The organism is Streptomyces sp. BR1 (genome assembly GCF_052373795.1).
Taxonomy (GTDB): Bacteria; Actinomycetota; Actinomycetes; order Streptomycetales; family Streptomycetaceae; genus Streptomyces.
This window is the reverse complement of sequence record NZ_CM126252.1, coordinates 5,195,615-5,422,902: the sequence shown is the minus strand read 5'-3', so window position 1 is coordinate 5,422,902 and position 227,288 is coordinate 5,195,615. Positions and strand designations below refer to the sequence as shown.

Annotated in this window: 208 protein-coding genes and 2 riboswitches (2 of these 210 running past the window's edge); of the genes, 85 read left to right on the top strand and 123 right to left on the bottom strand. The window is 71.1% G+C overall.

Features of this window, described 5'->3' with window-relative positions; genetic code table 11:
• Positions 1–491: the 3' portion of an NAD(P)H-dependent flavin oxidoreductase gene (locus ACT1U9_RS23635; protein WP_444534668.1), read on the top strand. 568 nt of this gene lie to the left of the window's left edge; the window shows 491 of its 1,059 coding nt (coding positions 569–1,059); its start codon lies beyond the left edge, outside the window; the stop codon is at positions 489–491.
• 264 nt (positions 492–755) lie between these two features.
• Here the strand turns inward: ACT1U9_RS23635 and ACT1U9_RS23630 are convergent, their stop codons facing one another.
• From ACT1U9_RS23630 to ACT1U9_RS23610, 5 genes are all read right to left on the bottom strand, one after another.
• Positions 756–2,330: a DEAD/DEAH box helicase gene (locus ACT1U9_RS23630; RefSeq protein WP_444534667.1), complete on the bottom strand. Its 1,575-nt coding sequence runs from the start codon at positions 2,328–2,330 to the stop codon at positions 756–758.
• A 96-nt stretch (positions 2,331–2,426) separates the two neighbouring features.
• Positions 2,427–2,630, bottom strand: a complete 204-nt coding sequence (locus ACT1U9_RS23625) for a cold-shock protein (protein ID WP_030794464.1) — start codon at positions 2,628–2,630, stop codon at positions 2,427–2,429.
• 193 nt (positions 2,631–2,823) lie between these two features.
• On the bottom strand, positions 2,824–3,981 hold the full coding sequence (locus ACT1U9_RS23620; RefSeq protein ID WP_444534666.1) for an acetyl-CoA C-acetyltransferase: 1,158 nt from the start codon (positions 3,979–3,981) through the stop codon (positions 2,824–2,826).
• 26 nt (positions 3,982–4,007) lie between these two features.
• The gene (locus ACT1U9_RS23615) at positions 4,008–4,619 is read right to left on the bottom strand and encodes a TetR/AcrR family transcriptional regulator (RefSeq protein ID WP_444534665.1); all 612 of its coding nucleotides are present in this window, start codon (positions 4,617–4,619) and stop codon (positions 4,008–4,010) included.
• Between the two features lie 25 nt (positions 4,620–4,644).
• Entirely contained in the window at positions 4,645–5,445 is an 801-nt protein-coding gene (locus tag ACT1U9_RS23610; protein ID WP_444534664.1) for an SDR family oxidoreductase, read from the bottom strand.
• A 68-nt stretch (positions 5,446–5,513) separates the two neighbouring features.
• Between ACT1U9_RS23610 and ACT1U9_RS23605 the strand changes: the two genes are divergently transcribed.
• On the top strand, positions 5,514–6,659 hold the full coding sequence (locus ACT1U9_RS23605) for an acyl-CoA dehydrogenase family protein (protein WP_444534663.1): 1,146 nt from the start codon (positions 5,514–5,516) through the stop codon (positions 6,657–6,659).
• Positions 6,659–7,654, top strand: a complete 996-nt coding sequence (locus ACT1U9_RS23600; protein WP_444534662.1) for an acyl-CoA dehydrogenase family protein — start codon at positions 6,659–6,661, stop codon at positions 7,652–7,654. The genes ACT1U9_RS23605 and ACT1U9_RS23600 overlap by 1 nt, the downstream gene beginning before the upstream one ends.
• 291 nt (positions 7,655–7,945) lie before the next feature.
• Here ACT1U9_RS23600 and ACT1U9_RS23595 read toward each other — a convergent pair whose 3' ends face one another.
• The 6 genes from ACT1U9_RS23595 to ACT1U9_RS23570 all read right to left on the bottom strand — a co-directional run bounded on the left by ACT1U9_RS23595 (position 7,946) and on the right by ACT1U9_RS23570 (position 13,620).
• Positions 7,946–8,455 carry a pyridoxamine 5'-phosphate oxidase family protein gene (locus ACT1U9_RS23595; RefSeq protein ID WP_444534661.1) on the bottom strand — a complete coding sequence of 170 codons (510 nt, stop codon included), beginning with the start codon at positions 8,453–8,455 and terminating at the stop codon, positions 7,946–7,948.
• A gap of 35 nt (positions 8,456–8,490) precedes the next feature.
• Complete coding sequence (locus tag ACT1U9_RS23590; RefSeq protein WP_444534660.1) at positions 8,491–9,210, bottom strand: vWA domain-containing protein; 720 nt, start codon at positions 9,208–9,210, stop codon at positions 8,491–8,493.
• A 107-nt stretch (positions 9,211–9,317) separates the two neighbouring features.
• The gene (locus ACT1U9_RS23585) at positions 9,318–10,415 is read right to left on the bottom strand and encodes a hypothetical protein (protein ID WP_444534659.1); all 1,098 of its coding nucleotides are present in this window, start codon (positions 10,413–10,415) and stop codon (positions 9,318–9,320) included.
• Between the two features lie 14 nt (positions 10,416–10,429).
• Positions 10,430–10,648, bottom strand: coding sequence for a hypothetical protein (locus ACT1U9_RS23580; RefSeq protein WP_444534658.1), 219 nt, complete (start codon positions 10,646–10,648; stop codon positions 10,430–10,432).
• 75 nt (positions 10,649–10,723) lie between these two features.
• Entirely contained in the window at positions 10,724–11,800 is a 1,077-nt protein-coding gene (locus tag ACT1U9_RS23575; RefSeq protein WP_444534657.1) for a glycoside hydrolase family 113, read from the bottom strand.
• A complete protein-coding gene (locus ACT1U9_RS23570) occupies positions 11,797–13,620 on the bottom strand; it encodes a DUF2334 domain-containing protein (protein ID WP_444534656.1) in 1,824 nt (607 codons plus the stop codon). Before ACT1U9_RS23570 ends, ACT1U9_RS23575 begins: the two co-directional genes overlap by 4 nt.
• A gap of 504 nt (positions 13,621–14,124) precedes the next feature.
• Between ACT1U9_RS23570 and ACT1U9_RS23565 the strand changes: the two genes are divergently transcribed.
• The 3 genes from ACT1U9_RS23565 to ACT1U9_RS23555 all read left to right on the top strand — a co-directional run bounded on the left by ACT1U9_RS23565 (position 14,125) and on the right by ACT1U9_RS23555 (position 17,337).
• Complete coding sequence (locus ACT1U9_RS23565) at positions 14,125–15,369, top strand: glycosyltransferase family 2 protein (protein ID WP_444534655.1); 1,245 nt, start codon at positions 14,125–14,127, stop codon at positions 15,367–15,369.
• Positions 15,370–15,472: 103 nt separating this feature from the next.
• Positions 15,473–16,633: a non-hydrolyzing UDP-N-acetylglucosamine 2-epimerase gene (gene wecB / locus ACT1U9_RS23560; RefSeq protein WP_444534654.1), complete on the top strand. Its 1,161-nt coding sequence runs from the start codon at positions 15,473–15,475 to the stop codon at positions 16,631–16,633.
• Positions 16,630–17,337 carry a calcium-binding protein gene (locus ACT1U9_RS23555; RefSeq protein WP_444534653.1) on the top strand — a complete coding sequence of 236 codons (708 nt, stop codon included), beginning with the start codon at positions 16,630–16,632 and terminating at the stop codon, positions 17,335–17,337. The genes wecB and ACT1U9_RS23555 overlap by 4 nt, the downstream gene beginning before the upstream one ends.
• Before the next feature lie 273 nt (positions 17,338–17,610).
• On the opposite strand, the gene ACT1U9_RS23550 is transcribed toward ACT1U9_RS23555, so the two are convergent.
• The 3 genes from ACT1U9_RS23550 to ACT1U9_RS23540 all read right to left on the bottom strand — a co-directional run bounded on the left by ACT1U9_RS23550 (position 17,611) and on the right by ACT1U9_RS23540 (position 24,786).
• The gene (locus ACT1U9_RS23550) at positions 17,611–19,071 is read right to left on the bottom strand and encodes a glutamate synthase subunit beta (protein WP_444534652.1); all 1,461 of its coding nucleotides are present in this window, start codon (positions 19,069–19,071) and stop codon (positions 17,611–17,613) included.
• Positions 19,064–23,620, bottom strand: coding sequence for a glutamate synthase large subunit (gene gltB, locus ACT1U9_RS23545; RefSeq protein ID WP_444534651.1), 4,557 nt, complete (start codon positions 23,618–23,620; stop codon positions 19,064–19,066). The genes ACT1U9_RS23550 and gltB overlap by 8 nt, the downstream gene beginning before the upstream one ends.
• Positions 23,621–24,054: 434 nt before the next feature.
• Positions 24,055–24,786: a VIT1/CCC1 transporter family protein gene (locus ACT1U9_RS23540; protein WP_444534650.1), complete on the bottom strand. Its 732-nt coding sequence runs from the start codon at positions 24,784–24,786 to the stop codon at positions 24,055–24,057.
• Between the two features lie 243 nt (positions 24,787–25,029).
• Between ACT1U9_RS23540 and ACT1U9_RS23535 the strand changes: the two genes are divergently transcribed.
• From ACT1U9_RS23535 to ACT1U9_RS23505, 7 genes are all read left to right on the top strand, one after another.
• A complete protein-coding gene (locus ACT1U9_RS23535) occupies positions 25,030–26,025 on the top strand; it encodes an ADP-ribosylglycohydrolase family protein (RefSeq protein WP_444534649.1) in 996 nt (331 codons plus the stop codon).
• On the top strand, positions 26,025–27,287 hold the full coding sequence (locus tag ACT1U9_RS23530) for an ADP-ribosylglycohydrolase family protein (RefSeq protein ID WP_444534648.1): 1,263 nt from the start codon (positions 26,025–26,027) through the stop codon (positions 27,285–27,287). Before ACT1U9_RS23535 ends, ACT1U9_RS23530 begins: the two co-directional genes overlap by 1 nt.
• A gap of 61 nt (positions 27,288–27,348) precedes the next feature.
• Positions 27,349–28,512 (top strand): ADP-ribosylglycohydrolase family protein, encoded by a 1,164-nt coding sequence (locus ACT1U9_RS23525; protein WP_444534647.1) that lies wholly within the window; start codon positions 27,349–27,351, stop codon positions 28,510–28,512.
• Entirely contained in the window at positions 28,509–29,873 is a 1,365-nt protein-coding gene (locus ACT1U9_RS23520; protein WP_444534646.1) for an ADP-ribosylglycohydrolase family protein, read from the top strand. The genes ACT1U9_RS23525 and ACT1U9_RS23520 overlap by 4 nt, the downstream gene beginning before the upstream one ends.
• Positions 29,870–30,775 (top strand): ribokinase, encoded by a 906-nt coding sequence (locus ACT1U9_RS23515; protein ID WP_444534645.1) that lies wholly within the window; start codon positions 29,870–29,872, stop codon positions 30,773–30,775. The genes ACT1U9_RS23520 and ACT1U9_RS23515 overlap by 4 nt, the downstream gene beginning before the upstream one ends.
• On the top strand, positions 30,772–31,959 hold the full coding sequence (locus ACT1U9_RS23510) for a CaiB/BaiF CoA transferase family protein (RefSeq protein WP_444534644.1): 1,188 nt from the start codon (positions 30,772–30,774) through the stop codon (positions 31,957–31,959). Before ACT1U9_RS23515 ends, ACT1U9_RS23510 begins: the two co-directional genes overlap by 4 nt.
• A gap of 2 nt (positions 31,960–31,961) precedes the next feature.
• Positions 31,962–32,753, top strand: a complete 792-nt coding sequence (locus tag ACT1U9_RS23505; RefSeq protein ID WP_444539225.1) for an HpcH/HpaI aldolase/citrate lyase family protein — start codon at positions 31,962–31,964, stop codon at positions 32,751–32,753.
• Positions 32,754–33,085: 332 nt separating this feature from the next.
• Here ACT1U9_RS23505 and lgt read toward each other — a convergent pair whose 3' ends face one another.
• From lgt to ACT1U9_RS23460, 9 genes are all read right to left on the bottom strand, one after another.
• Positions 33,086–34,027: a prolipoprotein diacylglyceryl transferase gene (gene lgt, locus ACT1U9_RS23500; protein WP_444534643.1), complete on the bottom strand. Its 942-nt coding sequence runs from the start codon at positions 34,025–34,027 to the stop codon at positions 33,086–33,088.
• An 82-nt stretch (positions 34,028–34,109) separates the two neighbouring features.
• Complete coding sequence (locus ACT1U9_RS23495) at positions 34,110–35,105, bottom strand: DsbA family protein (RefSeq protein WP_444534642.1); 996 nt, start codon at positions 35,103–35,105, stop codon at positions 34,110–34,112.
• Positions 35,106–35,235: 130 nt separating this feature from the next.
• Complete coding sequence (gene trpA / locus ACT1U9_RS23490; RefSeq protein ID WP_444534641.1) at positions 35,236–36,051, bottom strand: tryptophan synthase subunit alpha; 816 nt, start codon at positions 36,049–36,051, stop codon at positions 35,236–35,238.
• On the bottom strand, positions 36,048–37,301 hold the full coding sequence (trpB, locus tag ACT1U9_RS23485) for a tryptophan synthase subunit beta (protein WP_444534640.1): 1,254 nt from the start codon (positions 37,299–37,301) through the stop codon (positions 36,048–36,050). Before trpB ends, trpA begins: the two co-directional genes overlap by 4 nt.
• 157 nt (positions 37,302–37,458) lie before the next feature.
• Positions 37,459–37,644, bottom strand: coding sequence for a tryptophan biosynthesis modulator TrpM (gene trpM / locus ACT1U9_RS23480; RefSeq protein ID WP_444534639.1), 186 nt, complete (start codon positions 37,642–37,644; stop codon positions 37,459–37,461).
• On the bottom strand, positions 37,610–38,419 hold the full coding sequence (gene trpC / locus ACT1U9_RS23475; RefSeq protein WP_444534638.1) for an indole-3-glycerol phosphate synthase TrpC: 810 nt from the start codon (positions 38,417–38,419) through the stop codon (positions 37,610–37,612). Before trpC ends, trpM begins: the two co-directional genes overlap by 35 nt.
• A gap of 151 nt (positions 38,420–38,570) precedes the next feature.
• Positions 38,571–39,008: a DUF2752 domain-containing protein gene (locus ACT1U9_RS23470; RefSeq protein WP_444534637.1), complete on the bottom strand. Its 438-nt coding sequence runs from the start codon at positions 39,006–39,008 to the stop codon at positions 38,571–38,573.
• A 131-nt stretch (positions 39,009–39,139) separates the two neighbouring features.
• Entirely contained in the window at positions 39,140–39,412 is a 273-nt protein-coding gene (locus ACT1U9_RS23465; RefSeq protein WP_188274160.1) for an HGxxPAAW family protein, read from the bottom strand.
• 132 nt (positions 39,413–39,544) lie between these two features.
• Positions 39,545–40,195, bottom strand: a complete 651-nt coding sequence (locus tag ACT1U9_RS23460) for a TIGR02234 family membrane protein (RefSeq protein ID WP_444534636.1) — start codon at positions 40,193–40,195, stop codon at positions 39,545–39,547.
• Positions 40,196–40,491: 296 nt separating this feature from the next.
• Here ACT1U9_RS23460 and ACT1U9_RS23455 point away from each other — a divergent pair, with 296 nt between their 5' ends.
• Positions 40,492–41,706, top strand: a complete 1,215-nt coding sequence (locus tag ACT1U9_RS23455) for a S53 family peptidase (RefSeq protein ID WP_444534635.1) — start codon at positions 40,492–40,494, stop codon at positions 41,704–41,706.
• A 135-nt stretch (positions 41,707–41,841) separates the two neighbouring features.
• Here ACT1U9_RS23455 and ACT1U9_RS23450 read toward each other — a convergent pair whose 3' ends face one another.
• Together ACT1U9_RS23450 and hisI are read right to left on the bottom strand one after the other, a co-directional pair.
• Positions 41,842–43,326: an anthranilate synthase component I gene (locus ACT1U9_RS23450; RefSeq protein WP_444534634.1), complete on the bottom strand. Its 1,485-nt coding sequence runs from the start codon at positions 43,324–43,326 to the stop codon at positions 41,842–41,844.
• Positions 43,327–43,337: 11 nt separating this feature from the next.
• A complete protein-coding gene (hisI, locus tag ACT1U9_RS23445) occupies positions 43,338–43,694 on the bottom strand; it encodes a phosphoribosyl-AMP cyclohydrolase (RefSeq protein ID WP_444534633.1) in 357 nt (118 codons plus the stop codon).
• 83 nt (positions 43,695–43,777) lie between these two features.
• Between hisI and ACT1U9_RS23440 the strand changes: the two genes are divergently transcribed.
• Positions 43,778–44,410 (top strand): TIGR03085 family metal-binding protein, encoded by a 633-nt coding sequence (locus ACT1U9_RS23440; RefSeq protein WP_444534632.1) that lies wholly within the window; start codon positions 43,778–43,780, stop codon positions 44,408–44,410.
• 203 nt (positions 44,411–44,613) lie between these two features.
• Here the strand turns inward: ACT1U9_RS23440 and hisF are convergent, their stop codons facing one another.
• The 8 genes from hisF to hisD are packed head-to-tail and all read right to left on the bottom strand — an operon-like array spanning position 44,614 to position 50,315.
• Positions 44,614–45,369, bottom strand: coding sequence for an imidazole glycerol phosphate synthase subunit HisF (hisF, locus tag ACT1U9_RS23435; protein ID WP_444534631.1), 756 nt, complete (start codon positions 45,367–45,369; stop codon positions 44,614–44,616).
• The gene (locus tag ACT1U9_RS23430; RefSeq protein ID WP_444534630.1) at positions 45,366–45,758 is read right to left on the bottom strand and encodes a RidA family protein; all 393 of its coding nucleotides are present in this window, start codon (positions 45,756–45,758) and stop codon (positions 45,366–45,368) included. Before ACT1U9_RS23430 ends, hisF begins: the two co-directional genes overlap by 4 nt.
• Entirely contained in the window at positions 45,755–46,483 is a 729-nt protein-coding gene (gene priA / locus ACT1U9_RS23425; protein WP_444534629.1) for a bifunctional 1-(5-phosphoribosyl)-5-((5-phosphoribosylamino)methylideneamino)imidazole-4-carboxamide isomerase/phosphoribosylanthranilate isomerase PriA, read from the bottom strand. Before priA ends, ACT1U9_RS23430 begins: the two co-directional genes overlap by 4 nt.
• Positions 46,483–47,130 carry an imidazole glycerol phosphate synthase subunit HisH gene (hisH, locus tag ACT1U9_RS23420; protein WP_444534628.1) on the bottom strand — a complete coding sequence of 216 codons (648 nt, stop codon included), beginning with the start codon at positions 47,128–47,130 and terminating at the stop codon, positions 46,483–46,485. The genes priA and hisH overlap by 1 nt, the downstream gene beginning before the upstream one ends.
• A complete protein-coding gene (locus tag ACT1U9_RS23415) occupies positions 47,127–47,291 on the bottom strand; it encodes a hypothetical protein (RefSeq protein ID WP_188274150.1) in 165 nt (54 codons plus the stop codon). The genes hisH and ACT1U9_RS23415 overlap by 4 nt, the downstream gene beginning before the upstream one ends.
• Entirely contained in the window at positions 47,288–47,881 is a 594-nt protein-coding gene (gene hisB / locus ACT1U9_RS23410) for an imidazoleglycerol-phosphate dehydratase HisB (RefSeq protein WP_067158063.1), read from the bottom strand. Before hisB ends, ACT1U9_RS23415 begins: the two co-directional genes overlap by 4 nt.
• Entirely contained in the window at positions 47,878–48,996 is a 1,119-nt protein-coding gene (locus tag ACT1U9_RS23405; protein WP_444534627.1) for a histidinol-phosphate transaminase, read from the bottom strand. The genes hisB and ACT1U9_RS23405 overlap by 4 nt, the downstream gene beginning before the upstream one ends.
• Positions 48,993–50,315, bottom strand: a complete 1,323-nt coding sequence (hisD, locus tag ACT1U9_RS23400) for a histidinol dehydrogenase (protein WP_444534626.1) — start codon at positions 50,313–50,315, stop codon at positions 48,993–48,995. The genes ACT1U9_RS23405 and hisD overlap by 4 nt, the downstream gene beginning before the upstream one ends.
• Positions 50,316–50,533: 218 nt before the next feature.
• Between hisD and ACT1U9_RS23395 the strand changes: the two genes are divergently transcribed.
• From ACT1U9_RS23395 to ybaK, 4 genes are all read left to right on the top strand, one after another.
• The gene (locus tag ACT1U9_RS23395; protein ID WP_444539224.1) at positions 50,534–52,075 is read left to right on the top strand and encodes an oxidoreductase; all 1,542 of its coding nucleotides are present in this window, start codon (positions 50,534–50,536) and stop codon (positions 52,073–52,075) included.
• 197 nt (positions 52,076–52,272) lie between these two features.
• A complete protein-coding gene (locus tag ACT1U9_RS23390; RefSeq protein WP_444534625.1) occupies positions 52,273–53,433 on the top strand; it encodes a hypothetical protein in 1,161 nt (386 codons plus the stop codon).
• 5 nt (positions 53,434–53,438) lie between these two features.
• On the top strand, positions 53,439–54,206 hold the full coding sequence (locus ACT1U9_RS23385; RefSeq protein WP_188274147.1) for an LON peptidase substrate-binding domain-containing protein: 768 nt from the start codon (positions 53,439–53,441) through the stop codon (positions 54,204–54,206).
• A 17-nt stretch (positions 54,207–54,223) separates the two neighbouring features.
• Positions 54,224–54,715 carry a Cys-tRNA(Pro) deacylase gene (gene ybaK, locus ACT1U9_RS23380; RefSeq protein ID WP_444534624.1) on the top strand — a complete coding sequence of 164 codons (492 nt, stop codon included), beginning with the start codon at positions 54,224–54,226 and terminating at the stop codon, positions 54,713–54,715.
• Between the two features lie 411 nt (positions 54,716–55,126).
• Here ybaK and ACT1U9_RS23375 read toward each other — a convergent pair whose 3' ends face one another.
• The 4 genes from ACT1U9_RS23375 to ACT1U9_RS23360 all read right to left on the bottom strand — a co-directional run bounded on the left by ACT1U9_RS23375 (position 55,127) and on the right by ACT1U9_RS23360 (position 59,004).
• Positions 55,127–55,789, bottom strand: a complete 663-nt coding sequence (locus ACT1U9_RS23375; protein WP_444534623.1) for a DUF2567 domain-containing protein — start codon at positions 55,787–55,789, stop codon at positions 55,127–55,129.
• A 34-nt stretch (positions 55,790–55,823) separates the two neighbouring features.
• Entirely contained in the window at positions 55,824–56,636 is an 813-nt protein-coding gene (locus ACT1U9_RS23370) for an ABC transporter permease (RefSeq protein ID WP_398998946.1), read from the bottom strand.
• A 5-nt stretch (positions 56,637–56,641) separates the two neighbouring features.
• Complete coding sequence (locus tag ACT1U9_RS23365; protein WP_444534622.1) at positions 56,642–57,649, bottom strand: ABC transporter ATP-binding protein; 1,008 nt, start codon at positions 57,647–57,649, stop codon at positions 56,642–56,644.
• A gap of 95 nt (positions 57,650–57,744) precedes the next feature.
• Positions 57,745–59,004: an NYN domain-containing protein gene (locus ACT1U9_RS23360; protein WP_444534621.1), complete on the bottom strand. Its 1,260-nt coding sequence runs from the start codon at positions 59,002–59,004 to the stop codon at positions 57,745–57,747.
• A gap of 281 nt (positions 59,005–59,285) precedes the next feature.
• Between ACT1U9_RS23360 and ACT1U9_RS23355 the strand changes: the two genes are divergently transcribed.
• A complete protein-coding gene (locus tag ACT1U9_RS23355) occupies positions 59,286–59,456 on the top strand; it encodes a hypothetical protein (RefSeq protein ID WP_444534620.1) in 171 nt (56 codons plus the stop codon).
• 128 nt (positions 59,457–59,584) lie between these two features.
• Here ACT1U9_RS23355 and dnaE read toward each other — a convergent pair whose 3' ends face one another.
• Complete coding sequence (gene dnaE, locus ACT1U9_RS23350; protein WP_444534619.1) at positions 59,585–63,124, bottom strand: DNA polymerase III subunit alpha; 3,540 nt, start codon at positions 63,122–63,124, stop codon at positions 59,585–59,587.
• 224 nt (positions 63,125–63,348) lie between these two features.
• Between dnaE and ACT1U9_RS23345 the strand changes: the two genes are divergently transcribed.
• The 4 genes from ACT1U9_RS23345 to ACT1U9_RS23330 all read left to right on the top strand — a co-directional run bounded on the left by ACT1U9_RS23345 (position 63,349) and on the right by ACT1U9_RS23330 (position 68,111).
• Entirely contained in the window at positions 63,349–64,677 is a 1,329-nt protein-coding gene (locus ACT1U9_RS23345; RefSeq protein WP_444534618.1) for a DUF2252 domain-containing protein, read from the top strand.
• Between the two features lie 110 nt (positions 64,678–64,787).
• The gene (locus ACT1U9_RS23340) at positions 64,788–65,477 is read left to right on the top strand and encodes a hypothetical protein (RefSeq protein WP_444534617.1); all 690 of its coding nucleotides are present in this window, start codon (positions 64,788–64,790) and stop codon (positions 65,475–65,477) included.
• Between the two features lie 79 nt (positions 65,478–65,556).
• The gene (locus ACT1U9_RS23335; RefSeq protein ID WP_444534616.1) at positions 65,557–66,369 is read left to right on the top strand and encodes a thioredoxin domain-containing protein; all 813 of its coding nucleotides are present in this window, start codon (positions 65,557–65,559) and stop codon (positions 66,367–66,369) included.
• Between the two features lie 89 nt (positions 66,370–66,458).
• Entirely contained in the window at positions 66,459–68,111 is a 1,653-nt protein-coding gene (locus ACT1U9_RS23330; RefSeq protein WP_444534615.1) for an alkaline phosphatase D family protein, read from the top strand.
• 8 nt (positions 68,112–68,119) lie between these two features.
• Here the strand turns inward: ACT1U9_RS23330 and ACT1U9_RS23325 are convergent, their stop codons facing one another.
• Positions 68,120–68,689 carry a dienelactone hydrolase family protein gene (locus ACT1U9_RS23325; RefSeq protein WP_444534614.1) on the bottom strand — a complete coding sequence of 190 codons (570 nt, stop codon included), beginning with the start codon at positions 68,687–68,689 and terminating at the stop codon, positions 68,120–68,122.
• A 30-nt stretch (positions 68,690–68,719) separates the two neighbouring features.
• On the opposite strand from ACT1U9_RS23325, the gene ACT1U9_RS23320 reads away from it, so the two are divergent.
• Positions 68,720–69,763 (top strand): mechanosensitive ion channel family protein, encoded by a 1,044-nt coding sequence (locus ACT1U9_RS23320; RefSeq protein ID WP_444534613.1) that lies wholly within the window; start codon positions 68,720–68,722, stop codon positions 69,761–69,763.
• A gap of 89 nt (positions 69,764–69,852) precedes the next feature.
• Here ACT1U9_RS23320 and ACT1U9_RS23315 read toward each other — a convergent pair whose 3' ends face one another.
• The 4 genes from ACT1U9_RS23315 to ACT1U9_RS23300 form a co-directional block, all read right to left on the bottom strand.
• The gene (locus ACT1U9_RS23315; RefSeq protein WP_444534612.1) at positions 69,853–71,439 is read right to left on the bottom strand and encodes a Na+/H+ antiporter; all 1,587 of its coding nucleotides are present in this window, start codon (positions 71,437–71,439) and stop codon (positions 69,853–69,855) included.
• 350 nt (positions 71,440–71,789) lie between these two features.
• On the bottom strand, positions 71,790–72,731 hold the full coding sequence (locus tag ACT1U9_RS23310) for an RluA family pseudouridine synthase (RefSeq protein WP_188274133.1): 942 nt from the start codon (positions 72,729–72,731) through the stop codon (positions 71,790–71,792).
• 71 nt (positions 72,732–72,802) lie between these two features.
• Positions 72,803–73,369, bottom strand: a complete 567-nt coding sequence (gene lspA / locus ACT1U9_RS23305; RefSeq protein WP_188274132.1) for a signal peptidase II — start codon at positions 73,367–73,369, stop codon at positions 72,803–72,805.
• Between the two features lie 64 nt (positions 73,370–73,433).
• A complete protein-coding gene (locus ACT1U9_RS23300) occupies positions 73,434–74,414 on the bottom strand; it encodes a TraR/DksA family transcriptional regulator (protein WP_444534611.1) in 981 nt (326 codons plus the stop codon).
• 574 nt (positions 74,415–74,988) lie between these two features.
• On the opposite strand from ACT1U9_RS23300, the gene ileS reads away from it, so the two are divergent.
• On the top strand, positions 74,989–78,129 hold the full coding sequence (ileS, locus tag ACT1U9_RS23295; protein WP_444534610.1) for an isoleucine--tRNA ligase: 3,141 nt from the start codon (positions 74,989–74,991) through the stop codon (positions 78,127–78,129).
• 289 nt (positions 78,130–78,418) lie between these two features.
• On the opposite strand, the gene ACT1U9_RS23290 is transcribed toward ileS, so the two are convergent.
• From ACT1U9_RS23290 to rsmH, 16 genes are all read right to left on the bottom strand, one after another.
• Positions 78,419–79,615, bottom strand: coding sequence for a DivIVA domain-containing protein (locus ACT1U9_RS23290; RefSeq protein WP_444534609.1), 1,197 nt, complete (start codon positions 79,613–79,615; stop codon positions 78,419–78,421).
• 57 nt (positions 79,616–79,672) lie between these two features.
• Positions 79,673–79,963 (bottom strand): YggT family protein, encoded by a 291-nt coding sequence (locus ACT1U9_RS23285; RefSeq protein WP_188274128.1) that lies wholly within the window; start codon positions 79,961–79,963, stop codon positions 79,673–79,675.
• A 70-nt stretch (positions 79,964–80,033) separates the two neighbouring features.
• Entirely contained in the window at positions 80,034–80,645 is a 612-nt protein-coding gene (locus ACT1U9_RS23280) for a cell division protein SepF (protein WP_444534608.1), read from the bottom strand.
• 142 nt (positions 80,646–80,787) lie between these two features.
• The gene (locus ACT1U9_RS23275; protein ID WP_444534607.1) at positions 80,788–81,510 is read right to left on the bottom strand and encodes a YggS family pyridoxal phosphate-dependent enzyme; all 723 of its coding nucleotides are present in this window, start codon (positions 81,508–81,510) and stop codon (positions 80,788–80,790) included.
• Positions 81,497–82,240, bottom strand: coding sequence for a peptidoglycan editing factor PgeF (gene pgeF / locus ACT1U9_RS23270; protein ID WP_444534606.1), 744 nt, complete (start codon positions 82,238–82,240; stop codon positions 81,497–81,499). The genes ACT1U9_RS23275 and pgeF overlap by 14 nt, the downstream gene beginning before the upstream one ends.
• A 17-nt stretch (positions 82,241–82,257) precedes the next feature.
• Positions 82,258–83,451: a cell division protein FtsZ gene (ftsZ, locus tag ACT1U9_RS23265; protein ID WP_361428129.1), complete on the bottom strand. Its 1,194-nt coding sequence runs from the start codon at positions 83,449–83,451 to the stop codon at positions 82,258–82,260.
• A gap of 276 nt (positions 83,452–83,727) precedes the next feature.
• Entirely contained in the window at positions 83,728–84,525 is a 798-nt protein-coding gene (locus tag ACT1U9_RS23260) for a cell division protein FtsQ/DivIB (protein WP_444534605.1), read from the bottom strand.
• Between the two features lie 24 nt (positions 84,526–84,549).
• On the bottom strand, positions 84,550–85,635 hold the full coding sequence (gene murG / locus ACT1U9_RS23255; protein WP_188274122.1) for an undecaprenyldiphospho-muramoylpentapeptide beta-N-acetylglucosaminyltransferase: 1,086 nt from the start codon (positions 85,633–85,635) through the stop codon (positions 84,550–84,552).
• A 6-nt stretch (positions 85,636–85,641) separates the two neighbouring features.
• The gene (ftsW, locus tag ACT1U9_RS23250; RefSeq protein WP_444534604.1) at positions 85,642–86,988 is read right to left on the bottom strand and encodes a putative lipid II flippase FtsW; all 1,347 of its coding nucleotides are present in this window, start codon (positions 86,986–86,988) and stop codon (positions 85,642–85,644) included.
• A 60-nt stretch (positions 86,989–87,048) separates the two neighbouring features.
• Positions 87,049–88,533 carry a UDP-N-acetylmuramoyl-L-alanine--D-glutamate ligase gene (gene murD, locus ACT1U9_RS23245; protein ID WP_444534603.1) on the bottom strand — a complete coding sequence of 495 codons (1,485 nt, stop codon included), beginning with the start codon at positions 88,531–88,533 and terminating at the stop codon, positions 87,049–87,051.
• Complete coding sequence (gene mraY / locus ACT1U9_RS23240; RefSeq protein ID WP_361428121.1) at positions 88,515–89,585, bottom strand: phospho-N-acetylmuramoyl-pentapeptide-transferase; 1,071 nt, start codon at positions 89,583–89,585, stop codon at positions 88,515–88,517. Before mraY ends, murD begins: the two co-directional genes overlap by 19 nt.
• Positions 89,582–90,988 (bottom strand): UDP-N-acetylmuramoyl-tripeptide--D-alanyl-D-alanine ligase, encoded by a 1,407-nt coding sequence (locus tag ACT1U9_RS23235; protein WP_444534602.1) that lies wholly within the window; start codon positions 90,986–90,988, stop codon positions 89,582–89,584. Before ACT1U9_RS23235 ends, mraY begins: the two co-directional genes overlap by 4 nt.
• Positions 90,989–90,992: 4 nt before the next feature.
• Positions 90,993–92,684, bottom strand: coding sequence for a UDP-N-acetylmuramoyl-L-alanyl-D-glutamate--2,6-diaminopimelate ligase (locus ACT1U9_RS23230; protein ID WP_444534601.1), 1,692 nt, complete (start codon positions 92,682–92,684; stop codon positions 90,993–90,995).
• Positions 92,685–92,698: 14 nt separating this feature from the next.
• Complete coding sequence (locus ACT1U9_RS23225) at positions 92,699–94,630, bottom strand: peptidoglycan D,D-transpeptidase FtsI family protein (protein WP_444534600.1); 1,932 nt, start codon at positions 94,628–94,630, stop codon at positions 92,699–92,701.
• Between the two features lie 4 nt (positions 94,631–94,634).
• Positions 94,635–95,240 carry a septum formation initiator gene (locus ACT1U9_RS23220; protein WP_444534599.1) on the bottom strand — a complete coding sequence of 202 codons (606 nt, stop codon included), beginning with the start codon at positions 95,238–95,240 and terminating at the stop codon, positions 94,635–94,637.
• Complete coding sequence (rsmH, locus tag ACT1U9_RS23215) at positions 95,237–96,166, bottom strand: 16S rRNA (cytosine(1402)-N(4))-methyltransferase RsmH (RefSeq protein ID WP_444534598.1); 930 nt, start codon at positions 96,164–96,166, stop codon at positions 95,237–95,239. The genes ACT1U9_RS23220 and rsmH overlap by 4 nt, the downstream gene beginning before the upstream one ends.
• 516 nt (positions 96,167–96,682) lie before the next feature.
• Here rsmH and ACT1U9_RS23210 point away from each other — a divergent pair.
• The 4 genes from ACT1U9_RS23210 to ACT1U9_RS23195 all read left to right on the top strand — a co-directional run bounded on the left by ACT1U9_RS23210 (position 96,683) and on the right by ACT1U9_RS23195 (position 102,350).
• Entirely contained in the window at positions 96,683–97,246 is a 564-nt protein-coding gene (locus ACT1U9_RS23210; protein ID WP_444534597.1) for a beta-class carbonic anhydrase, read from the top strand.
• A gap of 300 nt (positions 97,247–97,546) precedes the next feature.
• A complete protein-coding gene (locus ACT1U9_RS23205; RefSeq protein WP_188274113.1) occupies positions 97,547–98,557 on the top strand; it encodes an AAA family ATPase in 1,011 nt (336 codons plus the stop codon).
• Complete coding sequence (locus ACT1U9_RS23200) at positions 98,557–99,954, top strand: DUF58 domain-containing protein (protein ID WP_444534596.1); 1,398 nt, start codon at positions 98,557–98,559, stop codon at positions 99,952–99,954. Before ACT1U9_RS23205 ends, ACT1U9_RS23200 begins: the two co-directional genes overlap by 1 nt.
• On the top strand, positions 99,951–102,350 hold the full coding sequence (locus ACT1U9_RS23195) for a transglutaminase TgpA family protein (protein ID WP_444534595.1): 2,400 nt from the start codon (positions 99,951–99,953) through the stop codon (positions 102,348–102,350). Before ACT1U9_RS23200 ends, ACT1U9_RS23195 begins: the two co-directional genes overlap by 4 nt.
• A 106-nt stretch (positions 102,351–102,456) precedes the next feature.
• Here the strand turns inward: ACT1U9_RS23195 and ACT1U9_RS23190 are convergent, their stop codons facing one another.
• The 3 genes from ACT1U9_RS23190 to ACT1U9_RS23180 form a co-directional block, all read right to left on the bottom strand.
• Positions 102,457–102,852 (bottom strand): DUF3040 domain-containing protein, encoded by a 396-nt coding sequence (locus ACT1U9_RS23190; RefSeq protein ID WP_444534594.1) that lies wholly within the window; start codon positions 102,850–102,852, stop codon positions 102,457–102,459.
• 351 nt (positions 102,853–103,203) lie between these two features.
• A complete protein-coding gene (locus ACT1U9_RS23185; RefSeq protein WP_361428099.1) occupies positions 103,204–103,962 on the bottom strand; it encodes a class I SAM-dependent methyltransferase in 759 nt (252 codons plus the stop codon).
• Between the two features lie 154 nt (positions 103,963–104,116).
• On the bottom strand, positions 104,117–104,644 hold the full coding sequence (locus ACT1U9_RS23180; RefSeq protein WP_444534593.1) for an SAV_6107 family HEPN domain-containing protein: 528 nt from the start codon (positions 104,642–104,644) through the stop codon (positions 104,117–104,119).
• Positions 104,645–104,864: 220 nt separating this feature from the next.
• On the opposite strand from ACT1U9_RS23180, the gene ACT1U9_RS23175 reads away from it, so the two are divergent.
• The 5 genes from ACT1U9_RS23175 (at position 104,865) to ACT1U9_RS23155 (ending at position 111,060) form a co-directional block, all read left to right on the top strand.
• Complete coding sequence (locus ACT1U9_RS23175) at positions 104,865–105,677, top strand: ATP-binding cassette domain-containing protein (RefSeq protein ID WP_444534592.1); 813 nt, start codon at positions 104,865–104,867, stop codon at positions 105,675–105,677.
• Positions 105,649–107,733 carry a YhgE/Pip family protein gene (locus ACT1U9_RS23170; RefSeq protein ID WP_444534591.1) on the top strand — a complete coding sequence of 695 codons (2,085 nt, stop codon included), beginning with the start codon at positions 105,649–105,651 and terminating at the stop codon, positions 107,731–107,733. The genes ACT1U9_RS23175 and ACT1U9_RS23170 overlap by 29 nt, the downstream gene beginning before the upstream one ends.
• 28 nt (positions 107,734–107,761) lie before the next feature.
• A complete protein-coding gene (locus ACT1U9_RS23165; protein WP_444534590.1) occupies positions 107,762–108,367 on the top strand; it encodes a TetR/AcrR family transcriptional regulator in 606 nt (201 codons plus the stop codon).
• Positions 108,368–108,654: 287 nt separating this feature from the next.
• On the top strand, positions 108,655–109,272 hold the full coding sequence (locus ACT1U9_RS23160; RefSeq protein ID WP_444534589.1) for a DUF4126 domain-containing protein: 618 nt from the start codon (positions 108,655–108,657) through the stop codon (positions 109,270–109,272).
• Between the two features lie 273 nt (positions 109,273–109,545).
• Positions 109,546–111,060 carry a phytoene desaturase family protein gene (locus ACT1U9_RS23155; RefSeq protein WP_444534588.1) on the top strand — a complete coding sequence of 505 codons (1,515 nt, stop codon included), beginning with the start codon at positions 109,546–109,548 and terminating at the stop codon, positions 111,058–111,060.
• Between the two features lie 81 nt (positions 111,061–111,141).
• Here ACT1U9_RS23155 and ACT1U9_RS23150 read toward each other — a convergent pair whose 3' ends face one another.
• The 5 genes from ACT1U9_RS23150 to ACT1U9_RS23130 all read right to left on the bottom strand — a co-directional run bounded on the left by ACT1U9_RS23150 (position 111,142) and on the right by ACT1U9_RS23130 (position 115,451).
• Entirely contained in the window at positions 111,142–112,008 is an 867-nt protein-coding gene (locus ACT1U9_RS23150) for a hypothetical protein (RefSeq protein WP_444534587.1), read from the bottom strand.
• A 69-nt stretch (positions 112,009–112,077) separates the two neighbouring features.
• Positions 112,078–112,995 carry a methylenetetrahydrofolate reductase [NAD(P)H] gene (gene metF / locus ACT1U9_RS23145; protein ID WP_188274101.1) on the bottom strand — a complete coding sequence of 306 codons (918 nt, stop codon included), beginning with the start codon at positions 112,993–112,995 and terminating at the stop codon, positions 112,078–112,080.
• A 96-nt stretch (positions 112,996–113,091) separates the two neighbouring features.
• Positions 113,092–113,748, bottom strand: a complete 657-nt coding sequence (gene thiE, locus ACT1U9_RS23140; RefSeq protein WP_444534586.1) for a thiamine phosphate synthase — start codon at positions 113,746–113,748, stop codon at positions 113,092–113,094.
• Between the two features lie 73 nt (positions 113,749–113,821).
• The gene (locus ACT1U9_RS23135; protein ID WP_101387944.1) at positions 113,822–114,187 is read right to left on the bottom strand and encodes an Rv2175c family DNA-binding protein; all 366 of its coding nucleotides are present in this window, start codon (positions 114,185–114,187) and stop codon (positions 113,822–113,824) included.
• Positions 114,188–114,230: 43 nt separating this feature from the next.
• Entirely contained in the window at positions 114,231–115,451 is a 1,221-nt protein-coding gene (locus ACT1U9_RS23130) for an NAD(P)/FAD-dependent oxidoreductase (protein ID WP_444534585.1), read from the bottom strand.
• A 138-nt stretch (positions 115,452–115,589) separates the two neighbouring features.
• Positions 115,590–115,703, top strand: a riboswitch (TPP riboswitch).
• Here ACT1U9_RS23130 and thiO point away from each other — a divergent pair.
• The 6 genes from thiO to ACT1U9_RS23100 all read left to right on the top strand — a co-directional run bounded on the left by thiO (position 115,701) and on the right by ACT1U9_RS23100 (position 121,435).
• Complete coding sequence (thiO, locus tag ACT1U9_RS23125; RefSeq protein WP_444534584.1) at positions 115,701–116,882, top strand: glycine oxidase ThiO; 1,182 nt, start codon at positions 115,701–115,703, stop codon at positions 116,880–116,882. It overlaps the preceding riboswitch by 3 nt.
• Positions 116,879–117,094 carry a sulfur carrier protein ThiS gene (thiS, locus tag ACT1U9_RS23120; RefSeq protein WP_444534583.1) on the top strand — a complete coding sequence of 72 codons (216 nt, stop codon included), beginning with the start codon at positions 116,879–116,881 and terminating at the stop codon, positions 117,092–117,094. The genes thiO and thiS overlap by 4 nt, the downstream gene beginning before the upstream one ends.
• Positions 117,095–117,097: 3 nt before the next feature.
• Positions 117,098–117,892: a thiazole synthase gene (locus ACT1U9_RS23115; RefSeq protein ID WP_444534582.1), complete on the top strand. Its 795-nt coding sequence runs from the start codon at positions 117,098–117,100 to the stop codon at positions 117,890–117,892.
• Positions 117,893–118,003: 111 nt separating this feature from the next.
• A complete protein-coding gene (gene pknB / locus ACT1U9_RS23110; protein WP_444534581.1) occupies positions 118,004–119,983 on the top strand; it encodes a Stk1 family PASTA domain-containing Ser/Thr kinase in 1,980 nt (659 codons plus the stop codon).
• A gap of 8 nt (positions 119,984–119,991) precedes the next feature.
• Entirely contained in the window at positions 119,992–120,843 is an 852-nt protein-coding gene (locus ACT1U9_RS23105; RefSeq protein WP_444534580.1) for a deoxyribonuclease IV, read from the top strand.
• Positions 120,844–120,919: 76 nt separating this feature from the next.
• Positions 120,920–121,435: a DUF4396 domain-containing protein gene (locus ACT1U9_RS23100; RefSeq protein ID WP_444534579.1), complete on the top strand. Its 516-nt coding sequence runs from the start codon at positions 120,920–120,922 to the stop codon at positions 121,433–121,435.
• Positions 121,436–121,467: 32 nt separating this feature from the next.
• Here ACT1U9_RS23100 and ACT1U9_RS23095 read toward each other — a convergent pair whose 3' ends face one another.
• The gene (locus tag ACT1U9_RS23095) at positions 121,468–122,100 is read right to left on the bottom strand and encodes a sulfite oxidase-like oxidoreductase (protein WP_188274093.1); all 633 of its coding nucleotides are present in this window, start codon (positions 122,098–122,100) and stop codon (positions 121,468–121,470) included.
• Between the two features lie 154 nt (positions 122,101–122,254).
• Here ACT1U9_RS23095 and bfr point away from each other — a divergent pair, with 154 nt between their 5' ends.
• Complete coding sequence (gene bfr / locus ACT1U9_RS23090; RefSeq protein ID WP_444534578.1) at positions 122,255–122,734, top strand: bacterioferritin; 480 nt, start codon at positions 122,255–122,257, stop codon at positions 122,732–122,734.
• On the opposite strand, the gene ACT1U9_RS23085 is transcribed toward bfr, so the two are convergent.
• Positions 122,731–123,000 (bottom strand): (2Fe-2S)-binding protein, encoded by a 270-nt coding sequence (locus tag ACT1U9_RS23085; protein WP_444534577.1) that lies wholly within the window; start codon positions 122,998–123,000, stop codon positions 122,731–122,733. The genes bfr and ACT1U9_RS23085 overlap by 4 nt on opposite strands.
• A gap of 162 nt (positions 123,001–123,162) precedes the next feature.
• Complete coding sequence (locus tag ACT1U9_RS23080) at positions 123,163–124,500, bottom strand: class II 3-deoxy-7-phosphoheptulonate synthase (RefSeq protein WP_444534576.1); 1,338 nt, start codon at positions 124,498–124,500, stop codon at positions 123,163–123,165.
• 203 nt (positions 124,501–124,703) lie between these two features.
• On the opposite strand from ACT1U9_RS23080, the gene ACT1U9_RS23075 reads away from it, so the two are divergent.
• The 3 genes from ACT1U9_RS23075 (at position 124,704) to ACT1U9_RS23065 (ending at position 129,696) form a co-directional block, all read left to right on the top strand.
• Positions 124,704–127,493 carry an N-acetylmuramoyl-L-alanine amidase gene (locus ACT1U9_RS23075; RefSeq protein WP_444534575.1) on the top strand — a complete coding sequence of 930 codons (2,790 nt, stop codon included), beginning with the start codon at positions 124,704–124,706 and terminating at the stop codon, positions 127,491–127,493.
• A gap of 151 nt (positions 127,494–127,644) precedes the next feature.
• A complete protein-coding gene (locus tag ACT1U9_RS23070) occupies positions 127,645–127,701 on the top strand; it encodes a trp operon leader peptide (RefSeq protein ID WP_101392327.1) in 57 nt (18 codons plus the stop codon).
• A gap of 93 nt (positions 127,702–127,794) precedes the next feature.
• Positions 127,795–129,696 carry an anthranilate synthase family protein gene (locus tag ACT1U9_RS23065; protein ID WP_444534574.1) on the top strand — a complete coding sequence of 634 codons (1,902 nt, stop codon included), beginning with the start codon at positions 127,795–127,797 and terminating at the stop codon, positions 129,694–129,696.
• Positions 129,697–129,842: 146 nt separating this feature from the next.
• Here ACT1U9_RS23065 and ACT1U9_RS23060 read toward each other — a convergent pair whose 3' ends face one another.
• The 5 genes from ACT1U9_RS23060 to ACT1U9_RS23040 form a co-directional block, all read right to left on the bottom strand.
• Positions 129,843–130,838, bottom strand: a complete 996-nt coding sequence (locus ACT1U9_RS23060) for a 2-hydroxyacid dehydrogenase (RefSeq protein WP_444534573.1) — start codon at positions 130,836–130,838, stop codon at positions 129,843–129,845.
• Between the two features lie 142 nt (positions 130,839–130,980).
• Positions 130,981–132,009, bottom strand: a complete 1,029-nt coding sequence (locus ACT1U9_RS23055; RefSeq protein ID WP_444534572.1) for a 6-phosphofructokinase — start codon at positions 132,007–132,009, stop codon at positions 130,981–130,983.
• Between the two features lie 198 nt (positions 132,010–132,207).
• Positions 132,208–132,888, bottom strand: a complete 681-nt coding sequence (locus tag ACT1U9_RS23050) for a response regulator (protein ID WP_444534571.1) — start codon at positions 132,886–132,888, stop codon at positions 132,208–132,210.
• On the bottom strand, positions 132,885–134,102 hold the full coding sequence (gene macS, locus ACT1U9_RS23045) for a MacS family sensor histidine kinase (protein ID WP_444534570.1): 1,218 nt from the start codon (positions 134,100–134,102) through the stop codon (positions 132,885–132,887). Before macS ends, ACT1U9_RS23050 begins: the two co-directional genes overlap by 4 nt.
• A 33-nt stretch (positions 134,103–134,135) precedes the next feature.
• Positions 134,136–134,915 carry a 1-acyl-sn-glycerol-3-phosphate acyltransferase gene (locus ACT1U9_RS23040; RefSeq protein WP_444534569.1) on the bottom strand — a complete coding sequence of 260 codons (780 nt, stop codon included), beginning with the start codon at positions 134,913–134,915 and terminating at the stop codon, positions 134,136–134,138.
• Positions 134,916–135,068: 153 nt separating this feature from the next.
• Here ACT1U9_RS23040 and ACT1U9_RS23035 point away from each other — a divergent pair, with 153 nt between their 5' ends.
• Together ACT1U9_RS23035 and ACT1U9_RS23030 are read left to right on the top strand one after the other, a co-directional pair.
• Positions 135,069–135,848, top strand: a complete 780-nt coding sequence (locus tag ACT1U9_RS23035; RefSeq protein ID WP_444534568.1) for an alpha/beta hydrolase — start codon at positions 135,069–135,071, stop codon at positions 135,846–135,848.
• Positions 135,841–136,404, top strand: a complete 564-nt coding sequence (locus ACT1U9_RS23030; RefSeq protein ID WP_444534567.1) for a hypothetical protein — start codon at positions 135,841–135,843, stop codon at positions 136,402–136,404. The genes ACT1U9_RS23035 and ACT1U9_RS23030 overlap by 8 nt, the downstream gene beginning before the upstream one ends.
• A 6-nt stretch (positions 136,405–136,410) precedes the next feature.
• Here ACT1U9_RS23030 and ACT1U9_RS23025 read toward each other — a convergent pair whose 3' ends face one another.
• The 6 genes from ACT1U9_RS23025 to ACT1U9_RS23000 all read right to left on the bottom strand — a co-directional run bounded on the left by ACT1U9_RS23025 (position 136,411) and on the right by ACT1U9_RS23000 (position 141,223).
• Positions 136,411–137,151 carry an endonuclease/exonuclease/phosphatase family protein gene (locus tag ACT1U9_RS23025; protein WP_444534566.1) on the bottom strand — a complete coding sequence of 247 codons (741 nt, stop codon included), beginning with the start codon at positions 137,149–137,151 and terminating at the stop codon, positions 136,411–136,413.
• A 76-nt stretch (positions 137,152–137,227) separates the two neighbouring features.
• Positions 137,228–138,169 carry an ROK family glucokinase gene (locus ACT1U9_RS23020; protein WP_444534565.1) on the bottom strand — a complete coding sequence of 314 codons (942 nt, stop codon included), beginning with the start codon at positions 138,167–138,169 and terminating at the stop codon, positions 137,228–137,230.
• 66 nt (positions 138,170–138,235) lie between these two features.
• A complete protein-coding gene (locus ACT1U9_RS23015; RefSeq protein ID WP_444534564.1) occupies positions 138,236–138,664 on the bottom strand; it encodes a DUF5304 domain-containing protein in 429 nt (142 codons plus the stop codon).
• 67 nt (positions 138,665–138,731) lie between these two features.
• A complete protein-coding gene (locus tag ACT1U9_RS23010) occupies positions 138,732–139,910 on the bottom strand; it encodes an ArsA family ATPase (RefSeq protein ID WP_444534563.1) in 1,179 nt (392 codons plus the stop codon).
• Positions 139,911–139,912: 2 nt separating this feature from the next.
• Positions 139,913–140,371 carry an SRPBCC family protein gene (locus ACT1U9_RS23005; protein ID WP_444534562.1) on the bottom strand — a complete coding sequence of 153 codons (459 nt, stop codon included), beginning with the start codon at positions 140,369–140,371 and terminating at the stop codon, positions 139,913–139,915.
• A 90-nt stretch (positions 140,372–140,461) separates the two neighbouring features.
• Positions 140,462–141,223 carry a metallophosphoesterase family protein gene (locus ACT1U9_RS23000; protein WP_444534561.1) on the bottom strand — a complete coding sequence of 254 codons (762 nt, stop codon included), beginning with the start codon at positions 141,221–141,223 and terminating at the stop codon, positions 140,462–140,464.
• 269 nt (positions 141,224–141,492) lie between these two features.
• Between ACT1U9_RS23000 and ACT1U9_RS22995 the strand changes: the two genes are divergently transcribed.
• Positions 141,493–143,289, top strand: a complete 1,797-nt coding sequence (locus tag ACT1U9_RS22995; protein WP_444534560.1) for an AMP-dependent synthetase/ligase — start codon at positions 141,493–141,495, stop codon at positions 143,287–143,289.
• Here ACT1U9_RS22995 and ACT1U9_RS22990 read toward each other — a convergent pair whose 3' ends face one another.
• Both ACT1U9_RS22990 and ACT1U9_RS22985 read right to left on the bottom strand, forming a co-directional pair.
• Positions 143,290–144,909 carry a GMC oxidoreductase gene (locus ACT1U9_RS22990; RefSeq protein WP_444534559.1) on the bottom strand — a complete coding sequence of 540 codons (1,620 nt, stop codon included), beginning with the start codon at positions 144,907–144,909 and terminating at the stop codon, positions 143,290–143,292. It lies immediately after the preceding gene.
• 316 nt (positions 144,910–145,225) lie between these two features.
• Positions 145,226–146,401, bottom strand: coding sequence for a glycosyltransferase family 4 protein (locus ACT1U9_RS22985; RefSeq protein WP_444534558.1), 1,176 nt, complete (start codon positions 146,399–146,401; stop codon positions 145,226–145,228).
• Between the two features lie 64 nt (positions 146,402–146,465).
• On the opposite strand from ACT1U9_RS22985, the gene ACT1U9_RS22980 reads away from it, so the two are divergent.
• Complete coding sequence (locus ACT1U9_RS22980; protein WP_444534557.1) at positions 146,466–147,701, top strand: glycosyltransferase 87 family protein; 1,236 nt, start codon at positions 146,466–146,468, stop codon at positions 147,699–147,701.
• On the opposite strand, the gene ACT1U9_RS22975 is transcribed toward ACT1U9_RS22980, so the two are convergent.
• The 5 genes from ACT1U9_RS22975 to ACT1U9_RS22955 all read right to left on the bottom strand — a co-directional run bounded on the left by ACT1U9_RS22975 (position 147,677) and on the right by ACT1U9_RS22955 (position 153,132).
• Positions 147,677–148,906, bottom strand: coding sequence for a hypothetical protein (locus tag ACT1U9_RS22975; RefSeq protein WP_444534556.1), 1,230 nt, complete (start codon positions 148,904–148,906; stop codon positions 147,677–147,679). The genes ACT1U9_RS22980 and ACT1U9_RS22975 overlap by 25 nt on opposite strands.
• Positions 148,907–148,922: 16 nt before the next feature.
• Entirely contained in the window at positions 148,923–149,936 is a 1,014-nt protein-coding gene (locus tag ACT1U9_RS22970; protein WP_444534555.1) for an NlpC/P60 family protein, read from the bottom strand.
• A gap of 262 nt (positions 149,937–150,198) precedes the next feature.
• Positions 150,199–151,224 carry an NlpC/P60 family protein gene (locus tag ACT1U9_RS22965; protein ID WP_444534554.1) on the bottom strand — a complete coding sequence of 342 codons (1,026 nt, stop codon included), beginning with the start codon at positions 151,222–151,224 and terminating at the stop codon, positions 150,199–150,201.
• A 257-nt stretch (positions 151,225–151,481) separates the two neighbouring features.
• Complete coding sequence (locus ACT1U9_RS22960; RefSeq protein ID WP_444534553.1) at positions 151,482–152,843, bottom strand: NYN domain-containing protein; 1,362 nt, start codon at positions 152,841–152,843, stop codon at positions 151,482–151,484.
• 43 nt (positions 152,844–152,886) lie between these two features.
• Positions 152,887–153,132, bottom strand: coding sequence for a hypothetical protein (locus ACT1U9_RS22955; protein ID WP_444534552.1), 246 nt, complete (start codon positions 153,130–153,132; stop codon positions 152,887–152,889).
• A gap of 167 nt (positions 153,133–153,299) precedes the next feature.
• Here ACT1U9_RS22955 and ACT1U9_RS22950 point away from each other — a divergent pair, with 167 nt between their 5' ends.
• A complete protein-coding gene (locus ACT1U9_RS22950; RefSeq protein WP_444534551.1) occupies positions 153,300–154,046 on the top strand; it encodes a rhomboid family intramembrane serine protease in 747 nt (248 codons plus the stop codon).
• Positions 154,043–154,327, top strand: coding sequence for an Lrp/AsnC family transcriptional regulator (locus ACT1U9_RS22945; RefSeq protein ID WP_188274064.1), 285 nt, complete (start codon positions 154,043–154,045; stop codon positions 154,325–154,327). Before ACT1U9_RS22950 ends, ACT1U9_RS22945 begins: the two co-directional genes overlap by 4 nt.
• Before the next feature lie 120 nt (positions 154,328–154,447).
• Here the strand turns inward: ACT1U9_RS22945 and ACT1U9_RS22940 are convergent, their stop codons facing one another.
• From ACT1U9_RS22940 to ctaE, 6 genes are all read right to left on the bottom strand, one after another.
• Positions 154,448–155,848 (bottom strand): aminotransferase class V-fold PLP-dependent enzyme, encoded by a 1,401-nt coding sequence (locus tag ACT1U9_RS22940; protein ID WP_444534550.1) that lies wholly within the window; start codon positions 155,846–155,848, stop codon positions 154,448–154,450.
• 228 nt (positions 155,849–156,076) lie between these two features.
• Positions 156,077–156,194: riboswitch (SAM riboswitch) on the bottom strand.
• Between the two features lie 96 nt (positions 156,195–156,290).
• Positions 156,291–157,355: an anthranilate phosphoribosyltransferase gene (gene trpD, locus ACT1U9_RS22935; RefSeq protein WP_444534549.1), complete on the bottom strand. Its 1,065-nt coding sequence runs from the start codon at positions 157,353–157,355 to the stop codon at positions 156,291–156,293.
• A gap of 134 nt (positions 157,356–157,489) precedes the next feature.
• Positions 157,490–159,118, bottom strand: a complete 1,629-nt coding sequence (gene qcrB, locus ACT1U9_RS22930; protein WP_444534548.1) for a cytochrome bc1 complex cytochrome b subunit — start codon at positions 159,116–159,118, stop codon at positions 157,490–157,492.
• Positions 159,115–160,164 carry a cytochrome bc1 complex Rieske iron-sulfur subunit gene (gene qcrA / locus ACT1U9_RS22925; protein ID WP_444534547.1) on the bottom strand — a complete coding sequence of 350 codons (1,050 nt, stop codon included), beginning with the start codon at positions 160,162–160,164 and terminating at the stop codon, positions 159,115–159,117. The genes qcrB and qcrA overlap by 4 nt, the downstream gene beginning before the upstream one ends.
• Entirely contained in the window at positions 160,161–160,970 is an 810-nt protein-coding gene (gene qcrC / locus ACT1U9_RS22920; protein WP_444534546.1) for a cytochrome bc1 complex diheme cytochrome c subunit, read from the bottom strand. Before qcrC ends, qcrA begins: the two co-directional genes overlap by 4 nt.
• A gap of 63 nt (positions 160,971–161,033) precedes the next feature.
• On the bottom strand, positions 161,034–161,654 hold the full coding sequence (ctaE, locus tag ACT1U9_RS22915) for an aa3-type cytochrome oxidase subunit III (RefSeq protein ID WP_188274058.1): 621 nt from the start codon (positions 161,652–161,654) through the stop codon (positions 161,034–161,036).
• A 178-nt stretch (positions 161,655–161,832) separates the two neighbouring features.
• Here ctaE and ACT1U9_RS22910 point away from each other — a divergent pair, with 178 nt between their 5' ends.
• A complete protein-coding gene (locus ACT1U9_RS22910) occupies positions 161,833–162,249 on the top strand; it encodes a hypothetical protein (protein WP_444534545.1) in 417 nt (138 codons plus the stop codon).
• Between the two features lie 22 nt (positions 162,250–162,271).
• Here ACT1U9_RS22910 and ACT1U9_RS22905 read toward each other — a convergent pair whose 3' ends face one another.
• From ACT1U9_RS22905 to ctaC, 4 genes are all read right to left on the bottom strand, one after another.
• Complete coding sequence (locus ACT1U9_RS22905; protein WP_444534544.1) at positions 162,272–163,522, bottom strand: Ig-like domain-containing protein; 1,251 nt, start codon at positions 163,520–163,522, stop codon at positions 162,272–162,274.
• Between the two features lie 142 nt (positions 163,523–163,664).
• Positions 163,665–164,063: a cytochrome c oxidase subunit 4 gene (locus ACT1U9_RS22900; protein ID WP_188274055.1), complete on the bottom strand. Its 399-nt coding sequence runs from the start codon at positions 164,061–164,063 to the stop codon at positions 163,665–163,667.
• Positions 164,060–165,796 (bottom strand): aa3-type cytochrome oxidase subunit I, encoded by a 1,737-nt coding sequence (gene ctaD / locus ACT1U9_RS22895; protein WP_444534543.1) that lies wholly within the window; start codon positions 165,794–165,796, stop codon positions 164,060–164,062. Before ctaD ends, ACT1U9_RS22900 begins: the two co-directional genes overlap by 4 nt.
• Complete coding sequence (gene ctaC / locus ACT1U9_RS22890; RefSeq protein WP_444534542.1) at positions 165,793–166,764, bottom strand: aa3-type cytochrome oxidase subunit II; 972 nt, start codon at positions 166,762–166,764, stop codon at positions 165,793–165,795. Before ctaC ends, ctaD begins: the two co-directional genes overlap by 4 nt.
• 348 nt (positions 166,765–167,112) lie before the next feature.
• Here ctaC and ACT1U9_RS22885 point away from each other — a divergent pair, with 348 nt between their 5' ends.
• Positions 167,113–168,495: a cysteine desulfurase/sulfurtransferase TusA family protein gene (locus ACT1U9_RS22885; RefSeq protein ID WP_444534541.1), complete on the top strand. Its 1,383-nt coding sequence runs from the start codon at positions 167,113–167,115 to the stop codon at positions 168,493–168,495.
• A 113-nt stretch (positions 168,496–168,608) separates the two neighbouring features.
• Here ACT1U9_RS22885 and ACT1U9_RS22880 read toward each other — a convergent pair whose 3' ends face one another.
• Positions 168,609–169,583 (bottom strand): carbohydrate kinase family protein, encoded by a 975-nt coding sequence (locus tag ACT1U9_RS22880; RefSeq protein ID WP_444534540.1) that lies wholly within the window; start codon positions 169,581–169,583, stop codon positions 168,609–168,611.
• A gap of 131 nt (positions 169,584–169,714) precedes the next feature.
• Here ACT1U9_RS22880 and ACT1U9_RS22875 point away from each other — a divergent pair, with 131 nt between their 5' ends.
• Both ACT1U9_RS22875 and ACT1U9_RS22870 read left to right on the top strand, forming a co-directional pair.
• Positions 169,715–169,921 carry a hypothetical protein gene (locus tag ACT1U9_RS22875; protein ID WP_444534539.1) on the top strand — a complete coding sequence of 69 codons (207 nt, stop codon included), beginning with the start codon at positions 169,715–169,717 and terminating at the stop codon, positions 169,919–169,921.
• Positions 169,922–170,049: 128 nt separating this feature from the next.
• Positions 170,050–171,573: a hypothetical protein gene (locus ACT1U9_RS22870; protein ID WP_444534538.1), complete on the top strand. Its 1,524-nt coding sequence runs from the start codon at positions 170,050–170,052 to the stop codon at positions 171,571–171,573.
• Positions 171,574–171,658: 85 nt separating this feature from the next.
• On the opposite strand, the gene ACT1U9_RS22865 is transcribed toward ACT1U9_RS22870, so the two are convergent.
• On the bottom strand, positions 171,659–172,015 hold the full coding sequence (locus ACT1U9_RS22865) for an iron-sulfur cluster assembly accessory protein (RefSeq protein WP_101387995.1): 357 nt from the start codon (positions 172,013–172,015) through the stop codon (positions 171,659–171,661).
• Between the two features lie 264 nt (positions 172,016–172,279).
• Between ACT1U9_RS22865 and nadA the strand changes: the two genes are divergently transcribed.
• A complete protein-coding gene (nadA, locus tag ACT1U9_RS22860; RefSeq protein WP_444534537.1) occupies positions 172,280–173,467 on the top strand; it encodes a quinolinate synthase NadA in 1,188 nt (395 codons plus the stop codon).
• A gap of 61 nt (positions 173,468–173,528) precedes the next feature.
• On the opposite strand, the gene ACT1U9_RS22855 is transcribed toward nadA, so the two are convergent.
• The 4 genes from ACT1U9_RS22855 to ACT1U9_RS22840 all read right to left on the bottom strand — a co-directional run bounded on the left by ACT1U9_RS22855 (position 173,529) and on the right by ACT1U9_RS22840 (position 176,644).
• Positions 173,529–174,218, bottom strand: a complete 690-nt coding sequence (locus tag ACT1U9_RS22855) for a response regulator (RefSeq protein ID WP_444534536.1) — start codon at positions 174,216–174,218, stop codon at positions 173,529–173,531.
• On the bottom strand, positions 174,215–175,474 hold the full coding sequence (locus ACT1U9_RS22850) for a sensor histidine kinase (protein ID WP_444539223.1): 1,260 nt from the start codon (positions 175,472–175,474) through the stop codon (positions 174,215–174,217). Before ACT1U9_RS22850 ends, ACT1U9_RS22855 begins: the two co-directional genes overlap by 4 nt.
• 73 nt (positions 175,475–175,547) lie before the next feature.
• Positions 175,548–175,826, bottom strand: coding sequence for a PspA-associated protein PspAA (gene pspAA / locus ACT1U9_RS22845; RefSeq protein ID WP_444534535.1), 279 nt, complete (start codon positions 175,824–175,826; stop codon positions 175,548–175,550).
• 23 nt (positions 175,827–175,849) lie between these two features.
• Entirely contained in the window at positions 175,850–176,644 is a 795-nt protein-coding gene (locus ACT1U9_RS22840; RefSeq protein WP_444534534.1) for a PspA/IM30 family protein, read from the bottom strand.
• 284 nt (positions 176,645–176,928) lie between these two features.
• Between ACT1U9_RS22840 and ACT1U9_RS22835 the strand changes: the two genes are divergently transcribed.
• From ACT1U9_RS22835 to ACT1U9_RS22820, 4 genes are all read left to right on the top strand, one after another.
• Entirely contained in the window at positions 176,929–177,525 is a 597-nt protein-coding gene (locus tag ACT1U9_RS22835; RefSeq protein WP_444534533.1) for a DUF3043 domain-containing protein, read from the top strand.
• Positions 177,526–177,611: 86 nt separating this feature from the next.
• Positions 177,612–178,319 carry a class I SAM-dependent methyltransferase gene (locus ACT1U9_RS22830; RefSeq protein ID WP_444534532.1) on the top strand — a complete coding sequence of 236 codons (708 nt, stop codon included), beginning with the start codon at positions 177,612–177,614 and terminating at the stop codon, positions 178,317–178,319.
• Between the two features lie 107 nt (positions 178,320–178,426).
• Positions 178,427–180,220, top strand: coding sequence for an ABC transporter ATP-binding protein (locus ACT1U9_RS22825; protein WP_444539222.1), 1,794 nt, complete (start codon positions 178,427–178,429; stop codon positions 180,218–180,220).
• A 73-nt stretch (positions 180,221–180,293) separates the two neighbouring features.
• The gene (locus tag ACT1U9_RS22820) at positions 180,294–181,394 is read left to right on the top strand and encodes a S1C family serine protease (RefSeq protein WP_444534531.1); all 1,101 of its coding nucleotides are present in this window, start codon (positions 180,294–180,296) and stop codon (positions 181,392–181,394) included.
• A gap of 72 nt (positions 181,395–181,466) precedes the next feature.
• Here ACT1U9_RS22820 and ACT1U9_RS22815 read toward each other — a convergent pair whose 3' ends face one another.
• On the bottom strand, positions 181,467–181,679 hold the full coding sequence (locus ACT1U9_RS22815; RefSeq protein WP_188274043.1) for a hypothetical protein: 213 nt from the start codon (positions 181,677–181,679) through the stop codon (positions 181,467–181,469).
• A gap of 79 nt (positions 181,680–181,758) precedes the next feature.
• Between ACT1U9_RS22815 and ACT1U9_RS22810 the strand changes: the two genes are divergently transcribed.
• The 4 genes from ACT1U9_RS22810 to ACT1U9_RS22795 all read left to right on the top strand — a co-directional run bounded on the left by ACT1U9_RS22810 (position 181,759) and on the right by ACT1U9_RS22795 (position 186,677).
• Positions 181,759–182,943 (top strand): bifunctional adenosylcobinamide kinase/adenosylcobinamide-phosphate guanylyltransferase, encoded by a 1,185-nt coding sequence (locus ACT1U9_RS22810; protein WP_444534530.1) that lies wholly within the window; start codon positions 181,759–181,761, stop codon positions 182,941–182,943.
• A 73-nt stretch (positions 182,944–183,016) separates the two neighbouring features.
• On the top strand, positions 183,017–184,090 hold the full coding sequence (cobT, locus tag ACT1U9_RS22805) for a nicotinate-nucleotide--dimethylbenzimidazole phosphoribosyltransferase (protein ID WP_444534529.1): 1,074 nt from the start codon (positions 183,017–183,019) through the stop codon (positions 184,088–184,090).
• Positions 184,091–184,173: 83 nt separating this feature from the next.
• A complete protein-coding gene (locus ACT1U9_RS22800; protein WP_444534528.1) occupies positions 184,174–185,940 on the top strand; it encodes a phosphatidylglycerol lysyltransferase domain-containing protein in 1,767 nt (588 codons plus the stop codon).
• Complete coding sequence (locus ACT1U9_RS22795) at positions 185,940–186,677, top strand: hypothetical protein (protein ID WP_444534527.1); 738 nt, start codon at positions 185,940–185,942, stop codon at positions 186,675–186,677. Before ACT1U9_RS22800 ends, ACT1U9_RS22795 begins: the two co-directional genes overlap by 1 nt.
• Here ACT1U9_RS22795 and ACT1U9_RS22790 read toward each other — a convergent pair.
• Positions 186,626–187,408 carry a hypothetical protein gene (locus ACT1U9_RS22790; RefSeq protein WP_444534526.1) on the bottom strand — a complete coding sequence of 261 codons (783 nt, stop codon included), beginning with the start codon at positions 187,406–187,408 and terminating at the stop codon, positions 186,626–186,628. The genes ACT1U9_RS22795 and ACT1U9_RS22790 overlap by 52 nt on opposite strands.
• A gap of 90 nt (positions 187,409–187,498) precedes the next feature.
• Here ACT1U9_RS22790 and ACT1U9_RS22785 point away from each other — a divergent pair, with 90 nt between their 5' ends.
• A complete protein-coding gene (locus tag ACT1U9_RS22785) occupies positions 187,499–188,281 on the top strand; it encodes an adenosylcobinamide-GDP ribazoletransferase (RefSeq protein ID WP_444534525.1) in 783 nt (260 codons plus the stop codon).
• Between the two features lie 50 nt (positions 188,282–188,331).
• Here ACT1U9_RS22785 and ACT1U9_RS22780 read toward each other — a convergent pair whose 3' ends face one another.
• From ACT1U9_RS22780 to ACT1U9_RS22760, 5 genes are read right to left on the bottom strand one after another with little or no spacing between them, the layout of a single operon-like run.
• The gene (locus ACT1U9_RS22780) at positions 188,332–189,225 is read right to left on the bottom strand and encodes an endo alpha-1,4 polygalactosaminidase (protein ID WP_444534524.1); all 894 of its coding nucleotides are present in this window, start codon (positions 189,223–189,225) and stop codon (positions 188,332–188,334) included.
• Positions 189,222–189,866, bottom strand: coding sequence for a spherulation-specific family 4 protein (locus ACT1U9_RS22775; RefSeq protein ID WP_444534523.1), 645 nt, complete (start codon positions 189,864–189,866; stop codon positions 189,222–189,224). The genes ACT1U9_RS22780 and ACT1U9_RS22775 overlap by 4 nt, the downstream gene beginning before the upstream one ends.
• Positions 189,867–189,919: 53 nt before the next feature.
• The gene (locus ACT1U9_RS22770; protein ID WP_444534522.1) at positions 189,920–191,368 is read right to left on the bottom strand and encodes a hypothetical protein; all 1,449 of its coding nucleotides are present in this window, start codon (positions 191,366–191,368) and stop codon (positions 189,920–189,922) included.
• Positions 191,365–192,903 carry a GT4 family glycosyltransferase PelF gene (gene pelF, locus ACT1U9_RS22765; RefSeq protein WP_444534521.1) on the bottom strand — a complete coding sequence of 513 codons (1,539 nt, stop codon included), beginning with the start codon at positions 192,901–192,903 and terminating at the stop codon, positions 191,365–191,367. Before pelF ends, ACT1U9_RS22770 begins: the two co-directional genes overlap by 4 nt.
• Positions 192,904–192,939: 36 nt before the next feature.
• On the bottom strand, positions 192,940–194,970 hold the full coding sequence (locus ACT1U9_RS22760) for a hypothetical protein (protein WP_444534520.1): 2,031 nt from the start codon (positions 194,968–194,970) through the stop codon (positions 192,940–192,942).
• Positions 194,971–195,268: 298 nt separating this feature from the next.
• Between ACT1U9_RS22760 and ACT1U9_RS22755 the strand changes: the two genes are divergently transcribed.
• The 6 genes from ACT1U9_RS22755 to ACT1U9_RS22730 all read left to right on the top strand — a co-directional run bounded on the left by ACT1U9_RS22755 (position 195,269) and on the right by ACT1U9_RS22730 (position 205,362).
• A complete protein-coding gene (locus ACT1U9_RS22755) occupies positions 195,269–196,780 on the top strand; it encodes a leucyl aminopeptidase (protein ID WP_444534519.1) in 1,512 nt (503 codons plus the stop codon).
• A 345-nt stretch (positions 196,781–197,125) separates the two neighbouring features.
• Positions 197,126–198,514, top strand: coding sequence for a dihydrolipoyl dehydrogenase (lpdA, locus tag ACT1U9_RS22750; protein WP_188274032.1), 1,389 nt, complete (start codon positions 197,126–197,128; stop codon positions 198,512–198,514).
• Between the two features lie 54 nt (positions 198,515–198,568).
• Positions 198,569–200,323 (top strand): 2-oxoglutarate dehydrogenase, E2 component, dihydrolipoamide succinyltransferase, encoded by a 1,755-nt coding sequence (gene sucB / locus ACT1U9_RS22745; RefSeq protein WP_444534518.1) that lies wholly within the window; start codon positions 198,569–198,571, stop codon positions 200,321–200,323.
• 108 nt (positions 200,324–200,431) lie between these two features.
• Entirely contained in the window at positions 200,432–201,055 is a 624-nt protein-coding gene (locus ACT1U9_RS22740; RefSeq protein WP_188277782.1) for a GntR family transcriptional regulator, read from the top strand.
• 561 nt (positions 201,056–201,616) lie between these two features.
• A complete protein-coding gene (gene aceE / locus ACT1U9_RS22735; protein ID WP_444534517.1) occupies positions 201,617–204,316 on the top strand; it encodes a pyruvate dehydrogenase (acetyl-transferring), homodimeric type in 2,700 nt (899 codons plus the stop codon).
• Positions 204,317–204,462: 146 nt separating this feature from the next.
• A complete protein-coding gene (locus ACT1U9_RS22730; protein ID WP_444534516.1) occupies positions 204,463–205,362 on the top strand; it encodes a winged helix-turn-helix domain-containing protein in 900 nt (299 codons plus the stop codon).
• Positions 205,363–205,457: 95 nt separating this feature from the next.
• Here ACT1U9_RS22730 and ACT1U9_RS22725 read toward each other — a convergent pair whose 3' ends face one another.
• Positions 205,458–205,676, bottom strand: a complete 219-nt coding sequence (locus ACT1U9_RS22725) for a hypothetical protein (RefSeq protein ID WP_444534515.1) — start codon at positions 205,674–205,676, stop codon at positions 205,458–205,460.
• Between the two features lie 257 nt (positions 205,677–205,933).
• Here ACT1U9_RS22725 and ACT1U9_RS22720 point away from each other — a divergent pair, with 257 nt between their 5' ends.
• Together ACT1U9_RS22720 and ACT1U9_RS22715 are read left to right on the top strand one after the other, a co-directional pair.
• Positions 205,934–206,779 (top strand): winged helix-turn-helix domain-containing protein, encoded by an 846-nt coding sequence (locus ACT1U9_RS22720; RefSeq protein WP_444534514.1) that lies wholly within the window; start codon positions 205,934–205,936, stop codon positions 206,777–206,779.
• Positions 206,780–206,900: 121 nt separating this feature from the next.
• Positions 206,901–207,422, top strand: coding sequence for a DUF4240 domain-containing protein (locus ACT1U9_RS22715; protein ID WP_444534513.1), 522 nt, complete (start codon positions 206,901–206,903; stop codon positions 207,420–207,422).
• Positions 207,423–207,432: 10 nt separating this feature from the next.
• On the opposite strand, the gene ACT1U9_RS22710 is transcribed toward ACT1U9_RS22715, so the two are convergent.
• Positions 207,433–208,503, bottom strand: coding sequence for a PP2C family protein-serine/threonine phosphatase (locus tag ACT1U9_RS22710; RefSeq protein WP_444534512.1), 1,071 nt, complete (start codon positions 208,501–208,503; stop codon positions 207,433–207,435).
• 49 nt (positions 208,504–208,552) lie between these two features.
• Positions 208,553–209,047: a GNAT family N-acetyltransferase gene (locus tag ACT1U9_RS22705; RefSeq protein ID WP_444534511.1), complete on the bottom strand. Its 495-nt coding sequence runs from the start codon at positions 209,045–209,047 to the stop codon at positions 208,553–208,555.
• A gap of 57 nt (positions 209,048–209,104) precedes the next feature.
• Here ACT1U9_RS22705 and ACT1U9_RS22700 point away from each other — a divergent pair, with 57 nt between their 5' ends.
• Together ACT1U9_RS22700 and ACT1U9_RS22695 are read left to right on the top strand one after the other, a co-directional pair.
• Positions 209,105–209,998: a TIGR01777 family oxidoreductase gene (locus ACT1U9_RS22700; RefSeq protein WP_444534510.1), complete on the top strand. Its 894-nt coding sequence runs from the start codon at positions 209,105–209,107 to the stop codon at positions 209,996–209,998.
• Between the two features lie 193 nt (positions 209,999–210,191).
• Positions 210,192–211,556 carry an NAD(P)/FAD-dependent oxidoreductase gene (locus tag ACT1U9_RS22695; protein WP_444534509.1) on the top strand — a complete coding sequence of 455 codons (1,365 nt, stop codon included), beginning with the start codon at positions 210,192–210,194 and terminating at the stop codon, positions 211,554–211,556.
• A 130-nt stretch (positions 211,557–211,686) separates the two neighbouring features.
• On the opposite strand, the gene ACT1U9_RS22690 is transcribed toward ACT1U9_RS22695, so the two are convergent.
• Positions 211,687–213,156, bottom strand: coding sequence for a regulator (locus ACT1U9_RS22690; RefSeq protein WP_444534508.1), 1,470 nt, complete (start codon positions 213,154–213,156; stop codon positions 211,687–211,689).
• A 207-nt stretch (positions 213,157–213,363) separates the two neighbouring features.
• On the opposite strand from ACT1U9_RS22690, the gene lipB reads away from it, so the two are divergent.
• The 4 genes from lipB (at position 213,364) to ACT1U9_RS22670 (ending at position 216,490) form a co-directional block, all read left to right on the top strand.
• Positions 213,364–214,161, top strand: coding sequence for a lipoyl(octanoyl) transferase LipB (gene lipB, locus ACT1U9_RS22685; RefSeq protein ID WP_444534507.1), 798 nt, complete (start codon positions 213,364–213,366; stop codon positions 214,159–214,161).
• 126 nt (positions 214,162–214,287) lie between these two features.
• A complete protein-coding gene (gene lipA, locus ACT1U9_RS22680; RefSeq protein ID WP_444534506.1) occupies positions 214,288–215,253 on the top strand; it encodes a lipoyl synthase in 966 nt (321 codons plus the stop codon).
• A gap of 315 nt (positions 215,254–215,568) precedes the next feature.
• On the top strand, positions 215,569–215,772 hold the full coding sequence (locus tag ACT1U9_RS22675) for an SCO2195 family GlnR-regulated protein (RefSeq protein ID WP_188277794.1): 204 nt from the start codon (positions 215,569–215,571) through the stop codon (positions 215,770–215,772).
• Positions 215,773–215,791: 19 nt separating this feature from the next.
• Entirely contained in the window at positions 215,792–216,490 is a 699-nt protein-coding gene (locus tag ACT1U9_RS22670) for a DUF4191 domain-containing protein (protein ID WP_188277795.1), read from the top strand.
• Between the two features lie 199 nt (positions 216,491–216,689).
• Here ACT1U9_RS22670 and ACT1U9_RS22665 read toward each other — a convergent pair whose 3' ends face one another.
• Positions 216,690–217,157: an RDD family protein gene (locus ACT1U9_RS22665; RefSeq protein WP_444534505.1), complete on the bottom strand. Its 468-nt coding sequence runs from the start codon at positions 217,155–217,157 to the stop codon at positions 216,690–216,692.
• Positions 217,158–217,401: 244 nt separating this feature from the next.
• On the opposite strand from ACT1U9_RS22665, the gene glnA reads away from it, so the two are divergent.
• Together glnA and ACT1U9_RS22655 are read left to right on the top strand one after the other, a co-directional pair.
• Entirely contained in the window at positions 217,402–218,811 is a 1,410-nt protein-coding gene (gene glnA, locus ACT1U9_RS22660) for a type I glutamate--ammonia ligase (protein WP_188277797.1), read from the top strand.
• 317 nt (positions 218,812–219,128) lie between these two features.
• The gene (locus tag ACT1U9_RS22655; RefSeq protein ID WP_444534504.1) at positions 219,129–219,995 is read left to right on the top strand and encodes a hypothetical protein; all 867 of its coding nucleotides are present in this window, start codon (positions 219,129–219,131) and stop codon (positions 219,993–219,995) included.
• A 359-nt stretch (positions 219,996–220,354) separates the two neighbouring features.
• Here ACT1U9_RS22655 and ACT1U9_RS22650 read toward each other — a convergent pair whose 3' ends face one another.
• The 4 genes from ACT1U9_RS22650 to ACT1U9_RS22635 all read right to left on the bottom strand — a co-directional run bounded on the left by ACT1U9_RS22650 (position 220,355) and on the right by ACT1U9_RS22635 (position 222,941).
• Entirely contained in the window at positions 220,355–221,164 is an 810-nt protein-coding gene (locus ACT1U9_RS22650) for an aminoglycoside phosphotransferase (RefSeq protein ID WP_444534503.1), read from the bottom strand.
• 79 nt (positions 221,165–221,243) lie between these two features.
• Positions 221,244–221,387, bottom strand: coding sequence for a hypothetical protein (locus ACT1U9_RS22645; protein WP_444534502.1), 144 nt, complete (start codon positions 221,385–221,387; stop codon positions 221,244–221,246).
• A gap of 2 nt (positions 221,388–221,389) precedes the next feature.
• On the bottom strand, positions 221,390–222,505 hold the full coding sequence (locus ACT1U9_RS22640) for a radical SAM protein (protein ID WP_444534501.1): 1,116 nt from the start codon (positions 222,503–222,505) through the stop codon (positions 221,390–221,392).
• Entirely contained in the window at positions 222,498–222,941 is a 444-nt protein-coding gene (locus ACT1U9_RS22635) for an ATP-binding protein (protein ID WP_444534500.1), read from the bottom strand. Before ACT1U9_RS22635 ends, ACT1U9_RS22640 begins: the two co-directional genes overlap by 8 nt.
• A 149-nt stretch (positions 222,942–223,090) precedes the next feature.
• Between ACT1U9_RS22635 and ACT1U9_RS22630 the strand changes: the two genes are divergently transcribed.
• Positions 223,091–224,404, top strand: coding sequence for a helix-turn-helix domain-containing protein (locus ACT1U9_RS22630; RefSeq protein WP_444534499.1), 1,314 nt, complete (start codon positions 223,091–223,093; stop codon positions 224,402–224,404).
• Here the strand turns inward: ACT1U9_RS22630 and ACT1U9_RS22625 are convergent.
• Complete coding sequence (locus ACT1U9_RS22625) at positions 224,401–224,943, bottom strand: NUDIX hydrolase (RefSeq protein WP_444534498.1); 543 nt, start codon at positions 224,941–224,943, stop codon at positions 224,401–224,403. The two genes, ACT1U9_RS22630 and ACT1U9_RS22625, sit on opposite strands and share 4 nt — an antisense overlap.
• 170 nt (positions 224,944–225,113) lie before the next feature.
• On the opposite strand from ACT1U9_RS22625, the gene ACT1U9_RS22620 reads away from it, so the two are divergent.
• Positions 225,114–225,425, top strand: a complete 312-nt coding sequence (locus ACT1U9_RS22620; RefSeq protein WP_444534497.1) for a DUF6087 family protein — start codon at positions 225,114–225,116, stop codon at positions 225,423–225,425.
• 89 nt (positions 225,426–225,514) lie between these two features.
• Here ACT1U9_RS22620 and ACT1U9_RS22615 read toward each other — a convergent pair whose 3' ends face one another.
• Positions 225,515–225,796: a hypothetical protein gene (locus ACT1U9_RS22615; RefSeq protein WP_188277798.1), complete on the bottom strand. Its 282-nt coding sequence runs from the start codon at positions 225,794–225,796 to the stop codon at positions 225,515–225,517.
• 164 nt (positions 225,797–225,960) lie between these two features.
• On the opposite strand from ACT1U9_RS22615, the gene ACT1U9_RS22610 reads away from it, so the two are divergent.
• Positions 225,961–226,320: an arsenate reductase family protein gene (locus tag ACT1U9_RS22610; protein WP_444534496.1), complete on the top strand. Its 360-nt coding sequence runs from the start codon at positions 225,961–225,963 to the stop codon at positions 226,318–226,320.
• Positions 226,321–226,412: 92 nt separating this feature from the next.
• Here the strand turns inward: ACT1U9_RS22610 and ACT1U9_RS22605 are convergent, their stop codons facing one another.
• Positions 226,413–226,952, bottom strand: coding sequence for a carboxymuconolactone decarboxylase family protein (locus ACT1U9_RS22605; protein WP_444534495.1), 540 nt, complete (start codon positions 226,950–226,952; stop codon positions 226,413–226,415).
• A gap of 242 nt (positions 226,953–227,194) precedes the next feature.
• Between ACT1U9_RS22605 and glnII the strand changes: the two genes are divergently transcribed.
• Positions 227,195–227,288, top strand: the beginning of a protein-coding gene (gene glnII / locus ACT1U9_RS22600; protein WP_444534494.1) for a glutamine synthetase. 935 nt of this gene lie beyond the right edge of the window; 94 of the gene's 1,029 nt are visible here — the first part of the coding sequence; the start codon lies at positions 227,195–227,197; its stop codon lies beyond the right edge, outside the window.

Genomic DNA, 227,288 nt, shown 5'->3' with positions numbered 1-227,288 from the left:
TGGGCACGCGTTTCCTGCTGACCTCCGACTCTCCGGTGCCGGACGCGGTGAAGGCGCGGTATCTGGCGGCGGGGGTGGGGGATGTGACGGTGACGCGTGCGGTGGACGGCCTGCCGCACCGCATGCTCCGCACGGAGTTCGTGGCCTCGCTGGAACGGGCGGGGCGCGTACGGGCGTTGACCCGCTCCGTTCGCCACGCGTCGGCGTTCCGCCGCATCTCCGGGCTGACCTGGCCCCAAATGCTCCGCGACGGCCTCGCCCTGCGCCACGGCAAGGACTTGACGTGGAGTCAGGTGCTGCTGGCTGCGAATGTCCCGATGCTGCTGAAGGCGTCGATGGTGGACGGCCGTCCGGAGTCCGGCGTGATGGCGTCGGGCCAGGTGGCGGGGGTGATCTCGGATCTGCCTAGCGTGGAGGAGCTGGTGGGGCGGGTGATGGGGGAAGCGACGTCGATCCTGACGGATTTGCTCCCCACCCCGCCCCTTCCCTGAACCCTCCGGGGGTGGGTGGGGGTGAAGGTGGCCTCCCGGGGGCTGCGCCCCCGGACCCCCTTTGTCTGCGGATCGTGCTGGGTTGCTCGCGCCCACGCGGCGGAGCCGCACATGTCACAGCCCCGCGCCCCTTGATGGGCCCTTCGGGCCCTCCTTAGGGGCGCGGGGAACTGCGCGACAAGCCCCCACCGGCCCGCAGCCGACGAACTCGGCTGCCCGCCAAGGGCTTTCGAGAAGGGGCGGGGTGGGGAAAAGGCCCCGGCGTTACGCCGTCGCGCTGCGACGACCCCCGCCGCCCTGCGGACGGCCGCCACGCCTGGGCGCACCGCCCTGGCCCGCGCGGCCGCCGGCCTGGGTGCGGGCACCACCGGTGCCATTGGACGTGCGGGCACCACCGGTACCGCCCGACGTGCGCGCACCACCCGTGCCGCCCGACGTCCGGGCGCCGGAGGTGCGGGAGCCGCCCGAGCGGGAGCCGCGGCTGCGGGTGCGGCCCGTCGACGGGGTCGGCTGGGGCGGGACCTCGATGACGACCGGGACGCCGGACGGCTCGCGCGCGCCCGTCACACGTACCAGTTCCTCGTCGCTCGACTTGACCGCCGCCGTCTGCGGACGGATCCCCGCGAAGGACATGAGGCGGGACATCTCGCGCTTCTGCTCCGGCAGGACCAGGGTGACGACGCTGCCCGACTCGCCCGCGCGGGCCGTGCGGCCGCCTCGGTGCAGGTAGTCCTTGTGGTCCGTCGGCGGGTCGACGTTGACCACGAGGTCGAGGTCGTCGACGTGGATGCCGCGCGCCGCGACGTTCGTCGCGATCAGCGCGGTGACCTGGCCGTTCTTGAACTGCTCAAGCGTGCGGTTGCGCTGCGGCTGGGAGCGGCCGCCGTGCAGGCCCGCCGCGCGTACACCGCTCGCGAGCAGCCGCTTGACCAGCCGGTCCACCGAACGCTTGGTGTCCAGGAACATGATCACCCGGCCGTCGCGCGCCGCGATGCGCGCGGTGACGGCCTTCTTGTCGGTCTCGTCCTGGATGTAGAGGACGTGGTGTTCCATCGTCGTGACCGCGCCCGCCGACGGGTCCACGGAGTGGACGACCGGGTCGGTGAGGAACATCCGCACCAGGCGGTCGATGTTCTTGTCCAGGGTCGCCGAGAACAGCATCCGCTGGCCGCCCGGCTCGACCTGCTTCAGCAGCGCCGTGACCTGCGGCATGAAGCCCATGTCGGCCATCTGGTCGGCCTCGTCGAGCACCGTCGTACGCACCTGGCCGAGCACGCAGTCGCCGCGCTCTATGAGGTCCTTGAGGCGGCCGGGCGTGGCCACGAGCACCTCGGCGCCGCGTCGCAGCGCGTTGGCCTGCTTGGTGAGGGAGAGACCGCCGACGACGGTGGTCAGACGCAGGTTGACGGCGGTGGCGTACGGCGTGAGCGCGTCGGTGACCTGCTGCGCGAGCTCGCGCGTCGGCACGAGCACCAGCGCCAGCGGCGCCTTCGGCTCGGCGCGGTGTCCGGCCGTACGGGCCAGGAGGGCGAGTCCGAAGGCGAGCGTCTTGCCCGAGCCGGTGCGGCCCCGGCCCAGGATGTCGCGGCCCGCCAGCGAGTTCGGCAGGGTGGCGGCCTGGATCGGGAAGGGCTCGGTGACCCCCTGTGCCGCGAGCGTCTTGAGCAGCGCCGCGGGCATGTCGAGGTCCGCGAAGGCGGCCACGGCGGGCAGCGCGGGCGTGACGGTCTCCGGCAGCGTGAATTCACCCTGCGGCTGTACGGTCCGGCCGCGCGCGGGCTTCGCGGCGGGCTTGCTGGAGCTGGAGCTGGGGCGCTTGCGGGAGGTCATGCGCGTCATACGGAGGGTGCCTTCCGGGGCCGGGGGACGGACAGCACGCAAGCCGGGACCCGCACCTGCGCGGTGCGGGTCCCGGCTAGCGGAATTCGCCGAAGATCAGGCGGGGATGATGTTCTCCGCCTGCAGGCCCTTCTGGCCCTGCGTGACCTCGAAGGAGACCTTCTGGCCCTCAAGGAGCTCACGGAAGCCGGAGGAGGCGATGTTCGAGTAGTGGGCGAAGACGTCCGGGCCGCCGCCGTCCTGCTCGATGAAGCCGAAGCCCTTTTCCGAGTTGAACCACTTCACGGTGCCAGTAGCCATGTCATTCTCCTGAATAGGTAGGGGCCCCATCCGGAGAAAGCCGGAAAAGAATTAATGCGCCTGAAGGAACATTCCCGTCAGGCGCACATAAAGTCTATGGGTACCAAAACTGCAACGGGGAAAACTTTACCACACCGCTCCGCCCTGGCCAGGGCAGGCGGTGTGGGCCGCGCCACTCCCCGGCCGGGGCGGCCTACAGCCGCTCGATGATCGTCACGTTCGCCTGTCCGCCGCCCTCGCACATCGTCTGGAGGCCGTACCGGCCGCCGGTGCGCTCCAGCTCGTGCAGCAGGGTCGTCATCAGCTTGACCCCGGTGGCGCCCAGCGGGTGGCCGAGCGCGATGGCCCCGCCGTTGACGTTGACCTTCGCCGGGTCGGCGCCGGTCTCCTTCAGCCAGGCGAGCACCACCGGCGCGAACGCCTCGTTGATCTCGACCAGGTCGATCGCGTCGATCGTCAGACCCGTCTTCTTCAGGGCGTACGCGGTCGCCGGTATCGGGGCCGAGAGCATCCGGATGGGGTCCTCGCCACGTACGGAGAGGTGGTGGATGCGGGCGCGCGGGGTCAGCCCGTGCTCCCGTACCGCCCGCTCGCTCGCGAGCAGCAGCGCGGCCGCGCCGTCCGAGACCTGGGAGGAGCAGGCGGCCGTGATCGTCCCGCCGTCGACGACCGGCTTGAGCGCCGCCATCTTCTCCAGGTCCGTATCGCGGCGCGGGCCCTCGTCCACGGATACGCCTCCGTATGGCACGGTCTCGCGCGCGAAGCGGCCCTCGTCGATCGCGCGGAGCGCCCGCCGGTGCGAGCCGAGCGCGAATTCCTCCTGGTCGCGGCGGCTGATCCGCCACTTGTGCGCGATCAGCTCGGCGCCGTGGAACTGGTCGACCGGCTGCCTCCCGTACCGCGCCCGCCAGCCCTCGGAGCCCGCGAACGGGCCCTCGGTCAGGCCCAGCGGCACCGCCGCCTGCCGGGACGCGTAGGCGATCGGGATCATCGACATGTTCTGGACGCCGCCCGCGACCACCAGGTCCTGGGTGCCGGAGAGGACCGCCTGGGCGGCGAAGTGCACGGCCTGCTGGGAGGAGCCGCACTGGCGGTCGACGGTGACGCCCGGCACCTCCTGCGGCAGCCCGGCCGCCAGCCACGCCGTCCGCGCAATGTCCCCGGCCTGCGGCCCGACCGCGTCGAGGCAGCCGAAGACGACATCCTCGACGGCGGCCGGATCGATTCCGGAACGCCGCACGAGCGCGGTGAGCACATGCGCCCCCAGATCCGCCGGATGGACGGCCGAGAGCCCGCCCTCGCGCCGCCCGACGGGCGTACGCACCGCTTCGACGATATAGGCCTCGGACATCCCAACTCCCTTGAGCAATAGGTGAGTTATTCGCGTACGGCGATTCCGTCCAGCACCATCGACAGATACTGGCGGGCGATTTCCTCCGGGCTGTGCTGACCGCCCGGCCGGTACCAGGACGCGGCCACCCACACCGTGTCCCGTACGAACCGATAAGTGAGCCGGACGTCCAGGTCCGCCCGGAACGCCTTCGTCTCGACCCCGCGCTCCAGCGTCCCCAGCCACGCCTGCTCGAATTTGCGCTGCGAGTCGGCGAGGTAGCCGAAGCGGGGCTGGACAGCGAGGTGGCGGGACTCCTTCTGGTAGATCGCGACGGCCGCCCGATGCCGGTCGATCTCCCGGAACGACTCGGTGACCAGGGCTTCGATGGTCTCCCGGGGCCCGAGCCCGGCGGCGAGCACCGCGTCGTACCCCTCCCAGAGCTCGGTCAGGAAGGTGGAGAGGATCTCGTCGAGCATCGATTCCTTGGAATCGAAGTGGTAGTAGAGGCTGCCCGCGAGCATGCCGGCCTCGTCCGCGATCCGGCGGACGGTGGTGGCGTTGTAGCCCTGGGCCGCGAACACCTCGGCCGCGGTCGCGAGGAGTTCCCCGCGCCGCTCGGGCGAGGCGGTCACCTGCTGCTTCTTGTTCTTCGGCACGGGTCCATTGTGGTCCTGGGCGGCGCTACGAATGCTGGCTGCTGACCGAGACGACTTCCCCCGTCATGTACGAGGAGTAATCGCCGGCCAGGAAGACGATGACGTTCGCCACCTCCCACGGCTCGGCGTACCGCCCGAACGCCTCCCTGGCGGTCAGCTCCGCCAGGAGTTCGGCGGTGGTGACCTTCGCGAGGTGGGGGTGCATGGCGAGCGACGGCGAGACCGCGTTGACCCGTACTCCGTACGCGGCCGCTTCGATCGCCGCACAGCGGGTGAGCGCCATGACGCCCGCCTTGGCGGCGGCGTAGTGGGCCTGCCCGGCCTGGGCGCGCCAGCCGACGACGGACGCGTTGTTGACGATCACGCCGCCGTGGCCGGAGTCGCGGAACGCGCGCAGGGCCGCCCTGGTGCACCGGAAGGTGCCGTTGAGGGTGACGTCGAGGACGCGGTCCCACTGCTCGTCGCTCATGTCCACGAGCTCCGCAGTGCCGCCCAGGCCCGCGTTGTTGACGACGATGTCGAGGCGGCCGTGCAGCCGTACGGCCTCGTCGAACAGGGCGCGTACCTGCGTCTCGTCGGTGACATCGCAGGTCAGCGAGGCGACGACATCCGCGCCGAACTCTCCCGCGAGGGCCTCCTCGGTCTCCTTGAGGCGGCGGGCGTGCGCGTCGCCGAGCAGTACCCGCGCGCCCTCCTCCAGGAATCTGCGGGCGGTCGCGCCGCCGATCCCGGCCCCGGCGGCGGCGGTGACCACGGCGCTGCGGCCGTCGAGGAGGCCGTGCCCGGGTACGTACGGAACCTGGTTCCGAACCTTGTTGTCGGTCACGACGGCAGGCTAACCTACCAAACACTTGTTAGGGAACCCGGTCGTTCGGCGGAGGGGCGAGGCACTTCATGGACCTGGACCACACCGCCGAGGAGGACGCCTTCCGCGCCGAGGCGCGGGAGTGGCTCGCCGCGCACGTTCCGGCCGAGCCGCTGCCGTCACTGGAGACCGAGGAGGGCTTCGCGGCGCACCGGGTGTGGGAGGCCGAGCTGTACGCCGACCGCTGGTCGGTCGTCTCGTGGCCCGAGCAATACGGGGGCCGGGGCGTCGACATCTTCGGGTGGCTGGCGTTCGAGGAGGAGTACTACGCGGCGGGCGCGCCCGGCCGGGTCGGCCAGAACGGCATCAATCTGCTCGCGCCGACGCTGTTCGACCACGGGACGCCCGAGCAGCGCGCGCGGGTGCTGCCGGACATGGCGAGCGGCGCGGTGGTCTGGGCGCAGGCCTGGTCGGAGCCGGAGGCCGGGTCCGACCTGGCGTCACTGCGGTCGCGGGCGGTGCGGACGGACGGGGGCTGGCTGCTGTCGGGGCAGAAGACCTGGTCGTCGCGGGCCGCGTTCGCCGACCGCGCGTTCGGGATCTTCCGTACCGACCCGGCGGCGCCCCGGCCCCACCATGGCCTGACGTATCTGATGGTGGACCTCTCCGCCCCCGGCGTGACGGTCCGCCCGATCTCCCGTCTCGACGGCAAGCCCGCCTTCGCGGAGCTGTTCCTGGACGAGGTGTTCGTGCCGGACGAGGACGTGATCGGGGAGCCCGGCGACGGCTGGCGCATCGCCATGTCGACCACGGGCAACGAACGCGGTCTCATGCTCCGCTCCCCCGGCCGCTTTCTGGCCGCCGCCGACCGGCTCGTACGGCTGTGGCGGGCGCACGGCTCGGATCCGGGCGTACGGGACCGGGTGGCGGACGCGCTCATCGGCGCCCGCGCCTACCAGCTCTTCACCCACGCCAACGCGTCCCGTTTCGCGGCGGGCGAGCGGATCGGCGCGGAGGCCAGCCTCAACAAGCTGTTCTGGTCGGAGTACGACATCGCGCTGCATGAGACGGCGCTTGAACTGCTGGGTGAGGATGGGGAGTTGGCGGAGGACGGGGGCGGGTGGGCCGAGGGGTATGTGTTCGCGCTGGCGGGGCCGATTTACGCCGGGACGAACGAGATCCAGCGGGACATCGTCGCCGAGCGGCTGCTGGGCCTTCCGAAGGGGCGCCGGTGATGAGGTTCCTGCTGACCTCCGAGCAGCGCGAGTTCGCCCGGTCGCTGGATGCGATGCTGGCGGCTTCGGATACTCCGGCGATCGTACGTGCGTGGTCCGCCGGGGACCACGGGCCGGGGCGTGCACTGTGGGCACGACTGGCCGACGCGGGGGTGTTCGGGCTGGCAGCGCCGTCGCTGTACGACGGGGTCGGCCCGCTTCCGGTGGAACTGGTCGTCGCGTACGTGGAGTTGGGGCGGCATGCCGTGCCCGGGCCTTTGGTGGAGACGGTGGGGGCGGCCGCGCTGCTGGCTCGCCTTGCCGAGCTGGGTGACGCGGGGCCTGCCGAGCGGCTGTTGCCGGGGCTTGTCTCGGGGAAGGTGATGGGCACGGTTTCCCTGCCGGGGGGTGGGGCGTATGTGGTGGATGCGGATGCGGCGGGGGTGGTGTTGGTGGCCGACGCGGGCGTTCCTGAGCTGCGGGTCGCGCCGGGGCACGGGCCCGTTCGGGCGTCCGCCGATCCGGCTCGGCGGCTCGCACGGCCTTTGCCCGGTGGTGAACTCCTCGCCTCCGGGCCTCGGTTGGCGGATGCCGTTCGGCACGCCGTGTTGTGGGGTCGGCTCGCGGCTGCCGCGCAGGCGGTGGGGGTGGCGGAGGAGTTGTTGCGGCGTACGGTCGCGTACGTGAAGGCGCGGACGCAGTTCGGGGTGCCGATCGGATCCTTCCAGGCGGTGAAGCATCGGCTTGCGGACACGCTCGTGGCCGTCGAGTTCGCGCGGCCGCTGCTCTATGGGGCGGCGGTTACTCTCTCCCCCGCTGATGTCGCGGCCGCGAAGGTGGCGGCGGGGTCTGCGGTGTACTTGGCCGCCCGTTCCGCGCTTCAGCTCCACGGTGCCGTGGGGTACACCGAGGAGCTCGACCTGTCGCTGTGGTTGCGTAAGGCTCGGCCGTTGCGGGATGCGTGGGGGTCTGGTGGGGCATGCCGAGCCGACGTGCTGGCGCACCACGTGCGATGAGTGCGCTTTCGCCTGCGGGCCGTGCGTGGCTGGTCGCGCAGTTCCCCGCGCCCCTTAATGGGCCGCCTCTCAGGTGCGGACCATGCGTGGTTCTCGCGCAGTTCCCCGCGCCCCTAAAGGGGCGCGGCACCTGGCGTTCAAGCAGCGTGGCGCCTCGCTTCCAGGGGCGCGGGGAACTGCGCGACAAGCCCAGCACGGTCCGCAGACGACCGATGGCCCGATAAGGGGCGCGGGGAACTGCGCGACCAGCCATCGACGGCCCGCAGACAAAGACCCGCACCCCGCGGAGCGCTACGCGTCCTCCCGAGGCGGCTCCGTGCCGCCTCCTCGGCGGATCGTGCGCAGTGCCGCGCCCGGGCGCCAAGCGCGCAGTACCACCTCCTCGTTCTCGATGCTCGTGTGGACCACCTCCGTCAGTTCCGCGCGGAACAGGAGGAACGGCTCCGGGGGTTTGACCGCTTCCACGAAGCGGGCCAGCGCGGCCGGGTCGGTGATCTCGATGGCCCGGCCGCTGACGCGGACGTCCCCGTCGGCCATCTCCGCGTCCGGGCCCGGGTTCGCCTGGACCGCGAAGCGGGGGTCGCGGCGCAGGTCGAGGGCCTTGCGGGAGTTCGGCATCATGCCGAGCCACAGTTCGCCGGAGCGGATCTCGACCTCCAGGCCGGTGACCCGGGGACTGCCGTCGGCCCGCAGCGTGGCGAGGACATGATGCTTGTACAGGCGGAAGCGCGTACGTACGGTCTCGGCGAAAAGCGGCTCGGCCGCCTCGAACTCGGCCCAGCTCGATGTCTGTGATCCCATGCCTCCAGCTAAGCGCACACCACTGACAACGACGGCTAGTCGACGATTCCGCGCGCCCGTGCCGCCCGTAGCCACTGCGGGAACTCGCCCACGAGCCGGTCGTAGAGCTCCGCGTCGCCCACCCGGCGCGGATCGGCGCCCGCGTGGAAGAACCCCGCGTTGTCGACGGGTCGCCGCTCCGGCACCGCCAGCTCGTCCAGCCTGCGCAGGAACGCGAACTGGCTGCTGTCCGGGTCGCCGAAGCCGATGAACTGCCAGAACATCGGCAGCTGCGCCGCCTTGCAGACGTACCGCTCGGCCGCGAGCTTGCTGGTCGGGCCGCCGTCGGTCTGGAAGATCACGAGCGCGGGCGCGGTGGCACCGCTGTCCACGTAGTGGTCTATGACCGCGTCCATCGCCACGTGGTAGTTGGTGCGCCCCATGTGGCCGAGGTCCGCCACGATGCACTCGATCCGCCCGTGGTGGTTCTCCAGCGCGATCTCGCCCTGGGCGTCGATGTCCGTGGAGAAGAGGAAGACGGGCACGCGGCCGTCGTCGTCCAGGTGCGCGGAGAGGCCGAGCACCCGGTCGGCGAGGGCCTGCACGGTGCCGTTCTTGTAGTACGGGCGCATCGAGCCCGAGTGGTCGAGCACCAGGTAGACCGCCGCCTCCTCCCCGGCGAGGCCGTGCTTCTCCAGCGAGACGGCGGCCGTCTTGTACAGCGAGACGAGCGCGGGCGCACGCTCGGTCACCTTGTGAAGGGAAAGGGCGGCCATGACGCACGCCTCCGTTTCGCGAACCCGGGACCGGACCGCCGGACCAGTCGGATCATCGCCCGGCGAAACAGTGAGCCTAGCCCCGGGCTGCGGCCCTGTCGGACCGCCTACCCCGCCCTGTCCTGGAACGCCGGCAACATAAAGATCCGCTCCTTCGCCCCGTCGTCCATCAACTCCACCAGCGGCAGCACCAGTTCCCACAGGTCCCGTTTGTCCACCTCTCGGGCCAGCGCGTCCAGGTCCGCGTCGGGCAGCCCGCCCGCCGCGTCCGCCACCGTCTTGCGGGACTCCTCGGGGAGGAGGTCGAACAGGGGGAGGAACTCCGGCCAGAGTGCGGTCGCCACCACCGCCGGGACCACTCCTGCCAGTACCTCGGGGTCGCGCAGTGCGGGCAGGACCGCGACCGTCCTGCGGTCCTCGTCCGACAGTACCGCCACCACCGGCAGCAGCGACTCCCACAGATCCTGCTCGGCCACCGTCCGTACGAGACCGTCCAGTTGGGCCGGTGGCCTGCGCGCGGCGAGGGTCGCTATTCGGGTGCGCTGCTCGCCCGTGACCGCCGACGCGATCGCCAGCGCCTGCGGCCACAGTCCGTCCGCCGCCGACGCCACGACCTTCTCCAGGCGGTCGTCTCCCATCAACTCGATGATGTGCGGGAGGCGTTCGGGTGCGTCCATCGCGTAACCCGTCCTCAGCACCACTTCGTCGCTCACCTGCGGCAGGACCCGTATCAGTACGGAATCGCGCAGATGGCCCACGAAACGGCCCATCGTGAGGTGGTCGCCGCGTTCCGCCAGGGCCACCGAGACGCGGACCAGCAGGCCCTCGTCCAGGTTCGCGACGATCCCGGCGATGCGGCGCGGGTCCAGGTGCGCGCAGGACTCGGCCGTGAAGGCGACGGGCAGCTTGTCGATGATGTCGGCGGCGCGGGACGGTTCCAGCCTGCCCGCGACGGCCGCGGCCAGACGCGGTCCGAGCGCCTTCTGCGAGATGGCCGCGGCGACCCCGGCCGGCACGAGTTTGGTGGCCCGGGCGATCCGGTCGAGCATCTCGGGCGCGTTGTCGTAGAGCGCGGCGACGGTCTGCTCGCGCAGCCGCCGTACGTCCTCGGCGGGGAGCTGCGCCAGGAACGCGAACTCGCCCGGGTCCCGGCCGAGCAGGCGCGCGATCTTCTCGGTCTCGGCGCGGGTCGACAGCTTGTCCATGGGCTCTCCCCCGCTCACTTGAAGAGGATGCGGCGGACGGGGCCCCGGGCGAGGGCGGGGACGAGTTTCAGTGCTTCCTCGGCCGCCTCGCCGAGACCGGCCGCCCGGGCCTCCCGCTCGGCCCTCAAGGCGTCGGCCAGAACCGTGACTTGATCGTCCGCCAGCCCCCGCACACCCTCCGGCGGCGGCGCCCCCAGCTCCGTACCCAGTCGTGACAGCGCTTCCGTGCTCACGGAACCTCCCGGTGACTTCGCGCGGTGACTTCGAGCGGCAGCGGCCCGGTCCCGAGAGTGGAGGGTGTTTGACTTTTAGTCAATAGTCTTGGTCCACCGCTCCCTCAGCACCTGCTCGGCCGGCTTGCCGTGCGGGGTGTAGGCGAGCTTGGCCGGGGTCTCGCCGCTGTCCGGCCAGTCGTCCCACATCCACCAGCACACCCCGGCCCACCAGTCGCGGCCCGCGAACGTGTCGAGCAACGCCCGGTAGGCGGCGGCCTGTTCGTCCGTGCCCTCCTTCTTGCTGACCGTCCAGGAGTACGGGGCCGTGGCGGTGCCGCGCTGGCTGGTGTAGCCCGCCTCGGTGAAGAGGATCTTGCGGTGCTGACGGCCCGAGAACGCGGCCAGCTCCCCCACGATCGGCTGCCAGGCGCGGCTCAGCGCCGCCGCGTCCGTGGTCGCCTTGGAGGCGAGCGGCCAGTACGCGTCGATGCCGATCACGTCGAGCTCCTGCCAGAACGGGATCTTGGCGTACTCGTCGTAGTTGGCCGCGTAGGTGAGGGGTTGTTCGTAGTGGGAGCGCACTGCGGTGATCACCTTGCGCCAAGGGTCCAAGTCACCTGATACGCCCGCCAGTTCCGTGCCCACCGAGAAGCGCTCGATGCCCGCGTCCTGCGCGAGGGTCGCGTAGTGGGTGATGAACTTCTCGTACGAGGCGAACCAGGCCGTCCGGTCGGTGGGGCGGATCTCCGCCCTGTCCGTGCCGTCCACCAGGTCGACATGCGGCTTGAGCATGACCTTGAGCCCGGCCTTGTGCGCCAGGTCCGTGATGTGGCGCAGGCTCGCGTCGCTCGCGGTCTCCTCGGTGGGACGCTGCTCGGAGTCCTTGGTGGTCCGCTGGTACCAAGTTGGCGTGAAAACGACCCAGCGCGCGCCGGTGCTCGCGATGTCCCGCAGATACGCCGGGGCGCGCGGACTGCCGTAGTCCTCCGTCGACCAGGACGGCAGGGTCATCCCGCGTACCCGCCCGTCGTCGCCGCCGGACCCGCTCGGGTTCGGACCGGACCGGCTGGGGCCCGTGTCCGAACCGCCGCCGTCGCCCGAGCAGCCCGAGAGCACCAGAGCGGCGGCCGCGGCGAGAGCCGCGACCGCCTTCTTCCCGGTCCTGATCACAGCGCCGCGGGGCTGACGAAGGTGTAACCGAGGGCCTTGATGCCGTCGATCGTGTCCTTCAGCGGCTGGAGCGGATAGTAGGGGTGGTAGAAGAAGCTCGCGAAGCCGTCCCGGACCGCGAGGTTCGCCTTGGCCGACGCGATGAGGTCCGCGGGGAGCCGCGGCGGATGGTTGTTGAGTGCCACGGGTTCATAGTTCCCCAGGTTCTCGGGAAGCACCTTCGTCCCGTACACATCGTTGACGACGTACGGGAAGAACTGGCCGATGAACCGGTTCGGGTCCGCCGTACCACCGCTCAGTGTCCCGGCGAAGTACAGCGAACGTTCCAGCCGCGCCGAGTAGTTCTGGCCGAAAACGCGGTAGTCGGCGGCCGATGCGGCGTAGTGCGGCGTGGTCCACAGCTGGGGGCGCGGAAGTCCGGCCGCCGCGAACGCGGCGAGCCCCGCGGTGACCCGGGACTGCGCCCAGGCGGTGGAGTCCTCGGCCACCGGGCCGTCGTACACGACGTTGTTCGCCGAGTCGATGTGCGCCCGGTAGAACTCGAAGTCGTCGCCCGTCACCCCGGTGTACGGGTTGTCGACGTTGCTGTACTGGTGCGTGTAGCCGTGCTCCTGGAGCACCGCGCCGTGCGACAGCATGTACTTCAGCGCCGAGACCACCTGCGGCTTCTGCGCCAGCGTCTCGGTCTGCGGGGTGCCGCCGTTGTAGACGCCGTTGGGGTCGGTGTAGACCGGGATGACGTTGATGCCGTACGGGATGTGCTGCGAGTAGAGGTAGTCCGCCATCGACCGCAGCTGGGTGGGGTCGGAGTCGGGGCTGATGTCCTCCAGGCGCATCATCGCCCGGTGCTGGGTGGCGGTGCCCGGGGCGAGGGCGTCGAAGAGCATGTCCTCGAAGGCGATCACGCGGTCGCTCTCGGAGACGTAGCTGAACGGGATTTCCCCCACATAGGTGAGGTTCGCCGAGCGCACGGCCCATGGGAAGGTCGCCCCGCTCGCCGAGTCCAGCGCGGTGGCGACCGTGGTGACCGGCGGATATCCGGCTCCGGTGAGGACGTTCGGGCGCAGGATGCCGCCGTCCTGGCCGGCCGGGATCTTCCGGGTCAGGGCCTGGCCGCCGTAGGTGACCTGGGTGACGTTGCCGATGGAGCCGGTGGAGTCCGCGAAGTAGGACGTGGTCGGGTCCCAGCCGTACTTCTGGGTGAACTGCGGTACGCCGACGGCGTTCCCCATGTTCCAGATGTTGTCCCCGACCCAGGTCACCGGCTTGGTGCTGGCCTGAACGTCCTGGTAGAAGGCGGCCGGCACGGCGTCCGGCAGATCGCCGCCGTAGTACGTGGAGCCGAGGTAGACCGCCGCCGTGTACTGGCCGAGCATGCCCGAGGTGTACTGCTGGACGGGCTTGGCGGTGACGGTGCCGAAGTGGCCGCTGAGGTTCGCGGCCGCCATCGCGTACAGCTCACCGAGGTAACCGTAGGGGCCCGTGGTGTCGTAGAGCACCAGGGTGGACGTGGAACTGGGCGCCTGGGCGAGGAGATTGCTGACGGTCGAGGTCACCGTGCCCAGGAGCCCGGTCACCGGGGAGAGCGGGCCGCGCGGCGCCGCGCGGCGTGCCCGGTCCTTGGCGAGCTGGGTCTGTGCCCAGCCGGTGAGACTTGCCTTGTTGAGGCTCGCGAGCGGTGCGAGGCTCGGCGCGCCGGGCGGCGGCGGAGCGGACGCGGCGGAGGCCGCGATCGCGGTGCCGAGCAGGGCGGCGATCAGCAGGAACACCACGGAGAGCGGGCGTCGGCCCCGACGGCGCCCTTGGGACGTTCTTCTCAAGGATTTCATGTTTTCTTTCCCCCCTCTTGCCACTTGCCATTCAATGGCAGACCGCGAGCCCAGGCCGGAATCCTTGGCCAGGGATCTTGGTCGAATGAGACCCACGATTCTTCAGCCCGGCTGTAAAGGCTGTCAATAGAGTCCGGGTCATTCACAGCTTTATGTGACACGCTCCAACGCGCTCCTATGAAGTTCCCGCTTCGCCCCTCGCGCCCACAGTTGGATCTGCTACGTTCGCCACCGCATGCGGAGACGTGTGCGGGAAAATGGGGGGGAACCCATGTATGGAAAGCCTGCCCTGGGCACAGTGCTGCCTTTAGCGGGCATGGCAGCGGCACCAGAGGCGATACCCGGCCTACCTTTGGCCAAAGCTCTGCAGGCCATCGCGGGCGCGGGCTTCGTTCTCTACTGCCTCACCGCCTGCATCCTCATATCGATCAGAATTCGAATGCGTCGGCGCATCACGAGGAAAGCGCTACCGCACCCCGGCGACCAGGGGCAGATATGATCGTTGACCTGCTCCTGTGGTCGAGCATTTCCATCATCCTGATGGCGGGCTGCTACAACACCGGTCTCTTTCTTCTCTCCAGGCGCAGGGCGCCCCGCCGGAAAGGGCCGCGCAAAGAACGGCTCTACATATTCCTCCTCGCCTGTCTCAACGAAGAGCGGGTGCTGGCGGAGAGCCTGGCACGGATCACCGAACTCCCGGCCGGGAATTTCCTGGCCCTGGTCATCGACGACGCCTCGGACGACCGTACGTCCGAGATCGCGCTCGCCGCGGGCGACCGGGTCCGGCTGCACCGGCGCGAACTGCCCGACGCACGCCGCGGCAAAGGCGCCGCGCTCAACGACGGCGTGCGCTACCTGACCGAGTCCGGCCTCCTGGCGGGGCACGACCCGGACGACGTCATCCTCTGTGTCGTCGACGCGGACGGCCGGCTGGACGCCCATGTGGTCCAGTCCGTCGACCCGTTCTTCGACGACCCCCGCACGGGCGCCACCCAGATCTGCGTACGGATGTACAACCGAGGCAAGGGGCTCCTGGCCCGGCTCCAGGACATGGAGTTCGTCGTCTACGGCGATGTCTTCCAGAGCGCGCGGCGCTTCATCGGAAGCGTCGGCATGGGCGGCAACGGCCAGTTCATGCGGCTCTCCGCGCTCAACACCCTTGGCCCCGGCGGCCCCTGGAGCGACAGCCTCACCGAGGACCTGGACCTCGGGGTGCGGCTGATCGCGAAGGGGTGGAACACCCAGCACTGCACCTCGGCCTCGGTCTCCCAGCAGGCCGTGCTCGACGTCAGGCGCCTGGTCCGGCAGCGATCCCGCTGGTTCCAGGGCCACTTGCAGTCCGCCGGACTCGTCCCGCTCATCCTGCGGGAGGTCCCGACCAACCGGGCCGCGCTCGATCTGCTCTACCACCTCTCCAGCCCGGTGCTCATCCTGCTCACCTCGCTGCTGCCGCTCTCCTTCCTGGTGGCCGTCGGCGGCACCGTCCTCGCCTCCGTCGAGACGGGCCGGGCGCTGGTCTCACCGATGTGGCTGCTCGGCCCGTATCTGCTCTCCTTCACGGCCGCGTACGCGTACGGACTCGTGTACGCGAAACGCGAGCGCGAGCTCGGCATCGTGCGATCGGTGCTGATCGCCCATGTCTTCGTCGTCTACGGCTACATCTGGTTCGCCGCGGGCTGGATGGGGCTGTGGCGGATGGTGACCGGCAAGCGCACCTGGCTCAAGACCGCCCGTACGTGAAGTAGCGGTCTGCCCCGACCGGCGGCGGGGGCCGCCGCTCCGCGCCCCCGCACGCCCTCTTCTTCCTCTCAGCTCCTGTCCGACCATGTCCTAGGGGGGACTTGTGTCCACATTTGAGTCCAACGCGCCCGTTCGCGCCATGCTCGTCCTCGGCACCCGGCCCGAGGCGATCAAACTGGCGCCGCTCGCACGGGCGTTGGAGAGCGACCCGCAGTTCGAGCCGGTCGTGGTGACCACCGGCCAGCACCGCGAGATGCTCCACCAGATGCTCGATCTGCTCCGCGTCGAGGTCGGCTTCACGCTCGACGTGATGCGCACCCGTCAGCAGCTCTCGGATCTGACGGCCCGTCTGGTGAAAGGTCTCGGCACTCTGCTGCGGGCGCAACGGCCCGATGTCGTCGTGGTGCAGGGGGACACGACGACCGCGCTCGCGGGTGCGCTCTGCGCGTTCTACGAACGGATCCCCGTCGCCCATGTCGAGGCCGGGCTGCGCACGGGCGTCGCGGACAACCCCTTCCCCGAGGAGTTGAACCGCTGCCTGATCGGGCGCATGGCCCGCTGGCACTTCGCCCCCACCGAACGCGCCGCGAACCACCTCGCCGCCGAGGGCATCGCGGCCGAGCAGATCCTCACCACCGGCAACACCGTCGTCGACAACCTCCAGTGGGTGCTGGCCGAAGGGCTCGGCAGCTGCGCCTTCCGCACCTCCCGCCGACGCGTCCTCGTCACCCTGCACCGCCGGGAGAACCAGGGCGAACGGATGCGCGGCATGGGCCGGGCGCTGTGCCGGCTCGCGGAGCGCGGCGACGTGGAGATCGTGCTGCCGCTGCACAAGAGCCCGGCGGTCCGGGACGCGCTGCTGCCACTGGCCCGCCAGGAGGGCATCAACCTGGTGGAGCCGCTGGACTACCCGGACTTCACGGCCACGCTCGCGGGCTGCGACCTGGTCCTGACCGACTCCGGCGGCATCCAGGAGGAGGCCCCCAGCCTCGGCAAGCCCGCCCTCGTCCTGCGCACCACGACCGAGCGCCCGGAGGCCGTGGAGGCCGGGGCCGCCCGGCTCGTGGGCACCGACCCGGACGCCATCGTGGCCGCCACGGCCGCGCTCCTTGACGACCCGGACACGTACGAGCGGATGGCGAGCGCGGGCAACCCGTTCGGCGACGGCCGGGCGACCGAGCGGATCCTCACCCAGCTCGCCGAGGACTTCGCCGCCGATGTCCCGGCCATCTCCGCGGAACCGGGTCCATACTCGACGGCATGACGACAGCTCCGCGTCTTCGGCGCCCGGTGATGCCGGGCGAACCCGGGAGCCGGCGGCGCAGAGCCCTCGCCCTGGCACTGGCCGCCGCGCTGCTCGCGGCCGGTGCCTTCGGGCTCAGCCAGTGCGCCGGCGGCAACGGCTCCGGGCAGCAGGAACCGTGGGCCGACGGCACCGCGCACGGCCAGTGGCAGTCCGTCTTCAACGGCCACGGCGTCAACTCCGGTCACGACAAGGGTCTCCAGCTCGCCCCGGAGCAGGCCACCGACCCCGGTACGACGCACGCGGGCCTGGTGGTGAGCCTGGCCTCGTACGGCGATGTCCGTTACGAGGCCAGGATGCGCACGGTGAAACAGCTGCGCACCCCGGCGCCCAACAGCTGGGAAGTGGCCTGGCTGGTCTGGGGGTACACCGACCCGGAGCACTTCTACTACATCACTCTGAAGCCCAACGGCTGGGAACTGGGCAAGCGCGACCCCGCCTACCCCGGCGGCCAGCGCTTCCTGGCAACGGGCCAACAGCCGTTCCCGGTCGGCAAGTGGTACTCGGTGGCGGTGGCCCAGCACGGCGCCCGCCTCCAGGTAGCGGTGAACACGGCGGGCCTGGCGGACTTCACCGACATAGAACGCCCGTATCTGCGGGGGGCGGTGGGGGCGTACACGGAGGACGCCCGAGTGGAATTCAGCGAGTTGAAGGCAACGGGCTGAGGTGAAGCGCCCTTCAGGGGCGCGGGGAACGGCGCGACCAGCCCAGCACGGTCCGCAGACAAAAGACGGCCCATCAAGGGGCGCGGGGAACGGCGCGACCAGCCACCCACGGTCCGCAGCCGAATACCGCAAACCCCGCGGAGCGTGCCGCGGCGCCCACCCAGGCGTCCGGTCGGGGACAGTGGGGCAGGCGCCGCGCTACGGGGGTCGAGGGGTGAGCCCCGAACCTACGCAGCCCGTACACCGTTGTACGGAACGATCTTGGTGAGCGGATCAGACGGTCAGGGCCCGGTCCGTCGGGCGGATCGGGGCCGGCAGTTCGCTCGCACCCGTAAGGTACCTGTCCACACCCCGTGCCGCCGAACGGCCCTCCGCGATCGCCCAGACGATCAAGGACTGGCCGCGGCCCGCGTCACCGGCGACGAAGACGCCGTCGACGTTGGTCGCGAAGTCGGCGTCGCGGGCGATGTTGCCCCGCTCGTCGAGCTCCAGGCCGAACTGCGCCACCAGGCCGTTGGACTGGTCGGTGCCGGTGAAGCCCATCGCCAGGGTGACCAGCTGCGCGGGGATCTTCCGCTCGGTGCCCGGCTTCTGGGTCAGCCTGCCGTCGACGAACTCGACCTCGACGAGGTGCAGGAACTGGACGTTGCCGTCCTCGTCGCCCTCGAAGTGGGTGGTAGAGACCGAGTAGACGCGCTCGCCGCCCTCCTCGTGGGCCGAGGTGACCTTGTAGAGCATCGGGAAGGTGGGCCACGGCTGGCCCGGGTTCCGGTCCTCGCCCGGCTTCGGCATGATCTCCAGCTGGGTGACGGAGGCCGCGCCCTGGCGGTGGGCGGTGCCCACGCAGTCCGCGCCCGTGTCACCGCCGCCGATCACGACGACGTGCTTGCCCTCGGCGGTGAGCGGCGGGGCCACGAAGTCTCCCTCCTGCACCTTGTTCGCCAGCGGCAGGTACTCCATCGCGAAGTGGATGCCGTTCAGCTCGCGGCCGGGGACCGGCAGGTCGCGGGAGACCGTGGCGCCGGCCGCGATGACGACCGCGTCGTAGCGCCGGCGCAGCTTCGCCGCGTCGATGTCGCGGCCGATCTCGACCTCGGTGCGGAACTTGGTGCCCTCCGCGCGCATCTGCTCGATGCGGCGGTTGATGTGCACCTTCTCCATCTTGAACTCGGGGATGCCGTAGCGCAGCAGTCCGCCGATGCGGTCGGCGCGCTCGTACACCGCGACCGTGTGGCCCGCCCGGGTCAGCTGCTGGGCGGCGGCCAGGCCCGCCGGGCCCGAGCCGATCACCGCGACGGTCTTGCCGGACAGGCGCTCGGGCGCCTGCGGCTTGACGTCGCCCGTGTCCCACGCCTTGTCGATGATGGAGACTTCGACGTTCTTGATGGTGACGGCGGGCTGGTTGATGCCCAGCACACACGCCGACTCGCAGGGCGCCGGGCACAGCCGCCCGGTGAACTCCGGGAAGTTGTTGGTGGCGTGCAGGCGCTCCTGCGCCGCCGACCAGTCCTCGCGGTAGGCGTAGTCGTTCCACTCGGGGATGAGGTTCCCGAGCGGACAGCCGTTGTGGCAGAACGGGATGCCGCAGTCCATGCAGCGCCCGGCCTGCTTGCTGATGATCGGCAGCAGCGAACCGGGAACGTAGACCTCGTTCCAGTCCTTGACGCGCTCGCCCACGGGGCGGGTCTTCGCGACCTCGCGGCCCGTGGTCAAAAAGCCCTTGGGGTCAGCCATTGGTCGCCGCCTCCATCATCTTCTCGGTGGTCTCCTGCTCGGAGAGACCGGCGAGCTCAGCGGCTTCCTTGGCGGCGAGCACTGCCTTGTACGTGGACGGGATGATCTTGCTGAACCGGGCGAGCGCGGCGTCCCAGTCGGCGAGCAGCTTCTCGGCGACCGTGGAGCCGGTCTCCTCCTGGTGGCGGCGCACGACGTCGTGCAGCCACTGCCCGTCGGCCGGCGTCAAAGGCTCGACGGCCGCCAGGTTGCCGGAGTTGACGTGGTTGGGGTCGAGGTCGATCACGTAGGCGATACCGCCGGACATACCGGCCGCGAAGTTGCGCCCGGTCTCGCCCAGGACCACCGCCTGGCCGCCGGTCATGTACTCGCAGCCGTGGTCGCCCACGCCCTCCGAGACCACCAGGGCGCCGGAGTTGCGGACGCAGAACCGCTCGCCGGTGCGGCCGCGCAGGAACAGCTCGCCGCCGGTCGCGCCGTACGCGATGGTGTTGCCCGCGATGGTCGAGTACTCGGCGAGGTGGTCGGCGCCCCGGTCCGGGCGGACGATCACGCGGCCGCCGGAGAGGCCCTTGCCGACGTAGTCGTTGGCGTCGCCCTCCAGGCGCAGCGTGACACCGCGCGGCAGGAAGGCGCCGAAGGACTGGCCCGCCGAGCCGGTGAAGGTGATGTCGACGGTGTCGTCGGGCAGACCCGCGCCGCCGAACTTCTTCGTCACCTCGTGGCCGAGCATGGTGCCGACGGTCCGGTTGATGTTGCGGATCGCGACCTGCGCGCGGACCGGCTGGGCGTCCTCGGCGGTGGCCGCGCCCAGGGCGTCGGCGGCGAGCTCGATGAGCTCGTTGTCGAGCGCCTTCTCCAGACCGTGGTCCTGGGCGATCACCGCGTGGCGCACCGCGCCCTCGGGCAGCTCGGGCACGTGGAAGAGCGCGTCCAGTTCGAGACCCTGCGCCTTCCAGTGGCGCACGGCCCGGCCGGTGTCGAGGAGCTCGGCGTGGCCGACGGCCTCCTCGATCGTACGGAAACCGAGCTCGGCGAGGAGTTCGCGGACCTCTTCGGCGATGAACTCGAAGAAGTTGACGACGAATTCGGGCTTGCCGGAGAAGCGGTCGCGCAGCACCGGGTTCTGGGTGGCGATGCCGACCGGGCAGGTGTCCAGGTGGCAGACGCGCATCATCACGCAGCCGGAGACGACGAGGGGGGCGGTGGCGAAGCCGAACTCCTCGGCGCCGAGGAGCGCCGCGATGACCACGTCGCGGCCGGTCTTGAGCTGGCCGTCGGTCTGCACCACGATCCGGTCGCGCAGGCCGTTGAGCAGCAGCGTCTGCTGGGTCTCGGCGAGGCCGAGCTCCCAGGGGCCGCCCGCGTGCTTCAGCGACGTGAGAGGGGAAGCGCCGGTGCCGCCGTCGTGGCCGGAGATGAGGACGACGTCCGCGTGCGCCTTGGAGACACCGGCGGCGACCGTGCCGACGCCGACCTCGGACACGAGCTTCACATGGATGCGCGCGGCCGGGTTGGCGTTCTTGAGGTCGTGGATCAGCTGGGCCAGATCCTCGATGGAGTAGATGTCGTGGTGCGGCGGCGGGGAGATCAGACCGACACCCGGGGTGGAGTGCCGGGTCTTGGCGACCCACGGGTAGACCTTGTGGCCGGGCAGCTGGCCGCCCTCGCCGGGCTTGGCGCCCTGGGCCATCTTGATCTGGATGTCGTCCGCGTTGACCAGGTACTCCGAGGTCACACCGAAGCGGCCGGAGGCGACCTGCTTGATGGACGAGCGGCGCGCCGGGTCGTAGAGGCGGTCCGGGTCCTCGCCGCCCTCACCGGTGTTGGACTTGCCGCCGAGCTGGTTCATGGCGATGGCCAGCGTCTCGTGCGCCTCGCGCGAGATCGAGCCGTACGACATGGCGCCGGTGGAGAAGCGCTTGACGATCTCGGAGACCGGCTCGACCTCGTCGATGGAGATCGAGGGGCGGTCGGAGGAGAAGCCGAACAGGCCGCGCAGCGTCATCAGCCGCTCGGACTGCTCGTTCACGCGCTCGGTGTACTTCTTGAAGATGTCGTACCGGCGGCTGCGGGTGGCGTGCTGGAGGCGGAAGACCGTCTCCGGGTCGAACAGGTGCGGCTCGCCCTCGCGGCGCCACTGGTACTCGCCGCCGATCTCCAGGGCGCGGTGCGCCGAGGGGACGCCGGAGGCGGGGTAGGCCTTGGCGTGCCGGGCGGCGACCTCGGTGGCGACGACGTCGAGACCGGCGCCGCCGATCTTCGTCGCCGTACCGTTGAAGTACTTGTCGACGAAGGCCTCGTCGAGACCGACGGCCTCGAAGACCTGGGCGCCCCGGTAGGAGGCGACCGTGGAGATGCCCATCTTGGACATGACCTTCAGGACGCCCTTGCCGAGCGCGTAGATCAGGTTGCGGATGGCCTGCTCGGGCTCGAAGCCCTCGATGAAGGTGCCCGCGCGGACCAGGTCCTCGACGGACTCCATCGCCAGGTACGGGTTGACGGCCGCGGCTCCGTAGCCGATCAGCAGCGCCACATGGTGCACCTCGCGCACATCGCCCGCCTCGACGAGCAGACCCACCTGGGTGCGCTGCTTCGTACGGATGAGGTGGTGGTGGACGGCGGCGGTGAGCAGCAGCGACGGGATCGGCGCGTGCTCGGCGTCGGAGTGCCGGTCGGAGAGGACGATCAGTCGGGCGCCGTCCTCGATGGCCGCGTCGGCCTCGGCGCAGATCGCCTCGATGCGGGCGGCGAGCGCGGTGCCGCCGCCGGAGACGCGGTACAGGCCCGAGAGCGTGGCGGCCTTCATGCCCGGCATGTCGCCGTCGGCGTTGATGTGTATCAGCTTCGCCAGCTCGTCGTTGTCGATGACCGGGAAGGGCAGCGTGACGGAGCGGCAGGACGCGGCGGTCGGGTCCAGCAGGTTGCCCTGCGGGCCGAGCGAGGAGCGCAGCGAGGTGACGAGCTCCTCGCGGATGGCGTCCAGCGGCGGGTTGGTGACCTGCGCGAACAGCTGGGTGAAGTAGTCGAAGAGCAGCCGGGGGCGCTCGGACAGGGCCGCGATCGGCGAGTCCGTGCCCATCGAGCCGAGCGGCTCGCCGGCGGTGCGGGCCATCGGCGCGAGGATGACGCGGAGCTCTTCCTCGGTGTAGCCGAAGGTCTGCTGGCGGCGGGTGACCGAGGCGTGCGTGTGCACGATGTGCTCACGCTCGGGCAGGTCCTCCAGCTCGATCTCGCCGGCTTCCAGCCACTCCTTGTACGGGTTCTCGGCGGCCAGGCCCGCCTTGATCTCGTCGTCCTCGATGATGCGGTGCTCGGCGGTGTCGACGAGGAACATCTTGCCGGGCTGCAGACGGCCCTTGCGGACGACCTTGGCCGGGTAGATGTCGAGCACGCCGACCTCGGAGGAGAGCACGACGAGGCCGTCGTCGGTGACCCAGTAGCGACCGGGGCGCAGGCCGTTGCGGTCGAGAACGGCGCCGACCTGCACGCCGTCGGTGAAGGTGACACAGGCCGGGCCGTCCCAGGGCTCCATCATCGTGGAGTGGTACTGGTAGAAGGCGCGCCGGGCCGGGTCCATCGAGTCGTGGTTCTCCCACGCCTCGGGAACCATCATCAGGACGCTGTGCGGAAGCGAACGTCCGCCGAGGTGCAGCAGCTCCAGGACCTCGTCGAACGAGGCGGAGTCGGAGGCGTCCGGCGTACAGACCGGGAAGATCCGCTCCAGGTCGCCGCCGAGCAGTCCGCTGGCGAGCTGGGACTCACGGGCGACCATCCAGTTGCGGTTGCCCTTGACCGTGTTGATCTCGCCGTTGTGCGCGACGAAGCGGTACGGGTGCGCCAGCGGCCAGCTCGGGAACGTGTTCGTCGAGAAGCGCGAGTGGATCAGCGCGACGGCGGTGGCGAACCGGCGGTCGGAGAGGTCCGGGAAGAACGGCTCCAGCTGCCCGGTGGTGAGCATGCCCTTGTAGACGATGGTCCGGGCGGAGAGCGACGGGAAGTACACGCCGGCCTCGCGCTCGGCGCGCTTGCGCACCACGAACGCCTTGCGGTCGAGCGCGATGCCCTCGCTGCTGCCGTCGGCGACGAAGAGCTGGCGGAAGGCGGGCATGGTGGCGCGGGCGCCGTTGCCGAGCAGCTCGGGGGTGACGGGGACCTCGCGCCAGCCGAGGACGTCCAGGCCCTCTTCGGCCGCGATCGTCTCGATCTTCGAGACGGCAGCTGCGTTGTCCTCGACGGGGAGGAAGGCGATGCCGACGGCGTACGCACCGGCCTCGGGCAGCTCGAACGGGATGACCTCGCGCAGGAACGCGTCCGGCACCTGGAGCAGGATGCCCGCGCCGTCACCGGAGTCGGGCTCGGAGCCGGTGGCACCGCGGTGTTCGAGATTGCGCAGTACGGTCAGCGCCTGCTCGACCAGCTCATGGCTGGCCTCACCGGTCAGGGTGGCCACGAACCCGACACCGCAGGCGTCGTGTTCGTTACGGGGGTCGTACATCCCCTGCGGAGCAGGTCGACCGTCCATGGGCGACCAGGCGTCGGAACGCATGGGCTCTCCCGTCGTCGTCGTGGCATAGAGATTGCCGAGGGACGACGTTGGCCCTCTGCGAAATTTCGTGCAGGTTACATGATGGAGCGGATCTCGGAAACCGGATAGTTCCGTTCCACCATGCGGACATGCGGACACTCTCGCGGCGCTCACCGCGCATCCCAGAGCAGGCTTCATTGCCTACGGCGGCGGAGTGTGTACGGCCTATGCCCGGCCTTCGAGGATGCGAAACCGCCGAGTAACGATTAGTTATGTGGGGTCCTGCATACTCCCCCATTCTACGGGGGATACCGGGATTCCGCGCAGGGACGTAGGTCACACGCCGTTCACCCGGATGCCGCAGGCCTGCCACGCACGCCGTTTCGTACACGAAAGGCCCGCCGGGCGGGATGCCGCCGGGCAGGCCTTTTCGAGGGGTTCGAGGGCGTTACCGGCTAGCCCACCGCCGTGCCGAAGAGCGAGCCGAGGCCGAAGGTGACGGCCGCGGCCGCGCCGCCGAGGGCCAGCTGGCGCAGCCCGCTGAACCACCACGAGCGCGCGGTGACCTTGGCGACCACGGCGCCGCAGCCGAAGAGCCCGAACAGCGCGAGCAGTACGGCGGGCCACAACGCGGTCGCGCCGAGCAGATACGGCAGTACGGGCAGGATCGCGCCCAGCGCGAACGAACCGAAGGACGAGACGGCGGCGACGAGCGGCGACGGCAGGTCGTCCGGGTCTATACCGAGCTCCTCGCGGGCGTGGATCTCCAGCGCCTGGTCGGGGTCGCGGGAGAGCTGCATGGCGACCTCGCGGGCGAGCGCGGGCTCGACGCCGCGCGACACGTACAGCTCGGCCAGCTCCTCCATCTCGTCGACGGGGTGCTTGCGCAACTGCTGGCGCTCGACGTCGAGTTCGGCCTCGACGAGCTCGCGCTGCGAGGCGACCGAGGTGTACTCGCCGGCCGCCATCGAGAAGGCGCCGGCGGCAAGGCCGGTGAGCCCGGTGATGACGAGGGTGTTGTGCGAGACGGCGCCGCCCGCGACACCGGTCATCAGCGCCAGGTTGGAGACGAGCCCGTCCATCGCGCCGAAGACGGCGGGGCGCAGCCAGCCGCCGTTGACGTCCCGGTGCGTGTGGTTGTCACGGTGCGCCTCGTGCAGCGTCGCCGTCGTATCGATGATGGACACAGCTCTCCCCTTGCGTTTCAGCAGCGGGTCCTCGTGTGTCCCGCACCCCTCGACAGAGTCGAAATTACGCTCGATGTAAGCCCCGCGCTAGCAAGGCAGGCCGTACTTACCCAGGTCAGAGCCGCTTTCTGCTCATCCGTGTCCGCTCCTGCACACATGTGGCGGGCGGGTGACACATGGACTCCCGGATCGTTCGTCGTGGCAGAGATCAAGCGAAGGATCAGGCGAGCGAAAGGCCCTCCCATGGAGTTGATCGCCGGCGGACCGGGAACAGCCGAGGCCATCCGCGAGCGAGCCAGGGGCGCGCTGCTGGGCCTTGCGGTCGGGGACGCGCTCGGCGCCCCCGCCGAGAACATGAAACCCTCCGAGATCCGCAGCCGCTGGGGCCGTATCGAGGGCTTCGTACGCGACGACCCGGCCGGTACGGACGACACGGAGTACGCCATCTTCTCCGGCCTCCTGCTCGCCCGGCACGGCTCGGCGCTCACCGTCCAGCACGTCGAACACGCCTGGCACGACTGGATCGCGGACCGGGACGAGGGGCCGTTCCGGGGTGCGGGCTTCAGCGAGCGGGGCACTCTGGAGAACCTGCGCCGGGGACTTGCCGCCCCGATCTCCGCCCAGCACCGCCACGCCTGGAGCGACGGGCTCGCGATGCGGGCGGCCCCCTTCGGGGTGTTCGCGGCGGGCCGCCCGCGGGAGGCGGCGCGGCTGGTGGCGATCGACGGCTGCGTCAGCCACGAGGGCGAGGGGATCTACGGCGGCCAGGCGGTGGCGGCGGGCGTGGCGGCGGCGATGGCGGGCGCCGACCTGGACGCGGTGATCGCGGCGGCCCTCGACGTCATCCCGCAGGACTCCTGGACCGCGCGCTCGCTGCGGCGCGCGGTGGCGGTGGCCGACCAGGGCGAACGGGCGGTCCGCTCGGCCGTGGTGATCGGCGGCTACCCCTGGACGGACCTGGCCCCGGAGGCGGTGGCCCTGGCGTTCGGCGCCTTCGCCACGGCCCGGGGCGACTTCACGGACTCGGTCCTGACGGCCGTGAACATGGGCCGCGACGCGGACACGACGGCGGCGGTGGCGGGCGCCCTGTCCGGCGCGTACGGCGGCACCGCGTCGATCCCCCCGACCTGGTCCACCAGGATCGGCCCGGTCCGCGGCACCTGCCTCCCCGAGATGCGCGGCTACCACGTCCTGGACATCGCGGACCTGCTGACGCCGGATGCGGAGGAGGGGGCGTGATGGGTGAAGCAGTCCCCTGGGGGTCCGGGGGCGAAGCCCCTGAGGCGGCTCCCGGGCGAAGCCCCGAGGAGCTTCAGGGGCGCGGGGAACTGCGCGACCAGCCCCCACCGGCCCGCAGCCGAACACGGGCCCCCGACACCCGCACCCGCGTCGAAGGCCTCCTCCTGGGCCTCGCCGCAGGCGACGCCGCCGGATGGCCGGCCGCCCGGCACCGGGCCGCCCGTATGCCCGACTGGACCCGCAGACTCACCCGCGAGCTCGACACCTTCGCGGAGCAGAACGCCACCACCACGCTCCCCGTCCCCATCGCCCTCAACCAGCCCCCCGAACCCCTGCGCCTGGGACCGTCCGACGACGCCGAGTGGGCCGCGTTCGCCGCCGAGTCCGTCCTCACCGCCGCCGAACCCCTGCTCGCCCACCTCGCCCCGGCCAGACGCGTCCGCGCCGCCGTCGACCGCGCCTGGAACCTGCTCGCCGCCGAGGTCGCGGCGGCCGCCGCCCGCGCCCCCGAGGTCGAGTCGGCCGTACTGCCGCTGCGCGCCCGTATCTCCGTACGCGCCGGACTCGGCAATCTCGTCACCGGCCTGCGCCCACCCGCCACCGGCCACGACAACCCGCACTACTTCGACGACGCCGCCTGCGTACGGGCCGCCGTGCTCGCCGTGGTCCACCCGGGCGCGCCCCAAGCCGCCGCCGAGCTCGCCGAGTTCGACGCCCGCTACACCCAGGACGGCGACGGTGTGCACGGCGCCCGGGCCGTGGCGGCGGCCGTCGCGGCGGCGCTCGGCGGGGCCACCGCCGAGGACGCCGTCGACGCCGCCCTCGCCGAACTCCCGCCCGACACCGAGATCGGCCGCAACGCCCAGCTCGCCGTCAAGCTCGCGCACGACTTCGCCGACGACACGGCGGGCGCGTTCGCCCTCGTACCGCTGCTTGAGCATCAGATCGTCGACCATGTCTACAGCTACGGGATCGCCGCCGCCGAGACCGTCCCCGTCGCCCTCGCCCTGACCCTCGCCTCGCGCGGCACGGTGGCGACGGCCGTCCCGGCCGCCGCCTGTCTGTCCCGGGTCGCGGACTCGGCGCCCGCGCTCGCCGGGGCGCTCACCGGCGCGCTCGGCGGCGGCGCCGCGATCCCCGCGCCGTGGCGGGACGCCTGCCGCACGCTCTCCGGCTGCGCCCTGCCCCGCCTCGCCGGTACCGACCTCGTGGAGCTCGCCGGACTCCTCGCCGACACGCTGCGCCACCACCCGGGCGGCTGACCTTTGCGCCACAATGCCGCGAACCACCCCGAACTGATCGCCCGGGGTGGACAATTCCGGCATGACGCTCACGACGTCGTACACGACGCCCACTCTTGAGGACCGCATCACCGGCGCGCTGGTCGGCGCGGCCGTCGGCGACGCCCTCGGCGGCCCGGTCGAGGGCTACTCCCCCGAGCAGATCGTGGAGCGGCACGGCGGCCGCGTCCACGGGATCGTCGGCCCCTGGCACGGCGACGACTGGCGCACGGCGCGCCCCATCGCCCCGTACCACAAGGGCGACGGGCACGTCACCGACGACACCTTGATGACGCATGCGCTGATCCGGGTGTACGAGAGGGTCCGCGACCACCTCGACGCCTACGCGATCGCCGACCACCTCGTCCCCGACCTCCTCTCCCGCCCGGTCTGGATCCCGGAGCTGGAGGCCGAGACGATCCCGCTGCACCGGATCTTCCTCGCCGAGAAGTGGCTGGTGGCGCGGCTGCATTACGGGCACGTCGACCCGCGCGAGGCGGGCGGCGGCAACATCGTCAACTGCGGCGCGGCGATGTACATGGCGCCGGTGGGTCTGGTCAACGCGGCGAACCCGGCGGCGGCGTACGCGGAGGCACTTGAGGTCGCGGCCCCGCACCAGTCCTCGTACGGGCGGGAGGCGGCGGGCGTGTTCGCCGCGGCGGTGGCGGCCGCGTGTGCGCCGGGGGCGACGGCGGACTCGGTAGTCGAGACATGTCTGTCCCTCGCGAAGGACGGTACGCGCGCGGCGATCGAGGCTGTGGCCGAAGTGGCCGCGCGCCACACGGACTTCGAGTCGGCGCTCGCGCCGCTGCGGTCGGCGATCGCCCCCTTCGACACGGTCGGCCCCGACTACCGCGCCCCCTCCCTGGGAGCCCGCCGCCCGTCCCGCCTGCACGCGATCGAGGAACTCCCGATCGCGCTCGGCATGCTGCTGGTCGGCGACGGCGACTTCCGTACGGCGGTCCTGGGTGCGGTGAACTACGGCCGCGACTGCGACTCGACCGCCACGATGGCGGGCGCGGTGGCGGGAGCGCTGCACGGCGAGGCGGTGGTCCCCGCCGCCTGGTCCAAACAGATCGCCGAGGCCAGCCGCCTGGACCTGCACGCCCCGGCACGGGCACTGACGGTGGTGACCCGCGAGATCCACACAAAGGACCGCACCCGCCACGAGACCCATCGCACGGCCTTCGAGGCCCTGACCCGATGACCCCCGTACGCCTGACCTGGGTCCAACCGGAGGACCTGATCGCACACGAGCTCCGCCAGGCAGCGGAGGACGGCCGGGACGCGACCGGGATCGTGAGCCGCTGGGAGGCGGCGGGCGGCACCGCGACCCCGCCCCACGGGGGCGCGTCCACACCCCCGGCACCCCCGCGCCTGCGCGCGTTGGCGATCCACCTGCTGGACGAACTGGCGGAGATTCCCTGCCCGTTGGCGACGAGTGAGCCGACGGATCTGGCGACGATCAGGGGGTGCCTCGGGGAGCCGGGGGCGGAGCCCCCGGGAACACCCCATCCCTCCACCCACGCCCTCCACGCCGCCTGGCTAGGCCGAGCCGTCGGATGCCTCCTCGGCAAGCCCGTCGAGAAGCTGCCCCTCGACGGGATCCGCGCGATCGCCAGAGCCACCGGCAACTGGCCCCTGACCACCTGGTTCACCGCACGCGGACTCCCCGAGGAGCTCGCCGCCGCGTACCCCTGGAACCGCCGCTCCGCACCCACCTCCCTCGCCGAGAACATCGACGGCATGCCCGAGGACGACGACCTCAACCACCCGCTCATCGGCCTGCTCCTCCTCCAGCGCCACGGCCGGAATTTCACCACCGACGATCTCGCGCGGCTCTGGCTGGACGAGCTCCCGGCGGGGCGAACGTTCACCGCCGAGCGGATCGCGTACAGCAATCTGCTCGAAGGGATCGAGCCGCCGCACACCGCCACCCACCGCAACCCGTTCCGCGAATGGATCGGCGCCACCATCCGCGCCGACATCCACGGCTGGACCAATCCGGGCGACCCCCCGGCCGCCGCCGAGCAGGCCCACCGCGACGCCGTCCTCACCCACACCGCCAACGGCGTGTACGGCGCGATGTTCACGGCCGCCGCCATCGCCGAGGCGGCCCGCGTCAAGGACATCCACGCCTGCCTGCGGGCCGGGCTGTCCGTGATCCCGCCCCGCTCACGGCTCGCCGAAGCCGTCCGCCTCGGCATCCAACTCGCCCAAGAAGAAAGCGACTTCGACCGAGTCGTCGACCGGCTGCACACCGCCCTCGGCGCGTACCACTGGGTGCACGCCGTCCCCAACGCCGCCCTCCTCGCCGCCGCCCTCACCCACGCCGACGGCGACTTCAGCGGCTCCATCTGCCGCGCGGTCTCCGGCGGCTGGGACACCGACTCCAACGGGGCCACCGCGGGATCGATCGCCGGACACCTCGCCGGACACCCCGACGCGCTCCCCGCACGCTGGACCGCGCCGCTCAAGAACCGCCTCGCCACCACCGTCGCCGGTTTCGACGGCGTCGGCTTCGACACCCTCGCAGAACTCACCCAACGGGAGGTACGCAGAGCATGACCCGAATCGCGGTGCTCGGCAGCACCAACATGGACCTGGTCGCCTATGTGGCGGCCGCCCCGCGCCGCGGCGAGACCGTCACCGGTCACGACTTCCGTACGATCCCGGGCGGCAAGGGCGCCAACCAGGCCGTCGCCGCGGCTCGCGCGGGCGGCGATGTCGCGATGATCGGCGCGGTCGGCACGGACGACTTCGGCCCCCGGCTGCGGGCCGCGCTCGACGGCGCCGGTGTCGACACCGACCTGCTGCGCACCACCGAGGGCCCGTCCGGCACGGCCCACATCGTGGTGGACGCGAACGGCGCCAACGCGATCGTCGTCATCCCCGGCGCCAACGGTTCCGTCAGCCGTCTCGGCCCCGGCGACGAGGCCGAGATCGCCTCGGCCGAACTGCTGCTGCTCCAGCTGGAGCTGCCGATGGCCACCGTCGTGGAGGGCGCGAAGGCGGCCCGCCGCCATGGAGTACGTACGGTCCTCACCCCCTCCCCCGTCCAGCCGCTGCCGACCGAACTCCTCGCCGCCACCGACCTGTTGGTGGCCAACGAGCACGAGGCCACCTCCCTCACCCACGCCGACGACCCCAAGGCCGCCGCCCGCGCGCTGCTCGACCTGGTGCCCGAGGCCGTGGTCACGCTGGGCGCGCGGGGCAGTCTGTACGCGGCCCGGGGCCAGGACCCCGTCGCCGTGGCGGCCCCCGAGGTCACCCCGGTGGACTCGACGGGCGCGGGCGACACCTTCGTGGGCGCGCTCGCGGTCGCGCTCGGCGAGGGCCGCGCGATGCCGGACGCGCTGGCCTGGGCGTCGGCCGCCGCCGCGCTCTCGGTCCAGCGCGTCGGCGCCGTCACCTCCATGCCGTACCGCGCGGAGATCGACAAGGCGGCGGGCGGGGAGCGCCAGGAATGACAACCCCCTTGCGGGACCTGCGGGTTCTCGACCTGGCCACGCTCTTCGCGGGACCGCTCGCGGCGACGATGCTCGGCGACTTCGGCGCCGAGGTCATCAAGGTCGAGCACCCCCGCCGCCCCGACCCCTCGCGCGGCCACGGCCCGGCCAAGGACGGCGTCGGCCTGTGGTGGAAGCTGCTCGGCCGCAACAAACGGGCCATCACCCTGGACCTCTCGGCACCCGGCGGCCGCGACGCCCTGCTCCGGCTCGCCGCCTCCAGCGACGTCGTCATCGAGAACTTCCGCCCGGGAACGCTGGAGCGCTGGGGGCTCGGCTGGCCCGAACTCGCCGCCGTGAACAGCGAGTTGATCCTCACCCGGGTCACCGGCTTCGGCCAGTCGGGCCCGTACGCGCACCGGCCCGGATTCGGCACCCTCGCCGAGGCGATGAGCGGTTTCGCGGCCGTCACCGGCGAGCCGGACGGGCCGCCGACGCTGCCCCCGTTCGGCCTCGCCGACTCGATCGCCGCGCTGGCCACCGCGTACGCCGTACTGACCGCGCTCACCGCGCGCGCCGCCACCGGGCGCGGGCAGGTCATCGACATGGCGATCATCGAGCCGATCCTGACGGTGCTCGGCCCGCAGCCGCTCTGGTACGACCAGCTCGGTTACGTCCAGCCGCGCACCGGCAACCGCTCCCGCAACAACGCGCCGCGCAACACCTACCGTACGGCGGACGGCAGTTGGGTCGCCGTGTCGACCTCCGCGCAGTCGGTCGCCGAGCGGGTGATACGTCTGGTGGGGCGCGCGGAGCTGATCGACGAGCCGTGGTTCACGACGGGCGCGGGGCGGGCCGAGCACGCGGACGTCCTGGACGACGCGGTCGGCGGGTGGATCGCGCTGCGCACCCGTGAGGAGGCGATGGCGGCGTTCGAGAAGGCGGAGGCGGCGATCGCGCCGGTCTACGACATCCGCGATGTGATGGCGGACCCCCAGTACCGGGCGCTGGACACGCTCACCACGGTCGACGACCCGGAGCTCGGCCCTCTTCGGATGCAGAACGTACTGTTCCGCCTCTCCGAGACGCCCGGGGCGATCCGCTGGGCGGGCCGCCCGCACGGCGCGGACACGGACGCGGTCCTGACCGAACTGGGCCTGTCGGGGCCGGAGATCGCGGCGCTGCGCAGGGCGGGCGCGGCGTGACGATCCCCCTCACGTGGCTTTACGTCCCTGGCGACCGGCCGCAGGTGGTCGAGAAGGCGCTGTCGGCCGGGGCGGATGTGGTGATCGTCGATCTGGAGGACGCGGTGGGGGCGGAGCGGAAGGAGTACGCGCGGTCGGCGACGGCGGAGCTGCTGGCCGAGCGTCCTTCCGTCCCGGTCCATGTACGGGTGGCGGCGGAGGAGGACGTCCTGACGCTGGCAGACCTCCCCGGCGTCTCCGGCTTCCGCCTCCCCAAGATCACGCACCCGCATCAGGTGCGGCGCATGGCCGACTTGGCGCCGGGGGTGCCGCTGTATCCGTTGCTGGAGAACGCGCTGGGGGTCGAGCACGCGTACCCGATCGCTCTGGCTCACCCCTCGGTGCGGGGCATCGCACTCGGCGAGGCGGATCTGTGCGCGGATCTGGGTGTACGGGGTGAGGCCGGGCTCGACTGGTCGCGGAGCCGGGTGGTCGTGGCGGCGCGGGCGGCGGGGCTTGCGCCGCCGGCGCAGTCGGTCTTCCGCCACATCAGCGACCTGGCGGGTCTTGCGGCGTCGTGCGCCCACGGCCGTTCCCTGGGCTTCCTGGGCCGCGCGGCGATCCACCCGGCACAGCTGCCGGTGATCGAACGCGCCTATCTCCCACCGCCGTCGGAGGTGGCGGCGGCGCGGGAGGTATTGGCGGCGTCGCGGACGGAGACGGGTGCGCTGGCGCTGCCGGATGGGCGCTTCGTGGACGCGGCGGTGGTCGAAGCAGCCCGCCGCACGGTGTCGCTGTCCCACCGCCGGGGTTGATTCCCCCTCCCCGCCCCTTCCCTGAACCCTCCGGGGGTGGGAGGGGGGAGGTGGTTTTTCCCCGGGGCGGGACCCCGGACCCCTTGCGGGGCCTGCGGCCCCTGCACCCCGCTTGGTGGATTCGTCTGCGGATCGTGTTGGGTTGCTCGCGCAGTTCCCCGCGCCCCTGAATGGGCCCTACGGGCCCTCCTAGGGGCGCGGGGAACTGCGCGACAAGCCCCCACCGGAGGTCAGCCGACGAACCCGGCCGCCCGCCCAGGCCACGCGGCGGAGCCGCAAAATGTCACAGCCGGGAAGGGGCGGGGTGGGGGATCAAACCCCCGGACTCCGGCTCAGCTCTTGCTCGGGGTCCCGTTTTCGGACGGGGCGTCGGCGGGCGCATCCCCGGACTCCGGCTGCGGCTCCGGCTTCGCCTCCGCGTCAGCGGACTCCACGGACTCGACGGGCTCCGCGGAATCCGTCGCGTCCGGCTCCACGATCTCCTCCCGGCCCGGACGGACCCGCGACGAGATCACGATGTACGTCACCGCGAGGACGAAGACCGTGATCGCCGTCCAGTCGTTGAGGCGCAGCCCCAGCACATGGTGCGCCTCGTCGACGCGCATGTACTCGATCCAGCCCCGCCCCACGCAGTACGCCGCGACGTACAGCGCGAACGCCCGACCGTGCCCCAGCTTGAAGCGGCGGTCCGCCCAGATGACGAGGAAGCCGACGCCGACGCACCACAGCGACTCGTACAGGAAGGTCGGGTGGTACGTGCCCGCCACCCGGTTCGTACCCTCGGTGATCTTCAGCGCCCAGGGCACATCCGTGGGCTTGCCGTACAGCTCCTGGTTGAACCAGTTGCCCCAGCGGCCGATCGCCTGGGCGAAGGCGATACCGGGGGCCAGCGCGTCGGCCCAGGCCGGCAGCGGGATGCCCCGGCGGCGGCAGCCGATCCACGCGCCCACCGCACCGAAGGCGATCGCACCCCAGATGCCGAGGCCGCCCTGCCAGATCTTGAAGGCGCCGACCCAGTCCTCACCGTCGCTGAAGTACAGCTGGTAGTCGGTGATGACGTGGTAGAGGCGGCCGCCGACGAGGCCGAAGGGCACCGCCCAGACGGCGATGTCGGCCACGGTGCCGGCTTTGCCGCCCCGGGCGATCCAGCGCTTGTTGCCGTACCAGACGGCGACGAAGACACCGATGATGATGCAGAACGCGTAGCCGCGCAGCGGGATCGGTCCGAGGTGGATCACGCCGGTCGACGGGCTGGGAATGAAAGCGAGGTTCATGGCAGGGTCGACGCTACCTTGCCGGGCGGGCACGCGGACCACCCACCCGGCAACTTATGAGTAACGAGCCATGAGAGAGCGGTTACGAGGCCGCCGGTACGGGCACCGCACCCGCCGTCGACGGGTGCTTCTTCGCCTTCATGCCGGTCTGTCCGCCCGTCGGCGCCGACGGCTTCCCGGCCGCGCCGGGGTGGGTGGGCGCCGGTCCGCCCCGCCCGTCGGCGGAACCCGGCGCCGGCGACGCCGAACCCGTCGACGCAGAAGCCGCGCCTGGCGTCGGCTTGCCCGGCTGCTTGCCCTTGTTGGCCTCCGTGACCCACTTCTTCAGGTTGGCCGGGGTGATCTGCTCGCTGCCCTTCTGCGGGAAGACCGACTCCCCGTTCAGCTGGACCGTCGGCGTGCCGTTGAAGCCGCCGTTCTGGAACGCGTCGTTGGACTTGGCCACCCAGCTGTTGTGCCTGCCGTCCTCCACGCACGCGCGGAAGCCCGCCGTGTCCAGACCGGGGACCTTCCCGGCCAGCTCGATCAGCTTGGCGTTCTTCGCGTACGCGTCGTCGGTCTCCTGCGGCTGGTTCATGTAGAGCACGTCGTGGTACTCCGGGAACTTCCCGGCGTCCTGTGCGCAGCCCGCCGCGTTCGCCGCGTGCAGCGAGCCGCTGCCGCCGAGGTTGCGGTCGATGAGGGTGGCGAGGTGGTACTGGACGCGGATCTGGCCGCTGTTCTCCAGCTCGTGGATCGTGGGCCGGAAACTCGTCTCGAACGCGGCACAGGCCGGGCAGCGGAAGTCCTCCCAGACCGTCAGGGTGGACGGCGCGTCGGACGCGCCCACCGGGATCGCCAGGCTGTCCTTGCCGTCGGCTCCGGAGGGCGCCATCACGGGGCCCGCCGCCTTCTTGCCGCTGCTGCCGCCCTTGGTGTTCGCGGCGATCACGCCGATCACCGCGGCCAGCCCCAGCACGCACACCACCGCCGCGCCGACGATCATCGTGCGCCGACGCCGGTCGTGCGCCCGCTGCCGCTCGCGTTCCTGGGCCAGCCGTTCGCGGGCCGTTCGTTTGCCTTCGTTCTTCTCGCTCACACCCGGGGCAACGAACCGGGGAGGCACCCACGTGCCTCCCCGGTCCCAGATCCACCCGTACGAGCTAACGCGCTCCGCACCGCAACGACCCCGTGGAGGTTACGGAACGTTACGACGCACGGCCTACCCCCTACGGCGTACGGCGTACTCCACGGGCGAGTTCACCCGCGAGTTCCCGCACCGCGGCAAGACCGCTCTCGTGATCGGGAGCATCGAGGAGCCGCTGCACGAAGGCCGAACCGACGATCACGCCGTCGGAGAAGGCGGCGACCTCGGCGGCCTGGGCCGCGTTGGAGACGCCGAGTCCGACGCACACCGGCAGTTCGGTGGTCGCCCGGGTCCGCCGCACCAGGTCCTCGGCCTGCGCGCCGACCGACGCGCGCGTGCCCGTGACACCCATCAGGGACGCCGCGTACACGAAGCCGGAGCCGACGGCCGTGATCTGCGCGAGCCGTTCGTCCTTGCTGCTCGGCGCGACCACGAACACCGTGCCGAGGCCGTGCTTGTCGGCGTGCTCGCGCCACAGCGCGGACTCCTGGACCGGCAGGTCGGGCAGGATGCACCCGGCGCCGCCCGCCTCGGCGAGCTCGGCGGTGAAGCGCTCCACGCCGTACCGGTCGATGGGGTTCCAGTACGTCATGACCAGCACCGGCTTGCCGGTCGCCGCGTACGCCTCGCGGACCGTGCGCAGCACGTCGGCGATCTTCACGCCGCCCTTGAGCGCGATGTCGTCGGCGGTCTGGATGACCGGCCCGTCCAGGACCGGGTCGCTGTGCGGCAGGCCGACCTCGACCACGTCCGCGCCGCCGTCGAAGACGGCCTTGATCGCCTCGATGCCGCCGTCGACGGTCGGGAAACCGGCCGGAAGGTAGGCGATGAGCGCGGCCCGGTCCTCGGCCTTCGCCTTGGCGAGGGTGTCGCTCAGCAGTTGCACGTTCCCGCTCACTTCGCGTCCCCCTCGGCCCCGTTGTCGTACAGCCCGAAGTAGCGGGCCGCCGTGTCCATGTCCTTGTCGCCCCGGCCGGACAGGTTGACCAGGAGCAGCCCGTCCTTGCCCAGCTCGCGGCCGACTTCGAGGGCGCCCGCGAGCGCGTGCGCGGACTCGATCGCCGGGATGATGCCCTCGGTGCGCGAGAGCAGCCGCAGCGCCTGCATCGCCGCGTCGTCGGTCACCGCGCGGTACTCGCCGCGGCCGATGTCCTTGAGGTAGGAGTGCTCGGGCCCGATGCCCGGGTAGTCCAGACCGGCCGAGATCGAGTAGGGCTCGGTGATCTGGCCCTCCTCGTCCTGGAGTACGTACGAACGCGAGCCGTGCAGGATGCCCGGCTCGCCCGCCGTCAGGGTCGCCGCGTGCTCGCCGGACTCGATGCCGTGCCCGGCGGGTTCGCAGCCGATGAGGCGCACGCCCGCGTCGGGGATGAAGGCGTGGAAGAGGCCGATGGCGTTGGAGCCGCCGCCGACGCAGGCCACGGCCGCGTCCGGGAGGCGCCCCGCGCGCTCCAGGATCTGGCGGCGGGCCTCGACGCCGATGACCCGGTGGAAGTCGCGGACCATGGCCGGGAACGGGTGCGGGCCCGCGACCGTGCCGAAGAGGTAGTGCGTACGGTCGACATTGGCGACCCAGTCGCGGAACGCCTCGTTGATGGCGTCCTTCAGGGTGCGGCTGCCGGACTTCACGGGGACGACCTCGGCGCCGAGCATCCGCATCCGGGCGACGTTCAGCGCCTGGCGCTCGGTGTCGACCTCGCCCATGTAGATGGTGCATTCGAGGCCGAACAGGGCGCACGCGGTCGCGGTCGCGACGCCGTGCTGGCCCGCGCCCGTCTCGGCGATGACGCGTGTCTTGCCCATGCGCTTGGTGAGCAGCGCCTGGCCGAGGACGTTGTTGATCTTGTGCGAGCCGGTGTGGTTCAGGTCCTCGCGCTTGAGGAAGACCCGGGCGCCGCCCGCGTGCTCGGCGAACCGGGGCACCTCGGTGAGCGCGCTCGGGCGGCCGGTGTAGTTGACCATGAGGTCGTTGAGCTCGGCGGCGAAGGCGGGGTCGGCCTTGGCCTTCTCGTACTCGACGGCGACCTCGTCCACGGCGGCGACCAGCGCCTCGGGGATGAACTTGCCGCCGAAGATCCCGAAGTAGCCCTCTTGTGTGGGGACTTGACCCTCCGGGTCGGGGATGAAGAACTCGTGCTCTTGGGACATGGGGATACCTCCCAGGGGGCCGCCTCGACCCCGGGTCCTTGTGTGTTGGCGTCTTGTCGCGTGCGCCTGGCACCGTTCGGGTGCGCGTTGATCTGCGTCCGACCGCCCGTCGTGGGCTGGTCGCACAGTTCCCCGCGCCCCTTACAGGGCGCCTAGCTCAGCGGCGACGCCATCGCATCCCGTTGACCTGGCCCGGCTCCGAGCCGATGACGTACCGCACGCGTCGCCCGTGCACCCGGCGTGCGGGGGCGCGGCAGCCGCGGGGGCGGCAGCCGGGGGCGAGGCGGGCGGAAATCGGCATCGTGGGGTCAGCTCCGCCCGTGCCGCAGGGCCGGGTGCGCACCGGCGGCCACCAGGTCGGCGACGGCCGCCCGGGGGTCCTTGCCGGTGACCAGGGACTCGCCGACCAGGACGGCGTCGGCGCCCGCGTTGGCGTACGCGATGAGGTCGTGCGGGCCGCGCACGCCCGACTCAGCGATCTTCACGATGTGCGAGGGGATCTCGGGGGCGACGCGCTCGAACGTGGTGCGGTCGACCTTGAGGGTCTTGAGGTTGCGCGCGTTGACGCCGATGATCTTGGCGCCCGCGTCGACGGCCCGCTCGACCTCCTCCTCGTCGTGCACCTCGACCAGCGGGGTGAGCCCGATGGACTCGGCCCGCTCGATGAGGGAGACCAGGGCGGGCTGCTCCAGGGCGGCCACGATCAGGAGCGCCAGGTCGGCCCCGTACGCACGGGCCTCCCACAGCTGGTACGCGGTGACGATGAAGTCCTTGCGCAGCACCGGGATGTCGACCTTGGCGCGCACGGCCTCCAGGTCGGCCAGCGAGCCGCCGAAGCGGCGCCGCTCGGTGAGCACGGAGATGACGGCGGCGCCGCCCGCCTCGTAGTCGGCGGCGAGGCCCGCCGGGTCGGCGATGGCCGCCAGCGCGCCCTTGGAGGGGCTGGAGCGCTTGACCTCGCAGATGACCTTCACGCCCTCGCCGCGCAGAGCCGCGACGCCGTCCCGAGCCTGGGGCGCCTTGGCGGCGCGCTCCTTGAGCTCGTCGAGGCCTACCCGCGCCTGCCGTTCCGCCAGATCGGCGCGGACGCCCTCGATGATCTCGTCGAGCACACTCACGCGAGCGGCCCCCTTCCGAAACGGTGGTGACGTTGACGATCGGCCAGGATCAGCCATGACGATGGTATCCGCACCGAGCCCCCGAGCTCGCATCCGGTTGACGTCCGTCCCACTCTGCGGACAGCCGGGACATGCGCAGATATACGGAATGTCACGGTGCGAGCACAGACCCGAACGGTAGATTCCGGACCACCGAGAAGATCACCAGAACCACTCCGATGCCCCACCAGTGGGCGTCCTTGAGCTCGATACGGAAGGGCAGCCCGCGCGCCGAACGGGTGGCCCAGAGGGTCCACAGGACGGCGAAGAGCAGGTAGCCGACGACGGCGAGCGCGTTGGCTCCCAGGGCCGCGCCGAAGTGCCCGGTGATGAAGTCGTGGGCGCTGCGCAGCCCGCCGCAGCCGGGGCAGTAGATCCCGGTCAGCGCGTACAGCGGGCAGACGGGGTAGTGGCCCGGCTCGTTCGGGTCGACCGTGCCCACATACGCGAAGGCCGCGCCGACCGCGGCGAGGGTGCCGAGCGGCATCAGCAGCCGGCGCGCCGCCGGGGCGGGGGCCGCTGCGGGTCTCGGGGTCTCGGTGGCGTCCACCCGGCGATTGTCCCCGCTCGCACGCGAGGGCGCAGCCCCGCCGTCCCCGCTCATGCGGAAAGGCGCAGCCCCGTCGGGGCTGCGCCTCACCTGCGTACTACGAATTCTGCGTACTGCCGTTTCTCGGAGCCTCAGCGGGCCTCGGCGAGGCGGGCGGCGGCCTTGAGGCCGGCCTCCTCGCGGGCGCGCGTCATCTCGGGGGTCTCCTTGGGGGTGCCCATACCGGCCATCTTCATGACCCCGCCGACGACCGCGCCGAGCACCGTGAGGGCCGTGCCGGCCCAGAAACCGATCGGGTTGGCGGCGACGATGAAGACCGAGGCCGCACAGAAGCCGATGAAGGAGATGATGACACCGGTCCAGGCGGCCGGGGTGTGTCCGTGGCCGCCGCTGCTGCCCGCCATGAGTTGCTCCTCGCTGGTGAATCTCTGGGTCGACTGGCCGGCCGCTCTGTCCCGGGGACGCCGACCGCTCATCGACCATTGTCGCGCACCCGCGCGCGTGCCCCGAGCCCGGGGCCTCTGCCGTGGGGCAGCTCACACGCCGGTCGGGTCCTCGCCCCGGTCCAGCGCCTTCCACAGCTCCTCGGGCCGGTCCGGGTCCTTGACCGGGCGGGGCTTGCGCGCCCGGGGGCTGCCGTCGCGCTCGTAGCGGCCGCCCATGGCGGGCCAGTTCGCACCGAAGCGCAGCGCGAGGAGCCCGGCGATCAGGATGAGGAGCCCGCCCGCGAAGGTCACGTACGGCCATGCGGTGTGGGTGAGGCCGCCGATGGTCGCGGCCGCGTCGCCGCTGGTGCGGGCGGCCTTCTCGTCGAGCGCGGAGCTGTTGTCGGCGCCGATGAAGGCGGCGGCCGAGGCTCCGGCGCCGCTCAGCGCCAGCATCGCGGAGACCAGGAGCCGCCCGGCCCGGCGGACCGCGAAGACCGCGACGAGGGCCGCGAGGCCGACTATCGCGAGGGCGGCGGGCACTCCCGTCACGTTCTGCCCGGTGGCGTGCAGCGGCACCGTGCCGCCCCCGACGGCCGCGTGGCCCTTGGCCCAGGTCTGCCCGGAGGCGAGCAGGACGACGGCGGCTCCGGCGGCTCCGAAGAGCAGGGCGGCGGCGAGGGAGCGGCGGCCGCCGCCACGGTTTGGCGACGCGGATTCGGCACGCGGCTGGGGTACGGGAACGGCACTCACGTACTCCACTATCGCCTGCGGCGCACCGATCTTGTCACCGGGGGCCGGGTAATGGCGCGATTTCGCGCCGCCCGCTGGCCGGAGTCAACCCCCCGGTCGGGCAAGGGTCACACCGGGTCCGGCAAGCGGTCCGTCATCGGATCTTCCGCAAGGCAAAGCGGAGGTAGATAGTCCAGCACTCATCTTGTTGGCATGAGCCGGTCACCCCTACGGTCACGGCGGTTCGTGCCGCGTACCACGCGTCACGCCCGGAACAGCGCACTCGCACGTACTCCCTGGTTCACCCACCTATCGGAGGCACTAAGTTGCGCAGAAACCTCTCCCCCACCGCCGTGGCCGCCTCACTGGCCGCGGCCGCGCTCGCCCTGGCGACTCCCCTGGCCCAGGCGGCGCCGAGCTCCTCGCACGGTGTGACGACCGTCCGCTCCTGTGCCCTCCCCACGCACAAGGACGTCATGGCCTGCAAGGCGCTCAAGGTGACCGGCGGCACGGTCGGGTCGGCGAACGCCGAGCGTTCCCTGACCGCTGCCGCCGCGCCCTCGGGCTACGGCCCGGCCTCGCTCCAGTCGGCGTACAAACTGCCGTCCGCCACGGCCGGTTCGGGGCAGACCGTCGCCATCGTCGACGCGTACGACGACCCCAAGGCGGAGTCCGACCTGGCCGCCTACCGCTCCCAGTACGGCCTGCCCGCCTGCACCACCGCCAACGGCTGCTTCAAGAAGGTCGGCCAGAGCGGCACCAGCAAGCTGCCGCGCGCCAACTCCGGCTGGGCCGAGGAGATATCCCTCGACCTCGACATGGTCAGCGCGGCCTGCCCCAACTGCAAGATCCTGCTGGTCGAGGCGACTTCGGCGTCGATGACCAACCTCGGCACGGGCGTGAACACCGCGGTCTCGCTGGGCGCGAAGTACGTCTCGAACAGTTACGGCGGCGGCGAGTCGTCCTCCGACACGTCGTACGACACCACGTACTTCAACCACCCGGGCGTCGCCATCACGGTCAGCTCCGGTGACGGCGGCTACGGCGTGGAGTACCCGGCGGCCTCCCGCTATGTCACCGCCGTCGGCGGCACCTCGCTCAGCTCGGCCTCCAACAGCCGGGGCTGGAGCGAGTCGGTGTGGAGCGGCGCGGGGTCGGGGTGCTCGGGCTATGACGCGAAGCCGAGCTGGCAGACGGACAGTGGGTGCGCTCGGCGGACTGTGGCGGATGTGTCGGCTGTGGCCGACCCCGCCACGGGTGTCGCCGTGTACGACACGTACGGGTCCGACACGGGGTGGGAGGTGTTCGGCGGTACGTCGGCTTCTTCGCCGCTGATCGCTGCGGTGTATGCGCTCGCGGGTGCGCCGTCTTCGGGCTCGACCCCGTCCTCCTTCCCGTACGCGCACACGTCTTCGCTCAATGACGTGACCAGCGGGTCGAATGGGAGCTGCTCCCCGGCGTACCTGTGCGCTGGTGGTGCTGGGTACGACGGGCCGTCGGGGCTGGGTACGCCTAACGGCGTTGCCGCGTTTACCGGTTGACCGCTTGTCTGCGGGCCGGCCTGGGCTGGTCGCGCCCACGCGGCGGAGCCGCAAATGTCACAGCCCCGCGCCCCTTGGGCAACAGGGGGCGCGGGGCATGCACGGAACGGCCAACTCCGCCTGGAACAAGGCGACTTAGCGGCTGATCCTGTTCGCCGTGTGTACCGCTCGCAGTACCGCCGCCGCCTTGTTGCGGCACTCGTTGTCCTCCGAGACCGGGTCGGAGTCGGCTACCACGCCGGCTCCGGCCTGGACGTATGCCGTGCCGTCGCGGAGGAGGGCCGTGCGGATGGCGATCGCCGTGTCGGAGTCTCCGGCGAAGTCGAGGTAGCCGACGCAGCCGCCGTAGAGGCCCCGGCGGCTGGGCTCCAGTTCCTCGATGATCTGCATCGCGCGCGGCTTGGGGGCTCCGGAGAGGGTCCCGGCCGGGAAGCACGCGGTGAGGACGTCGAAGGCGGTACGGCCCGGGGCGACCCGGCCCGTCACCGTCGACACGATGTGCATGACGTGCGAGTACCGCTCGACGGACATGAAGTCGACGACCTCGACCGAGCCCGGCTCGCAGACCCGGCCCAGGTCGTTGCGGCCCAGGTCCACCAGCATCAGGTGCTCGGCCCGCTCCTTGGGGTCGGCGAGCAGTTCCTCGGCGAGGTCGTGGTCCTCCTGCGGGGTGGCGCCCCGGTGCCGGGTCCCGGCGATCGGGTGCACCATCGCGCGCCCGTCCTCGACCTTGACCAGCGCCTCGGGGCTGGAGCCCACGACGTCGAAGCCGTCGAAGCGGAAGAGATACATGTACGGGGACGGGTTGGTGGCCCGCAGCACCCGGTAGACGTCCAGCGCGCTCGCGTGGCACGGCGTCTCGAACCGCTGCGAGGGCACCACCTGGAAGGCCTCGCCCGCGCGGATGCGCTCCTTGATGTCCTCGACGGCGTCCTGGTAGGCCGGGCCGCCCCACAGCGCGGTGTACTCGGGCAGCTCCGACTTCGGCAGCGCGACAGGGGCGTACTCGACCGGCTTGGCCAGGTCCGCCTCCATCGCGTCGAGCCGGGCGACGGCGTCCGCGTACGCCTCGTCGACGCCGGTGTCGAGGTCGTTGTGGTTGATCGCGTTGGCGATCAGCAGGACCGAGCCGTCCCAGTGGTCGAGGACGGCGAGGTCGGAGGTGAGCAGCATCGTCAGCTCGGGGAGCTTGAGGTCGTCGCCGCCGTGCTCGGCGATCTTCTCCAGGCGGCGCACGATGTCGTAACCGAGGTAGCCGACCATGCCGCCGGTGAACGGGGGCATCCCGGCCACCAGGTCGCGCGGGGTGTGCAGCGCCTCGACGGTGGCCTTCAGGGCGGCCAGCGGATCACCCGACGTGGGGACGCCGACCGGCGGGGTGCCGAGCCAGTGCGCCTGGCCGTCGCGGGCGGTGAGGGTGGCGGCGGAGCGGACACCGACGAACGAGTAGCGCGACCAGGACCGGCCGTTCTCGGCCGACTCCAGCAGGAACGTGCCGGGGCGCTCGGCGGCGAGCTTGCGGTAGAGACCGACCGGAGTGTCGCCGTCCGCGAGGAGGCGGCGGCTGACCGGGATGACGCGGCGGTCCACCGCCAGCTTGCGGAAGGTTTCGAGATCCATGCCGCCCGACCCTACTGACCGGCGGCGGGCAACAGCACGTCGGCGTCGAAACACGTCCGGTTACCGGTGTGGCAGGCGGCCCCGACCTGGTCGACCTTCACGAGCAGCGTGTCCGCGTCGCAGTCGAGCGCGACGGACTTGACGTGCTGGAAATGCCCCGAGGTGTCGCCCTTGACCCAGTACTCGCGGCGGCTGCGCGACCAGTACGTGCAGCGGCCGGTGGTCAGCGTGCGGTGCAGGGCCTCGTCGTCCATCCAGCCGAGCATGAGCACCTCGCCGGTGTCGTACTGCTGGGCGATGGCCGGGACCAGACCATCGGCGCTGCGCTTGAGGCGGGCGGCGACGGCGGGGTCGAGATTGCTGGTCATGGGCCTATTGTGCCGTGGCGCTGGCGGTGGGCGGGCGGTGCGTCCACTGGGCGGACGGGTCCCGCGGTCGTACGCTGACCCCCATGTCGACCCATGCCAAGCGTGAACGGCTTCTGCTCGCCGATCTGTTGGAGGCGGCGGGCCCGCAGGCCCCGACCCTGTGCGACGACTGGACGACCCGGGACCTCGCCGCCCATCTGGTCGTGCGCGAGCGGCGTCTGGACGCGGCGGGCGGGCTGCTCGTCGGCGCGCTGAAGGCCCGCCTGGACCGGGTGCAGGCGGAGTTCGCCGCGAAGCCGTACGAGGAGCTGATCCAGCTGATCCGTACGGGGCCGCCGAAGTTCTCGCCGTACAGCCTCAAGCAGGTCGACGAGGGGGCGAACGCGGTGGAGTTCTACGTCCACGGCGAGGACGTCCGCCGGGCCCAGCCCGACTGGACCCCTCGGGAGCTGGATCCGGTGTTCTCGGACGCGCTGTGGTCCCGGCTGGAGAAGATGGCGCGGCTGATGGGGCGGCGCTCTCCTGTCGGCCTGGTCCTTCGTCGGCCCGACGGCCAGACCGCCGTCGCGCGTCGCGGCACGCCGGTGGTGACGGTCACCGGCGAGCCGGGGGAACTGGCCCTGTTCGCCTCCGGCCGCCAGGGCGCGGCGAACGTCCAGATCGAGGGGGACAAGGACGCGGCGGCGCGGGCGCTGGAGGCGAAGCTGGGGGTTTGAGCCCCACCCCGCCCCTTCCCGAAAGCCTCCGGCGGTGGTCGTCGGTCCGCGCGCCGGTGGGGGCTGGTCGCGCAGTTCCCCGCGCCCCTAAATGCGCCCGGAGGGCGCTCCTAGGGGCGCGGGGAACTGCGCGAGCAACCCAGCACGGCCCGCACCCGAAGAGCTCCCTCGGAGAGTTTCGGGAAGGGGCGGGGTGGGGGAAATCAGCGGACCGGGTGGCCCGCCTCGCGCAGCGTCGACTTCACGTCCGCGATCCGCAGGTCCCCGAAGTGGAACACCGACGCCGCCAGGACCGCGTCCGCCCCCGCCGCCACAGCGGGCGGGAAGTCGGCGAGGCGCCCCGCCCCGCCCGAGGCGATCACGGGCACCGTCACGTGGGCACGGACCGCCGAGATCATCTCGACGTCGTACCCGTCCTTCGTACCGTCCGCGTCCATCGAGTTGAGCAGAATCTCCCCCGCCCCCAGCTCCGCCGCCCGGTGCGCCCACTCCACCGCGTCGATGCCGGTCCCGCGACGGCCACCGTGGGTGGTGACCTCGAAGGAGCCGGACGCGGTGCGGCGCGCGTCGACCGACAGGACGAGCACCTGACGCCCGAAGCGCTCCGCGATCTCGCGGATCAGCTCGGGGCGCTCGATCGCCGCCGTGTTGACGCCCACCTTGTCCGCCCCGGCCCGCAGCAGCCGGTCCACGTCGTCGGCGGAGCGCACCCCGCCGCCCACCGTCAGCGGGATGAAGACCTGCTCGGCGGTGCGCCGGACCACGTCGTACGTGGTCTCGCGGTTGCCGGAGGACGCCGTGATGTCGAGGAACGTCAGCTCGTCCGCGCCCTCGGCGTCGTACAGCTTGGCCATCTCGACCGGGTCGCCGGCGTCGCGCAGGTTCTGGAAGTTGACCCCCTTGACCACCCGGCCGTTGTCGACGTCCAGGCAGGGGATGACTCGGACCGCGAGGGTCATTCGGGGGCTCCTCGGTAAGCGTCTACTTCCACCTCGACCAGCACGCGCGGGTCGACCAGGCCGGTCACGATGACCAGCGTGGCCGCCGGACGGACGGCGTCGAAGAGCTCCTTGTGGGCCCGTCCCGCCTCGTCGATGTCGCGCGCGTGGGTCAGATACATCCGGGTGCGGACGACCGACTCGACGCCGAGTCCGAATTCGCCCAGGGCGGCCAGTGCGTTGCCGAACGCGACCTTGGCCTGTTCGTACGGGTCGCCCTCGCCGTACAGGACCGTGCCCTTGAAGGGCGTGGTGCCCGCGACATGCACATGGTCGCCCGCCGCCACGGCGCGCGCGAAGCCGAAGGCCTCTTCCCAGGGACTGCCGCTCTGTACCCGCGCACCGGTCATGCTGACACAGCCTCCAGGGCCTCTTCGAGGGTGAACGCCTTCGCGTACAGAGCCTTGCCCACGATGGCTCCCTCGACACCCAGCGGCACGAGGCCCGACAGCGCCCGCAGGTCGTCCAGCGAGGAGACGCCGCCCGAGGCCACCACCGGCTTGTCGGTGGCCGCGCACACGTTGCGCAGCAGCTCCAGGTTGGGGCCGGTGAGCGTGCCGTCCTTGGCGATGTCGGTCACCACGTAACGGGCGCAGCCCTCGGAGTCGAGGCGGGCCAGCGTCTCGTAGAGGTCGCCGCCGTCGCGCGTCCAGCCGCGGCCGCGCAGCGTCGTACCGCGTACGTCCAGACCGACCGCGATCCTGTCGCCGTGCTCGGCGATGACCTTGGCGACCCACTCGGGGGTCTCCAGGGCCGCGGTGCCCAGGTTGACCCGGGTGCAGCCGGTGGCGAGGGCCGCGGCGAGCGAGGCGTCGTCGCGGATGCCGCCGGAGAGCTCCACCTTGATGTCCATGGCGGCCGAGACCTCGGCGATCACCGCGCGGTTGTCGCCGGTACCGAAAGCGGCGTCCAGGTCGACCAGGTGCAGCCACTCGGCGCCGGACTTCTGCCAGGCGAGCGCCGCCTGGAGCGGGGAGCCGTAGGAGGTCTCCGAGCCGGACTCGCCGTGGACGAGACGGACGGCCTGGCCGTCGCGGACGTCGACGGCGGGCAGGAGTTCGAGCTTGGACGACATCACAGGGTTCCGATCCAGTTGGTCAGCAGCTGGGCGCCGGCGTCGCCGGACTTCTCGGGGTGGAACTGGGTCGCCCACAGCGCGCCGTTCTCCACCGCGGCCACGAACGGCTCGCCGTGGGTGGCCCAAGTGACCTTGGGGGCACGGATGTTGGCGTTGCCGACTTCCAGCGTCCAGTCGTGCACCGCGTACGAGTGCACGAAGTAGTAGCGGGTGTCGGCGTCCAGGCCCGCGAAGAGCTCGGTGTCCTCGGGGGCCTTGACCGTGTTCCAGCCCATGTGCGGGACGATCGGCGCCTTCAGCGGCCCGACCGTGCCGGGCCACTCGTCCAGGCCCTCGGTCTCCACGCCGTGCTCGATGCCCTTGGCGAAGAGGATCTGCATGCCGACGCAGATGCCCATCACCGGGCGCCCGCCGGACAGGCGGCGGCCCACGATCCAGTCGCCGCGCGCCTCGCGCAGCCCCTGCATGCACGCCGAGAAGGCGCCCACGCCGGGCACGAGCAACCCGTCCGCGTTCATCGCCGTGTCGTAGTCGCGGGTGATCTCGACGTCCGCGCCGACATGGGCGAGGGCGCGCTCGGCGGAGCGGACGTTGCCGAAGCCGTAGTCGAAGACCACGACCTTCTTACGAGGGGTCGTGCTCAATTCCACACCTCCAGGCGGAGGATGCCCGCGGCCAGGCACAGCGCCGAGCTGATCGCGAGCAGCGTGATCAGGCTCTTGGACATCTCCTGCTTGATGAAGGAGTAGACGCCGCCCGCGAGGAAGAGCCCGAGGACGATGAGGATGGTGTTGAGGCCGGTCACAGCGCGCCCTTGGTCGAAGGAAGGATGCCCGCGGCACGCGGGTCGTGCTCGGACGCGTACCGCAGCGCACGGGCCAGCGCCTTGAACTGGCACTCCACGATGTGGTGCGCGTTGCGCCCGTACGGGACGTGGACGTGCAGCGCGATCTGCGCCTGCGCCACGAACGACTCCAGTATGTGCCGGGTCATCGTGGTGTCGTACTCGCCGATCATCGGCGCCATGTTCTCGGGCTCGGTGTGCACCAGGTACGGGCGGCCGGAGAGGTCCACGGTCACCTGGGCGAGCGACTCGTCGAGGGGGACCGTGCAGTTGCCGAAGCGGTAGATGCCGACCTTGTCGCCGAGCGCCTGCTTGAAGGCGGCGCCGAGCGCGAGGGCGGTGTCCTCGATGGTGTGGTGCGAGTCGATGTGCAGATCGCCGTCGGTCTTGACCGTCAGGTCGAAGAGGCCGTGGCGGCCGAGCTGGTCGAGCATGTGGTCGTAGAAGCCGACTCCCGTCGACACATCGACCTTTCCGGTCCCGTCGAGGTCGATCTCGACAAGGACGGACGTCTCCTTGGTGGTGCGTTCGACACGGCCGACGCGGCTCATGCTCTCTGCTCCTTCTTCAGCTGACGGACCGCGTCCAGGAACGCGTCGTTCTCGGTCGGGGTGCCGGCGGTGACGCGCAGCCACCCGGGCACTCCGTTGTCACGGACCAGGACACCCTGGTCGAGGATCTTCTGCCACGCGGTGTGGGAGTCCTCGAACCGGCCGAACTGGACGAAGTTGGCGTCCGAGTCGGTCACCTCGTATCCGGCCGCGCGCAGCTCGGTGACGAGCCGGTCCCGCTCCTTCTTCAGCTGCTCGACATAGCCGAGCAGCGTGTCCGTGTGCTCCAGGGCCGCGAGCGCGGTCGCCTGGGTGACGGCGGAGAGGTGGTACGGCAGGCGTACGAGCTGGACCGCGTCGACCACCGCCGGGTGCGCGGCGAGATAGCCGAGCCGCAGCCCGGCCGCGCCGAACGCCTTGGACATGGTCCGCGAGACGACCAGGTTCGGGCGGCCCTCGATGAGCGGCAGCAGGGAGGCGCGGTGGCTGAACTCGACGTACGCCTCGTCGACGACGACCAGCGACGGCTTGCCCGCCTGCGCGGTCTCGTAGAGCGCTAGGACCGTCTCGGCCTCGACCGCCGTGCCCGTCGGGTTGTTGGGCGAGGTGATGAAGACGACGTCCGGCCGGTGCTCGGCGATCGCCTTCTGTGCCGCCTCGACGTCGATGGTGAAGTCGTCGTTGCGCGGCCCCGAGATCCAGGCGGTGCCGGTGCCGCGCGCGATGAGGCCGTGCATCGAGTACGAGGGCTCGAAGCCGATCGCGGTGCGGCCCGGGCCGCCGAAGGTCTGGAGCAGCTGCTGGATGACCTCGTTGGAGCCGTTGGCCGCCCAGACGTTCTCGGTGCCGACCGGGTGCTTGCCGGTGCGGGTGAGATAGCGGGCGAGCTCGGTGCGCAGCTCCACCGCGTCCCGGTCCGGGTAGCGGTTGAGCCCGCGCGCGGCCTCGGCGACCCGCTCGGCGATCCGCGCGACGAGCGGCTCGGGCAGCGGGTACGGGTTCTCGTTGGTGTTCAGCTGGACGGGCACATCGAGCTGCGGGGCGCCGTACGGGGACTTGCCGCGCAGTTCGTCCCGGATCGGGAGGTCGTCGATGCCGATGTCGTACGTGCTCACTGGCCCGGCACCTTCCATCCGAACCTCGCCTTGAGCGCGGCCCCGTGCGCGGGCAGGTCCTCGGCCTCGGCGAGCGCCACCACGTGGTGGGTGACCTCGGCGAGGGCGTCGCGCGTGTAGTCGACGATGTGGATACCGCGCAGGAACGACTGCACGGACAGGCCCGAGGAGTGGCAGGCGCAGCCGCCGGTGGGCAGCACGTGGTTGGAGCCCGCGCAGTAGTCGCCGAGCGAGACCGGGGCGTACGGGCCGACGAAGATCGCGCCCGCGTTGCGGACCCGGCCGGCCACCGCGGCGGCGTCGGCGGTCTGGATCTCCAGGTGCTCGGCGCCGTACGCGTCGACCACCTTCAGGCCCTGCTCCAGGCCGTCGACCAGGACGATCGCGGACTGCTTGCCGGCCAGGGCGGGCTTGATCCGGTCCTCGACGTGCTTGGTCGCCGCGACCTGCGGCTCCAGCTCGCGCTCGACCGCGTCGGCGAGCGCCGCGCAGTCGGTGACCAGGACGGCGGCCGCCATCGGGTCGTGCTCGGCCTGGCTGATCAGGTCGGCGGCGACGTGCGCTGGGTCGGCGGTCTCATCGGCGAGGACGGCGATCTCGGTCGGCCCGGCCTCGGTGTCGATGCCGATGCGCCCGGTGAAGTAGCGCTTGGCGGCGGCGACCCAGATGTTGCCGGGGCCGGTCACCATGTTCGCGGGCGCACACTCCTCGGTGCCGTACGCGAACATCGCGACGGCCTGGGCGCCGCCCGCCGCGTACACCTCGTCGACGCCGAGCAGCGCGCACGCGGCGAGGATCGTCGGGTGCGGCAGGCCGCCGAACTCGCGCTGCGGCGGGGACGCGAGCGCGATGGACTCGACGCCCGCCTCCTGGGCCGGGACCACGTTCATGACCACGGACGACGGGTAGACGGAGCGCCCGCCCGGCGCGTAAAGGCCCACGCGCTCGACCGGTACCCACTTCTCGGTGACCGTGCCGCCGGGCACGACCTGGGTGGTGTGCTCGCTGCGGCGCTGCTCGCGGTGGACGATCCTGGCCCGCCGGATGGACTCCTCCAGAGCGGCCCTGACCTGCGGGTCCAGCGTCTCCAGGGCCTCGGCGAGCGCCTCGGCGGGCACCCGGATGCGCTCCAGGGTGACGCCGTCGAACTTCTCCGCGTACTCGATCAGCGCCGCCGTGCCACGATGATGCACGTCCTCGCAGATGGGCCGCACCTTCTCCAGGGCGGCTTCCACGTCGAACTCGGCACGGGGCAGCAGGTCGCGCAGGGCGCCCCCCTCGGGGAGGGCCTTGCCGCGCAGATCGATTCGAGAGATCACGGAACCAATTCTCTCAGACTGCTTCGCGCCACCGGTCGCCCGTATCACTGGCTGATACGTATCCCGCCCGTCCCGCGCTTCGGCAGTGACCACTAGCGTTCACTCCGTTACACACGCACGCGAGGATGCGGGACCGGCAGGGGACGAGGGGGACGGCAGTGACCGTGGCGCCGGACGACGAGACGCCACCGGGCTGGTTCAGCCCGGTGGAGCGGGGGATGTGGACGGCCTTCCGCAACGGCAGCACCTATGACCTGCGCACCCGCAATCCGCTGCGGGACGATCCGTTCTCCGGGCGCGCCTGGGGGCCCGAGCGCACGGTGCGCGGGCGGGCGGTGGCGCGGGTGCTGCTGAACGGGCCGTCGGCGATGCCCGGGCGGGTCGCCGCGCTGAAGCTCAACGGCGTACAGATCATGGGGGCCCTGAACCTCGCGGGCGGCACGGTCACGCCGTACGTCGAGCTGAACAACTGCCGGTTCGAGAACGAGGTGCTGCTGCCCGAGTGCCGGGTCACCACCTGGCGGATGGTCCGCTGCGCGATTCCCCGGCTTGAGGCGGCGCGCCTGCAGACCGAGGGCGATCTGCATCTGCCGCGCTGCCGCGTCGCCCATGGCATCCGCCTCACCGACGCCCACATCGGTACGGATCTGCTGCTCAACGAGGCCGTGATCCGCCCCGACCGCAAGGGCCGCTCGATCGCCGCCGACGGCCTCTCGGTCGCCCAGGACCTCCAGGCCGAGCTCATCGAGTCGTACGGCGAGGTGAGCCTGCGCTCCGCCAAGGTCGGGGTGACGCTGAGCCTGCGCGGCAGCAAACTCGTGAACCCGGAGGGCCGCCGCGCGCTCAACGCCCCGCAGCTCACCGTGGAGCGCACGGTCTATATGACGGCGGCCGCCGTCACACCCGGCGCGACCGAGACCACCACACCGCCGTACGGGACGAACTACACCAGCGCCCCGGCCCGGGGCACCCGCGTCCAGCCGTTCGTCTGCGAAGGCGGGCTGCGCCTGGACGACGGGCGGTTCGGGGACGCCCTGGACCTGCAGAGCGCGCGCTTCGTGATGCGGGACTTCCAGGAGCTGTCGCTGCGCCGGGTGGTGACGCCGGAGCTGCGCTTCCTCGGCGAGCGCCCGGAGCACGGCAAGGTGGTGCTCTCGGGCGCCCGGGTCGTCAACCTCGTCGACATGTCGACCAGCTGGCCGGGGCCCGGGGGCCTGGCGATGGGCGGCTTCAGCTACGAGAACCTGATCCCGCGCGGACTGTTCCCGCTGTCCAGACGCCTGGAGTGGGTGGCGGCCGCGACCCCCGAGTACGCGCCGGAGCCGTACGAACGCCTCGCGACCGTGCTGCGCAACAGCGGCGAGGACGCGGACGCGCGCGAGGTGCTGCTCGCCAAGCAGCGCCGACGCCGCGAGACGCTGCCGCTCGCGGGCAAGCTGTGGGGCGTGCTCCAGGACGTGACCGTGGCGTACGGCTACCGGCCCGGCCGGGCGGCGCTGTGGATGGCGATCCTGTGGGCGATGGGCGCGCTGGCGTTCTCGCACTACGACCCGCAGCCGATCAAGGCGGACGAACACCCGGACTGGAACGCCTCCCTGTACGCCCTCGATCTCCTGATCCCCGTGGTCAACCTCGGCCAGGACGGCTACTGGAAGCTGCACGGCGGCTGGCAGTGGGTCGCGGCGGTGCTCATCCTGCTGGGCTGGATCCTGGCGACGACGGTGGCGGCGGGCGCCTCACGGCTGCTGCGGCGGGGCTGAGGCGGCTTCGAGAACGGCGGGCGCGGATCGGCTGCGGCGCCGCGTGGCCGACGCGGTTCGGTGGGCACCGCCATGCCATGACCGGCACCGTGCCCGGCTGAAATTTGCAACGCCTTGACCCGCGCCCGTACAACCGTCACGGCCGCCACAGACTCTTCACCGCACACCACTGGCGGAGCTCCGACCTGCGGTTTTGAATGGTTCGCACCATGTCTTTCGTACGCGCCCTGATCCGTGCCGTCCGCGCGGTCAGGCACACCCCGCACCTCGCGGCCGCCCTCCCGGCCGACGAGGAACTGCTCCTCGACGCGCCCGACGGGCGGCTCGGCCCCGCGCTGGTGGCCGCCGCCCGGGGCGAGTACGGGGCGGTGGCCGAACTCCTGGCCACCACCCGGGAGTCCGCCGAGTGGGAGAACCGCGACCGGTACACGATGCGGCTCGCGGCGTTCGCCGCCAGTCGTCCGGACTGGCTCGCGGACTGGCTGGCCGCCGCGCCACGGGACCCGGACGCCCTGCTGGTCAAGGCGGAGCTCGCGATCGTACGGGCCTGGGGCTCGCCCGCCCGCGCGGAGCTGCTGCGGGACACCGCGCCGCTGATCGACGCGGCGGCCTCGGCCGAGCCCGCCGATCCGGTGCCGTGGCGCATCGCGTTGGACCACGCGCGCGGCACCCATGCGCCGCACACCGTCTTCGAGTCGCTGTGGGCGGAGGCGGTCGGGCGCTCCTCGCACCATTACGGCTGCCATGTCGCCGCGCTGCAGTACCTCTCCGCGCAGTGGTACGGCTCGCACCGCGAGTGCTTCGGCTTCGCCGAGGAGGCGGCCGCGGACGCGCTGCCCGGCTCACTGGTGCAGGCGCTGCCGGTGCGGGCCGCGTTCGCGTGCCTGGCCGCCGGGGCGACGCCGCTGCCGGGCCGGCAGAGCCCGCAGGAGCTGTTCAGCGACCGCATCGACGCGGCGGCCGACCTCGGTGTCGCGCTCTCCGCCGCGTACGAGGTGGGCGACCCGTGGCCCGCCGAGGTGCGCAATCTGCTGGCGTACGTCCTGGTCGTGCGCGGGCGGTACGAGGAAGCGCTGGAGCAGTTCCGGCGCATCGGGCCGTATGTGACCGCCTTCCCGTGGGCCCGGCTCGACGACGACCCGCTGGGCCGGTTCGTGGAACTGCGCGACGGGGCGCGCAGGCAGGTCGCGGCTGCCATGCCGCTGGGGCGCGAACAGGGCCCGGCGGCAGGTCCGGCCGGCCCCGTGGACCCGCTGCGGAACGCACCGGCGAAGGCCGCCGGCCGGGCCGCCGGGCCGCCCGGTGCGAGCGCCCTCGGGAAGCCCGGACGCAGCCGGTCCGGCGACCATTACGCTTGAGCGTTGTGACCACCGCACGCCTCCCCCTCTTTCCGCTCAACTCGGTACTGTTCCCCGGCCTCGTCCTGCCGCTGAACGTGTTCGAGGAGCGGTATCGCGCCATGATGCGCGATCTGCTGAAGTCCGGCCCGGACTCCGGCACCGGCTCCGACTCCGACGACGAGCCGCGCCGGTTCGCCGTGGTCGCGATCCGCGACGGCCGGGAGGTCGCGCCGACCGGGCCCGGCCTGCCGGACCAGACGGCGCTGCCCGAGAAGGGCCCGGCGGCCGGGTTCGGCTCCGACCCGATCCAGGCGTTCCACCAGGTGGGCTGTGTGGCCGACGCGGCGACGATCCGGGAGCGCTCGGACGGCAGCTTCGAGGTCCTGGCGACCGGTACCACCCGTGTGAAGCTCCTCTCGGTGGACGCGAGCGGCCCGTATCTGACGGCCGAGCTGGAGGAGCTGCCGGAGGAGCCGGGCGAGGAGGCGGGGGCGCTCGCGGAGGGCGTGCTGCGGGCGTTCCGGGCGTACCAGAAGCGGCTGGCGGGGGCGCGTGAGCGCTCGATGACCGGCTCGGCCGAGCTGCCCGACGAGCCGTCGGTGGTCTCGTACCTGGTGGCGGCGGCCGCCGTCCTGGACGTCCCGGCCAAGCAGCGCCTGCTCCAGGCACCGGACACGGCGACGCGGCTGCGCGAGGAGCTTCAGTTGCTGCGCGCCGAGACCGCGGTGATCCGCCACCTCCCGTCGCTCCCGGCGGTGGACCTGACCCGCTCTCCCACAAGTCCCAACTGATGTAAGGAACCGGTGCGTTGGCGAAGAAGAAGGCGGCCGGGGGTACACCGGCGACGGTGGCGCTGACGGCGGCGGGCACGTCGTTCACCATGCACGCGTACGAGCACGACCCCGCTTCCCCGTCGTACGGGGAGGAGGCGGCCCAGGCCCTCGGGGTCTCCCCCGACCGCGTCTTCAAGACGCTGGTGGCCGACGTCGACGGCGAGCTGACGGTCGCGGTCGTCCCGGTCGCGGGCTCGCTCGACCTCAAGGCGCTGGCTGCGGCGGTGGGGGGTAAGCGGGCGGCGATGGCGGATCCGGCGGCGGCGGAGCGGACGACGGGCTACGTCCGTGGCGGTATCTCCCCGCTCGGCCAGCGGAAGCGCCTGCGTACGGTCGTGGACGCGTCGGCGTCCGCGCACGCCACGATCTGCGTCTCGGCGGGACGCCGGGGCCTGGAGGTCGAACTGGCTCCGGCCGACCTGGTCGCGCTGACGGGTGCGGTAGTGGCGCCGGTGGGTCGTGCCTGACCGGTATTGACCCTGGACACATCGCCATGGGGCGAGCACGTTGCCCCCATGTCAAAACGCACCCGCAAGCGCAAGTGGCGCATCCGCAAGGGCAAAGCGAACCACGGCCGCCGCCCGGCCTGACTCCCCCACCCCACCCCTTCCCGAAAGCCTCCGGCGGTGGTCATCAGTCCGCGCGCCGGTGGGGGCTGGTCGCGCAGTTCCCCGCGCCCCTTGATGGGCCCTTCGGGCCCTCCTTTAGGGGCGCGGGGAACTGCGCGAGCAACCCAGCACGATCCGCAGACAAACGGGGGTGCAGGGGCGAAGCCCCGCTTACCCACCCAGCCGGGGTCCGGGGCGCAGCCCCGGGAAACCCCACCCACCCTTACCCCCACCCACCTCCGGAGGGTTTAGGGAAGGGGCGGGGAGGGGCTACATCCCCGGTGGTGCCCAGACGTCCGGCAGCGGCTCCGGGTCGCGCGGGGCGAACAGGGCCGTCAACCCCAGGTGGACCGCCATCGCGGCGAGCGGCCACGCCAGCAGCGCCCCCTTGGCGTTCAGCTTCAGAGGGGCGGAGAACGTCACACCCTTCCCCGCCGCCCGCGCCGCAGCGACCACGTCCTGGTTCGGCCCCAGCCACATCCCCACCCGCCACGCCAGCAGCGACCCGAGCAACGCGCCCAGCGCAAGACCGCACACCACCGGAATCCCGCCCCGCTTGCGCAGCAGGAAGACCACGGCCGCGCACACCACACCGAACCCCAGCGCGAGCAGGATGAACGTTCCGTCCGCCCCGATCGCCTCCTCGCCCTCCGTGTCCTTCAGGAACACGGCCTTGTCGTCGGCGACGAGCGGCACCCGGGGCGCCAGCCACACCCACAGCAGTCCGAGCAGGACGCCCGACACCGCCACCGCGACCGCCGCGACCACGGCGTCCCGCAGCTCCGCCTTCAGCTCGGTCCGCATCCCGCTTCCCTCCTCGCCGACGGGCCGGGCGTCGGCGGGGCCCATGGCCCCGGGCCCGGAGCCGGGCGTACGGTCCTGCCAGTCGTCGTTCGGGGGCGGCTGGTGAGGCGGTGTCAGAGGTGCGGTCACCCCGCCATCGTGCCAGGCGCTCCTGTGCGCCGCCTCACCGGGAGACCGCCGCCCGGCGGTACGCCCAGGTGGCCAGCGCGAGCGAGACGACACCCACCGCCGCGCAGACCCCCAGGTCGAGCCCCACCACGGCCCAGTCGGGATGCCCGCCGAAGGTCCGCGCGAACGCCTCCACCCCGTACGTCGAGGGCAGCAGATCACGTGCGTACGCGATCGGTCCCGGCAGCCGGTCCGCCGGCAGTACGCCGAGCAGTAGCGCCGCCGACATTCCCAACTGTCCGAGCAGGGTGGCGAGTTCCTGGCGGGGGGCGAGCAGCCCGAGTGCCGCGCCCAGGCCCGCGAGGGCCGCGCCCGACAGCGGGATCACCGCCGCGAGCACCCACAGATGCGCCAGCGGCAGCCCGAACAGCACACACCCGGTGACGGCCGTCACCAGCGTGCCGGGCACGGTGAACGAGGCGTACGCCGCCGCCGCGCCGAGCACCACGGAGGCGGGCGGCACCGGCAGCGTCGCGTAGTGGTCGAGCCCGCCGCCCGCCCGCAGCTGCCCGAAGTACTGGGCGAGCAGGTTGAGCGCGACGAAGGCGACCACGAGGACGCTGGATCCAGCGACCACGGCCCGCGCCTCGCTGCCGCCGTCCACGACGCCCCGCATCAGGACCATGATCCCGATGGACTGGAAGGTCGCCACGAACAGCAGCGGGATACGGGCCACCTTGGCCCGGGAGAGCTGGGCCCGGTAGACGGCCGCGAGGGCGGGGAAGAGCCGGGCCCGGGGCGCGAGCGGCGCCGCGGTCACCACGCGCGCACCGGGGGCCGCCGCCTCCACGGAAACCTCCAGGGGAATCGCGCTCACGCCTTCACCAGACCTTCCATACGGCCGCCGAGGGCGAGGTAGACGTCTTCGAGGCTCGGCGTGGCCAGCGTGAAGTCGTCGAGGGCGGCGAAGGCCGGGCCGCCGGTGACCGCCGCGACGGCGGCGCGCGCGGCGTCCGGGCCGAGCCGCAGCACCCAGCGGCGCCCCGACTCCTGCGCCGACGCCCGCAGCGCGGCGACCTCGGGGAGCTCCAGGGGCGCCCGCTCGCGCCAGACCAGTTCGACCCGTACCTCGTCCGCGACCCGTTCCTTCAGGCCCGCCGGGGTGTCGCAGGCAATGACCTTGCCGCGGTCCAGGACCGCGACCCGGTCGAGCACGGTCTCCGCCTCGATGACGTTGTGGGTGACGAGCAGGACGGTCGCGCCGCGCTCGGCCCGGCGCCGGTCGACGGCGGCCCAGACGGCCCGCCGGGCCACCGGGTCCATGCCGGTCGTCGGCTCGTCGAGGACGAGGACGGGCCGGTCGCCGACGAGTACGGCGGCGAAGCAGGCGAGCCGCCGCTGTCCGCCGGAGAGCTTCTTGAGCGGCCGCCCGGCGAGCTCGGTCAGCCCGAGCTCCTCCAGTACGGCGTCGCGCTCGGCCCGTGCGTCCCGGGCGGTCAGCCCGCGCAGCCGCCCGGTGGTCTCGGCCGCGAGCGCCACGGTCAGCTCGTCCAGGGCCGTCGACTCCTGCCCGAGGTAGCCGATGAGCCGCGCGGCCCGCTCCGGGTGGCGCACCAGGTCGTGGCCGAGCACGTCGACGCTGCCGGAATCCGGCCGCATCAGCCCGGTCAGCTGGCGCACCAGGGTCGACTTGCCCGCGCCGTTGGGCCCGAGCAGGCCGAAGATCTCGCCGCGCCGCACGTCGAGGTCGACCCCGTCGGTGGCCCGGATCTCGGGCGTACCGGCCCTGCCACGTCTGCCGCGCGCGGCAGGGTACGTCTTGACGAGGCCCCGCACCGCGCAAACGGTGCCGCCCCCCGCCACTGCTGTGCCGATACTCACGGACAACGAGCCTACGGGGTCATCCAGCCAGCCCCACCCCCGGACCCCTGATTACTTCCGTACGCCGAACGACTACCGAGGCTCCACACACCCGCTCACTCCCCGGCGGGAACCCGCTCAGCCGCAGCCCGCACATCGATCTCCCGCCAGAACCCGGCCCGGATCGCATACCGATCGTGCTCGTCGATCTGGTCGTCCTTGTGCGCGAGCAGCCCGAACCGCGCCGCGTACCGGAGCAGTTCACCGTCGATACGGTGCGGAATCCGCGGGTACATCGTCGACAGCTTCTGCACATGCGCGGACTCCGGCAGCCGCTCCATCCAGCGCCGCGCGAAGACCTGCCCCACCTCGTACGGATCGCCGCCGACCGTGGTGATGTCCTCCTCGCGGTCCGCCCACCGCTGCTCCGCGCTGGTCAGCTGGGCCAGCGTCGGCAGCGAGGCGGTCTCCGGGGACTCGCCGAGCGTCGAGCCGGGCCGCTCGACCCAGCCCTTGTCGGAGGACCAGCGCAGGGTCGCGTGCGGGGCGTGCGGCGACGCGGGCGGCGTCCCGGGCCCGCGCAGGCCCGCCAGGTCCTTCGGGGTGGGCACGCCCTTGACGCCGGGCCCGGGCGCGGGGGCCGAGGCGCCGTTGCCGTTGGCCGTCGCGGGCGGCGCCGTCCCGTTGCGTACGGCCGCGGCCTGGGCCTCGGCGGCGCGCTCGGCGGAGGCGGCGAGCGCCGACTCGGGCAGCGGGGCCGAGAGGATCGCCGCGATCTCGGGGCGGGGGGCGGCGGCCGGGGCGTAGATGGTGGTGAGGTCCTTGACCCGGACCGCCTGGGTGATCCACGCCCGGTCGAGCACCCGCCGCTCGTCGGCCTCGGCCACCAGGTCCTCGGACTGGTTGTAGTCGCCGTCGGCGGCCTGTACGGCCCACAGGTGCACGGCGACCCCGTGCTCCTTGGCCGACATCAGACCGGGCAGCAGATCGCCGTCACCGGTCACGAGCACCACATCCGAGCAGGCGCGATTTCTGGCCAACTCGGTGAGCTCGGCATGCATCGCCGCATCGACGCCTTTCTGCGCCCACCGCCCGTCGCTGCGGGTCAGTGCGCCGAGCCGGACCGTCACCCGTGACATCACCCGCAGCCTGCGGTGTTCCGGCTGCGGTACACGGTCGGGGGCCCCGTCGAACCAGTAGATCCGCAGCAGCGGCTGCTCGGTGTCGGCCTCCGCCCGCTCGCGCAGCGCCTGGATCAGGGCGGCGTGGTCGACGGTGATCCGTGAACGGGCCGGTTCTCCGGCCAGAAGGCTCGCGGCGGCGCCCAACAAGTAACCGGCATCCACCAGGACGACGCAGCGGTCCACGCGTTCCACCCTCTTTCATAACCTTGAAAATCAAAAGATCAGCGGCAAAGAGATCAGAGAGATAAGAGTGCAGGAGATCGAGAGATCAGGGAACGAACTTCGGGTTTCCTTCGAGTCTGCCCGACCTGGTGAGCCTTAACGGCCGGAACTCGATCATCGGCGTGGCGAACCCGTGCACTGCGCGTCCCGCACGGGTAACTACGCACGGTAATGATCCGAAATGCGCGCTTTGTCAAGGTGTGTGAGTCTGACAGCGGCCCTGGCCCCTAGTCCCCCCAGGAGGCATCACCATGGCCAAGAACAAGCAGAACCGCAAGGAGAAGCAGGCGTCCCAGGCGGAGCGCGGGCAGGAGCAGGCCCAGCAGTCCGCGATGGAGGCGCAGAGCTCTATGCAGAGCCAGGCACAGGGCAGCCCTGCGGATGTTGCGCGTAAGCACCAGCGCCGCTTCGGTCACAACTGATAACTGCACACGCACCAGGCACACAAATACGGAAGGGGCGCGCCCCAATTGGACGCGCCCCTTCCGTATGCCCTTATGTCCGTACGCGGCTGTATGCCCCGTACAACTGCGGGAAATAAAAGGCCGGCTCAGCCCGCCAGGCAGGACGGGCCGAGCAGCACCTTGAGATCGCCGAAGAGCGCCGGGTCGGGCTGGACCCGGTGGCGGTCGAGCCGCAGCACCGTGGTCTTGCGCGGTCCCTGGAGCTTGATCCGCACCTCGGTGTTGCCCTTGTGGTGGCCGAGAATCTCGCCCAGTCGGCTGACCATCGGCGGCGTCACCTTCACCGTCGGGATGGTCAGCACCACCGGCGCGTTGGTGCCAGCCGAGGACAGGTCGGGGACCATCAGCTCCATCGCGACCAGGCGCGGGATGTCCTCGCGCTTGTCGAGGCGGCCCTTGACGAACACCACCGCGTCCTCGACCAGTTGGGTCGAGACCAGCTGGTAGGTCGCCGGGAAGAACATGCACTCGATGGAGCCCGCCAGGTCCTCGACGGTGGCGATCGCCCAGGCGTTGCCCTGCTTGGTCATCTTGCGCTGGAGGCCCGAGATGATGCCGCCGATGGTGACGATCGAGCCGTCCGAGTAGTCCCCGCCGGTGAGCTGGCCGATGCCCGCGTCGGCCTTGTCGCTGAGCACATGCTCCAGACCGAAGAGCGGGTGGTCGGAGACGTACAGACCGAGCATCTCCCGCTCCTGGGCGAGCAGATACGCCTTCTCCCACTCCACGTCGCCGAACTCGACGTCGAGCCCGAAGCCCGGTTCGTCGGCGCTCTCGTCGCCCATCCCGCCGAAGAGGTCGAACTGGCCCTCGGCCTCCTTGCGCTTGACCTGCACCACGTTGTCGATCATCGGCTCGAACTGCGCGGTCAGACCCTTGCGGGTGTGGCCCATGGTGTCGAAGGCGCCCGCCTTGATGAGCGATTCCGTGGTGCGCTTGTTGCAGACGACCGCCTCGACCTTGTCGAGGTAGTCGGGGAACGAGGCGTACTTCCCCTTGGCCTTGCGGGACTTGATGATCGAGTCCACCACGTTCTGGCCGACGTTGCGCACGGCCGTGAGGCCGAACAGGATCACGTCGTCGCCCTGCGCCGAGAAGTTGGACTCGGACTCGTTGACGTTGGGCGGCAGCACCTTGATGCCCATGCGGCGGCACTCGTTGAGGTAGACCGCCGACTTGTCCTTGTCGTCCTTGACGGAGGTCAGCAGCCCCGCCATGTACTCGGCGGGGTAGTTCGCCTTGAGGTAGGCGGTCCAGTACGAGACCAGGCCGTACGCGGCGGAGTGCGCCTTGTTGAAGGCGTAGCCGGCGAACGGGACCAGCACGTCCCACAGGGCCTGGATGGCCTCGTCGGAGTATCCGTTCTTGCGGGCACCGCTCTGGAAGATGGTGAAGTTCTTCGCCAGCTCGTCGGGCTTCTTCTTGCCCATCACGCGGCGGAGGATGTCGGCCTCGCCGAGTGAGTACCCGGCGATGATCTGGGCGGCCTTCTGCACCTGCTCCTGGTAGACGATCAGGCCGTAGGTGACCGCGAGGACCTCTTCGAGCGGCTTCTCCAGCTCGGGGTGGATCGGGGTGATCTCCTGCTGCTTGTTCTTGCGCAGCGCGTAGTTCGTGTGCGAGTTCATGCCCATCGGGCCCGGGCGGTAGAGCGCGGACACGGCGGAGATGTCTTCGAAGTTGTCGGGCTTCATCAGCCGCAGCAGGGACCGCATGGGCCCGCCGTCGAACTGGAAGACACCGAGGGTGTCACCGCGCTGGAGCAGTTCGAAGGTCTTCGGGTCGTCGAGCGGCAGGGCCAGCAGGTCGAGATCGATGCCCTTGTTGGACTTCACCATCTTGACGGCGTCGTCCATGATCGTCAGGTTGCGCAGGCCGAGGAAGTCCATCTTCAGCAGGCCCAGCGACTCGCACTGCGGGTAGTCCCACTGCGTGATGGTCACGCCGTCCGTGTGCCGCACCCAGATGGGGGCGTGGTCGACGATCGGCTCGCTGGACATGATCACACCGGCCGCGTGCACACCCATCTGCCGGACCAGGCCCTCGACGCCCTTGGCGGTGTCGATGACCTTCTTCACGTCCGGCTCGTTCTCGTACATCCCCCGGATCTCGCCCGCCTCGCTGTAGCGGGGGTGCTTGGGGTCGGTGATGCCGTTGAGGTCGATGCCCTTGCCGAGGACGTCGGCGGGCATCGCCTTGGTGAGCCGGTCGCCCATCGCGTACGGGTAACCGAGGACGCGCGCGGAGTCCTTGATGGCGTTCTTCGCCTTGATCTTTCCGTATGTGCCGATCATGGCGACCTTGTCGGCGCCGTACTTCTCGGTCACGTACCGGATCACTTCGACGCGCCGACGCTCGTCGAAGTCGATGTCGACATCGGGCATCGAGACGCGCTCGGGGTTGAGGAACCGCTCGAAGATCAGGCCGTGCGGGATCGGGTCGAGGTCGGTGATGCCCATCGCGTACGCCACGATCGAGCCGGCCGCGGAGCCTCGGCCGGGGCCGACCGCGATGCCCTGCTTCTTCGCCCACATGATGAAGTCGGCGACCACGAGGAAGTAGCCGGGGAAGCCCATCGAGATGATGGTGTCCATCTCGTACTCGGCCTGCTTCATGCGGTCGTCCGGGATGCCTCCCGGGAAGCGGCGGTGCATGCCGCGCATGGTCTCCTCGCGGAACCAGGTGACCTCGGTGTAGCCGTCCGGGATGTCGAACTTCGGCATCAGGTTCTTGGCCTCGAACATGCCGCTGACGTCGACCTGCTCGGCGACGAGCGCCGTGTTGGCACAGCCCTGCTGCCAGGCGTCCGAGGAGTCGATGGCGTACATCTCGTCCGTGGACTTGAGGTAGTAGCCGGTGCCGTCGAAGCGGAAGCGGTCGGGGTCCGAGAGGTTCTTGCCGGTCTGGATGCACAGCAGCGCGTCGTGGGCGGTCGCCTCGTGCGCGTACGTGTAGTGCGAGTCGTTGGTGACCAGCGGCGGGATGCCGAGCTCCTTGCCGATCTTCAGGAGGTCGTCGCGGACCCGGCGCTCGATGTCGATGCCGTGGTCCATGAGCTCCAGGAAGTACCGGTCCTTGCCGAAGATGTCCTGGTACTCGCCGGCGGCCTTGCGGGCCTCCTCGTACTGCCCGAGCCGCAGCCGGGTCTGGAGCTCGCCCGAGGGGCAGCCGGTGGAGGCGATCAGGCCCTCCGACCACTGGGCGATGGTCTCCTTGTCCATCCGGGGCCACTTCTGCAGCCAGCCCTCGGCGTACGCGTCGGAGGAGAGCTTGAAGAGGTTGTGCAGTCCGGTGCTGTTCGCCGCCCAGATCGTTTTATGCGTATAACCACCGGAACCGGACACGTCGTCCCGCTTCTGGTGCGGCTGGCCCCACTGGATCTTGCGCTTGTTGCGCCGGGACTCGGGGGCGACGTACGCCTCGATGCCGATGATCGGCGTCACACCGGCCTTCTTGGCCGTATGGAAGAAGTCGTACGCCCCGTGCAGGTTGCCGTGGTCGGACATGGCGATGTGCGTCATGCCCATCTCATTGCACGCGTCGAACATGTCCTTGAGCCGCGCGGCACCGTCCAGCAGCGAGTACTGGGTGTGGACGTGAAGGTGCGTGAACGGCGGCTTTGACACGGCTGCGGCCTCCGGCGGCTCGGGGGGTCTCATGGCGAGGGGACAGCCTGGAAGTCTACGTGGCCCCACTGACACTCGGAGGGCTCTGTGGATGTCCGCGGCGGGTAGCGGGACCCGGGGCACTACGAGGTACGGTCGCGCGTTGAAGGGGCAGCACGGCAGTCCTTTTGTTACCCAGCACGACCTTGTCACCCCGCTTTACACGCACCAGGAGGCACCCGGAGATGTCGGTCCCGCAGCACACCGCCGAGCAGCGCGGCGAGCAGATCCTCTCCGTCTTCGACACCGCCTTCGGCGAGCTCCTGGCCGCCGACCCGGCCGCGTTCCGGGTCAAGTTCCGCAAGATGGCGGCCTCCGCGTTCGCCTTCTACCGGGGCACGGCCTGCCTGTTCTACGCGGACCTGGACGCCGAGAAGCGCGGCGGAGCGTACCTGGACGAGCGCACCGGGCGGGTGTGGATCCACGGCGATCTGCACGCGGAGAACTTCGGTACGTACATGGACGCCAACGGCCGGCTGATCTTCAACGTCAACGACTTCGACGAGGCGTACGTCGGCCCCTTCACCTGGGACCTCAAGCGCTTCGCCGCCTCGCTCGCCCTGATCGGCCACGCCAAGGCGCTCAGCGACAAGCAGATCACCGAGCTGGTGCGGATCTACGCGGCCGCCTACCGCGAGCGCATCCACGCGCTGGCCGCCGGCGCCAAGGACGACGAGGTGCCGTCGTTCACGCTGGACACGGCCGAGGGGCCGCTGCTCGGCGCCCTGCGGGCGGCACGCGCGCGTACGCGCTTCTCGCTCCTGGACTCGATGACGGAGATCCGCGAGTACGAACGTCGGTTCACCGAGGGCGACGGCTCCATCGAGCTGGACGCGGCGACCCGCTACAAGGTCCTGGCCGCCTTCGACGGCTACCTGGAGACGCTGCCGGACTCCAGCCTGCTTCGCCCCGACTCCTACCGGGTCAAGGACGTCGTCGGCCGGCGCGGGATCGGGATCGGCTCGGCCGGGCTGCCCTCGTACAACATCCTGCTCGAAGGGCACAGCGACGCCCTGGAGAACGACGTCGTGATCTACATGAAGCAGGCGCAGACCCCGGCGGTCTCGCGGCACATCACCGACCCGGCGGTGCGCGGCTACTTCGAGCACGAGGGCCACCGCACGGTGATCTCGCAGCGCGCCCTGCAGGCCGCCGCCGACCCGTGGCTGGGCTGGACCGAGCTGGACGGCGCCGGGCAGCTGGTCGCCGAGGTCTCGCCGTACGCGGTGGACCTGGACTGGTCGGACATCGACGACCCGGAGCAGATCGCGGCGGTCGTCGCCGACCTCGGCCGGGCGACGGCCACCATGCACGCGGCGGCGGACGACGAGAGCGGCCACTCGGACCTGGTGCAGTTCTCCACCGAGCGGGCCATAGACGCGGCGATCGCGGCCGACGAGGAGAGCTTCGGCGAGCTGCTCGTCGACTTCGCGCACACCTACGGGGCGCGGGCCCGCGCGGACCACCAGATCTTCGTCGACCTGTTCCGTAACGGTCGGATCCCGGGTCTGTAGTCTCACCGACTTCTTAGGCGCCGCTGACGGCGGCCCGTGGGAGACTCGTCGCCGACGACAGCTTTTCCGGGGACCCTCCCCGGCCCCCGGATCACCCCGAGGCCAACGCAGTGGACATATCGGATACGCGGCTCAGAGCGGCACGCGCGGCGCTTTTCACAGCGCTCGTCGTGACGCTCTCCAGCGCGTCCCACGTCCTGCTCTCCCGGGTCCAGCTGCCGACGCCGCTGGTGGCCGGGGCCGCCGCGACCGTGTTCCTCGTCGCGTACGCGCTGGCGGGCCGCGAGCGCGGCTTCTGGTCGATCGCCGGACTGCTCGTCCCCCTCGAACTGGCCGCCGACACCGTCTTCTCGACCGGCCAGCACGTCTGTTACGGGCCCTCCGGCGGCCCGGTCGCGGGCGCGCTCAAGGCGGTCGGCGTGAACGTGCTGTGCGGCGGGGGCATGGGCACCGAACTGCCCGGTGTCGCCGAGTCCCGGGCGCGCGCGGCCGCGCTGCTCGCCGGGCCGGGACCTGCCGTGCCGTGGCTGCTGCTCGCGGCGCATCTGGTGATCGGGCTGCTGGCCGCGCTGTGGCTGCGGCGCGGCGAGGCGGCGCTGGCGCGCCTGGTGCGCACGGTCGCGCTGCTCGCGTTCCGGCCGCTGCTGCTCGCGGTCGCCGTGGTGGGCGGCGCGTTCCGTACCGTACGGCTGCGCGTGCGCCCCGTGCGCCGGAGCCCGTCGGCGTCCCGCGCGCGGCTGCTCGTGCACTCCGTGGGCCGGCGGGGACCGCCTTGCTCCGCGCTGCTCGCGGCCGTCTGAGCACAGCCGCCGTACGAACGCAGCAGTCCCCCCACAGCACTTTCTCACCTGCCACACCTGCCACACGGAGAAAACGATCATGAGTTCACGCAACAGCCAGGCCAACAAGGCTGCCGCCCGCGATCGGCTGCGACTGGAGCGCGAGCGCCAGGCGAAGAAGGACAAGGCACGCCGCCAGGTGGTCGTCGCCGCCTCGATCGTCGGCGTCCTCGCGATAGCCGGCGGCGTCGGCTACGCGGTGATGCAGGCCAACAAGCCCGACGCGTGGGACGCGGCCAAGGACAAGGCGCTGGTGAAGCCCGCCAACACCACGGGCACCGACGGCACCACCGTCGTCATCGGCAAGCCGACGGCCAAGAAGACCCTGGAGATGTACGAGGACCCGCGCTGCCCGATCTGCTCGGTCTTCGAGGAGCAGGTCGGCTCCACGGTGAAGAAGGACGTCGACGCCGGCAAGTACAAGATCCAGTTCATCGGCGCCACCTTCATCGACAACGGCAGCCCGGGCACCGGCTCCAAGAACGCGCTCAGCGCGCTGGGCGCCGCGCTCAATGTGAGCCCCGAGGCGTTCATGGAGTACAAGGCGCAGCTCTACTCGGCGAAGTGGCACCCGCAGGAGACCAGCGACAAGTTCGCCAAGGACGACTACCTGCTCCAGGTCGCCGACACCGTGCCGGCGCTCAAGGGCAACGCCAAGTTCCAGAAGGACGTCCAGGACGGCACGTTCGACAAGTGGGCGCTCACCATGTCGAAGAAGTTCGACGACAGCGGTGTGACCGGAACGCCTACGCTCAAGATGGACGGCAAGAAGATCACCGCCGAGGGCAGCGACAACGCGCCGCAGGACCCGGCCTCGTTCAACAAGGCCATCGACAAGGCCCTGAAGGGCTGACCCGGTTCGGGTAACGGTATGTGAACGGGCGGACGAACTTTGCCGGCGAGTCTGCCCGTTCTCACTACCCGTCAGTAAGGTGTGCGGCTGTGACCAGTCGATTCACCTCAACCCCCACCCGCCGCTCGGTCGTCAAGGCCGCTGCCGCCACCGCTGTCGTCGCCGCGCCCCTGGTGGCCGGCGCGACCGCCGCCGTCGCCGACACCGCGTCGTCGGCCCCCGCCTTCCTGCACGGCGTCGCCTCGGGCGACCCGCTGCCCGACGGGATCCTGCTGTGGACCCGGGTCACCCCCGTCCCCGAGGCCGTGCCGGGCTCCGGCAAGGGCCCGGACACGGACGTCTCTTGGGAGATAGCCGAGGACAAGGGCTTCACGCGGATCGTCGCCAAGGGCGTCACCACCGCGACCGCCGCCTCGGACCACACCGTCCGGGCCGATGTGCGCGGTCTGCGTCCCGCGACGCCGTACTGGTACCGCTTCACGGCGGGCGCCACCGTCTCCCCCGTGGCCCGTACGCTCACCGCCCCCGCCACGGACGCGGCGGCCGCCAACGTCCGCTTCGGCGTGGTCTCCTGCTCCAACTGGGAGTCCGGCTACTTCTCGGCGTACCGCCACCTCGCCGCCCGCTCCGACCTGGACGCGGTACTGCACCTGGGCGACTACATCTACGAGTACGCGACCGGTGTCTACCCGGCGGCCAAGTACGTCGTACGACAGCATGAGCCCACGCACGAGATCATCGACCTCGCCGACTACCGCACCCGGCACGGCCAGTACAAGGGCGACGCCGACACCCAGGCGATGCACCACGCGCACCCGATGATCGCGATCTGGGACGACCACGAGTTCGCCAACGACGCCTGGAACGGCGGGGCCGAGAACCACACGCCGGGCGTCGAGGGCGACTGGTCGGACCGGGTGGCCGCCGCCAAGCAGGCCTACTTCGAGTGGATGCCGGTCCGCCCGTCGATCGCGGGCACCACCTACCGCCGTATCCAGTACGGCAAGCTGGCCGATCTGCACCTCCTGGACCTGCGCTCCTTCCGCTCCCAGCAGGCGAAGGCGGGCAGCGGCAAGGTCGACGACCCGGACCGTACGATCACCGGCCGGGCCCAGCTGGACTGGCTCAAGAGCGGGCTCTCGCAGTCGCAGGCCGCCTGGAAGCTGGTCGGCAACCCGGTGATGATCTCGCCGGTCGCCTTCGGCTCGCTCCCGGCCGAACTGACCGCACCCATCGCGGAGTTGCTCGGCCTGCCCCGGGAGGGCATCGCCATCAACGTCGACCAGTGGGACGGCTACACGGACGACCGCCGTGAGCTCCTGAGCCACCTGGTGGACAACGGCATCTCCAACACCGTCTTCCTCACCGGTGACATCCACATGGCGTGGGCCAACGACGTACCGGTGAAGGCGGGCACGTACCCGCTGTCGAAGTCGGCGGCCACGGAGTTCGTGGTGACCTCCGTGACCTCGGACAACCTCGACGACACCCTGCACGTGCCCGCGCACACGGTCTCGCTGGTCGCGGCCGCCGCGGTCAAGGCCGCCAACCGCCATGTGAAGTGGGTCGACATGGACGGGCACGGTTACGGCGTCCTGGACGTCACCGCCCAGCGCTCGCAGATGGACTACTACTCGCTGTCCGACAAGCGCAGGCGCGACGCGACGTCCTCGTGGACCCGCTCGTACCGGACACTGAACGGCACCCAGAAGGCCGAGCGGGTCTACTCGCCCGTCGTCTGAGACGCGGACTACAGCGTTTCGAGGAAGGCTAGCGCGGTCCGCCAGCTCTGCTCGGCGGCCGCCTCGTCGTAGTCCGCGAGCCCGGGGTCGGTGTAGAGGTGCCCCGCCCCCGGGTACCGGTAGATCTCCGCGTCGGCGCCGATCCGGCCCATCCGCAGGTACCAGGTGTTCAGCCAGTCGTGCGTCTCGAACGGGTCCGGGTCCGCCACGTGCAGTTGTACGGGCAGCTCGTCCACCGAGGCGTCCTCGGCGATGTCGGCGGTGCCGTGGAAGAGCAGCAGGGCGCGCGCCTTCTCGTCGCCGAGCGCCAGGGTCTGGGCGAGCGAGCCGCCGAGCGAGAACCCGGCGTAGACCAGACCCTCGTCGGAGTGCGGGGCGGCGGCCAGGATCGCCCGCTTGAGCAGCTCGTCGTTGCCGATCTCGTCGCGGATCGTCATGCCCTCCTCCACGGTCTCGGCGGTACGGCCGTCGTAGAGGTCGGGCACGTGCACCACGTGTCCGGCGGCGCGCAGCCGCTCGACCGCCTCGTGCACGGCGGGCCGCAGGCCGTACGCCGAATGGAAAAGCATGATGTTCATGGGGCCATGGTGCCAGCTACGGTCGGGGGCATGGAGAACGTGCTGCGCCCGTTGATCGTGATCGGCGGCTCGGTCGTGCTCACGCTGGCCCTGGTGTGGCTGGCCGACCGACTGCTGCGACGTGCCGACGCCCGGCACAGCGAGACCCCGCTGTGGGGCCTGCTGCGCCGCTGCCGCGTCCCCTTGCAGGTAGTGGTCCTGGCCGCGCTCCTGAGAGGCACGTACCTCCAGATCAAATGGCGGCCGGTCGAGGACCACGAGGAGGGCCTGGGACAGACGCTCTCGCTGGTCCTGATCGGCGCGAGCGCCTGGCTGGTGGTACGGATCGCGGCGGCGGTCGTCGAGGCCTCGTACGCCCGTTACGCGGCCTCCGCGCTGGATCCCGCGCGAGTGCGCCGGGTGCGTACGCAGGTGACGCTGATCCAGCGCGTGGTGACGGCGGTCGTGGGCGTGGTCGCGGCGGCGTCGATGCTGCTGACGTTCCCGGCGATGCGGACGGCCGGGACCTCGCTGCTCGCCTCGGCGGGCATCATCGGCATCGTGGCCGGTGTGGCCGCCCAGTCGACGCTCGGCAACCTCTTCGCGGGGCTGCAGATCGCGTTCGGCGACATGGTGCGGATCGGGGACACGGTGGTCGTGGACGGCGAGTGGGGCGTGGTCGAGGAGATCACGCTGACCTTCCTCGCGGTCCGCACCTGGGACGAGCGCCGCCTGACCATGCCGGTCTCGTACTTCACCAGCAAGCCGTTCCAGAACTGGTCGCGCGGCGGGGTGCAGATGACCGGCACGGTCTTCTTCCACCTCGACCACTCGGCGCCCATAGCGCTGATGCGCGAGCAACTGGCGGACATCCTGCGCGAGTGCCCCGCCTGGGACGGCCGCGACAGCGCCCTGGCCGTCACGGACACCACCCCGTCCACGATCGTGGTCCGCGCGACGGTCACGGCGAAGGACGCGAGCGACATCTGGACGGTCCGCGTGACGGTCCGAGAACAAATGATCACGTGGCTGCACACGTACCACCCGTACGCCCTGCCCCGAATCGCAACGGCGGAAGCGGACGAGCAGGGCTGAACCCGTACCCCCTAGGGGCGCGGGGAACTGCGCGACAAGCCCCCACGGTCCGCAGACGAACAGGGGGTTCGGGGGCGAAGCCCCCGACGTCACCGCAGGCTGCGGACATCCAGCTGGCGGAGGACCCGGTCCACGATCTCCGGGTCCGCGCCCGGCTCACTGCGCGCGGACAGCACTTCATGCCGCGCCGCAGACATCATCTCCCGCTGAATCCGCTGCACCGTCCGCAACCGCGACACCCGCTTCGCGTACGCCTCCCGCCGCTCCTCGTCCACCATGTCCGGACTGATCCGCGCCCCCACGTCGTACGCCCTGCGCAGCAGCTGCTCCATGACCTCCTCCGGCAGCTCCTCCACGTCCTCGATCTCCCGCAGCCGCCGCTTCGCGGCCTTCGCCGCGCGGATCGCGAGCTCGCGCTCCAGCGCCCGCTCGGCGTCGGTGTCGGCCCGTACGCCGAGCCGCCGCACCAGGGACGGCAGGGTCAGCCCCTGGAACACCAGCGTCGTCATGATCACGCAGAAGGCGATGAACACGATCTCGTCGCGCCCGGGGAAGGGCGAGCCGTCGTCGGTCTTGAACGGGATGGCGAGGGCGAGCGCCACCGAGGCCACGCCGCGCATCCCGGCCCACCACATGACGATGGTCTCCCGCCAGCTGGTGGGGATCTCCTCGTCGTAGTCCCGCCGCGTGTGCAGCCGCTTGGCGAGCCAGGTCGCGGGCATCAGCCACAGCAGCCGTACGCCCACCACGACCCCGACGACCGCCGCGCCCCAGCCCGCCATCTCGCCCACGCGGCCGGTCGCGGTGCCGAACACGTTGTGCAGTTCGAGGCCGATGAGACCGAACGCGATCCCGGTGACCAGCGTGTCGACGATCTGCCAGAACGTGGCCCCCGCGAGCCGCCCCTGCACATCGTCGGCGTCGAGCGTGTGCTCGGCCAGGAACAGCGCGAGGGTGAGCACCGCGAGCACCCCGGACCCGCCGAACTCCTCGGCCAGTACGTACCCCACGAACGGCACCAGAAGGGTCAGCCCGATCTGGAGCGTGGCGTCGTCGAGCAGGCCCATCAACTTGTTGGCGGCCCAGCCGAGTACGAGCCCGACGGCGACGGCCACCACGGCCGAGAGCACCAGCTCGCCCACCGCGTCGGGCCAGGAGAAGTCGCCGCTGACCGCTGCGGCGATGGCCACGTGGTACAGCACGATCGCGGTGACGTCGTTGAACAGCCCCTCGCCCTCCAGGATCGACACCAGCCGGCGGGGCAGCCCCAGCGAGCCCGCGACGGCGGTGGCGGCGACCGGGTCGGGCGGTGCGACGAGGGCGCCGAGCGCGACGGCGGCGGCGATCGGCAGCCCCGGCACGACCGCCTGCGCGACGGCCGCCACGGCTGCCGTGGTGACGAACACCAGCGCCACGGCGAGCAGCAGGATCGGCCGTACGTTGGCCGCGAACTGCCGCCAGGACGTGCGCTGTACGGAGGCGTACAGCAGCGGCGGCAGCACGAGCGGAAGGATGTAGTCCGGCGGAACGGCGACGTTCGGCACGACCGGGATCAGGGCGAGGACGCCGCCGAGCACGGTCATCAGGACCGGCGCGGGCAGCCCGAGCCGGTCGCCGATCGGAACCGTGACCACCGCGCCGAGCAGCAGCACGAACAGCAGGGCCAGCTGATCCACGGATGCCCTCCGGGCGACGATCCGATCAAGACCCTCAGCGTGCCACGAACCCCCCAGGGACGGCGTCAGGCTGTGGACCGTGCGTGGCTGATCGCGCAGTTCCCCGCGCCCCTAGGAGGGCCCGAAGGGCCCATTAAGGGGCGCGGGGAACTGCGCGACCGGCCCCCACCGGCCCGCAGACGAATCCTCAGCACGCGCGCAGCGCCAAAGCGCCTTCCGCATGGCCACATGCGGCATCCCCGCATCGGGGAACTCGGGCACACCCTGCTCCACGACGAAGACCTCCCGGCGTACCGCGAAGCACGCCTGGAGGTCACCCGGGCCGTCGACGACCCGGACGGCGAACGCCGTCACTCGCTCTCCGCGCGGATCACGTCCAGCGCGTGCTGGAGGTCGTCCGGGTAGCGGCTCTCGAACTCGACCCACTCGCCGTCGCCGGGGTGCGTGAAGCCGAGGCGCACGGCGTGCAGCCACTGCCGGGTCAGGCCGAGGCGCTTGGCGATGGTGGGGTCCGCGCCGTACGTCAGGTCGCCCACGCAGGGGTGGCGGTGGGCGGACATGTGCACGCGGATCTGGTGCGTGCGGCCCGTCTCCAGCTTGATGTCCAGCAGCGACGCCGCCCGGAACGCCTCGATCAGGTCGTAGTGCGTCACGGACGCCTTGCCCTCGGCCGTGACCGCCCACTTGTAGTCGTGGTTCGGGTGGCGCCCGATGGGGGCGTCGATCGTGCCGCTCATCGGGTCCGGGTGGCCCTGGACCAGGGCGTGGTAGCGCTTGTCGACGGTCCGCTCGCGGAACTGCTGCTTCAGCGAGGTGTACGCCCGCTCCGACTTGGCGACGACCATCAGGCCCGAGGTGCCCACGTCGAGGCGGTGGACGATGCCCTGGCGCTCGGCCGCGCCCGAGGTCGAGATCCGGTACCCGGCCGCCGCGAGGCCGCCGATGACCGTCGTCCCGGTCCAGCCCGGGCTCGGGTGGGCGGCGACGCCGACCGGCTTCACGATCACGACGATGTCGTCGTCGTCGTGGACGATCTCCATGCCCTCGACCGGCTCGGCCACGATCTGCACCGGCGCGGGCGCCTGGGGCATCTCGACCTCCAGCCACGCACCCCCGTGCACCCGCTCGGACTTGCCCACCACCGAGCCGTCGACCAGGACCTTCCCCGCGGCGGCGAGCTCGGCCGCCTTCGTACGGGAGAACCCGAACATGCGGGAGATGGCGGCGTCGACGCGCTCGCCCTCAAGGCCGTCGGGAACGGGCAAGGTGCGGATCTCGGGAATCGTACTCACCCGTCGAGTATGCCTTGTCGCACCGACAACCCCGTTCGCACCGGGTTGTGGATCAGTCCTTGTGGACCGTTTCAGTCCTTGTGGACCGTTCCGTCCGGGTCCAGACCCCGGAACGAGAGGATCACGATCAGGAAGCCGCCGCACACGATCGCGGAGTCGGCCAGGTTGAAGACCGCGAAGCCCTTGGGGGCGATGAAGTCGACCACAGCGCCCTCGAAGACGCCCGGGGAGCGGAAGATCCGGTCCGTGAGGTTGCCGAGCGCACCGCCGAGGAGCAGGCCGAGCGCGATCGCCCACGGCAGGCTGTAGAGCTTGCGGGCGAGCCGGAAGATCACCACGATGACGGTCGCCGCGATGACCGTGAAGATCACCGTGAACGCCTCGCCCATACCGAACGCGGCACCCGGGTTCCGGATCGCCTCCAGCTTCAGCAGATCGCCGAAGACCTCGATCGGCTCGTGGTGCTCCAGCCTGGCCACCACGAGCATCTTGCTGCCGAGGTCGAGGAGGAACGCGAAGAGCGCCACCGCGAACAGCACGGCGATCCTGCGCCTACCCCTGGGCCGCTCGGCGGGGACAGCGGCCTCGTCGGGCCCGTCTACGTCCGGCGTTCCGATGATGCGCTCCGCTTCGGCCACGTGAGTCCCTCAACCAAACCTAGGTACCTGACTGAGGACGAGGGTACGACACACGCGTACGGAGTCAGCCCCGCCGTTCCTGCTTCTGCTTGTCCTCGACGCAGAGGGTCGCGCGCGGGAACGCCTGCATCCGCGCCTTGCCGATCGGATTGCCGCAGACCTCGCAGTAGCCGTACGTACCGGCGTCCAGGCGCTCAAGCGCCCGCTCGGTCTGCTCCAGCATCTCGCGCGCGTTGGCGGCGAGCGCCATCTCGTGTTCGCGGGTGATGTTCTTGGTACCGGTGTCGGCGTCGTCGTCGCCCGCGCCGTCCCCGGAGTCGCGCATCAGGCCGTTCAGGGCCTGCTCGGAGTTCTCGATCTCGCTGCGCAGCCGCAGCACCTCGCTGGAGAGCTCGTTACGGGCCTCGGCGACCTCCGCCGGGGTCCACGGGTCCTCGCCGGGCCGCACCGGCAGCACACCGGGCACGGCCGAGTCGACGGCCCGCGCCTTGGGTACGGTCGACGCCGCCGTGGACTTCCTGGCCGGCGCCCCGCCCGCCGTGTTCTTGGCAACCACCTTGTTGGCTCCCCTCTGCTCCGCGGCCTGGGCCGCCCCCTTGGCCGCGGTGGCGACCTTCTTCGCTGCCCCACCGGCAGCCTTGCCCGGCAGCGCCTTCTTGGCGGACGCCGTCTTCTTGGCGGCAGCCTTCTCGGCCCCGGTCGCCTTTTCAACAGCGGCCTTTTTGGACGCGGCCTTCTTGGCCACGGCTTTCTTGGCCGGAGCCTTCTTGGCCGCGGCCTTCTTGGTCCCGGCCTCTTCGGCCGCGGCCTTCTTTGCCGCCGCCTTCTTCGGCGCGGTCTTCTTGACGGCGGCCTTCTTGGTCGCGGCCTTCGTGGCCGAGGTCTTCTTGGCCGCGGCCTTCTTCGGGGCCGACGCCTTCGCGGCCGCAGCCTGCTTGCTGGAAGAGCGTGTTGTGGCCGCCCCCTTCACGGCGTCCTTGGACGCCACCGTGGCCGCGGCCTGAACGGCGTCCTCGGACGCCAACGCGGTCTTCTTCGCCACCATGGCCGCGGCCCCTTCACATATTGTGATCTTGCTCGCGAATCGTGCTGGGACGATAAATCGACCCCAGGCCCGCGGCAACGGGGCACGCCGCCGGTCCGGCCCCGCCACGCACGCCCGGAGACGAACCTGCATCCGTTGTGCCCAGCTCTGTGGCCCGTAATCCGCCACACGGGCGGAGCCGGACTCCGCCCGGCCACGTATGGCCATTCGGGTCATCTGCGCACGCGGGGGCACCGTCCGGTGGACCGCCGGTCCCGGTCCGCCGAAAACCGGTCGGCCGCTGTCGGTGCGGGCCCGTACACTGGGCGCAGCGAGAGGCGCGAATGGGACGAGTAGCGTCGTACGCAGCCAAGAGCGATCCGGGGACGGTGGGAGCCCGGAGGCGAGCGCGATGTGAAGATCACCCCGGAGCCGCCGGAAGAAAGCGACCGTCCAGCGGGAGCGAGTAGAACCGGCTTCGCACCCCAATGAGGGGGCGGTGTTCCGCACACCGCCAAGGAGGGTGGTACCGCGGGAGCGCACAGCTCTCGTCCCTCCGACGGAAACGTACGACGATCCGCCGGAGGATGAACGGATGTCGCAGTACCGCCAGGTGCCCGCCCAGGTCGACCTGCCCGCTCTTGAGCACGCCGTGCTCGACTTCTGGGAGCAGTCGAAGGTCTTCTCCAAGAGCCTCGAACAGTCCGAGGGCCGCCCCGAGTGGGTCTTCTACGAGGGCCCGCCGACCGCCAACGGCATGCCCGGTGCCCACCACATCGAGGCCCGCGTCTTCAAGGACGTCTTCCCGCGCTTCCGGACCATGCAGGGCTACCACGTGGCCCGCAAGGCCGGCTGGGACTGCCACGGCCTGCCGGTCGAGCTCGCCGTCGAGAAGGAGCTCGGCTTCAACGGCAAGAAGGACATCGAGGCGTACGGCATCGCCGAGTTCAACGCCAAGTGCCGCGAGTCCGTGACCCGCCACACCGACGCCTTCGCCGAGCTCACGACCCGTATGGGCTACTGGGTCGACCTCGACGACGCCTACCGGACGATGGACCCCGAGTACGTCGAGTCCGTCTGGTGGTCGCTGAAGGAGATCTTCAACAAGGGCCTGCTCACCCAGGACCACCGCGTCGCCCCCTGGTGCCCGCGCTGCGGCACCGGCCTGTCGGACCACGAGCTGGCGCAGGGCTACGAGACGGTCGTCGACCCCTCGGTCTTCGTCCGCTTCCCGCTCACCGGCGGCCCGCTGGCGGGCGAGGCCGCGCTCCTGGTGTGGACGACGACCCCGTGGACCCTGGTGTCCAACACGGCGGTCGCGGCCCACCCCGAGGTCACCTATGTGGTCGCCACCAACGGCGAGGAGAAGCTGGTCGTCGCCCAGCCGCTCCTGGAGAAGGCGCTCGGCGAGGGCTGGGAGGCCACCGGGCAGACCTTCACCGGCGCCGAGATGGAGCGCTGGACCTACCAGCGCCCCTTCGAGCTGGTCGAGTTCCCGGCGCCCGCCCACTACGTGGTGAACGCCGACTACGTCACGACCGAGGACGGTACGGGTCTGGTCCACCAGTCCCCCGCCTTCGGCGCCGACGACCTCCTGGTCTGCAAGGCGTACGACCTGCCGGTGGTGAACCCGGTCCGCCCCGACGGCACCTTCGAGGAGGACGTCCCGCTGGTCGGCGGCGTCTTCTTCAAGAAGGCCGACGAGAAGCTCACCCAGGACCTGGCCGACCGCGGTCTGCTCTTCCGCCATGTGCCGTACGAGCACAGCTACCCGCACTGCTGGCGCTGCCACACCGCGCTGCTCTACTACGCGCAGCCGTCCTGGTACATCCGCACCACCGCCGTCAAGGACGCGATGCTGCGGGAGAACGAGAAGACCAACTGGTTCCCGGACTCGGTCAAGCAGGGCCGCTTCGGCGACTGGCTGAACAACAACATCGACTGGGCGCTCTCCCGCAACCGCTACTGGGGCACCCCGCTGCCGATCTGGCGCTGCGAGGACGACCACCTCACCTGCGTCGGCTCGCGCGCCGAGCTCTCCGAGCTGTCCGGCCAGGACCACACCGAGCTGGACCCGCACCGCCCGTACATCGACGACGTCACCTTCACCTGCACGGCCGAGGGCTGCTCGCACACCGCGGTCCGCGTCCCCGAGGTCATCGACGCCTGGTACGACTCGGGCTCGATGCCGTTCGCGCAGTGGGGCTACCCGTACAAGAACAAGGAGCTGTTCGAGAGCCGCTACCCGGCGCAGTTCATCTCCGAGGCGATCGACCAGACGCGTGGCTGGTTCTACACGCTGATGGCGGTCGGCACGCTCGTCTTCGACAAGTCGAGTTACGAGAACGTCGTCTGCCTGGGCCACATCCTCGCCGAGGACGGCCGCAAGATGTCCAAGCACCTGGGCAACATCCTGCAGCCGATCCCGCTGATGGACCAGCACGGCGCGGACGCGGTGCGCTGGTTCATGGCGGCCGGCGGCTCCCCGTGGGCGGCCCGTCGCGTCGGCCACGGCACCATCCAGGAAGTCGTCCGCAAGACGCTCCTGACGTACTGGAACACGGTGGCCTTCCAGGCCCTGTACGCCCGTACGTCCGAGTGGGCGCCCAGCGCGGCCGACCCGGCCCCGGCCGACCGCACGGTCCTGGACCGCTGGCTGCTGAGCGAGCTGAACGCGCTGGTCGACCAGGTGACGCAGGCCCTGGAGGCCTACGACACCCAGCGCGCGGGCAAGCTCCTGTCGGCGTTCGTGGACGACTTGTCCAACTGGTACGTACGCCGTTCGCGGCGCCGGTTCTGGCAGGGCGACAAGGCGGCGCTGCGCACGCTGCACGACGTGGTGGAGACCGTCACGCGGCTGCTGGCCCCGCTGACGCCGTTCATCACCGAGCGGGTGTGGCAGGACATGGTGGTGCCGGTGACGCCGGACGCGCCGGAGTCCGTGCACCTGTCGTCGTGGCCGAAGGCGGACGCGTCGGCGATCGACCCGACGCTGTCGCAGCAGATGCTGCTCGTGCGCCGTCTTGTGGAGCTGGGCCGCGCCACGCGCGCGGAGTCGGGCGTCAAGACGCGCCAGCCGCTGTCGCGCGCGCTGGTCGCGGTGGCGGGCTTCGAGTCCCTCTCGCCCGAGCTGCACGCGCAGATCACGGAGGAGCTCAACGTCTCGTCCCTGGCGTCCCTGTCCGAGGTGGGCGGCTCGCTGGTCGACACCACGGCCAAGGCCAACTTCCGTGCCCTGGGCAAGCGGTTCGGCAAGGGCGTCCAGGACGTGGCCAAGGCGGTCGCGGCGGCGGACGCGGCGGCGCTGTCGGCGTCCCTGCGGGACAGGGGTTCGGCGTCGGTGTCGGTGAACGGCGAGGACGTGGTGCTGGCCCCCGACGAGGTGATCATCACGGAGACCCCGCGTGAGGGGTGGTCGGTGGCGTCGGACTCCGGCGCGACGGTCGCGCTCGACCTGGAGATCACTCCGGAGCTGCGGCTCGCGGGTCTCGCGCGTGACGCGATCCGGCTGATCCAGGAGGCTCGCAAGAACAGCGGGCTCGATGTGGCGGACCGGATCGCGGTGCGGTGGTCGTCGTCCGACGCGTCGGTCGTCTCGGCGCTCTCCGCTCACGCGGAGCTGATCGCGGACGAGGTTCTGGCGACGGACTACGCGGCCGGCTCGGCGGACGACACGTACGGCGCCCCGTTCACGGACGAGGCCCTGTCGCTGACGTTCCGCCTCCGCAAGGCGTAGCCCCCGGCCGAGAGCGGCCCGCTTCCCCGTATGCCGGGGCGGCGGGCCGCTTTGTTGTCTCTGCAGGCCGGTGGGGGCTTGTCGCGCAGTTCCCCGCGCCCCTAGGTATTCAGGGGCGCGGGGAACTGCGCGAGCAACCCAGCACGGTCCGCACCCGACCAGTTCCCTCGGAGAGTTTCGGGAAGGGGCGGGGTGGGGGCCAACAAAAAGGGCCGGGCCCCCGGAGAAATCCGGGGGCCCGGCCCTTAGCCTGCCGACGGCTACGCGCGCGTCACGCGCGTACCGCCCGTCAGTTGTCGTCCTCGTCGATCAGGAAGCCGCGCATCGGGGACGGAGCCTGCTGCATCGGCGACGGGCCCTGCGGCCGCACCGGCGCCATCGGCTGCGTCATCGCGGGCGACATCTGCTGCTGCCCGCCGTACGACGGCGCGCCGCCCATCGACGGCTGGCCGCCCATGGTGTGCCCCATCGAGCCCGCACCGGCCGACGCCATCGACCCGCTCATCTGCGGGGCCGGCGGCAGCGACGCGGTCGCCGGGGTACGCGGCGGAGCCAGCGAGTCGTCCGCCTGGGTCTCCAGCTGACGCAGCTGCGACTCCAGGTAGGACTTCAGGCGCGTACGGTACTCGCGCTCGAAGCCGCGCAGGTCCTCGACCTTGCGCTCAAGGGTGGCGCGGGCGGACTCCAGGGAGCCCATCGCGACGCGGTGCTTCTCCTGCGCGTCCCGCTCCAGCGCGTCCGCCTTGGCGCGGGCGTCCCGCTCCAGGCCCTCGGCACGCGACCGGGCCTCGCCGACGATCTTGTTGGCCTCGGAGCGGGCCTCGGCGATCGCCTGGTCGGCGGTCTGCTGGGCCAGCGAGAGGACACGCGCGGCACTGTCGCCGCCGGGGCCCTGGCCGGGCTGCGCCAGCTGCGGGCCGTGACCGCCCATGGGGCCGCCCATCGGCTGGCCCATGGGGCCCTGGCCGAGCTGGTTCTGGCCCATCGGACCCTGCCCCATGGGGCCCTGGCCCATCGGACCCTGGCCGAGCTGGTTCTGGCCCATCTGGTTCTGGCCCATCGGACCCTGGCCCATGGGGCCCTGGCCGAGCTGGTTCTGGCCCATGGGGCCCTGGCCGTGCTGGCCCTGCGGGCCGTGGCCACCGGGGCCGGCCGGCAGCTGCGGGGCGCCGCTCGGCAGCTGGGGCGGGCCCATCTGCGGCTGCTGCTGCACCTGCGGCGGTCCGGATATGGCGGCGGGCACGGGAGCGCCCGGGCCTCGCTGGTCCTGCGGCTCCGGCTTGCGCATGCCCTGCTGCTGGTTCTGCGCGGCGGCACGCGTCGCGGCGGCCAGCTTGGCGCGCAGGTCCTCGTTCTCGCGCAGCAGGCGGGTCAGTTCGGCTTCGACCTCGTCCAGGAACGCATCGACCTCGTCCTCGTCATAGCCTTCTCGGAGGCGGACGGTCGTGAACTGCTTGTTCCGCACGTCCTCAGGGGTCAGCGGCATCTCTTCTTCACCTCTACGTAGTCGTCGGCAGTCGGCAGGAACCCGTATCGCTCACATCTATCTCCCCACGCTGGTGACGATGGAGATCAGGATGTAGACGATGATCATCAGAACGAAGAAGGACAGGTCGAGTGCCACGCCCCCGAGACGCAGCGGCGGAATGAACCGCCGCAGAAGCTTGAGCGGTGGATCGGTGACAGTGTAGGTGGCCTCAAGAACGACCACCATCGCCTTGCCGGGTTGCCATGAGCGGGCGAACTGCAAGACGTAGTCCATGACGAGCCGGAAGATCAGCACGATGAGGAAGCACATCAGCGCGATGTAGACCACCTGTAGTGCGACGCCCATCTCGCGCTTCCCTCTCCCCTTGCACTCAATGCCCCGGCCCCTTGGCCGGTTCGTTCCCGGTGTCGTGTTCTCAGCTCTGGTTGAAGAAACCGCCCTCTGCGATACGGGCCTTGTCCTCCGCCGTGACATCGACGTTAGCAGGCGACAACAGGAACACCTTCTGCGTCACCCGTTCAATGCTGCCGTGCAAACCAAACACGAGTCCGGCGGCAAAGTCGACAAGTCGCTTCGCATCCGTGTCGTCCATCTCGGTGAGATTCATGATCACAGGCGTGCCCTCGCGGAAGTGTTCCCCGATGGTACGGGCCTCGTTGTAGGTCCGCGGGTGCAGCGTGGTGATGCGGTAGGGCTCTCGCTCGGACACGACCTTGGGCATGATCACCGGTGCGTTCTTCTCCAGGCTCGGACGTTCAGGTGTGATGGACGCCACGGGGGCGATTCGCGCCGGACGCCCTGATTCCGCAGCCAGCGCGGCCACATGGGCCACCGGCTCGCGCTGGGCGGGCGGTTGTGCAACTCGTACCGGTTCGTCCCGTTCGACCTGGTGCGGGGGCTGATGCCGCCGACGGTCGGGCTCCGGCTCGGGTTCGAACTCGTCATCGGGGTCGAACCCCGGGCCGTCGTACCCGTCGTCCTCCACGAGACCGAGGTAGACCGCCATCTTGCGCATCGCGCCGGCCATTCTCCGATTCCTCCGCTCTGTGGTGGATCGCCCTTGTAGCCATATGTCGCAGTGTCACCAAGTGCCCACGATCCACTAGGTCTGCCCACCGAAGAGTGGGAATGACCATATTTTCTGCTGTGGTCCGACTTGCTTCGCGACGTTACCCGAGCCTGGGTCGGACTCCGAGTACCGCCGTACCGACGCGTACATGTGTCGCTCCGGCCGCAACAGCCTCTTCGAGGTCCGCACTCATCCCTGCTGACACCATGTTCGCAGCCGGATGGGCGCGGCGCAGGTCAGTCGACAAATCCATCAGCCGCTCGAACGCGGCCCGTTGCCTGTCCGCGTACTCGCCCGCCAGCGGCGCCACCGTCATCAGACCGTCCAGGCGCAGACCGGGCGCGTCCGCCATAAGTCGGGCCAACTCCTCGATTCCGTCCGGGGCGACGCCCCCGCGGTCGCCCCGCGCGCCCGACTCCGCGTCAAGGGCGACCTGGATCAGGCACCCCACCTCCCGCTCCGCCTTCACGGCGGCGGCGGACAGGGCGGTGACCAGCCGGTCCCGGTCGACGGACTGCACCACATCCGCGTAACCCACCACGGAACGGACCTTGTTCGTCTGGAGCTGCCCGACGAAGTGCCAGCGCAGTCCGTCGAGGTCGGCGCAGGCGGCGACCTTGGGGGCCGCGTCCTGGTCCCGGTTCTCGGCGACCTGACGGACGCCCAGTTCATGGAGGAGCCGTACGTCGTCGGCGGGGTAGGTCTTGGTGACGACGATGAGCGTCACCTCGTCCCGCTTGCGCCCGGCGGCCGCACAGGCCGAGGCGATACGTTCCTCCACCTGGGCCAGATTCGCGGCGAGTTCCGCCTTACGGTCCGTCATGCCCACTTCCTTCCCCCTCGGCGTCCAGCCAGACGTACCCGGCGAGCCGGCCGGTGGTGCGGTCGCGGCGGTACGAGAAGTGGTCGCGCGATTCCAGGGTGCACACCGCGGATGCCTGCCGGTCGCTCACGCCGAGTGCTTCGAGCTGGGCGTGCACCCCGGCGGTGACGTCCACCGCGGGCGTTCCCCAGCTGGTCTCGGACCGGGCGGCCGGTTCGGCCAGGGCGACCTCGTCCCGCATGGCGGCCGGGACTTCGTAGCACCGCCCGCACACCGCGGGCCCCGTCCGCGCGGTGATCCGGGACGGCTCGGCGCCGAGCGAGATCATCGCCCGTACCGCCGCGGGCACCACGCCCGCGACCATCCCGGGCCGCCCCGCGTGCGCGGCGGCCACCACCCCCGCGACCGGGTCGGCGAGCAGAACGGGTGTGCAGTCGGCGGTCAGGACCGCGAGGGCGAGCCCGCGACGGGCCGTCACCACCGCGTCCACCGACGGAATCTCGGCGTCCGCACCCCACGGCCCGTCCACCACGGCGACGTCCGGCCCGTGCACCTGGTTCATCCAGACCACCTGGCCGGGGTCGAGCCCCAGCGACTTGGCGGCGAGCTCGCGGTTGGTCCGCACCGACGCCGGGTCGTCGCCGACCGCCCCGCCGAGGTTGAGCTCCTCGTACGGAGCGGCGCTCACCCCGCCCCACCGGTCGGTGAAGGCGAAGTGCGCGCCGCTCACGAGCAAGTGCTGCCCTATCACTTCAAGAAGTCCGGGACATCCAGCTCTTCGGCCTGGCTGTCCTGGTACGGGCGGGCCGTCGGCACGTGCGGCGGGTTGGCCTCGGCGACCGGCGCGGGGTCGACCGGCGCGGGCGCCGGGGTGTCCTCGCGGGCGCTGACCGTGCCGAGTCCGCCGAGCGGGCGCTCGGTGGCGCGCACCGGCGTGGGCTCCTCGCGCTTGGCGCCGGCGCTGCCGAGGACGTTGTCCCGGCGGGCCGGCGGCTGTCCGCCGTCGAACCCGGCCGCGATGACCGTGACCCGGACCTCGTCGCCGAGCGCGTCGTCGATGACCGCGCCGAAGATGATGTTGGCCTCGGGGTGGGCGGCCTCGCTGACCAGCTGGGCGGCCTCGTTGATCTCGAACAGGCCGAGGTCCGAGCCGCCGGAGATGGAGAGCAGCACGCCACGGGCGCCGTCGATGGACGCCTCCAGGAGCGGCGAGGAGATCGCCATCTCGGCGGCGGCCACCGCGCGGTCGTCGCCGCGCGCCGAGCCGATGCCCATGAGCGCCGAACCGGCCTCGGACATGACCGACTTGACGTCGGCGAAGTCGAGGTTGATCAGGCCCGGGGTGGTGATCAGGTCGGTGATGCCCTGGACGCCGGAGAGCAGCACCTGGTCGGCCGACTTGAACGCGTCGAGCACCGAGACCTGGCGGTCCGAGATGGACAGCAGCCGGTCGTTGGGGATGACGATGAGGGTGTCGACCTCTTCGCGGAGCTCGGCGATGCCGTCCTCCGCCTGGTTGGCGCGACGGCGGCCCTCGAAGGTGAACGGCCGGGTGACCACACCGATCGTGAGGGCGCCGAGCGAGCGCGCGATGTTGGCGACGACGGGCGCGCCGCCGGTGCCGGTGCCACCGCCTTCGCCCGCGGTGACGAAGACCATGTCGGCCCCCTTGAGGACCTCCTCGATCTCCTCGCGGTGGTCCTCTGCCGCCTTGCGCCCGACTGCCGGGTTGGCTCCGGCCCCGAGGCCGCGGGTGAGTTCACGGCCGACGTCGAGCTTGACGTCGGCGTCGCTCATCAACAGAGCTTGTGCGTCGGTGTTGATCGCGATGAACTCGACGCCCTTGAGACCGACCTCGATCATTCGGTTGATGGCATTGACACCACCGCCGCCGACACCGATGACCTTGATGACTGCGAGGTAGTTCTGCGGTGCTGCCACGTCGAAGGCCTCTCGCCTCGAGTTACGGGTCGTCACGTGCGGTTGCCGCACGGCGACGACGACTGCCGATGTGGGACGGTCCGAACGCCGACCCGAACCCTAACGTTGAAGTTTAGGGTTACCAATGTGTCTGTTCCCTGGACTCTTCCGAACAGGACACTAAGTCGACAAGTGGCGCACGTTCAACGAACACGCCGAACCTCCCGTTTTTCTTTTCACCCTATGTGATCACCCGTAGCGATGACCAACCAGGGTGCTGGCCAGCGCAGATGTGCGTCAACTCCCCGATACCGCAGGGGCGGTGGGCGCACTCACATCGAAGTACCGCGCCCTGGCCGCCGCTTTCATGAGGGCGACCAGGGTACGGGCCTTGAGTTCGCCGTCCTCGTCACTGCCCCACAGGACGGTACGCCCGCGGCTCAACTCCAGGGAGACGGCGTCGTAGGAGGTGACTCGTACCAGCCGGGTGTCCTTGGCCACCGGCGCCGGGAGTTCGCCCGTGACCTTCACCGCCTCGCGCAGCAGCGCGTCGACCGGAAACCGGCGCAGACTGGGCGAGTTGTCCGGGTTCAGGTCGAGCAGCGGTACGCCCGCGGGCGCCTTGGTCACCGTGGCGAACCGCACACCCTTGGCGTCCACTTCGACGAACTTCGCGCCTTTTCGCATGAGGAGTACGGGCTTTCGCTCGGTCACCTCCAGCGTGATGCCGTGCGGCCAGGAGCGGCCGACGTCCACCGAGTCGATCCTCGGCAGCGCGCGCAGCAGCCGCGCCTCGATCGCCCCCGTGTCGACCGAGACCAGCGGCGAGCCGACGGGCACCTTCGCGGCCGCCTCGACCTCGGCGGTGCTCAACACCTCGGTCCCGGTGGTCTTCACCCGCTCGACCCGCAGCCACGTGGAGCCGTAGAGCACCCAGGTGACGGCGGCGCCGAGCACCACGACGGCGGCCAGGATCAGCAGCGCCCGGGGCCGCAGCGGCAGCCGGAGGCGGCCGCTGCCGGGACGCCGGGGGCCGGACGGGCCGGACTTCTTCGCCTGTCCCGCCCCGCGTCGAGCGGTCGCCTGTCCGGCCACGGTCCCCTGCCTTCTGCCGCTCCGTCAGCGCGCGGCGATCGCCTCGTACACCATGCCGACGAGCAGGTCGTCGGCGTCGCGGCGGCCGAACTCGCTGGCCGCGCGCGACATCTCGTAGAGCCGGTGCGGGTCGGCGAGCACGGGCAGGACCTGGCCCTGCACCCACTCGGGGGTGAGCTCGGCGTCGTCGACCAGCAGACCGCCGCCCGCCTTCACCACCGGCTGGGCGTTGAGCCGCTGTTCGCCGTTGCCGATCGGCAGCGGTACATAGGCGGCGGGCAGCCCGACGGCGGAGAGTTCGGCGACGGTCATCGCGCCCGCGCGGCAGAGCATCATGTCGGCCGCGGCGTACGCGAGATCCATCCGGTCCACGTACGGTACCGGGATGTACGGCGGCATTCCGGGCATGTTGTCGGCGCGCGGCAGCTCGTTCTTCGGGCCGACCGCGTGCAGGATCTGGATGCCGGAGCGCTGGAGGACCGGCGCGACCTGCTGGATGACCTCGTTGAGGCGGCGGGCGCCCTGCGAGCCGCCGGAGACGAGCAGCGTCGGCAGGTTGGGGTCGAGCCCGAACGCGGCGCGCGCCTCGGGGCGGACCCGGGCGCGGTCGAGGGTGGCGATGGAGTGCCGCAGCGGGATGCCGATGTAGCGGGCGCCGCGCAGCTTGCTGTCGGGCGTGGCGACGGCCACCCCGGCCGCGTACCGCGAGCCGATCTTGTTGGCCAGGCCCGGGCGGGCGTTGGCCTCGTGGACCACGATCGGCACCCCGAGGCGCTTGGCCGCGAGGTAGCCGGGCAGCGCGACATAGCCGCCGAAGCCGACGACGCAGTCCGCCTTGGTGCGCTCCAGGATCTGCTCGGCGGCCTTGATGGTGCCGCGCAGCCGCCCCGGGACGGTGATCAGTTCGGGGGTGGGCCTGCGGGGCAGCGGGACGGCCGGGATGAGCGCGAGTTCATAGCCCCGCTCGGGGACCAGCCGCGTCTCCAGGCCCTTCTCCGTGCCGAGGGCCGTGATCCCCACGGTCGGGTCCTGCCTGCGCAGGGCGTCCGCGAGGGCGAGCGCGGGCTCGATGTGGCCGGCGGTCCCCCCACCGGCGAGTACGACATGCACCGAAATTCACCGCTCTCCGGACGGACGCTTCTTGACGCGCCGTCTCATCGACTTCCAACTCACCCGAGGCTGCCGCATGGCCAGCGCCGCCCGCGCCGCGGGGTCGTCCCGCGCGAACGCGATCAGCAGCCCCACGGCGAACATGGTCGGCAGCAACGCGGACCCACCGTAGGAGAACAGCGGGAGCGGGACACCGGCGATCGGCAGCAGGCCGAGCACCGCACCGATGTTGATCACGGCCTGGGCCACGATCCAGGTGGTCACACCTCCCGCGGCGTACCTCACGAAGGGGTCCTCCGTGCGTCCGGCCACGCGGATACCCGCATAGCCTAGAGCCGCGAACAGGGCGAGCACCGACAATGTCCCCGCCAGGCCCAGTTCCTCACCGGTGATGGCGAAGATGAAGTCGGTGTGCGGTTCGGGGAGTTGACCCCATTTTTCCACACTCGCGCCCAGGCCGGAACCGAACCATCCGCCCGACGCGAGCGCGTAGATTCCATGGACCGCCTGCCAGCACTTGTCCTGCGGACCGGGGTCGGTGGCGCCGATGCAGGCGAGCCGGCCCATCCGGTTGGGGCTGGTCTTGATGAAGAGCACCGCGAGCGCTCCGGCCACCGAGAGGACACCCGCGAAGAGCCGGGTGGGGGCCCCGGCGAGCCAGAGCAGACCGAAGAGAATGGCCGAGAGAATCATGGTGGTGCCCATGTCGCCGCCGAGCATGATCAGCCCGAGCAGCAGGAAGGCGACCGGGACCAGCGGCACCAGCATGTGCTTCCACTGGGTGAGCAACCGTTTGTCCTGCTTGCGGGCGAGCAGGTCGGCGCCCCACAGGACCAGCGCGAGCTTGCCGAACTCGCTGGGCTGGAGCTGGAACGGGCCGCCCAGATAGATCCAGTTCTGGTTGCCGTTGACCCGCATCCCTATCCCGGGGATCTGCACGATGATCATCAGGAAGACGGTCACGACCAGGATCGGGTACGCCAGCGCCCGGTGCAGTTTGAGGGGCATCCGGGCGGCCGCCGCCATCAGCGCCCCGCCGATCATCGCGGCGAGGAACTGCTTGCGGAAGAAGTACGAGGCCGGCAGCGAGAGCTCCAGGGCCTTGATCATCGAGGCCGAGTAGACCATCACCAGACCGAGCACGGTGATCAGCAGCGAGCTGCCGAGGATCAGGTAGTACGCGGTCAGCGGCCGGTCCCAGGCCCGCCGGACCTGCTCGAAGAGCCGCCTGGGGCCGCCCCGGGGGCTGCGGCCGGAGCCGGTGCTTCCGGTTCGCTTGACCGCCGGGCGCCGCACGGATCCGACGGCACGGCTGCGCAGTACGAGCCCGGGCGTGCTCGCTTCGGCCGGCATGTGTGCTGTCCCCTCCAGTCGTGCCCGGCGCCGCCGGTCCGCGGGACGGGTCCCGGCCGGCTAGGCGCGCTCGGCGGCGAGTTCGCGGACCGCTTCCGCGAACGCCTCGCCGCGCTTGTTGTAGTTGGTGAACATGTCCATCGAGGCGCAGGCCGGGGCCAGCAGGACGGTGTCCCCGGCCTTCGCGAGCCCGGCCGCCTCGCGGACCGCCGCGGACATCGCCCCAGTGTCGGTCCGGTCGAGGTCGACCACCGGTACCTCGGGCGCGTGTCGCGCCAGCGCTTCGGCGATCAGGTGCCGCTCGGCGCCGATCAGGACGACCCCGCGCAGGCGCTCCGCCGCATTGCGGACCAGCTCGTCGAAGGACGCGCCCTTGGCGAGCCCGCCGGCGATCCAGACGATCGACTCGTACGCGGCAAGCGACGCCTCGGCGGCGTGCGTGTTGGTCGCCTTGGAGTCGTCCACGTACGCGACGGCGTCGATGTCCTCGACGTGCGCGATCCGGTGCGCGTCCGGCGTGAACGCCCGCAGCCCGTCCCGTACGGCCTTGGGCTCGACGCCGAAGGCACGGGCCAGGGCGGCCGCCGCGAGGGCGTTGGCGATGTTGTGGGGGGCCGGCGGACTGACGTCCGCGACCTCGGCCAGCTCCTGGGCGTTCTTCTGCCGGTTGGCGACGAAGGCGCGGTCGACCAGGATGCCGTCCACGACCCCGAGCTGGGAGGGGCCGGGGGCGCCGAGGGTGAAGCCGATCGCCCGGCAGCCCTCCTCGACGTCCGCCTCGCGCACCAGGTCCTCGGTGGCAGGGTCGGCGACGTTGTAGACGCAGGCGACCGTGTTGCCCTCGTAGATCCGGCCCTTGTCGGCGGCGTACGCCTGCATGGAGCCGTGCCAGTCGAGGTGGTCCGGCGCCAGGTTGAGCACGGCGGCCGAGTGGGCGCGCAGCGAGGGCGCCCAGTGCAGCTGGTAGCTGGAGAGCTCCACGGCGAGGACGTCGTACGTCTCCTCGCCGAGCACCACGTCGATGATCGGGGTGCCGATGTTCCCGACGGCGGCGGTCCGCAGCCCCGCCGCGCGCAGGATCGAGGCGAGCATCTGCGTGGTGGTGGTCTTGCCGTTGGTGCCGGTGATCGCCAGCCACGGCGCCGCGCCCTCCCGTCGCCCACCACCGCCCTTACCGGACTGCGCTGCGCGCAGGCTCTCCCCGATGCCGCGCAGCCGCCAGGCGATCTCCACGTCGCCGACCACGTCGACGCCCGCCTCGGCGGCCGCCGCGAAGAGCGGGGAGTCGGGCTTCCAGCCGGGCGAGGTGACGACCAGGTCGGTCCCCTCGGGGAGCGTCGAGGCGTCCCCCAGGCGTACGGAGATACCTTCCTCCGCCAGGTCCGCCGCGCGCTCGCGGTGCGTACCGGAGTCGCCGCCGTCCACGACCGTGACCACGGCGCCGAGACCGGCCAGGGCGCGGGCGGCGCTGATGCCGCTCACCCCGAGACCGGCGACGGTGATCCGCCTGCCCTGCCAGCTCTGGCTCACTTGTCGGCTGCCCATCCCGCGTAGAAGAGTCCCAGACCCACGATGACGCACATGCCCTGGATGATCCAGAACCGGACCACCACAAGGACTTCGGACCACCCCTTGAGTTCGAAGTGGTGCTGGAGCGGCGCCATCCGGAAGACCCGCTTACCGGTCATCTTGAAGGAGCCGACCTGGATGACCACCGACATGGTGATCATCACGAAGAGGCCGCCGAGCAGCGCTATCAGGAACTCGGTCCGCGAGCAGATCGCGAGACCGGCGAGCGCGCCGCCGAGCGCGAGCGAGCCGGTGTCGCCCATGAAGATCTTGGCCGGTGAGGTGTTCCACCACAGGAAGCCGAAGCAGGAGCCCATCAGGGCCGAGGCGACCACCGCGAGGTCGAGGGGGTCGCGCACCTCGAAGCAGGCGTTGGGGTTGGTGAGGGTCTGCGCGTTGGCGCAGGACTCCTGGAACTGCCAGAGCCCGATGAACGTGTACGCACCGAAGACCATCACCGACGCGCCGGTGGCCAGACCGTCCAGACCGTCCGTCAGGTTCACGCCGTTGGACATGGCGAGAATCATGAACAGCGCCCAGACCACGAACAGGACCGGGCCGATCGTCCAGCCGAAGTCCGTGATGAACGACAGCTTGGTGGAGGCCGGGGTGTTGCCGCGGTGGTCGGCGAACTGGAGCGCCAGCACCGCGAAGGCGATGCCGACGATCAGCTGACCGGCCATCTTCGCCTTGGCGCGCAGACCCAGCGAACGCTGCTTGACGATCTTGATGTAGTCGTCCAGGAAGCCGACCAGGCCCATGCCGGCGGTCAGGAAGAGCACCAGCAGGCCCGAGAACGTCGGGTCCTCACTGGTGATCACCTTCGTGGCGGCGTACGCGATGAGCGTGGCCAGGATGAAGGCGATGCCACCCATGGTGGGTGTGCCCTTCTTCCCGGCGTGGCCGCGCGGGCCGTCGTCGCGGATGAACTGGCCGTAGCCCTTGCGGGCGAGCAGCTTGATGAGCAGCGGGGTGCCGACCAGGGTCAGGAAGAGACCGATGGCTCCCGCGAAGAGGATCTGCCTCATCGGGCGGCGACCTCGCCCTCGACGCCACCGTCGAGCAGCGCGAGTGCCACCCGTTCCAGGCCGATCGACCGCGATGCCTTCACCAGCACGACGTCTCCCGGGCGCAGTTCACTGCGCAGCAGGTCGACGGCCGCCTGTGCGTCGGACACGTGCACCGACTCCTCACCCCACGAACCCTCGTTATATGCGCCCAGTTGCAGCCAGGACGCTTCCCGGTCCCCGACTGCCACGAGCTTGCTGACGTTGAGCCGGACGGCGAGCCGTCCGACCGCGTCGTGCTCGGCGAGCGATTCGTCGCCGAGCTCGGCCATCGGACCGAGCACCGCCCACGTCCGTCGCCCCTTGCCCATGGCCGCGAGCGCGCGCAGGGCGGCTCGCATGGACTCGGGGTTCGCGTTGTAGGCGTCGTTGACGACTGTCACTCCGTCCGGACGCTCGGTGACCTCCATACGCCAGCGGGAGAGGGTGCCCGCCTCGGAGAGCGCGAGGGCGATCTCGTCCACAGGCATGCCCAGCTCATGGGCGACGGCGGCCGCGGCGAGCGCGTTCGACACGTGGTGCTCACCGTACAGGCGCAAGGTCACGTCACTGCACCCGGAGGGTGTGTGAAGCCTGAAGGAGGGCTGTCCGGCGTCTGTGAGCCGGACATTCTCGGCGCGTACGTCCGCGTCCTCGGCCTCGCCGAACAGCACGACGCGCGCCTTGGTGCGGGGCGCCATGGCCCGTACCAGCGGATCGTCCGCGTTGAGCACCGCGCAGCCGTCGGCCGGCAGGACCTCGACCAGCTCGCCCTTGGCCTCGGCGATCTGCTCGCGGCCGCCGAACTCGCCGATGTGGGCGGTCCCGACGTTGAGGACGAGTCCGATACGCGGCGGGGTCAGCCCGGTGAGGTAGCGGATGTGGCCGATTCCGCGCGCGCCCATCTCCAGGACCAGGTGGCGGGTCTCGGAGGTGGCGGTGAGCGCGGTGAGCGGCAGGCCGATCTCGTTGTTGAGCGAGCCGGGCGTGAAGACCGTCGGCGCGTGCCGCTGGAGCACCTGGGCGATCAGGTCCTTGGTGGACGTCTTGCCGGACGAGCCGGTGAGCGCGACCACGTCGGTGCCCAGGCGGCGCACGACCTCGCGGGCCAGCGCGCCGAGCGCGCCCTGGACGTCGTCGACCACGATCGCGGGCACGCCGACGGGACGGTCGGCCAGCACGGCCACCGCGCCCGCCTCGTACGCCACGCGCGCGTAGTCGTGGCCGTCGACGTGCTCGCCCGCGAAGGCGGCGAAGAGGGAACCGGGCGCCACCTGGCGGGAGTCGATGACGACGGAACCCGTGACCTGGACGGCCGGATCCGGTATGTCGCACGACTGCCCGCCGACGATGGCGGCGATCTCGGCGAGGGAGAGGGCGATCACTGCTTCATCCCTGACTGTTCTTGGCGGTGTTCGATCGGCGTTCTTCGATCGCGGCCCGGAGCACCAGGCGGTCGTCGAAGGGGCGGACCACTCCGGCGGTGTCCTGGCCCTGTTCATGGCCCTTGCCCGCGATCAGGACGGTGTCGCCCGGCTCGGCGCGGGCCACGGCCGCGGCGATGGCCGCGGCCCGGTCGGCCTCGACCACGACGTCGCCGCGCTCGTGCGCGGGCACTTCGGCGGCGCCCGCGAGCATGGCGGCGAGGATCGCGAGCGGGTCCTCGGAGCGGGGGTTGTCGGAGGTCAGCACGGCGGTGTCGGCGAGCCGTGCGGCGGCCGCACCCATCGGGCCGCGCTTGGTCTGGTCGCGGTCGCCGCCGCAGCCGAGCACGATGTGCAGCTTGCCCCGGGTGACCTTGCGCAGTGAGCGCAGAACCGATTCGACGGCGTCCGTCTTGTGCGCGTAGTCGACGACGGCCAGGAACTCCTGGCCCGCGTCCACCCGCTCCAGGCGGCCGGGCACGCCGGGCACGGCGGCCACGCCGTCGGCGGCGGTCTGCGGGTCGATGCCGACGGTGGCCAGCGTGACGATCGCGGCGAGGGTGTTGGCGACGTTGAAGGGGCCGGGCAGCGGGGCGGTGGCCGAGATCCGCTCGCCCTTGGGGCCGACGGCCGTGAAGGTGGAGCTGTCCTGGCGTACGTCCACGTCCTCGGCGCGCCAGTCGGCGTCCGGGTGGCCCTCGGCCGAGAAGGTGGTGACCGGGATGCCGGACTCGGCCACCAGCTTGCGGCCGTACTCGTCGTCGAAGTTCACCACGCCGAGCCGGGCGCGCTGCGGTGTGAACAGCTGCGCCTTGGCCCGGAAGTAGTCCTCCATGTCGGAGTGGAACTCCATGTGCTCCGGGCTCAGGTTGTTGAAGACGGCGACGTCGAAGACGCAGCCGTCGACCCGGCCGAGCACCAGGGCGTGGCTGGAGACCTCCATGGCGACCGACTCGACCCCGCGCTCGCGCATCACGGCGAACAGGGCCTGCAGATCGGTGGCTTCGGGGGTGGTGCGCTCGGACTTGATGCGCTCGTCGCCGATGCGGGTCTCGACGGTGCCGATCAGGCCCGTGTGGTGCCCGGCGCCGCGCAGCCCGCCCTCGACGAGGTACGCGGTGGTGGTCTTCCCGGAGGTCCCGGTGATGCCCAGCTGGAGCAGGTCGCGGCCGGGGTACCCGTAGATCTCGGCGGCCAGCTGCCCCATCACGGCGCGCGGGTCCGCGGTGACCAGCACCGGCAGGCCCGTGGCTGCGGCGCGGTCGGCGCCCGCCGGGTCGGTGAGGACGGCACTCGCGCCGAGGCCCGCGGCCTGGGCGGCGAAGTCGGCGCCGTGGAAGCGGGCGCCGGGCAGCGCGGCGTAGAGATCGCCGGGGCGGACCGCGCGGGAGTCGTGGGTGATGCCACTGACCTCGCCCGATCCTGGGTTCCCGGCGCCCAGCCGGTCGGCCAGCTCGCCCAGGGATGTCGGGCGGACCTGGTCCGGGCGGGGCGCTCCCGGCTGCTGCGCGGGGGTCTCCTGCGGGGCGGTTCGGTACTGATCAGCGTGTGGCACGGCGGTGAGCGTACCGGGCGTACCCGCCGGGTCGCCAAAAGAGGGGGGCGGGGCGTGGTGGTTGCGGTCCTGGTTCCCGGGACCGGGGGTGATGGTTGTCACTGATGGTTCCGGATTCAGTCGTTGGCGCCGAAGGTGACGGGCAGATTGGGGGCCGGGGCGCCGGTCGGCGGGACCTGGAGGGTCTTGAGCGCGAACTCCATCACCTGCTTGTAGATGGGGCCGCAGATCTGGCCGCCGAAGTAGCTGCCCTTGGTGGGGTTCTGGATGGCGCAGTAGACGGTGACGGCGGGCTTGTCGGCGGGGGCGAAACCGGCGAAGGACGCGGTGTAGCCGTGGTAGCGGCCGGTCTTGGGGTCTACCCGGTTGGCCGTGCCGGTCTTGCCCGCGACCAGGTACCCGGGAATCCGGGCCTTGACCCCGGTCCCCTCCTCGTCGCCGACGACCGACTCCAGCATCTGCGCCAGCGTCTTGGCGGTCTTCTCGCTGACCACCCGCGACTGCTTGGGCGCGGGCGCCGGGGCGAACCGGCCGTCGGGGCCCTTGGTGCCCCGTACGAGCGTCGGCTCGATCCGCACCCCGCCGTTGGCGATCGTCGAGTAGACGGAGGCCGCCTGCATGGCGTTGAGCGAGAGGCCCTGGCCGAAGCGGACCGTGTACTGCTGGGAGGTCGACCACTTCTGCGGCGGGGCGAGGATGCCGGGGGTCTCGCCGGGGTAGCCGAGGCCACTCGGGGAGCCGATGCCGAACTTGCGCAGATACGAGTAGAGGACCTGGTCGGCCTCGGCGTCGGTCTTGCCCAGCTGCTCGACCGCCAGGATCGTGCCGATGTTGCTGGACTTGGCGAGGACGCCGTTGAGCGTCAGGTTCCAGGTGGCGTGGTCGATGTCGTCCTTGAAGAGCCGGTCGCCCCGGTGCAGCCGGTTGGGCACGGTGACATGGGTCAGCGGCGTCGCCGCGTTCTCCTCCAGGACGGCCGCCATGGACATGACCTTGGCGGTGGAGCCGGGCTCGTACGCGTCCTGGACGGCGGCGTTGCCCATCGCGGCCCTGTTGGCCTGCGAGAGGTCGTTGGGGTCGAAGCCGGGGGCGTTGGCCATGGCCAGCACCTCGCCGGTGTCGGCGCGCTGGACCACCACATAGCCCCGGTCGGCCCGGGACTTGCGGACCTGGTCGGTGATGGCCTTCTGGGCCATCCACTGGATGTCCCGGTCGATGGTCAGCTCGACGCCGGAGCCGGGTACGGCCGGGGTCTCGTGGGTGCCCGCCGTCGGCACCCGGCGCCCGCCGGACTGGGCGTAGGTGATCTTGCCGTCCTGGCCGGCCAGGGCCTTGTCGAGCTGGGCCTCAAGGCCCCCGCCGCCCCGGCCCTCGGCGTTGACATAGCCCAGTATCCCGGCGGCGAGGTCGCCGTTGGGGTAGACCCGCTTGCTGCTGGACTCGTTGAAGACGCCGGAGAGCACATTGGCGCCGCGGCCGCCCTTGGCCAGGTCGGCGCGGGCCTTCTCGGCGAAGACCTTCTTCAGGTCCTTGATCTGGTTCCAGACCTGCGGGGTCTGGCGCCGGGCGAGGACCACATAGCGGCTCTTGGGCGTCTTCAGCTTCTTGGCGATCTCCTCCTGGTCCTTGCCGATCAGCGGCGACAGGAGGGCCGCGGCCTGCTCGGGCGCGTCGTCGGCCTTGCTGGAGGCGGGGGTGAACAGCGACGGGTCGGCGGTGATGTCGTACGCGTCGACGCTGGTGGCCAGGGCGACGCCGGAGCGGTCGGTGATCTCACCGCGCTCGGCGGGCAGCGCGTAGCTGGCGTACCGGTTCTTCTCCGCCTTGGCGGAGTACGCGCTGGCGTCGACCGCCTGCACCTGGAGCAGCCGTACCACGAAGGCGATCATGACGAGCGCGAGCAGCACGCTGACCAGGCGCAGCCGGGGCCGGGGACTGCCGAGCCTTATGCGGGTGGGGGCCTTGGGGCGGCGCGGCGCCGGGCGGGCCGCCGGACGCGGCCGCGCGGGCCCTGGCACCCGGCGGCGCGGAGGTTCCTGGGGGCTCACTGCGTCACCTGCCGGGGGTCGGGGAGGTCTTCGCGGGGGCGTGCGCCGGGGGCGCGGCGGGAGCGGCGTCGTGCGGCGGGACGGCTTGCGGGGTGCGCGTGGCCGGAGTGGCGGGTTCCGGGACCGGGTGCGCCTGCTCGGACGCGGGGTGCGTCGGGGAGGCGGCGGGGGCCTCGGTGGCCGGGACCGTCACCGCCGCGCCCTGGACCATCTCGGGGCTCAGCGCCGGGGACGGCTGGACGGAGCCAGCGGCCGGGACGCCCTTGACCGTGCCGTTCGGGTTGAGGAACAGGGGGCTGCCGCCGGGGACCATGCCGAGCTCGGTGGCCCGGCGCGAGAGCGCGTCGGGGGCGGACAGGCCGTCCACGTCGTGCTGGAGCGCCTGCTGCTCGTCGGTGAGCTCGGTGGTCTTGCGGCGCAGCTCGCTCAGTTTGAACGAGCCTTCGTTGAGCGAGGAGTTGAGCAGCAGCAGACTGATCAGGCCGCCGCCGAGGAGCGCCACGACCAGCAGCACGAACGGGGTGCGGGCGGCGCTGCGCCCGCCCGTCGAGGGCAGCAGCCTGCCGAGCCGCGCGGCCCGCCCCCTGAACTGCTTGGCCGGTTCGCTCACGAAATGTCCTCCCGGATGCGCTCCGCGCCCCTGCACCGGGCGGGGGCGGCCCGCCGGTTCTCGGCGATCTCCTCCTCCGTCGGCAGTTCGGCGCCTCGGGTCAGCAGCTTCAGACGCGGCTGGTACTGCTCGGGCACGACCGGCAGGCCGGGCGGCGCGGTGTTGGCCGCGCCCGCCGCGAAGACCTGCTTGACCAGCCGGTCCTCCAGCGAGTGGTACGAGAGCACCGCGATCCGGCCGCCCACGGCGAGCGCCTTCACCGCGGCCGGAATCGCCCGCTCCAGGACCGAGAGCTCGCCGTTGACCTCGATGCGCAGGGCCTGGAAGGTGCGCTTGGCCGGGTTGCCGCCGGTGCGCTTGGCGGCCTGCGGCAGCGAGTCGCGGATCAGCTCGACGAGCCGGGCGCTGTTGCTGAACGGCTCCTTCTCGCGCTCGCGGACGATCGCGGAGACGATCCGCTTGGCCTGCTTCTCCTCGCCGTACTGGCGCAGGATCCGCACCAGCTCGCCCGGCGGGTAGGTGTTCAGGACCTCGGCGGCGCTGACGCCGGTGGTCTGGTCCATACGCATGTCCAGCGGCGCGTCCTGCGCGTACGCGAAGCCGCGGTCGGCCTCGTCGAGCTGCATCGAGGAGACGCCGAGGTCGAAGAGGACGCCCTGGACGCGCGGGACGCCGAGGCGGTCCAGTACGTCCGGGAGCTCGTCGTAGACGGCGTGGACCAGCGTGGCGCGCTCTCCGAAGGGCGCCAGGCGCTCACCGGAGAGCCGCAGGGCCTCCTTGTCCCGGTCGAGGGCGATCAGGCGCGCCTCGGGGAACCGGGTGAGCAGGGCCTCGCTGTGGCCGCCGAGGCCCAGGGTGCAGTCGACGACGACCGCGCCCGGCTCGGTCAGGGCCGGGGCCAACAGGTCCAGGCACCGCTGGAGCATCACCGGGACGTGTCGACTCTGTCCCTCCCGTCGCCCACCGCCACCCTTGCAAGGAAGCGCTTCGCGCCCTGTCACTTTGGCCCTCTCAGGTCCGGCGGGGCGCCGCGCATACTGCCGGGCCCCCGCCCTCCCCCGGCTGACGCCGGGAGGTGCCCCTCTGTAAGGGGCGGGTCTGCTGGCGCCGGGGAAGTGGCGTCAGCCGACCGGCGAGCGGGAGGAGGCCGAGCCGTACGCACGCCGCGCACGCGGGGGGAAACTGTGCAACTGCTCTGTACTGCGGACACGAGGTGTGTCCCCGCAAGCGGGCCGGAGCGTGTCACCCCTCCCACTTCGCGTCACTTTAGTCCACCGGTCCTTTCGGTCAATCAACGGCCCAGCGCGTCGCGAGGTTCACTTTTCACCCGTACGGGTTACCGGTTAGCACGCTTGTGGGTTACCTCACAACCGACCGAGTTGACGGGATTTTTCCCTCCCCAGGACGCGACTGGACGATCTCCGACGACTACCGTCATAGACATGTCGACTCCTGCGCACCGCCCCGCAGAGCCCCCCGTCCGCCCCCACCTCGCGGTCAGTGACGGGGGAACCGTCACAGACCGGCTGGTCGACGCGAACCGCCGGTACGCGGACGCGTTCAGCGACCCGGGCATGGACGCCCGGCCGGTCCTCCGCGTCGCCGTCGTGGCCTGCATGGACGCCCGACTCGACCTGCACGCCGCCCTCGGCCTGGAGCTCGGCGACTGTCACACCATCCGCAACGCGGGCGGCGTGGTCACCGACGACGTCATACGGTCGCTGACCATAAGCCAGCGGGCGCTCGGCACCCGCAGCGTCATGCTCGTCCACCACACCGGCTGCGGCCTGGAGTCGCTCACCGAGGACTTCCGCCATGAGCTGGAGGACGAGGTCGGCCAGCGCCCCGCGTGGGCCGTGGAGTCCTTCCGCGACGTCGACCAGGACGTACGCCAGTCCATGCAGCGGGTGCGCACCTCGCCGTTCCTGCCGCACCTCGACGACGTACGCGGCTTCGTCTTCGACGTCACCACCGGTCTGCTGCGCGAGATCGACCCGGCGGACTGAGGCATCGGGCGGGTCCGCCGCACCGCTCCCGGGACAAGCGGAAGCATCGCTTCGGCATCTTTTCGCAGCGTCTTCGGGGACAAAAACACGGCAACCCCCGACATATCCCCTCCAGTTATCCACAGGCGAGTGACACAACCCGGCGACGGCAACAAGAATGCGGTGGTGACACCCCGTCCGAACGCCTCGGGCCAGGTGTCCGTATGTCGAGGTGGGCCGGGTCGCTCTCAGTGCGCCGGCCCACCAGGTAACTGGGGTATCCCTGCTCGATGAGCGCGGGGAAGGGCCGAGGAGGGCCGGGTGACGACCTATGACGAGCGAGCGAGCCTCACAGATCTGACCGCCACTGCGGAGCGTGTCCGCAGGTCGGTGGAGGGTGTGATCGAGGGCAAGCCCGAGGTCGTACGGCTCTCGCTGACCGTACTGCTCGCGGAGGGGCACCTCCTCATCGAGGACGTGCCCGGCGTGGGCAAGACCATGCTGGCCAAGGCGCTGGCGAAGTCCATCGACTGCTCGGTGCGGCGCATCCAGTTCACACCGGACCTGCTGCCGTCGGACATCACCGGTGTGTCGATCTACGACCAGCAGCGGCGGGACTTCGAGTTCAAGCCGGGCGCGATCTTCGCCCAGATCGTGATCGGCGACGAGATCAACCGCGCCTCGCCCAAGACCCAGTCGGCGCTCCTGGAGTCGATGGAGGAGCGCCAGGTCACCATCGACGGGCAGACCTACGAACTGCCCAGCCCGTTCATGGTGGTGGCCACCCAGAACCCGGTGGAGATGGAGGGCACCTACCCGCTCCCCGAGGCCCAGCGCGACCGCTTCATGGCCCGCGTCTCGATCGGCTACCCGTCGGCCGAGGCCGAGCTCCAGATGCTCGACGTGCACGGCGCGGTCTCGCCGCTGGACGATCTGCAGCCGGTGGCGCACGCGCACGACATCGTCAAGCTGGTCGACGCGGTCCGCAAGGTGCACGTCGCCGACGCGGTGCGCCGATACGCGGTGGAGCTGGTCGGGGCGACCCGCAGCCACCCCGACCTCAGACTCGGCGCCTCGCCGCGCGCCACGCTGCACCTGCTGCGCGCGGCCAAGGCGTCCGCCGCCCTGAGCGGCCGGGAGTACGCGCTGCCGGACGACGTCCAGGCGCTCGCCGTGGCCGTCCTCGCGCACCGCCTGCTGCCCACCGCCCAGGCCCAGTTGAACCGCCGCACCGCCGAACAGGTCGTCCTGGAGATCCTGCAGCGCACCCCTGTGCCGCAGGCCGGCGGCCCGCTCTACGGCCAGCAGCAGCCCGGCACCCGGCGGCTGTGATGGCCAGCGGCGGACCCTCGGCGGGAGCCGGACCCGAGGACGCCGAGAGGGGCGGCGCGCGCGCCGCCCTGTCCGGGCTCACCACCCGCGGCCGCTCGTTCCTGGCGGCCGGTATCGCCGCCGCGATCTGCGCGTACGTCCTGGGCCAGGAGGATCTGCTGCGGGTCGGGCTGCTGCTCGCCGTGCTGCCGCTGGTCTGCGTGACGGTCCTGTACCGCACGCGGTACCGGGTCGCGGGCAGCCGCCGCCTCTCCCCCGCGCGCGTGCCCGCGGGCTCCGAGGCCCGGGTGCATCTGCGGGTCGACAACGTCTCGCGGATGCCCACCGGCCTGCTCATGCTCCAGGACCGCGTTCCGTACGTGCTCGGGCCCCGGCCCCGGTTCGTCCTGGACCGGGTGGAGGCCGGGGGCAAGCGCGAGGTGTCCTACCGGGTCCGCTCGGATCTGCGCGGGCGCTATCCGCTCGGGCCGCTCCAGCTGCGGCTCACCGACCCGTTCGGGATGTGCGAGCTCACGCGCGCGTTCAGCGCGTTCGACACCCTCACGGTGATACCGCGCACCGAGCCGCTGCCGCCGGTGCGGCTGTCCGGCGAGGCCGCGGGGTACGGCGAGGGGCGCCACCGCTCGCTGGCGCTGGCCGGTGAGGACGATGTGATCCCGCGCCTGTACCGGCACGGCGACGACCTGCGCCGGGTCCACTGGCGCTCCACCGCGCGCTACGGCGAGCTGATGGTGCGCCGCGAGGAGCAGCCGCAGCGGGCCAGGTGCACGGTGCTGCTCGACACCCGTGACATCGCGTACGCGGGCGCGGGCCCCGACTCGGCCTTCGAATGGGCCGTCTCGGGCGCCGCCTCGGCGCTTGTGCACATGCTGGAACGGGGCTATTCCGTACGGCTGCTGACCGACACCGGCAGTGCGGTCCCGGGCGAGGGCGGCGGCGGGTTCGCCGGCTCCTCCCAGGACGCGACGGACTCGGCCGGGCTGATGATGGACACCCTCGCGGTCGTGGACCACTCCGACGGCGGCGGCCTCTCGCGCGCGTACGACGTGCTGCGCGGCGGCAACGAAGGGCTGCTCGTGGGGTTCTTCGGCGACCTCGACGAGGAACAGGCCGCGGTCGCGGCGAAGATGCGGCGGCGCAGTGGCGCGGCGGTCGCCTTCGTCCTCGACAGCGACCTGTGGACGCACGGCGCACCGCCGCCGGGCGGGCCCTCCCCGGCCGAGCGGTCGCTGCGGCTGCTGCGCGAGGCCGGCTGGACGGCGCTCGCCGTGCCGCCCGGCGCGCAACTCGCCGCGCTGTGGCGGCAGGCGGGTCATGAACGGACGGGTCTGGGCTCCTCCTTCGGCAGCGCCCCGCACACGTCGGGAACCTCGGGAATGTCGGGAGCATGGTCATGAGCGGGCGCGGACGGCTGGCGCTGTGCGCCTTCGCCGCCACGGTGATGGCGTCGTGCTCGCTGCTGCCGCTGGTCAATCCGGCTTCCTGGATCGTGCAGGCCGCGTTCCTGCTGGCGATCCAGAGCGGAGTGGGCATGCTGGCCCGGCGGGTGCCGCTGGCCCGGCCGCTCACGGTGCTGGTGCAGGCCGCGGTGACGCTGGTCGTGCTGACCCTGGTGTTCGCCCGGGACCAGGCACTCGGCGGGCTGCTGCCCGGCCCGGACGCCTTCGAGCAGCTCTCCACCCTGCTGGGCCAGGGCTCCGACGACGTCGGGCGGTACGCGATCCCGGCGCCCGCGACCGACGGCATCCGGCTGATGGTGGTCGGCGGCACGCTGGTGATCGGGCTCGCGGTGGACGCGCTGGCCGTCACCTTCCGCAGCGCCGCCCCGGCCGGGCTGCCGCTGCTCGCGCTCTACTCGGTGGCCGCGGGGCTTTCGAACGGCGGGGCGAGCTGGCTGTGGTTCGTGCTCGCGGCCGCCGGTTATCTGCTGCTCCTGCTCGCCGAGGGCCGCGACCGGCTCTCGCAGTGGGGGCGGGTGTTCGGCGGCGCCGCGCGCTCCAACCGGCCGCACACCCCGTTGGAGGCGGAGGGCTCCCCGCTCGCGCCGGTACGCACCGGACGGCGGATCGGCGCGCTCGCGCTCGGTATCGCCCTGGTGATCCCGGCCGCGCTGCCCGCCATGGGCAGCGGGCTGCTCGGCGCCGCCGGTGGCGGCAGCGGCGAGGGCGGCGGGGGCGGCACGATCTCGGCGGTCAATCCGCTGGTCTCGCTCCAGAACAGCCTCAACCAGCCCGAGAACCGCGAGGTCCTGCGCTATCGCACCAACGCGCAGGACACCCAGGACATGTATCTGCGGATCGTGGCGCTCGACCAGTTCGACGGCACCTCCTGGAAGTCGTCCGAGCGCAAGATCCGGGACGTGCCGGACGTGCTGCCGCAGCCCGAAGGGCTGAGCCCGTCGATCGGCACCGCCGAGATCAGGACGAGCGTGTCGGCCGCCGGCTGGTACAGCCAGAACTGGCTGCCGATGCCGTATCCGGCGACCAAGGTCGACATCGGCGGGCACTGGCGGTTCGAGCCGGCCGGCCGGACCCTGGTCGGCGACCGGGGGCAGACCACGCGCGGAGCGCAGTACCAGGTCAGCAGCCTGCAAGTGCGCCCGACGGCCGACCAGCTGGCCTCGGCGCCGCCCGCGCCCGGAGCGCTCGTACGGGAGTACACCCAGGTCCCGCCGTCCCTGCCGCGCGTGGTGAACGCCACCGCCCGCCAGGTCACCAAGGGTGCGACCAGCGACTACCAGCGGGCCGTGATGCTCCAGGACTGGTTCGCGGTGCGCGGCGGGTTCACATACGACACCCAGGTGGAGTCCGGCAGCGGTACGGAGGCGATAGCCCGCTTCCTCAAGGACAAGCAGGGCTTCTGCGTCCACTTCGCGTTCTCGATGGCCGCGATGGCCCGGACCCTGGGCATCCCGGCCCGGGTGGCGGTGGGCTTCACGCCCGGCGACCCGCGCCCGGACGGCACGATGTCGGTGGGGCTGCGGGACGCGCACGCGTGGCCCGAGCTGTACTTCGAGGGCGTGGGCTGGACCCGCTTCGAGCCGACCCCCTCGCGCGGTTACGCCCCCGACTACACCCGGCCGGACACCCCGTCGGGCTCGCCCACCAACCCGGTGAAGCCGTCCACAGGCCCGTCCGCGCAGCCCTCGGCCGAGCCGACCCCCTCGTCCTCCTGCTCGGCGCAGCAGCGCAAGCAGAACGACTGCGGCCCGGTCGCCCCGGCGGCCACCATGGGCGGCGGCGACAGCGGGACCCCGCTCGCCACGGTCGTAGCGGTCTCCCTCGGTGTGCTGGCCGCGCTGGGGCTGCCGCTGCTGCCCTGGCTGTGGCGGGTGCGGGTGCGGTCGAGGCGGCTCGGCGCGGGCGGCCACCCGGACGCCGATCCGACCGCCGCCACGCTGGCCGTGTGGCGGGAGATCATCGACACGGCCTGGGACCACGGCCTGGTCCCCGACGAGTCGCTGACTCCCCGCAAGGCCGCCGCGCGGATGGTGCGGCTGGGCCGACTGGACGGCACGGCGGCGGAGTCGGTGCACCGTGCGGCGAGCGCGGTGGAACAGGTGCTGTACGCGCCACGGCCGCAGCCGGTGGCGGACCTCGCCGAGGACGCCCACCGCACCCGCACGGGCCTGCGCGCCTCGGTCACCACCTGGACCCGCCTGCGCGCGAACCTGGCCCCGCGCTCGGCCGTACGGGTGCTGTGGTCGGCGTCGGCGCGCTGGGAGAAGACGACGGCGGGCCTGGCGGCGCGGGCGACGACGCTGATACGGAGGCCTTCGCGACAGCGGGGGTAGCACTGTTCGGCCCGTCCACGTACACCCGTACCGGGAACATGGCTGAGGGGTGATCACCTCACAGGTGATCACCCCTCAGCCACATCCAGGTGCAGGGCCGCCAGGCCTAGCGGCCGCCTTCGTCGCGGCGCCGCTGCCAGCGCTGCTCGATACGGTCCATCATCGACCGCTTCGGTGCGCGCGCGGCCTGCCGCCGCGTCGTACCTCCGCCGCCCGCCGGCTGCTCACCGCGCCGTGGCGCCTTGCGCCAGCCGGTGACCGCGAGCACGGCACAGCCGAGCATGATGAGGAACCCGACCACGCTGATCCAGATCCCCTGCTTGATACCAATCATGAGGAGCGCGATACCCACCAGGAAGCCAGCGACCGCCTGGTAGACCCGTCGTCGGGTGTACGTACGCAGCCCGCTTCCCTCAAGCGCTGTCGCGAACTTGGGATCTTCGGCGTACAGCGCTCGCTCCATCTGCTCGAGCATGCGCTGCTCGTGCTCCGAGAGCGGCACGGAGTCCTCCTACTCGTCGGTCGCGGGGGGCGACCGGATGCGGCCCCTTCAGGATAGGCAGGGAATCGCCCCCGTGAAACCCGCCCTCTACGCCAATTCGCCAATCCGAGCCGCCACGGCGGCTCGGCCGGTGGGGAGTCAATGCCCCATCGACCGACCCGCCATGCCGACCTTGTACCTCGATCATACGGGGCGAAGCCGCCGATCGGGCGGCCTGTGGCGTACTCCATGCGCTACTCCGTCCGGGACTGCGTCGCTGATCAGCGCCGGGACGGCCGGGCGCGGGCCCGCGGGTGCCGGGCGGGCGTTCGCCGGGTTCGCCCCGGATCGGCCCGCTCCGCCCGGCCGGGGTCAGGCGCGCTTCTCGCCCAGGACGTGGAGCTGGGTCGCCACGGCGTGGAACGCGGGCAGCTCGGCGGCCGCCGCCTCCAGCTTGAGCAGCGCGTCCAGGGCGCCCGGCTCGGTGTCCACCAGGACCCCGGGGACCAGATCGGCGAAGACCCGTACGCCGTGCACCGCGCCCACCTCGACGCCGGTCGCGGCGACGAGCGCGGTGAGCTGCTCGGCCGTGAACCGCCGGGGCACCGGGTCGCCGTCGCCCCAGCGCCCGGCCGGGTCGCCGAGCGCGCGACGGGCCTCGGTGAAGTGCCCCGCGAGCGCGCGGGCGAGCACCGCGCCGCCGAGTCCGGCGGCGAGCAGGCTGAGCGCGCCCTCGGACCGCAGCGCGTCCACCGCGTTGCGCACACCCTCGGCCGGGTCCTCGACGTATTCGAGGACGCCGTGGCACAGCACCGCGTCGTAGCCGCCGCGCTCGACCACGTCGAACAGGCCGAGCACATCGCCCTGGACACCGCGCACCCGGTCGGCCACCCCGGCCTCGGCGGCGCGGCGCTCCAGGGCGAAGAGCGCGTTGGGGCTGGGGTCGACCACGGTGACGCGGTGGCCGAGGCGGGCGACGGGCACCGCGAAGTTGCCCGAGCCGCCGCCGGTGTCGAGAACGTCCAACGCCTCGCGCCCGGTCGCCTTGACCCGGCGGTCGAGAGCGTCCTTGAGGACGTCCCAGACCACGGCGGTACGGAGGGAGGCGCGGGGGCGCATGGGGTCCGGCACGGCAGTTGACTCCTCGGCGCGGTGCCGCCGCGTGACGGCGGGGCAAATAACGGTGAAGACCCGTCCACCCTATTGCCTCGCGTGCCCGCCCCGGCTCATCCCCGCACCTCACCCCGCGCCCGCCCCGTGTCGCACCCCGGCCTCATCGCACGCCTCACCCCGCGTCCGGCTCCCGGGGCCTGGGCTGGGGCAGCAGCGGCTGGAGCACCAGGAGCCGTTCGACCAGGCGCAGGAACATGGCGGCGTCCCGGATCAGGTCGTCGGCGTCGCGGCCCGTCGCCGCACCCGGTATGCCCGCCTCGGCCCGGGCCCGGCGGGTGGCGCCCGAGGCGAACAGCGCGCTCCACTCGGCCAGTTCGGGCGCTATCTCGGACAGCACCTCCCACGCGGTCCGGATCCGGCGCCGCCGATGGGGCGCGGTCTCGGGGCGGCCGCGGGCGGCGAGCACGGCGGCGGCGGTGCGCAGCGCGGCCAGATGCGCCGTCGCGTACCGCTCGTTGGGGGTTTCCAGCACGGCGGCCTCGTCCAGACCGCTGCGGGCCTGGGCGAGCAGATCGAGGGCGGCGGGTGGTGCGCCGTCGCGGCGCAGCACGGGGTGGATGTCGCTCGCGGGACCGGTCAGTGAGGGGGCAGGGCCGGTGGAGCGGCGCCGGTGGGCGGCTGCCGCGCGATGGCTGGCCATGACGAACCTCCTGTCGTCGTGTGACGGCGCTGTGGCCGTATGTGTCCATCGTGAGGGCGACCACTGACAATCGGCCGTCGCGCACCCACAGGCCGCCTCCGAGACGCCAACGGCCCGCTTCCGGCCCGCCCTTGACCTGCCCCTTTGTCCCGTACGCAGGTTCGGGCTATCTTTTGTACTGACCAGTCAGTTCAAAAGTTCACCAGCACGAGGGGGGACCGTGGACAGCCCGCACGGGGCAGGCGTCAGCGCCGAGGACTTCGGACTCAAGGGCCCACGCGGCTGGGCCTTCCGGGGTGTGCGGCTGGACGCCGCGCCCGGCTCGCTCATCGCCGTCGAGGGGCCGTCCGGCTCGGGCCGCACCTGTCTGCTGCTCGCGCTCACCGGCCGTATGAAGCCCACCGAGGGCCACGCCGAGGTGGGCGGCGAGCGGCTGCCGCGCCGGATGGCCGCCGTGCGCCGGTTCAGCGCGCTGGGCCAGGTCCCGGGGGTCAGCGACCTCGACCCCGCCCTGACCGTCGCCGAGCACCTGCGGGAACGGGCGCTGCTGGGGCGCTGGTTCGACGGTTCCGTACGCGCCCTGCTGCGCTCGCCCGCCGAGCGGCGGGCCGAGGCGAAGGCCGCGATCGCGCGGGCGCTGAAGGAGGCCGGGCTCGACCTCGACACCCTGCCCAAGGGCGAGCGCACCTCGGTGCGGGATCTGGAGCGCCTGGAGGCGCTGCGGCTGTCCCTCGCGCTCGCGCTGATCGGCCGCCCCCGCCTCATCGGCGTGGACGACATCGACCTGAAGCTCTCCGACGCCGAGCGCGCCGAGGCCTGGGCGCTGCTGCGGTCGGTGGCGGACGCCGGTACGACGGTGGTCGCCGTCTGCAGCCAGGCGCCCGAGGGCGCCGACATCACCGTACGTAGTACGGAAGAAGACCACGACGTACACACGGACACGGACACGACCGGGCCGGTCTCGGGGGACGAGGCGCGGGAGAAGGACGAGGAGGGGGCGGGGGATGCGTTCGCCGAAACTGGCCGCGCTTGAGCTCAAGCGGTTCGGCAGAGGGAAGATGCCGCGCGCCGCGCTGGTGGCCCTTCTGCTGCTGCCGCTTCTGTACGGCGGGCTCTACCTGTGCTCGTTCTGGGACCCGTACGGTCGGCTCGACAAGGTGCCGGTCGCGCTGGTCAACGAGGACAAGGGCACGACCGCGGGCGGCCAGAAGGTCGCCATGGGCGACGGGATCGCCGAGCGGCTGCGCACGAGCAAGACGTTCGACTGGCACGAGGTCAGCGACGCCGAGGCGCGCAAGGGCGTCGAGGACGGCACGTACTACCTGTCGCTGACGATGCCCGCCGACTTCAGCAAGAGGATCGCGTCGAGCTCCGGGGACTCCCCCGAGACCGGCGCCCTCCAGGTGCGCACCAACGACGCCAACAACTACATCGTCGGGTCGATCTCCCGCACGGTCTTCTCCGAGGTGCGCTCGGCGGCCTCCGCCAAGGCGTCCCGTACGTTCCTCGACAAGATCTTCATCTCGTTCTCCGACCTCCACGACGCCACCGAGAAGGCCGCCAAGGGCGCCGCCGACCTCAAGGGCGGCCTCGGCAAGGCGAAGAAGGGCTCCAAGGACCTCGCGGACGGGCTCAACGACGCCAAGGACGGCAGCGACAAGCTGGCGGGCGGCATCAAGAAGCTCAACTCCGGCTCCGCCGACCTGGAGGACGGCGCCCGGCAGGTCGCCGCGGGCACCCAGACCCTCGCGGACAAGGTCAACGGCGCGGCGGACAAGGCGCGTCCGTTCCTCAAGGAGAACGCCAAGGCGATCGGCGACACGGCCAAGCTGGTCGACGACTCGGTGCAGCCGGTACGCGACCACCTCGCCGAGGTCGTCAAGGCGGCGCCCGGCGCCGCGTCCGCGTCCCGCAAGGCGTCCGAGCGCCTGGACGGCGACTACAAGGCGCTGTGCCGGTCCACCGCGACGCCCGGCACCTTCTGCCCGCAGCTGAAGGACGCCAAGGACGCGGCGGCCACCGTCGCGACCATCGCCGACGACCTGAACACCGTGGTCAAGGACCAGAACAGCGACGTCAAGACGCTCGACCGGAACCTCGCCGACCTCCAGAAGCAGGCGCGCAGGCTCGCCGCGAACGCCCCGACGCTCGCCACGGACCTCGACAAGGCCGTCGGCGACGTGAACGCCCTCAACAAGGGCGCCAAGCAGGTCGCCAAGGGCGCGGGCACCCTGCACACGGGCCTGGCCACCACCAAGTCGGGCGCCGGTGAACTCGACACGGGCGTCGGCAAGCTCAAGAAGGGCGCGGGAACCCTCGACGGCGGGCTGCTCAAGCTCTCCGACGGCTCCGCCGAGCTCGCGGGCGGTCTGCACGACGGCGTCGGCAAGATCCCCGACTACGACAAGCAGGACCGCGACAAGCGCACCGGCGTCATGGCCGACCCGGTCCAGCTCGCCTCGCACGCGCTGCACAAGGCGCCCAACTACGGCACCGGCTTCGCCCCGTACTTCATCCCGCTCTCCCTGTGGGTGGGCGCGATGGTCGCGTACATGCTGATCCAGCCGATGAACCGGCGCGCGCTCGCGGCGGGCGCCTCGGCGTGGCGGATCGCGCTGGCGGGCTGGCTGCCGGTGGCGGCGGTCGGGGTGCTCCAGGTCGGCGCGCTGATGGCGGTGCTGCACTTCGGGCTCGGCCTGGAGATGGAGCGCGCGGCCGGGACGATCGGTTTCCTGGTGCTGGTCTCGGGCTGCTTCGCAGCCATCGTGCAGTGGCTCAACGCCCGCTTCGGAGCGGCCGGACGCATCCTGGTGCTCGCGGTCCTGATGCTCCAGCTGACCTCGGCCGGCGGCACCTATCCGGTCCAGACGAGCCCGGCGTTCTTCAACGCGATCCACCCGTATCTGCCGATGAGTTACGTGGTGGACGGGCTGCGGCGGCTGATCACGGGCGGCGGGCTCGGACCGGTCTGGCAGGCGTGCGCGGTGCTGGCCGCGTTCACAGCGGGCTCGCTGGCCCTGACCGCGCTCTCGGCCCGCAAGAAGCAGGTCTGGACCCTGGACCGGCTCCACCCCGAGCTGAGCCTGTGAGGGGCGAGGACCTGTGACAATCGACCGCATGGACAGCAGCACCAGACGGCAGGCGACCCGGCAGAAGCTCTACGAGGCGGCGGTGACGCTCATCGCCGAGCAGGGTTTCTCGGCCACCACCGTGGACGAGATCGCCGAGCGCGCCGGAGTCGCCAAGGGCACGGTCTACTACAACTTCAAGAGCAAGACCGAGCTCTTCGAGGAGCTGCTGCGGCACGGCGTCGGGCTGCTGACCGCTTCATTGCAGGATGCGGCCGACGCCACCCACGCGCGCGGTGGCACCCGGGTCGAGGCGCTGGACGCCATGATCCGGGCCGGTCTGGAGTTCATCCACCGGTACCCCGCCTTCACCCAGCTGTACGTGGCGGAGCTGTGGCGAACCAACCGGGCCTGGCAGTCCACCCTGATGGTGGTCCGCCGGGAGGCGGTGGCCGTGGTCGAGACGGTGCTGCGGGAGGCCGTCGCGGAGGGCGAGCTGAGCGAGGAGATCGACATCCCGCTCACGGCGGCCGCGCTGGTCGGGATGGTCCTGGTGGCCGCGCTCGACTGGCAGGCGTTCCAGAGCGAGCGCTCCCTCGACGAGGTGCACGCGGCGCTCTCACGGCTGCTGCACGGGCGGGTCAGCGGGCGCTGACGAGCTGAAGGCGCGCGCCACGAAGGGGGCCGGGCCGGGCTGCTGAGCCCCGGCACGCCCCCTCCACGGGGTCTCCCCCGTACCCCGTTCGTCAGGGGAGGCGCGCCGTTCCGCCGCCCCGTGTCGGCGGTCCGGACGCGTCTGCCCCCTCCGTGCGCTCCACTCTCCCGTTCGCACAGGTGGCACCCCATCCGCGCAACTACTCATCTCATGTTCTAAGTACGCGTACTCAGGCGTCCGTGCTCAACCTCAGCCACGGCAAAGTCGGAATCGTTACGATCATGTCCGTGTCCGTTCTCCCCTTGGTATTCACCAGCGGCTGGGCCAGTGGGGTCAACGCGTACGCGGTGGTCCTGCTGCTCGGCGTCTTCGGCGCGACCGGCGTCACCGACCAGGTGCCCGACGCGCTCCAGCGCCCCGACGTCCTGATCGCCGCGGGCGTGCTGTTCCTCTGCGAGGCCGTCGCCGACAAGATCCCGTACGTCGACTCGGTCTGGGACTCCGTGCACACGGTGATCCGGCCGATCGCCGGAGCCGTGGTGGGCGCGCTGCTCGCCGGGCAGAGCGGGTCGCTGTCCGACATCGCGGCGGGCGCCGTCGGCGGCTCCAGCGCCCTCCTGAGCCATGTGGTGAAGGCCGGGACGCGGATGGCCGTGAACACCTCGCCCGAGCCGTTCAGCAACATCGCGCTCAGCACGGCCGAGGACCTGGGCGTGGCCGCGCTCATAAGCTTCGCGATCTTCCACCCGCTGGCGGCCGCGATCATCGCGGGCGCTCTGCTCCTGATCGGCCTGGTGATACTGGTCGTCCTGTGGCGTCAGATCCGCCGCTTCCGGCGCCGCCGCGCCCAGCGCCGCGAGGAGAAACGCCTGGCTGCGGCGGGTGGAGCGGGTCCCGACCGCTAGGGCCTGTCCGATGGATCCTGCCTGGGACGCGCGGGCCTGGCACGCACATCTGCCGCGTTGTCGTCGGTTGCCGACTCCCCCAAGTTCTCGGCTCCGCTCGAACAGGGGGCACCCCCATCGCGTCGCCGCCCTCCTCCGCCTTGCAGCTGCACGCACCAGACCCCCGCTCACCAGCACCGAAAACGCATCCCGCGCCGAGGGTGGCCAGATCCACCGGACAGACCCTAGGCCTGCCCGACCCCGTTGTCAGTGGCGGCGGATAAAGTCCCCGGCATGGCAAGGATTGCGGTGATCGGCGCCGGAATGGGCGCCATGGCGGCTGCCGCCCGGCTGGCCGTGGCGGGCAACCGGGTGACGGTGTACGAGCGCACGTCGACGTACGGCGGGGCGCTGGGGCGGTACGAGCGGGACGGGTTCACCTTCGACACCGGCCCCGGTCTGCTGCGCCTGCCCGCGGTCTACCGGGATCTGTTCCTCAAGACCGGCAAGGAGCCCCTGGAGGACCGCGTCGAGCTCGCGCCGACGGACCCCGCCTCCCGGCACCTCTTCGCCGACGGCACCGCGCTCTCGCTGCCCAACGCCTCGCGCGCGGGCGTGGTCTCGGCCCTCGACGCGGCGCTCGGCGCGGGCGCGGGCGAGACGTGGGGCGACTTCCTGGGCCGCGCGCGGGACGCCTGGGACCGCTCGCGCCGGCCGCTCCTGGAAGAGCCGCTGTGGCCCGACTGGCAGGTCCTGGCCCGCGATCCCTATCCGGCGCCCAAGCAGCGCCGCCTGCTGCGCTCCCCGCGCCAGGCGAGCACCCTGGCCGAGGTCGGCGCCTGGGAACTGGGCGACCCCCGGCTCGCCACGCTGCTGAGCGGCTACGCGCTGGCGGAGGGCCTGGACCCGCGCACCGCCCCGGCGAGCGCGGCCCTGCTGCCGTATCTGGAGCAGACGTTCGGCAGCTGGTACGTGCGCGGCGGCATGCGGGAGCTGGCGCGCGCGGTGTACGAGCGGTGTCTGGCCCGGCGGGTCACGTTCGTCTTCGACGCCGAGGTCACCGGGATCCACGAGAAGGACGGCCGCGCGGCGGGTGTGGAGCTCGCCGACGGCACCGTGCAGGAGGCCGACTCGGTGGTACTCGCCGCCCAGCCCCGCCCCGGCACCGGCCCGCTGCGGGAGCGCGAGCCCTGGCAGGAGGGCGATGTGCGGCCGCGCGAGACGCCCACCCCCGGCCGGTTCACGGTGCTGCTCGCGCTGCGCGGCGAGCGCCCCGCGGACACGGTGCACCGTACGGTGGTCCACTCCCCCGACCCGGCGGCGGAGGCGGCCTCGGTCTTCGCCACCCGCCACCCGGCGATACGGCCGACGGTGACGGTGCTGCGGCCCGACGACCCCACCACCCGTCCGGACGACGGCCACGAGGCCGTCACGCTGACCGCGACGGCGGCCCCGCACGGCCCGGTCGACTGGACCGACACGGAGCTGCGCGAGCGGTACGCGGACACGCTGACGGAGATCGCCGAGGCGGCGGTGCCGGGGCTGCGGGAGCGGACGCTGTGGCGCGTGGTGCGCACACCCGCCGAGACGGCGGCCGAGACGGGCGCCGAGGGCGGCTCGGTCCCGGCACCCTCGCTCGCGGGGGCGCGCGCCCACCATCTGCACCCCGGCAACCGGACCCGGCTGCCCGGGCTCTACCTCGCGGGCGGCTGGGCCCACCCCGGCGGCGGGCTGGCGCACGCGGGGATGTCCGGGTCGCTGGTGAGCGGTCTGATCGTGGAGGGCGACGACTTCCGCGGCTCGCAGTGAGCGAAGCGGCTGGAGCGGGCAGGCGGGCCGGGGCATCTCACCGGCGCCGCCCGGCCTCGGCACTCACTCCATGACCGTCACTCAATAGCGGTACGGATGCTGCTCGTTGGTGTAGCCGTTGCCGGTGCCGTACGTGCCGCCCGGCGGGTACGGCGGGGGCTGCTCCTCGCCGTACTGCTGCTGCTCGCCGTCGCGCTGCTGCGGCACCCACACGCCCCCGGGCGGTGTGTCCATGCCGTACTGCTGGGTGTAGGGGTCGCCGTAGGGCTGCTGGGGCGCGGCATAGACGTCATAGGCGCCGTACCCCTGAGTGGTGCCGCTGCCGATGTACGGGTCGGAGTACGCGGCGTACTGCTGCTGCCCGCTCTCCGTGCCGTAGCCGTACTGACCCGCGTACGGGTCGCTGTACGGCTGCTGTCCGGCGTCGTAGCCGTACGGCTGCTGGGCGTTGGCGTAGGCCGTCTCGGTGTAGATGCCGTACTGGCCGGTCTCGTCGGGCAGCGGCTGCGGCTCGTAGACGGAGCCCGCCTGCGTGGCCGTGGCCGGATCGGTGGCATCGGCGTCGGTCTTGTGCTGACCGTCGAAGCCGTCGGCCGGGGCCTCGGACTCGTCGCGCATGTCCGAGACCTGGAGCACCGGGTCCTGGAGCGGCGCCGCCTTCCCGCCCGCGCGGCGACGGCGGCTGGCGCCCGGCCTGCCGCCGACCGCCCACCCGGTCGAGAAGCCCCGGCGGAACGAGAGGGTGACGTACGTCTGGCCGACCGCGAAGGCGATGGCACCCACGATGATCACGAACACGGACGGGAGGAGCACGCCGAGGACCACGCACATGAACCCCGCGAAGGCCAGCAGCCGCCAGCGCAGCCGCGCCTTGTACTGCAGGAGCACCTCGCCGAGCAGCCAGAGCGCGACGATGCCGAACGCGATGTAGAGGACCGCCCAGCCCATGTACGCCCCTCTTCCCACGGCCGCCGCCCCCTTGGCGGGACGGCCGGCCGGTACGCCTGATGCGACAGATCAGGGCTGCTGGTGCAGTCCCAGATTCTCGTAGATTTCGAGCGTCGCCGTGGAGTTGTTGAGGGTAATGAAATGCAACCCGGGTACGCCATCGGCGAGCAGCCGCGCGCAGAACTCCGTGGCGAACTCGATGCCAATGGAGCGTACAGCGGCCGCGTCGTCCTTGACCGCGAGGATCCGCTCTTTCAGCTCGGGCGGGAATTCGGCGTTGCTCAGCTGCGGCAGCCGCTCCAGCTGCTTCACGCTGGTCACGGGCATGACCTCGGGGATGATCGGGGTCGTGCAGCCCGCCGCTGCCACCTTGTCGCGCAGCCGCAGATAGCTCTCGGGGCGGAAGAACATCTGGGTGATCGCGTAGTCGGCGCCCGCGCGGCACTTGTCGACGAAGTGCCGTACGTCGGTGTCCCATTCGCTGGAGCGCGGGTGCATCTCGGGGAAGGCCGCGACGCCGACGCAGAAGTCGCCGGACTCCTTGATCAGCCGAACGAGGTCGGCCGCGTACGTCACACCGTCCGGGTGCCGGACCCAGTCGCCCATCGGGTCGCCGGGCGGGTCGCCCCGGACCGCGAGGATGTTGCGGATGTCGGCGTCCGCGTACTGCCCGATCATGTTGCGCAGCTCGGCGACGGAGTGGCCGACGGCCGTGAGGTGCGCGACCGGGGTCAGCGTCGAGTCGGCCGCGATCTGCTCGGTCGCCTTGACCGTGCCGGAGCGGGTGGAGCCGCCCGCGCCGTAGGTCACGGAGACGAAGCTCGGGGCGACCGCCTCGACCCGGCGCAGCGCGTTCCAGAGGTTCCGCTCGCCCTTCTCGGTCTTGGGCGCCCAGAACTCGAACGAATACGTCGTCTCACCGGACGCGAGCATCTCGCGCACGGTGCGCGCGCGATGAGTCCTGGTGGAAGCTGTGCCAAGGGCCATACTCGCAGGTTAGCCAGGCCCCGCCGGTCGCCCAACAAGGCGAAGGTAATTTGTCCGCATTGCCGGACTCTTGTCCACCCCTCGGACAAATGACCTTTACCGAGCCACCGCGCGTTCACGTATGCGCTTCGCGAGGTTCGCCGTCGCCTCGGCGGGGTCGTCCGCCTCGGTGATCGCGCGGACGACCACGATCCGGTCGGCGCCCGCGTCCAGGACCTCGTCGAGGTTGGCGGCGTCGATGCCGCCGATGGCGAACCAGGGCCGCGCGGTGCCCAGCGAGGTCGTGTAGCGCACCAGGTCCAGGCCCGGGGCATGGCGGCCCGGCTTGGTCGGGGTCGGCCAGCAGGGGCCGGTGCAGAAGTAGTCCACACCCGGCTCCACTGCGGCCGCGAAGGCCTCCGCGTCGGCGTGGGTGGAGCGGCCGATCAGGACCTCGTCGCCGAGGATCGCGCGGGCGGCCGGGACCGGCAGATCGCCCTGGCCCAGGTGCAGCACGTCCGCGCCGATGGCGTGCGCCACGTCCGCCCGGTCGTTGACCGAGAGCAGCTTGCCGTGCCGCCGGCACGCGTCGGCGAAGACGGCCAGGTGCTCCAGCTCCTCGGCGGCCTCCATGCCCTTGTCCCGCAGCTGCACGATGTCCACGCCCGAGGACAGCACCGCGTCCAGGAACGCGGGCAGGTCGCCCTGGCGCCTGCGCGCGTCCGTGCAGAGGTAGAGCCGGGCGTCGGCGAGCTGCTCACGGGCCGTGGGCATGAAGGTCCCCCGTTGGGTCCGGTGCGGTACGGACCGGACGAGCCGGTCCGTACCCACCTGTCGAACGTGTCGGTCAGACGGCGAGCGCCTGGGCGCGGCGCTTCACCTCCGTGCCGCGATTCTCGCTCAGGGCCTGCGCGGGGGTGCCGGGCAGGGTCGGGTCGGAGGTGAAGAGCCACTCCAGCATCTCTTCGTCGGAGTAGCCGTCGTCCCGCAGCAGCGTCAGGGTCCCGGCGAGGCCCTTGACGACCTTGTCGCCGTCGATGAAGGCGGCGGGCACCTGCAGCGTCCGGTTCTCACCGCGGCGCACGGCGATGAGCTGGCCCTCCTTGACCAGCTGCCGCACGCGCGTCACCTCGACATCGAGCATCTCCGCGATGTCGGGGAGGTGGAGCCAGGCGGGGACGAGTGCATCGGTTTTTGCGTCAATCTCGGTCACGGGACAAGCCTGCCATCTGCCACTGACAGCCGGTAGCCGGAGCTCAGCCAGCTGCCGTCCTGAGGGGGACCGACGGGTCGGCGGCGCGGGCCGGATCCAGTGCCGCACCTGCCTCGATGAGCTTGCGGCCCTGCGCCAGATCGCGCGGTCGGCCGACGGCCAGGAGGGCGACGAGCACCCCGTCCCGCAGCCAGCACACCGTCCAGGCGGCGCCCGACGGGTCGCCCCGCCACAGCAGCCGGTCGGCGCCGCGGTGGTGGCCGACGTACTGCACGAACCGCCCGAACTGCTCCGACCAGAAGTACGGCACCGGGTCGTACGGCCGCACCGCCTCGCCGACGATGTCCGCGGCGACCGTGCGCGGCCCCTGGAGGGCGTTGTCCCAGTGGTGGATGAGCAGCCGCTCTCCGTACCTTCCCGAAGGGAAGGAGGCGCAGTCGCCGACCGCGTACACATCGGGCAGCGAGGTGCGCAGCCGGTCGTCGGCCGTGATGGCGCCTTCCCGGCCGCGCTCGATGCCGGTGTCCTCCAGCCAGTCGGTGGTGGGGCGGGCGCCGATGCCGACGACGACCGCGTCGGCGTCCAGGCGCCGCCCGTCGGCGAGGAGGACGGCGCCGGGTTCGAGGGCCGCCACGCGCGCGTGGGTGAGCAGTTCGGCGCCGCTCTCCGCGTACCAGGCGGCCATCGGCTCGGTGACCTCGGCGGGCAGCGCGCCCGCCAGCGGTCGCTCGGCTGCCTCGACGACGGTGACCGCGCAGCCCGCCTCGCGTGCGGCGGTGGCGAACTCGGCGCCGATCCAGCCCGCCCCCACGACCACGATCCGCCGCTGGTCGCCGAGGACCGCGCGCAGCCGCCCGGCGTCGTCCAGGGTGCGCAGCAGATGCACATCGGGCAGGTCCGAAATACCCGGCAGGGTGATGGGCTCCGCACCGGACGCGATCACCAGGACGTCGTACGGGACGGGCCCGGCCACGGTGTCGACCTCGTGCTCACGCGCGCGTACGCCGGTGACGCTCTCACCAAGGCGCAGCTCCACACCGAGCCCTTCGAAGTCCACCTCGAAGGCCGAGCCCTCCGCCTTGCCGAGCAGCACCGCCTTGGAGAGCGGGGGCCGGTCGTACGGCTGGTGGGGCTCGGCCCCGATGAGGGTGATCCGGCCCGGAAAGCCCTGTTCACGCAGGGCCACCGCCGTCTGGACGCCGGCCATGCCCGCGCCGACGACGACCACGTGCCGCTGTTCCGCATGCGTCTGCTGTTCGCTCACCCGATCACCATAAACATCTGACACAGCGTCAGGTACCCCGGCTTGGACGCTCCCTACTGCCGAGGGGGCGCTGGGGTTAGTCTGGCCGACGTACCGCCGTCGCCCCGGGGCCCTGCCCCAGGCGCCCCGGCGGGACGAAAACCATCTCGCGGGAGCCCGGACGCACCGGGCTGAGAGGGAGGCTGAAGCGGCCTCCGACCGTACGAACCTGATCCGGGTCATGCCGGCGAAGGGAGGGGCTGGACGCCCATGCATTCATCCGAGAACGGGTCGGACGTGCTCGTCGTCGGAGGCGGCATCATCGGCCTCGTGACGGCCTGGCGGGCCGCACAGCGCGGACTGCGCACCGCGCTCGCCGACCCCGAACCGGGCGGCGGAGCCGCCCAGGTGGCCGCGGGCATGCTCGCCGCCGTCACCGAACTGCACTACGGCGAGGAGACGCTGCTCGGCCTCAACCTGGCCTCCGCGCGCCGCTATCCGGACTTCGTGGCCGAGCTGGAGCAGGCGAGCGGACTGGAGACCGGCTACCGCGCCTGCGGCACGCTCGCGGTAGCCCTGGACGCCGACGACCGCGCCCATCTGCGCGAACTGCACGCGCTCCAGCAGCGCTCCGGGCTCGACTCGCAGTGGCTGACCGGACGCGAGTGCCGAAAGCTCGAACCGATGCTGGCGCCCGGCGTACGCGGCGGTCTACGGGTCGACGGCGACCACCAGATCGACCCTCGAAGGCTGGCGAAAGCCCTGGTCGTGGCGTGCGAGCGGGCCGGGGTCCGGTTCCACCGCGAGTGGGTGGAGCGGCTCTCGGTGGTACGGGAGCGGGCCGCCGGGGCCGTCCTGACCGACGGGACCGCGCTCACCGCGGGCCAGGTGGTGCTCGCGGGCGGCAGTTTCAGCGGGCGGCTCGCGGGCGTTCCGGACGAGCTGCTGCCGCCGGTGCGGCCGGTCAAGGGCCAGGTGCTGCGGCTCACCGTGCCGCCCGCGTACGCGCCGTTCCTGTCCCGCACGGTCCGCGCGGTGGTCCGGGGCAGCCATGTCTATCTGGTGCCGCGCGCCGACGGCGAGCTCGTCGTGGGCGCGACCAGCGAGGAGCTGGGCTGGGACACCACGGTCACCGCGGGCGGGGTCTACGAGCTGCTGCGCGACGCGCACGAGCTGGTGCCCGGCATCACCGAGCTGCCGCTGACCGAGACCCGCGCCGGGCTGCGCCCCGGCTCCCCCGACAACGCGCCGCTGCTCGGCCCGACCGCGCTGCCCGGCCTGCACCTGGCGACCGGCCACTACCGCAACGGGGTGCTGCTCACCCCCGTCACCGGCGACGCGCTGGCGCACGCGCTGACCACCGGTGAACTCCCGGACGAGGCCCGTCCGTTCACCCCCCGCCGTTTCACCTCCGCCCCGGCGGAGTCCGTACCGCAGGAGCTGACCGTATGACCGTCTCCGTGCTGACCGTCTCCGTGAACGGCGAGGTACGCGACCTCGCCACGGGCACTACCCTCGACGTGCTCGTCGCCACCCTGACCCCCGCGCCCGCCGGGGTCGCCGCCGCCGTCAACGAGACGGTGGTGCCGCGCGGCGAGTGGTCCGCCACCACGCTCGGCGACGGCGACCGCGTCGAGGTCCTGACCGCCGTACAGGGAGGCTGAGCCATGGCCGACGACCTGTTCGCCCTCGGCGGTACGACCTTCACCTCGCGCCTGATCATGGGCACCGGCGGGGCGCCCAGCCTGGACGTCCTGGAGCGCTCCCTGGCCGCCTCCGGCGCCGAGCTGACGACGGTCGCGATGCGCCGTCTGGACCCGACGGTGCAGGGCTCGGTCCTGTCCGTCCTGGAGAAGCTGAACATCTCGGTCCTGCCGAACACGGCGGGCTGCTTCACGGCCGGGGAGGCCGTGCTGACCGCCCGCCTCGCGCGCGAGGCGCTCGGCACGGACTGGATCAAGCTGGAGGTGGTCGCCGACGAGCGCACCCTGCTGCCCGATCCGATCGAGCTCCTGGACGCGGCGGAAGTGCTGGTCGACGACGGTTTCACGGTTCTGCCGTACACCAACGACGACCCGGTGCTCGCCCGCAGGCTCCAGGACGCGGGGTGCGCGGCGATCATGCCGCTCGGCTCCCCCATCGGCTCCGGGCTCGGCATCCGCAACCCGCACAACTTCGAGCTGATCGTGGACCGCGCGACGGTCCCGGTCATCCTCGACGCGGGCGCGGGCACGGCGTCCGATGTCTCGCTCGCGATGGAGCTCGGGTGTTCGGCGGTGATGCTCGCGTCGGCCGTCACGCGCGCGCAGGAGCCGGTTCTGATGGCGGAGGCGATGCGGTACGCGGTGGAGGCGGGCCGTCTGGCCCACCGGGCGGGCCGCATCCCCCGCCGCCACTTCGCCGAGGCGTCCTCCCCCATGGAGGGGCGCGCGGCCCTGGACCCGGAACGCCCGGCGTTCTGAGGCCTCGCACAGCACCCCAAGGCGGCCGCGCTGTTACAGGTCGGCTGCAGTACCGCCCCGGGATGCCCCGGGGCGGTCGGGGTGTCGGTGGCCGCTCGTAGACTCTCCTGCGTGGATACGACCCTTCAGGACCCCCTCGTCGGGCAGGTGCTCGACGGCCGCTACCGAGTCGAGGCGCGCATCGCCGTCGGCGGTATGGCCACGGTCTACCGGGCCGTCGACACCCGGCTCGACCGGGTGCTCGCTCTCAAGGTGATGCACCCGGCGCTCGCCGCCGACGGCTCCTTCGTCGAGCGGTTCATCCGCGAGGCCAAGTCCGTGGCCCGGCTCGCGCACCCCAATGTGGTGGGCGTCTTCGACCAGGGCACGGCCGGCGGGTACGTGTACCTGGCGATGGAGTACGTGGCGGGCTGCACCCTGCGGGACGTGCTGCGCGAGCGCGGCGCCCTCCAGCCCCGGGCCGCCCTCGACATCCTGGAGCCGGTCCTCGCCGCCCTCGGCGCCGCCCACCGGGCCGGCTTCGTGCACCGCGACATGAAGCCCGAGAACGTGCTGATAGGGGACGACGGCCGGGTCAAGGTCGCCGACTTCGGCCTGGTCAGGGCGGTGGACGCGGTCACCAGCACCACCGGCGGCGTGCTCGGCACCGTCTCCTACCTCGCCCCCGAGCAGATCGAGCAGGGCACCGCCGACACCCGCGCCGACGTCTACGCGTGCGGTGTCGTCCTCTACGAGATGCTCACCGGCGCCAAGCCGCACACCGGGGACACCGCCGCCCAGATCCTCTACGCCCACCTCCACGAGGGCGTGCCCGCGCCGTCCGCCGTCGTGCCCGGCCTCGCCGTCGAGCTGGACGAGCTGGTGGCGTCGGCGACCGCGCGCGACCCCGAGGTGCGTCCGTACGACGCGGTGGGGCTGCTCGCGCAGACCCGCCAGGCGCGTGCGGCGCTGGGCGACGAGCAGCTGGACGCGGTGCCGCCACAGGCCCGCCCGGCCGCGGCCACCACCGGCTCGGAGGACCGCACGAGCGTCATACCGCGCGCGGTGGCGACCCCGGCGCGGACCGCATCGGCCCCGGTGGGCGCCGCCCCGCTCCCGGCCGAGCAGGACCCGATGAACCGGACGAGCAGGCTGGTCATGCCGCCGCCCGAGCCCGCCCCCGCGCGCGGACACGGCGGGCGGCGCCCCCGGCTCGTACTGAACGGGCGGCGCGGCCTGATCGCGCTGATCGCCGCCGTCCTGCTCGTCCTGGGCGTCGGCGCCGGTGTCTGGTACATCAACTCCGGCCAGTTCACGCACGTCCCGGCCGTCATCGGGCAGAGCGAGAGCGCCGCGAAGAAGCGGCTCTCGGACGCCGGTCTCTCCGTACGCAAGGTCGAGGGCCGCTTCAGCGACACCGTCAAGCGCGGCCAGGTGATCGAGACGGATCCGGCGACGGGCGCGCGCGTGCGCGGCAACGCCTCGGTGACCGTGGTGGTCTCGCGCGGCCCCGAGATGGTCAAGGTCCCGGACGTGACGGGCAAGTCGCTCGACGAGGCCAAGAAGGCGCTCGCCGACGCGGGGCTGACCCCGGGCGCGGTGACCCAGGAGTTCAACGAGGACACCGACCAGGGCTCGGTCGTCAGCACGGCCCCGGCCGCCGGCACCCCGCGCCGCGCGGACGCCGCCGTCGCCCTCGTCGTCAGCAAGGGCGCCCCCGTCGAGGTCCCCAAGGTCGTCGGCGACTCGGTGGCGGACGCCACGTCCGCTCTGAAGGACGCCGGTCTGAACGTCGAGGTCGCGCCCGACCAGGTCAACTCGCCCGAGGACGCGGGCAAGATCGCGGCCCAGTCCGTGGCCGAGGGCGCCCAGGCGGCCAAGGGCGACACGGTCACGCTCACCGTCTCCAAGGGCCCGCGGATGATCACCGTGCCCAAGGTGACCGGCGAGAAGTCGGGCGACGCGCAGAAGGAGCTGGAGAAGGCGGGCTTCAAGGTCAAGGTCGACCACGGCTTCCCGTTCCTCAGCGACGAGATCGCCAGCCAGTCGGTGAACGGCGGCGACCAGGCGCCCGAGGGCTCCACGATCACCATCAAGACCAAGGGACTCTGAACCACCCCATGCGCAACCCCATCGGCGGCCACGTCCCCGTGGCCGGCGGCCTCGCCACGGTCGGGCTCAGCTACGCGCGCGAGCTGGGGGCGGAGACCGTCCAGGTCTTCGTCGCCAACCCGCGCGGCTGGGCAACGCCGGTCGGCAACCCGGCCCAGGACGAGCTCTTCCGTACGCAGTGCGAGGCCGAGCGGATCACGGCGTACGTCCACGCCCCCTATCTGATCAACTTCGGCTCGCACACCGAGGCGACCATGGAGAAGTCGGTGGAGTCGCTGCGGCACTCGCTGCGGCGGGGCCGCGAGATCGGCGCGCTCGGCGTGGTCGTGCACACCGGCTCGGCGACCGGCGGCAGGCCGCGCGCCGAGGCGCTGGCGCAGGTACGGGAGCGGCTGCTGCCGCTGCTCGACGAGCTCACCCACGACGACGACCCGTATCTGCTGCTTGAGTCGACGGCCGGGCAGGGGTACTCGCTCTGCTCCCGGACCTGGGACTTCGGCCCGTACTTCGAGGCGCTGGACGCCCACCCCAAGCTGGGCGTCTGCCTGGACACCTGCCACATCCACGCGGCCGGGCACGACCTGGCGGGCCCCGGCGGGGCGGCGCAGACGCTCGACCTGCTGGTGGAGACCGTCGGCCCGGGCCGCCTGAAGCTGATCCACGCCAATGACTCCAAGGAGGCCGTGGACTCGCACCTCGACCGCCATGTGAACATCGGCGCCGGCCACATCGGGTCGGAGCCGTTCCGCGAGCTGCTGGCCCACCCGGCGACCGAGGGCGTACCGCTGATCATCGAGACGCCCGGCGGCAAGGAGGGGCAGTCGGCGGACATCGCGCTGCTGAAGAAGCTGCGTTCTTGAACCCTTGAGAAATACCCCTAGGGGGTATACCGTTCCAGTCATCGACAGGGACGGCCATCCGGCGTTGGGGGAAGTCATGCAGCACGAGACGCACGTACACGCGGAGCACGCGCACCACGACGAGCACGCGGCGCACCACGGCCACGGCGGCGGCAAGGTCACGTGGTCCATGGCCGCTCAGGCCACGCTGCACTGCCTCACCGGGTGCGCCATCGGCGAGATCCTGGGCATGATCGTGGGCACCGCCTTCGGGTGGGGCAACATGCCGACGATGATCCTGGCGACCGTCCTGGCCTTCTTCTTCGGCTACTCGCTCACCCTGCGCGGCATCACCCGGGCCGGTGTCGACTTCCGTTCGGCCTTCAAGGTCGCCCTCGCCGCCGACACCCTCTCGATCGCGGTGATGGAGCTGATCGACAACGGCGTGATCGCGCTGTGGCCGGCCGCGATGAACGCGACGCTCGGGCAGTGGCTGTTCTGGGGCTCGCTCGCCCTGTCGCTGGCGCTCGCCTTCGTGGTCACGACGCCCGTCAACAAGTGGATGATCGGCCGCGGCAAGGGCCACGCGGTGGTGCACCAGTACCACCACTGACCGGCCGAAAGACCGGCTTGTGGCAGCAGGACTCAGAGCTCGGGGCCGTCCCCGGGCTCTTCCTGGTACGAGTAGCGCTGCTCCCGCCAGGGGTCACCGATGTTGTGGTAACCCCGCTCCTCCCAGAAACCCCGCCGGTCCGCCGTCATGTACTCGATGCCGCGGACCCACTTCGGGCCCTTCCAGGCGTACAGATGCGGCACGACCAGCCGGACCGGGAAGCCGTGTTCGGCGGTCAGGAGCTCACCGCCCTTGTGGGTGGCGAAAACCGTGCGGTCGGAGAGGAAGTCGGAGAGGCGCAGGTTGGAGCTGAAGCCGTACTCGGCCCAGACCATCACATGGGTGGCGTCGGGGGCGGGCGGCGCGAGTTCGGCGACCGTACGGGCGAGGATTCCGCCCCATTCGGCCCCCGTCATCGAGAACTTCGTGACACAGTGCAGATCGGCGACCACGGTGGCGAACGGCAGCGCCGTGAACTCCTCGTGGTTCCAGCAGTGCTTGTCACCGTCGGCGGTCGCCCCGAAAACGCGGAACTCCCAGCGCTCGGGCTTGAACTTGGGGACCGGGCCGTAGTGGGTGACCGGCCAGCCGCGCTGGAGCCGCTGCCCCGGGGGAAGCTCCTGCTGCACTGCTTCCCGTTGCTCCGGGCGTTCCGGCTGACCCATGACTCCATGGTGACAGACGGCGAGGGGTGGTCATGACCAGGTGCGCCCGGATTCGGGCAACTCGTACTAAGCGTGCACTTACTGGACGGTCATTGCGCGCGGTGCGAGGATGCGCGCGAATCTGCCCCTCTCCCCCGTGGAAGGAGCCTCTGCGATGCAGGGCGACCCCGAGGTCATCGAGTTCCTGAACGAGCAGCTGACCGCCGAGCTGACCGCGATCAACCAGTACTTCCTGCACGCGAAGATGCAGGAGAACTTCGGCTGGACGAAGCTCGCCAAGTACACGCGGCACGAGTCCTTCGACGAGATGAAGCACGCGGAGGTGCTGACCGACCGGATCCTGTTCCTGGACGGGCTGCCCAACTACCAGCGGCTCTTCCACGTCCGGGTGGGGCAGACCGTCACGGAGATGTTCCAGGCGGACCGGCAGGTGGAGGTCGAGGCGATCGACCGGCTCAGGCGCGGGATCGAGGTCATGCGGGCCAAGGGCGACGTCACCTCGGCGAACATCTTCGAGTCGATCCTCGCGGACGAGGAGCATCACATCGACTATCTCGACACCCAGCTGGAGCTGGTCGAGAAGCTCGGTGAGGCGCTGTACATCGCGCAGCTGATCGAGCAGCCGGAGAGTTAAGCGGCTTCCGCCAGGCCCTGGCCGTCCTGGGCCGGCCCCTGGTCGGCGGCGAGGACGGCCGCGAGCTCGCCCTTCTCCAGCAGCTCCCTGCGGGGGCAGGCGCCGCGGCCGAGGAGGCCCTGGATGGTGCGCACGCAGGAGCCGCAGTCGGTGCCCGCCTTGGTGGCCGAGGCGATCTGGCGCGGGGTGCAGGCGCCGGCGGCCGCGTGCTCCTTGACCTGCTTGTCGGTGATCCCGAAGCAAGAGCAGACGTACACGCGGTTCACCTCCCGGACGGGAAAAAGGTCGATCAGCCATCCCCATTTCGGTGAGGCTTACCTAACCGTACCCAAAGTTAGGGTGACCTTAAAGCCCCGGGTACGACTGTGGGGCGCGGATCACAGTTCCGCGCCCCACAGGCTCGTACGAAGCTACCTACTGATCACGACTCACTGGTCGCGGTACATCTCCGCGACCAGGAACGCCAGGTCCAGGGACTGGCTGCGGTTGAGGCGGGGGTCGCAGGCCGTCTCGTAGCGCTGGTGCAGATCGTCGACGAAGATCTCGTCGCCGCCGCCCACGCACTCGGTGACGTCGTCACCGGTGAGCTCGACGTGGATGCCGCCCGGGTGGGTGCCGAGCGCCTTGTGGACCTCGAAGAAGCCCTTGACCTCGTCGAGCACGTCGTCGAAGCGGCGGGTCTTGTGGCCGGAGGCCGCCTCGAAGGTGTTGCCGTGCATCGGGTCGGTGACCCAGGCGACGACCGCGCCGGACGCGGTGACCTTCTCGACCAGCTCGGGCAGCTTGTCGCGGACCTTGTCGGCGCCCATGCGGACGATGAAGGTCAGCCGGCCGGGCTCGCGGTCCGGGTCCAGGCGCTCCACGTACGTGAGCGCCTCGTCGACCGAGGTCGTCGGGCCGAGCTTGATCCCGATCGGGTTGCTGATGCGGGCGGCGAACTCGATGTGCGCGTGGTCGAGCTGACGGGTGCGCTCGCCGACCCAGACCATGTGGCCGGAGGTGTCGTAGAGCTTGCCGGTGCGCGAGTCCACCCGGGTGAGCGCCGACTCGTAGTCGAGCAGCAGCGCCTCGTGCGAGGCGTAGAACTCGACGGCCTTGAACTCGGCCGGGTCGGTGCCGCACGCCTTCATGAAGTTCAGCGCGTTGTCGATCTCGCGGGCCAGCTGCTCGTAGCGCTGGCCGGACGGGGACTGCTTGACGAAGTCCTGGTTCCAGGCGTGCACCTGGCGCAGATCGGCGTAGCCGCCGGTGGTGAAGGCGCGGACCAGGTTGAGCGTGGAGGCGGACGCGTTGTACATCCGCTTCAGGCGCTCGGGGTCCGGGATACGGGCGGCCTCGGTGAAGTCGAAGCCGTTGACGGAGTCGCCGCGGTAGGTCGGCAGGGTCACGCCGTCACGGGTCTCGGTGCCCTTGGAGCGCGGCTTCGAGTACTGCCCGGCGATCCGGCCGACCTTGACGACCGGCACGGACGCGGCGTACGTCAGCACGGCGCTCATCTGGAGGAGGGTCTTGAGCTTGGCCCTGATGTGATCGGCCGACACGGCGTCGAAGGCCTCGGCGCAGTCGCCGCCCTGGAGCAGGAACGCCTCGCCCTTGGCGACGGCCCCCATCCGGGCGCGCAGCTGGTCGCACTCGCCCGCGAAGACGAGCGGCGGATACGACTCGAGGTCCGCGATCACATCGCGCAGAGCCTCGGCATCCGGGTACTCGGGCTGCTGCGCCGCGGGAAGGTCACGCCAGGTGTTTACGTTCACGGTCACCTCCACAACCTTACGGGGTCCGCCAAGACGTCCACCCCCGCGCCCACCCTGTGAGACGCGAGTGACCGGCCGGTGATCGAGTTCACGTACCCGCCTGCTAGCCTCCCTCCGTTTCAGAACTGATTCAACAGTGAACAGAGCTACTTCAGGGGTGGGTGTTGAAGCGAAGACATCGCAGGGACCGCAGGACAAAGCTGATTGCCTACGGCGTGGGCACGGCCGTCATCGCGGGCGCGGCGATCACTACCTTCGCGGTGGCCTCGCCCGGCCCCGCGACCGCGGACGGCAAGGCGGCCGCGCCGGGCGCGGCGCTCCAGTCCGGGTTCGCGGACGCGGCGCGGGAGTTCAAGGTCCCGCAGAGCGTGCTGATGGCGGTCTCCTACCGCCAGACGCTGTGGGAGAGCCACGGCGGGCAGCCGTCGACGACCGGCGCGTACAACGTCATGGGTCTGACCCGGGTGACCGCGGACGACGTCGAGCAGCCGAGCGACGCCGAGCGGCTCTCGCACATGAACATGAGCGGCGACCCGGCCGTCATGAAGCACTTCGACGCCAAGCGCGCGCTGAAGAAGGCGCCCAAGGCCGTCGACACGGACGACCCCCGGCTGCACACGCTCGACGAGGCAGCCAAGCTGATCGACGCGTCGGTCGACTCGGTCCGCAAGGACGAGAAGCAGAGCATCCGGGCGGGCGCGGCGCTGCTCGCGAAGTACCAGAAGGACGCGACGGGCTCGCTGCCCGAGGACGCGGGCCGGTGGTACGCGGCCGTCGCCCGCTACAGCCAGGCCCCGGACACCAAGGGCGCGACGCTGTTCGCGAAGCGGGTGTACGAGTCGATCAGGACGGGCGAGAGCCGCGTCACGGCGGACGGCCAGCAGGTCGCGCTCCCGGCCGACCCTTCGGTGAAGCCCTCGAAGCCGGACACGATGTCGCTGGCGGCGTTCTCCAAGGCGGACCAGACGCCGGAGTGCCCGACGGGGCTGAACTGCAACTTCATCCCGGCCGGCTACGCCCACAACCCGCCCGCCCCCGGGAAGCCGGACGACCCCACGGACTTCGGCAACTACAACGAGTCGAACCGCCCCGGTAACGGCGAGGACATCCGCTACATCGTCATCCACGACACCGAGGGCAGCTACGACGCGTCGCTGAAGACCTTCCAGAACCCGGCGACCTACGCCGCCGCCCACTACATGATCCGGGCCTCGGACGGCCTGGTCACGCAGATGGTGGCGACGAAGGACGAGCCGTGGCACGCGGCCAACAAGACCGTGAACATGCACTCCATCGGCATCGAGCACGAGGGCTACGCCATCAACGGCGACGCCACGTGGTACACCGAGCCGCAGTACGAGTCGTCGGCCGCGCTGGTGAAGTACCTGGCGGGCCGGTTCGACATCCCGCTGGACCGTGAGCACATCATCGGCCACGACGAGGTGCCGGGCGTCCTGGACACCACGGTGAAGTCCCAGCACTGGGACCCGGGCCCGTACTGGGACTGGAACCACTACATGCAGCTGATGGGCGCGCCCACCGGCGACCAGGGCGCGGGCGGCCCGCTCAAGACCGGCCAACTGGTGCGTGTGGTCCCGCCGTTCACCTCGGCCAACCAGCAGACCGTGACGTACGGCGGAGCCACCTTCACCAAGCCGGTGAACTTCGGCTACCTGTACGAGACGCCCTCGGCCTCGGGCAATCCGCTCCAGGACCCGTACCTCGGCACCCAGACCGCGACCGAGGGCCCCAACTGGTCCAACAAGGTCGTCGCGGGCGGCGAATACGTCGTCGCCGACGGCCAGACCGACTGGACGGCGATCTGGTACGGCGGCCAGAAGGCCTGGTTCTACAACCCCGGCGGCAAGTTCACCGCGCCGGTCGGCAAGACGGGCCGGCCCGTTCTGACGCCGAAGGCGGGCCAGACGTCCATCCCGGTCTACGGGCGCGCCTACCCGGAGGACTCGGCGTACGCGGGGACCAACGTCCCTGTACAGGGCAGCAATTCGGCGTCGCTGACCAAGTACGCGATCCCGGCCGGCCAGGCGTACACCCAGGTGGGCCCTGCGCAGCTCGGTGACTACTGGTACGCCGGTACGTTCGCGGGCACCGCGACCGGCGACCGCACCCTGGTCACGGGCAAGACGAACTCCTTCTACCCGATCCGGTACAACCACCGCCTCGCGTGGGTGAAGGCGACCGACGTCGACCAGGCGACCAGCACCACCCCCGACCCCGGCACCTCGCGCTACAACCTGCTCGGCCGGGACTCCTCCGGTGTGCTGTGGCAGTACCAGGGCACCGGTGACGCGACCACGCCGTTCTACGGGCGGTACCAGGTCGGCGGCGGCTGGCAGGCGTACAACACCGTCTCCGCGATGACCGCGCTGCGCGCGGACGGCACCGGGGACATGGTGGCCCGCGACGCCGGCGGCACGCTCTGGTACTACCAGGGCAGCGGCAACCCGAACGCCCCGTTCAAGGGCCGCCTCAGGGTCGGCGGCGGCTGGCAGACGTACAACTTCCTGACCGGCGCCCGTGACCTCGACGGTGACGGCAGGGCCGATCTGATCGGCCGGGACACCACCGGTGTGCTCTGGTTCTACAAGGGCACCGGCAACCCGGCGGCGCCGTTCGCCACCCGTGTACGTATTGGCGGCGGCTGGCAGGTGTACAACGCCATGGTCTCCACCGGCGACCTCACCCGCGACGGCAAGGCCGACCTGGTCGCCCGGGACGCGTCCGGCGTGCTGTGGCTGTACAAGGGCACGGGCAACCCCACCGCCCCGTACGCCCCCAGGGTCCGGATCGGCGGCGGCTGGCAGGCCTACAACACCATGGTCGGCCCCAGCGACCTGAACGGTGACGGCATCCCGGACCTGGTCGCCCGGGACTCCTCCGGCGTGCTCTGGTACTACAAGGGCACGGGCAGCGCGACGGGCGCCCCGTTCGCCCCGCGCACCCAGGTCGGCGGCGGCTGGCAGATGTTCAACCTGCTGGTCTGAGCCGGTACGGCACACGCAAGGGCCCGCTCCGTCCACGGGATGGAGCGGGCCCTTTCCGTACTCCCGTGTCAGTGCCCCCACACCTCGTCGAGGTGTCGGTGGTGTTGCAGGGCTTGGGCAGGATGCCAGATCTTCGGCTAAGGTGCGGGGCATGTTCGCGCACTCGAACCAGAACTGGTGGTGGACCGCTCATCCGGCGGCCCACTGATCGCGCGTACACAAAATCGCGAAAGGCCGCCCGAGGGGCGGCCTTCTCTGCTTTCCACGGCCGTTCCTCTCCGCTCCACCGGAAGGAACACCCATGCCGACCACGAACACCGCCCTCAGCAGACTCCTCGAAGCCGACTGCCCGCCCTTCGCGCTGCTCCGGCGCCGCACGCCGGGCCGCGACCACGACGTCGTGGAGCTGCTGATCGGCGAGGTGCGCGAGGTGGAACGGCTCGCCGACATCCCGTACGGCGACAAGCCGTCCCTCTCCCTCGTCCCGTTCCGCCAGATCCGCGAGCGCGGTTTCGACGTACGCGACGACGGCACCCCGCTGTCCGTCCTGGTCGCCGACGAGACGTACGAACTGCCGCTCGCCGAGGTCCTGTCGGCGCTGCCCGCGCACGAGGTACGCGTCGAGGGCGGGGGCTTCGACGTCTCGGACGAGGAGTACGCCCAGGTCGTACGGCGGGTGATCAAGGACGAGATCGGGCGGGGCGAGGGCGCGAACTTCGTCATCCGGCGCACCTTCACCGGCGAGATCCCGGGCTTTTGCCGGGCCGACGCGCTCGCCCTGTTCCGCCGGCTGCTCGCGTGCGAGCGGGGCGCGTACTGGACGTTCGTGGTGCACACGGGGACGCGCACGCTGGTGGGCGCGAGCCCCGAGGTGCATGTGCGGATGTCGGGCGGGACGGTGGTGATGAACCCGATCAGCGGGACGTACCGCTACCCGGCGACCGGCCCGACGGCGGAGGACCTGCTGACCTTCCTCTCCAACGAGAAGGAGATCGACGAGCTCTCCATGGTCGTGGACGAGGAACTGAAGATGATGTGCACGGTCGGCGACCGGGGCGGGGTGGTGGTCGGCCCCCGGCTCAAGGAGATGGCCCATCTCGCGCACACCGAGTACGAGTTGCGCGGCCGCACCTCACTGGACGCGCGCGAGGTGCTGCGCGAGACGATGTTCGCGGCGACGGTCACCGGCTCGCCGGTGCAGAACGCGTGCCGGGTGATCGAACGGTACGAGCCCGCCGGGCCGGACGGTCTGGGACGCGGGTACTACGCGGGCGCCCTCGCCCTCCTCGCCCGCGACGAGGGCGGCGCCCAGACCCTGGACTCGCCCATCCTGATCCGTACGGCCGACATCGCGGCGGACGGGCGGCTGCGGGTGCCGGTCGGGGCGACGCTGGTGCGGCACTCGGATCCGGCGGGCGAGGTGGCGGAGACGCATGCGAAGGCGGCGGGGGTGTTGGCCGCGCTGGGCGTACGGGAGGGGCGTCCGGGCCCGTCCCCGGCCGCGGCTCCGGGGCTGGCCGATGACCCCCGGGTGCGGGCGGCGCTCGACGCCCGGCGGGCGGACCTCGCGCCGTTCTGGCTGCGGATGCAGGACCGGGTGGAGCCGGTGGGCGAGGCGCTGGTGGTGGACGCGGAGGACACCTTCACGGCGATGCTGGCGCATCTGCTGCGGTCGTCGGGGCTGGGTGTGTCGGTGGTGCGGTACGACGCACCCGGGCTGCGGGAGCGGGCCCTGGCCCACGTCGGCCCGGTGATCCTGGGCCCGGGTCCGGGCGACCCGTGCGACGCCGCCGACCCGAAGATGGTGTTGCTGCGCGGTCTGACCGCCGAACTCCTCGGCTCCCACCGCCACGGCCTGCTGGGTGTGTGCCTCGGGCATGAACTGATCGCGGCGGAGCTGGGGTTGCCGATCGTACGGAAGCGGGTGCCGCAGCAGGGGGCGCAGGTCCGGGTCGACCTGTTCGGCCGGGAGGAGACGGTGGGGTTCTACAACAGCTTTGTGGCACGGTGGGACGGGGTGTCGCGGCCCGGGGTGGAGGTGTCTTCGGATCCGTCCACGTTGGAGGTGCACGCGGTGCGGGGCCCCGGTTTCGCGGGCATCCAGTTCCACCCGGAGTCGGTACTGACCCTGCGGGGGCCGGGGGTGGTGGGTGACCTGCTGTCGGCCTTGCGGGAGCCTTTCCCCACCCCGCCCCTTCCCTAAAGCTCTGGGCGAGCGGCCGGGTTCGTCGGCTGCGAGCCGGTGGGGGCTGGTCGCGCAGTTCCCCGCGCCCCTAGGAGGGCCCTTCGGGCCCATTTAAGGGGCGCGGGGAACTGCGCGAGCAACCCAGCACAATCCGCAGCCGAGGCTCACCCCCTGGGCACCAGGACGTTCTCCGTGTGGTGGCCTGCCACATAGTCCGCCACGTTGCGGACCGTCGCCGCCACGATCTGTCCCACCGCGTCCCGCGTGTAGTACGCCTGGTGCGACGTCACCACCACGTTCGGGAACGTCACCAGCCGCGCGAGCGTGTCGTCCTCGACGACCTCCAGCGACTTGTCGAGGAAGAAGAGACCGGCCTCGGCCTCGTACACATCGAGCCCCACCCCGGCGAACCGCCCCGCCCGCACCTCGTTCACCAGCGCCCCCGTGTCCACCAGCCCGCCCCGACTGGAGTTCACCAGGATCGCGTCGTCCTTCATCAGCTTCAGCGCCGCCCGGTCGATGAGGTGATGCGTGGACGGCAGCAGCGGCACATGCAGACTGACCACGTCCGCGTTCGCCAGCAGCTCGTCCTTCTCCACGTACTTCATCCCGAGCGACACGCACGCCGGATTCTCCGCCGCGTCCCAGCCGAGCAGGTTCATACCGAACCCATGGGCGATCCGGGTGAACGCCTCGCCGATCTTCCCGGTGCCGAGCACCCCCGCCGTACGCCCGCGCAGATCGCGGCCCATCAGCCCGTCGAGCCGGAAGTCGAAGTCCCGGGTCCGGTTGGAGGCGCGGACGATCCGGCGGTTGACCGCCATCGCCAGGGTCCAGGCGAACTCGGCCACGGAGTGCGGCGAGTAGTACGACACCCGCGCCACCGTGATGCCGAGCCGCTCCGCGACCTCCAGGTCGATGTTGTTGAACCCCGTCGAACGCTGGGCGATCATCTGCGTCCCGCCCACCGCCAGCGTCTGCAGCACCGTCCGGTCGAGGGTGGCGTTCACGCTGGTCGAGATCACCTCGTACCCGGCCGCGATGGGCGCGGTGTCCTCGGTGAGGAACACGTCGAGGCACCGCACGTCGTGCTGCCCCGCGAAGGCCGCCTCGATCAGCGGCCGCTCGTCGGCCTGCACGCCGAAGGCCAGGATGTCCATGGGGTTCACCTAAGGTCGGGGAGTACGGGTCGGACAGTCACGTTTTCCCGAAGCGCCCATACGCGTACATCACGCGCATCACGCCGAATATCGCGAATATACGACCCATCCCCACGCCCCGCCCGCCGCCAAGCCTGCGGCGTCAGCCGAAGAACACCCCCACCTCCGCATACAGCGCAGGATCCACCGTCTTCAGCCGCGCCGTCGCCTCCGCGATCGGCACCCGGACGATGTCCGTGCCCCGCAGGGCGACCATCTTGCCGAAGTCGCCGTCCCGTACCGCCTCGATCGCATGCAGTCCGAACCGGGTGGCCAGCCAGCGGTCGAAGGCGCTGGGGGTGCCGCCGCGCTGGACGTGGCCCAGGACCGTGGTGCGGGCCTCCTTGCCCGTGCGCCTCTCGATCTCCTTGGCCAGCCACTCCCCCACGCCCGAGAGCCGCACATGGCCGAAGGAGTCCAGCGTGCCGTCCTTCAGGACCAGCTCGCCGTCCTGCGGCATCGCACCCTCGGCGACCACGACGATCGGCGCGTACGACGCCTTGAAGCGAGAGGTGATCCAGCCGCAGACCTGGTCGACGTCGAAGCGCTGCTCGGGGATGAGGATGACGTTGGCACCGCCCGCCAGGCCCGAGTGGAGCGCGATCCAGCCCGCGTGGCGGCCCATCACCTCGACGACCAGGACCCGCATATGGGATTCGGCCGTGGTGTGGAGGCGGTCGATGGCCTCCGTCGCGATGCCGACCGCCGTGTCGAAGCCGAAGGTGTAGTCGGTCGCGGAGAGGTCGTTGTCGATGGTCTTCGGCACGCCGACGCACTTGATCCCGTACTCGTCGCTCAGCCGGGTCGCCACGCCCAGGGTGTCCTCGCCGCCGATCGCGATCATCGCGTCGATCTCGTGCTTGGCGAGGTTCTCCTTGATGCGGCGCACCCCGTTCTCGGCCTTGAGGGGGTTGGTGCGCGAGGAGCCGAGAATGGTGCCGCCACGGGGCAGGATGCCGCGCACGGCGGGGACGTCGAGCTTGACGGTGTCGCCCTCCAGCGGGCCGCGCCAGCCGTCCTTGAACCCGGTGAAGTCGTATCCGTACTCCTGGACGCCCTTGCGGACGACGGCCCGGATGACGGCGTTGAGCCCGGGGCAGTCGCCGCCTCCGGTCAGTACTCCGACTCGCATGGAATTGTCCCTTCGCCGTGGCAGACGCATGGAAAGACCTATACGGGCCACGCTAATGGTGACCCAGGTCACTCCGGGATGGGACGAAACGTCAATTCCGGGAATTCAAAGGGGTGTTGACGGTCTTTCATTCACCCGTACGAGCGTTGTACGGGCGGACGCCCGTCGCCCCACCCCCGTATGCGAGCCGAGGACCGCTCAGGCCTCGTCCAGGCCCTGCTCTATCGCGTACCGGACCAGCTCCACGCGGTTGTGCAGCTGGAGCTTGCCCAGGGTGTTCTGGACGTGGTTCTGGACCGTGCGGTGCGAGATGACCAGGCGCTCCGCGATCTGCTTGTACGAGAGGCCCTTCGCCACAAGCCGCAGCACCTCGGTCTCGCGCTCGGTGAGCTGCGGGGCCTTCGGCTCGTCGGGGGCCGCGGGCGCCGGGTCCGAGGCGAGCCGGCGGTACTCGCCGAGGACCAACCCGGCCAGGCCCGGGGTGAACACCGGGTCGCCCGCCGCCGTACGGCTCACCGCGTCGGTGAGCTCCTCCGTGCTCGCCGACTTCAGCAGATAGCCGGTCGCGCCGGACTTCACCGCCTCCAGGACGTCCGCGTGCTCGCCGGAGGCGGACAGGACCAGGACCCGCAGGGCCGGGTTGGCCCCGACCAGCTCCTTGCAGACCTGGACGCCCGGCATCCCGGGCAGATTGAGGTCCAGGACCAGGACGTCGGGCGTGACGGCCTGGGCCCGGCGGACCGCCTGCGGGCCGTCCCCTGCGGTGGCCACCACGTCGAACCCGGCGGCCGCCAGGTCGCGCGCGACCGCGTCGCGCCACATCGGGTGGTCGTCGACCACCATCACCTTCACGCTCTGCCGCTCGTACGTCTGCGTCATGCCTTCGCCTTCCCCCGTGGAACCTTCAGCTCTACTTCTGTTCCCTGCCCCGGCACCGAGATCAGCTCGGCGGTGCCGCCCAGGTCCCGCAGCCGGCCGCGGATCGAGAGGGCGACGCCCAGGCGTCCCTCCCCCTCGGCCTGTGCGAGCCGGCCCGCCGGGATTCCGGGACCGTCGTCCCGTACCGTCACGATCACTTCGTCCCCCCAGTCCTCGACCAGGATCCAGGCCTGGGCGGACTCCCCCGCGTGTCTGTGGACATTGTCCAACGCGGCACTGACAGCGGCCGCGAGCTCGCGCGCCGCCGGGGGCGGGAGCAGCACCGGAGCGCCGGGTTCCGCCAGCGAGACCCGCGATCCGGCGTGCGGCGCCAGCAGTACGCGCAGGTCGAGCTCGGCCCCTTCGGGGTCCGGCCGCCCGTCTTCGTCGTCGTCGACCGTACGGACCAGGGCGCCGAGCGCCGGGTCCTCGGACGCGCGCGTGGTGGGCACCAGACCGCTGGAGACCAGGGTGCGCAGCGCGACCTCCTGCTCCCCGGCCATCCGGCCGAGCTCGGCCGCCTCGCCGCCGAGCGCCGTGCCCCGGCGCTGCACCATGGCGAGCACCTGGAGGACGCTGTCGTGGATGTCCCGGGCCAGGCGCTCCCGCTCCCGGGTGGCGGCCTCGATCTCCAGGGCGCGGGCGAGGGTGGCTTCACTCGCGCGGGCGACCTCCACCACGTAACCGATGGCGACGGAGGCCACCCACACGAGCAGCACGTTGTGGAGCGTGTCGCGGGTGGGTGCGCCGCGCTCGACCAGGTTGGCGGCGGCGACCAGGGAGGACGCGAACGCGGCCCAGCGCCAGCCGCCCTTGATGGCGAACGCGAGCACCGAGCCCGCCGCCCAGATGGTCGGCAGGGTCGGCCCGTTGACCGTCCGGGCGTCGGCGTCGGCCAGCGGGGTGATCAGAATGCCGGTGAGCGCGATGGTCAGGTCGACGCCGAGGAACCGCTTGGTGCAGCTCGCCGCGTTCGCCACCCGGGGCAGCGTCGCCAGCGTCCACACCGCGAGCACCGACAGGAAGGCGATGCCCACCCAGGGCCGCTCGAAGTGCCGGTACTCCGAGACGAAGAGCAGCACCGCGTAGATCATCGTCAGTACGCGGTACGCGGTGAGCGCGCGCCACAGCGGCAGCTCGACGGACATCCTGATAACCCGCTCGCGCTTCGCCATGCTCCCCAACCCCTGAAAAACGAACGAACGGGGCTAGTCGCCCGGCCGTTCAGCCTGCTTGGCCTGATCGGCCTCGCGCGCCCGCTCCGCCTTCTCCGCCGCCTTCTCCTCGTCGGCCTTGCGCTTGGCCTCGTCGGCGATCTGGCGCTTGGCCGCGGTCGCGTAGATGTCCACGTACTCCTGGCCCGAGAGCTTCATGATCTCGTACATGACCTCGTCGGTCACCGAGCGCAGGATGAAGCGGTCGCCCTCCATGCCGTGGTAGCGGCTGAAGTCGAGCGGCTTGCCGATGCGGATGCCCGGGCGCATCAGCTTGGGCATCACCTTCCCCGGCGGCTGGATCTTCTCCGTGTCGATCATCGCGACCGGGATCACCGGCGCGCCGGTGGCGAGCGCCACGCGCGCGAGGCCGCCGGGCTTGCCGCGGTAGAGGCGGCCGTCGGGCGAGCGGGTGCCCTCCGGGTAGATCCCGAACAGCTCACCGCGCTCCAGGACCTCGATGCCGCTCTTGATGGCCGCCTCGCCCGCGCCGCGCGCGCCCGAGCGGTCCACCGGGAGCTGGCCGACGCCCTTGAAGAACGCGGCCGTCAGCTTGCCCTTCACGCCGGGCGAGGTGAAGTACTCGGCCTTGGCGATGAACGTCACCTTGCGGTCGAGGACCGCCGGCAGGAAGAAGGAGTCCGAGAAGGAGAGGTGGTTGCTCGCGAGGATCGCCGGCCCCTCGGCGGGAATGTTTTCGAGGCCCTCCACCCAGGGCCTGAAGGCAAGCTTCAGCGACCCGCCGATGGAGAACTTCATAGCGCCGTAGATCAACTCGGATGCCTTCCCTTGTCTGTCGAACAGACCTTAACCCGTGTCGGAGCCCCCCTCCCGCGCACGGGCCGGTGACGGCTCTGGTCGGTGTCAGTCCGGTCGCGTACCGTGAAGTACAACTCCCCCGCCCCTGCTCATGAACAGGAGATCCCGGTGCCCGTCCTCCCTGGAGCCGAGCCGTTCCGCCACGAGGGCGGAGAGGTCGGCGTCCTCCTCTGTCACGGCTTCACCGGTTCCCCGCAGTCGCTGCGCCCGTGGGCCGACCATCTGGCCGAGCGCGGGCTGACGGTCTCGCTGCCGCTGCTGCCCGGACACGGCACGCGCTGGCAGGACATGCAGCTCACCGGCTGGCAGGACTGGTACGCGGAAGTGGACCGGGCGCTGCGCGAGCTCCTTGAGCGCTGCACCCAGGTCTTCGTCTTCGGCCTCTCCATGGGCGGCGCGCTCGCGCTGCGGCTCGCGGCGAAGCACGGCGACGACATCGCGGGCCTGGTGCTCGTCAACCCGGGCAACAAGGTGCACGGCCTGGCCGCCCATGCCCTGCCGGTGGTCCGCCACTTCGTCCCGTCCACCAAGGGCATCGCCAGCGACATCGCCAAGGAGGGCGCGGCGGAGGTCGGCTACGACCGGGTGCCGCTGCACGCGGCGCACTCGCTGCGCAGGTTCTTCCAGGTGGTGGACCGTGAACTGCCGCAGGTGACGCAGCCGTTGATCGTGCTGCACAGCCCGCAGGACCATGTGGTGCCGCCCGCCGACTCGGCCCGTGTGCTCGCCCGGGTCTCCTCCACCGACGTCACCGAGATCCTGCTGGAACAGAGCTACCACGTGGCGACGTTGGACCACGACGCGGAGCGGATCTTCGAGGAGAGTTACGCGTTCATCGGCCGCCTCGCTCCGAGCGTCGGGAAGAAGGGGAGCACAACCGGTGGCTGAGCACGACGCGGACCGCGAACCGCAGCCGATCGACGAAGAGGCTGCGTGGGCGGCGATCGTGGCGGGGTACGGCGAGGAGCCGGCCGACCCGCCGGGGACCAAGCCGTTCAAGTCGGTGGAGGACCTAGCGGTCCTGGAGGGCGAGCGGAACGGGGCGCCGGCTCCGGAGGCGGACGGGCCCGAGACGCCGGAGCCGCCGGTTCCGCCCGAGCCGAAGCCGCTGGGCAGCTCGATCGTGTTCGCGCCGGGTGTGGGCGGGCCGCGCGACTACAGCGTCAAGGAGCCGTCCGACGCCGACGACTCCGACGAGGGCCACTTCATCCCGCCGGAGCCGCCGCCGCTGCCCGAGGCGGACGTCACGGCGAAGTTCGCGTGGCTGGCGGTGATCGGCGGGCCGCTGCTGATGCTGCTCGCGGCGATCTTCCAGTGGGAGTTCACGTGGTGGCTCACCACACTGGGAGTGGGCGGCTTCATCGGCGGCTTCGGAACGCTGTTCGCGCGGATGAAGCATGACGACGAGGACGACGACGATCCTGGGCGGGGCGCGGTGGTCTGACCACCGCTAGTGGGTCGGTACTCGTAGCGCCGCCAACACCGGCAAATGATCCGTCGCCGCGCGCAGGTCCGCGTTCGGCAAGCCCGTCGGGACCCCGCACCCCAGGACCTCGATCCCGCTCGTCGCGAAGATCGCGTCGATGCGTTGGTGGGGGTCCTGTGGGGTCGAGGTGTACTCCGTACCCCACGGGCGTACCGACCAGCAGTCCTGGAGTGCGGCCGACAGGCGGCGGAACGCGCGGCCGTCCGGGCGGTCGTTGAGGTCGCCGCCCGCGACCGCGTGGTCGACGCCCAGCTCCGCCAAGCGGTCGAGCAGCATCCCCGCCTGCGCCTCGCGCTCGGCCGCCTGGAGGCTCAGATGGCAGCTCAGGACGCCCAGGCGGGCGCCGCCGACGCGTACCACCGCCGTCGCGAAACCACGGCGGTGCAGCCCGGGAGTGAGCGGCAGCAGGACGTCCTCCGTGCGCTCCACCGTCGCCCGCAGCGAGCAGAGCAGCAGCGGGCCCGCTGCGGTCGCTCCGCCGCTCAGGACCACCAGCTCGCTCGCCGCCGCGAGCCGCGCGGCCGCCTTGCGCCAGCGGAAGAACCGGGGCGCCTCCTGGATCAGCACCAGATCGGGGTCGCAGGCGCGGATCACCCTGGCCAGTGCCGCGTTGTCGTCCCGCATCGAGCGGATGTTGTAGCTGAGGACACGGATCACGGCCGAGCCGTTCTCCGTACGGGACGCGGGAAGATCCGTGAGCGGCATGGGCACAACATAGGGCAGCGCCCGCCGCTTCCCCAGAGGGACGCGACGGGCGCTGACAGTGCGTACGGGCGTACGGTCAGCCCTGGCGGGCCAGGTCCGCCGCGCCCACCAGACCGGCCTTGTTGCCGAGCTGGGCGGCGAGGACCTGGGCGTGCGGACGCCACTGGCCGCCGATCAGCCAGCGCCGGAACGACTTGCGGATCGGGTCGAGGACCAGCTCGCCCTCGTCCGAGACGCCGCCGCCGACGATGAACGCGGACGGGTCGAAGAGCGAGGCCAGGTCGGCCAGGCCCGCGCCCGCCCAGCGGGCCAGCTCGCGGAAGGAGTCCACCGCGACCGGGTCGCCCTGGCGGGCGGCGGCGCTGATGTGCTTGCCCTCGATGCCCGCGACGGTGCCGTCGCCCAGACCGAGCAGGATCTCGGCGTTCTCGGGGGTCGCGTTGGCGCGCTGACGGGCGTACCGCACGAGCGCGCGCCCCGAGGCGTACTGCTCCCAGCAGCCCTGGCTGCCGCAGCCGCACAGCAGGCCGTCCGGCACGACCCGGATGTGGCCGAACTCGGCGGCCACGCCGAAGCGGCCGCGGCGCAGCTTGTTGCCGATGATGATGCCGCCGCCCAGACCCGTGCCGAGCGTGATGCAGATGACGTCCTCGTGGCCCTGGCCCGCGCCGAACTTGTACTCGCCCCAGGCCGCCGCGTTCGCGTCGTTCTCGACGACCACGGGCATCCCGACGCGCTGCTCGACCTTGTCCTTCAGCGGCTCGTGGCGCCAGTCGATGTTGGGCGCGAAGAGGACGGTGGCGCGCTTGTCGTCGACGTAACCGGCGGCACCGATGCCGACGGCCTCGATCTCGTGCCCCTTGCCCGCCCCTTCGACGGCGGCGCAGATCGCGTCCACGATGGCGTCAGCGGTCGGCGGCGTGGGCACGGTGTGCGTCTCAAGGATGTGGCCCTCCTCGTCGACCACTCCCGCCGCGATCTTGGTGCCGCCGATGTCGACGCCGATGGTGAGTCCCATTAAGTCCCTCAGTTTTCGGTCGAGCCCCGCTGAGGCCAACCGTACCCGAGGGCGGGCACCGGATCGTCAGTCCAGGTCGATGTGCTCGCCCGGGCCCGGGCCGCCGCCGTCCTCGTCCTTCTTGGGCCGCTCGGAGGCCCAGCGGCGCTCCTGGCCCTCGACGGCGGAGCGGTAGGCGGCGAGCAGTTCGCCGCCGGCCGCGGCGAGGTGGTCGAAGACGTCCGGGTTGCGCTCGATGACCGGTTCGACGGCCGCCTTGGCCTGGTTGATCAGCTGCTGCACGGCGCTCTGCGCGGCCATGCCGGGCAGCGAGGACTGGAGCGAGGAGACCTTGTCGGCGACGGCGTCGACCAGCTTGCGCAGCTCCTCGGCGGCCGAGCCGGGCGGCTGGCCGTACTCGGCGCGGCGGCGCGCCTTCTCCGCGGCGAGGTCCTCGGCGCACGCGTCGGCCCAGGCATCCGCGTCGGAGGCGGGACGCTCGGTGGCTTCGCTCATGGCGGACTCCAGCTGCTGAAGAGAAGGTTCTTGTTCTCTCGACGTTACCCGAATGGGGGTACGTCGTTCAGTGCGCGCGGGGCCACAGGTCGGGGTCCGGGGTGAACCGGATCCGCAGGACGCCGTCGGTGAGGGCGGCGCCCGAGACCGTGCAGCGGCGCAGCGCGGACGGCAGGGTGACGATCCGGCGGAACGGCCCGGCGTCCAGGAGGAGTTCATCGCCCCGGCGCACCAGGCCGAGCGCGTCCTTGGCCGCGCCGGGCAGCGGCAGCACCCAGACGAGGACGCCGTCGTCGGCGAGGCGGTCCTCGATGTCCCAAGGCTCTCGGGGTTCCGGTCCCTCCGTGCCCCACAGGCCCGTCTCGCCGGTCGGCCCGTCGATCAGTTCGTCGAGCTCGTCGACGCCCTGCGGCTCGCGCCCCAGGTGCGGGACCTCATGGACCGGTACGGGCTCGAACTCCTCGGCCAGCTCCTTGAGCGCGCACTGCTGGCGCCCGGAGAGCCCGGCGAGGAAGGGGTCGGCCGAGCCGGTGGGGAGGATGCGGTTGGCGACCACCGCGTCCAGGCGCAGCCCGTGCAGGGCCAGGCCGAGGCGGGCGGTGCGCAGGGCCGCGGAGGCGGCCGGTCCGGGCTCGGCGACCAGGCGTACGGTCGTCGCCGGGTCCTCCACCACGGCCTGCACGGCGGCCAGTTCCGCGTCCCAGCGCGCGGCCGTCTCGTACAGCCACTGCGCGGGCATCGGGACACCGGCGAGCTGGGCGAGGACCGGGCGCAGCGAGCGCGCGGCCTGCCGCTCGGGCGGGAGGAGCCGGCGCAGATAGCGGCGCAGCTGCCCGGGCAGAGCGAGGGCCGCCACGCACGCGTGGCTGGGCGGCATGTCGACGACGACCAGGTCGTGGTCGCCGGTGGCCGACTCGCGCAGCGCCTTGAGCAGGGCGAGCTGGTCGGCGCCGGGCAGCTCGGTCAGCTCCTCGCCGTCCAGGCGGCCCGCGCCGAGCAGGTCGAGGGCGGTGGCGGCACGCTCCTGGAGCGCGAGGAGTTCGGTGCGGAAGTGGGCGCCCGCGTCGATCCGTACGACGTCCAGGCCCTGGACCTCGTCGTCGCCGAGCAGCCGTTGGAGGCCGTCGTCGCGGTCGGTGCGGAGCAGCAGGGCGCGCTCGCCGCGCCGCGCCGCCGCGAGCGCGGTCGCGGCGGCGACGGTGGTGCGGCCCGCGCCGCCGGGACCGGTGACGAGGACCGTACGCACGATCAGGCCTGCTCGGCCCCGGCGGCGCCGCTCTCGACGCGCTTCTTCAGCCCGGCGAGCGCGCGGTCGATGATGACCTTCTCGGCCTTGCGCTTGATCATGCCGAGCATCGGGATCTTGACGTCGACGGTGAGCTGGTAGGTGACCTCGGTGTGGCCGCCGGGGGCGTCCGCGAGGCTGTACGAGCCGTCGAGGGTGCGCAGCATCTGGGACTTGACCAGGCTCCAGCTGACCTTGTCGGCCCCGTGCCAGGTGTACTTCAGGGTGTGGTCGTCCTTGATGGCGCCGGCGTCGAGGACGAGCCGGACCTGCTCGGCGCGGCCCTCGGCGTCCTTGGACAGCACCTCGGCCTCCTTCACCTCTCCGGTCCACTCGGGGTACCGGGTGAAGTCGGCGATCACCCCCATCACGTCGGCCGGTGCCGCCTCGATGGTGATAGACGAGCTGGTGTGTTCCGCCATCGTCGTGGCTCCTCCAGTGCGCGGGCCGCTGTGTGGGGTGGTGTTGTGCAGGCTATCGCGTGCCCGCCGGGCCTCATGCCGGAGGCCGCCTCACCACTCGAGGGCGAACGGCTTGGAGGTGGCGGCGAAGTGGCCGACGTTCACGCACTCGGTGCGCCCGATGCGTACCCGGCGGGCGAGCGGCTGGTGGACGTGGCCGAACAGGGAGTAGCGGGGTTTGGTGCGGCGGATGGCTTCGAGGAGCGCGCGCGAGCCGCGCTCGAAGCGGCGGGCGACCGTGTCGTAGACGAGCTCGGGGACCTCCGGCGGGATGTGCGAGCAGAGCACGTCCACTTCGCCGAGCGCCTCGACCTTGGCCGCGTACTCCTCGTCGGAGATCTCGAAGGGCGTACGCATGGGGGTGCGCAGTCCGCCGCCCACGAAGCCGAAGACGCGGCCGCCGATCTCGACGCGCTGGCCGTCCAGGACGGTGGTGCCGGGTCCGGCGTACTCGGGCCACAGGGACGGTATGTCGACGTTGCCGTAGGTGGCGTACGTCGGGGTGGGAAGGGCGGCGAACATCTCGGCGTACTGGCGGCGGACCGCCGACTCGATGGCGGCCTCCCGGTCGAGGCCCGCCCAGAGCGAACGGCCCAGGTCACGGGCCTCCTCGAAGCGGCGGGCGGTGCGCAGGGCGACGATCCGGTCCGCGTTCTCGACGCCGAAGAGGTCGGGGAAGATCCCGCGCGAGTGATCGGCGTAATCGAGGAAAAGGACGAGGTCACCCAGGCAGACGAGGGCGTCCGCGCCGTCCCCGGCCTTCGCCAGGCCTTCGGTGTTCCCGTGCACATCGCTGACCACATGTACTCGCATGACGACCACCCTAGGCCGCCGGACCTGCGGTTACTTCCGAGTCGCGAAAGGAGTGGACTACTGTGCGTGGAGCGGTGCGAACCGTGTGACGCAGCGAACATCTGGCCAGGACCCCCTATCGGGAACCCACTACCGATGGGTAACGTCCGGGCAGTCCAGTCGTGCTCGGAGTCCGCCCCACAGGTTCTCCGGGCACCTGCCCGATCTTGGACCGCAGCCGGTGCGTCACACAGAGCCGTGGCACCGGCGCCCGATGAGGAGCAGCAGTCTTGCGCGAGTTCAGCCTTCCGGCCCTGTACGAGGTCCCCACGGACGGCAACCTGACGGATCTGATCCGCCGCAATGCCGCTCAGCATCCCGACGTCGCGGTCATGGGCCGCAAGGTCGCGGGACGCTGGACCGATGTCACCGCCACCCAGTTCCTGGCCGAGGTCCGCGGTGTGGCCAAGGGCCTGATCGCCGCGGGCGTGGAGCCCGGCGACCGGGTGGCCCTGCTCTCCCGGACCCGTTACGAGTGGGTCCTGTTCGACTTCGCCGTCTGGAGCGCGGGCGCGGTCACCGTCCCCGTGTACGAGACGAGCTCGCCCGAGCAGATCCAGTGGATCCTCGGCGACTCCGGCGCCACCCTGGCCGTCGTCGAGTCCGAGGCGCACCTGGAGGCCGTGGCCTCCGTACAGGCCGGGCTCTCGGGCCTCAAGGGTATCTGGCAGATCGAGTCCGACGCCGTCGCCGAACTCACCGCCCTGGGCGCCGACATCTCCGACGAGGTGCTCGACCAGCGGATGTCGTCGGCGCACGCGGACGACCCGGCGACCATCGTCTACACCTCCGGCACCACCGGCCGCCCCAAGGGCTGTGTGCTCACCCACCGCGCCTTCTTCGCGGAGTGCGGCAACGTGGTGGAGCGCCTCAAGCCCCTCTTCCGCACCGGCGAGTGCTCGGTCCTGCTGTTCCTGCCGACCGCGCACGTCTTCGGCCGCCTGGTCGAGGTGGCGTCCGTGATGGCGCCGATCAAGCTCGGCTGCGTACCGGACATCAAGAACCTCACCGATGAACTGGCCTCGTTCCGGCCGACGCTGATCCTCGGTGTGCCGCGCGTCTTCGAGAAGGTCTACAACTCGGCCCGGGCCAAGGCCCAGGCGGACGGCAAGGGCCCGATCTTCGACAAGGCCGCGCACACCGCCATCGCGTACAGCCGCGCGCTCGGCACCCCGCAGGGCCCGTCGCTCGGCCTCAAGATCAAGCACAAGGTCTTCGACCGGCTCGTCTTCAGCAAGCTGCGCGCGGTGCTCGGCGGCCGCGGCGAGTACGCGATCTCCGGCGGCGCGCCGCTCGGCGAGCGCCTGGGCCACTTCTACCGGGGCATCGGCTTCACGGTTCTGGAGGGCTACGGCCTCACCGAGTCCTGCGCCGCGACCGCGTTCAACCCGTGGGACCGGCAGAAGATCGGCACGGTCGGACAGCCGCTGCCCGGTTCGGTCGTGCGGATCGCGGACGACGGCGAGGTGCTGCTGCACGGCGAGCACCTGTTCACCGGGTACTGGAACAACGAGGCGGCGACCGCCGAGGCGCTGGCCGACGGCTGGTTCCACACCGGCGACATCGGCACCCTCGACGAGGACGGCTACCTCGCGATCACCGGCCGCAAGAAGGAGATCATCGTCACGGCGGGCGGCAAGAACGTCGCCCCGGCGGTGATCGAGGACCGCATCCGCGCGCACGCGCTGGTCGCGGAGTGCATGGTGGTCGGCGACGGACGCCCGTTCGTGGGCGCGCTCGTCACCCTCGACGAGGAGTTCCTGGCCCACTGGGCCTCCGACCACGGCAAGCCGGCCGGTTCGACGGCGGCCTCGCTGCGCGAGGACGTGGATCTGCTCGCGGAGGTGCAGCGGGCGGTGGACGACGGCAACGCCGCGGTCTCCAAGGCGGAATCGGTGCGGAAATTCCGCATTCTCACCTCCCAGTTCACGGAGGAGGCGGGGCACATCACCCCGTCGCTGAAGCTCAAGCGCAATGTCGTGGCGAAGGACTTCGCGGACGAGATCGAGGCGATCTACGCCCACTGATCACGTGGGCATGTCCTGTGCGAGGACGCGCTGGACGTTGCGCTCGGCGAGCGCCGTGATCGTGACGAACGGGTTGACGCCGATGGAACCGGGGATCAGGGCTCCATCGGTGACGTAGAGGCCCGGGTATCCCTTCACCCGCCCGTAGTCGTCGGTCGCCCGCCCCAACGGGCAGCCGCCGAGCGGGTGGTAGCAGAACCCGTCGGCGAACGGCGTGTCGTTGCCGAACAGGTCGTACCGGTAGATCGTCGCGTTGCTGAAGTTGATCCGGTCGAAGAGCTTCTTGGTCGCGTCGACCGAGGGCTGGTTCTGCGCCCTGGTCCAGTTGAGCTTCGCCGAGTCACTCGCGGGGTCGTACGTGAAGGTGCCGCGCTGCGGGTTCTTGGTGATCGCCAGATACAGGCTCACCCAGTGCTCGAAGCCCATCGGCAGCGGGGCGATCTCGGCGAAGACCGGGTTGGATGTGTTGTCCCAGTCGTCGATGCCGAGCGCGGGCATGGTGGCCTCGTTGGCGCCGACCGTGTCCCACATGTAGTTGGCGCGGGCCGTCATGATGTTGCCGTTGGTGCCCCAGCCGGTGCCGACGGCCGGGTCGAGGGCGGGCAGGGTGCCCGTCTCCCGTGCGCGCACCAGCAGTTCGGTGGTGCCGAGGCTGCCCGCGCCGAGGAAGAGCTTCCCGCAGCCGATCTCCCTGGTCTCGACGACCTTGCCGGTCAGGTCGATGCGGTCGGCGGTGACGACGTACGTGCCGTCGGGCTGCCGGCGGATGGCGCGGGCGTGGTGCAGGGTCTCGATGGTGACGTTGCCGGTGCCGAGCGCCGCCGCGAGGTAGGTCTTGTCCACCGACCGCTTGCCGTAGTTGTTGCCGTAGATCACTTCGCCCGCGAGCGCGGACTTGGTGGCGGTGCCGGCCGCCTCGCGCTGCATGTACCCGAAGTCGTAGACGTTGGGTACGAAGACGGTCTTCAGGCCGGTGTTCTGGGCCGCCTTCCGCGAAGTGCGGGCGAATTCGTACCACTCGGTGGACTCGAACCAGGCCGGGTCGATCGCGTTGACGCCGAGCATGGCGTTGGCGCGCGGGAAGTACGTGGCGTACATCTCGGCGGCGTCGACCTGGGGCAGTACCTCGGCGAAGTAGTCGCGGCGGGGGGTGACGGCCATGCCGCCGTTGACCAGCGAGCCGCCGCCGACGCCGCGGCCCACGTAGACGGACATGTCGCCGTAGTTCACGCGGTCGAGTACGCCGGGGTACGGGCTGATGGTCTTGTTGACCACATCCAGCCAGAGGAAGGTGGCCAGCGGGGCCTCTGTTCTGGTGCGGAACCACATCGATCGCTGGTCCGGGGCCGCCGTCGAGCAGAAGATCTTGCCGTCGGGGGCGGGGGTGTCCCAGAGTCTGCCCATTTCCAGGACGAGGGTCTGGATGCCCGCCTGGGCGAGGCGGAGTGCGGTCACGGATGCGCCGTAGCCGGAGCCTATGACCAGGGCGGGGGTGTAGGTGGCGTCCTGCGCCTGCGCGGCGCGGGCCGGTTGGAGGGTGATTCGGGTGAGGCCGAGCAGTGCGGCCGTCTCCAGGGCGGCGAGGCCCAGTAGGTGACGGCGCGTCAGGTTTGGTGTCATGCGCGCAGCATGGGCGGAATTTGGGCTTCCGCCCAGCGGTCACGTTGTCTTAAATCTGAGTGACCGTCAGGGGTGGGAATGTGGTGGGCCCGGGGTTCGTCTGCGGATGGTGGTGGGTTGCTCGCGCCCCTCTGCTGCCCGGCCTTTGGCTGCGGACCGTGGGTGGTTGCTCGCGCAGTTCCCCGCGCCCCTTAATCGGCCGGATGTCGGGTGCGGACCGTGCTGGGCTTGTCGCGCAGTTCCCCGCGCCCCTGAAAGCCGGGCACCACGCCTCTTGAACGGCGGGCACCGCGCCCCTTGTAGGCCCGGCCACTCCTTACAGCAGCGCCCTCAACTTCTCTGCCAGCAAGTCCCAGCGCCACTTCTCCTCCACCCAGGCCCTGCCCCGCTCCCCCATCCGACGCCGCAGGGCCGGGTCCTGGAGGAGGGTGATGATGCGGTCCGCCGACTCCTCGGGGGAGCCGCCTCGTACCACCCAGCCCGTTTCGCCGTCCAAGACCGCGTCGGGCGCGCCGCCCGAGTCGCCCGCCACCACCGGGAGGCCCGTCGCCGAGGCTTCCAGGTAGACGATGCCCAGGCCCTCCACGTCGAGGCCGCCCCGGCGGGTGCGGCAGGGCATGGCGAAGACGTCGCCGGCGCCGTAGTGGGCGGGGAGTTCGGCCCAGGGGACGGAGCCGGTGAAGCGGACCGAGGGGGCGACGCCGGTCTCCTCGGCCAGTTTGCGCAGCTCCTGCTCGTACGGGCCGCCGCCGACGATCAGCAACACCGCGTCCGGCACGCGCGCGAGGATCGCGGGCATCGCGAGGATCAGGGTGTCCTGGCCCTTGCGCGGGACCAGGCGGGAGACGCACACCACGACCGGGCGGTCGGTCAGGCCGAGGCGGGCTCGGACCTCGTCGCCGCCCGAGCCCGGGTGGAACGTCTTCTCGTCCACGCCCGGCGGCAGTTGGACCATCCGGTCGGCGGCCCGCTCGGTGAGCGCGGCGGCGATCCGGGACCGCGTGTACTCACCCAGATAGGTGATCGTGTCCGTGCCCTCGCCGATCCGCCGCAGCAGCTGGCGCGAGCCGGGCAGCTGGGCCCAGCCCGCCTCGTGGCCGTGCGTGGTGGCGACCAGGCGTTCCGCGCCCGCTCGGCGCAGCGCGGGCCCCATCAGACCGAGCGGCGCCGCCGCCCCGAACCACACCGAGGAGCAGCCGTGCTCCTTGAGCAGGCCCACCGCGCGGCGGGTCGCCCGGGGCGTCGGCAGCAGCATCGTGGTGCGGTCGCGCACCACGGTGAACGGCTGCTCGGCGTCGAAGGCCGCGGTCGCCTCGACGCCCTCCCGGCTCCGCTTCCAGGTCGAGGCGTAGACGACGAGCTGCTCGGGGTCGAGCCGCAGCGCCATGTTGTGCAGGAACGCCTGGATGCCGCCGGGGCGCGGCGGGAAGTCATTGGTCACGATCAGGGTCTTGTGCATCGCCGCCGACAGTACCGAACGGCCCCGCCTCATCGCTCGGGCACGCCCCCGCCCGGCATCATGACTCCTCCGCCATGGGAATCAGGACGAGGTGTGCATGTCCGCAGTGAATGGTGCAGGACGCACGAAAAGCATCGGCGCGATCCTCGCCGGGTTCGCCGTCACCCGGTGTCTGCTGCTGCTCTGCGTCTTCCGGGTCCTGGTTGCGCCGGGCCCGGACGTCACCAGTGACGTCAACGTCATCTACCAGGGCTGGTACGAGGTGCTGCGCACCGGCACGTATCCGCTGGACGACGTCACCTGGCAGTACCCGCCCGCCGCCGCCCTCGCCATCCTCGCGCCCGGCGCCGTCCCCTTCCTCGGCTACCCGTCGGCCTTCTTCGTCCTCGCGTTCCTCGCCGACTGCGCCGTCTTCGGACTGCTGCTGTACGCGGGCGGGCGAGCCGGGAAGTCCCGTACGGGCGCGTGGGTCTGGGTCTGGGGCGTACCGCTGCTCGGGCCCACCGCGTACGCGCGCTACGACCTGATGGTGACCGCCGTGGCCGTGGCGGCGCTGCTCGCCGGGGTCCGGCGGCCGCGTGTGCTCGGCGCGCTCACCGCGTTCGGCGCGCTGCTCAAGGTCTGGCCGGTGCTGCTGCTCGCGCGGGCGCCCCGCCGGGCCTGGGCGACCGCCGCTGTGACGGCGGGCGGGTTCCTGCTGCTGTGCCACGCGGTCGCGCCCGGGGCCTTCGCGTTCCTCACCTTCCAGCGCGAGCGCGGCACCGAGGTCGAGTCGCTGGGCGCGCTCGTCTTCCATGTCGCCCGCCACTTCGGCTGGCAGGGCCATGTGCAGCTCAACTACGGGTCGGTGGAGTTCCTGGGCCCGTACGTCCCGCTGGTCTCCACGCTGGCGATGGGGCTGACCGCGGTGGCGTTCGGCTGGCTGCTGCTGTGGCGGCTGCGGGCCCGCGACAGCGCACCCGGCACACTCGCGGACGCCGCCTTCACGGCCGTCCTGCTCTTTACCACCACCAGCCGGGTGATCAGTCCGCAGTATCTGATCTGGCTGGTCGGTCTTGCCGCCGTGTGCCTGGTCTTTCCGGGCAGTCCGATGGCCCGGCCCGCCAAGCTGGTGCTCGCCGCCGCCGGGGCGACCCTGCTCGAATTCCCGCTGTTCTTCTCGCATGTGGTGGCGAGCGACTGGCTGGGGGTGCTGCTCCTGTTCGTACGCAACGGGCTGCTCGTGGCCGCGTCGGTCAGCGCGTGCCGTCGGCTGTGGCGCGCCACGGTCCCGGCACCGGTCGGGGCGGCCCGCATGGTCCTCACCGCTCAGGCCAGCCGGTCCCGTACGTAAGAGCGCCACAGGGTGGTGAACTCCCTTGGCGTGGTGCCCAGTTCGTCGTTCATCGCCTTCTCCACGGCGCCCTCGCGGTGCTTCTGCTCGCCCACCTTCGCGTAGAAGGCGGCGAGTCTGTCCTCGCCCCAGCGCTGGGCGATCAGGGAGCAGGCGAGCCAGCCGCCCTCGTACGCCCGGGCCAGCCGGTCGGCACCGCCCTCGAAGCCGAAGTCCGCGTCGGCGGGCAGCTCGTCGGGCAGCTCGCCGCGCCGCACCGCCTGCTGGAGTTCCGGTGCGGCCTGGGCGGCGGTGCGCCCGGTGCCCCGGTAGCCCACCCAGTCGGCGTAGCCCTCGGAGAGCCACATCGGGGTCGCGGGCGAGGTGCGGGCGCGGGTGGCGACATGGGTGGTCTCATGGGTGAGGACGACCCGTTTGCCCAGGTCGCCGAGGACTCCGTATGCCTCGGGGTTGACGATCACGCGGTCCGCGGGGGTCGTCCCGGCCGCGCCCGCCTCGCCGGTGGTCACCGCCGCGATCCCCCGGTACGAGGCGGCGGGCGCCCCGAGCAGCGCCGCCATCGAGTCCAGCGAGGCAGGGACGAAGACGACCACCTTGCCCGCCCACATACCCGGCCAGGCGGCCGAGACGGCGGGCACCGCCCGGTCCTCGGTGCGGGCGATCTCCTGGAGCAGCGTGCGGTCCTGGCCGACGCCGAGGACGAGGCTGTGCGTGCCGCGCAGGACGGTCACCGGGCCCTGCTGCCACAGCGGCTGGGCGGCGCCGTCGGCCGGGCGGTCGGCGGTGACGTACCAGCGCCCGGCGCGCTCGCCGAGCTCCACGACGCGGTTCGAGACGACCGGCGCGCTGTCGTACCCGTCGATGCGGTAGCGCAGCTCCACCTGGGCGCTGGCCCGCGCGCCGTCGTGGGTCAGGCCCGTCACCCGGTACGCCCAGGCGCTCAGCGGCACCTGGCGCAGGTTGGTGAACTCGGCCCGCTGGGCGTCCCGCAAGGTCCCGGCCGCCGGGTCCACCGCGTCCAGATAGCCGCGCTCGTCGTGGTGCAGTACGGCGGCGGCGCGGCTGTCGAGGGTGCGCTGGACCTGGTGGGAGGTGGCGTCGGGGGCTGCGGCCGGGGCCGAGCAGGCGGAGGCGAGCAGCAGCGCAGCGAGTCCGTATCCCGCCGTGCGCCGTCGCCACCCGCCGGTGAACCGCCGATCCGCCATCCTCCCGATCGTACGGTCACACGCGCGTGACCGAGGAGACGGGCATCATGCCCACCGGGTCGTAGCGCACCGGCGCGCCCGGGTAGGGGGCGTGGATGACCTGCCCGTTGCCCACGTACATCGCGACATGGCTGGCGTCATGGCGATAGACGACGAGGTCGCCGGGGCGCGCCTCGGAGAGCGGCACCTGGGTCCCGGCGTACCGCTGCGCCTGCGAGGTGCGCGGGAGCCCCACGCCCGCCTGCGCGTACGACCACTGCATCAGGCCCGAGCAGTCGAACCCGGACGGCCCGTTGGCGCCCCAGATGTAGGGCCTGCCGAGCGCCTGGCGGGCGGCGAGCACGGCGGCCGCCGCCCGGCCCGACGCGGGCACCGCACTGCCCAGGTCGGGGGTGCGGCCGCCGCCGCGCGAGGCGCGGTCGAAGGCGGCGCGGTCGGCGGTGGGCAGCGCGTTGAGCACCCGGCGGGCCTCGGCGAGCTTGGACTCGACGGTCCGCTTGTGCCGGGCCACCTCGACACGGCTGCGCTCCAGCTCGGCGAGTTTGCGGGTGGCCTCGGTGCGCTGCTGGCCGATCCGCCGCAGCTCCTGCTGGAGTTCGCGCAGCTGCGTGCTCTGGCGCTCGCTGAGCCGGTCGAGGGCGGCGGCCTTGTCGAGATAGCTGTCCGGGTTCTCGGAGAGCAGCAGCGCGAGGGAGGGGTCGATGCCCCCGGAGCGGTACTGGGCGCCGGCGATCGCGCCGAGCGCGCCCCGCATCCGGTTGATCCGCTCCTGGCCCCGGGCGACGCTGTCCTGCGCGTCACTGACCTGCCTGCGCAGCTCGGTGGCGTGCTCGTCCGCCTTGTCGTACTCCTCGGTCGCCTTCTCCGCCTGGGCGAAGAGCCGGTCGACCCTGGCCTTGCCGGTGTCGCCCGGGTCGGCGCTCGCCGGTGCCGCGAAGGCCGCGGCCGCGGTGGCCGCCGCCGCGGAGAGAACGGTGACCCGGGTGGTCTGGCCGAGGCCGGGCTGCGTGGGACGGCGATGGGACGCCACGTGAAGCCGCACTCCTTCCGCCGGTGCGACCCCTGCCGCCCGGGCGGGCGGACGAGTTGGAGGTTCACGGGGGCACCGCACGCCGGACAGTAGCGGGACCGGCACGGGCGGCCAACGACCCTTGTGCCTACGCAAAGTGACGCCCCACCGGAGAACACAGGTCACCGGCGGGGCGTGGCGTCAGCGCGAGTTGCCGGAATTCGCCCGTTCGGGCGTGGTCGGCAAGCGACCCGTGACCGGGCCGTACGTGTCGCGCGGGGCGTCAGCCGATGCGGACACCGAACTGGAACGGCATGTTGTCCATGGACTCGTAGCGCACGACCGCGCCCGGCTTCGGGGCGTGCAGCACCTGGCCGTTGCCCGCGTAGAGGCCGACGTGGTGCAGGTCGCCGTAGAAGAGCACCAGGTCGCCCGGCTTGAGCTGGCTGCGGCCTATCTGGGTGCCGGCGGTGGCCTGCTCCTGCGAGGTGCGGGGTATGTTCACGCCGGCCTGGCGGTACGCCCAGGAGGTGAGCCCCGAGCAGTCGAACGAGGCGGTGCCGGTGGCGCCGTACACGTACGGCTTGCCGATCTGCGACTGGGCGGCGGAGAGGGCCGCGGCGCCGCGCTGCGAGGCGGGGACCTCGCTGCCGAGGTCGGTGCGGGTCTCGGTGCGGTTGGCGCGCGCGTCGTCGGCCGCGAGCGACGCCTTCTCGGCGGCGGTCAGCGAGTTGAGGAGCTTCTGCGCGTCGGCGAGCTTGGACTGGGTCTCGGCCTTCTTGTCGCCGAGCTCCTTGCGGGTGTCCGCGAGGTCCTTGAGCTTGTCCGTGGCTTCCTTGCGCTCCTGCGCGAGGCTGCGCTGCTTCTCCTGGATCTTCTGCAGCGCCTCGGTCTGCTTGGCGCTCAGCTGGTCAAGGGAGGACGCCTTGTCCAGGAAGTCGTCCGGGTTGGAGGAGAGGAAGAGCTGGACCGAGGGGTCGATACCGCCCGAGCGGTACTGCGCCGAAGCCATCGAACCCAGGCCGTCGCGCAGCTTGTTGAGCTCGTCCTGGCCGCGGGCCACCTTGTCCTGGAGCGCGCCGACCTGCTTCTCCAGCTGGTCCTGCTTCTCCTTGGCGCCGTTGTACTTCTCCGTCGCCTGCTCGGCCTCGTCGTAGAGCTTGTCGACCTTGGCCTTCACTTCGCTCTTGGAAGGCTTCGGGTCCGCGTGCGCGGCCTGGGACGTGAGAGCGACGGCCGCGGCGGCGGTCGCGGTGAGCACGGTCACACGGGTGCGGCTCGCGGGCTTGGGTCGACGGTGGGACGCCACGAAGGCGAGCTCCTTCTTCCTCAGCCGCCGAACAGCGCAGACTCGGCGGGACCTTCACGGTCACCCCGGACGAGTGATCAACCGCGTGAAGGTTCGAGCCCCGACCCTAGTGACCCTCTTGTGATCAGTTCAAATCCTGATACGCAAAAACTCGGTCGCAGGGAGGATTCTTTACAGTCATCCCACGCGTAGTAATGGGCACTTGACAGAGTGCTGGGAACTGATCACCCGAATTCGGGCATTGAACGCAGGAGTTACTAGACGCGCGAAAGCCGCTTCAGAAGCATGACGGACGCGACGGGCCGGGCACCGGCCTTGGCGACGCCGTCCGCGACCTCGCGGTCGGTCGAGACGACCACCACGGGACGCCCTGACGGCTCGGCCCGTACGAGCTGGCGGATCAGCTCGTCGGCGGTCACGCCCGGCTTGGAGAACAGCACCCGTACGCCTCTGGGCGGGGCGAGGAGCACCGGGGCGGCGAGCTCGGCGCCGTCGAAGACACAGGTGATCTCGGCGCCGGTCTGCGCGGCGAGCATCGAGAGACCGCCGAGCAGGCGCAGCCGCTGCTTCTCCAACGGCATCGTCGGATAGCCGGTCTTGGTGACGTTGTAGCCGTCCACCACCAGATGCACCTGCGGCAGCGCGAGCAGCTGGTCGAGCAGCGCGGGGTCGGTCTCGGACAGGGCCCGGGCCGCGATGTCCTTCGGGGTCATCTGGCCGGGGGCGACCGCGTCCACGGTGTCGGCAGGGCGCACCGAGGCCGGGGGCAGCGCCAGTTCGCGGCGCAGCCCGGAGGCCGCGTCCAGGACCGTGTCGAGGAGCAGCCGCAGCCGCATGTCCTCGATGGAGCGCCCCTCGCGCACCGCGCGCCGGCTCGCCTCGACGGACGCCTCGGCCTCGCCCAGGCGGGTCTTGAGCCGCCGCGACTCGCTCTCGGCGGCGGCCACCCGGGCCGCCGCCTCCGCTCTGACCCCGTCGATCTCCCCGGTGGCCTTGCGTAGGGCGGCCTCGCCGCGCTTGACGTCGCTGAGCGCGCTGCGCAGCTTGCGCTGGAGCGTTTCGGCTTCCTTGCGGGCGGCCGCGAGGTCGGCGCGCAGCTCCTCGTGTTCGGCGCGGCCCCGCTCGTGCGCCTCGGCCAGCTCCGCGCGCAGCCGCTCCAGTTCGCGCCGGCCCTCCTCGTCGGCGCGCTCGGCGTCCGCGCGCTGGGCCTCCTCGCCCGCGGCGGCGACGAGCTTGACCCAGCCGGTGGGGCGCAGCACATAGGCGGCGGCCGCGACGTCCACCGGGTCGGCGGCCGCAGGGGGCGCACCGGACTCCAGAGCGGCGGCCAGCTCCGGCTGAGCCTCCTTCAGGCGCTCCCCGATCCGCTGCCGGAACAGCGGGTCGGATTCGAGGGCGGCGGCCATCGCGTTGCCCGCGAACTTGGCGCGACGGATCGGGGTGAAACGGGCGTACTGCCGCAACTGGGACGGCAGTTCGGTGACGGTCAGCCCGCCGAAGGCGTCCGAGACCAGCGCGACGACCCGGCGCCGCACCCCTTCGGGCAGCGGGCGGTCGAGCACCTCGGCGGGGCCGTCACCGGCAGCACCGGCCGGTTCGGCACCGCTTGCATGCTCCACAATCCGTCACCTCAACTGTCGTCCGTCGCTCACCGGGACCCCGTCACTGGGAGTCGGCGCCCGGCCTGTCCACGAGCTCGATCTGGTCCACCGCGTTGCACCAGCGGCAGCGCACCGACTCGATGGTCTCACTGACCACCTCGCGCTCCTCGACCTTCGGCTCTCCGGCGAGGTCCAGATGGACGTACTCGACGACCTTCGACGAGCGGGTGACGTCGAAGCGGGTCAGGTTGCCGCAGAGCGTGCAGCGCCACCGGGTGTCGGCGGTCGGCTGGGGAACGGTGGTCATGGAGTGCCGTCCTTCTTCCATGCTGTCAATGATCGGCCATGGTCCAGGATCTCGCGGTGCGCCGTCGAACTGCGGATGTACTGCCCGTAACCCTACGGCCTACCGGCTGTGCCACGGCACGGCGAGGCGGTCTGTACCGTTCGCTCCCGTTACGCCATGCTCTGGTCATGATCAAGCGGAGTGCCCTGCGGGGAACGGCGGCGCGGGGCCCGGCGGTCACCTACACGGTGCTCGCGCTCTGCTGCCTGATCTTCATCATCAGCCCGGTGTCCGGCCTGAATCCCTCATACGGAACAGGGGACGCACTACTCACCGCCCAGAGCGCGTATTTCGCCCGCTGGGGTGTCATCCCGAACGAACTCACGACGGGCGACCCCGGCGCCCTCGTCACCCCCCTCACCGCGCTCTTCGTCCACGGCAACTGGCTGCATCTGCTGGGGAACATGCTCTTCCTCTACGTCTTCGGCGCGATGGCCGAGGAACGCATGGGCAAGGTCGCGTTCGCACTCTTCTATCTGGGCGTGGGCTATCTGGCCCTGCTGGCGTACGCGGCGGCGCACTCCACCTCCGACCAGACCCTGGTGGGCGCGTCCGGCGCGATCTCGGGGGTCCTGGGCGCGTTCCTGTATCTCTTCCCCCGGGCGCGGGTGACCAGCCTCTTCCCGTTCCTCTTCTTCCTGCCGCTGCGCTTTCCCGCCTGGATCGTGCTGGTCTTCTGGTTCGTGCTCCAGTGGCTCGCGGTACGGGCGGCGCCGGCCGGGCCCGGGGTGGCGTATCTGGCCCATCTGGTCGGCTTCGGCCTGGGCTTTCTCTACGCCTGGGGACGTTATCGCCGTACGGCTAGAGTGAAACGACCGAAGCCGCCACCGGCGTCGGCCGCCACCGCCGCCACCGAGGGAGAAGACCAGCCGTGATCACCGCGATCGTGCTCATCAAGACCAGCGTGGACCGGATCCCCGAGATCGCGGAGTCGATCGCGGCGCTGGAGAACGTGTCCGAGGTCTACTCGGTGACCGGCACCTACGACCTGATCGCCCTGGTCCGAGTGGCCCGCCACGACAACCTCGCGGACATCATCCCCGGCCGCATCAGCAAGATCCCGGGCGTAGAGGCCACGGACACGCACGTGGCGTTCCGCACCTACTCCCAGCACGACCTGGAGGCGGCGTTCGCCATCGGCCTGGACGCGGAGTAGCCCACCGGCAGCCCGCGCCCCTAGGTAGTCAGGGGCGCGGGGAACTGCGCGAGCAACCCAGCACGGCCCGCACCCAAAGAGCTCCCTCGGAGAGTTTCGGGAAGGGGTGGGGTGGGGGATTCACACCGCCGGGACGCAGCGACCTTCCTCCGTCCGGTACTCCCACTTCGCACCGTCCCGGACCAGTTCCCCAACCGCCCGCACAAAGCGATCCACATGCTCGTCCGGCGTCCCCGCCCCAAAGCTGACCCGGATCGCGTTCAACGACCGCTCCCCCGGCTCCGCCTCGGGCGCCCCGCACTCCCCCGGCTCCTGCGGCTCACTCCCCAGCAACGTCCGCACCAGCGGATGAGCGCAGAACAACCCGTCCCGCACCCCGATCCCGTACTCCGCGGACAACGCCGCCGCGAAGTGCGAGCTGTTCCACCCCTCCACCACGAACGAGATGACGCCCACCCGAGGCGCGTCGTCGCCGAAGAGCGACAGCACCCGCACCTCCGGCACCGCCGCAAGCCCCGTACGCACCTTCGCGATCAGGTGCTTCTCCCGCTCCACCAGCGCCGCGAACCCCGCCTCGCTCAGCGCCTTGCAGGCGGACGCAATCGCGTACACACCGATGACGTTCGGCGAACCGGCCTCGTGCCGCGCGGCCGTGGTGTGCCACTCCACATCCACCCCGCCGTCACCGCGCCGCGCGACCCGCCGCGACGCGCCCCCGCCCGCCAGATACGGCTCGGACGCCTGGAGCCAGTCGGCCCGCCCCGCGAGCACACCCGAGCCGAACGGCGCGTACAGCTTGTGCCCGGAGAACGCGATCCAGTCGACGTCCAACTCCCGTACGGAAACGGGGTGATGGGGCGCCAGCTGCGCCGCGTCGAGCACGATCCGCGCGCCGTGGGCGTGCGCGGCCGCCGCCAACTCCCGCACCGGCCACAGCTCACCGGTCACATTCGACGCACCGGTCACGCACACCAGCGCCGGACCGTACGGGTCACGGTCGGCGAGCGCCCGCTCCAGCGTGGCCACCGCCTGCTGCGGCGTACGCGGCGCGTTGAGGTAGGTCACCCGCGCGTCCCGCCACGGCAGCAGCGAGGCGTGGTGCTCGGTCTCGAAGACGAAGACCTGGCAGTCGGCCGGGATCACCTGGGCGAGGAGGTTCAGGGAGTCGGTCGTCGAGCGGGTGAAGACCACCTGGTCACTCGGGCGGCAGTCCAGGAACTCCGCCACCGCCGCCCGGCTGTTCTCGAACAGGTCGGTGGAGAGCTGCGAGAGATAGCCCGCACCCCGGTGCACGCTGCCGTAGTACGGGGCGTACGCGGCGACGTCGTCCCACACCCGCTGGAGGGCCGGCGCGCTCGCCGCGTAGTCGAGGGCGGCGTAGGTCACCTCGCCGCCGGTGACCAGCGGGACGGTGACATCGCGGCCCAGCACCGGCAGCGGCGCGGCACAGCAGGACTCTTCGGAAGCAGAAGCGGAGGCGGAAGCAGAGGTGGCGGTGGACGTCGACGCGTATGCGGACATGGCGGTATCTCCCGGCAGGACAAGGCGAACTGACTGTGAAGGCCCCGCGGCGACGGCTCGACGGCCGTTCGGCGCACGGGGGTTGACCTCGACGTACGCGAAAGAAGGGCGTACGGAGGTGTACAGAAAGAGGGGCCGAAGGCCCTATCGCATTCGCTTGCTCACGAGACTGCTCCCTTGAGGACCAGGACCCCAGGGGCGCGCCACTCAAGGAAATGAGTGCGCAGGGGTCCGCGCTTGCCGTAGACCTCGCTGCCTACGGCCTGGTCTTCACCCGGGGCACCCCGCCACGGACGGAGGGTTGCCGGACAGCGGGCCGGGGCCGTAGTCGCTGTCACTCATGACCTTGGAAAGCATCCTGCCATATGTCCGCGTACGCGCAAGGCGCAGTCCGGCATCCGGACCGCGCCTTGCGTCACACTCGTACGGGACCGCTTCGGATCTACGCGTTGCTCGCCGCGACCCAGCGCTCCAGGGTGCGGCGAGCCGCGCCCGAGTCCACCGCCTCGGCCGCCTTGTCGATCTTGGCCCGGATCTGCTCGACCAGAGTGCCCTCGCCCGGCTCCAGGGCGACCAGGGCCGCCGCCGAGTTGAGCAGCACCGCGTCCCGCACCGGCCCTCTCTCCCCCGCGAGCAGCCGTCTGGCCACGTCCGCGTTGTACGAGGCGTCCGCGCCGCGCAGCGCCTCGACCGGCACCAGGTCGATGCCCACGTCCCTCGGGTCGAAGGGCTCCTCGCGCACGGCGCCGTCCCGCACGATCCAGACCCGCGAGGTCGCGGTGGTCGTCAGCTCGTCGAGGCCGTCGTCGCCGCGGAAGACCAGCGCGGAGGAGCCGCGCTCGGCGAGCACCCCGGCCACGATCGGCGCCACCCGCGCGTCCGCGACCCCGGTGGCCTGGGCCTTCACCCGGGCCGGATTGGTCAGCGGGCCCAGGAAGTTGAAGGTGGTGCGGATGCCGAGCTCGCGGCGCGCGGGGGCCACGTAGCGCAGCGCGGGGTGGAACGTCACGGCGAAGCAGAACGTGATGCCCGCCTGCTCGGCCACCTCGACCACCCGGCGGGGGGTGAGGTTCAGATTGACGCCGAGCTTCTCCAGGACGTCGGAGGCGCCGCTGGCCGAGGACGCGGCCCGGTTGCCGTGCTTGACGACCTTCGCGCCGGTGCCCGCCACCACGATCGCGGACATGGTGGAGATGTTGACGGTCTTGGCGCCGTCGCCGCCGGTGCCGACGATGTCCACGGTCGGGCCGGGGACCTCGATCAGATTGGCGTGCTCGTACATCGCCCGGACCATGCCGGTGATCTCGGCGACCGTCTCGCCCTTGGCCCGCAGGGCCACCATGAAGGCGGCGATCTGCGCGTCGCTCGCCTCGCCGCGCATGATCCGGTCCATCGCCCAGGCGGTGGCGTCCGCGCTCTGGTCGGTGCCGCTGAGCAGTGCGTCCAGTACGCCCGGCCAGGAGTAGGCCGCCACGCTGTCGCCGCCGACCGGGGTCACAACGTTCATGGTCCACTCCTGGGTCCATCTACGGGTATGGGATGGGAACACCCTATCCAGCCCCGGGGACGGCGAAGGGCCCCGTCCATCGCGTGGACGGGGCCCTGTGCTGTGTGGCGTACAGCGATACCGCTGGGAAGGGATCAGTGGTGGCCGTGGCCGCTGGTGATCTCCTCGAACTCCTCGGCACTCGGCTTGGCGATCTGGCTCTGCTCGCCGAAGTAGCCCTTGTGGAGCTTGACGCGCAGCTTCTCCATCGCGGAGACCTTGCGCTTGACACCGTTCTCGTCGACCGCCGCGGGCAGCTCGTGCGGACGGGTCTGCTCGTGCGCGGTGAGCTTGTACAGCTGGCCCGCGTCGAGCGGCTCGTGGACCTCGATGAACTCACCGTGCGGCAGCCGCTTGATGACGCCGGTCTCGCGACCGTGCAGCACCTTCTCGGCGTCCCGGCGCTGGAGGCCCAGGCAGATCCGCTTGGTGATGATGAACGCGACGACCGGGCCGGCGAAGAACGCGATCCGGACGAACCAGGTGATGGCGTTCAGCGACAGGTGGAAGTTGGTCGCCCACAGGTCGTTGCCACCGCCGACCAGCATCACCATGTACGCGGTGATCCAGGCCACGCCGATGCCGGTGCGCACCGGAGCGTTGCGCGGGCGGTCGGCGATGTGGTGCTCGCGCTTGTCCTTGGTGATCCAGGCCTCGATGAACGGGTAGGCCGCGATCGCGAACAGCACCAGCGGGAAGATCACCAGCGGGATGAACACACCGAGGACCAGCGTGTGGCCCCAGGCGTTGATCTCCCAGCCCGGCATCACTCGGATCAGGCCTTCGGCGAAGCCCATGTACCAGTCGGGCTGGGCGCCGGTGGACACCTGGTCCGGGCGGTACGGGCCGATGGCCCAGATCGGGTTGATCGAGGCGACCGCCGCGATGACCGCGATGACACCGAAGATCAGGAAGAAGAAGCCACCGGCCTTGGCCGTGTAGACGGGCAGCAGCGGCGCGCCCACGACGTTCTTGTTGGTGCGGCCGGGACCCGCGAACTGGGTGTGCTTGTGGTAGAAGACCAGGATCAGGTGAGTGATCATCAGGCCGAGCATGATGCCGGGCAGCAGCAGGATGTGGACCGAGTAGAACCGGGCCACGAAGTCGCCGCCGGGGAACTCGCCGCCGTAGATGAAGAACGACAGGTACGTACCCACGACCGGGACACCGAGGACGGCGCCCTCCATGAAGCGGACACCGGTGCCCGAGAGCAGGTCGTCCGGCAGGGAGTAGCCGGTGAAGCCGGTGAACATGCCGCAGAAGAACAGCAGGAAGCCGAAGAGCCAGTTGACCTCGCGCGGCTTGCGGAACGCGCCCGTGAAGAAGACGCGCATCATGTGCACGAACATCGCCGCGAGGAAGATCAGCGCCGCCCAGTGGTGGATCTGCCGGATCAGCAGACCACCGCGCACCTCGAAGCTGATGTGCATGGTCGAGTTGAACGCCTCGGACATCTGCACGCCCTGGAGCGGAACGTAGGAGCCGTCGTAGACGACCTCGTTCATGCTCGGGTGGAAGAACAGCGTCAGATACACACCCGTGAGGATGATGATGATGAAGCTGTACATGCAGATCTCGCCGAGCATGAAGGACCAGTGGTCCGGAAAGATCTTGCGCATGTTGGTCTTGGCGAGGGTGTAGATACCCAGCCGACCGTCGGCCCAGTCGGCGAACTTCTCGCCGTTCCCGGGCTCGCGCCGCTCGTCAGTGGTGGTGGTGCTCATCCGCGCTCCCAGAAGGCAGGACCGACGGGCTCTTCGAAGTCGCCGAGCGCTTCGAGGTAACCCTCGCTGTTCACGCCGATCCGCAGCTGCGGCAGAGCGTGACCGGCCGGGCCGAAGATGACGCGGGCCCCGTCGGAGAGGTCGAAGGTGGACTGGTGGCACGGGCAGAGCACGTGGTGGGTCTGCTGCTCGTACAGGCTGATCGGGCAACCGACGTGGGTGCAGATCTTCGAGAACGCCACGATGCCCTGGTGCGACCACTCCAGCTCGCGCTTGTCCTTGATGTTCTCCGGCTGCAGCCGGACGATCATCAGGGCCGCCTTGGCGATCTGGGTCTGGAAGTCGTGCTGGTCCTCCTCCAGGCCCTCGGGCTTGGCGAAGGTCAGCGAGCCGACCGCGACGTCCTCGGGACGCAGCGGCTCGTTGGTGTTCATGTTGATGAGGGCCTTGCCCTTGGCCCACATCGTCTTGCGCAGCTTGTCCTCGGGCAGCGTGCCCAGGTCGCGCAGGAGCACCACACCGGCGAGCGGCACCATGGCCAGCGCGCCGTACATGGTGTTGCGGATCAGCTTGCGGCGGCCGAAGCCGGACTCGCGGACGCCGTCCGCCCAGTCCTGCATGACCTTCTCGCGGACCTCCGGCGGCGCCGCGATCTCGTGGCGCTCGTCCGACATCTCCTCGTCCGACATCAGCGTGCGGGCCCAGTGGACCGCGCCGGCGCCGATGCAGAACAGCGCGACACCCAGGGTCAGACCCAGGGAGAAGTTCAGCGCGCTGACGTGCCCGAACGGGAAGATGTAGACGATCTTGTCGATCGGGAAGATCACGAACGACGCGATGAAGCCGACCGTCGCGATCATCGACAGCGCGAAGAGGCCGGCGACCACGTTCTCGGAGCGCCTTGCGGCCGCCTCGTCGATGTCCTGGACGCGCGGGCGGTGGGGCGGCAGCCCCGGGTCCGCGAACGGGTCGCGGGCGCGCTCTACCGAGCCGTGCTCGGGGTCCTGCTCGCTGGGCAGGTTCTCGGAATTGTCTTGGCTACTCATGACTTCTTGGCCTTAGCGGAGTGGGCCGCGATCCAGATGGCAACTGCGATGAGGGCACCCAGACCGAAGATCCAGGCGAACAGGCCCTCGCTGACCGGGCCGAGGCCACCCAGCTCAAGGCCGCCGGGGCTGGCGGTCTTCTCGCTGTTCACAGCGTCCAGGTACGCGATGATGTCCTGCTTCTGCTTCTGCGGCATCGTCGTGTCGGGGAACGACGGCATGTTCTGCGGGCCGGTCTGCATGGCCTCGTAGAGGTGCTTGGGTGTCACGCCCTCAAGGCTGGGGGCGAACTTGCCGTGCGTCAGCGCACCGCCCTTGCCGGAGAAGTTGTGGCACTGGGCGCAGTTGGTACGGAACAGCTCGCCACCCTTGGCGATGTCCGCACCGTCCGGGCTGTACTGCTTCTCGGTCGGCTTGATCGGGCCGGCGCCGAGGGACGCGACGTACGCGGAGAGCTGGTCGATCTCTGCCTGCGTGTAGATGACCTTCTTCTTCGGCACCTGCGCGCCGGGCTGCTGCGCCGGCATACGGCCGGTGCCGACCTGGAAGTCCACGGCGGCGGAGCCGACGCCGACCAGCGAGGGACCGTCAGAGGTGCCCTGACCGCCGGTTCCGTGGCAGCTGGCGCAGCCGACGGAGTAGAGCTTCTTGCCCTCGTCGATGGCGAGGGACTGGGCGGTTTCGTCGGCCTTCGCCTTGTCCGCGGGCGCGAACGCGGCGTACAGCCCCCCGGTGGCCGCCAGCGCGAGGAGTAGGACGACGAGCGCCGCCAGCGGATGGCGTCGTCGTGCGGAGAGCTTTTTCACGGATTACCCCGGTGTCAGGATCTTCTGCGTCGATGCGGGATGGGTTCGGGCCTGCGGGCCCGATTACTTGATCAGGTAGATCGTGGCGAAGAGGCCGATCCAGACGACATCGACGAAGTGCCAGTAGTAGGACACGACGATGGCGGCGGTTGCCTGTTCGTGGGTGAACCTCTTGGCCGCGTAGGTCCTGCCGAGGACCAGCAGGAAGGCGATCAGACCGCCCGTCACATGCATGCCGTGGAAGCCGGTGGTCAGGTAGAACACCGAGCCGTACGGGTCGGAGGACAGCGAGAGGCCGTCCTTCTTCACCAGCTCGGTGTACTCGAAGACCTGGCCTCCGATGAAGATCGCACCCATCACGAACGTGATCGTGAACCAGGTGCGCAGCTTCTTCACGTCGCCCCGCTCGGCGGCGAAGACGCCGAGCTGGCAGGTGAGAGAGGAGAGCACCAGGATCGTGGTGTTCGTCGCCGAGAACGGAAGGTTCAGCGAGGACGCCATTTCCTTCCAGTGCTCGGCACCCGTCACCGATCGCAGGGTGAAGTACATCGCGAAGAGGGCCGCGAAGAACATCAGCTCGGAACTCAGCCAGATGATGGTTCCGACGCTGGTGAGGTTCGGCCGATTGACCGACGGGTGCGCGTGCCCGGTTTCTACTGTCGTTGCTGTCGCCACGACCGACATTATGTCGGTCGCTTATCTCGCGCTCACTCCGGGGGGTGCCGTTCGGTGTGTCCGCGCCCCGTGTCCTGCTCGAACGGCCCATCCGGGCGCTCGCGGAACCGGTGTTGACAGGGTGTCGGACGGAGTAGCATCCGCGCATCGGCTCCCGAGCCCGTACCGCCGTCGATTCGGAGGAACAATGCATTCGAGCGCCACCGTACTTGTCTACAGCGACGACGCGAGCACCCGCGAGCAGGTGCGGCTCGCCGCCGGACGCAGGCCCGCCTCCGATGTTCCCCCGGTGACCTTCCTGGAGTGCGCGACGCCACAGGCCGTCCTCAAGGAGCTGGACCGCGGCGGCATCGATGTGTGCGTGCTCGACGGGGAGGCCGTCCCGGCGGGCGGCATGGGCATCTGCCGGCAGATCAAGGACGAGATCTTCCAGTGCCCGCCCGTGCTGCTGCTCATGGGGCGCCCGCAGGACGCCTGGCTGGCCACCTGGAGCCGTGCGGACGCCGCGGTGACCCTCCCGGTCGACCCGGTCGAGTTCGCGGCCGCACTGGCCGCCCTGCTCCGCTCCCGCCGCCCCGACGGCGCGGTGGCCGCCCGGGGCTGACCCCAGTCCCCCCACCGGGCCCTCAGACCTGCGGCCGCAGCCGGGCGGAGTTCAGCTTGCTCTGCCCGGCCTTCAGGTCGGCCTGGAGCACGCTGCCCTTGCGCCACTTGTCCCACTCGACGTTCCAGTCGCCGAAGCCGTTGTCGAAGGGCGTCATGTCCTCGCCGATGCTGTTGACGACCTTGACGATGTCGCCCTCGGTCACGGTCTCGTAGAACCAGGCCGCGTTGCCGGTGGACATGCCCGTACAGCCGTGGCTGACGTTCTCGGAGCCCTGCGAGCCGACCGACCAGGGCGCGGCGTGCACGTATTCACCGCTCCAGGTGACCCGCGTGGCGTAGTAGACGGGCAGGTCGTACCCGTCCGAGCTGCTCGCCGAGATGCCGACGGTCTCCCCGCGCATCCGTACGAAGTACTGCTTGCCGAGGACCACCTTGACGCCGTTACGGGTGGAAAAGCCCGGCTTGCCGGTGGTCACCGGAATGGTATTGATCACTTCTCCGTTGCGTTTGACCGTCATGTAGTGCGACGAGGCGTCCGTGATGGCCTCGATCCGGTCGCCCGTGGTGATCTTCAGGGGGTGCGCGGCGCCGCCGTAGAGCTTGTTGGCGATTTTCACGCCCTCCAGGCGCGAGGAGACCCTGATGGTGGCGTCCGTCGGCCAGTAGTCCTTGGGCCGGTAGTGGAGCATCTTGTCGTCGACCCAGTACCAGTTGCCCTCGACCTTGGGCGTGGACTCGACCTTGAGCGCGCGTTCGACGATGGCGCGGGCCGCCTTGTCCTTGACCGGCTTGCTGAGTTCGGCCGTGATGGGCTGTCCGACGCCGTACTTGCCCGCGTCCGGGCCGAATTCGACCTTCACGGCATCTTTGGGCGCCGCCGTGTCGAACGTCAGCGTACGGCGGCCGGGAGAGCCGTCGGAGTCCTCCGTGGAGACCACGACCGTGTAGTGGGTGCCGGCCACCAGCGGGGCGGTGGAGTGCCAGCGGTGGCCGTCGCCGTCCAGTTCGCCCGCCAGATAGCGGCCCTGGGCGTCCGCGGCCGTCACGTCCGTGAGGCGGCCGTTGCCCCTGGCGGAGATCTCCAGGGGGCGCTCCGGATCCGCCTTCGCGCTGCCCGCCGGACCGTTGTAGACGACCTGGCCGGCCGCGTCGTACGGCTTGGCCGAGAGCGGGTTGCTGTCGGACCTGCCGCACGCGCCGGCGCCCGCCCCGAGGGACACGACCAGCAGGGTGCAGCCAAGGACGGTACGGGTACGCGGTGCGTGACTCATGACCACACGTTATGAAAAATAGTCATATTCAGCGCGCGGTATGACTGCAAACGGGCCGCCCTCACCCGGACGGCGCAGAAAACGTGAGGACCCCCACGGCTCGGAACGAGCCATGGGGGTCCTCACAAGTACTGCGGCGGAACTACTGGTTCTGGTTCTCACCGCGGTAGTACTCGAACACCCAGCCGTAGATGCCGACCACGATCAGCGGCGCCGAGAAGTACAGCAGCCACCAGCCCATCGCGATGGCGAGGAAGGCGAGCGCGCCACCCACCGCCAGCGAGAGCGGCTGCCAGCTGTGCGGGGAGAAGAATCCCAGCTCACCGGCGTCGTCCGCGACATCGGCCTCCTTGTCGTCCTGCGCGCCCGCGTCGACCCGTCGGGCCGTGAAGGCCAGGTAGAAGCCGATCATCACGCTCAGGCCGAAGGCCATCACGAGAGCGGTCGCACCGGCCGGCTCCTTCGACCACACGCCGTACACGACGGCCATGATCAGGATGAAGACGGAGAGCCAGAGGAACATCTTGCCCTGGATCTTCACTTGCCCGCCTCCTTGCCGCCGGCGAGGGCCTTGTCACCGTGGCCGTGGTTCTCGAGCTGGTCGAGAGCCGCGATCTCCGGGTGGTGCAGGTCGAACGCCGGGGATTCGGAGCGAATACGCGGCAGGGTGAGGAAGTTGTGCCGCGGCGGCGGGCACGACGTCGCCCATTCGAGCGAACGGCCGTAGCCCCACGGGTCGTCGACCTCGATCTTCTTGCCGTACTTGGCGGTCTTCCAGACGTTGTACAGGAACGGCAGGATCGACAGGCCGAGCAGGAAGGAGCTGATGGTCGAGATCGTGTTCAGCGCGGTGAAGCCGTCGGCGGCGAGGTAGTCCGCGTAACGACGCGGCATGCCCTCGGCACCGAGCCAGTGCTGCACCAGGAACGTGCCGTGGAAGCCCACGAACAGCGTCCAGAAGGTGATCTTGCCCAGGCGCTCGTCCAGCATCTTGCCGGTGAACTTCGGCCACCAGAAGTGGAATCCGGAGAACATCGCGAACACCACGGTGCCGAAGATGACGTAGTGGAAGTGCGCGACGACGAAGTACGAGTCGGAGACGTGGAAGTCCATCGGCGGCGAGGCCAGGATGACGCCGGTCAGACCACCGAAGGTGAAGGTGATCAGGAAGCCGACGGCCCAGAGCATCGGTGTCTCGAAGGACAGCGAGCCCTTCCACATCGTGCCGATCCAGTTGAAGAACTTCACACCGGTCGGTACCGCGATGAGGAACGTCATGAACGAGAAGAACGGCAGGAGCACGCCGCCCGTGACGTACATGTGGTGGGCCCACACGGTCACGGAGAGACCGGCGATGGCGATCGTCGCGCCGACCAGGCCCATGTAGCCGAACATCGGCTTTCTGGAGAACACCGGAATGACTTCGGAAATGATTCCGAAGAATGGCAACGCGATGATGTACACCTCTGGATGGCCGAAGAACCAGAAGAGGTGTTGCCACAGTAGTGCGCCGCCGTTTTGGGCGTCGAAGATATGGGCACCGAACTTGCGGTCCGCCTCCAGGGCGAACAGCGCGGCCGCGAGGACCGGGAAGGCCAGCAGGACCAGCACACCGGTCAGCAGGACGTTCCACACGAAGATCGGCATACGGAACATCGTCATGCCCGGAGCGCGCATGCAGATGATCGTGGTGATGAAGTTGACCGAGCCGAGGATCGTGCCGAAGCCGGAGAAGGCCAGACCCATGATCCACATGTCGGCGCCGACGCCCGGCGAGCGGACCGCGTCCGACAGCGGGGAGTAGGCGAACCAGCCGAAGTCGGCCGCGCCCTGCGGGGTGAGGAAGCCACCGACCGCGATGGTCGAGCCGAACAGGTAGAGCCAGTAGGCGAACATGTTCAGCCGCGGGAACGCCACGTCGGGCGCGCCGATCTGCAGCGGCATGATCCAGTTCGCGAATCCGGCGAACAGCGGCGTCGCGAACATCAGCAGCATGATCGTGCCGTGCATCGTGAACGCCTGGTTGAACTGCTCGTTCGACATGATCTGCGTGCCCGGACGGGCGAGTTCGGCGCGCATGAGGAGCGCCATCACACCGCCGATGCAGAAGAACACGAACGACGTGACCAGATACATCGTGCCGATCGTCTTGTGGTCAGTGGTGGTCAGCCACTTCACGACGACGCTTCCCGGCTGCTTGCGCCGGACCGGCAGCTCGTTCTCGTACGAGTCGTCTGCTGCCGCGGCACCCTGAGATTCGTTGAGGATGCTCACAGTTTGTTCGTCTCCGCGTTCTTGGCGGGGTCGGTCTGAGCGATGCCCGCCGGCACGTAGCCGGTCTGGCCCTTCGCCGCCAGCTCCTTGAGGTGCTGCTGGTAGCGCTCCGGGGAGACGACCTTCACGTTGAAGAGCATCCGGGAGTGGTCGACACCGCACAGCTCGGCGCACTTGCCGAGGAAGGTGCCCTCCTGGGTCGGGGTCACCTCGAAGGAGTTGGTGTGCCCCGGAATGACGTCCTGCTTCATCAGGAAGGGGACCACCCAGAAGGAGTGGATGACGTCACGGGACGTCAGCACGAAGCGGACCTTCTCGCCCTTGGGCAGCCACAGGGTGGGCCCGGGGTTTCCGGTCTGCGGGTTCCGCGTGCCGGGGATACCGACGTCGTAGACGCCGTCGGCGCCGGCCGGGAAGTCCTTGGTGAAGCGGTCCGGAATGGCGGACAGCTCCTTGGACTTCGCGGCGTCGCCCGTGGCCGGGTTGCCGTCCACGTCCTCGATGTAGTTGAAGCCCCAGCTCCACTGGTAGCCGACCACGTTGACCGTGTGCGCCGGCTTCGGGGAGAGAGCAAGGAGCTTCGACTCATCACGCGCGGTGAAGTAGAAGAGCACCGAGACGATGATGAGGGGGACGACCGTGTACAGCGCCTCGATCGGCATGTTGTACCGGGTCTGCGGAGGTACCTCGACCTTGGTGCGGCTGCGCCTGTGGAAGATGACACTCCACAGGATCAGGCCCCAGACCAGCACGCCCGTGGCGAGCGCGGCCGCCCACGAACCCTGCCAGAGGGAGAGGATCCGCGGAGCCTCCTCCGTCACCGGGGTGGGCATACCGAGGCGAGGGAAGTCTTTCCAGTTGTACGAGCAACCGGAGGCGGTAGCCAGGACCAGGCCCGCGGTCAGCACCTGCAGCAGCTTCCGCCGCATCGGGCGCCGCGACGAGCGGTCGGAGCCGTTGGGACTCACGTAGCGCCTTCCCGAGAGTCTCGCCCGCGCCGGCCGGCTACGGCCGTCCGTCTCGCTGGTCGGTCGCCGCCCTGGCCGCGGGCAGGGGTTTGGATGTTTATGCGGACCAAACCCTACTGGACGCTATTTGGGGTCGCGCGGGGAGGGTGCCCAACGCGCCGCCCGGGCCCCCGAAGGGGTGGAATACGGGCCTCCGGGCGGGTATCTGACGGGTGTTTGCGTGCCCCAAAGGGGCGCGGGGCTGTGACACATGCGGCTCCGCCGCGTGGGCGCGACCAGCCAGAGACGGCCCGCAGCCGCCCAACGGCCGCTCCCAGCGGAGGATCCCGCCGGGGTTAGCGTGACCGGGTGCCCTACTTCGACGCTGCCTCATCCGCTCCGCTGCACCCCGTGGCCCGCCAGGCCCTGCTGGCCGCCCTGGACGAGGGCTGGTCCGACCCGGCCCGGCTCTACCGCGAGGGGCGCCGGGCCCGACTCCTCCTGGACGCCGCCAGGGAGGCCGCCGCCGAGGCCGTCGGCTGCCGTCCGGACGAGCTCGTGTTCACCCCTTCGGGAACACGCGCGGTGCACGCCGGAATTTACGGAAGCCTTGCCGGGCGCCGGCGTGTCGGCCGCCATCTGGTCGTGTCGGCGGTCGAGCACTCCTCCGTACTGCACGCGGGCGGGGCCCTGGAGGCGGACGGCGGGACGATGACCGAGGTCCCGGTCGACCGGAGCGGAGCAGTCTCCCCCGGCGCGTACGCCGCCGCCCTGCGCCCCGACACCGCGCTCGCGTGCCTCCAGTCCGCCAACCACGAGGTGGGGACTCTCCAGCCGGTGGCCGAGGTCGCCGAGGCATGCCGGGCGGCCGGGGTGCCGCTCCTGGTGGACGCGGCCCAGTCGCTGGGCTGGGGCCCGGTGGACGCGGGCTGGTCGCTGCTCGCCGCGAGCGCGCACAAGTGGGGCGGTCCGGCGGGGGTCGGGCTCCTCGCGGTCCGCAAGGGCGTCCGGTTCGCCCCGCAAGGCCCGGCCGACGAGCGCGAGTCGGGCCGGGCGCCCGGCTTCGAGAACATCCCGGCGATCGTGGCGGCCGCGGCGTCGCTGCGGGCGGTCCGGGCGGAGGCGGCGGCCGAGTCGGTACGGCTGCGGGCCCTGGTCGACCGGATCCGCGCGCGGGTGCCGCAGCTCGTCCCGGACGTGGAGGTGGTCGGCGACCCGGCGCGGCGGCTGCCGCATCTGGTCACCTTCTCCTGTCTCTATGTCGACGGAGAGACTCTGCTGCACGAGCTGGACCGGGTGGATTTCTCCGTTTCCTCCGGTTCGTCGTGTACGAGCAGCACGCTGACGCCCAGCCATGTGCTGCGGGCGATGGGGGTGCTGAGCGAGGGGAACGTACGGGTGTCGCTGCCGACGGGGACGGCGGAGGCGGACGTGGACCGGTTCCTGGAGGTGCTACCGGGGGTGGTCGCGTCCGTACGCGAGAAGTTGGGCGCGCCGGTGCCGTCCCCCGCGCCCGCGGCCCCGTCCGGCGATCTGACCGTGGACGCGCTCGGTCGGCGCTGCCCCATTCCGGTGATCGAGCTGGCGAAGGTGATCGGCGACGTGCCGGTCGGCGGCACCGTCACGGTCCTGGCCGACGACGAGGCGGCCCGGCTCGACATCCCGGCGTGGTGCGAGATGCGGGGGCAGGAGTACGTGGGCGAGGAGGCGCGGGAACGGGGCTCGGCTTACGTGGTGCGCCGGGTGAGCTAGGGGGCCGGGCGCAGCCCCGGCTTTTCAGGGGCGCGGGGAACTGCGCGACCAGCCCCCCGCACACCCGCAGTCGACAGCGGCGCGAGCAAGGCAGACGAGTAGTCGTCCCGGCGTCAGCCGAGGTGAGCGCGCACCTCGTCGGCGGCGTCGACCCCGTACGCCTTCGTGAAGCGGTCCATGAAGTGGGCGCGCCGGAGCTGGTACTCCTGGGTGCCGAGGGTTTCGATCACCAGCGTCGCCAGCATGCAGCCGACCTGCGCGGCGCGCTCGTGGCCGACGCCCCAGGACAGGCCGGACAGGAAGCCCGCGCGGAACGCGTCGCCCACACCCGTCGGGTCGACCTTCGCGTCCTCCTCCGGGCAGCCGACCTCGATCGGGTCGGCCCCGACCTGCTCGATGCGGACGCCGCGCGAGCCGAGCGTGGTGACCCGGTAGTCGACCTTGGCCAGGATCTCGGCGTCGCTCCAGCCGGTCTTGGTCTCGATGAGCCCCTTCTCGTACTCGTTCGAGAAGAGGTACTTCGCGCCTTCGAGCAGCGTCTGGATGTCGTCGCCCGACATCCGGGCGATCTGCTGGGAGAAGTCGGCCGCGAACGGGATCGCGCGGGCCTTGCACTCCTCGGTGTGGCGCAGCATCGCCTCGGGGTCGTCCGCGCCGATGAGGACCAGGTCCAGGCCGCCCACGCGCTCGGCGACCGAGTGGAGCTCGATCTGGCGGGCCTCGCTCATCGCGCCCGTGTAGAAGGAGCCGATCTGGTTGTGGTCGGCGTCCGTGGTGCAGACGAACCGGGCGGTGTGCAGGACCTCGGAGATCCGCACCGAGTCGGTGTCCACCCCGTGGCGGTCCAGCCAGGCCCGGTACTCGTCGAAGTCGGAGCCCGCGGCGCCGACCAGGATCGGACGGCCGCCGAGCTGGCCCATGCCGAAGCAGATGTTCGGGCCGACGCCGCCACGGCGTACGTCGAGGTTGTCGACCAGGAACGAGAGGGAGACCGTGTGCAGCTGATCGGCGACCAGCTGGTCGGCGAATCGGCCGGGGAAGGTCATGAGGTGGTCGGTGGCGATGGAGCCGGTGACAGCGATACGCACGGCTAGGACACTCCTGCGTGGAGGACTGTTGACAGTTAACGCTACCGGGTCGCAGGGGCTCCCCTGAAGTGCGGAAACTACCCAATAGTAGGTCTTTTTTCGCATGGTTCCTGATGCGTACGGTGCGGAATATGGAAACCATGAAGCGCACCGGGGATGTCCTGTCCGTCGAGCCGGGCCTCGCGGAGCTGCGCGGCGACTGCGCTCGGATGGCGCCGCACTGGGTGGTCCCGGCGGCGGCCGCGCCCGCTCCGGTTCCGCCGTCCCTGATCCACGGGGTGTCGGTGCCGTCGGCCTCGGTCCGGCTCATTTCCGGTATGTCCGAGTACGGGGACTGAGCCGGGCGATCGCCAAGGCGGTCGGGCCAGTCGGGCAGCGCGCGAAGGGAACCGTGCGCTCCCCCGCTCCGTCCAAGGCGTGTCCCCCGTAAAGGGGATGCGGGATACGACTGGACAGGAGCGATGCGGTGAGCAGCGAGCACACGCAGGAAGAGTCGCGTCAGCGGCGGACGCGACGATCCCCCTTCGTCCTCGCCTCGGTCGCGGCCGCGGTGCTGGTCGCGGGCGGCGGCGGGGCGTACTGGGCGTCCACCGCCTCGGGCGGCTCGACCGCCGACGGCAAGGCGGCCGGGGCGGGCGCGGGCTCCAACCCGCCGCCGCTGGCGCTCGACAGCGGCAGCGGCGGCGGGCCGGGCATCGCCCCCGGCGAGCCCGACCCCAACGGGGTGGTCTACCGCGCCGACGGCAAGCTGCCGGACGGCCCCGCCAAGGCGGCGGTGTACCGGGCGAGCGGCACGGTCGGCGAGGCCGAAGTGGCCGATCTGGCGAAGGCGTTGGGCGTGGACGGCACCCCGCACCTGGAAGGCGGGGTCTGGCAGACCGGGGTGGTCAAGGACGGCGCCGGACCGGTGCTGACGGTCAATCAGAAGGCCCCGGGTTCCTGGACGTTCCACCGGTACGGCAGCGGCGGCACGGACAACTGCCCCAAGGGCATGATGTGTCCGCTGCACACCACCGGCGCGGACTCCGGCTCCGCCGTCCCTGGCGGCCCGCCGGTGAGCGAGCAGGTCGCGGAGAAGGCGGCCGCGCCCGTACTGAAGGCGCTGGGCGAGGACGACGCCAAGCTGAACGCGACGCAGCTGATGGGCGCGGTGCGGGTGGTCAACGCGGATCCGGTGATCGGCGGACTGCCCACGTACGGCTGGACGACCGGCGTCCAGGTCGGCCCCGACGGTCAAGTGGTCGGCGGCAGCGGCCAGTTGAAGACTCCGCAGAAGGGCGCCACGTACCCCGTGATGAGCGCCGAGGACACCCTGAAGCAGCTCAACGGCTCGGGCGGCAAGCACCCGGCGAGCAAGGACTGCACGGGTCCGGTGCCGCTCGGGGACCAGAGCCAGGGCGAGCCCACCAAGGGCAAGCTCGCCAGCGACCCGCAGCGCAAGCTGCCGAGTGACCCGCAGGGCCCCATGCGGCCGTGCAAGCAGCCCACGCCCTCGACGGTGACCATCGACAAGGCGGTGTTCGGGCTGGCCGCCCAGTACGTGGACGGCCAGCAGACGCTCGTACCGTCGTGGCTGTTCCAGGTGAAGCCGACCGGCGCCGCGCAGCCGGTCACGATCACGGCCGCGGCGGTGGCCCCGCAGTACGTGGTCAAGCCGCCGGCGCCGCCGTCCGGGACCGGCACCACCGTGCCCCAGCCCCCCGGCCACCCGTCTCCGGCCGGGCATCAGGCGCTGGTCTCGTACGCGATCGGCCAGGACGGCAGGACGCTGACCGTCAGCTTCTGGGGCGGGGTGTGCGACACCTACGCGGCGACGGCCGACGAGAGCGGCAAGGACGTACGGGTCCGGGTGGGCGTGGCGCATCACGACCCCAAGAAGATCTGCGTGATGCTCGCCAAGAAGGAGAGCGTCACCGTGGACCTGCACCAGACGCTCGGGGCGCGTCAGGTCGTGGACGCGGACACCGGGCAGGCGCTGCCGAAGGACTGAGCGCCTGACATGGAGAAAACAGATGGGCGGGGCCCCCGGAGGAATCCGGGGGCCCCGCCCATCTCACGCAGGGTGTACGGCGCTCTTAGCTGAAGGAGTCGCCGCAGGCGCAGGAGCCCGTCGCGTTCGGGTTGTCGATCGTGAAGCCCTGCTTCTCGATGGTGTCCACGAAGTCGATCGAGGCGCCGCCGAGGTACGGGGCGCTCATGCGGTCGGTGACGACCTTGACGCCGCCGAAGTCCTTGACGACATCGCCGTCGAGCGAACGCTCGTCGAAGAAGAGCTGGTAGCGCAGGCCGGAGCAGCCGCCGGGCTGGACCGCGACGCGCAGCGCCAGGTCTTCCCGGCCTTCCTGGTCAAGGAGGGCCTTGACCTTGGCCGCAGCGGCGTCGGACAGGAGGATGCCGTCGCTCACAGTGGTGGTCTCGTCCGATACGGACATCTGCTTCTCTCCCGGGTTGTACGGAGACTGCTTGCCGACCGGTGAAACCGGCGGTGCCCCGGATTCATTCCGGGCCATGCGTGTGTCTTGGCTCCCCTTCATGCTCGCATACCCGGCGACCGGCCGGAAAAGACCTGTGGACAACGTCGGAAAGGGGATGTGTCACATAGACGCTATGGCCATCGTCAAACTGACGTGAAGCGGTTATGATAGATAGCGTCATTTAGACGAAAACTCGTCTGCGGAACAGAAAGGGTGCGTGACGTGACCACCGCCCAGACCAGTGTGGACCTCGACGTCCAGCCGTCGCCGCTCGCTCTGCTGCTGCTCGGCCGCGAGGCCGACCCCAGGAGCGAGCGCGGTGTGGAGTGCCCCGGCGACCTGCCGTCCCCCTCCGACCCCGACCTCGTGGCGCGCGCCCGCGCGGCCAAGGAGAAGCTCGGGGACAAGGTCTTCGTGCTCGGCCACCACTACCAGCGCGACGAGGTCATCCAGTTCGCCGACGTCACCGGTGACTCCTTCAAGCTGGCGCGGGACGCCGCCGCGAAGCCGGAGGCGGAGTACATCGTCTTCTGCGGTGTGCACTTCATGGCCGAGTCGGCGGACATCCTGACCGGCGACGACCAGAAGGTCGTGCTGCCGGACCTCGCCGCGGGCTGCTCGATGGCCGACATGGCCACCGCCGAGCAGGTCGCCGAGTGCTGGGACGTGCTGACCGAGGCCGGGATCGCCGAGCAGGTCGTGCCCGTCTCGTACATGAACTCCTCGGCCGACATCAAGGCGTTCACGGGCAAGCACGGCGGCACGATCTGCACCTCGTCCAACGCCAAGAAGGCCCTTGAGTGGGCGTTCGAGCAGGGCGAGAAGGTGCTCTTCCTGCCGGACCAGCACCTGGGCCGCAACACCGCCGTCCGCGACATGGGGATGTCGCTCGACGACTGCGTGCTCTACAACCCGCACAAGCCGAACGGCGGCCTCACCGTCGAGCAGCTGCGCGACGCCAAGATGATCCTGTGGCGCGGCCACTGCTCGGTGCACGGCCGGTTCTCGGTGGAGTCGGTGAACGACGTACGCGAGCGGATCCCGGGCGTGAACGTCCTGGTGCACCCCGAGTGCCGCCACGAGGTCGTGGCGGCGGCCGACTACGTGGGCTCGACGGAGTACATCATCAAGGCCCTGGAGGCCGCGCCGCGCGGTTCCAAGTGGGCGATCGGTACGGAGCTGAACCTCGTCCGCCGTCTGGCGAATCGATTCGCCGCGGAGGACAAGGAGATCGTCTTCCTCGACAAGACGGTCTGCTTCTGCTCGACCATGAACCGGATCGACCTGCCACATCTGGTCTGGGCCCTGGAGTCCCTCGCGGACGGCAAGTTGATCAACCAGATCCAGGTGGACGCGGAGACGGAGAGCTTCGCGAAGCTGGCGCTTGAGCGGATGCTGGCGCTGCCGTAGGCAGCACGTACGTACGCGGAAGGGCCGCCCCCGGCAGGGAGCGGCCCTTCCGCGTTCGCGGCTACTCCACCCTCGGGCGCACCAAGCCCGACTCGTAAGCGATCACGACCAGTTGGGCCCGGTCGCGTGCTCCCAGCTTCGCCATCGCCCGGTTCACGTGGGTCTTGACCGTGAGCGGGCTGACCACCAGGCGTTCGGCGATCTCGTCGTTGGAGAGGCCCGCCGCGACCTGGGTGAGGACTTCGCGCTCGCGCACCGTGAGGGCGGACAGGCGCTCGCCGTGGGCGCCCGGTGGGTCGCCCGAGCCGTCCCAGGTGCCGCCCTGGGCCAGGAACGTGGCGATCAGGCCCTTGGTGGCCGCAGGCGAGAGCAGGGCCTCGCCTGCCGCCGCGATACGGATGGCGTTCAGGAGCTCGTCCGGCTCGGCGCCCTTGCCGAGGAAGCCCGAGGCCCCGGCGCGCAGCGACTGCACCACGTACTCGTCGACCTCGAACGTGGTGAGCATCACCACATGCACACCGGCGAGTTCGGGGTCCTCGCTGATCATGCGGGTGGCGGCGAGGCCGTCCGTGCCGGGCATCCGGATGTCCATCAGGACGACGTCGGCCCGGGCGGACCGGGCCACCGCGACCGCCTCGGCGCCGTCCGACGCCTCCCCGACCACCTGCATCCCCGGCTCGGAGTCGACCAGGACACGGAACGCGGAGCGCAGCAGCGCCTGGTCGTCGGCGAGTACCACCCTGATCGTCATGCGCTGCCTTCCCACGGCCCCTCGGCCGCGGTCCGGACGGTGTCGGCCGCCTTGCGGGTCCGCGCCGTACGGGCCGTGTCGGCCGTCTTGACCGGCAGTATCGCCTGGACCCGGAAGCCGCCGCCGTAGCGGGGTCCGGCGGTGAGGCGGCCGCCGAGCGCGCTGACCCGCTCGCGCATCCCGAGCAGACCATGCCCGCCGCCGTCGCCGCCATCGGTCCCGGTGCCGTTGTCGATGACGGTGACCTCGGCGTTGGGCCCCACCCGCACCACGCTGACCTCGGCCTTCGCGTCGGGGCCCGCGTGTTTGCGTACGTTGGTGAGCGCTTCCTGGATCACCCGGTACGCGGCGAGGTCGACGGCCGCCGGGAGTCCGGCGCGTACGGCCGCGTCGATGGGGGCGAGGTCGACCGGGAGCCCGGCGCGGCGCACCGCGTCCAGGAGGTCGTCCAGGACCGCGAGGCCGGGGGCCGGTTCGGTGGGGGCCTCCGGGTCGCCGGACTGGCGCAACAGGCCGACGGTGGCGCGCAGTTCGTTCAGCGCCGAGCGGCTGGCCTCGCGTACATGCGCGAGCGCTTCCTTGGCCTGGTCGGGGCGCTTGTCCATGACGTGCGCGGCGACTCCGGCCTGCACGTTGACCAGCGCGATGTGGTGCGCGACGACGTCGTGCAGGTCGCGCGCGATGCGCAGGCGCTCCTCGGCGACCCGGCGGCGGGCCTCCTCCTCCCGGGTGCGCTCGGCCCGCTCGGCGCGCTCGCGGATCGACTCGACGATGGCCCGGCGGCTGCGCACGGCGTCCCCGGCGGTGGCGGCCAGGCCCGTCCAGGCGAGCACGCCGACGTTCTCCTGGGCGTACCAGGGCGCGTCCCCGAAGAACATCGCGGTGCCGGTGAGAACGGCCATGGTGGCGGTGCCGACGCGGTACGTGGTGGCGCGGTCGGTGTGAGCCGCGACCGTGTACAGCGCGACGACCGGGCTGATCGCGATGGGCGCGGGCGAGTTGCCCGAGAGCAGGTCGACGACGGTGACGGCGCTGGTCCAGGCGAGCACGGCCAGCGGGTTGCGACGGCGCAGGACCAGCGCGGCCGAGCCCAGCGTGACCAGGACGAGGGCGGTGGCGCTGGGGGTTCTGGTGCCGAAGACGGGGCCGTTGGAGCCGTGCGGGTCGGCGAAGGAGCCGACGATCATGCAGATGAGGACGACCGTGGCCAGGCCCGCGTCCCCTGCCAGGGGGTGGGCTCTGAGCCAGGCGTGCATACGGGCGAGCGTCACGGGTCCACGGTACGGGGGACTCCCCTGTCGGGGCCGCGCCCCGAACCCCGTACCTCGGTCAGCCCGGAATCAGGCCGTCGTCGCTCAGCATCTGGCGGACCTCGTCCAGGGACGCGTCCGGGGCCGGGAGGATGAGCTCCGAGGGCTCCAGGGCGTCGTCCGGCAAGGGCTCGCCCAGGCGGCGGACCGCGTCCAGGAGGGCGCCGAGGGTGCGGCGGAAGCCGTCCTCGTCACCCGCCTCCATCTCGGCGAGCAGTTCGTCGTCGAGCGTGTTCAGCTCGGCGAAGTGGCCGTCGGCCAGCTTCCACTGCCCCTCCCCCATGATCCGTACGATCATGGTGACTCCTCCTTGGCCTTGGCCTACTGCTTGTCGAAGCGGGGGGTCTGCTGGGGGCGGTCCTGCGGGGTCGACGTGCCGTTGCCGCCCTCGATGGCCTGCTGGCCCGAGGTGCCGCCGGTGAGCTCGGCCTTCATCCGCTGGAGCTCCAGCTCTACATCCGTACCACCGGAGATCCGGTCCAGCTCGGCCTGGAGGTCGTCCTTCTGCAGGCCCGACTGGTCGTCGAGCGCGCCGGAGGCCAGCAGCTCGTCGATCGCGCCGGCCCTCGCCTGGAGCTGCGCGGTCTTGTCCTCGGCACGCTGGATGGCCATGCCGACGTCGCTCATCTCCTCGGAGATGCCCGAGAAGGACTCGGCGATCCGGGTCTGCGCCTGGGCCGCCGTGTAGGTCGCCTTGATGGTCTCCTTCTTCGTACGGAAGGCGTCGACCTTGGCCTGGAGGCGCTGGGCCGCAAGGGTGAGCTTCTCCTCCTCGCCCTGCAGCGTCTGGTGCTGCACCTCCAGGTCGGAGACCTGCTGGGTGAGGGCGGCGCGGCGGGACAGCGCCTCGCGCGCCAGGTCCTCGCGGCCGAGCGCCAGCGCCTTGCGGCCCTGGTCCTCCAGCTTGGCCGACTGGCTCTGGAGCTGGTTCAGCTGCAGTTCGAGCCGCTTGCGCGAGGTCGCCACGTCGGCGACGCCGCGGCGCACCTTCTGAAGCAGCTCAAGCTGCTTCTGGTACGAGTAATCGAGGGTCTCGCGCGGGTCCTCGGCCCGGTCAAGGGCCTTGTTCGCCTTCGCGCGGAAGATCATCCCCATACGCTTCATGACACCGCTCATGGGCTTCGCGCGCCCCCTTCTGACGGACTCCAGCTCCAGCTGCTGCAACAGAACCCACAGTACGGGCCCTGCATCCATTACCGCACTGTTCGGACACGGATGCGCTCATCCCCAAGGACGACTGCGTCCCCGGGCGCTCCGGCGCAAGGAGTAGGTGACGGTCAGGGACCCCGCACTCACTTCCCGCACACCTTGGCGCGCACACCCCCAGTGACGCAAGGCGTTGCCGGATCGTTCCCCACCGGCCTGTGGTCGTCGCCCGCGACCCCGTACCCTTGGGCTTTGTGTTCCGTAGCCGTTCCAAGGAAGAGAAGGCCCCCACCGACAAGGTGACGGCGGACCTCTCCAAGCAGCCCCGCGACCCCGAGGCCCCCAAGGGCCGGCCCACGCCGAAGCGCGCCGAGGCCCAGACCCAGCGCCGTCGGGCGTCGACCGTGCCGACCGACCGCAAGGAGGCCGCCAAGCGCCAGCGCGAGGCCCGCCGCGCCGATCTCGCCAAGCAGCGCGAAGCGCTCGCCAACGGCGACCAGCGCTTTCTTCCTGCCCGCGACAAGGGTCCCGTGCGCAAGTTCGTGCGCGACTTCGTGGACTCCCGCTGGTGCATCGCCGAGTTCTTCCTGCCGCTCGCCGTGATCATCCTGGTCCTCTCGATGGTCCGGATCGGCAGCCTGCAGAACATCGCGCTGCTGCTATGGCTCGCCGTGATCGTGCTGATCGTCCTCGACTCGATCGGTCTGGCGTTCCGCCTGAAGAAGCAGCTGAAGGCGCGCTTCCCGGACGAGCCCACCAAGGGCGCGGTGGCGTACGGCCTGATGCGTACGCTCCAGATGCGCCGGCTGCGTCTGCCGAAGCCGCAGGTCAAGCGCGGAGAGCGGCCCTGAGCACGGAGGTCGCCGGTTTCAGCGGCGCCTCCGGCCACTGGCTGAAGGGCCTGGGCGGGCTGCGCAACACCGTGCGCCAGGAGCTCGTGGCCCGTCAGCTGGACGAGCAGATAGCCGCCCGCTTCCCGGTCGGCCAGCGGCTGCGCGTCCTCGACGTCGGTACGGGGCAGGGCACCCAGGCCCTGCGCCTGGCCCGCGCCGGGCACACCGTGACGGGCCTGGAGTCCGACCCGGAGATGCTGCGGGCGGCGCGCGAGGCGCTCTCGACCGAGCCGGAGGGCATCCGTGAGCGGGTGCGGCTGATCGAGGGCGACGGGCATGAGACGGGCGTGCACTTCCTGCCCGGCTCGTTCGACGTGGTGCTCTGCCATGGCGTGCTGATGTACGTGCAGGAGCCGGACGCGATGCTCGCGGGGCTGGCTCGGATGCTGGCCCCGGGTGGTCTGCTGTCGCTGCTCGTGCGCAACGCTGACGCCTTGGCCATGCGGCCTGGTCTTGCGGGGGATTGGTCTGCTGCGCTGGCCGCGTTCGACACCGATGCGTATACGAATCGGCTCGGGCTGTCGGTTCGTGCGGATCGTCTCTCGACGCTGACCCGGACTCTGGATGGCATCGCTGCGCCGTTGCACGCGTGGTACGGGGTGCGGGTCTTCACTGACAACGTGCCGAATGAGGTGCAGTTGCCTGCTGCGGATGAGCTCGATCGGTTGCTCGCGGCGGAGGACAAGGCCGGGCGGACCGATCCGTATCGGCAGGTTGCGGCGCTGCTTCATCTGTGTGGCGTGCGGGGCTAGTTCGTTTGTCTGCGGGCCGGTGGGGGCTGGTCGCGCCCACGCGGCGGAGCCGCAAATCGACACAGCCCCGCGCCCCTATAGGTGCGGGCACTCAGGTCGGCTCGGGGATTTCACGTCCTACTTGTGTGACCACTTCCGACGTCAGTTCTCAATTGCCCGCCCGGGAGACCTGGCGGGCTTTGTATCGGCATTTTCGGGCGCATCGTGGGGCCGTTGGCCTGGGGGCGTTGCTGACGCTCGTGGGGGCCGCCACCGGGCTGGCTCAGCCGTTGGCTGCCAAGGCTCTGGTGGATCGGCTCGGTGGGGATGAGCCGATCGGTGGGGTGCTGGCTCTGCTCACCGCGTTGGTGGTGCTCGGGACGGTGGTGGAGTCGTTCGGGGCGTACGTCCTTGAGCGCACCGCCGAGTCCGTGGTGCTCGCCGCCCGGCGCACCCTCATCGGGCGGCTGCTGCGGCTGCGGCTTCCCGAGGTGGAGCGGCTGCCGCCGGGGGATCTGATGTCCCGGGTGACCTCCGACACCACGCTGCTGCGGGCCGTCACCACCCAGTCCGTGGTCTCGGCCGCCACCGGCGGGCTCACCTTCCTCGCCACGATCGCGATGATGGCGTACATGGACGCCGTGCTGCTCGGCGTCACCCTCGGCGTGATCGTGCTGATCGGCTCCGCCGTGGCCCTGGTGATGCCGAAGATCGCGCGGGCCACCGCGCAGTCGCAGGCGGCGGTGGCGCAGATCTCCACGGTCCTGGAGCGGGCGTTCGGCGCCTTCCGTACGGTCAAGGCGTCCGGCGCCGAGGCGCGGGAGAGCGCGGTGGTGGACGCGGCCGCCGAGGAGGCCTGGCGGCACGGGGTGCGGTCGGCCAAGTGGCATTCGGTGGCCGGGACTTCGGTCGGCCTCGCGGTCCAGGTGTCGTTCCTGGCGGTGCTCGGCATCGGCGGGGCGCGGGTCGCCTCGGGTGCGATACCGGTGTCCACACTGATCGCGTTCCTGCTGTTTCTCTTCTATCTGATCGATCCCGTCTCGAAGCTGGTGCAAGCGGCCACCCAGTACCAGGTGGGGTCTGCCGCCATCGCCCGGATCGAGGAAGCCGAGCGGCTGGAAGTCGAGTCCCTGGCCGAGGTTCCGGCGCCGCGCGGCGCCGTGCCCGCGCCCCGGTCCGGGGCCGCCTCGGTGGTCTTCGACGCGGTGACGTTCCGCTACCGGGACGACCTTCCGCATGTGCATCACGGGGTCTCCTTCGAGGTGCCGGGGGCCGGGATGACCGCCTTCGTGGGGCCGTCGGGGGCCGGTAAGACGACCGTGTTCGGGCTGATCGAGCGGTTCTACGAGGCGACCGGCGGGCGGGTGCTGATCGACGGGCGGGACGTGCGCGAGTGGCCGCTGGCCGAACTGCGCGGCGCCATCGGCTATGTGGAGCAGGACTCCCCCGTGCTGGCCGGGACCGTGCGCGAGAACCTCGTCTTCGGGGCCCCGGACGCGACCGACGCCGAGATCGCCGACGTCCTCGTACGGGCGAAGCTGGACGCGCTCGTGGAGCGGCTGCCGGACGGTCTGGAGACCGTGGTCGGGCACCGGGGCTCGAAGCTGTCCGGTGGCGAGCGGCAGCGGGTCGCCATAGCCCGTGCGCTGCTGCGCAGACCCCGGCTGCTGCTCCTGGACGAGGCGACCTCGCAACTGGACGCCGTCAACGAGCTGGCACTGCGGGACGTGGTGGCCGAGGCCGCCCGGGACACGACCGTCCTGGTGGTGGCGCACCGGCTGTCCACGGTGACGCTGGCGGACCGGATCGTGGTCATGGAGGCGGGCAAGGTACGGGCGGTGGGCACGCATGCCGAGCTGGTGGCCGGGGACCCGCTCTACGGGGAGCTCGCGGCCACGCAGTTCCTGGCCACCAGCTCCTGAACGGATCGCGCCTCCACGCCTGATCGGACCTCCACAGGAGGCTGCTCGACGGAGCAGAAGGGACACTCCGGACATGGATGGATTGCTGAACCTCGGCCGTCGGCTGCTGCCCCCCGTGGCCGCCGCCGTCGCCACCGCCACGCTGCTCGCGGGCTGCACGGACACCGGGACACCGGCCAAGGCCGCCGACTCCACCCCGCAGGCCGCCCAGGCCGCCCAGGCCCCCGCCCAGGCCCCGCGCAAGGCCGACGGCAACGGCCTGCAGAGCGACTACGAGCGGGTGATCAAGGACGTACTGCCGTCGGTCGTCCAGATCGACGCGGCCAACAGCCTGGGCTCCGGCATCGTCTACGACGACCAGGGGCACATCGTCACCAACGCCCATGTGGTCGGCGGCGAGCGCCAGTTCAAGGTGTCCACGGCGACCGGCGGCGGCGCGGTCGGCGCCAAGCTCGTCGCGGCCTATCCCGAGCAGGACCTCGCCGTGATCAAGCTCGACTCGGTGCCCAGCGGGATGAAGGCCGCCAAGTTCGGCGACTCGACGAAGGTCGAGATGGGCCAGATCGTGCTGGCCATGGGCTCGCCGCTGGGCCTGTCCAGCAGCGTCACCCAGGGCATCGTCTCGGCGACCGGCCGCACGGTCACGGAGGGCGCGGCGGGCGGCGGCCCGGGCGCCACCATCGGCAACATGGTGCAGACCTCGGCCGCGATCAACCCGGGCAACAGCGGCGGCGCGCTGGTCAATCTGAACAGCGAGGTCATCGGCATCCCCACGCTCGCGGCCGTCGACCCGGACATGGGCGGCAGCGCGGCCCCGGGCATCGGCTTCGCGATCCCGGCCTCGATGGCGAAGACGGTCGCGGACCAGATCATCAAGAGCGGCAAGGTGACCGACTCGGGCCGGGCGGCCCTGGGCATCACCGGACGTACGGTCGTGGACGCGAACTACCAGCCCGCGGGCGTCGCGATCGTGGACGTGAAGCGGGGCGGGGCCGCCGACAGGGCGGGTCTGAAGGCCGGTGACATCGTCACCAGGATCGGCCGGATGGACATCACGACGATCACCTCGCTGTCGGAGGCGCTGGCCGCCGACAAGCCCGGCCAGACCGTCCAGGTGACGTACACACGCGGCGGCGGACCCAAGACCGCCACGGTCACGCTCGGCGAGATCTGACAGCCCCCACCGGGACACGACGGCGCCCGTGGACCTGGCCGGTCCACGGGCGCCGTACAGGCCGTTCGTCGATCAGGCGTCGACGGCGTCGTGCAGGCTCATCGGGCCGTAGATCTGCGTACTGTCCTCGAACAGGAACACCTGGTCGGCCCCGCCCTCAAGGAGGTCCTTCCAGACCTCGCCGATCCAGGACTCCGCGTCGCCCTGGGTCGTGAACTCCTCCGGCGCCACCGCCGGCTCGACCTCCGTCCCGTCGGACTTCTCGAATCGCCACGTCCACGCCATGTGCGCCTCCCGGGTCACGTTGCTGCCCGCAGCGTAGCCGGGCGCGCACCGAGTGCGGTGACGCGGGAGGATCGTCCTCGTGGAACTGACTCTCCTCGGCACCGGAGCCCCCGACGGGCTGCCGCGCCCCGACTGTCCCTGCGCCGCGTGCGCCTCGGCCCGCGGCGACCAGGCGCGGGCCGCGACCGCGCTGCTCGTCGACGGGGCCCTGCTGCTCGACCTGACGCCCGGCGCCGCGCTGGCCGCCGCCCGGGCCGGGCACTCGCTCACGGGCGTACGCCAGGTGCTGCTCACCCATCCGCACGACGGGCCCGCCGTGGAACTGCCCCCCGGCCTGCCGTCGGCCGGGCGGGTGCCGGACGGGCGGGTCCTGACGCTCATCAGCGGCCATCGCGTGCGGGCGGTGCCGATGGACGCGCCGGGCACGGGGTACGAGGTGACCTCGCCGGAGGGCGAGCGGCTGCTGTATCTGCCGCCGGGGGGCGCGCCCTCCGGGATGGCGGAGGTACGCCCGTACGACATGGTCCTGTGCGATGTCGTGGGGCGCCCGGACGCGCTGGCGCGGCTGCGCGCCGCCGGGGCCGTCGGGCCGACCACGGACGTGGTCGGCGTCCACATCGACCACGAGGTGCCGCCCGGGCGCGAGCTCGCCCGAAGGCTGGCCGCGGCCGGGGCGCGGGCGGTGCCGGACGGGACGACGCTGCTTGTCGGCGAGTACCACGCCGTGCCCGATCTCCCGCGCCGCACCCTGGTGTTGGGCGGTGCGCGCTCGGGCAAGTCGGTGGAGGCCGAGCGCCGTCTGGAGTCGTTCCCGGAGGTCGTGTACGTGGCCACCGGCGGCACCCGGGACGGGGACGCGGAGTGGGCCGCGCGGGTCGGGCTGCACCGCGAGCGCCGGCCCGGCTCCTGGCGTACCGAGGAGACCTGCGACCTGGTGCCGCTGCTCGCCGTGGACGGGCCGCCGCTGCTCGTGGACTGTCTGTCGCTGTGGCTGACCGACGCGATGGACCGGGCCGGGGCGTGGGAGGAGCCGAAGGTTCCCGACGCGCTGCGCGAGCGGGTGGACGAGCTGGTGGCCGCCGTCCGCGCCACCTCCCGGACCGTGGTCATCGTCAGCAACGAGGTGGGCTCCGGGGTGGTCCCCGCGACCCGCGCGGGACGGCTGTTCCGCGACGAGCTCGGCAGGCTCAACTCGGCGGTGGGCACGGAGTGCGAGCACGTCCTGCTCGTGGTGGCGGGACAGGCGCTCGCGCTGCGCGGCTGAGGAGGGGCCCGAAGTGGCCTTACCGGCCGCACCACTCGAAACCCGGGCCACCTGTGCCGGTACTGTTCGGCGAATGAGCAGGCTGAATCTCGACGACTTCTCCGATCTGATCGAACGCCCCGACAGCGGTGTGCGGCGTGACGCCGAGGAACGCCGGGAGCGGCTGACCGTGCCGTCCGGCGCGCTCGGCCGGCTCGACGAGCTGGGCGAGTGGCTTTCGGCCGCGCAGGGTGCGGTTCCGGTCAAACCCATCGAGCATCCGCGCGTGATCCTCTTCGCCGGTGACCACGGCGTCGCCGAGCTGGGCGTCTCCGCCCGCCCGGCGCGCTCCGCGCACACCCTGGTCCGCTCGGTGCTCGACGGCGCGGGCCCGGTCTCGGTGCTCGCGCGCCGCCTGGGCGCCCCCGTACGGGTCGTCGACGCGGGTCTGGACTGCGACCCGGAACTGCTGCCCGAGGACGTCGTACGCCACCGTGTGCGGCGCGGCAGCGGGCGCATCGACATCGAGGACGCGCTGACCGTCGAGGAGGCCGAGGCGGCCGTACGCCTCGGCATGAAGATCGCCGACGAGGAGGCCGACTCCGGCACCGACCTGGTCGTCCTCGGCGACCTCAGCGTCGGCGGCACCACGGCCGCGGCCACCCTGATCGCGGCGCTCTGCGGCACCGACGCCTCGGTCGTCACCGGCCGTGGCGGGGCCGGGATCGACGACCTGGCGTGGATGCGCAAGTGCGCCGCGATCCGCGACGCGCTGCGCCGGGCGCGGCCGGTTCTGGGCGACCAACTGGAGCTGCTGGCGGCCGTCGGCGGCGCCGACCTTGCCGCGACGACCGGTTTTCTGCTTCAGTGCGCGGTGCGCCGAATGCCGGTCATCCTCGACGGGGTGGTCTCCTCGGCCTGCGCGCTGGTGGCTCAGCGGGCCGCCTTCCGGGCTCCGGACTGGTGGCTGGCCGGTCAGCTGAGCGGTGAGCCGGGCCAGTCGAAGGCACTGGACCGGATGGCACTCAACCCTCTGCTCGATCAGGGCGTCACTGTGGGTGAAGGAACGGGGGCCCTGCTCGCTCTCCCCCTCGTGCAGGCCGCCGCCGCCCTGGCCGCGGAGCTGCCCGAGCGCGCGGAGACCGAAGGGGACCGCGCCGAAGACTGAGCCGTGGTGCGGCCGGGAGGTCCCCGGCCGCATCCGCGACCGCCATGACGCGCGCTGTCAGTTGCCCCATATGATCGCGTTTCATGGGAGAAGTCCGCTTGACCACCGAAGGATTGAACCGGAGCACCGTCCGGTCGCGTCGCAGTGCGGCATTTGCCGTCTGGTACCTGCGCGCCGTGACATTCATCAACTTCCTGAGCGCCTTCTGGGTTTCACTGGGCCAGGACCTTCGGCGTCACAACACGGACAACTATTTCACGCCGTACCTGCTGGACGCGGGATTCACCTCCGGCGTGCTCACGCTGTTCCTCGCCGTCACCATGCGCCGCCGCAAGCGCGCCGCCTGGATCCTCAACCTCGTGCTGAGCGGCCTGTTCCTGCTGCTGTTCGCGTTCGTCATGGTCTTCCCGGAGATCCGCCAGTACGCGCAGAACTGGGTGTCCCTGGTCCTGACCGCCGGCTTCGTGGTCGCCCTGCTGCTGGGGCGCCGCGAGTTCTACGCGAAGGGCGACCGCTCCAACCCGAAGCTCGCGGCGGCCGTCGCGGCGGGCGGTCTGCTGGTCACCTCGCTGCTTGCCACGCTGCTCGTCACGGTCACCAACAACTACACCGGCTCGCACCCCTCCACGTTCCTGGGCCGCTGGCGCTACGGCGTGATGCGGCTGGTCTCGCTGGCGCCGGACGACACCGACATCACCGGGATCTCCTCCCCGGGCTGGGTCGACGTGACCATCAACGTCATGTCCACGCTGCTGCTCATCGCGGTGATCTACGCGGCCTTCCGCAACCGCAAGGCCGTCGACCCGATCACCGTCGAGGACGAGGAGAAGCTGCGCGCGCTGCTCGACAAGCAGGGTGAGCGCGACTCGCTCGGCTACTTCGCGCTGCGCCGCGAGAAGAGCGTCATCTGGTCCCCCACCGGCAAGGCCGCCGTCACCTACCGCGTGATCAACAGCGTCTCGCTGGCCTCCGGCGACCCCATCGGCGACCCCGAGGCCTGGCCCGGCGCCATCGAGCTGTGGCTGGCCGAGGCCCGCGAGCACGGCTGGATCCCGGCGGTGACCGGCGCCAGCGAGGAGGCGGGCACCATCTACGCCCGGCACGGCCTGGACGCCCTGGAGATGGGCGACGAGGCGATCGTGGAGATCGCCGAGTTCACCCTGGAGGGCCGCGCCATGCGGACCGTCCGCCAGGCGTACAACCGGGTGAAGCGGGCCGGGTACGAGGTGAGAATCCGCCGCCACGCGGACATTCCTGCCGATGAGATGAGTGAACTGCTGCGCAAGGCCGACGACTGGCGCGACGGCGCCACCGAGCGCGGCTTCTCCATGGCCCTGGGGCGCCTGGGCGACCCGGCGGACGGCCAGTGCGTGATGCTGGAGTGCACCGACGGCGAGGGCGCCCTGCGGGCCGTCCTGAGCTTCGTGCCGTGGGGCCCCAACGGGCTCTCGCTGGACCTGATGCGCCGCGACCGCGACTCCGAGAACGGTCTGATGGAGTTCATGGTCATCGAGCTCCTCCAGCGGGCCAAGGAGATCGGGATCACCCAGGTCTCGCTCAACTTCGCGATGTTCCGCTCCGTCTTCGAACGTGGCTCGAAGCTCGGCGCCGGACCGGTACTGAGGCTGTGGCGCTCGCTGCTCAGCTTCTTCTCCCGCTGGTGGCAGATCGAGTCGCTGTACCGCGCCAACGCCAAGTACCGGCCGATCTGGGAGCCCCGGTTCACCCTGTTCGAGAAGAGCGCCGACCTGCCGCGCATCGCGATCGCGTCGGCGCGCGCGGAAGGCTTCCTGGAGGCGCCCGGGCTGCCCAAGTGGCTGCACCGCAAGCACCTGGAGTCCCAGAGGTGATGGTTCCCCGCTCCCTGCCGGGCCACGGACCAGTACGCCGGTTCGTCCGTCGGGAGTGGGGTCCGCTCTACCTCGCCGTCCGCTACGCGCTGGGCACCCAGCGCTGGCGGGCGATCCCCATGACGCTCGGCGCGGTCGCGCTGACGTCGTTCTTCCAGCTCGTGCAGAACCAGTCCTGGGGCTTTCGTCCGGTCCAGATCCTCGGCTCGGTGAAGGCCGAGGACGCCCTGTGGATCTCCCTTCTGCGCACCCCGCTGTCGCTCTTCGTGCCCGCCCTGGACCTGCCGGTCTGGGGCGCGCTCGTCCAGCTCCTGATGGTGTTCGGGATCGCCGAGATCTGCATCGGCCGCCGCTCCACCCTGCTCATCGCGTACGCGGCCACCCTGGCCGGCACGATGTACGCGCGCGTGGCCATCGCGCTCGGCCCCGGCGTCCTGGGGCTGCCCGCCTCGGACGCGCAGATGGTCGACACCGGCCCCTCGGCCGCGGTGGTCGGGCTCGCGGTGTACGTGTGCTGGCGCTACCGGGCGTACTGGACGGCCGGCGGGGTGGTCCTGGCCATGATCGTCGAGGTGGCGCTCAAGGCCAACCTCGCGGGCAAGGAGCACGTCGCCGCGCTGCTCGCGGTGGCGGTGCTGTGCTGGATCACCGCGGTACGCCAGAAGCGCCGCCGGGCCCGCGCGGCTCAGGGCCGGCGCACCGGCAGCCTGTCCGGGGCGCCCCCGATGAAGTCGTGAAGCCTGCGCCGCAGCCGCGTCCAGCGCCGGTCGTGCCGGTAGACCCGCATCGCCGACCGGGCCCGTGCCCGGGGCCGGTTGCGGTAGAAGCGGCGGGCCCACGGGGAGCCGGGCCGGGCGAGCCGGATCGCGCCGATCAGGGCCACGAACGGGACGAGCGTGCCCATGATCGCCATCCGGAACTTCCCCTTGAAGAGCGCGACCAGCACGAAACAGAAGTTGATCCAGAGGGTGAGGATGAACGAGGCCCGGTCGTGCTGCTCCTGCGGTGAGACGTCGTTGACCCCCAGCGGCGAGAACCCCGCGAGCGTGAGCAGCACCAGCGCGGCCGTCAGCACCACCACTTCGACGCTCTTGCGCCCCTGCTCGGTCCAGTAGACGTCGTCCAGGTGCAGGATCAGCGCGAACTCGTCGAGCACCAGGCCCGCGCCCATCCCGAACACCACCGCGAAGATGCTGGCGCCGATGCCGTGCCGCCCGGCGCCGACCGCGCCGAACCCGCCGAGGATCGTCAGGATCACCCCCGGCACCACATGGTGGATGTGCAGCCCGCCCGGCTTGATGTTGCGGAACGGGCCCCGCCCGGCCCGGATCAGCCGGGTGATCGTCCGCGTGACGAGGAAGGTCAGGACGAAGGAGCCGAGCGCGAGCAGCATCGGAAGCTTCCCCGGCTCGACGAAGTTCCGGTTGAACCAGTCCATGCCTTCGGCTTCCGCTCCCGTAGTACGCATTACGGGCAATTTACCGCCCGGCCGCACCGAACGGCGGCCGGACCGACGCGAGCACCACCGTGCGCCCCGGCGCGGGATACCCTGCGGCCGATGAACCCCATGGACGGCATACGTTTCGCCTTCGGCACCCTCACCGCTCTGCCGGTCCGGGTCACCCGCTGGGACCGCACGGCGGCCCGGGCCGGGATGCTCTGGGCGCCGCTGCCCGGTCTGGTGGTCGGCCTGTGCGCGGCGGCCGCCGGGGGCGCCTTCCTGCTCCTGGACTCCGGCCCCCTGCTCGCCGCCGTCGCCACCGCCGCCGTCCCGGCCGTACTCACCAGGGGCCTGCACCTGGACGGCCTCGCGGACGTGGCCGACGGCCTGGGCAGCGCCAAGCCCGCCGAGGACGCACTGCGGATCATGAAGCAGTCGGACATCGGCCCGTTCGGCGTCCTCACCCTGGTCTTCGTCCTCCTCGCCCAAGTGGCGGTCCTGGCCGAGCTGTACGCGATCAGCTGGACCCGGGGCGCGCTCGCGGCCACGATCGCGGCCGTGACGGCCCGCCTCACCCTCACCCTCGCCTGCCGCCCAGGCGTCCCCCCGGCCCGCCCGGACGGCCTGGGCGCAGCGGTAGCGGGCGCGGTCCCCGTACGAGCGGCGGTCCTGCTGGCGGTGGCACTGACGGCAGCGTGCGCGACGACGGCGGGAGCGGCGTGGGGCGCGGGAGCGGCGGTCCATTACGCGCTGGCGGTGGCGGCGGCGCTGACGGCAGCCCAACTACTCCTGTCGCACTGCGTGCGCAGGTTCGGCGGAGTGACGGGCGATGTGTTCGGAGCACTGGCAGAGACGGCCGCCACGACAACCCTGATCGTGTCGGCGCTGGGGACTTATTAGGGGCGCGGGGAACTGCGCGACAAGCCCCCACCGGCCCGCAGACAAAGAACTCAGCAGGCCTTACGCCAAGTACCAAGCTCCTTCTGCTTCTGCATAGAGCTGAGGTTCAACTTCCGGGCCTGGGAGCAGAACTGCCCCGGTTCACGCCCGTACTCGACGTGGAACACGGCCTTCCCCGCACGGATGAAGGGCGACAACTGCTCGCACTCCCCGAACTCCGCGCACTGCTCGTTGACGGCGAAGTCGAAGTCCCGTACCAAGTCCGGGATTTGATCCAGGTCATTTTTCAGGCCAACGGCCATCCCCCGGTCGTGGGCGAGACGGGCAACAAGTCGGTTGTACGCAAGCTGATGCGCACCGGTCAGCGGGAAACCGGTTTCGTTGGCATAGCCGTCCATGTTGTCCGGCTCCACCGCGTCGAACCCCTTCTGCCTGCACATGTCGAACCGCTTGGCCATCAGCGGACCCAGTACGTCGGTGCGGCGGATGTCGAGCCAGCGCTCGCCCTTCCAGCCGTTGCCCTTGCCGAGGACCGACTTGGGGAAGCTGTCGGCGTCGGGGCGGAAGTCCTCCCAGGCGCCGGTGGACACGTAACAGATGACCTTGCGCCCGCGCCGATGCAGATCGTCGACCTGCGCCTTGGAGATGTTGAAGCCGTCGACGTCGTACACCGGGACGTTCACCGTCGGGTCCAGCTTCCCGGTGAGCTGCCACTGCCAGGCCACCCCGGGCTTGGGCTGCCAGCGGCCGTGGTCGGCCTCCGGGGACGCGGACTGGGTCGGGCCGCCGGACGCGGACGGGGAGTGCGAACCGGACGGTGCGGGCTGGGCGTTGTCGCTCCCGTCCGCCCCCGCCCCGTCGTCGTCGGAGGACGAGGAGGAGCACCCCGCCACCAGGAGCAGAGGCAACAGCAGCGCGAGGGCGAAACGAGTCGTACGAGTCATCGGACCGGCTCCAGGAAGTGCGGCAGGGTGCCCCACGGGTGCGGGGCCTCGCCCGGTACCGCGCAGTGCACCCGGGTGGCCGGGCGCGCGCCGGGTGGGGCGGCGTAGACGAGATGGCAGAAGCGGTCCGGCGGATGGCCGTGCGTCCACTGCGGGACCTCCACCGAAGGATAGGTCGCCCAGGTGCCCTCGTACGTCACCAGCAGGTCGGCCAACTCCGCGTAACCGGGGTCCGGATGGACGCCGTGGTTGAGGACCAGCGTGCGGGCCCCGGCCGCGCGGGCGGCGACCGAGAGCCGCCGGTAGTGCGCGAGCAGCGCCGGGTCGGTGGCCGCCTGGTCCAGGAACGCGCCGTCGGCGCCGTACCAGTCGCGGTGGCGCAGCAGGTCCCGTACGACGTCGGCGTGCGGGCGGCGGCCGTAGTCGGTGTCCGCGTAGCCGAGGACCGGCACGCCCGCCGCGCGCAGCCGGGCGGCGGCCTCGGCGAACGCCGCATCGGGCGCCTCGCCCGCCCCGCTGGCCGGGTTGAGCACCACCCCGTACAGCCGGGGCGCGGCGGCGATCAGCGTCTCCCAGGCGTCGGGCCGGTCGGCGGGGTGGTCGTAGAACGGCACGAGCAGATCGCGGTGCGTCAGGTGCATGTCGTACGGGGTGTCCGTCCTCGGTCGTCCGGCCGGTGGAGTCGTGTGAGTGGTCATAGCCGGTGTGCCGTCGCCCTTCCCAGCAGGACGCCGACGAGTACGGCGTGCACGACGGCCGCCGCGCCCGCCACCACCGGCCCGACCGTGCTCGGGTGGCCCGCGCCGGTCAGCAGCGCGACGACCTGTATCCCGCCCGCCGCGCAGCACACGGCGGCCGCGCTGCGCACCGCGCCGAACGACTGGAGCAGCAGCGCCGTCCACAGCACCATGCCGGTGGCGAGCAGCCCGGCGAGCCGCAGCGCGCCGAGTTCGGGGGCGCCCGGCCACAGCAGCGTTCCGGCGACCGTGAGCGCGAGCAGCACGGCCAGATAGCCGCCGAGGCAGACCGCGATGGTGGCGGCGACGGCCTTGCGGAAGCCGTACGCCGTGGTGCTCGCCCGCAGCCCGGCCAGGCTCTCGCTGCGGAAGCGATACAGCAGCCACTCGGCCGGGCCCATGCTCAGCGTCAGCGCGACGGCCGAGGGCGCGGCCACGGCGGAGTCGGCGCCGTCGGCGAGCACATCGCCAACTGCCGTGTACAGCACGAGAATTCCGGTGCCGAGCCCGAACAGCGCGTACGGGACGGACGCGGCCAGCCGTGGCCCCGGGCGGTCGTCCGCCGCCGCGTCGCCGCCCTCCTTGGCCAGGGCCCGGGCCGCGAAGCCCGCGGCCGCAGCGAGGGAGAGGAGGAGCAGCCCGGTGCGCAGCGCGTCCGGCAGGTCGTACGAGACGGTCGGCGCCGCGCCCGCCGCCATCGGCACGAGCGCGCACAGCAGATCGCGCTCGCGCCCGAGGGCGAGCAGGACGGTGGCCGCCGCCAGATACACCGCCTGCCCGGCGGCGAACGCGGCGGCGGTCAGCTCGCCCGGACCTGCCGCCGCCAGCGCCACCAGCGCGCTCAGCACGGCCCCCAGCGGCGCCCCGACACGCAGCGCCCTGGCGGCGGTTGCGCGGTCGCCGAGGCCGAGCCAGGAGTAGGCGCGGTGCGAGAGGCCCTGGTTCCACACCCAGCCGGTGATCGCCCCGGCGAGCAGCGGGACCGTGCCCCAGGGCAGCCCGAGGCCGTTCGGCGGGCCCGCGAGCAGCGGCGCCCCCAACACGTACGCGAGGCCCGGCAGGGCGAAGAGCAGGCCGCGCAGCAGGCAGGCGGGCAGCGACGAGTGCCAGGGGTCGGCGGCCGGGCCCGCGACCTGCGGGTAGCGGCGCTCCACGCGCGCGTAGAGGTCCTCGGCGAGCGCGAAGGAGTCGTCGCGACCGTATGTGGTCCTTATATGGGCGTCGGTCATCCCGTCGGATTCGAGGATGGCGGCCACCTCGTCGGGATGGACGGCGGCCGCTATCAAGTCCTCCATGCGGTCGGTGAGTTCGTCGATGGGGTCGGCGGCGGCGCCGTGCGGGCGCTGGCGCGGGATGTAGGGCAGGGTGTCCTGGCCCTCCTTGCCCAGCCAGAGCGAGCCGCTCACCAGACGGATCCGTCCGACGCCAGCTCCCGGTACCAGGGGTCGGTGAGCTGGAGCGTCCAGTCGTCGGCCTCCTGCGGCGTCTCGGGGCAGCGCTCCTCGGCGAGTTGAGGCTCGGGGCACCCGGCGAGCTCCAGATAGATCCGGCGGAAGCCGTCCACGGACCGGTGCAGGGTGAACTGGTCGACGACCCTGGTCCGGGCCCGCGCACCCAGTTCGGCGCGGTACGCGTCGTCACGCAGCAGCGCGAGCGTGGCCTCGGCCATCAGCGCCGGTTCGCGCGGCGGGACCACGAGCCCCGCGTCCCCTACCGCCTCGCGCACCCCGCCGACGTCCGTGGAGACCGTGGCGCGGCCGCAGGACATGGCCTCGATGATGGAGAAGGGGAAGCCCTCACTGATGCTGGAGAGCATCACCACGCTCCCCGCCGCGTACGCGCTCGCGACGTCGCTGATGCGGCCCTCGTAGCTGATGCCGTCGCTCACGCCGAGTTCGGCGGCGAGCTTCTCCAGCTTGGTGCGGTAGTCCGCGTTGCCCGCCGGGACGGGGCCGAACAACCGCAGCCGTACCTCGGGCAGTTCGGCCCTGACCATGGCGTACGCCCGGATCAGGGTCCCCAGGTCCTTGATGGGGTCGACACGGCCGCACCAGCTCAGCGTGGGCACCGCGGGGTCGGGTCCGGCGTGCGGGAAGAGGTTGGGGTCCACGCCGTTGTAGACCGTGCGGATCCGGTCGGCCGGCGCCCCGCCGCGCTCCTCCCAGCGGCGGTTGTACTGGTTGCACGGGGTGATGAGGTCGGCCTGGCGGTAGCCCATCGAGTTGAGCTCCCGGTAGAAGCTCAGGATCACCGACTTCACCGGCCAGCTCTGCTCGCCCGTGCGGTAGCCGAGGTAGCGCTCGCGCAGATAGATGCCGTGTTCGGTCAGGAGAAAGGGCACACCGTCGAGGTGCTGGGCGGCGAGCGCGGGCAGGGTGGCGAGCCCGCTGCTGACCGCGTGCGCCACGCAGTCCTCCGGGAGCCGGGCGGCCAGCGGGCGCAGCGCGTGTTCCAGCAGGTCGGTGGCGGTGAGGGCGTCGTGCACGGTGGGCCGCGCGGCGGAGATCTGCAGATGCGGCATCGTCCAGATCCACATGAGCGAGCGCAGCGCGGCCTCCGAGCGCAGCGCCGCGGAGAGCCGCCCGGCCCGGGCCAGCCGCGCCAGGGCGTACAGGCCCTGGGCGAAGTCGCAGCCGGACTCCGGGTCGAGCATCGCGAGCAGGAACCGCTCATAGACGTCCAGGAAGCGGCGCCGCTCCTTGCCGAGGAGTGGCCGCCGTGCCGGCGCCGGTCCCCACAGCGGGAACGCGGTGTGCCGGTACACGTTCGGCGGCAGCTCCCAGGTGACCGGTTCACGTCCGCTGCCGGTGAGGGCGAGGACGTTGAAATCGACCTCCGGCATGCCTCGGACGAGCTGGTCGCACCAGGTGCTCACCCCTCCGTGGATGTGCGGATAGGTGCCTTCGGTGAGCATGGTGACATGACGGCCACTGCTCGGCATTGGTGTCCCCCCTGGACAGCGATGGCAGACGGCTGGTCAGGCCGGGAGCTTCAGCGTGATCGCCGCCTGGAAGACGTCGGGCGAGGACCAGGCGGAGCGCTGACCCGCGTACGGCGTGCCGAACACGGTGGTGCTGAGGAGCTGTTGCTTGACGGTGCCCTCGGGAGCGGTGACGGGCGCCACCACGCCCGACGGCGTCTGGACGGTCACGGTGTTCCCGATGCGGTACGCGGTGACCTTGCCGTCGGCGAGGGCCTGGGCCCAGGCGGTCTGGCGGCTGAGCTCGGTGCCGATGTCCTTCTGTCGCAGGTTCACGATGGGAGCACTGTCCGCGAACACGCCGCGGTAATCACCGAGCACCTTGTCGAGGACCGGGTAGGCGATCCGCTCCTCGGCGAGGTTGGACTGGTGGATGTAGTGCGGGCGCGGGTCGTTGCCCAGCACATGACGCAGGGCGGTGGTCGCCTCCTGCGGCACGATGTACGACTGGTAGCCGGTGGCGGTGTCCAGCGGCCCCGGCAGACAGGTCGACGTCGGGTTGTTCTCGCAGATCCCGCTGCCGCCGTCGGCCTTCGACGTGTAGATCCAGTTGTACTCGTCGGTCATCTCGGCTGCCTTGCCCGCGTTGTAGTACACGTTCATCGGGTAGCGCGGCACCGTGAGGGCGCCCCCGACCGGACGCTGCTGCGGCTCGCGCGAGTCGTCGCTCCCGGTCCACCTGACCCCGGCGTCGGCGAGCGCGGGGGCGAGGTTGGGGTTGTCCTGGGGCTGCTGCGGCAGGGTCTTCAGGCCGGAGTGCTCACCGGTGACCAGTTCGGTGCGGTCGACCGGAAGGCCCTTCTGCACGCCCCAGTTGTAGTTGTCGGTGATCTGGCCGTAAATGTCGCTGCGGCTCACCCACTGGGTGCTGCCGTCCGGGTTCGTGGCGCAGCTCCAGGGCACGGTGGTGGTGTTCTGGACGCAGCCGAGGAACTCATGGGTGTAGGTGTGGTTCTCCCACCGGAACTTGTCCTTGTCGGCGAGCAGCTGGTCGGAGAGCGGGTCGGAGCCCGCGTGTTCGCTCTTCCACTCCTCGCCGGAACCCGCGTTGTACAGCAGGTCGAGGGTGAGACCGCTGGACTGCTCCCACTGGGCGGCGTACTGGGCGTCGGCCGCCGTCATCCGGATGTCGCTGGTCTCGCCCCCTGGGCCGGCGCAGTCGAAGTCGCCGGGTGTGCAGTGGAGCGTGGTGTCCCAGCGGGCGTCCGGCGCGAGGACATCGTCGACATGCACGGCGAAGTAGTTGCGGCTCTGCCCGAGGTGTACGCCCTGGGTCAGCCATTCCACCATGCCACGGGCCAGTACCTTGAACTGCTCCTGGTACTGGTTGTAGGCGAAGGTGACGACGAGTTCGCTGCGGCCGTCGTGGGTGTAGGCGCCGAGCAGCGAACCGCCGGTGGGGGCGGTGAGATAGCTGGTGTAGCCGTCCCGGGGATGGCCCGCGTAGCCGTAACTCTCGGAGACGAGCGCGGAGTTGTCCTCGAAGACGACCGGCCCGTCGAGGTAGCCGAAGGGGCCCGTCTTCCCGGCGTCGGTGATCTGGGTCTTGGCGCCGTCCAGGACGCCGGCCCAGCCGCCGTTCTGATCCGTGTAGTCGAGCCCGACCTCGGGGTGGGCCCAGGTGTACGCGTCGATCTGGCGGATGCCGAAGGTCTGCTCGTAGGTCGCGAGCGCGGTCTGCTCGGGGCTGTCGGCGGAGCCGAACGGTATTTCGTTGGGCGTGATGACGCCCTGGAACTTGGCGCGGGGCCGTCCGTCCACCGTGTCGCCGAGGAACGCCGCGTCGACGGTCTGACGGCCGGAGTCCCCGAGCTTCACCGTCTGGTAGGGCAGTCCGATGCTCTTGAGCTCCCACACCAGCGCGTCGACGGCGCTGCCGCCGTCGTCCAGGACGAGCACCTTCAGATCGATCCTCGCAGGTGTCGCCGCCGCGTCGGCCGAGGCCGCGGGTATGCCCGCCGCCAGGAGGCCGGCGGCCAGCAGCGCCACCGTGGCTCTGCCCGCGGTCGAGCCGTACACCTTCTTCATGTTCCCCCCTCATGGGGGCCCTTCCGCATGCGTACGCACATAGGAGGACCTGTGGAGATGATGCAAAGGAGCCCCGTGCGCCCTTGCCCGAACGGGCCGAGTGTGACCGAGCGACCACAGTCTGGCGGGGAAACATTGAGGAGACACCACGGATGAGTGAATTACCGCCGCCGTGATCGAAGCGCACTTGCGCGCGTACGCTCGTATCCGCGCCCAACTCGGCCGATTTACGATGCGCCGGGGCACAGCCGACCCATCCCTCGGCTCGGAAACTCAACGGAAGAGAGACTTCACCACCGTGACTGCTCTGACTCTCAGCACTGCCGGTGCCGCGACGCTGCGCGCCGACGCCATCGTCGTCGGCGTCGCCAAGGGCGCCAAGGGCGCCGTCGTCGCCGCCGGCGCCGAGGCCGTGGACAAGGCGTTCGGCGGCAAGCTCGCCGGCGTCCTGGAGACCCTGGGTGCCTCCGGTGCCGAGGGCGAGGCGACCAAGCTGCCGTCGCCGTCCGGCCTGAAGGCGCCGGTCGTGCTGGCGGTCGGGCTGGGCGCGGCTCCCGAGAAGGACGAGGCGTTCGGCGCCGAGGCGCTGCGCACCGCCGCCGGTGTCGCGGCCCGCGCGCTGACCGGCACCAAGAAGGCCGCGTTCGCGCTGCCGATCGAGGCCGCCGAGGACGTCGCCGCGATCGCCGAGGGCGCACTGCTCGGCGCGTACGCCTTCACCGCGTACCAGGAGAACGGCAAGGGCGCGAAGGCGCCACTGGCCGAGATCGCCCTGCTCGGCGCCAAGCCGCGTGACAAGGCTCACAAGGCGGCCGCCGAGCGCTCCATCATGCTGGCCGAGGAGATCAACCGGGCCCGCGACCTGGTGAACACCCCGCCGAACGACCTCTACCCCGAATCCTTCGCGGCAGTCGCGACGGCGGCGGGCAAGGAGCACGGCGTCAAGGTCCAGGTGCTCGACGAGAAGGCGCTCACCAAGGGCGGCTTCGGCGGCATCCTGGGCGTCGGCACCGGCTCGGCCAACCCGCCCCGCCTGGTGAAGATCGCGTACACGCACCCCGAGGCGGCCAAGTCGCTCGCCTATGTCGGCAAGGGCATCACCTACGACTCGGGCGGCATCTCGCTGAAGCCGGCCGGCCACAACGAGACGATGAAGTGCGACATGGCCGGCGCCGCCGCCGTCTTCGCCGCCGTCGTCACGGCCGCGCGCCTGGGCCTGCGGGTCAACGTCACCGGCTGGCTGGCGCTCGCCGAGAACATGCCGTCGGGCACCGCCACCCGCCCGGGCGACGTGCTGCGCATGTACAGCGGCAAGACCGTCGAGGTCCTGAACACCGACGCCGAGGGCCGTCTGGTCCTGGCCGACGCGCTGACCAAGGCCTCCGAGGAGAACCCGGACGCGATCGTCGACGTGGCGACCCTGACCGGCGCCATGGTCCTCGCGCTCGGCAACCGCACCTTCGGCGTGATGGCCAACGACGACGCCTTCCGCACCGCGGTCCACGAGACCGCCGAGGAGGCCGGCGAGCCGTCCTGGCCGATGCCGCTCCCCGCCGACCTGCGCAAGGGCATGGACTCCCCGACCGCCGACATCGCCAACATGGGCGAGCGGATGGGCGGCGGCCTGGTGGCCGGTCTGTTCCTGAAGGAGTTCGTGGGCGAGGGCATCACCTGGGCCCACCTGGACATCGCGGGCCCGGCCTTCAACGAGGGCGCCCCGTTCGGCTACACCCCCAAGGGCGGCACCGGCTCCGCCGTGCGCACCCTGGTCCGGCTGGCCGAGCGCACCGCCGACGGCGAGCTGGGCTGACACCGTATGACCTGGGCCGACGCCCGGTGACACAGACGGCCTCGGGCATACGTCCGAGGCCGTTCGTGTTCACCCCCCGGACACATCCGGTGTCCATGCTCCGATGACGTCCGGATTCCGCTCTGGACGAAATCGGTACTTCCGTACGCGGCGATCGCCCCCGCAACCGGCGATCGGCCGTCCCACAGCCCGGCCCCGCGTCCCGCCTTCCGGCAACAAGTGCGAAGATGGGTTCTCGGCAGGACAGGGCCCCCACCACAGGGCCGACGAAGACAGCGGCCGAACACCAGCCGCCGACCGGTCAGCGGTGACCGGCGACCGGCGCACATGCATGGAGGACGTGACGTGGCGAACGACGCCAGCACCGTTTTCGACCTAGTGATCCTCGGCGGTGGCAGTGGCGGTTACGCCGCGGCCCTGCGCGGAGCTCAGCTGGGCCTGGACGTCGCACTGATCGAGAAGAACAAGCTCGGCGGCACCTGCCTGCACAACGGCTGCATCCCGACGAAGGCCCTGCTGCACGCCGGTGAGATCGCGGACCAGGCGCGCGAGGCCGAGCAGTTCGGTGTCAAGGCCACCTTCGAGGGCATCGACATCAACGCCGTCCACAAGTACAAGGACGACGTGATCTCGGGCCTCTACAAGGGTCTGCAGGGTCTGGTCGCCTCCCGCAAGGTGACGTACATCGAGGGCGAGGGCAAGCTCTCCTCCGCGACCTCGGTCGACGTCAACGGCCAGCGCGTCCAGGGCCGCCACGTCCTCCTGGCGACCGGCTCCGTGCCGAAGTCGCTGCCGGGCCTGGAGATCGACGGCAACCGCATCATCTCCTCGGACCACGCGCTGACGCTGGACCGGGTCCCGCAGTCCGCGATCATCCTGGGCGGCGGCGTCATCGGCGTCGAGTTCGCCTCGGCGTGGAAGTCCTTCGGCACCGACGTCACCGTCGTCGAGGGCCTCAAGCACCTCGTCCCGGCCGAGGACGAGAACTCCTCGAAGCTTCTTGAGCGCGCGTTCCGCAAGCGCGGCATCAAGTTCAACCTCGGCACCTTCTTCCAGAAGGCCGAGTACACCCAGAACGGCGTGAAGGTCACCCTGGCCGACGGCAAGGAGTTCGAGGCCGAGGTCCTCCTCGTCGCCATCGGCCGCGGCCCGGTCTCGCAGGGCCTCGGTTACGAGGAGCAGGGCGTCGCGATGGACCGCGGCTACGTCCTGGTCGACGAGTACATGCGTACCAACGTGCCGACCATCTCGGCCGTCGGTGACCTCGTCCCGACCCTCCAGCTCGCGCACGTCGGCTTCGCCGAGGGCATCCTGGTGGCGGAGCGTCTGGCCGGTCTCAAGACCGTGCCGATCGACTACGACGGTGTGCCGCGCGTGACGTACTGCCACCCCGAGGTCGCCTCCGTCGGCATCTCCGAGGCCAAGGCCAAGGAGATCTACGGTGCGGACAAGGTCGTCGCTCTGAAGTACAACCTGGCGGGCAACGGCAAGAGCAAGATCCTGAAGACCGCGGGCGAGATCAAGCTCGTCCAGGTCAAGGACGGTGCCGTGGTCGGCGTCCACATGGTCGGTGACCGTATGGGCGAGCAGGTCGGCGAAGCCCAGCTGATCTACAACTGGGAGGCCCTGCCGGCCGAGGTCGCGCAGCTCATCCACGCGCACCCGACGCAGAACGAGGCGCTCGGCGAGGCCCACCTGGCGCTGGCCGGCAAGCCGCTGCACTCCCACGACTAATTGCCCTCGGGCGCGACGACCACTTCCGCAATTCTGTAAGGAGAAACTGAAACCATGTCGGTTTCCGTAACCCTTCCGGCGCTCGGCGAGAGCGTCACCGAGGGCACCGTCACCCGCTGGCTGAAGGCCGAGGGCGAGCGCGTCGAGGCCGACGAGCCGTTGCTCGAGGTCTCGACCGACAAGGTCGACACCGAGATCCCGGCCCCCGCCTCCGGCATCCTGGCCTCCATCAAGGTGGCCGAGGACGAGACCGTCGAGGTGGGCGCCGAGCTGGCGATCATCGACGACGGCACGGGCGCGCCCGCCGCCGCTGCGGCTCCGGCCGCCGAGACGGTCGCGGCCCCCGCCCCGGCCGCGCCGGTCGCCGAGGCCCCCGCGGCCCCGGCTCCCGCCGCTGCTCCGGCTCCGGCCGCCGCCCCGGCCGGTGCCGCCTCCGGCACCGACGTGACGCTCCCCGCGCTGGGCGAGTCCGTCACCGAGGGCACCGTCACCCGCTGGCTGAAGCAGGTCGGCGAGGAGGTGGCCGAGGACGAGCCGCTTCTTGAGGTCTCCACCGACAAGGTCGACACCGAGATCCCCGCCCCGGTCGCCGGTGTGCTCCTGGAGATCGTGGTCGGCGAGGACGAGACCGCCGAGGTCGGCGCCAAGCTGGCCGTCATCGGTGCCGCGGGTGCCGCGCCCGCCGCCGCTGCCGCCCCGGCCGCTCCGGCTCCGGCCGCTGTTCCGGCCCCGGTTGCCGCTCCGGCTCCGGCTCCGGCCCCTGTGGCTGCTCCGGCCGCCCCGGCCGCGCCCGCCCCGGCTCCGGCCGCCCCGGCCCCCGCGCCGGTCGCCGCTCCGGCTCCGGTGACCCCGGCTCCGGCCCCGGTCGCCACCTCCGGTGACGACGGCGCGTACGTCACGCCGCTGGTCCGCAAGCTCGCCTCCGAGTCCGGTGTGGACCTGGGCGCGGTCAAGGGCACCGGCGTCGGTGGCCGTATCCGCAAGCAGGACGTCATCGCCGCGGCCGAGGCCGCCAAGGCCGTCGCCCCGGCGCCGGTCGCGGCCGCCGCTCCCGCCGCGAAGGCCGCCCCCTCCCTGGAGGCGTCCCCGCTGCGCGGCCAGACGGTCAAGATGACCCGCATGCGCAAGGTCATCGGCGACAACATGATGAAGGCGCTGCACTCGCAGGCCCAGCTGACCTCGGTCGTCGAGGTCGACATCACCAAGCTGATGAAGCTGCGCGGCCAGGCGAAGGACTCCTTCGCCGCCCGCGAGGGCGTCAAGCTCTCCCCGATGCCGTTCTTCGTGAAGGCCGCGGCCCAGGCGCTGAAGGCCCACCCGGTCATCAACGCCCGGATCAACGAGGACGAGGGCACCATCACGTACTTCGACTCGGAGAACATCGGCATCGCCGTGGACTCCGAGAAGGGTCTGATGACGCCGGTCATCAAGGGTGCGGGCGACCTGAACATCGCCGGTATCTCCAAGGCGACCGCCGACCTGGCCGGCAAGGTCCGCGCCAACAAGATCACCCCGGACGAGCTGTCCGGCGCGACCTTCACGATCAGCAACACCGGCTCGCGCGGTGCGCTGTTCGACACGGTCATCGTGCCCCCGAACCAGGTCGCGATCCTGGGCATCGGCGCCACGGTCAAGCGCCCGGCGGTCATCGAGACGGCCGAGGGCACGGTCATCGGCGTCCGTGACATGACGTACCTGTCGCTCTCCTACGACCACCGCCTGGTCGACGGCGCCGACGCGGCTCGTTACCTGACGGCCGTCAAGGCGATCCTGGAGGCCGGCGAGTTCGAGGTCGAGCTCGGCCTGTAAGGCGCGCGGCCGTACGGTCTGTGACGAAGGCGCCCCCGCCCGGAGTGATTCCTGGTGGGGGCGCCGCCGTATTGTCTAGAGGTCACCGCTCGCGTGAAGGAGCCCGTCATGACCCCGCCCGTCGTCCACTCGCTGCGCGAGCAGATCCGCGAGCACATCGTGGAGGGGATCGTCAGTGGCCGCTGGAAGCCGGGTGAGCGGATCGTGGAGCGGCGGATCGCGGTCGAGCTCCAGGTCAGCCAGACTCCCGTGCGGGAGGCGCTGCGGGAGCTGGAGTCGCTGCGTCTGATCGAGTCGGCGCCCAACAAGGGTGTACGCGTACGGAACTTGACCGCCGCCGACCTGGAGGAGAGCTACCCCGTACGGGCCGGTCTGGAGCAGATCGCCGCCGAGCTGGCGGCGGACCGGCTGGCCGCCGACTGCTCGGCGCTTGAGCCGCATGTGGCTGCGCTGTACGAGGCGGATGCGGTGGCGGACGGTACGGCGCAGGTCCGCCATACGGTCGGGTTCCACCGCGAGCTGGTCCGTGCGGCGGGCAACAGTGTGCTCCTCCACACGTGGGAGGGCCTGGGGATCGAGGTCTTCACGGCCCTGTCGATCCGCTGGCTCGGCACAGTCCAGAAGTCCTACGCGGAGGAGCACCAGGAGCTGGTGGAAGCCTTCCGCCGCCACGACCCGCGCATCGGCACGCTGGTCAAGTCCCACGTCCTGGGCTGCGCGCCCCGGGCGTAGCGGGTCCTGGCCCCCACCCCACCCCTTCCCTGAACCCTCCGGGGGTGGGTGGGGGTGAAGGTGGTCTCCCGGGGGCCAGGCCCCGGGACCCCGGCTGGGGCGGGTGGGCAGCGGGGCTTCGCCCCTGCGCCCCCGTTTGTCTGCGGATCGTGCTGGGTTGCTCGCGCAGTTCCCCGCGCCCCTAAAGGAGGGCCCGAAGGGCCCATCAAGGGGCGCGGGGAACTGCGCGAGCAGCCCCCACCGGCCCGCGGGCAAACAACAACCCGGGGCCCGGGGCGCAGCCCCGGTTCAGTGTCAGGGACGGAGGGGGTGGACCCGCTCATACTCCGGCACCCCCGCTCATCCGCACCCCACCCCACCTGCGAAAACAAGGCACCCCGTGCCCCATTCCGCGGCACCCTGTGCCGACTTTCCCGTTCTCGCGAAGTTTTTCGCTCAACACTTTGATCGATCATCGATCGTCGGCTTACAGTCAACGGCGGACTTACCCGGTCCACCGCCCTGTCCTGCCAGACAAGGCCCCTTTTTCTCCACCCCCCTCCAGTCCGGAAGGCGGCGATCATGACCGACCCCGTAGCCAAGTTTCCGAGCGAGCTCGACCAGCTCCCGGACCGTGACACCGAGGAGACCGCCGAGTGGGCGGCCTCCCTCGATGCCGTCGCCAAGGCCGCCGGCCCGCACCGGGCCGCGTATCTGATGCGCCGCACGCTCCAGCACGCGGAGGGTGCGGGCCTGGCCCTGCCCAAGCTGCTGGAGACGGACTACGTCAACACCATTCCCAGCTCCGCCGAGCCCGTCATCGACGGCGACGAGGAGATGGAGCGCCGGATCACGGCGTGGAACCGGTGGAACGCCGCCGCCATGGTCACCCGCGGCTCCAAGCACGGCGTCGGCGGCCACATAGCCACCTTCGCCTCCGCCGCCTGGCTTTACGAGACCGGCTTCAACCACTTCTTCCGTGGCAAGGAAGCCGACGGGTCCGGCGACCAGCTCTACATTCAGGGCCACGCCTCCCCCGGCATCTACGCCCGCGCCTTCCTCGACGGGCGTCTCAACGAGACCCACCTCGACAACTTCCGGCAGGAGTCGGGCGGCAACGGCCTGCCCTCCTACCCGCACCCCCGCCGCCTCCCCTGGCTCTGGGAGTTCCCGACCGTCTCGATGGGTCTCGGGCCGCTCTCCGCCATTTATCAGGCGCGCTTCAACCGGTACCTCACCAACCGGAAGATCAAGGACGTCTCCGCGTCCCACGTCTGGGCCTTCCTCGGTGACGGCGAGATGGACGAGCCCGAGTCGACCGCCGCACTCGCGCTCGCCGCGCGTGAGGGCCTCGACAACCTGACCTTCGTCATCAACTGCAACCTGCAGCGCCTCGACGGTCCGGTCCGCGCGAACTTCAAGATCGTGCAGGAGCTGGAGGCCCAGTTCCGCGGCGCCGGCTGGAACGTCGTGAAGTCGCTGTGGGGCGGCGCCTGGGACGAGCTGTTCGCGCTCGACACCACCGGCGCCCTCGTCCGCCGCCTGCGTGAGGTCCCGGACGCGCAGGTCCAGACGTACCAGACCCGCGACGCCGCCTACATCCGCGAGGACTTCTTCGGCAAGGACGCGGCCCTCGTCGAGATGGCGAAGCTGCTCTCCGACGACAAGATCCTTGAGTGCTTCCACCTCTCCCGCGGTGGTCACGAGCCCCGCAAGGTGTACGCCGCGTACAAGGCCGCCCTGGAGTTCAAGGGCGCGCCCACCGTCATCCTGGCGCAGACCGTCAAGGGCTTCACCCTCGGTGAGGGCTTCGCGTCCAAGAACGCGAACCACCAGATGAAGAAGCTCTCCAACGACGAGTTCAAGAACATGCGGGATCTGCTGGAACTGCCGATCTCCGATGCTCAGTTCGTTGACGGGGTTGTTCCTTACGGTCACCCTGGCGCCGACTCGCCGGAGGTCCGCTACCTCCAGGAGCGGCGCGCCGCCCTCGGCGGCCCGGCCCCGGCCCGTCGTACCCACGCGCTCGCCCCGCTGCCCGCCCCGGCCGACAAGGCGTTCGCCGCCTTCGACAAGGGCTCCGGCAACCAGTCCATGGCCACCACCATGGCCTTCGTACGGCTCGTCAAGGACCTCATCCGCGACAAGGAGACCGGCAAGCGCTGGGTCCCGATCGTCCCGGACGAGGCCCGTACGTTCGGTATGGAGTCGCTGTTCCCCTCGCTCGGCATCTACTCGCCGAAGGGCCAGACGTACGAGCCGGTCGACCGCGACCAGCTGATGTACTACCGCGAGGCCAAGGACGGGCAGATCCTCAACGAGGGGATCACCGAGGCCGGTTCGATGGCCGACTTCATCGCCGCCTCCAGCGCGTACGCCACGCACGGCGAGGCGATGATCCCGTTCTACATCTTCTACTCGATGTTCGGCTGGCAGCGCACCGCCGACCAGATGTGGCAGCTCGGCGACCAGCTGGGCCGCGGCTTCCTGGTGGGCGCCACCGCCGGTCGTACGACCCTGACCGGTGAAGGTCTCCAGCACGCCGACGGCCACTCGCCGGTGATCGCCGCGACCAACCCGGCGGCGCTGACGTACGACCCGGCCTTCGCGTACGAGATCGGCACCATCGTCAAGGACGGTCTGCGCCGGATGTACGGCGAGGCGGCCCCGGGCGAGGACCAGAACGTCTTCTACTACCTCACCGTCTACAACGAGCCCATGCCGCAGCCCGCCAAGCCGGCCGGCATCGACGAGGGCATCGTCAAGGGCCTCTACCGCTTCAACACGGCCGAGTCGGCCGGGCTGAACGTGGCCGCCGCCAACCCCGCGCGCATCCAGCTGCTCGGCTCCGGCACCGCGATCCACTGGACCCTTGAGGCCCAGAAGCTGCTCGCCGAGGAGTGGGGCGTGGCCGCCGACGTGTGGTCCGCGACCTCCTGGACCGAGCTGCGCCGCGACGCCCTGGAGGCGGACGCCGCGCTGCTGCGCGGCGAGGAGCGCGTGCCGTACGTACGCCAGGCGCTGGCCGGTGCCGAGGGCCCGGTCCTCGCGGTCAGCGACTACATGCGCCAGGTCCCGGACCAGATCGCGCAGTGGGTCGAGCAGGACTACTCCTCGCTCGGCGCCGACGGGTTCGGCCTCTCCGACACCCGTGACGCCGCCCGCCGCCACTTCGGCGTCGACGCCCAGTCGATCGTCGTCGCGGCCCTGGCCCAGCTGGCCCGCCGCGGCGAGGTCAAGGCCTCGGCCGTGAAGGAAGCCCGCGAGCGGTACGGGCTGTAAGCAGTCCCAAACGAGTGCCCGCCCTCTGTACGTACGGAGGGCGGGCACTCGCGTGTCCGCCCTCCGAACTCCCGTACCCGGTACGCCCAATGGCAGGCTTCGGCAGACAACTCTCCTTCATTGGCAGGCCGTTGTAGAGTGGAGGCGTGTCTGGAGACAGCGCGTCACCCGGCGGACAGCGGCGTCCGCGGGATGTGGTCGCGGACGGCCTGCGCGAGCACATCCTGGGCGGCGTCCTGCGCGTCGGCGCCCGGATCCCCACCCAGGCCGAGCTCTGCGAGCGGTACGAGGTCTCGCGCGGCGCGGTGCGCGGCGCGCTCGTCCTGCTTGAGCAGGAAGGCCTGATCAAACGGGCCCAGCAGGGCACTCCCCCGACGGTGTCGCGACCCCTCGCGACGGTGGGACACACAGTGCCCGAGACGCGCCGCCATTCGCCCCGCCCGGCCGGCGTCTTCCTCGGCGAGCGCGTCGCGCAGTACTTCCACCAGGACGAGGTCACGATCGACGCGTACTGCCTCAACGGCGAGACGCTGGCGTCCGCCCTGGCAGGCCCGTTGGTCGCCGTCGGCGCCGGGGGTCCCCGGCCGGGCCGGGTCGCTGTCCGGGTGCTGCTGCCCGACGCGGAGGCGCCGCTCGCGCTCCCGGCCGTCGTCGACGACCCGGAGAACAGCCGCCCGCGCGAGCGGCTGCGCGAGGCGACCGCCCATATCTACGGCTCGCTGCGGCACTCGCTGCGGATGCTCAAGGTGCGCGGGCTGATCCCGGATGTGTCGGTCGAGGCGCGGAAGGTCTCCATCACCCCGACCCAGAAGGTGTACATCCTCAACGGCGAGGAGGTCCTTGCCGGTCACTACCAGGTGCAGTCCCGCACGGTCGACCTCGACCGGGACCCGATCGAGATCTACGACATGCTCGGCGTGGAGGGCATGCTGTTCCGGCACACGGCGGTTGACGGTGACCATGTGACGGGTGCGTACGTTCAGCAGACCCAGCTGTGGTTCGACTCGCTGTGGGACACCATTGCGCGTCCGCTGGAGGTGAAGTGAGCTTGTGTGACGGGTGCAGGTCGTCTGTGGCTGGTCGCGCCCACGCGGCGGAGCCGCACAATGACACAGCCCCGCGCCCCTGTAGGTGACCCCACTCAGCGCGCTGCGGCCAGCAGTACTACCACCACTACCGCCGCCACACACAGCAGCGTCCCCGACGATCCCGACCTCTTCGGCTTGGCCGGGGTGCCCGACTCCCTCACCAGCAGCACCCCCAGCACCAAGCCGACCAACCCCGCCGGGCCCAGCGCCGACGTCAACAGCCCCGCGTGCGACAGCAGTTCCCAAAAGATCTCCACTCGGGTCGCTCCCATGGCACCTCCTCCGGTCATGGCCCGAAGTGGCCGCAATCTGTGCGATTGGCGGCCCATTGGCCGAGAGAATCTGTTCCCTTCTCCTACCCGGACCCAATGGCGGCCATCGGCGCCGCACCGGCTGCACATCGGTCAACCTGGGCCGGTCGCCCGGGCATCGCCCGCCCCCAACCGGTCAACCATCCGGTCAGGTAAGAGAGTTGATCGGCAGATGCAGCTCCCTGTTCCCGGCCGACCGGGAGTTGTAGCCTCGCGAGGTGGAGATCCCCGAGCACCCCCGCTACCGCTCGGTCGCCGACGATCTGCGCCGCCAGATCCGCGACGGCCGGCTGACCCCGGGCGATCTGCTGCCCAAACAGCAGCAGTTGCAGCGGCGTTACGGGGTGGGGCGCGGCACCGTGCAGAGCGCGCTCCAGGTGCTGCGCGACGAAGGGCTGCTCGACGAGGGCGTGCCGGGGCGGGCGGCCCGGGTTGCCAATCAGATGGCCAACCTCCAGCCATTGGCGTACTACATCGAACGGGCCTTCTCCGCCCGCCGGGTCTCGCTCGACGTGTGGTCGCTCGACACCGAGCAGCTGTCCCGGGCCGTGCAGAACGAGGCCGAGGCGATCCGGCGGGGACGCAGGCCCAGCCCCGACTCGATCCGGGTGCGGGTGCTGCTGCCCGATCTGACCACCCGGCACCCGTTTCCGCGCGCGGTCGGCGACCCCGACGACATCCGGCCGCTGCTGCGGCTGCGCCATGTGATCCGTACGTACGCGGGAGCGCTTGAGCACGCGCTCACCCTGCTGGCCGAGGAGCGGCTGGTGGAGCGGGTGTCGGTGGAGATCCGGGGGCTGCCGACGATCCCCGGCGAGAAGCGGTACATCATCAACGACGCCGAGATGATCACCGGCTACTACCGGCTTCGCGAGACCCGGATGCACAACAACCCGGACGGCGCCGCCATCGACGTACTGGAGCTGCACAGCGACGCGCTCTTCCCCTCACCGCTGGACGCCAACGGGTCGAGCGCGCTGGAGCGGGCCCGGTTCGAGCAGATAAAGGTCTGGTTCGAGTCCCGCTGGGAGAACATCGCCGCGCCGCTGCCGCTGGGGGATTGACCCGCCATTGGCCGAATGGCTGGGGCCGGTGGGACGAGTGATCCGTTTCAGCCGCCCGAAGGGCTGATTTGTACGGCTCCGCGTGCGCGGCCCCCCGCGAGCCACGATGCTGGATCCCGTGATGGACGAGACGGAATTCTGGGAGCTGATCGACAGCACCCGTGCGGACGCCGAGGGCGACCCCGAAGACCATGCCGAGCTGCTCGTGGAGCGGCTGGTGCAGCTCGACCCGGATTCCGTCCTCGACTTCGCGCGGCACTTCGAGGCCCGCTACAACCGCGCCTACGCCTGGGACCTGTGGGGCGCGGCCGCCGTGCTGCTCGGCGGGGCCAGCGACGACGCGTTCGACTACTTCCGCTGCTGGCTGATCGGCCAGGGCCGGGAGGTCTTCGAGGGCGCGCTGCACGACCCGGACGCGCTGGCCTCTCTGCTCGACGAGTTCGACGAGGAGATCGACGGCGACGGCGAGGACCTGGGGTACGCGGCGGACGAGGCGTACGAGCAGCTGACCGGGGTGGTCGCGCCGGACCTCGGCCTGCCGCCGCAGCCCACCGAGCCGTTGGGCACCCCGATCGACTTCGAGGACGACAGCGCGCTGGCGGAACGGTTCCCCCGGCTGTGGGAACGATTCGGCACGCCGTAGCCACCTGCATTCAGCGTGGCGCCAGGGCAAGGAGCGCCACGTCGTCCTTCGCGCGCCCGGCATACCTTGCGAGATCGTCCCGTACCGCCTCGGTGAGCGCCACCAGCCCGTCGCGCGGGGCCAGCGCGGTCAGCCGGGCGGCGAGCGGATAGAAGACCCCGGCCCCGTCGCGCGCCTCGGTCACGCCGTCGGTGTACGCGAGGATCCGGTCGCCCGGCGCGAGGTCCACGCTCGTCTCCCCGGGCGGTTCGAGACCCGCGAGGCCGAGGCCCAGCGGCGGCGCGGGCTCGGTGGCCAGCTCGTCGGCGCCCGCGCCGCGCAGCAGCAGCGCCGGTGGATGGCCGCAGCTCACCACGCGGACGACGCCGCCGTGCGGCGGGAACTCCAGGAGCAGCGCGGTGGCGAACAGCTCGCCGCTCCCGTCGGCCCCGGCGTCCACGACCAGGCGGCGGTCGAGCCGGGCGGCGACGGCCCGCAGCGTCGGCTCGTCGAGCACGGCCTCGCGGAAGGCGCCGAGCAGCGCGGCCACCGTGCCGACCGCCGCGAGCCCGTGCCCCTGGACGTCGGCGACCACCGCCCGTACGCCGTACGGCCCCTCGCGTACGTCGTAGAAGTCGCCGCCCACCAGGGTGCCGCCCTGGGCGGGCTGGTAGAGCCCGGCGCAGCGCACCGGGCCGACGGCGTCCGGCAGCGGCGGGAGCACCGCGAGCTGGGCGGCCTCGGCGACCGTGCGGACCGTCACCAGCTGGTGGTCGCGGCGCTGGCGCACCCACGCGACGACGATGCTGAAGACCACGACGACCGCGATGGTGAGGATGTCGCCTCCTTGCGGATACCAGTCGCGGGTGTGCGGCAGCAGGACGCCGGCGAAGGTGACGGCGGCGAGGACGACCGTGCCGATCGGGCCGTAGGCGAAGGCGGCGAGCGGTGGCACGGCCGCGAGGAAGTAGCCGAGCTCGACCCCGTTGGGGGTGCCGAGCTGGGCGGCCGTGATCCCGGCGAGGACCACCACCGGGACCGCCCGCTGCCACAGGGGCCGGGGCGCGACCGGCAGCAGTCCGGACGCGCCCTCGTCCGCCATCGCGAAGCTCCTCAGACGCCCGATCTGTGCCGTTACCTCCCTTTCTACGTCACTCCGTGAGCGAGCGCCCCATCAGCACGTCGTCGACGTACTCGCCGTCCAGGAAGAACTCGCCGGGCAGCACGCCCTCGACCACGAACCCCTCCGACTCGTAGAGCTTGCGGGCCGGGGCGTTGTGGCCCAGGACGCGCAGGGTGAGGCGGCGCGCGCCCTGGCGGCGCGACTCGGCACCGGCCGCGCGCAGCAGCGCCCGGGCGAGCCCGCGCCCGCGTGCCGCGTCGGCGACGGCGAGGCCCTGGATCTGGCGGACATGGCTGTTGCAGACGAGCGGGGTGGGGCGTGCGAGGCGCAGATATCCGGCGACACGGCCGTCGAGCTCGGCGACCAGGTAGTCCTCGGGCGGATGCCGGGCGTCGAAGAACGGCTCGTACGGCGGCTCGGGCCGCCTCTGCACGGAGTGCAGCGGTGACCAGGCGGCCCGGTCGAGCTCGGCGAGAGCGGTTTCGTCGGCGGTTCGTGCGGTGCGTATGAACGGCTCGGACATGGGGCCACTGTGCCAGGATCGACGGACGGGGATCGACGGGCGAGGGGAGAATGCGGCATGCGGATCGCGATCACCGGCTCGACCGGGCTCATCGGAACGGCGCTGGCGCGCTCACTGCGGGCGGATGGCCACGAGGTGGTGCGCCTGGTGCGGCGCCGGGCGCAGGGCCCCGACGAGGTCGAGTGGGACCCGAAGCGGCAGTACGTGGACGCGGGCGCGCTCGCCGGATGCGAGGCGGTGGTCCACCTGGCCGGTGCCGGGGTCGGCGACCGGCGCTGGACGGCCGCGTACAAGAAGGAGATCCGCGACAGCCGGGTGCTCGGCACGGCGGCCCTCGCCGAGGCGCTGGCCTCGCTGGACGTGCCGCCGAAGGTGCTGGTGTGCGGCACGGCGGTCGGCTACTACGGCGATACGGGCACGCGCGCGGTGGACGAGTCGGCGCCGCCCGGCGAGGGCTTCCTGGCGGGCGTCTGCGTGGAGTGGGAGGAGGCGGCGGCCCCGGCCCAGGAGGCGGGCATCCGGACGGTGTTCGCGCGCACGGGTCTGGTGGTGGCCCGCGAGGGCGGCGCCTGGGGCAAGCTGTTCCCGATCTTCCGCGCGGGGCTGGGCGGACGGATGGGCAACGGGCGCCAGTACTGGTCGTTCATCGCGCTGCACGACCACATCGCGGCGCTGCGGCATCTGATCGACACCCCGGACCTGTCGGGCCCGGTCAACCTGACCGCCCCGGATCCGGTCACCAACCGCGAGGCGACGGCCGCGATGTCGCGCGTCCTGCACCGCCCGGCGCTCTTCCCGGTCCCGGCCGTGGCGCTGCGCGTGGTCCTGGGCGACTTCGCCGAGGACGTCCTGGGCAGCCAACGCGTGCTCCCCCGGCGCCTGTTGGACTCGGGCTTCCGCTTCGCGTTCCCGACGGTGGACGAGGCGATCGGGGCGGCGCTGAAGAAGTAGCGGCGGCGCGCGCCTTGCAGGCGGCGGCCTCCCGGGAACGGACGGCGTGCTCCCGCGTGCTCCGGTGCGATGCCCCGTGCGCGACCCGCCGATTCGACCGCGCTTTCTACTCTCTCCCCGAACTCCTGCATTTCGTGGGCCCGTTGGGGGCATGAGGCCTCCACCTAGCCGCGCCGACCTCTGGGAGGGGCACGTGCTCAGCACCGCGCACCATGCGGACGTCGTCATCGTCGGAGCCGGCCTCGCGGGCCTGTCAGCCGCGCATCAGCTGACCGGCGCGGGAGTGACGGTCACGGTTCTGGAAGCCGCCGGGGAGGTGGGCGGGCGGATGTCCACGGAGCATGTGGACGGCTTCCGCCTCGACCGGATCGGCCAGTTGCTCTCCACCTCGTATCCGGAGCTGACCCGCTCGCCCGGCCTGGAGGGTCTTGCCCTGAGCGCGTTCTCGCCCGGGGTGCTCGTCCACAGCGCGGGGCGGCACTACCGGGCCGGCGCGCCCCGGAGCGCGCGGGGCGCACTGGCTGCGGCGCGCGCCCTCGCGAGCGCCCCCCGGGGAACGGCCCGGGGAGCCGCGCGAGGAGTGCCCAGAAGCGGGGTACGGGGCGCGCCCACCCCGCTGGGCGGCGCACTCGACCAGGCGCGCCTCGGCGCCGCCCTGGCCCGGCTCGCCGCGACCCCGGTCGAGCGGCTGCTGACCCGGCCCGAACTGCCCATCGGCACCGCCCTGAAGACCCGTGGCCTGCCCACCCGCACCCTGGACGGGTTCGTGCGGCCGCTGCTGTCCGCGCTGCTCTGCGACCCGGACCTCACCACGTCGAGCCGGTGCGCCGACCTCGCGCTGCGCGGCTTCGCGCGCGGGCGCCTGTGCGTGCCGTCGGGGGGCGCGTCCGCGTTCCCCGCGCTCCTGGCGGCCGCGCTGCCGCCGGGCACGGTCCGTACGAACGTGAAGGTCACCTCGGTCGCCACGACCTCCGTGAGCACCGCCGACCACGGCGTCATCGGCTGCCGTTCGCTGCTGCTCGCCACCGACGCGCGCGCCGCCGCCGAACTGCTGCCCGGGCTGCGCGTGCCCGCGTTCCACCCGATCACCGTGCTGCACCACACGGCGCCCGAGCCGCCGCTGACCGACCCGGCGCTGCTGCTCGACGCGGACCGGGCGGGCCCCGTGGCGTACACGGCGGTGATGAGCGAGGTCGACCCGGCGCGCGCGCCGCGCGGCCGCGCGCTGATCAGCTCCACGGTCCTGGGCCCGCCGCCGCCGGACCTGGAGGCGGCGGTCCTGCGCCATCTGGCCCGCCTGTACGGGACGTCGACGGACGGCTGGGACCTGCTGGCCGTGCGCCACACCCCGGAGGCGGTCCCGGCGATGCCCGCGCCGCACGACGTACGCCGTCCGGTGCGGGTCCTGGCCGGTCTGTACGTCTGCGGCGACCACCGCGACACGAGTACGGTCCAGGGCGCGCTGTACTCGGGCCGCCGGGCCGCCCACGCGATCCTCACCGACCTGGGCCGCAGGCCGGCGGAGCCGGAGGTACCGGTCATCAGGCGTGCTGCCTGATCCACGTGGTGGCGCCTTTCGACTGCGGACCGTGCCGGGTCGCTCGCGCAGTTCCCCGCGCCCCTTATGCATCAGGGGCGCGGGGAACTGCGCGACAAGCCACGCACGATCCGCAGCCGAAAAACGGGAACTACCCGAGCGCCGCGACCCGGTCGCGATACGTACGGACGGCCGCGGCGTCCCGATACGGTTCGAGCCGGCGCTCGAAGTCCCGTACGTACTCCGTGGCACGAACAGACCGCATCTCACTCGCCTGCTGCGCCGCCTCCGCGGCCAACGCGCAGGCCTGGTCGAGTTCGCCGAGGCCGAGGCGCGCGGACGCGAGGACCACGCGGCAGAACAGCCGCGAGCGGGCGTACGCGGGCGCGCGGAGCTGCAACGAGCGCTCCGCGTGCTGCGCGGCCGCCCGGTACTGCTGAAGATCCCGGTGGCAGTGCCCGAACTCGTCGGCCAGCTGCGCCTCGTCGAAGAACCGCGCCCAGTGCGGCACGTCGTCGCCGGGCCGGGCCGTCTCCATCGCCCGTTCCGCCCGCACCAGCGAGGCCGTGCAGGCCCGGATCTCGCCGAGCACCCCGTGCCCGCGCGCCTCCACGGAGTTGAGCATCGCCTGCACCACCGGCGGCGCCGAGGAGCCGACGCCCTGCTGGGCGACCCGCGCCAGCTGCACCGCTTCGCGGCCATGGCCGAGGTAGACGGCCTGCCGGCTCATCGTGACCAGCACGTACGACCCGTACGCCCGGTCGCCCGCCGCCTGCGCCAGGCGCAGCGCCTGCACGAAGTAGCGCTGGGCCAGGCCGTGCGCCGCGATGTCGTACGACGTCCAGCCCGCGAGCCGGGTGAGGTCGGCGGCCGCCGCGAAGAGCCTGCGGCCGGTGGTCTCGCCGTACGAGCCGCGCAGCATCGGCTCGGCCTCGTGCTCCAGGTACCGCACCAGGGCCTGGCGCGCGTGGCCGCCGCCGTAGGCGTGGTCCAGGGTGCGGAAGAGCTCGCCGACGGATCGCAGGGCCGCGATGTCGCCGCTGGTCACGCGCTGTCCGGGGCCCCGGTCGGAGCTCCGCTGGCGCGGCACGCTGGGCCGCCCCTGGCTGGGGATGCGGGGCCCCGGGGCCGCCGCCGCCTCGCCCGCGAAGCGCGGGGAGGGGTCGCCGTGGCCGACCCGCTCGTCCGCCCGCCCGATCAGCCAGTCCCGGCTCGGGACGACCAGACCGGCCGGGGTGAACGCGATCTTCCGCAGCTCGACATGGCTGCCGGAGTCCTTGCGCCACAGACCGCTGACGATGTCGACGGCCTCCTCCGGTGTCGCGGCGAACTCCAGGCCCGCGTAGACCGGGGCGCAGGCGTCGAGCCCCAGGTCCTGGGCCGATAGCCGGCGCCCAAGGCGCCGGGTGAACACCTCGGCGATCAGCGCCGGCGTGGTGCCGCGTGGCTGCTGCCCGCGCAGCCACCTCGTCACCGACGTCTTGTCGTACCGCAGATCCAGGCCGTGCTCCAGGCCTAGCTGGTCCACCCGGCGGGCTAGGCCCGCGTTCGAGAACCCGGCCTCCGCGATGAGCGCGGCGAGCTGGCGGTTGGGGGTGCGCTGCGCGGGTCGTTCCGTCATCAGCTGTGCGTTCTCCTGCCTTCCGGGCCAAGCGGGCAGCCCTCATGGAACGGGGGGAATTTAGCGGCCGATACCGCCCGGACCGCCACCTACGCCCCGCATTCATCCGATCGTGTGAGGAGGTGCCGTTTCTGCCCGGCTCCCGGTGCCGTCGAACGCGGTCGTACAGTGGCTGGGGCGCATGTATGCACTGGGTGAGGAGCCGGCGTGAACGAGCTGCGATTTGTCCGACTGGGTTTCGGCGACGACGCGGTCGAATACCAGGAGGCCTGGGACGAGCAGCGGCGGGTGCACGCGGCCCGGTTCGCCGACGAGCTCCCGGACACCTGTCTGCTCCTTGAGCACCCCCCCGTCTACACGGCGGGCCGGCGCACGGACCCCAGCGAGCGCCCTCTGGACGGCACGCCGGTCGTGGACGTCGACCGCGGTGGCAAGATCACCTGGCACGGCCCGGGCCAGCTGGTCGGCTATCCGATCCAGAAGCTGCCGCGCCCGGTGGACGTGGTCGCGCACGTACGCCGCCTGGAGGAGGCCCTGATCCGTACGGCCGCCGAGTTCGGCCTGGCGACCACCCGGGTCGAGGGCCGCAGCGGCGTGTGGGTGCTCGGCGACCCGGTCGAGCAGCGCCCGAAGCTCGGCGGCCTCGCCCTGGACTTCGACCCCCGGCTCACCGACGACGAGTTCGACCCGCGTCTGAACGGCCCGGAGTACGCGCCTTCCAACGCGGGCCAGCGCCGCGAGGACCGCAAGCTGGCGGCGATCGGCATCCGCGTCGCCAAGGGCGTCACCATGCACGGCTTCGCGCTGAACGTGAACCCGGACAACACCTGGTTCGACAGGATCGTGCCGTGCGGCATCCGGGACGCGGGCGTGACGTCGCTCTCGTACGAACTGGGCCGCGAGATCACGATCGCCGACGTCCTGCCGGTGATCGAGAAGCACCTCAAGGACATCCTGGAGAACGCGGAACTGGCGCCCAGGGAAATCCAGCCCGCTACCGCCTAGTACGCCCCCGGCGCACCGGGAACGGGAATGCGCCCCTCTGGCCATGGGTTGGCCAGACGTAATGCCACGCAAATAACGGGCGTACCCTGGTGTCCGCCGAAGAATCGAAGTCATAGGGAGCACGTCGTGTCCGCAGTCGCACCCGACGGACGCAAGATGCTGCGCCTGGAGGTCCGGAACAGCCAGACCCCCATCGAGCGCAAGCCCGAGTGGATCAAGACCCGGGCGAAGATGGGCCCCGAGTACAACCAGCTGCAGAAACTCGTGAAGAGCGAGGGGCTGCACACGGTCTGCCAGGAGGCGGGCTGTCCCAACATCTTCGAGTGCTGGGAGGACCGCGAGGCCACGTTCCTCATCGGCGGCGACCAGTGCACGCGGCGCTGCGACTTCTGCCAGATCGACACGGGCAAGCCCGAGGCGCTGGACCGCGACGAGCCCCGCCGCGTCGGCGAGTCCGTCGTCACGATGGACCTGAACTACGCCACGATCACCGGCGTCGCCCGCGACGACCTGGCCGACGGCGGTGCCTGGCTGTACGCGGAGACCGTGCGCCAGATCCACGCGCAGACCGCGGACCGCGCCGAGGGCCGCACCAAGGTCGAGCTCCTGGCGCCCGACTTCAACGCGGTCCCCGAGCAGCTGGCCGAGGTCTTCTCGTCCCGCCCCGAGGTCTTCGCGCACAACGTCGAGACCGTGCCGCGCATCTTCAAGCGGATCCGCCCCGGCTTCCGTTACGAGCGCTCTCTTGAGGTCATCACCAAGGCCCGCGACTACGGCCTGGTGACCAAGTCGAACCTCATCCTCGGCATGGGCGAGACCCGCGAAGAGGTCAGCGAGGCGCTCCAGCACCTCCACGACGCGGGCTGCGAGCTGATCACCATCACGCAGTACCTGCGCCCGTCGGTGCGCCACCACCCCGTGGAGCGCTGGGTCAAGCCGCAGGAGTTCGTGGAGCTCAAGGAGGAGGCCGACGAGATCGGCTTCTCCGGTGTGATGTCGGGCCCGCTGGTCCGCTCCTCGTACCGCGCGGGCCGGCTTTTCCAGCAGGCGATGGAGCGGCGCGGCGAGACGGCGGCCGCACCGATCGTGTGACAGCCCGCACCGCATAGCGGAGCGCGTGGCGGCAGCAGCGTGTGAATTCGCGCACAAGCTGCTACCGGCCGGTAATGGCCGATTCGACGCGGCTCGTACATCCCTCGCAGGTAGGAGGTGTGTGCGGGCCGCGTCAGCGTTTTACCGGGGCGCGTCAAGGTTTCATAGGTGTTTGACCGCCCGGACACGCCCTGGTAACACCAATCAGTGACCCTGGCTTTACGCACCGCTCATGCTCCCCCGCGCACGCTCCACGGCGCACACCCCGAATGTGCGCACGCCCCCCGTTCCCCGTCCCAAGGAGGAACCGCCACCATGCAGGCCGCGACGACCGTACGCGCCACCGCGCTCCCGTCCGTGACCGACGCACTGCGGGCCATGGAGTCCTTCCTGATGGCCGCGGGCCAGCGCACCGCCCGCCGCAACGCCTGGACGGCGGTCCTGGAGGACCGGCGCCGGGCCAAGGACCGCACCGAGGCCCTGCACGTCCTGGAGGCCGTGGCTACCCGTCCCTCGTGAGCCACGTAAACTTCGGTTTATGGCGAGGAAGGAAAACGCAGACAACGCTGCGGACCCCGGGCGACTCAAGCAGATCGCCCTGACTTACAAGATGACCCGCAAGGCCGACCCGAAGGTCGGTCTCGTCGTCGCGGCAGTGGGAATCGTCACCTTCGGTGCTTTCCTCGCGTTCGGCTTCTGGCTCGGTCACCCCATCTACCTGGGCATTCTCGGCTTCCTGCTGGCCTTCCTCGCCATGGCGATCGTCTTCGGACGCCGTGCCGAGCGCGCTGCCTTCGGGCAGATGGAAGGCCAGCCGGGGGCCGCGGCCGCGGTGCTCCAGAACATCGGCCGCGGCTGGACGACGACCCCGGCGGTGGCGATGAACCGCAGCCAGGACGTCGTGCACCGGGCGGTCGGCAAGGCCGGCATCGTGCTGGTGGCCGAGGGCAACCCGAACCGGGTGAAGTCGCTGCTGGCGGCCGAGAAGAAGAAGATGGCCCGGATCGTGGTGGACGTACCCGTCCACGACGTCATGGTCGGCGACGGCGAGGGCCAGGTGCCGCTCAAGAAGCTCCGCACCACCCTGCTCAAGCTCCCGCGCGTCCTGGCGGGCCCGCAGGTGACGGCCGCCAACGACCGGCTGCGCGCGATGGGCGATCTCATGAGCAACATGCCGCTTCCCAAGGGGCCGATGCCCAAGGGGATGCGGATGCCGCGCGGCGGAAAGGCGCGCTAGGTTTTTTTGCCTGTACGTACGAGAAAGGGCGGCCCGGACCACATTGGTCCTGGGTCGCCCTTTTCTCGTACGTACGCCACTGAGCTGCAACGACTCCTGCGGGAGTGCCCTTGGGAGTGGTCTCGGCTGCGAGTCGTGTAGGGCTGGGCGCGCAGTTCCCCGCGCCCCTAGAGGGCGCCCCTTCGGGGCGCCCCATGGGCTAGATCCGGACCTGAATGGCGCGGGACAGGCGGTCGTGGAGGCCTCGGCCGTCTCGGTCCCAGATCAGGGCGGGGAGGGCCAGGCAGAGGAGGACGCTGCGCAGGAGGGCGCGGGGGAAGCTGAGGCGGCCGCCGCCCTCGGCGATGAGGCGCAGGCCCAGGATGCGCTTGCCGGGGGTGAAGCCGACCGTGCCGACGGTCAGGATGCTCAGCACCAGGAAGACGACGAGCGCCCAGTTGTTGGTCGAGTGGATGTTGCGGTGCGCGATGAGCCCGTATGCGATCAGGGCGCACACCGACCAGTCGATGAAGATGGCGCCGAAGCGCCGACCCAGGGGGGCGATGGCGCCCGGCCCCTCCTCCGGCAGACCGAGTTGCTCGCCCCGGTAACCGAAGTCGACGCCCATCTCCTCGGCCGCCGCTTTCGGCCCGGAGAGCCACGATCCCATTGCTTGCCTCTTGTCCACCCCTCCACGGTACCGGCCGGTGTTTCGAGGGCGGTCCCCGGGATGGGACAGAGGCCCTGAATTATCCGATTTATACGGGTCTTGATGCGCCGCCTACCCCGGGCCCGGTTAACTTGCGCGAAACAAACGGGTCACGCTTGAGAAATCCCGTCTGCCTATGGTCGGGTCGAGCGTGTGCCACCGCACTGGCCGCACGACCGAGCTGCAACCCCGCCCTCCCCCGGGTGGGAGTAGGAGGAGTTGGATGTTCCAGAACGCCGACGACGCGAAGAAGTTCATCGCGGACGAGGACGTGAAGTTCGTTGACGTCCGTTTCTGCGACCTGCCGGGCGTGATGCAGCACTTCACGATTCCCGCGAAGGCGTTCGACCCGAACGAGGAGCTGGCGTTCGACGGCTCGTCGATCCGCGGGTTCCAGGCCATCCACGAGTCCGACATGGCGCTGCGCGCGGACCTGTCGACGGCCCGTCTTGACCCGTTCCGCCGCGACAAGACGCTGAACATCAACTTCTTCATCCACGACCCGATCACGGGTGAGCAGTACAGCCGCGACCCGCGCAACATCGCCAAGAAGGCCGAGGCCTACCTCGCGTCGACCGGCATCGCGGACACCGCGTACTTCGGTCCCGAGGCGGAGTTCTACGTCTTCGACTCGGTGCGCTTCGAGACCTCCGCGAACCAGGGCTTCTACCACATCGACTCCGAGGCCGGCGCCTGGAACACCGGTGCGGAGAACGACAACCGCGGCTACAAGGTCCGCTACAAGGGCGGCTACTTCCCGGCCCCGCCGGTCGACCACTTCGCCGACCTGCGCGCCGAGATCTCCCTGGAGCTGGAGGCGTCCGGCCTCCAGGTCGAGCGCCAGCACCACGAGGTGGGCACGGCCGGCCAGGCGGAGATCAACTACAAGTTCAACACGCTGCTGGCCGCGGCCGACGACCTGATGCTCTTCAAGTACATCGTGAAGAACGTCGCCTGGCGCAACGGCAAGACCGCGACCTTCATGCCGAAGCCGATCTTCGGCGACAACGGCTCGGGCATGCACGTCCACCAGTCCCTGTGGACCGGCGGCGAGCCCCTCTTCTACGACGAGCAGGGCTACGCGGGCCTGTCGGACACCGCGCGCTACTACATCGGCGGCATCCTCAAGCACGCCCCGTCGCTGCTGGCCTTCACCAACCCGACGGTGAACTCGTACCACCGCCTGGTCCCCGGCTTCGAGGCCCCGGTCAACCTGGTCTACTCGCAGCGCAACCGCTCCGCCGCGATGCGCATCCCGATCACGGGCTCGAACCCGAAGGCCAAGCGCGTCGAGTTCCGCGCGCCCGACCCGTCCTCGAACCCGTACCTGGCGTTCTCGGCCCTCCTCCTCGCGGGCCTCGACGGCATCAAGAACAAGATCGAGCCGGCCGAGCCGATCGACAAGGACCTCTACGAGCTCGCCCCCGAGGAGCACGCGGGCGTCCCCCAGGTCCCGACCTCCCTCCCGGCGGTACTGGAGGCCCTGGAGGCCGACAACGAGTACCTCCAGGCCGGCGGCGTCTTCACGTCCGACCTGATCGAGACGTGGATCGACTACAAGCGCACGGCGGAAATCGCCCCGATCCAGCTGCGGCCGCACCCGCACGAGTTCGAGCTGTACTTCGACATTTAGCAGGACCCCCAGGTCGGAGCGGGTTGCCGCTCGCCTGGGCCGTCTGTGGGCCGTCGGCCGTGTCTCCTACCGTCAGGTGGGGCACGGGCGGCGGCCTCCTTGTTTGCCGGTTCTGCTCCTTTGCCCGAGCGTCCTCAGATACAGGGCGAGCAGATCCCGGTCTGCGGAGGCCCGGACGACAGCAGAAGTATGTGAGCCCGGTACTCGCAGAAGCTGCGCAAGGGTGTGGAGCACTTACTCCGCAAAGCAGCCGATCAAGTGTGGTCTCACTAGGTATGTGACCCTGATGCGCTGGCCGGGCAGTGGCGAGGTGATGCATGCCCGCAAGCCGACGCAAGGCGACCGCCCGCATCCGTGCTCTCTACACCGGTGAGAAGCCAGCTGCTGCTCAGGCCGGAATCGCCCGCGACCACTCCATAGGGCTGGACGCCTGTCGCTCCGACCAGCATCAAATCCGAGCCCTCCTGGCAATCGGCTTCCTCAACCAGGGAATTGACTACGACGGCCCGGCTGGATGGCAATTGGCTGTCCTCAACACCTACACGTTCACGGTCTCTCCTCGTTTCGAGCGCTTGGCACTCATCACCGATGTGCCCGACAATGTGGCCAACCGACTGCTCCGCCGCCCGGCGGGAACGACTGGCTTGCCCGGTCTACGACTTGAGGAATACCGCAGCGGCGGAAGCTACGTGATGCGGCATCTACCGACTTGTGCGCAGATCGTGGTTACGCGCAATTCATTCGGGGCACCTACCGGCACGCGAAAAGAACCCCACTCCGACTGCATGACCACGGACACACCGATCACCGACGCCGAACGGGATCAGCTGGCCACGGTGCCCCGCATGACCATGGAAGCCCAGTGTCTCTTGGCCGGTGTCTTCTCCCGGATCGGCGCCCGTGACCCCCATGGAACCTGGGCTATCGGCAACTGGTTCTACGATCCCCTGGAGCGCCCAGGATGGCTCGACAACCCCCGCAGCCCATTCGAGGCTCGCAAGCTCCATGGGGCCGATGACAGCTGGGAGCTGGAATGGGGCGCATATCCCTATCCGGGTGATCTGGCCACGGCGATGACCGATCCAGTCGTCGGCATCCCCGGAGCCAGGACCGTCTCAGCGGCTGGCGATCTCACCATCACTCTCGGAGGCGCTGCGCTCCACCTTCGCTCGCGACGTGCCTAGTCGGCGATACGCCACCCAGTCTTTTTCCTCGCCGACAGGAAGCACTCACGTCGTGATCGAGATCCTTGGGACCACGGTCACAGGCATGCCTTGGTGGGCTGCCTGCCTGGTCGTCATATTCGCCGGCTTGGCCTTCTTCTTCCTAAGAATTCTCCGTCTGCTCATCCCAGATGATTCCAGCGATCGACTGGCATGGTGGATTGCCCTCCTGGACCACCATCGCCGCATGGCAGGGAGAGGCCGACAGCGGCCACGGACCGCCGGTCGGCATCGCCGGGTACGCGCCCGAGGCCGTACGGGCGGCGACGGATGCACCTGACGTCCTCGGTGCACCGCACTTCAAGACTCGAAGAGCAAGCTCAGGCGTGATCAGCGCGGTGGTCGCACCACTGCCGCGCGGCTGACCGCTGGCGGCTCGTCCAACCATCTGACGCGTTCCCCGCGATCTCATCCCACAGGCTGGAACTCGCTGCAGCGAAAGCGTCTACGGCCGCTGGTGGTGCCGTAGACCAGCCAGGCACTTGCGACACCAGCTTCTCCCCTTCTGCGGGGGTGTGACCGGCAGCGATGAGCCAGATGATCCAGTGCGCAGGATCGAGCCAGACGGCTCCGCGGGTGGCCCAGCCCCAGTCGACAAGGTGGGCGTGGTCGTCGGTGACGAGGACGTTGTGGTTGTTCCAGTCCGTGTGGAGCAGGGCGTCGCCCTTGAACATCTCGGCGTCGGCCGGGTTGTCGACGTAGCCAGCCAAGCGCTGTTCAGCGCGGCGGAGTTCGATGTCGGGGCAGGGCGTTTCGCCGAGTAGGCGCATGGCGTCGACGACCTTGGGGAGGTCGGGGGAGCCAGGGGAGTAGTCGGCGTGGTGGCCGTCGATCGCCTCGAAACCGAGGACGTCCCATCCGTCGGCGACGACGTGGAAGAGCAGACGCGGGGCGAGCGGGGTGACATACGGATTGATGTCCGCCTCGCGCTGCTGGGTCCAGGCCCAGCGGTGGTCGGTGCGCAGGCCCTTGAGGAAGACGGCACCTGCGGCGGTATGGATCCGGACGGACAAGGCGCTGTTCAAGCCCGCCGAGATCGTCTCGGCCTGCAAGATCTGGCCGGTCTCGGCCTCGATGGCGGTACGGGCTGGGGAGGGCAGGTCGTCGAAGTCGACGGCGGTCACGGCCATGGCGGACAGGCTCCCAGATGCGGAGGCCGAAGGGGACTTCCGGCGCGGGGAGGCGACGGAAGTCCCTTTCGTGGGTTGGTCAGTTGTACGGGTTGTCGTCGCCGCAGCCGGGCAGGGCGGCCTGGGCGAAGACGTCCAGGTCTTCGATGAGCTCGATGAGGAGGGCCTCCTCGTCTGCCTCGGTGGGGCGGAACGTGGTGATCTCGACGGGCACGGGTGCCATGGTCAGCTCCTTGTCTCTGCGTGTTGGCAGTACCTGTTCAGCGGTGCCTTCGCCTCCTGGTAGACCTTGGCCAGCGGCCGGCAGACCCGGCAGGTGCCGGAGAGCCGGCAGCCGGTGCAGCCACCGGTGCGAAGCATCAGGGAGTCGGCCACGCCGCCGAGGCGGGCGAGGCCCTCGATTCCGTCCGCCATGAGGGGGACGGCGTTGTCACGGCCGACCTTGCAGATGGATGCCATGCCGTGCGGGTCCACGTGGAAGAAGGTGTGGCCGGCGTTGCAACCACGGAAGGGTTCGCGGTCGGCGAGGTGGTCCGGCGCTTGAGAGGCAAGGGACTCGGCGCCGCCGTAGATCGTCGGGGACATGTGGGTGTACTCGCGGTACGGCAGCCCGTAGCGATCGGCCAGGGCGCGCATCGCGTCGGCCTCGTGGGTGTTGTGCCGGGTGATGATCAGCGCGAGGTCGAGAGGCAGCCCGGCTTCGTGCGCCGCGTTCAGCCCCTTGATGAACATGCGGTACGCGCCCTTGCGGCGGGTCAGTCCGTCGTACGCCTCGGCGGTGGCCCCGTACACGCTGAGGGTGATCTTGTTGGGGCGGTGTCGGGTGAGCAGCGTCAGATTCTTCGGGGCGGCGAGGCGGGAGCCGTTGGTGAGGATCTCGACCATCATTCCCAGCTCGTACGCCATCTGATAGGTCTCGGGGAACAGCTTGTCGATCATCGGCTCGCCGCCCGTGAGTTGGAGCCAGAGGACCCCGGCCGCTTGGATCACCTGCAGCAGCCGCTCACGTTCGGGCCACTCCAGGCCGGAGAACTGCTTCAGGCCGAGGTAGCAGTGCTCGCAGTCGTAGTTGCAGCCGAGGTTCAGCTCGTACGAGGCTCGCCCGTAGCCGTAGGGCGACAGCAGGCGGACGGCGACTGCCTCGCGAAGCCGTCGGCCGGTGAGCCCGACACCCCAGGTGCGTTGTGCAACGTCGGCGAGCCAGGTCGGGCAGTCCGCGTCTGCGTCGGCCGCCCGCAGGAGCCAGGAGTACTCGGCGAAGGGGAGCTTGGCTGCTTTGGGGCTACCGGGTCGTACCAGGAGGAAGCTGTCCAGGTACGGGGCGGCGATCAGTTCATGCATCGGCCTCCTCCTTCGGAGCGTCGAGCAGGAGGCGGGCCCACACGGTCTTGCCGAGCGGGTGGCGGGGGCGGTGGCCGATTTCCTCGGCGAGCGCCGCGACGAGCTGCAACCCGCGACCGTGCTCGTTGTCGGACCCGGCGCTGACCGGTCGGGGAGGAAGAGGGCTGGCGTCGGAGACCTCGACAAGACAGGTGGCGCCTTCGGCGGTCACGCGGACTTCGAAGAGATGGCCCGGTCTGCGGCCGTGCTGCACGGCGTTGGTGGCCAACTCGCTGCAGACCAGGAGCATCCGGTCGACGTCGTCCACGTCGTATCCCCAGCTCTCCAGTATCTTCCCGACCTGCTGGCGGACGAGAGAGACGCACTTGGGGCTGGAGGTGAACTGCATCTGCCACTGCTCAGTGATCGACTGGTCGTGCGCTGTCATCGGGAGCATCGCGTCCCCTCGTCACGGGCGGTTCGGGAGGCCAGCTCACCGCAGTGCCGATCAGTGGACCAGGTCATGGTGATTACCCAACGTGGGTAAAATCCTTGGCGGTTGACTCCCCGACTGCCCGTGCCACGGGCTGAAGAAGAGGGACACGAGTGTCCGGATCGCAGCCCCACCGCGTGCTTCCGGCGGAGTTACTGGCCGACCCGGAGTGGCAGGAAGCCTGTCGCCGACGCGACTTCACCCGGGTCTTCCGGTTGCTCAAGCTGAAGGCCGGGATCCATCCGTCGCGGATCGCGGCACTGTGCGACATGACGCCCAGCAGGGTCGGAGAGATCATGGCCGGCCGCCGGAGCCTGGCCCACATCGATGTCATCGAACGTGTGGCCGACGGTCTGCGCATCCCCGGTGCGATGCTGGGCCTGGCCCACCGCCCCTGGGAGATTCCGGCACGGGATCGGGTAGGGGACCAGGCGCCGGTGCCTTCGCGGATTCCCGAGGGCGGACCGGGCTCTGCCCTTGAGCCGGTCGAGAGTCTTGACGACCTTCTCGCTCTGGCCGACGGGCAGGTCACTCGCTCAACGCTCACCGCGCTGCATTCGTCCGTGGAGGACTACTGGCGCCGGGACGACCAGCATGGCGGTGCGCCGCTACGGCCCGCCGTCGTGGGACATCTGCGCTACGTCACGCAGCTGATGCGCACCGCAGATGCCGCCCTTCGACGCGACCTGCATTCTCTTGCAGCCGAACTGGCCCGGCTCGCGGGGTGGGCCTACTTCGACGCCCGCCAGTACAGCACTGCCCGCACCTACTTCACCCAGGCTCTCCATCTGTCCCACGGCCAGGACGACCGGCTGTTCATGGCCAACGTGCTCTCCTGCATGAGCCTGCAAGCCACCTACGACGGCAATCCGAACGACGCCGTCGCCCTCGCCTGCAGGGCCCAGGACGCTGCGCGCACCGCGGGCGACCAGCCGTTGGTGATGTCCATGCTCCATATGCGCGAAGCCTTCGCCCACGCCGCGCTTCGCGACGCCTCCTCGTGTCATCAGGCCATCGACCGCTCGCGCGACGCGTACGACCGGGCTCGGGGACGCGAGGGTGAAGCCCCCTCCTGGGTACGCTACTTCGACGAGAACAAGCTCATCGTCGACGCCGGGATCGCCCTGGCCCGCCTCGGCGAAGCCTCGCGTGCCGAGCCGCTCATCGCCGAGGGGCTGCGCCGGGAGAAGGCCGCTCAGCAGCGAGGCCGCGCCTTCCACGCCTTCTGGCTGGCCAGCACCCAGCTTCAGCAGGGCAAGCTCGACGCCGCCTGCCACAGCGCCGGACTCGCCCTCGACCTCACCGCTTCGATCGACTCACCACGCGTCGCCGGTCATGTGCAAGAGTTCCACCGCCGCCTGCGGCCGTACGCCTGTGAGGCGCCGGTGATCGCATTCGAGCAGCGCATGCGTGAAGCTCTCGGCTAGCCGATCGTCTTGGTGGCCTCGTCCAGGAGAAGGTAGAGCAGGCCGACCAGGCTGCCGCTGCTGACGATCTCCCGGCGGTCGATCATCCCCCGGATCTCCGCCAGCGGGACCCACTCGATCCGGTCCGATTCGTTGACCTCGGTCGGCGGCCCGGCATAGGTCGCCCCGTCCGCCCGGAAGACGTGGTGCTCGGAGTCGGTGATGCCGTTCGCGGGTTGTGCGTACACCAGCGGCTTCATGGCCTCGACCCGCCACCCGGTCTCCTCCTCCACCTCCCGTGCGGCGGCCTGTTCCGGAGTCTCGTCCACCTCGATGAGGCCCATCGGGAGTTCCCAGCCCCAGGTATCGGTGATGAACCGGTGGCGCCACATCATCAGGACCCGCTTCCGGTCGTCGACCACGGCGGCCACCGCCAGGTGCCGCATGCGCACGACGTGGTGCTCCCAGCGGCGGCCGTCGGGCTGCTGGACATCCACGAGCCACAGGTTGACCCACGGGTTGCTGTAGATCTGCCGCTCGCCATGGACGCTCCACTGCATGAGCCCAACTCCCTTTCGCCGGTGCGACTTCCAGCATGTCACTCCGACGAGAATTCGGCGGCTTCGCCGTGGGTTCAGCGACGCTGGAGGGACTGCTGGTGGATGGAACCCTGGCGGCCCCCGGTGGCCGCTACCCTCCAGAGACACCCACCGAGGTAAGGAACGGCAGGATGGACGACGAACCGCTGAAGGACTGGGCGGCGCGCCGTGACGCGAAGGTCGGTCGACTTCGCGCCGTGCCCGTCGTCTCCGGCGACGGCCCGAAGGGCTCGCACCTGAGCCCGGACGCGCCACGCGCCATCGAGCGGTGGAACGGGCACACGTGGGAGCCCCACGGCCTCGTCTCCAGCCTGGCCGAGGCCAAGGCCGTGCTCTACCCGGAGCCCGGCGAGCCTCCGGCGCCAGGAGCGGTACCGAAGCCGCTCGACTCCGGCCGCGGCAAGCACAGGAAACCCCCGTCGCCCAGGCCGGACCGGCACTGAGCGACAGGGCACACACCGACGGCGCCACCACCACCCGCTGACCGCAAACGGTGCCGCGCCCTGACAACAGACGCGGCACCGCCCCACCATCAGCGGCCGTAACGGATCAGCGCCCGGACCATCCGGCACGTCGTGTCGGACGGCGGGTGGACTCCGATCAGCTCCGCCGTGGTGCGTATCTTGCGGTTGGGCGCCTGCTCGGGCTGGTACACGCCGGTGTCGAGCAGGGCGATGGCCAGGCGCATCGCCTTGAGGCGCCTGTTGTGCGTCTCGTACCACACACGCGGACGCCCGGCGGGCAGCGGCACCTTTTTCAGGGACAGCAGGGACAGCTGTTGCGGGGTGTGCGAAGTGAGTACGGCAGCGGCCATGGGCATCCTCCTGGGCAGTCGGGAACCCTCACGAACTGCCTCAATTTTACTGCCCGGCACTGACAATCGCCCTGGCCGAGAAGGCCGTTGGGATCCACCATTTGCGCTGGCCAGAGGACGTTGGCCGCCGTCTCGGGCGCCCCTCTACCGGTACCTTGTCCGGCATGGAGATCTGGATCAACCCCGCCTGTTCCAAGTGCCGCAGCGCCGTCAGCCTGCTCGACGCCGAGGGCGCCTCGTACACCGTCCGCCGCTACCTCGACGACGTACCGTCCGAGGACGAGATCCGCGCCGTACTCGACCGGCTCGGGCTGGAGCCATGGGACATCACGCGTACGCAGGAGGCCGAGGCCAAGGAGCTCGGGGTGAAGGAGTGGGCGCGGGACGCGGGGGCGCGCGAGCGCTGGATCGCGGCGCTCGCCGCGCACCCGAAGCTGATCCAGCGCCCGATCATCACGGCGGACGACGGTACGGCGGTGGTCGCCCGCACGGACGACGCCGTACGGGACGCGCTTTCCCGGTAGGCCGCCCGGGAGGGGGTCAGCAGACGCGCTCTCCCGGTAGCCGCCCCCGCCGGATGCGGTCAGCAGATTCGCTCTCCCGGTAGCCGCCCCCGTCAGCGCACCCGCTCGTCCGTCCCCGCCACCTTCCGCGCCGTCACGTTCAGCCGGTTCCACGTGTTGATCGTGAAGATCAGCGCGAGCAGCCCGCCGAGCTCCTGCTCGCTGAACTCCTCGGCCGCCTCCTCGAACACCTCGTCCTCCACACCCCCGTCCGCTATCAGCGTGACCGCCTCGGTGAGCGCGAGGGCCGCGCGCTCCTGCGGCGTGAAGAAGTGCGCGGCCTCGCGCCACACGCCGACCATGTGCAGCCGCTCCGGGTCCTCGCCCGCCTTGCGCGCGTCGCTCACGTGCATGTGGAGGCAGTACGCGCAGCTGTTGAGCTGCGACGCCCGGATCTGCACCAGCTCCACGAGGGCCGGGTCGAGGTGCTCGGTGGCCGCCGCATTGAGGGCGATGATCGCCTTGAACGCCTTGGGGTTCGCCTTGGCGAAGTCGATACGGACGGGGTTCTCGGCGGCCGCGCGGGCAACGGTCTCGGTCAGGGTCTGGGCGGTCTGCGTGGTCTGCGTGGTCTGCGTCGTCGTCATGATCATTAATCTACGGGCGCATGCGACCTGCCCACAGGTTCATTTTTGATCCGGAAACGTGGGTCAATTCTGCAGCCCGCCGCGCAGCCCGAGTAACACCGGGTTCACAAACGGGCAACGGACGGGAAATCCGGAGATGTGAAGCTGCCCGCACCGGCGAACCCTCCCACCGCCGGGACCCCGCACCGCCGCGCCCACCGCACCGCTGGACCCGGCACACCCCGCAGCTCCCGCAAAGGATGGCTTCCGTGACGTTCAAGGCCGAGTACATCTGGATCGACGGCACCGAGCCGACCGCCAAGCTCCGCTCCAAGACCAAGATCATCGCGGGTGCGTCCGCCG

What these genes read in the sequence shown, in the direction of transcription:
- ACT1U9_RS23325 (WP_444534614.1), bottom strand. Translation starts at nt 68,689, where the DNA reads ATGAACATCATGCTTTTCCATTCGGCGTACGGCCTGCGGCCCGCCGTG.
- ACT1U9_RS22850 (WP_444539223.1), bottom strand. Translation starts at nt 175,474, where the DNA reads ATGCACGCCTGGCTCAGAGCCCACCCCCTGGCAGGGGACGCGGGCCTG.
- ACT1U9_RS23555 (WP_444534653.1), top strand. Translation starts at nt 16,630, where the DNA reads ATGACGACAGCTCCGCGTCTTCGGCGCCCGGTGATGCCGGGCGAACCC.
- qcrA (WP_444534547.1), bottom strand. Translation starts at nt 160,164, where the DNA reads ATGAGTAGCCAAGACAATTCCGAGAACCTGCCCAGCGAGCAGGACCCC.
- aceE (WP_444534517.1), top strand. Translation starts at nt 201,617, where the DNA reads ATGACCGACCCCGTAGCCAAGTTTCCGAGCGAGCTCGACCAGCTCCCG.
- ACT1U9_RS23535 (WP_444534649.1), top strand. Translation starts at nt 25,030, where the DNA reads ATGGAGTTGATCGCCGGCGGACCGGGAACAGCCGAGGCCATCCGCGAG.
- bfr (WP_444534578.1), top strand. Translation starts at nt 122,255, where the DNA reads ATGCAGGGCGACCCCGAGGTCATCGAGTTCCTGAACGAGCAGCTGACC.
- ACT1U9_RS23355 (WP_444534620.1), top strand. Translation starts at nt 59,286, where the DNA reads ATGGCCAAGAACAAGCAGAACCGCAAGGAGAAGCAGGCGTCCCAGGCG.
- ACT1U9_RS23300 (WP_444534611.1), bottom strand. Translation starts at nt 74,414, where the DNA reads ATGGTGGCGAAGAAGACCGCGTTGGCGTCCGAGGACGCCGTTCAGGCC.
- ACT1U9_RS22855 (WP_444534536.1), bottom strand. Translation starts at nt 174,218, where the DNA reads ATGACGATCAGGGTGGTACTCGCCGACGACCAGGCGCTGCTGCGCTCC.
- ACT1U9_RS22785 (WP_444534525.1), top strand. Translation starts at nt 187,499, where the DNA reads ATGAACCCCATGGACGGCATACGTTTCGCCTTCGGCACCCTCACCGCT.
- ACT1U9_RS22610 (WP_444534496.1), top strand. Translation starts at nt 225,961, where the DNA reads ATGGAGATCTGGATCAACCCCGCCTGTTCCAAGTGCCGCAGCGCCGTC.
- ACT1U9_RS22955 (WP_444534552.1), bottom strand. Translation starts at nt 153,132, where the DNA reads ATGACCACCGTTCCCCAGCCGACCGCCGACACCCGGTGGCGCTGCACG.
- metF (WP_188274101.1), bottom strand. Translation starts at nt 112,995, where the DNA reads ATGGCCCTTGGCACAGCTTCCACCAGGACTCATCGCGCGCGCACCGTG.
- ACT1U9_RS23395 (WP_444539224.1), top strand. Translation starts at nt 50,534, where the DNA reads ATGTGGACGGCCTTCCGCAACGGCAGCACCTATGACCTGCGCACCCGC.
- ACT1U9_RS23025 (WP_444534566.1), bottom strand. Translation starts at nt 137,151, where the DNA reads ATGCCGCTCACGGATCTTCCCGCGTCCCGTACGGAGAACGGCTCGGCC.
- ACT1U9_RS23210 (WP_444534597.1), top strand. Translation starts at nt 96,683, where the DNA reads ATGTCGACTCCTGCGCACCGCCCCGCAGAGCCCCCCGTCCGCCCCCAC.
- macS (WP_444534570.1), bottom strand. Translation starts at nt 134,102, where the DNA reads ATGGCGAAGCGCGAGCGGGTTATCAGGATGTCCGTCGAGCTGCCGCTG.
- ACT1U9_RS23565 (WP_444534655.1), top strand. Translation starts at nt 14,125, where the DNA reads ATGATCGTTGACCTGCTCCTGTGGTCGAGCATTTCCATCATCCTGATG.
- ACT1U9_RS23180 (WP_444534593.1), bottom strand. Translation starts at nt 104,644, where the DNA reads ATGGCCAGCCATCGCGCGGCAGCCGCCCACCGGCGCCGCTCCACCGGC.
- ACT1U9_RS23585 (WP_444534659.1), bottom strand. Translation starts at nt 10,415, where the DNA reads ATGGACAAGCTGTCGACCCGCGCCGAGACCGAGAAGATCGCGCGCCTG.
- ACT1U9_RS23100 (WP_444534579.1), top strand. Translation starts at nt 120,920, where the DNA reads ATGCAGCACGAGACGCACGTACACGCGGAGCACGCGCACCACGACGAG.
- ACT1U9_RS23065 (WP_444534574.1), top strand. Translation starts at nt 127,795, where the DNA reads ATGCCGACCACGAACACCGCCCTCAGCAGACTCCTCGAAGCCGACTGC.
- ACT1U9_RS23320 (WP_444534613.1), top strand. Translation starts at nt 68,720, where the DNA reads ATGGAGAACGTGCTGCGCCCGTTGATCGTGATCGGCGGCTCGGTCGTG.
- ACT1U9_RS22875 (WP_444534539.1), top strand. Translation starts at nt 169,715, where the DNA reads ATGGAAACCATGAAGCGCACCGGGGATGTCCTGTCCGTCGAGCCGGGC.
- ACT1U9_RS23630 (WP_444534667.1), bottom strand. Translation starts at nt 2,330, where the DNA reads ATGACGCGCATGACCTCCCGCAAGCGCCCCAGCTCCAGCTCCAGCAAG.
- ACT1U9_RS23150 (WP_444534587.1), bottom strand. Translation starts at nt 112,008, where the DNA reads ATGGGCTGGGCGGTCCTCTACATCGCGTTCGGCATCGTCGCGCTCTGG.
- pelF (WP_444534521.1), bottom strand. Translation starts at nt 192,903, where the DNA reads ATGCCGAGCAGTGGCCGTCATGTCACCATGCTCACCGAAGGCACCTAT.
- ACT1U9_RS22800 (WP_444534528.1), top strand. Translation starts at nt 184,174, where the DNA reads ATGGGAGAAGTCCGCTTGACCACCGAAGGATTGAACCGGAGCACCGTC.
- ACT1U9_RS22990 (WP_444534559.1), bottom strand. Translation starts at nt 144,909, where the DNA reads ATGACACCAAACCTGACGCGCCGTCACCTACTGGGCCTCGCCGCCCTG.
- hisF (WP_444534631.1), bottom strand. Translation starts at nt 45,369, where the DNA reads ATGACCCTCGCGGTCCGAGTCATCCCCTGCCTGGACGTCGACAACGGC.
- thiO (WP_444534584.1), top strand. Translation starts at nt 115,701, where the DNA reads ATGCATTCATCCGAGAACGGGTCGGACGTGCTCGTCGTCGGAGGCGGC.
- ACT1U9_RS23450 (WP_444534634.1), bottom strand. Translation starts at nt 43,326, where the DNA reads ATGGATCTCGAAACCTTCCGCAAGCTGGCGGTGGACCGCCGCGTCATC.
- ACT1U9_RS22645 (WP_444534502.1), bottom strand. Translation starts at nt 221,387, where the DNA reads ATGGCACCCGTGCCCGTCGAGATCACCACGTTCCGCCCCACCGAGGCA.
- mraY (WP_361428121.1), bottom strand. Translation starts at nt 89,585, where the DNA reads ATGAGGCAGATCCTCTTCGCGGGAGCCATCGGTCTCTTCCTGACCCTG.
- ACT1U9_RS22635 (WP_444534500.1), bottom strand. Translation starts at nt 222,941, where the DNA reads ATGCTCCCGATGACAGCGCACGACCAGTCGATCACTGAGCAGTGGCAG.
- ACT1U9_RS23095 (WP_188274093.1), bottom strand. Translation starts at nt 122,100, where the DNA reads ATGGGTCAGCCGGAACGCCCGGAGCAACGGGAAGCAGTGCAGCAGGAG.
- ACT1U9_RS22815 (WP_188274043.1), bottom strand. Translation starts at nt 181,679, where the DNA reads ATGGCGTGGACGTGGCGATTCGAGAAGTCCGACGGGACGGAGGTCGAG.
- ACT1U9_RS23280 (WP_444534608.1), bottom strand. Translation starts at nt 80,645, where the DNA reads ATGGCCGGCGCGATGCGCAAGATGGCGGTCTACCTCGGTCTCGTGGAG.
- ACT1U9_RS22620 (WP_444534497.1), top strand. Translation starts at nt 225,114, where the DNA reads ATGGACGACGAACCGCTGAAGGACTGGGCGGCGCGCCGTGACGCGAAG.
- ftsW (WP_444534604.1), bottom strand. Translation starts at nt 86,988, where the DNA reads ATGCCGGCCGAAGCGAGCACGCCCGGGCTCGTACTGCGCAGCCGTGCC.
- ACT1U9_RS23510 (WP_444534644.1), top strand. Translation starts at nt 30,772, where the DNA reads ATGACAACCCCCTTGCGGGACCTGCGGGTTCTCGACCTGGCCACGCTC.
- ACT1U9_RS23605 (WP_444534663.1), top strand. Translation starts at nt 5,514, where the DNA reads ATGGACCTGGACCACACCGCCGAGGAGGACGCCTTCCGCGCCGAGGCG.
- ACT1U9_RS23195 (WP_444534595.1), top strand. Translation starts at nt 99,951, where the DNA reads ATGAGCGGGCGCGGACGGCTGGCGCTGTGCGCCTTCGCCGCCACGGTG.
- ACT1U9_RS22780 (WP_444534524.1), bottom strand. Translation starts at nt 189,225, where the DNA reads ATGACTCGTACGACTCGTTTCGCCCTCGCGCTGCTGTTGCCTCTGCTC.
- ACT1U9_RS23015 (WP_444534564.1), bottom strand. Translation starts at nt 138,664, where the DNA reads ATGAGCGAAGCCACCGAGCGTCCCGCCTCCGACGCGGATGCCTGGGCC.
- ACT1U9_RS22950 (WP_444534551.1), top strand. Translation starts at nt 153,300, where the DNA reads ATGATCAAGCGGAGTGCCCTGCGGGGAACGGCGGCGCGGGGCCCGGCG.
- ACT1U9_RS22670 (WP_188277795.1), top strand. Translation starts at nt 215,792, where the DNA reads ATGGCGAGGAAGGAAAACGCAGACAACGCTGCGGACCCCGGGCGACTC.
- ACT1U9_RS22820 (WP_444534531.1), top strand. Translation starts at nt 180,294, where the DNA reads ATGGATGGATTGCTGAACCTCGGCCGTCGGCTGCTGCCCCCCGTGGCC.
- ACT1U9_RS23000 (WP_444534561.1), bottom strand. Translation starts at nt 141,223, where the DNA reads ATGCGAGTACATGTGGTCAGCGATGTGCACGGGAACACCGAAGGCCTG.
- ACT1U9_RS22975 (WP_444534556.1), bottom strand. Translation starts at nt 148,906, where the DNA reads ATGGCGGATCGGCGGTTCACCGGCGGGTGGCGACGGCGCACGGCGGGA.
- ACT1U9_RS23285 (WP_188274128.1), bottom strand. Translation starts at nt 79,963, where the DNA reads ATGGGCGTCGCACTACAGGTGGTCTACATCGCGCTGATGTGCTTCCTC.
- ACT1U9_RS22705 (WP_444534511.1), bottom strand. Translation starts at nt 209,047, where the DNA reads ATGTCCGAGCCGTTCATACGCACCGCACGAACCGCCGACGAAACCGCT.
- glnA (WP_188277797.1), top strand. Translation starts at nt 217,402, where the DNA reads ATGTTCCAGAACGCCGACGACGCGAAGAAGTTCATCGCGGACGAGGAC.
- ACT1U9_RS22795 (WP_444534527.1), top strand. Translation starts at nt 185,940, where the DNA reads ATGGTTCCCCGCTCCCTGCCGGGCCACGGACCAGTACGCCGGTTCGTC.
- ACT1U9_RS22775 (WP_444534523.1), bottom strand. Translation starts at nt 189,866, where the DNA reads ATGCACCTGACGCACCGCGATCTGCTCGTGCCGTTCTACGACCACCCC.
- ACT1U9_RS23005 (WP_444534562.1), bottom strand. Translation starts at nt 140,371, where the DNA reads ATGGCGGAACACACCAGCTCGTCTATCACCATCGAGGCGGCACCGGCC.
- ACT1U9_RS22940 (WP_444534550.1), bottom strand. Translation starts at nt 155,848, where the DNA reads ATGTCCGCATACGCGTCGACGTCCACCGCCACCTCTGCTTCCGCCTCC.
- ACT1U9_RS23275 (WP_444534607.1), bottom strand. Translation starts at nt 81,510, where the DNA reads ATGACGGACCGTAAGGCGGAACTCGCCGCGAATCTGGCCCAGGTGGAG.
- ACT1U9_RS22615 (WP_188277798.1), bottom strand. Translation starts at nt 225,796, where the DNA reads ATGGCCGCTGCCGTACTCACTTCGCACACCCCGCAACAGCTGTCCCTG.
- ACT1U9_RS23595 (WP_444534661.1), bottom strand. Translation starts at nt 8,455, where the DNA reads ATGGGATCACAGACATCGAGCTGGGCCGAGTTCGAGGCGGCCGAGCCG.
- ACT1U9_RS23345 (WP_444534618.1), top strand. Translation starts at nt 63,349, where the DNA reads ATGTCGGTCCCGCAGCACACCGCCGAGCAGCGCGGCGAGCAGATCCTC.
- ACT1U9_RS22650 (WP_444534503.1), bottom strand. Translation starts at nt 221,164, where the DNA reads ATGGCCGTGACCGCCGTCGACTTCGACGACCTGCCCTCCCCAGCCCGT.
- ACT1U9_RS22790 (WP_444534526.1), bottom strand. Translation starts at nt 187,408, where the DNA reads ATGCGTACTACGGGAGCGGAAGCCGAAGGCATGGACTGGTTCAACCGG.
- ileS (WP_444534610.1), top strand. Translation starts at nt 74,989, where the DNA reads ATGTCGCAGTACCGCCAGGTGCCCGCCCAGGTCGACCTGCCCGCTCTT.
- ACT1U9_RS23430 (WP_444534630.1), bottom strand. Translation starts at nt 45,758, where the DNA reads ATGACCGGTGCGCGGGTACAGAGCGGCAGTCCCTGGGAAGAGGCCTTC.
- ACT1U9_RS22625 (WP_444534498.1), bottom strand. Translation starts at nt 224,943, where the DNA reads ATGCAGTGGAGCGTCCATGGCGAGCGGCAGATCTACAGCAACCCGTGG.
- ACT1U9_RS23520 (WP_444534646.1), top strand. Translation starts at nt 28,509, where the DNA reads ATGACCCCCGTACGCCTGACCTGGGTCCAACCGGAGGACCTGATCGCA.
- ACT1U9_RS23600 (WP_444534662.1), top strand. Translation starts at nt 6,659, where the DNA reads ATGAGGTTCCTGCTGACCTCCGAGCAGCGCGAGTTCGCCCGGTCGCTG.
- lgt (WP_444534643.1), bottom strand. Translation starts at nt 34,027, where the DNA reads ATGAACCTCGCTTTCATTCCCAGCCCGTCGACCGGCGTGATCCACCTC.
- ACT1U9_RS23105 (WP_444534580.1), top strand. Translation starts at nt 119,992, where the DNA reads ATGCGCAACCCCATCGGCGGCCACGTCCCCGTGGCCGGCGGCCTCGCC.
- ACT1U9_RS22640 (WP_444534501.1), bottom strand. Translation starts at nt 222,505, where the DNA reads ATGCATGAACTGATCGCCGCCCCGTACCTGGACAGCTTCCTCCTGGTA.
- ACT1U9_RS23115 (WP_444534582.1), top strand. Translation starts at nt 117,098, where the DNA reads ATGGCCGACGACCTGTTCGCCCTCGGCGGTACGACCTTCACCTCGCGC.
- ACT1U9_RS23165 (WP_444534590.1), top strand. Translation starts at nt 107,762, where the DNA reads ATGGACAGCAGCACCAGACGGCAGGCGACCCGGCAGAAGCTCTACGAG.
- ACT1U9_RS22700 (WP_444534510.1), top strand. Translation starts at nt 209,105, where the DNA reads ATGCGGATCGCGATCACCGGCTCGACCGGGCTCATCGGAACGGCGCTG.
- gltB (WP_444534651.1), bottom strand. Translation starts at nt 23,620, where the DNA reads ATGCGTTCCGACGCCTGGTCGCCCATGGACGGTCGACCTGCTCCGCAG.
- priA (WP_444534629.1), bottom strand. Translation starts at nt 46,483, where the DNA reads ATGTCGTCCAAGCTCGAACTCCTGCCCGCCGTCGACGTCCGCGACGGC.
- ACT1U9_RS23200 (WP_444534596.1), top strand. Translation starts at nt 98,557, where the DNA reads ATGGCCAGCGGCGGACCCTCGGCGGGAGCCGGACCCGAGGACGCCGAG.
- ACT1U9_RS23055 (WP_444534572.1), bottom strand. Translation starts at nt 132,009, where the DNA reads ATGCGAGTCGGAGTACTGACCGGAGGCGGCGACTGCCCCGGGCTCAAC.
- trpD (WP_444534549.1), bottom strand. Translation starts at nt 157,355, where the DNA reads ATGAACGTTGTGACCCCGGTCGGCGGCGACAGCGTGGCGGCCTACTCC.
- ACT1U9_RS23530 (WP_444534648.1), top strand. Translation starts at nt 26,025, where the DNA reads ATGGGTGAAGCAGTCCCCTGGGGGTCCGGGGGCGAAGCCCCTGAGGCG.
- thiS (WP_444534583.1), top strand. Translation starts at nt 116,879, where the DNA reads ATGACCGTCTCCGTGCTGACCGTCTCCGTGAACGGCGAGGTACGCGAC.
- ACT1U9_RS22865 (WP_101387995.1), bottom strand. Translation starts at nt 172,015, where the DNA reads ATGTCCGTATCGGACGAGACCACCACTGTGAGCGACGGCATCCTCCTG.
- ACT1U9_RS23060 (WP_444534573.1), bottom strand. Translation starts at nt 130,838, where the DNA reads ATGGACATCCTGGCCTTCGGCGTGCAGGCCGACGAGCGGCCGCTGATC.
- ACT1U9_RS22710 (WP_444534512.1), bottom strand. Translation starts at nt 208,503, where the DNA reads ATGGCGGACGAGGGCGCGTCCGGACTGCTGCCGGTCGCGCCCCGGCCC.
- ACT1U9_RS22725 (WP_444534515.1), bottom strand. Translation starts at nt 205,676, where the DNA reads ATGGGAGCGACCCGAGTGGAGATCTTTTGGGAACTGCTGTCGCACGCG.
- ACT1U9_RS22905 (WP_444534544.1), bottom strand. Translation starts at nt 163,522, where the DNA reads ATGAGTCACGCACCGCGTACCCGTACCGTCCTTGGCTGCACCCTGCTG.
- ACT1U9_RS22840 (WP_444534534.1), bottom strand. Translation starts at nt 176,644, where the DNA reads ATGAGCGGTGTCATGAAGCGTATGGGGATGATCTTCCGCGCGAAGGCG.
- rsmH (WP_444534598.1), bottom strand. Translation starts at nt 96,166, where the DNA reads ATGCTCCAGCGGTGCCTGGACCTGTTGGCCCCGGCCCTGACCGAGCCG.
- ACT1U9_RS23020 (WP_444534565.1), bottom strand. Translation starts at nt 138,169, where the DNA reads ATGGGACTCACCATCGGCGTCGACATCGGCGGCACCAAGATCGCGGCG.
- ACT1U9_RS22690 (WP_444534508.1), bottom strand. Translation starts at nt 213,156, where the DNA reads ATGACGGAACGACCCGCGCAGCGCACCCCCAACCGCCAGCTCGCCGCG.
- ACT1U9_RS23525 (WP_444534647.1), top strand. Translation starts at nt 27,349, where the DNA reads ATGACGCTCACGACGTCGTACACGACGCCCACTCTTGAGGACCGCATC.
- ACT1U9_RS22715 (WP_444534513.1), top strand. Translation starts at nt 206,901, where the DNA reads ATGGACGAGACGGAATTCTGGGAGCTGATCGACAGCACCCGTGCGGAC.
- trpB (WP_444534640.1), bottom strand. Translation starts at nt 37,301, where the DNA reads ATGTCCCAAGAGCACGAGTTCTTCATCCCCGACCCGGAGGGTCAAGTC.
- thiE (WP_444534586.1), bottom strand. Translation starts at nt 113,748, where the DNA reads ATGCCCACGGCCCGTGAGCAGCTCGCCGACGCCCGGCTCTACCTCTGC.
- ACT1U9_RS22740 (WP_188277782.1), top strand. Translation starts at nt 200,432, where the DNA reads ATGACCCCGCCCGTCGTCCACTCGCTGCGCGAGCAGATCCGCGAGCAC.
- ACT1U9_RS22760 (WP_444534520.1), bottom strand. Translation starts at nt 194,970, where the DNA reads ATGAAGAAGGTGTACGGCTCGACCGCGGGCAGAGCCACGGTGGCGCTG.
- cobT (WP_444534529.1), top strand. Translation starts at nt 183,017, where the DNA reads ATGAGCAGGCTGAATCTCGACGACTTCTCCGATCTGATCGAACGCCCC.
- ACT1U9_RS23155 (WP_444534588.1), top strand. Translation starts at nt 109,546, where the DNA reads ATGGCAAGGATTGCGGTGATCGGCGCCGGAATGGGCGCCATGGCGGCT.
- ACT1U9_RS23465 (WP_188274160.1), bottom strand. Translation starts at nt 39,412, where the DNA reads ATGGCGGGCAGCAGCGGCGGCCACGGACACACCCCGGCCGCCTGGACC.
- hisB (WP_067158063.1), bottom strand. Translation starts at nt 47,881, where the DNA reads ATGAGCCGCGTCGGCCGTGTCGAACGCACCACCAAGGAGACGTCCGTC.
- ACT1U9_RS23335 (WP_444534616.1), top strand. Translation starts at nt 65,557, where the DNA reads ATGAGTTCACGCAACAGCCAGGCCAACAAGGCTGCCGCCCGCGATCGG.
- ACT1U9_RS22675 (WP_188277794.1), top strand. Translation starts at nt 215,569, where the DNA reads ATGCAGGCCGCGACGACCGTACGCGCCACCGCGCTCCCGTCCGTGACC.
- ACT1U9_RS22985 (WP_444534558.1), bottom strand. Translation starts at nt 146,401, where the DNA reads ATGAGGCGGGGCCGTTCGGTACTGTCGGCGGCGATGCACAAGACCCTG.
- pspAA (WP_444534535.1), bottom strand. Translation starts at nt 175,826, where the DNA reads ATGATCGTACGGATCATGGGGGAGGGGCAGTGGAAGCTGGCCGACGGC.
- ACT1U9_RS22980 (WP_444534557.1), top strand. Translation starts at nt 146,466, where the DNA reads ATGTCCGCAGTGAATGGTGCAGGACGCACGAAAAGCATCGGCGCGATC.
- ACT1U9_RS23290 (WP_444534609.1), bottom strand. Translation starts at nt 79,615, where the DNA reads ATGCCGCTGACCCCTGAGGACGTGCGGAACAAGCAGTTCACGACCGTC.
- ACT1U9_RS23170 (WP_444534591.1), top strand. Translation starts at nt 105,649, where the DNA reads ATGCGTTCGCCGAAACTGGCCGCGCTTGAGCTCAAGCGGTTCGGCAGA.
- murD (WP_444534603.1), bottom strand. Translation starts at nt 88,533, where the DNA reads ATGGGCAGCCGACAAGTGAGCCAGAGCTGGCAGGGCAGGCGGATCACC.
- ACT1U9_RS22910 (WP_444534545.1), top strand. Translation starts at nt 161,833, where the DNA reads ATGCATTCGAGCGCCACCGTACTTGTCTACAGCGACGACGCGAGCACC.
- ACT1U9_RS22655 (WP_444534504.1), top strand. Translation starts at nt 219,129, where the DNA reads ATGCCCGCAAGCCGACGCAAGGCGACCGCCCGCATCCGTGCTCTCTAC.
- qcrB (WP_444534548.1), bottom strand. Translation starts at nt 159,118, where the DNA reads ATGAGCACCACCACCACTGACGAGCGGCGCGAGCCCGGGAACGGCGAG.
- ACT1U9_RS23620 (WP_444534666.1), bottom strand. Translation starts at nt 3,981, where the DNA reads ATGTCCGAGGCCTATATCGTCGAAGCGGTGCGTACGCCCGTCGGGCGG.
- ctaE (WP_188274058.1), bottom strand. Translation starts at nt 161,654, where the DNA reads ATGTCGGTCGTGGCGACAGCAACGACAGTAGAAACCGGGCACGCGCAC.
- ACT1U9_RS23590 (WP_444534660.1), bottom strand. Translation starts at nt 9,210, where the DNA reads ATGGCCGCCCTTTCCCTTCACAAGGTGACCGAGCGTGCGCCCGCGCTC.
- ACT1U9_RS23440 (WP_444534632.1), top strand. Translation starts at nt 43,778, where the DNA reads ATGTCGACCCATGCCAAGCGTGAACGGCTTCTGCTCGCCGATCTGTTG.
- ACT1U9_RS23390 (WP_444534625.1), top strand. Translation starts at nt 52,273, where the DNA reads ATGGTTCGCACCATGTCTTTCGTACGCGCCCTGATCCGTGCCGTCCGC.
- ACT1U9_RS23515 (WP_444534645.1), top strand. Translation starts at nt 29,870, where the DNA reads ATGACCCGAATCGCGGTGCTCGGCAGCACCAACATGGACCTGGTCGCC.
- ACT1U9_RS23550 (WP_444534652.1), bottom strand. Translation starts at nt 19,071, where the DNA reads ATGGCTGACCCCAAGGGCTTTTTGACCACGGGCCGCGAGGTCGCGAAG.
- ACT1U9_RS22605 (WP_444534495.1), bottom strand. Translation starts at nt 226,952, where the DNA reads ATGATCATGACGACGACGCAGACCACGCAGACCACGCAGACCGCCCAG.
- ACT1U9_RS23625 (WP_030794464.1), bottom strand. Translation starts at nt 2,630, where the DNA reads ATGGCTACTGGCACCGTGAAGTGGTTCAACTCGGAAAAGGGCTTCGGC.
- hisI (WP_444534633.1), bottom strand. Translation starts at nt 43,694, where the DNA reads ATGACCAGCAATCTCGACCCCGCCGTCGCCGCCCGCCTCAAGCGCAGC.
- sucB (WP_444534518.1), top strand. Translation starts at nt 198,569, where the DNA reads ATGTCGGTTTCCGTAACCCTTCCGGCGCTCGGCGAGAGCGTCACCGAG.
- ACT1U9_RS23050 (WP_444534571.1), bottom strand. Translation starts at nt 132,888, where the DNA reads ATGACGCAGACGTACGAGCGGCAGAGCGTGAAGGTGATGGTGGTCGAC.